Annotated in this window: 186 protein-coding genes, 2 tRNA genes and 2 pseudogenes (2 of these 190 cut by a window edge); 91 read left to right on the forward strand and 99 right to left on the reverse strand. The window is 54.7% G+C overall.

Features of this window, described 5'->3' with window-relative positions:
* Positions 1 to 974, forward strand: the 3' portion of a protein-coding gene (locus ACAW74_RS21030; protein ID WP_370700204.1) for a methylmalonyl-CoA mutase family protein. The gene continues 355 nt to the left of window position 1, outside the view; the window shows 974 of its 1,329 coding nt (coding positions 356–1,329); the start codon falls outside the window, past its left edge; it ends in the stop codon at positions 972 to 974.
* Positions 975 to 1,042: 68 nt separating this feature from the next.
* Here ACAW74_RS21030 and glmS read toward each other — a convergent pair whose 3' ends face one another.
* The 3 genes from glmS to ACAW74_RS21045 all read right to left on the reverse strand — a co-directional run bounded on the left by glmS (position 1,043) and on the right by ACAW74_RS21045 (position 5,326).
* Positions 1,043 to 2,881 carry a glutamine--fructose-6-phosphate transaminase (isomerizing) gene (glmS, locus tag ACAW74_RS21035; RefSeq protein WP_370700205.1) on the reverse strand — a complete coding sequence of 613 codons (1,839 nt, stop codon included), beginning with the start codon at positions 2,879 to 2,881 and terminating at the stop codon, positions 1,043 to 1,045.
* 194 nt (positions 2,882 to 3,075) lie between these two features.
* On the reverse strand, positions 3,076 to 4,494 hold the full coding sequence (locus ACAW74_RS21040; protein ID WP_370700392.1) for a DUF4270 family protein: 1,419 nt from the start codon (positions 4,492 to 4,494) through the stop codon (positions 3,076 to 3,078).
* 19 nt (positions 4,495 to 4,513) lie between these two features.
* The gene (locus ACAW74_RS21045) at positions 4,514 to 5,326 is read right to left on the reverse strand and encodes a glycogen/starch synthase (RefSeq protein WP_370700206.1); all 813 of its coding nucleotides are present in this window, start codon (positions 5,324 to 5,326) and stop codon (positions 4,514 to 4,516) included.
* 163 nt (positions 5,327 to 5,489) lie between these two features.
* Between ACAW74_RS21045 and panC the strand changes: the two genes are divergently transcribed.
* Positions 5,490 to 6,332 carry a pantoate--beta-alanine ligase gene (gene panC / locus ACAW74_RS21050; RefSeq protein WP_370700207.1) on the forward strand — a complete coding sequence of 281 codons (843 nt, stop codon included), beginning with the start codon at positions 5,490 to 5,492 and terminating at the stop codon, positions 6,330 to 6,332.
* 140 nt (positions 6,333 to 6,472) lie between these two features.
* On the opposite strand, the gene ACAW74_RS21055 is transcribed toward panC, so the two are convergent.
* The 4 genes from ACAW74_RS21055 to ACAW74_RS21070 form a co-directional block, all read right to left on the reverse strand.
* Positions 6,473 to 6,937, reverse strand: a complete 465-nt coding sequence (locus tag ACAW74_RS21055) for a nuclear transport factor 2 family protein (protein WP_370700208.1) — start codon at positions 6,935 to 6,937, stop codon at positions 6,473 to 6,475.
* Positions 6,938 to 7,055: 118 nt separating this feature from the next.
* Entirely contained in the window at positions 7,056 to 10,079 is a 3,024-nt protein-coding gene (locus ACAW74_RS21060; RefSeq protein WP_370700209.1) for a S9 family peptidase, read from the reverse strand.
* A 408-nt stretch (positions 10,080 to 10,487) separates the two neighbouring features.
* On the reverse strand, positions 10,488 to 11,609 hold the full coding sequence (locus ACAW74_RS21065) for a hypothetical protein (RefSeq protein ID WP_370700210.1): 1,122 nt from the start codon (positions 11,607 to 11,609) through the stop codon (positions 10,488 to 10,490).
* Between the two features lie 787 nt (positions 11,610 to 12,396).
* Entirely contained in the window at positions 12,397 to 13,077 is a 681-nt protein-coding gene (locus ACAW74_RS21070) for a hypothetical protein (protein ID WP_370700211.1), read from the reverse strand.
* Positions 13,078 to 13,299: 222 nt separating this feature from the next.
* Here ACAW74_RS21070 and ACAW74_RS21075 point away from each other — a divergent pair, with 222 nt between their 5' ends.
* Both ACAW74_RS21075 and ACAW74_RS21080 read left to right on the forward strand, forming a co-directional pair.
* Positions 13,300 to 14,301: an NAD-dependent epimerase/dehydratase family protein gene (locus ACAW74_RS21075; protein WP_370700212.1), complete on the forward strand. Its 1,002-nt coding sequence runs from the start codon at positions 13,300 to 13,302 to the stop codon at positions 14,299 to 14,301.
* Positions 14,302 to 14,594: 293 nt separating this feature from the next.
* Positions 14,595 to 16,502 carry an amidophosphoribosyltransferase gene (locus tag ACAW74_RS21080; RefSeq protein WP_370700213.1) on the forward strand — a complete coding sequence of 636 codons (1,908 nt, stop codon included), beginning with the start codon at positions 14,595 to 14,597 and terminating at the stop codon, positions 16,500 to 16,502.
* A gap of 100 nt (positions 16,503 to 16,602) precedes the next feature.
* On the opposite strand, the gene ACAW74_RS21085 is transcribed toward ACAW74_RS21080, so the two are convergent.
* Together ACAW74_RS21085 and ACAW74_RS21090 are read right to left on the reverse strand one after the other, a co-directional pair.
* A complete protein-coding gene (locus ACAW74_RS21085) occupies positions 16,603 to 18,624 on the reverse strand; it encodes a T9SS type A sorting domain-containing protein (RefSeq protein WP_370700214.1) in 2,022 nt (673 codons plus the stop codon).
* Positions 18,625 to 18,905: 281 nt separating this feature from the next.
* A complete protein-coding gene (locus tag ACAW74_RS21090) occupies positions 18,906 to 22,043 on the reverse strand; it encodes a carboxypeptidase-like regulatory domain-containing protein (RefSeq protein ID WP_370700215.1) in 3,138 nt (1,045 codons plus the stop codon).
* Between the two features lie 358 nt (positions 22,044 to 22,401).
* Between ACAW74_RS21090 and ACAW74_RS21095 the strand changes: the two genes are divergently transcribed.
* Complete coding sequence (locus tag ACAW74_RS21095; RefSeq protein WP_370700216.1) at positions 22,402 to 23,484, forward strand: mannose-1-phosphate guanylyltransferase; 1,083 nt, start codon at positions 22,402 to 22,404, stop codon at positions 23,482 to 23,484.
* A 916-nt stretch (positions 23,485 to 24,400) separates the two neighbouring features.
* On the opposite strand, the gene ACAW74_RS21100 is transcribed toward ACAW74_RS21095, so the two are convergent.
* Complete coding sequence (locus tag ACAW74_RS21100; protein WP_370700217.1) at positions 24,401 to 25,858, reverse strand: GAF domain-containing sensor histidine kinase; 1,458 nt, start codon at positions 25,856 to 25,858, stop codon at positions 24,401 to 24,403.
* 521 nt (positions 25,859 to 26,379) lie between these two features.
* Positions 26,380 to 27,105: a DUF937 domain-containing protein gene (locus ACAW74_RS21105; protein WP_370700218.1), complete on the reverse strand. Its 726-nt coding sequence runs from the start codon at positions 27,103 to 27,105 to the stop codon at positions 26,380 to 26,382.
* A gap of 442 nt (positions 27,106 to 27,547) precedes the next feature.
* On the opposite strand from ACAW74_RS21105, the gene ACAW74_RS21110 reads away from it, so the two are divergent.
* The 5 genes from ACAW74_RS21110 to ACAW74_RS21130 all read left to right on the forward strand — a co-directional run bounded on the left by ACAW74_RS21110 (position 27,548) and on the right by ACAW74_RS21130 (position 33,633).
* The gene (locus ACAW74_RS21110; RefSeq protein ID WP_370700219.1) at positions 27,548 to 28,114 is read left to right on the forward strand and encodes a nitrogen regulation protein NR(II); all 567 of its coding nucleotides are present in this window, start codon (positions 27,548 to 27,550) and stop codon (positions 28,112 to 28,114) included.
* A gap of 143 nt (positions 28,115 to 28,257) precedes the next feature.
* Positions 28,258 to 29,166: a sensor histidine kinase gene (locus ACAW74_RS21115; RefSeq protein ID WP_370700220.1), complete on the forward strand. Its 909-nt coding sequence runs from the start codon at positions 28,258 to 28,260 to the stop codon at positions 29,164 to 29,166.
* Positions 29,163 to 30,239 (forward strand): response regulator, encoded by a 1,077-nt coding sequence (locus ACAW74_RS21120; protein WP_370700221.1) that lies wholly within the window; start codon positions 29,163 to 29,165, stop codon positions 30,237 to 30,239. The genes ACAW74_RS21115 and ACAW74_RS21120 overlap by 4 nt, the downstream gene beginning before the upstream one ends.
* A 338-nt stretch (positions 30,240 to 30,577) precedes the next feature.
* Positions 30,578 to 33,076, forward strand: a complete 2,499-nt coding sequence (locus tag ACAW74_RS21125) for a hybrid sensor histidine kinase/response regulator (RefSeq protein ID WP_370700222.1) — start codon at positions 30,578 to 30,580, stop codon at positions 33,074 to 33,076.
* A 215-nt stretch (positions 33,077 to 33,291) separates the two neighbouring features.
* Complete coding sequence (locus tag ACAW74_RS21130; protein ID WP_370700223.1) at positions 33,292 to 33,633, forward strand: hypothetical protein; 342 nt, start codon at positions 33,292 to 33,294, stop codon at positions 33,631 to 33,633.
* Positions 33,634 to 33,798: 165 nt separating this feature from the next.
* On the opposite strand, the gene ACAW74_RS21135 is transcribed toward ACAW74_RS21130, so the two are convergent.
* The 4 genes from ACAW74_RS21135 to ACAW74_RS21150 form a co-directional block, all read right to left on the reverse strand.
* Positions 33,799 to 34,884 (reverse strand): sensor histidine kinase, encoded by a 1,086-nt coding sequence (locus tag ACAW74_RS21135; protein WP_370700224.1) that lies wholly within the window; start codon positions 34,882 to 34,884, stop codon positions 33,799 to 33,801.
* Between the two features lie 321 nt (positions 34,885 to 35,205).
* Positions 35,206 to 36,279: a DUF3592 domain-containing protein gene (locus tag ACAW74_RS21140; protein WP_370700225.1), complete on the reverse strand. Its 1,074-nt coding sequence runs from the start codon at positions 36,277 to 36,279 to the stop codon at positions 35,206 to 35,208.
* A gap of 704 nt (positions 36,280 to 36,983) precedes the next feature.
* A complete protein-coding gene (locus ACAW74_RS21145; protein ID WP_370700226.1) occupies positions 36,984 to 37,346 on the reverse strand; it encodes a hypothetical protein in 363 nt (120 codons plus the stop codon).
* Between the two features lie 20 nt (positions 37,347 to 37,366).
* On the reverse strand, positions 37,367 to 37,909 hold the full coding sequence (locus ACAW74_RS21150) for a DinB/UmuC family translesion DNA polymerase (RefSeq protein ID WP_370700393.1): 543 nt from the start codon (positions 37,907 to 37,909) through the stop codon (positions 37,367 to 37,369).
* 201 nt (positions 37,910 to 38,110) lie between these two features.
* On the opposite strand from ACAW74_RS21150, the gene ACAW74_RS21155 reads away from it, so the two are divergent.
* Together ACAW74_RS21155 and ACAW74_RS21160 are read left to right on the forward strand one after the other, a co-directional pair.
* On the forward strand, positions 38,111 to 39,964 hold the full coding sequence (locus ACAW74_RS21155) for a putative Ig domain-containing protein (protein ID WP_370700227.1): 1,854 nt from the start codon (positions 38,111 to 38,113) through the stop codon (positions 39,962 to 39,964).
* Between the two features lie 279 nt (positions 39,965 to 40,243).
* Positions 40,244 to 40,489, forward strand: a complete 246-nt coding sequence (locus ACAW74_RS21160; RefSeq protein WP_370700228.1) for a DNA/RNA non-specific endonuclease — start codon at positions 40,244 to 40,246, stop codon at positions 40,487 to 40,489.
* A gap of 120 nt (positions 40,490 to 40,609) precedes the next feature.
* Here the strand turns inward: ACAW74_RS21160 and msrA are convergent, their stop codons facing one another.
* A complete protein-coding gene (gene msrA, locus ACAW74_RS21165) occupies positions 40,610 to 41,179 on the reverse strand; it encodes a peptide-methionine (S)-S-oxide reductase MsrA (RefSeq protein WP_370700229.1) in 570 nt (189 codons plus the stop codon).
* Positions 41,180 to 41,438: 259 nt separating this feature from the next.
* Between msrA and ACAW74_RS21170 the strand changes: the two genes are divergently transcribed.
* A complete protein-coding gene (locus tag ACAW74_RS21170) occupies positions 41,439 to 42,317 on the forward strand; it encodes a PPK2 family polyphosphate kinase (protein ID WP_370700230.1) in 879 nt (292 codons plus the stop codon).
* Between the two features lie 37 nt (positions 42,318 to 42,354).
* Here ACAW74_RS21170 and ACAW74_RS21175 read toward each other — a convergent pair whose 3' ends face one another.
* The gene (locus tag ACAW74_RS21175; RefSeq protein ID WP_370700231.1) at positions 42,355 to 43,953 is read right to left on the reverse strand and encodes a D-arabinono-1,4-lactone oxidase; all 1,599 of its coding nucleotides are present in this window, start codon (positions 43,951 to 43,953) and stop codon (positions 42,355 to 42,357) included.
* A 365-nt stretch (positions 43,954 to 44,318) separates the two neighbouring features.
* Here ACAW74_RS21175 and ACAW74_RS21180 point away from each other — a divergent pair, with 365 nt between their 5' ends.
* Complete coding sequence (locus tag ACAW74_RS21180; protein ID WP_370700232.1) at positions 44,319 to 45,191, forward strand: PPK2 family polyphosphate kinase; 873 nt, start codon at positions 44,319 to 44,321, stop codon at positions 45,189 to 45,191.
* A gap of 17 nt (positions 45,192 to 45,208) precedes the next feature.
* On the opposite strand, the gene ACAW74_RS21185 is transcribed toward ACAW74_RS21180, so the two are convergent.
* Complete coding sequence (locus tag ACAW74_RS21185; RefSeq protein WP_370700233.1) at positions 45,209 to 46,105, reverse strand: TraB/GumN family protein; 897 nt, start codon at positions 46,103 to 46,105, stop codon at positions 45,209 to 45,211.
* Between the two features lie 171 nt (positions 46,106 to 46,276).
* Between ACAW74_RS21185 and ACAW74_RS21190 the strand changes: the two genes are divergently transcribed.
* The 5 genes from ACAW74_RS21190 (at position 46,277) to ACAW74_RS21210 (ending at position 53,879) form a co-directional block, all read left to right on the forward strand.
* Entirely contained in the window at positions 46,277 to 48,691 is a 2,415-nt protein-coding gene (locus ACAW74_RS21190; protein ID WP_370700234.1) for a TonB-dependent receptor, read from the forward strand.
* A 112-nt stretch (positions 48,692 to 48,803) separates the two neighbouring features.
* Positions 48,804 to 49,745 carry a DUF4249 domain-containing protein gene (locus ACAW74_RS21195; RefSeq protein WP_370700235.1) on the forward strand — a complete coding sequence of 314 codons (942 nt, stop codon included), beginning with the start codon at positions 48,804 to 48,806 and terminating at the stop codon, positions 49,743 to 49,745.
* 612 nt (positions 49,746 to 50,357) lie between these two features.
* Complete coding sequence (locus ACAW74_RS21200) at positions 50,358 to 52,742, forward strand: TonB-dependent receptor (protein WP_370700236.1); 2,385 nt, start codon at positions 50,358 to 50,360, stop codon at positions 52,740 to 52,742.
* Between the two features lie 99 nt (positions 52,743 to 52,841).
* The gene (ybeY, locus tag ACAW74_RS21205) at positions 52,842 to 53,264 is read left to right on the forward strand and encodes an rRNA maturation RNase YbeY (protein ID WP_370700237.1); all 423 of its coding nucleotides are present in this window, start codon (positions 52,842 to 52,844) and stop codon (positions 53,262 to 53,264) included.
* Between the two features lie 51 nt (positions 53,265 to 53,315).
* Positions 53,316 to 53,879, forward strand: a complete 564-nt coding sequence (locus tag ACAW74_RS21210; protein WP_370700238.1) for a Uma2 family endonuclease — start codon at positions 53,316 to 53,318, stop codon at positions 53,877 to 53,879.
* Positions 53,880 to 53,995: 116 nt separating this feature from the next.
* Here the strand turns inward: ACAW74_RS21210 and ACAW74_RS21215 are convergent, their stop codons facing one another.
* Positions 53,996 to 54,154 (reverse strand): hypothetical protein, encoded by a 159-nt coding sequence (locus tag ACAW74_RS21215; RefSeq protein ID WP_370700239.1) that lies wholly within the window; start codon positions 54,152 to 54,154, stop codon positions 53,996 to 53,998.
* A gap of 11 nt (positions 54,155 to 54,165) precedes the next feature.
* On the opposite strand from ACAW74_RS21215, the gene ACAW74_RS21220 reads away from it, so the two are divergent.
* Together ACAW74_RS21220 and ACAW74_RS21225 are read left to right on the forward strand one after the other, a co-directional pair.
* A complete protein-coding gene (locus ACAW74_RS21220) occupies positions 54,166 to 54,384 on the forward strand; it encodes a hypothetical protein (RefSeq protein WP_370700240.1) in 219 nt (72 codons plus the stop codon).
* Positions 54,384 to 54,776, forward strand: coding sequence for a type II toxin-antitoxin system VapC family toxin (locus ACAW74_RS21225; protein ID WP_370700241.1), 393 nt, complete (start codon positions 54,384 to 54,386; stop codon positions 54,774 to 54,776). The genes ACAW74_RS21220 and ACAW74_RS21225 overlap by 1 nt, the downstream gene beginning before the upstream one ends.
* A 20-nt stretch (positions 54,777 to 54,796) precedes the next feature.
* Here the strand turns inward: ACAW74_RS21225 and ACAW74_RS21230 are convergent, their stop codons facing one another.
* The gene (locus ACAW74_RS21230; RefSeq protein ID WP_370700242.1) at positions 54,797 to 57,097 is read right to left on the reverse strand and encodes an ATP-dependent helicase; all 2,301 of its coding nucleotides are present in this window, start codon (positions 57,095 to 57,097) and stop codon (positions 54,797 to 54,799) included.
* Between the two features lie 152 nt (positions 57,098 to 57,249).
* Positions 57,250 to 58,032, reverse strand: coding sequence for a hypothetical protein (locus ACAW74_RS21235; RefSeq protein ID WP_370700243.1), 783 nt, complete (start codon positions 58,030 to 58,032; stop codon positions 57,250 to 57,252).
* 203 nt (positions 58,033 to 58,235) lie between these two features.
* On the opposite strand from ACAW74_RS21235, the gene rfbF reads away from it, so the two are divergent.
* The 7 genes from rfbF (at position 58,236) to ACAW74_RS21270 (ending at position 65,469) form a co-directional block, all read left to right on the forward strand.
* Positions 58,236 to 59,012: a glucose-1-phosphate cytidylyltransferase gene (gene rfbF / locus ACAW74_RS21240; protein WP_370700244.1), complete on the forward strand. Its 777-nt coding sequence runs from the start codon at positions 58,236 to 58,238 to the stop codon at positions 59,010 to 59,012.
* A 104-nt stretch (positions 59,013 to 59,116) separates the two neighbouring features.
* Entirely contained in the window at positions 59,117 to 60,220 is a 1,104-nt protein-coding gene (gene rfbG / locus ACAW74_RS21245) for a CDP-glucose 4,6-dehydratase (RefSeq protein WP_370700245.1), read from the forward strand.
* A complete protein-coding gene (rfbC, locus tag ACAW74_RS21250; RefSeq protein ID WP_370700246.1) occupies positions 60,217 to 60,744 on the forward strand; it encodes a dTDP-4-dehydrorhamnose 3,5-epimerase in 528 nt (175 codons plus the stop codon). Before rfbG ends, rfbC begins: the two co-directional genes overlap by 4 nt.
* Before the next feature lie 91 nt (positions 60,745 to 60,835).
* Entirely contained in the window at positions 60,836 to 62,062 is a 1,227-nt protein-coding gene (locus tag ACAW74_RS21255; protein WP_370700247.1) for a methyltransferase domain-containing protein, read from the forward strand.
* An 87-nt stretch (positions 62,063 to 62,149) separates the two neighbouring features.
* A complete protein-coding gene (locus tag ACAW74_RS21260; RefSeq protein ID WP_370700248.1) occupies positions 62,150 to 63,010 on the forward strand; it encodes an NAD-dependent epimerase/dehydratase family protein in 861 nt (286 codons plus the stop codon).
* A 611-nt stretch (positions 63,011 to 63,621) separates the two neighbouring features.
* Entirely contained in the window at positions 63,622 to 64,719 is a 1,098-nt protein-coding gene (locus tag ACAW74_RS21265) for a hypothetical protein (protein ID WP_370700249.1), read from the forward strand.
* Between the two features lie 9 nt (positions 64,720 to 64,728).
* A complete protein-coding gene (locus ACAW74_RS21270; protein ID WP_370700250.1) occupies positions 64,729 to 65,469 on the forward strand; it encodes a cephalosporin hydroxylase family protein in 741 nt (246 codons plus the stop codon).
* 512 nt (positions 65,470 to 65,981) lie between these two features.
* Here the strand turns inward: ACAW74_RS21270 and ACAW74_RS21275 are convergent.
* Positions 65,982 to 67,121 carry a hypothetical protein gene (locus ACAW74_RS21275; protein ID WP_370700251.1) on the reverse strand — a complete coding sequence of 380 codons (1,140 nt, stop codon included), beginning with the start codon at positions 67,119 to 67,121 and terminating at the stop codon, positions 65,982 to 65,984.
* A gap of 67 nt (positions 67,122 to 67,188) precedes the next feature.
* On the opposite strand from ACAW74_RS21275, the gene ACAW74_RS21280 reads away from it, so the two are divergent.
* The gene (locus tag ACAW74_RS21280) at positions 67,189 to 68,214 is read left to right on the forward strand and encodes a glycosyltransferase family 2 protein (RefSeq protein WP_370700252.1); all 1,026 of its coding nucleotides are present in this window, start codon (positions 67,189 to 67,191) and stop codon (positions 68,212 to 68,214) included.
* A gap of 3 nt (positions 68,215 to 68,217) precedes the next feature.
* The gene (locus ACAW74_RS21285; protein ID WP_370700253.1) at positions 68,218 to 69,423 is read left to right on the forward strand and encodes a glycosyltransferase family 4 protein; all 1,206 of its coding nucleotides are present in this window, start codon (positions 68,218 to 68,220) and stop codon (positions 69,421 to 69,423) included.
* Positions 69,424 to 69,428: 5 nt separating this feature from the next.
* Here ACAW74_RS21285 and ACAW74_RS21290 read toward each other — a convergent pair whose 3' ends face one another.
* The 4 genes from ACAW74_RS21290 to ACAW74_RS21305 form a co-directional block, all read right to left on the reverse strand.
* The gene (locus ACAW74_RS21290) at positions 69,429 to 70,196 is read right to left on the reverse strand and encodes a glycosyltransferase family 2 protein (protein ID WP_370700254.1); all 768 of its coding nucleotides are present in this window, start codon (positions 70,194 to 70,196) and stop codon (positions 69,429 to 69,431) included.
* Entirely contained in the window at positions 70,197 to 70,604 is a 408-nt protein-coding gene (locus ACAW74_RS21295; protein ID WP_370700255.1) for a DUF2304 domain-containing protein, read from the reverse strand.
* 5 nt (positions 70,605 to 70,609) lie between these two features.
* Positions 70,610 to 71,326, reverse strand: coding sequence for a glycosyltransferase family 2 protein (locus ACAW74_RS21300; RefSeq protein ID WP_370700256.1), 717 nt, complete (start codon positions 71,324 to 71,326; stop codon positions 70,610 to 70,612).
* Positions 71,327 to 71,430: 104 nt separating this feature from the next.
* Positions 71,431 to 73,542 (reverse strand): DUF7657 domain-containing protein, encoded by a 2,112-nt coding sequence (locus ACAW74_RS21305; RefSeq protein ID WP_370700257.1) that lies wholly within the window; start codon positions 73,540 to 73,542, stop codon positions 71,431 to 71,433.
* Positions 73,543 to 73,601: 59 nt separating this feature from the next.
* On the opposite strand from ACAW74_RS21305, the gene ACAW74_RS21310 reads away from it, so the two are divergent.
* Positions 73,602 to 74,669, forward strand: coding sequence for a lysylphosphatidylglycerol synthase transmembrane domain-containing protein (locus ACAW74_RS21310; RefSeq protein ID WP_370700258.1), 1,068 nt, complete (start codon positions 73,602 to 73,604; stop codon positions 74,667 to 74,669).
* Positions 74,670 to 74,719: 50 nt separating this feature from the next.
* On the opposite strand, the gene upp is transcribed toward ACAW74_RS21310, so the two are convergent.
* The gene (gene upp, locus ACAW74_RS21315; protein ID WP_370700259.1) at positions 74,720 to 75,388 is read right to left on the reverse strand and encodes a uracil phosphoribosyltransferase; all 669 of its coding nucleotides are present in this window, start codon (positions 75,386 to 75,388) and stop codon (positions 74,720 to 74,722) included.
* A 196-nt stretch (positions 75,389 to 75,584) separates the two neighbouring features.
* Between upp and ACAW74_RS21320 the strand changes: the two genes are divergently transcribed.
* The gene (locus ACAW74_RS21320; RefSeq protein ID WP_370700260.1) at positions 75,585 to 77,360 is read left to right on the forward strand and encodes a hypothetical protein; all 1,776 of its coding nucleotides are present in this window, start codon (positions 75,585 to 75,587) and stop codon (positions 77,358 to 77,360) included.
* A 105-nt stretch (positions 77,361 to 77,465) separates the two neighbouring features.
* Entirely contained in the window at positions 77,466 to 78,044 is a 579-nt protein-coding gene (gene lpcA / locus ACAW74_RS21325) for a D-sedoheptulose 7-phosphate isomerase (RefSeq protein WP_370700261.1), read from the forward strand.
* Positions 78,045 to 78,165: 121 nt separating this feature from the next.
* On the opposite strand, the gene ACAW74_RS21330 is transcribed toward lpcA, so the two are convergent.
* The 5 genes from ACAW74_RS21330 to ACAW74_RS21350 all read right to left on the reverse strand — a co-directional run bounded on the left by ACAW74_RS21330 (position 78,166) and on the right by ACAW74_RS21350 (position 84,490).
* Positions 78,166 to 78,972 (reverse strand): hypothetical protein, encoded by an 807-nt coding sequence (locus tag ACAW74_RS21330; protein WP_370700262.1) that lies wholly within the window; start codon positions 78,970 to 78,972, stop codon positions 78,166 to 78,168.
* A gap of 149 nt (positions 78,973 to 79,121) precedes the next feature.
* Positions 79,122 to 79,574, reverse strand: coding sequence for an LIC_13387 family protein (locus ACAW74_RS21335; RefSeq protein WP_370700263.1), 453 nt, complete (start codon positions 79,572 to 79,574; stop codon positions 79,122 to 79,124).
* 121 nt (positions 79,575 to 79,695) lie between these two features.
* Positions 79,696 to 80,742 (reverse strand): phosphotransferase family protein, encoded by a 1,047-nt coding sequence (locus ACAW74_RS21340; protein WP_370700264.1) that lies wholly within the window; start codon positions 80,740 to 80,742, stop codon positions 79,696 to 79,698.
* 23 nt (positions 80,743 to 80,765) lie between these two features.
* Complete coding sequence (locus ACAW74_RS21345; protein ID WP_370700265.1) at positions 80,766 to 82,001, reverse strand: acyl-CoA dehydrogenase family protein; 1,236 nt, start codon at positions 81,999 to 82,001, stop codon at positions 80,766 to 80,768.
* An 80-nt stretch (positions 82,002 to 82,081) separates the two neighbouring features.
* Positions 82,082 to 84,490: an alpha-ketoacid dehydrogenase subunit alpha/beta gene (locus ACAW74_RS21350; protein WP_370700266.1), complete on the reverse strand. Its 2,409-nt coding sequence runs from the start codon at positions 84,488 to 84,490 to the stop codon at positions 82,082 to 82,084.
* A 303-nt stretch (positions 84,491 to 84,793) separates the two neighbouring features.
* On the opposite strand from ACAW74_RS21350, the gene ACAW74_RS21355 reads away from it, so the two are divergent.
* Both ACAW74_RS21355 and ACAW74_RS21360 read left to right on the forward strand, forming a co-directional pair.
* A complete protein-coding gene (locus ACAW74_RS21355) occupies positions 84,794 to 85,216 on the forward strand; it encodes a DUF1573 domain-containing protein (RefSeq protein WP_370700267.1) in 423 nt (140 codons plus the stop codon).
* Between the two features lie 348 nt (positions 85,217 to 85,564).
* The gene (locus tag ACAW74_RS21360; protein ID WP_370700268.1) at positions 85,565 to 86,470 is read left to right on the forward strand and encodes a prohibitin family protein; all 906 of its coding nucleotides are present in this window, start codon (positions 85,565 to 85,567) and stop codon (positions 86,468 to 86,470) included.
* A gap of 54 nt (positions 86,471 to 86,524) precedes the next feature.
* Here the strand turns inward: ACAW74_RS21360 and ACAW74_RS21365 are convergent, their stop codons facing one another.
* The 8 genes from ACAW74_RS21365 to ACAW74_RS21400 all read right to left on the reverse strand — a co-directional run bounded on the left by ACAW74_RS21365 (position 86,525) and on the right by ACAW74_RS21400 (position 94,507).
* Positions 86,525 to 86,854, reverse strand: coding sequence for a type II toxin-antitoxin system RelE/ParE family toxin (locus tag ACAW74_RS21365; protein ID WP_370700269.1), 330 nt, complete (start codon positions 86,852 to 86,854; stop codon positions 86,525 to 86,527).
* Positions 86,851 to 87,114 carry a hypothetical protein gene (locus tag ACAW74_RS21370; RefSeq protein WP_370700270.1) on the reverse strand — a complete coding sequence of 88 codons (264 nt, stop codon included), beginning with the start codon at positions 87,112 to 87,114 and terminating at the stop codon, positions 86,851 to 86,853. Before ACAW74_RS21370 ends, ACAW74_RS21365 begins: the two co-directional genes overlap by 4 nt.
* Before the next feature lie 71 nt (positions 87,115 to 87,185).
* Positions 87,186 to 88,259: a peptide chain release factor 1 gene (prfA, locus tag ACAW74_RS21375; RefSeq protein ID WP_370700271.1), complete on the reverse strand. Its 1,074-nt coding sequence runs from the start codon at positions 88,257 to 88,259 to the stop codon at positions 87,186 to 87,188.
* Positions 88,260 to 88,376: 117 nt separating this feature from the next.
* On the reverse strand, positions 88,377 to 92,177 hold the full coding sequence (locus tag ACAW74_RS21380; RefSeq protein WP_370700272.1) for a hydantoinase B/oxoprolinase family protein: 3,801 nt from the start codon (positions 92,175 to 92,177) through the stop codon (positions 88,377 to 88,379).
* Positions 92,178 to 92,225: 48 nt separating this feature from the next.
* Positions 92,226 to 92,402 carry a hypothetical protein gene (locus tag ACAW74_RS21385; RefSeq protein WP_370700394.1) on the reverse strand — a complete coding sequence of 59 codons (177 nt, stop codon included), beginning with the start codon at positions 92,400 to 92,402 and terminating at the stop codon, positions 92,226 to 92,228.
* Positions 92,336 to 92,557: a hypothetical protein gene (locus ACAW74_RS21390; protein ID WP_370700273.1), complete on the reverse strand. Its 222-nt coding sequence runs from the start codon at positions 92,555 to 92,557 to the stop codon at positions 92,336 to 92,338. The genes ACAW74_RS21385 and ACAW74_RS21390 overlap by 67 nt, the downstream gene beginning before the upstream one ends.
* Positions 92,554 to 92,772: a hypothetical protein gene (locus ACAW74_RS21395; protein WP_370700274.1), complete on the reverse strand. Its 219-nt coding sequence runs from the start codon at positions 92,770 to 92,772 to the stop codon at positions 92,554 to 92,556. The genes ACAW74_RS21390 and ACAW74_RS21395 overlap by 4 nt, the downstream gene beginning before the upstream one ends.
* Positions 92,773 to 92,842: 70 nt before the next feature.
* Positions 92,843 to 94,507 carry an OmpA family protein gene (locus ACAW74_RS21400; protein WP_370700275.1) on the reverse strand — a complete coding sequence of 555 codons (1,665 nt, stop codon included), beginning with the start codon at positions 94,505 to 94,507 and terminating at the stop codon, positions 92,843 to 92,845.
* A 160-nt stretch (positions 94,508 to 94,667) separates the two neighbouring features.
* Here ACAW74_RS21400 and ACAW74_RS21405 point away from each other — a divergent pair, with 160 nt between their 5' ends.
* The 5 genes from ACAW74_RS21405 to vapC all read left to right on the forward strand — a co-directional run bounded on the left by ACAW74_RS21405 (position 94,668) and on the right by vapC (position 97,927).
* Positions 94,668 to 96,035 carry a UDP-N-acetylmuramate--L-alanine ligase gene (locus tag ACAW74_RS21405; protein WP_370700276.1) on the forward strand — a complete coding sequence of 456 codons (1,368 nt, stop codon included), beginning with the start codon at positions 94,668 to 94,670 and terminating at the stop codon, positions 96,033 to 96,035.
* An 82-nt stretch (positions 96,036 to 96,117) separates the two neighbouring features.
* The gene (locus tag ACAW74_RS21410; protein ID WP_370700277.1) at positions 96,118 to 96,669 is read left to right on the forward strand and encodes an LOG family protein; all 552 of its coding nucleotides are present in this window, start codon (positions 96,118 to 96,120) and stop codon (positions 96,667 to 96,669) included.
* 105 nt (positions 96,670 to 96,774) lie between these two features.
* Positions 96,775 to 97,275, forward strand: coding sequence for an NUDIX domain-containing protein (locus ACAW74_RS21415; RefSeq protein ID WP_370700278.1), 501 nt, complete (start codon positions 96,775 to 96,777; stop codon positions 97,273 to 97,275).
* A gap of 56 nt (positions 97,276 to 97,331) precedes the next feature.
* The gene (locus ACAW74_RS21420; RefSeq protein WP_370700279.1) at positions 97,332 to 97,523 is read left to right on the forward strand and encodes a type II toxin-antitoxin system VapB family antitoxin; all 192 of its coding nucleotides are present in this window, start codon (positions 97,332 to 97,334) and stop codon (positions 97,521 to 97,523) included.
* Positions 97,523 to 97,927, forward strand: coding sequence for a type II toxin-antitoxin system VapC family toxin (vapC, locus tag ACAW74_RS21425; RefSeq protein ID WP_370700280.1), 405 nt, complete (start codon positions 97,523 to 97,525; stop codon positions 97,925 to 97,927). Before ACAW74_RS21420 ends, vapC begins: the two co-directional genes overlap by 1 nt.
* A 31-nt stretch (positions 97,928 to 97,958) precedes the next feature.
* On the opposite strand, the gene ACAW74_RS21430 is transcribed toward vapC, so the two are convergent.
* Positions 97,959 to 99,212 (reverse strand): DUF5690 family protein, encoded by a 1,254-nt coding sequence (locus ACAW74_RS21430; protein ID WP_370700281.1) that lies wholly within the window; start codon positions 99,210 to 99,212, stop codon positions 97,959 to 97,961.
* An 81-nt stretch (positions 99,213 to 99,293) separates the two neighbouring features.
* Here ACAW74_RS21430 and ACAW74_RS21435 point away from each other — a divergent pair, with 81 nt between their 5' ends.
* The 5 genes from ACAW74_RS21435 (at position 99,294) to ACAW74_RS21455 (ending at position 104,104) form a co-directional block, all read left to right on the forward strand.
* Complete coding sequence (locus tag ACAW74_RS21435) at positions 99,294 to 99,980, forward strand: NUDIX hydrolase (protein WP_370700282.1); 687 nt, start codon at positions 99,294 to 99,296, stop codon at positions 99,978 to 99,980.
* Between the two features lie 90 nt (positions 99,981 to 100,070).
* The gene (prs, locus tag ACAW74_RS21440; protein WP_370700283.1) at positions 100,071 to 100,922 is read left to right on the forward strand and encodes a ribose-phosphate diphosphokinase; all 852 of its coding nucleotides are present in this window, start codon (positions 100,071 to 100,073) and stop codon (positions 100,920 to 100,922) included.
* 11 nt (positions 100,923 to 100,933) lie between these two features.
* Positions 100,934 to 102,400 carry a nicotinate phosphoribosyltransferase gene (locus tag ACAW74_RS21445; RefSeq protein ID WP_370700284.1) on the forward strand — a complete coding sequence of 489 codons (1,467 nt, stop codon included), beginning with the start codon at positions 100,934 to 100,936 and terminating at the stop codon, positions 102,398 to 102,400.
* 6 nt (positions 102,401 to 102,406) lie between these two features.
* Positions 102,407 to 103,057, forward strand: coding sequence for a DUF4291 domain-containing protein (locus ACAW74_RS21450; protein ID WP_370700285.1), 651 nt, complete (start codon positions 102,407 to 102,409; stop codon positions 103,055 to 103,057).
* 51 nt (positions 103,058 to 103,108) lie between these two features.
* Positions 103,109 to 104,104 carry an ADP-ribosylglycohydrolase family protein gene (locus tag ACAW74_RS21455; RefSeq protein ID WP_370700286.1) on the forward strand — a complete coding sequence of 332 codons (996 nt, stop codon included), beginning with the start codon at positions 103,109 to 103,111 and terminating at the stop codon, positions 104,102 to 104,104.
* A 95-nt stretch (positions 104,105 to 104,199) separates the two neighbouring features.
* Here the strand turns inward: ACAW74_RS21455 and ACAW74_RS21460 are convergent, their stop codons facing one another.
* The 14 genes and pseudogenes from ACAW74_RS21460 to ACAW74_RS21525 form a co-directional block, all read right to left on the reverse strand.
* On the reverse strand, positions 104,200 to 104,745 hold the full coding sequence (locus ACAW74_RS21460; RefSeq protein ID WP_370700287.1) for an HD domain-containing protein: 546 nt from the start codon (positions 104,743 to 104,745) through the stop codon (positions 104,200 to 104,202).
* Positions 104,738 to 105,670 carry a metallophosphoesterase family protein gene (locus ACAW74_RS21465; protein ID WP_370700288.1) on the reverse strand — a complete coding sequence of 311 codons (933 nt, stop codon included), beginning with the start codon at positions 105,668 to 105,670 and terminating at the stop codon, positions 104,738 to 104,740. Before ACAW74_RS21465 ends, ACAW74_RS21460 begins: the two co-directional genes overlap by 8 nt.
* 37 nt (positions 105,671 to 105,707) lie before the next feature.
* Positions 105,708 to 106,790 (reverse strand): alkaline phosphatase family protein, encoded by a 1,083-nt coding sequence (locus ACAW74_RS21470; RefSeq protein ID WP_370700289.1) that lies wholly within the window; start codon positions 106,788 to 106,790, stop codon positions 105,708 to 105,710.
* A 68-nt stretch (positions 106,791 to 106,858) separates the two neighbouring features.
* Positions 106,859 to 108,430, reverse strand: a complete 1,572-nt coding sequence (locus ACAW74_RS21475) for a SusD/RagB family nutrient-binding outer membrane lipoprotein (protein WP_370700290.1) — start codon at positions 108,428 to 108,430, stop codon at positions 106,859 to 106,861.
* Positions 108,431 to 108,489: 59 nt separating this feature from the next.
* Entirely contained in the window at positions 108,490 to 111,825 is a 3,336-nt protein-coding gene (locus tag ACAW74_RS21480) for a SusC/RagA family TonB-linked outer membrane protein (protein WP_370700291.1), read from the reverse strand.
* Between the two features lie 127 nt (positions 111,826 to 111,952).
* Positions 111,953 to 113,095 (reverse strand): TIGR03364 family FAD-dependent oxidoreductase, encoded by a 1,143-nt coding sequence (locus tag ACAW74_RS21485; protein ID WP_370700292.1) that lies wholly within the window; start codon positions 113,093 to 113,095, stop codon positions 111,953 to 111,955.
* A gap of 142 nt (positions 113,096 to 113,237) precedes the next feature.
* Positions 113,238 to 113,957 (reverse strand): HAD family hydrolase, encoded by a 720-nt coding sequence (locus tag ACAW74_RS21490; RefSeq protein WP_370700293.1) that lies wholly within the window; start codon positions 113,955 to 113,957, stop codon positions 113,238 to 113,240.
* 166 nt (positions 113,958 to 114,123) lie between these two features.
* Entirely contained in the window at positions 114,124 to 115,614 is a 1,491-nt protein-coding gene (locus ACAW74_RS21495) for a c-type cytochrome domain-containing protein (RefSeq protein ID WP_370700294.1), read from the reverse strand.
* 1,264 nt (positions 115,615 to 116,878) lie between these two features.
* Complete coding sequence (locus ACAW74_RS21500) at positions 116,879 to 117,424, reverse strand: hypothetical protein (RefSeq protein ID WP_370700295.1); 546 nt, start codon at positions 117,422 to 117,424, stop codon at positions 116,879 to 116,881.
* Between the two features lie 382 nt (positions 117,425 to 117,806).
* A pseudogene (locus ACAW74_RS21505) lies at positions 117,807 to 118,064 on the reverse strand (6-bladed beta-propeller); the annotation flags it as partial.
* Positions 118,065 to 118,096: 32 nt separating this feature from the next.
* Entirely contained in the window at positions 118,097 to 118,261 is a 165-nt protein-coding gene (locus tag ACAW74_RS21510; protein WP_370700296.1) for a hypothetical protein, read from the reverse strand.
* A 9-nt stretch (positions 118,262 to 118,270) separates the two neighbouring features.
* Positions 118,271 to 118,710, reverse strand: a pseudogene (locus ACAW74_RS21515) (DUF6934 family protein).
* Positions 118,711 to 118,737: 27 nt separating this feature from the next.
* Entirely contained in the window at positions 118,738 to 119,790 is a 1,053-nt protein-coding gene (locus ACAW74_RS21520) for a twin-arginine translocation signal domain-containing protein (protein ID WP_370700297.1), read from the reverse strand.
* A gap of 228 nt (positions 119,791 to 120,018) precedes the next feature.
* Positions 120,019 to 121,608, reverse strand: a complete 1,590-nt coding sequence (locus tag ACAW74_RS21525; protein WP_370700298.1) for an N-acyl-D-amino-acid deacylase family protein — start codon at positions 121,606 to 121,608, stop codon at positions 120,019 to 120,021.
* 199 nt (positions 121,609 to 121,807) lie between these two features.
* Between ACAW74_RS21525 and ACAW74_RS21530 the strand changes: the two genes are divergently transcribed.
* Positions 121,808 to 123,586 (forward strand): ABC transporter ATP-binding protein, encoded by a 1,779-nt coding sequence (locus ACAW74_RS21530; RefSeq protein ID WP_370700299.1) that lies wholly within the window; start codon positions 121,808 to 121,810, stop codon positions 123,584 to 123,586.
* Here ACAW74_RS21530 and ACAW74_RS21535 read toward each other — a convergent pair.
* From ACAW74_RS21535 to ACAW74_RS21545, 3 genes are all read right to left on the reverse strand, one after another.
* On the reverse strand, positions 123,566 to 123,850 hold the full coding sequence (locus ACAW74_RS21535; RefSeq protein WP_370700300.1) for a hypothetical protein: 285 nt from the start codon (positions 123,848 to 123,850) through the stop codon (positions 123,566 to 123,568). The genes ACAW74_RS21530 and ACAW74_RS21535 overlap by 21 nt on opposite strands.
* A gap of 10 nt (positions 123,851 to 123,860) precedes the next feature.
* The gene (locus ACAW74_RS21540; RefSeq protein ID WP_370700301.1) at positions 123,861 to 125,372 is read right to left on the reverse strand and encodes a DUF1501 domain-containing protein; all 1,512 of its coding nucleotides are present in this window, start codon (positions 125,370 to 125,372) and stop codon (positions 123,861 to 123,863) included.
* A 217-nt stretch (positions 125,373 to 125,589) separates the two neighbouring features.
* The gene (locus ACAW74_RS21545) at positions 125,590 to 128,346 is read right to left on the reverse strand and encodes a DUF1553 domain-containing protein (RefSeq protein WP_370700302.1); all 2,757 of its coding nucleotides are present in this window, start codon (positions 128,344 to 128,346) and stop codon (positions 125,590 to 125,592) included.
* A 312-nt stretch (positions 128,347 to 128,658) separates the two neighbouring features.
* On the opposite strand from ACAW74_RS21545, the gene ACAW74_RS21550 reads away from it, so the two are divergent.
* Positions 128,659 to 130,290: a M28 family peptidase gene (locus ACAW74_RS21550; RefSeq protein WP_370700303.1), complete on the forward strand. Its 1,632-nt coding sequence runs from the start codon at positions 128,659 to 128,661 to the stop codon at positions 130,288 to 130,290.
* A gap of 76 nt (positions 130,291 to 130,366) precedes the next feature.
* Here ACAW74_RS21550 and fabD read toward each other — a convergent pair whose 3' ends face one another.
* The 4 genes from fabD to ACAW74_RS21570 all read right to left on the reverse strand — a co-directional run bounded on the left by fabD (position 130,367) and on the right by ACAW74_RS21570 (position 136,364).
* Entirely contained in the window at positions 130,367 to 131,254 is an 888-nt protein-coding gene (fabD, locus tag ACAW74_RS21555) for an ACP S-malonyltransferase (RefSeq protein WP_370700304.1), read from the reverse strand.
* A gap of 152 nt (positions 131,255 to 131,406) precedes the next feature.
* Positions 131,407 to 132,618, reverse strand: coding sequence for a phospho-N-acetylmuramoyl-pentapeptide-transferase (gene mraY / locus ACAW74_RS21560; protein ID WP_370700305.1), 1,212 nt, complete (start codon positions 132,616 to 132,618; stop codon positions 131,407 to 131,409).
* A gap of 108 nt (positions 132,619 to 132,726) precedes the next feature.
* Positions 132,727 to 134,208 (reverse strand): UDP-N-acetylmuramoyl-L-alanyl-D-glutamate--2,6-diaminopimelate ligase, encoded by a 1,482-nt coding sequence (locus ACAW74_RS21565; protein WP_370700306.1) that lies wholly within the window; start codon positions 134,206 to 134,208, stop codon positions 132,727 to 132,729.
* Positions 134,209 to 134,363: 155 nt separating this feature from the next.
* The gene (locus tag ACAW74_RS21570) at positions 134,364 to 136,364 is read right to left on the reverse strand and encodes a M13 family metallopeptidase (RefSeq protein WP_370700395.1); all 2,001 of its coding nucleotides are present in this window, start codon (positions 136,362 to 136,364) and stop codon (positions 134,364 to 134,366) included.
* A 243-nt stretch (positions 136,365 to 136,607) separates the two neighbouring features.
* Between ACAW74_RS21570 and ACAW74_RS21575 the strand changes: the two genes are divergently transcribed.
* Complete coding sequence (locus ACAW74_RS21575; RefSeq protein WP_370700307.1) at positions 136,608 to 137,120, forward strand: hypothetical protein; 513 nt, start codon at positions 136,608 to 136,610, stop codon at positions 137,118 to 137,120.
* A 70-nt stretch (positions 137,121 to 137,190) separates the two neighbouring features.
* Here ACAW74_RS21575 and lon read toward each other — a convergent pair whose 3' ends face one another.
* The 11 genes from lon to ACAW74_RS21630 all read right to left on the reverse strand — a co-directional run bounded on the left by lon (position 137,191) and on the right by ACAW74_RS21630 (position 149,595).
* Positions 137,191 to 139,677 carry an endopeptidase La gene (lon, locus tag ACAW74_RS21580; protein ID WP_370700308.1) on the reverse strand — a complete coding sequence of 829 codons (2,487 nt, stop codon included), beginning with the start codon at positions 139,675 to 139,677 and terminating at the stop codon, positions 137,191 to 137,193.
* Between the two features lie 172 nt (positions 139,678 to 139,849).
* A complete protein-coding gene (locus ACAW74_RS21585; protein WP_370700309.1) occupies positions 139,850 to 140,431 on the reverse strand; it encodes a DUF6702 family protein in 582 nt (193 codons plus the stop codon).
* A gap of 2 nt (positions 140,432 to 140,433) precedes the next feature.
* Positions 140,434 to 141,756, reverse strand: coding sequence for an RIP metalloprotease RseP (rseP, locus tag ACAW74_RS21590; protein ID WP_370700310.1), 1,323 nt, complete (start codon positions 141,754 to 141,756; stop codon positions 140,434 to 140,436).
* 75 nt (positions 141,757 to 141,831) lie between these two features.
* A complete protein-coding gene (locus ACAW74_RS21595; RefSeq protein ID WP_370700311.1) occupies positions 141,832 to 143,007 on the reverse strand; it encodes a 1-deoxy-D-xylulose-5-phosphate reductoisomerase in 1,176 nt (391 codons plus the stop codon).
* Positions 143,008 to 143,228: 221 nt separating this feature from the next.
* Positions 143,229 to 143,606, reverse strand: a complete 378-nt coding sequence (locus ACAW74_RS21600; RefSeq protein WP_370700312.1) for an HNH endonuclease family protein — start codon at positions 143,604 to 143,606, stop codon at positions 143,229 to 143,231.
* A complete protein-coding gene (locus tag ACAW74_RS21605; RefSeq protein ID WP_370700313.1) occupies positions 143,593 to 144,915 on the reverse strand; it encodes an AAA family ATPase in 1,323 nt (440 codons plus the stop codon). The genes ACAW74_RS21600 and ACAW74_RS21605 overlap by 14 nt, the downstream gene beginning before the upstream one ends.
* A 36-nt stretch (positions 144,916 to 144,951) precedes the next feature.
* Positions 144,952 to 145,311 (reverse strand): nucleotidyltransferase domain-containing protein, encoded by a 360-nt coding sequence (locus ACAW74_RS21610; RefSeq protein ID WP_370700314.1) that lies wholly within the window; start codon positions 145,309 to 145,311, stop codon positions 144,952 to 144,954.
* 45 nt (positions 145,312 to 145,356) lie between these two features.
* On the reverse strand, positions 145,357 to 147,489 hold the full coding sequence (locus ACAW74_RS21615; protein WP_370700315.1) for a PASTA domain-containing penicillin-binding protein: 2,133 nt from the start codon (positions 147,487 to 147,489) through the stop codon (positions 145,357 to 145,359).
* Between the two features lie 117 nt (positions 147,490 to 147,606).
* The gene (locus ACAW74_RS21620) at positions 147,607 to 147,996 is read right to left on the reverse strand and encodes an FtsL-like putative cell division protein (protein ID WP_370700316.1); all 390 of its coding nucleotides are present in this window, start codon (positions 147,994 to 147,996) and stop codon (positions 147,607 to 147,609) included.
* A gap of 100 nt (positions 147,997 to 148,096) precedes the next feature.
* Positions 148,097 to 149,011 carry a 16S rRNA (cytosine(1402)-N(4))-methyltransferase RsmH gene (gene rsmH / locus ACAW74_RS21625; RefSeq protein ID WP_370700317.1) on the reverse strand — a complete coding sequence of 305 codons (915 nt, stop codon included), beginning with the start codon at positions 149,009 to 149,011 and terminating at the stop codon, positions 148,097 to 148,099.
* Positions 149,012 to 149,079: 68 nt separating this feature from the next.
* On the reverse strand, positions 149,080 to 149,595 hold the full coding sequence (locus tag ACAW74_RS21630) for a hypothetical protein (protein ID WP_370700318.1): 516 nt from the start codon (positions 149,593 to 149,595) through the stop codon (positions 149,080 to 149,082).
* A 155-nt stretch (positions 149,596 to 149,750) separates the two neighbouring features.
* Here ACAW74_RS21630 and ACAW74_RS21635 point away from each other — a divergent pair, with 155 nt between their 5' ends.
* Positions 149,751 to 151,001, forward strand: a complete 1,251-nt coding sequence (locus ACAW74_RS21635) for a TlpA disulfide reductase family protein (protein ID WP_370700320.1) — start codon at positions 149,751 to 149,753, stop codon at positions 150,999 to 151,001.
* 133 nt (positions 151,002 to 151,134) lie between these two features.
* Here the strand turns inward: ACAW74_RS21635 and ACAW74_RS21640 are convergent, their stop codons facing one another.
* The gene (locus ACAW74_RS21640; protein ID WP_370700321.1) at positions 151,135 to 151,656 is read right to left on the reverse strand and encodes a D-glycero-alpha-D-manno-heptose-1,7-bisphosphate 7-phosphatase; all 522 of its coding nucleotides are present in this window, start codon (positions 151,654 to 151,656) and stop codon (positions 151,135 to 151,137) included.
* A gap of 168 nt (positions 151,657 to 151,824) precedes the next feature.
* On the opposite strand from ACAW74_RS21640, the gene ACAW74_RS21645 reads away from it, so the two are divergent.
* Both ACAW74_RS21645 and ACAW74_RS21650 read left to right on the forward strand, forming a co-directional pair.
* Positions 151,825 to 152,820 carry a formylglycine-generating enzyme family protein gene (locus ACAW74_RS21645; protein ID WP_370700322.1) on the forward strand — a complete coding sequence of 332 codons (996 nt, stop codon included), beginning with the start codon at positions 151,825 to 151,827 and terminating at the stop codon, positions 152,818 to 152,820.
* Positions 152,821 to 152,961: 141 nt separating this feature from the next.
* Positions 152,962 to 154,254 carry a glycosyltransferase family 87 protein gene (locus tag ACAW74_RS21650; RefSeq protein ID WP_370700323.1) on the forward strand — a complete coding sequence of 431 codons (1,293 nt, stop codon included), beginning with the start codon at positions 152,962 to 152,964 and terminating at the stop codon, positions 154,252 to 154,254.
* 89 nt (positions 154,255 to 154,343) lie between these two features.
* Here ACAW74_RS21650 and ACAW74_RS21655 read toward each other — a convergent pair whose 3' ends face one another.
* Positions 154,344 to 155,843: a GH3 auxin-responsive promoter family protein gene (locus ACAW74_RS21655; protein ID WP_370700324.1), complete on the reverse strand. Its 1,500-nt coding sequence runs from the start codon at positions 155,841 to 155,843 to the stop codon at positions 154,344 to 154,346.
* 326 nt (positions 155,844 to 156,169) lie between these two features.
* Here ACAW74_RS21655 and atpD point away from each other — a divergent pair, with 326 nt between their 5' ends.
* From atpD to ACAW74_RS21680, 5 genes are all read left to right on the forward strand, one after another.
* The gene (gene atpD, locus ACAW74_RS21660; protein WP_015334497.1) at positions 156,170 to 157,693 is read left to right on the forward strand and encodes a F0F1 ATP synthase subunit beta; all 1,524 of its coding nucleotides are present in this window, start codon (positions 156,170 to 156,172) and stop codon (positions 157,691 to 157,693) included.
* Between the two features lie 109 nt (positions 157,694 to 157,802).
* Positions 157,803 to 158,051 carry an ATP synthase F1 subunit epsilon gene (atpC, locus tag ACAW74_RS21665; protein ID WP_370700325.1) on the forward strand — a complete coding sequence of 83 codons (249 nt, stop codon included), beginning with the start codon at positions 157,803 to 157,805 and terminating at the stop codon, positions 158,049 to 158,051.
* A 201-nt stretch (positions 158,052 to 158,252) separates the two neighbouring features.
* Complete coding sequence (locus ACAW74_RS21670; RefSeq protein ID WP_370700326.1) at positions 158,253 to 159,332, forward strand: Kelch repeat-containing protein; 1,080 nt, start codon at positions 158,253 to 158,255, stop codon at positions 159,330 to 159,332.
* Between the two features lie 136 nt (positions 159,333 to 159,468).
* Entirely contained in the window at positions 159,469 to 160,065 is a 597-nt protein-coding gene (locus ACAW74_RS21675) for a YdeI/OmpD-associated family protein (protein ID WP_370700327.1), read from the forward strand.
* Between the two features lie 142 nt (positions 160,066 to 160,207).
* Positions 160,208 to 161,134 (forward strand): YihY/virulence factor BrkB family protein, encoded by a 927-nt coding sequence (locus tag ACAW74_RS21680; protein WP_370700328.1) that lies wholly within the window; start codon positions 160,208 to 160,210, stop codon positions 161,132 to 161,134.
* Positions 161,135 to 161,201: 67 nt separating this feature from the next.
* Here ACAW74_RS21680 and ACAW74_RS21685 read toward each other — a convergent pair whose 3' ends face one another.
* Entirely contained in the window at positions 161,202 to 161,966 is a 765-nt protein-coding gene (locus ACAW74_RS21685) for a hypothetical protein (protein ID WP_370700329.1), read from the reverse strand.
* Positions 161,967 to 162,056: 90 nt separating this feature from the next.
* Between ACAW74_RS21685 and prmA the strand changes: the two genes are divergently transcribed.
* The 15 genes from prmA (at position 162,057) to ACAW74_RS21760 (ending at position 179,468) form a co-directional block, all read left to right on the forward strand.
* A complete protein-coding gene (prmA, locus tag ACAW74_RS21690; RefSeq protein WP_370700330.1) occupies positions 162,057 to 162,920 on the forward strand; it encodes a 50S ribosomal protein L11 methyltransferase in 864 nt (287 codons plus the stop codon).
* Between the two features lie 11 nt (positions 162,921 to 162,931).
* A complete protein-coding gene (locus tag ACAW74_RS21695; RefSeq protein ID WP_370700331.1) occupies positions 162,932 to 163,963 on the forward strand; it encodes a PDDEXK nuclease domain-containing protein in 1,032 nt (343 codons plus the stop codon).
* Between the two features lie 169 nt (positions 163,964 to 164,132).
* A complete protein-coding gene (locus tag ACAW74_RS21700) occupies positions 164,133 to 169,325 on the forward strand; it encodes a hypothetical protein (protein WP_370700332.1) in 5,193 nt (1,730 codons plus the stop codon).
* A gap of 67 nt (positions 169,326 to 169,392) precedes the next feature.
* Positions 169,393 to 170,649 carry an N-acetylmuramoyl-L-alanine amidase family protein gene (locus ACAW74_RS21705; RefSeq protein ID WP_370700333.1) on the forward strand — a complete coding sequence of 419 codons (1,257 nt, stop codon included), beginning with the start codon at positions 169,393 to 169,395 and terminating at the stop codon, positions 170,647 to 170,649.
* Positions 170,650 to 170,782: 133 nt separating this feature from the next.
* The gene (gene tssD, locus ACAW74_RS21710) at positions 170,783 to 171,187 is read left to right on the forward strand and encodes a type VI secretion system tube protein TssD (RefSeq protein WP_370700334.1); all 405 of its coding nucleotides are present in this window, start codon (positions 170,783 to 170,785) and stop codon (positions 171,185 to 171,187) included.
* A 33-nt stretch (positions 171,188 to 171,220) separates the two neighbouring features.
* Positions 171,221 to 171,634: a type VI secretion system tube protein TssD gene (gene tssD / locus ACAW74_RS21715; protein ID WP_370700335.1), complete on the forward strand. Its 414-nt coding sequence runs from the start codon at positions 171,221 to 171,223 to the stop codon at positions 171,632 to 171,634.
* Positions 171,635 to 171,721: 87 nt separating this feature from the next.
* Entirely contained in the window at positions 171,722 to 173,194 is a 1,473-nt protein-coding gene (locus tag ACAW74_RS21720) for a polymorphic toxin type 15 domain-containing protein (protein ID WP_370700336.1), read from the forward strand.
* A gap of 5 nt (positions 173,195 to 173,199) precedes the next feature.
* The gene (locus tag ACAW74_RS21725; RefSeq protein WP_370700337.1) at positions 173,200 to 173,772 is read left to right on the forward strand and encodes a GAD-like domain-containing protein; all 573 of its coding nucleotides are present in this window, start codon (positions 173,200 to 173,202) and stop codon (positions 173,770 to 173,772) included.
* A 303-nt stretch (positions 173,773 to 174,075) separates the two neighbouring features.
* Positions 174,076 to 174,813 (forward strand): PoNe immunity protein domain-containing protein, encoded by a 738-nt coding sequence (locus tag ACAW74_RS21730; RefSeq protein ID WP_370700338.1) that lies wholly within the window; start codon positions 174,076 to 174,078, stop codon positions 174,811 to 174,813.
* A gap of 166 nt (positions 174,814 to 174,979) precedes the next feature.
* The gene (locus ACAW74_RS21735) at positions 174,980 to 175,384 is read left to right on the forward strand and encodes an Imm1 family immunity protein (RefSeq protein ID WP_370700339.1); all 405 of its coding nucleotides are present in this window, start codon (positions 174,980 to 174,982) and stop codon (positions 175,382 to 175,384) included.
* A gap of 183 nt (positions 175,385 to 175,567) precedes the next feature.
* The gene (locus ACAW74_RS21740) at positions 175,568 to 175,801 is read left to right on the forward strand and encodes a hypothetical protein (RefSeq protein ID WP_370700340.1); all 234 of its coding nucleotides are present in this window, start codon (positions 175,568 to 175,570) and stop codon (positions 175,799 to 175,801) included.
* Positions 175,802 to 175,856: 55 nt separating this feature from the next.
* The gene (locus tag ACAW74_RS21745; RefSeq protein WP_370700341.1) at positions 175,857 to 176,684 is read left to right on the forward strand and encodes an SGNH/GDSL hydrolase family protein; all 828 of its coding nucleotides are present in this window, start codon (positions 175,857 to 175,859) and stop codon (positions 176,682 to 176,684) included.
* 3 nt (positions 176,685 to 176,687) lie between these two features.
* Positions 176,688 to 177,188: a peptide deformylase gene (locus ACAW74_RS21750; protein ID WP_370700342.1), complete on the forward strand. Its 501-nt coding sequence runs from the start codon at positions 176,688 to 176,690 to the stop codon at positions 177,186 to 177,188.
* A gap of 233 nt (positions 177,189 to 177,421) precedes the next feature.
* Positions 177,422 to 178,669 (forward strand): efflux RND transporter periplasmic adaptor subunit, encoded by a 1,248-nt coding sequence (locus ACAW74_RS21755; protein WP_015334482.1) that lies wholly within the window; start codon positions 177,422 to 177,424, stop codon positions 178,667 to 178,669.
* A 121-nt stretch (positions 178,670 to 178,790) separates the two neighbouring features.
* Positions 178,791 to 179,468 carry an ABC transporter ATP-binding protein gene (locus tag ACAW74_RS21760; RefSeq protein WP_041258440.1) on the forward strand — a complete coding sequence of 226 codons (678 nt, stop codon included), beginning with the start codon at positions 178,791 to 178,793 and terminating at the stop codon, positions 179,466 to 179,468.
* A gap of 94 nt (positions 179,469 to 179,562) precedes the next feature.
* On the opposite strand, the gene ACAW74_RS21765 is transcribed toward ACAW74_RS21760, so the two are convergent.
* Positions 179,563 to 180,432: a Ppx/GppA phosphatase family protein gene (locus ACAW74_RS21765; protein WP_370700343.1), complete on the reverse strand. Its 870-nt coding sequence runs from the start codon at positions 180,430 to 180,432 to the stop codon at positions 179,563 to 179,565.
* A gap of 349 nt (positions 180,433 to 180,781) precedes the next feature.
* Here ACAW74_RS21765 and metH point away from each other — a divergent pair, with 349 nt between their 5' ends.
* Positions 180,782 to 184,507, forward strand: a complete 3,726-nt coding sequence (gene metH / locus ACAW74_RS21770; RefSeq protein ID WP_370700396.1) for a methionine synthase — start codon at positions 180,782 to 180,784, stop codon at positions 184,505 to 184,507.
* A 52-nt stretch (positions 184,508 to 184,559) separates the two neighbouring features.
* Here metH and ACAW74_RS21775 read toward each other — a convergent pair whose 3' ends face one another.
* From ACAW74_RS21775 to prmC, 3 genes are all read right to left on the reverse strand, one after another.
* Positions 184,560 to 185,168, reverse strand: a complete 609-nt coding sequence (locus ACAW74_RS21775; RefSeq protein WP_370700344.1) for a HupE/UreJ family protein — start codon at positions 185,166 to 185,168, stop codon at positions 184,560 to 184,562.
* A 3-nt stretch (positions 185,169 to 185,171) separates the two neighbouring features.
* Positions 185,172 to 186,128: an AAA family ATPase gene (locus ACAW74_RS21780; RefSeq protein ID WP_370700345.1), complete on the reverse strand. Its 957-nt coding sequence runs from the start codon at positions 186,126 to 186,128 to the stop codon at positions 185,172 to 185,174.
* Between the two features lie 75 nt (positions 186,129 to 186,203).
* Positions 186,204 to 187,061, reverse strand: coding sequence for a peptide chain release factor N(5)-glutamine methyltransferase (prmC, locus tag ACAW74_RS21785; protein ID WP_370700346.1), 858 nt, complete (start codon positions 187,059 to 187,061; stop codon positions 186,204 to 186,206).
* A gap of 109 nt (positions 187,062 to 187,170) precedes the next feature.
* Here prmC and ribD point away from each other — a divergent pair, with 109 nt between their 5' ends.
* Complete coding sequence (gene ribD / locus ACAW74_RS21790; RefSeq protein WP_370700348.1) at positions 187,171 to 188,217, forward strand: bifunctional diaminohydroxyphosphoribosylaminopyrimidine deaminase/5-amino-6-(5-phosphoribosylamino)uracil reductase RibD; 1,047 nt, start codon at positions 187,171 to 187,173, stop codon at positions 188,215 to 188,217.
* Here the strand turns inward: ribD and nagA are convergent.
* The 3 genes from nagA to ACAW74_RS21805 all read right to left on the reverse strand — a co-directional run bounded on the left by nagA (position 188,214) and on the right by ACAW74_RS21805 (position 190,577).
* Positions 188,214 to 189,401: an N-acetylglucosamine-6-phosphate deacetylase gene (gene nagA, locus ACAW74_RS21795; RefSeq protein ID WP_370700349.1), complete on the reverse strand. Its 1,188-nt coding sequence runs from the start codon at positions 189,399 to 189,401 to the stop codon at positions 188,214 to 188,216. The two genes, ribD and nagA, sit on opposite strands and share 4 nt — an antisense overlap.
* 80 nt (positions 189,402 to 189,481) lie before the next feature.
* Positions 189,482 to 189,763 (reverse strand): putative quinol monooxygenase, encoded by a 282-nt coding sequence (locus ACAW74_RS21800; protein WP_370700350.1) that lies wholly within the window; start codon positions 189,761 to 189,763, stop codon positions 189,482 to 189,484.
* A gap of 58 nt (positions 189,764 to 189,821) precedes the next feature.
* On the reverse strand, positions 189,822 to 190,577 hold the full coding sequence (locus ACAW74_RS21805) for a shikimate dehydrogenase family protein (protein ID WP_370700351.1): 756 nt from the start codon (positions 190,575 to 190,577) through the stop codon (positions 189,822 to 189,824).
* A 172-nt stretch (positions 190,578 to 190,749) separates the two neighbouring features.
* Between ACAW74_RS21805 and ACAW74_RS21810 the strand changes: the two genes are divergently transcribed.
* Entirely contained in the window at positions 190,750 to 191,286 is a 537-nt protein-coding gene (locus tag ACAW74_RS21810) for a 3'-5' exonuclease (RefSeq protein ID WP_370700352.1), read from the forward strand.
* A gap of 105 nt (positions 191,287 to 191,391) precedes the next feature.
* On the opposite strand, the gene ACAW74_RS21815 is transcribed toward ACAW74_RS21810, so the two are convergent.
* Positions 191,392 to 191,808 carry a DUF1761 domain-containing protein gene (locus ACAW74_RS21815; protein WP_370700353.1) on the reverse strand — a complete coding sequence of 139 codons (417 nt, stop codon included), beginning with the start codon at positions 191,806 to 191,808 and terminating at the stop codon, positions 191,392 to 191,394.
* A gap of 556 nt (positions 191,809 to 192,364) precedes the next feature.
* Here ACAW74_RS21815 and ACAW74_RS21820 point away from each other — a divergent pair.
* The 3 genes from ACAW74_RS21820 (at position 192,365) to ACAW74_RS21830 (ending at position 196,021) form a co-directional block, all read left to right on the forward strand.
* Positions 192,365 to 193,492 carry a Gfo/Idh/MocA family protein gene (locus ACAW74_RS21820; RefSeq protein WP_370700354.1) on the forward strand — a complete coding sequence of 376 codons (1,128 nt, stop codon included), beginning with the start codon at positions 192,365 to 192,367 and terminating at the stop codon, positions 193,490 to 193,492.
* On the forward strand, positions 193,489 to 194,007 hold the full coding sequence (locus tag ACAW74_RS21825) for a GreA/GreB family elongation factor (RefSeq protein ID WP_370700355.1): 519 nt from the start codon (positions 193,489 to 193,491) through the stop codon (positions 194,005 to 194,007). The genes ACAW74_RS21820 and ACAW74_RS21825 overlap by 4 nt, the downstream gene beginning before the upstream one ends.
* Before the next feature lie 67 nt (positions 194,008 to 194,074).
* Positions 194,075 to 196,021 carry a glucosamine-6-phosphate deaminase gene (locus tag ACAW74_RS21830; protein ID WP_370700356.1) on the forward strand — a complete coding sequence of 649 codons (1,947 nt, stop codon included), beginning with the start codon at positions 194,075 to 194,077 and terminating at the stop codon, positions 196,019 to 196,021.
* A gap of 251 nt (positions 196,022 to 196,272) precedes the next feature.
* Here the strand turns inward: ACAW74_RS21830 and infB are convergent, their stop codons facing one another.
* From infB to rimP, 3 genes are all read right to left on the reverse strand, one after another.
* Positions 196,273 to 199,545 carry a translation initiation factor IF-2 gene (infB, locus tag ACAW74_RS21835; RefSeq protein WP_370700357.1) on the reverse strand — a complete coding sequence of 1,091 codons (3,273 nt, stop codon included), beginning with the start codon at positions 199,543 to 199,545 and terminating at the stop codon, positions 196,273 to 196,275.
* Positions 199,546 to 199,730: 185 nt separating this feature from the next.
* Positions 199,731 to 200,978 (reverse strand): transcription termination factor NusA, encoded by a 1,248-nt coding sequence (gene nusA / locus ACAW74_RS21840; protein WP_015334463.1) that lies wholly within the window; start codon positions 200,976 to 200,978, stop codon positions 199,731 to 199,733.
* A gap of 108 nt (positions 200,979 to 201,086) precedes the next feature.
* Positions 201,087 to 201,587 (reverse strand): ribosome maturation factor RimP, encoded by a 501-nt coding sequence (gene rimP, locus ACAW74_RS21845; protein WP_370700358.1) that lies wholly within the window; start codon positions 201,585 to 201,587, stop codon positions 201,087 to 201,089.
* 244 nt (positions 201,588 to 201,831) lie between these two features.
* On the opposite strand from rimP, the gene ACAW74_RS21850 reads away from it, so the two are divergent.
* On the forward strand, positions 201,832 to 202,935 hold the full coding sequence (locus ACAW74_RS21850) for an endonuclease/exonuclease/phosphatase family protein (RefSeq protein ID WP_370700359.1): 1,104 nt from the start codon (positions 201,832 to 201,834) through the stop codon (positions 202,933 to 202,935).
* A 102-nt stretch (positions 202,936 to 203,037) separates the two neighbouring features.
* Here the strand turns inward: ACAW74_RS21850 and ACAW74_RS21855 are convergent, their stop codons facing one another.
* From ACAW74_RS21855 to ACAW74_RS21870, 4 genes are all read right to left on the reverse strand, one after another.
* Entirely contained in the window at positions 203,038 to 203,448 is a 411-nt protein-coding gene (locus tag ACAW74_RS21855; protein ID WP_370700360.1) for a molybdenum cofactor biosynthesis protein MoaE, read from the reverse strand.
* A 106-nt stretch (positions 203,449 to 203,554) separates the two neighbouring features.
* Positions 203,555 to 203,803, reverse strand: a complete 249-nt coding sequence (locus ACAW74_RS21860; protein ID WP_370700361.1) for a MoaD/ThiS family protein — start codon at positions 203,801 to 203,803, stop codon at positions 203,555 to 203,557.
* A 139-nt stretch (positions 203,804 to 203,942) separates the two neighbouring features.
* On the reverse strand, positions 203,943 to 204,224 hold the full coding sequence (locus ACAW74_RS21865; protein WP_370700362.1) for a hypothetical protein: 282 nt from the start codon (positions 204,222 to 204,224) through the stop codon (positions 203,943 to 203,945).
* Positions 204,225 to 204,338: 114 nt separating this feature from the next.
* Positions 204,339 to 206,921, reverse strand: coding sequence for a prolyl oligopeptidase family serine peptidase (locus ACAW74_RS21870; RefSeq protein ID WP_370700363.1), 2,583 nt, complete (start codon positions 206,919 to 206,921; stop codon positions 204,339 to 204,341).
* A gap of 116 nt (positions 206,922 to 207,037) precedes the next feature.
* On the opposite strand from ACAW74_RS21870, the gene ACAW74_RS21875 reads away from it, so the two are divergent.
* The 7 genes from ACAW74_RS21875 to ACAW74_RS21905 all read left to right on the forward strand — a co-directional run bounded on the left by ACAW74_RS21875 (position 207,038) and on the right by ACAW74_RS21905 (position 216,670).
* Positions 207,038 to 209,434 (forward strand): M1 family metallopeptidase, encoded by a 2,397-nt coding sequence (locus ACAW74_RS21875; protein WP_370700364.1) that lies wholly within the window; start codon positions 207,038 to 207,040, stop codon positions 209,432 to 209,434.
* A gap of 26 nt (positions 209,435 to 209,460) precedes the next feature.
* Positions 209,461 to 211,860, forward strand: a complete 2,400-nt coding sequence (locus tag ACAW74_RS21880) for a M1 family metallopeptidase (RefSeq protein ID WP_370700365.1) — start codon at positions 209,461 to 209,463, stop codon at positions 211,858 to 211,860.
* 296 nt (positions 211,861 to 212,156) lie between these two features.
* On the forward strand, positions 212,157 to 214,766 hold the full coding sequence (locus ACAW74_RS21885; protein ID WP_370700366.1) for a zinc-dependent metalloprotease: 2,610 nt from the start codon (positions 212,157 to 212,159) through the stop codon (positions 214,764 to 214,766).
* Between the two features lie 119 nt (positions 214,767 to 214,885).
* A tRNA-Pro gene (locus ACAW74_RS21890) sits at positions 214,886 to 214,959 on the forward strand.
* Between the two features lie 175 nt (positions 214,960 to 215,134).
* A complete protein-coding gene (locus tag ACAW74_RS21895; protein ID WP_370700367.1) occupies positions 215,135 to 215,710 on the forward strand; it encodes a Crp/Fnr family transcriptional regulator in 576 nt (191 codons plus the stop codon).
* Between the two features lie 64 nt (positions 215,711 to 215,774).
* On the forward strand, positions 215,775 to 216,194 hold the full coding sequence (locus ACAW74_RS21900) for a DUF4267 domain-containing protein (protein WP_370700368.1): 420 nt from the start codon (positions 215,775 to 215,777) through the stop codon (positions 216,192 to 216,194).
* Positions 216,194 to 216,670 carry a DUF2214 family protein gene (locus ACAW74_RS21905; RefSeq protein ID WP_370700369.1) on the forward strand — a complete coding sequence of 159 codons (477 nt, stop codon included), beginning with the start codon at positions 216,194 to 216,196 and terminating at the stop codon, positions 216,668 to 216,670. The genes ACAW74_RS21900 and ACAW74_RS21905 overlap by 1 nt, the downstream gene beginning before the upstream one ends.
* Before the next feature lie 119 nt (positions 216,671 to 216,789).
* Here the strand turns inward: ACAW74_RS21905 and ACAW74_RS21910 are convergent, their stop codons facing one another.
* From ACAW74_RS21910 to ACAW74_RS21935, 6 genes are all read right to left on the reverse strand, one after another.
* Entirely contained in the window at positions 216,790 to 217,725 is a 936-nt protein-coding gene (locus ACAW74_RS21910; protein ID WP_370700370.1) for a carbon-nitrogen hydrolase family protein, read from the reverse strand.
* Positions 217,726 to 218,163: 438 nt separating this feature from the next.
* Positions 218,164 to 218,243, reverse strand: a tRNA-Tyr gene (locus ACAW74_RS21915).
* A gap of 416 nt (positions 218,244 to 218,659) precedes the next feature.
* Complete coding sequence (locus tag ACAW74_RS21920; RefSeq protein WP_370700371.1) at positions 218,660 to 218,896, reverse strand: GlsB/YeaQ/YmgE family stress response membrane protein; 237 nt, start codon at positions 218,894 to 218,896, stop codon at positions 218,660 to 218,662.
* Positions 218,897 to 219,020: 124 nt separating this feature from the next.
* Entirely contained in the window at positions 219,021 to 220,811 is a 1,791-nt protein-coding gene (locus ACAW74_RS21925; RefSeq protein WP_370700372.1) for a cytochrome-c peroxidase, read from the reverse strand.
* Positions 220,812 to 220,891: 80 nt separating this feature from the next.
* Positions 220,892 to 222,373, reverse strand: a complete 1,482-nt coding sequence (locus tag ACAW74_RS21930) for an alkaline phosphatase PhoX (protein ID WP_370700373.1) — start codon at positions 222,371 to 222,373, stop codon at positions 220,892 to 220,894.
* Positions 222,374 to 222,532: 159 nt separating this feature from the next.
* Positions 222,533 to 223,144, reverse strand: a complete 612-nt coding sequence (locus ACAW74_RS21935; protein WP_370700374.1) for a fasciclin domain-containing protein — start codon at positions 223,142 to 223,144, stop codon at positions 222,533 to 222,535.
* A gap of 307 nt (positions 223,145 to 223,451) precedes the next feature.
* Here ACAW74_RS21935 and dprA point away from each other — a divergent pair, with 307 nt between their 5' ends.
* Entirely contained in the window at positions 223,452 to 224,543 is a 1,092-nt protein-coding gene (dprA, locus tag ACAW74_RS21940; RefSeq protein ID WP_370700375.1) for a DNA-processing protein DprA, read from the forward strand.
* A 123-nt stretch (positions 224,544 to 224,666) separates the two neighbouring features.
* On the opposite strand, the gene ACAW74_RS21945 is transcribed toward dprA, so the two are convergent.
* Positions 224,667 to 225,542 carry a transglutaminase-like domain-containing protein gene (locus ACAW74_RS21945; protein WP_015330116.1) on the reverse strand — a complete coding sequence of 292 codons (876 nt, stop codon included), beginning with the start codon at positions 225,540 to 225,542 and terminating at the stop codon, positions 224,667 to 224,669.
* 144 nt (positions 225,543 to 225,686) lie between these two features.
* Here ACAW74_RS21945 and galE point away from each other — a divergent pair, with 144 nt between their 5' ends.
* From galE to ACAW74_RS21970, 5 genes are all read left to right on the forward strand, one after another.
* Entirely contained in the window at positions 225,687 to 226,721 is a 1,035-nt protein-coding gene (gene galE, locus ACAW74_RS21950; protein ID WP_370700376.1) for a UDP-glucose 4-epimerase GalE, read from the forward strand.
* 95 nt (positions 226,722 to 226,816) lie between these two features.
* A complete protein-coding gene (gene rfbB / locus ACAW74_RS21955; protein ID WP_370700377.1) occupies positions 226,817 to 227,896 on the forward strand; it encodes a dTDP-glucose 4,6-dehydratase in 1,080 nt (359 codons plus the stop codon).
* A gap of 105 nt (positions 227,897 to 228,001) precedes the next feature.
* Complete coding sequence (rfbA, locus tag ACAW74_RS21960; protein ID WP_370700378.1) at positions 228,002 to 228,856, forward strand: glucose-1-phosphate thymidylyltransferase RfbA; 855 nt, start codon at positions 228,002 to 228,004, stop codon at positions 228,854 to 228,856.
* Between the two features lie 366 nt (positions 228,857 to 229,222).
* Complete coding sequence (locus ACAW74_RS21965; RefSeq protein WP_370700379.1) at positions 229,223 to 229,621, forward strand: hypothetical protein; 399 nt, start codon at positions 229,223 to 229,225, stop codon at positions 229,619 to 229,621.
* Positions 229,622 to 229,627: 6 nt separating this feature from the next.
* Positions 229,628 to 230,314, forward strand: a complete 687-nt coding sequence (locus tag ACAW74_RS21970) for a hypothetical protein (protein ID WP_370700380.1) — start codon at positions 229,628 to 229,630, stop codon at positions 230,312 to 230,314.
* A 54-nt stretch (positions 230,315 to 230,368) separates the two neighbouring features.
* On the opposite strand, the gene ACAW74_RS21975 is transcribed toward ACAW74_RS21970, so the two are convergent.
* Positions 230,369 to 230,686, reverse strand: partial view of a methionine synthase gene (locus ACAW74_RS21975; protein WP_370700381.1) — the 3' end only. It continues 720 nt past the right edge of the window; the window shows 318 of its 1,038 coding nt (coding positions 721–1,038); its start codon lies beyond the right edge, outside the window; the stop codon is at positions 230,369 to 230,371.

Raw genomic sequence — 230,686 nt, forward strand, 5'->3', positions numbered from 1 at the left:
ATACGCCGATTTGCTTTGCTGTATCGGGCGACGCGACCGTATTCATGACGGCGTTGCGAAACGTGGCGCCCTACCAACTGCGGGGCGGGCTTATCTGCCCTGCTGATCAATCCGTGGAGCAGGTAGCGAGCGTCTTGACGGCGGCTGAAGACTCGCCGCAATTTCGAGTTATCCACATAGATGGCATAGTTATCCACAATGCCGGTGCCACCGCTACGCAGGAACTGGCCTTTACATTGGCCCAACTCGCCGATGCCTTTGATCAACTCACCGAAGCCGGGTTTTCGCCTGAGCAGTTAGTTGCCAAAACGACTATTCGCCTGGCGGTAGGCACCAGCTATTTTCTGGAAATTGCCAAACTACGGGCGATGCGTGTGTTGCTCGCCCGATTTGGGGCGGGGCATGGGCTTGCGGCTACTCCATTTTTGGTCCATGCTGAAACATCGGCTTTCTATGAGGCAGCCGCTACACCTTACACCAACCTGCTTCGTAGCACCACAGAAGCGATGGCGGCGGTGATTGGTGGCTGCGATTGGCTCACGGTACGGCCCTACGATGCCGTGCTAGCCGAATCGGTGCCCGAATCAGTAGGTACGTTGTCGACCGGGTTCAGTCAGCGGATTGCCCGTAACGTATCGACGCTGCTGCTGGAAGAAAGTCAGCTGGGGCGTGTGGCCGATCCGTCGGCGGGTAGCTACTACGTCGAAACGCTGACGCACCAACTGGTCGAAACCGCCTGGGCGTTGTTTCTGGACGTGGAACAAAAAGGAGGGTACGCCAACGCGGCTGGGTACGTTCGGGAGGCGATTGATGCAGCCTATCAGGCAAAACAGGCGGCGGTGCAGCAGGGCCGTGTGCTGGTTGGCGTAACCAAATTCCGGCACGACGAAGGCGGTGTACCTACGCCTACCACGCCCACCGCTGCGCAAGCATCGGGTTTACCGGTGCGGCGTCTGGCCGAATCATTCGAATAAACAAAGCCGCCCGACCCGTCGGAAAACGACAGGGCCGGGCGGCTATTGATCCGTTGCTGAAAGCGGGTTTATTCCACCGTTACCGATTTGGCCAGGTTACGCGGCTGATCGACGTTTCGGCCGCGCATCACGGCGATGTCGTAGGCGAGCAGTTGGAGCGGCACCACGGATACCAATGGCATCAGGATCTCGTGTACTTTCGGAATCTCGATAGAGAAATCGACCATTGACGGCAGGTGGGTGTCGCCTTCCGTAACAACGGCGATCACACGGCCTTTGCGCGCCTTCACTTCCTGAATATTCGAGACTACTTTTTCGTATGAGCTATCCTGCGTGGCCGTTACCACCACTGGCATGTCTTCGTCGATGAGGGCGATAGGGCCGTGTTTCATCTCGGCGGCGGGGTAGCCCTCGGCGTGGATGTAGCTGATCTCTTTCAGCTTCAGTGCGCCTTCCAGTGCCACGGGGAAGTTGAGGCCCCGGCCTAGGTAGATGAAGTTACGGGCGTAGGTGAAAATGTAGGCAATCTCCTTGATCTTCTCGGCGCTTTCCAGCACGCGCTCTACCTTGGCCGGAATGGTTTCCAGCTCGGCCAGCAACTGCCGGAACAGCGTGTCGGAAATTGCGCCTTTCCGTTGGGCGGCGGCCAGCGCCATCAGCGTGAGTACCGTCACCTGGGCCGTAAAGGCTTTGGTGCTGGCTACGCCAATTTCGGGGCCGGCGTGGGTATAGGCGCCCGCGTGGGTAGCCCGCGCAATCGACGAGCCGACCACGTTACAGACGCCGAAGATGGTGGCGCCTTTTGATTTAGCCAGTTCGATAGCCGCCAGCGTATCGGCCGTTTCGCCCGATTGCGAGATGGCAATAACAATGTCGCCCTCCTTGATGATCGGGTTTCGGTAGCGGAATTCCGACGCATACTCAACTTCGACCGGGATGCGCGCCAGTTCTTCGAAAATGTACTCGGCGACCAGCCCGGCATGCCACGAGGTGCCGCAACCGACGATGATGATCCGCTTCGATTTAGCCAGCTTGTCCATGTAGTCGCGGAGGCCACCGAGTTGGAGCGTGCCTTCGTCGGCGTTGACGCGGCCGCGCATGGAATCGGCGATGGAGCGGGGTTGCTCAAAGATCTCCTTCAGCATAAAATGGTCAAAACCACCTTTTTCGATGGCCGCCAGTTCCATTTCTACCTTCTGAATGTAGGGCGTCGTTTTGGTATTGTCGAGCGTCACTATGCTCAGCTTACCGTCCTGCACGTTGGCTACCTCGTAGTCGTTGAGGTAGACCACGTCTTTGGTATACTCGATAATGGGTGATGCATCGGAGGCAAAGAAATACTCGCCATCGCCCACACCAATCACCAGCGGGCTGCCTTTGCGGGCGGCTACCAGTTGGGTCGGGTCTTCGGCATTCATCACCACGATAGCATAGGCGCCGGCCACTTCCTGCAACGCGGCCCGAACGGCTTCTTCGAGCGTGCCGCCTGCGTTTTCCCAGATGTCTTCGATAAACTGTCCCAGCACCTCGGTATCCGTCTGGCTGGCAAACGTATGTCCTTTCCGAAGCAGCGTTTCCTTGATGGTTGCGTAGTTCTCGATGATCCCGTTGTGGATGATCGCCAGTTTCTTGTGAAAGGAGTAGTGCGGGTGCGCGTTGACGTCGTTGGGTTCGCCGTGCGTAGCCCAGCGGGTATGCCCCATGCCGATGGTTGCGTGCAGGGTTTTATCGGCCAGTTCGTGTTCAAGCGCCGACACTTTGCCTTTTTTCTTGTACACTTTCAGCCCTTCGCCATTGAGCAGCGCCACACCGGCACTATCGTAGCCCCGGTATTCAAGTCGCTTTAAACCTTTGATCACGAGGGGGCATGCTTCCCGATGCCCTACATAAGCTACAATGCCGCACATAGGTATTCGTAATTAAGAATGAACTGTTAAGAAGGAGAGGTGGGTGAGGTACGTTCTTCTCCGAAAGGTAACAGAGAACGCCCAATTTTAGGCCTAAAGACAACTAAAAGGATGAACGGGGTACCCTTCAGGCTAATCGCTGCCGATTGGCGAAGCGATGCAGGCCTGAAAGGTACCCCGCAAACCGGAATCGGTTAGTTCGATTTCGTATAAAACAACACCAGTTTCACGCTGGCTTTGCCGTCAAGCACCATCCGCCAGACCCGATCGGTCAACACGGCCTGCGTCTGGTCGACCAGCGCGCCCGTGCTGCTATTCTGACCAAACAGCAGGCTGCTCGGTGTCAGAATCGCGAGGCTATTGTTGGGGCTAACCTTGCTTACGATCGATTGCAGGTAGCCCGCTACTTGGAACGTGTACGTGTTGGTTCGGGGCTCCAGAAACGCCAGTTGCGGATACACGTAGCTGTTCGGCGAGCGGCTGATTGGCCCACCCGGTGCCTGCAAGCCAGATACGGGGTCGATGCCCGGCGCCGACTGCACAGTAAACAAGCGCACAGCGCCGGTCGACAACTCCGAACGAATCAGCCGATTGTTACCGTCAACTTCAGCAAGCGCCAGGTAATTGGGCAATGATCGTTTCTTGTCTTCGGTGGGCTGCGGCGTAATAACCAGATCGGCCCGGTTGATGGCAATCCGCCCCGATTGAAGCAGCGCGTTCAGCGACGGAAACTGCAACTTGGTGGTGACGCCAGTGCCCGGCTGCACGTAGGTACGTCCCGTAACGGTGGTGGTCAGGCTCTGGCCGGGCCGCAAGGTAGAAAGGGGGGTACCTGCCCGGTTGGCTGTAATCTGGTTGAACCGTTTGCCCGAAAACGAAAAATACTGGGGGTTCCGGAACGCCGTTTTCTCGCCTTCTACGTGGTAGTAGAGTAGAATACCTGTACTTGATGGCGACAAGCCCAACACCGAAGCTGCGTTGGTACCGCCCAGCGAAAACTGGAAATCACGCGTGATCTGCTGCCGGAAGCCGTTGGGATCGACAAACGTACCCGTAGAGGTAAGCGTGCTGGCGCTGGAATTGGCTAGCGCCAATAGCTCCCGGCCAATGCTGTTGTCGATCGGAATAATCGTCGACGTATCGGTGCTTAGAGGGCGGGGCAGAATCGTGCGCCGGGCGATCACCTGACTGCCAACCGGTACAACCGAACTGATGTCGTAATTCTGCCGACGCAGGCTATCCGCCATGCGGGTTACCACAATCTCGTGGGCAACTGCTGTATCGCCGTACCAGGCTCTGCTCAGGTTGATAATTAGCCGCGTTGAGTCCAGAATGATCCGGCTGGCGGGCGTAGTATTCGTTGTCCCAGAGTCGGTTACGACGAAAGCAGACGTCTGCTGTAGGGCGGCGTAACTCCGGGCCTGCACCTGCCCATAAACGGGATCGGTGTAACGCCCAACTAGCAGTACGCTCTGGTCGTTGCTCCGCACCGAGTCGAGCTGAGCCGTCGTGCGGGTGATGGTGAGCGTATCGGTATAAAGAACGCCCACCTCATTGGTGGGCGCAAGGCCAATCTCCTTCGGTTCTTCGCAGGCAAGTACCGCCGCCAGCATGCTGGCCACAACGGCCAGCTTAGCTAACCAGTTGCGTGTAGATGTTGTAATAACGGTCGGTAACGTTGGTTTCCGCCTGGGCGAGGTCGAGTTTGTGTTCGGCAATTTCATTCAAAATGGCAGTCAGACTTTCGTTTTCAGTTTCGCCCGCGTCCACAACGGCGTCGGCGTAGGCGCAACCAATTTTAATGAACCCGGTGAAATCACCCGATTCGAGATGGCTGAGCATGGTGTTGTCAATGTCCATCATCTTGGCTTTTTCAACCAGATCGCTGGCATTAAAACGGTGCTCAAACGCGTTATTGTACACTGTGAAGACCGACTTCGTGTCTTTAAACATCGGGTCGTTCTTGTAAGTGGTTTTCAAGTACAACGGAATCAGTGAGGTCATCCAGTCATTGCAGTGCACAATATCCGGCGACCAGCCGAGTTTTTTCACAGTTTCGAGTACACCCTTGCAAAAGAAGATCGCCCGCTCGTCGTTGTCGTCGTAGAAACGGTCTTCTTTGTCGTGAAATACATACTTACGGTGGAAGTAATCTTCGTTGTCAATAAAATACACCTGTAACTTGGCCGTTGGAATCGACGCGACCTTGATGATCAGCGGCTTTTCCTCGTCGCCAACCGAAATGTTGATGCCCGACAGGCGGACAACTTCATGGAGTCGGTTTTTGCGTTCGTTGATCAGGCCGAAGCGGGGCACCAGTATCCGAATTTCCATGCCCCGTTCCTGCATGTCCTGCGGTAACTTGCGCACAAAATCGGCCACGTCGGTAGTCTTGAGGAAGGGAGTGATTTCGCTGGCAACGTACAAAATGCGAAGTTTGCTCATAGAGGCAAGAGAAGAATGGGTTGGACGAATTCACCTAAAAAACTTGCAAAATTAAGCAAAAAAATACCGCATTTCAATACATTTTGCCCTAAAAATTACAATTTCCCGCGGTGCGTTGTGTCTCCCAAAATAGCCCGTTTTTACGCGCCTTTTACCCGTTGTCATGCATACCTTCGATACCGTTTTTTCCCTCCGTCAATACCTCACTCAACAGCGCGCTGCGGGCCAGACCATCGGCTTCGTTCCGACTATGGGTGCGCTGCATCCGGGCCACCTGGCCCTGGTCGAACGCGCCCGTCAGGAGTGCGACCTCGTCGTTGTCAGCATCTTCGTCAACCCCACGCAGTTCAACAACCCCGAGGACCTGGCCAAATACCCCCGCACGCTAGAACAGGACTCGGCCCAGCTCGAAAGCGTTGGAACCGATGTGCTTTTTTCGCCGTCGGTAGCCGAGATGTACCCGCATCCCGCCACGCTTCGCCTCGACTTCGGCGACCTCGAAACCGTGATGGAAGGCGCCTCGCGGCCGGGTCATTTCAATGGCGTGGGGCTGGTTGTCAGTAAGTTATTTCACATGGTGCAGCCCGACCGGGCCTATTTCGGTCAGAAAGACCTTCAGCAGGTGGCCGTGATTCGGCGGCTGGTGCGTGACCTGAGTTTTCCGATTGAACTGATCCGCTGCGATACTGTCCGCGAAGCCGACGGGCTGGCCATGTCGTCGCGCAATGTGCGCCTCTCACCCGAGGAACGTACCCAGGCCCCGGCGCTGTTCGAAGCCCTGACGCTAGCCAAATCGAAGCTGCTGGCGGGCGAGACGCCTCAAGAAGCCAACGTCGTCGTGGCAACGTACCTGGCCGCCCGCCCCGCGTTCACGCTCGATTACATCGAAGTTGTCAACGCCGACACGCTCCAACCGGTAGAAGAGCTACAGGCCCCTGGCCAGACAGCCCTGTGCCTCGCCGCCCAGCTCGGCCCCGTGCGCCTCATCGACAACGTGGTGTTCTGATAGTCTGGATAGTCGTTTAGGAACGTAAGTCAATAGTCTGGACAGTCGTTTTCATGGTTGCTTCTGCGAAGCCACACGTTAAATGACTGTCCAGACTATTGACTTACGTTCCTAAACGACTATCCAGACTATATCTTTTCCTATTGGCATTCCCGACGGGTGTCGATGATGGCCTGAATTTTCCAGGCGCCGTTGAGCCGCACGAGGGTGAAGGCGTTGGCACCGCAATGGTGAAGCTTGCCTTTGTAAGTGAATTTGTACGGAATGAACGCCGTCGCCAAGTCCGTATCGATCAGAATCTGGTAGGGGTCGATGGCCTCGATTAGGTCGTTGGGTTTGGCCTTACCAATGGATTCGGCAAATCCGTCAATCGACTCCGTACGGACGCTCACGACGCCGTCTTTGTTGACCACCGACTGAAGGCTGGCATTGGGTGCAAACGTCCCTTTCACCTTCGCGGCATCGGCGTTTTTCATGCCCTCAAACAGGTCGTCGACCGTTTGCATAATCGCGGCTTCGTCGAGCGCCGAGGCCGACATCGTTTGCGAAAAAGCCGCCACAGGCAGGCAAAGCAGCGTAATCAGAAAAAGTTGTCTCGCTTTCATAGGCAAAAGGTAGGAAATAGTTTACAGTCCTCTGTCTTCAGTTTTCTGTTGGCTGCCGCCAGGCTACACTTGCGGCAGCCAACAGAAAACTGAAGACAGAGGACTGCGAACAGTAAACTCAATATTTCATTTCGCCCCGGTCTTTTTCGACGGCGCTGCGTCCTTCGGTCATCCAACTGGGCGCGGGGGCGTTCCTGAGGTAGTGGTCGAAGAACTGATACATCCGAATGCTGAGGTCTTTGGCGTTGTGCCGCTGGGTCAGGTTATGGTCTTCCCCGTTGTAGACCAGCATCCAGACGGGCTTCTGCAACCGGCGTAAGGCCGAGTACATTTCAATGCCCTGATACCACGGCACCGATCCGTCGGCGTCGTTGTGCATCATCAGTAGCGGTGTTTCAACCCGGTTGGCGTAGAACAGCGGCGAGTTTTCGAGGTAATTCATGGGTTTCTCCCACAGCGTACCCCCAATGCGACTTTGCGTTTTCTCGTACTGAAACTGCCGCACCAGGCCCGTTCCCCAGCGAATACCGCCATAGGCCGAGGTCATGTTGGCGACGGGCGCGCCCGCCATCGCCGCCCGGAACAGGTTGGTGCGGGTGATGATGTAGGCCGTCTGGTAACCACCCCAGCTCTGCCCCTGAATCCCCAGCCGGTCGCGGTCGATGTAGCCCCGGTTGAGCAGGCTCAGCACGCCCGGTACGATACAGTCGTAAGCGTTCTGGCCGGGGTTCCCCGTGGTGTACACGATGTCGGGCACGAAGACAACGTACCCGTTCGACACGCAGTAGGGAATGTTGATCGTGGAGCGGCTCGGTGTGGGCGCTTTATAGTCGGGCAGGGTTTCGGCGCTGCGTTCGTAGAAGTACGTCAGCATGGGGTACTTGGTGCCGGGCGGTCCGTCGTTACGGTCGAAGCCTTCCGGTTTGTAAAGTAGCCCTTCCAGCTGAACCCCGTTCGTCCCCGTCCACTTGACCAGCTCGACCGAGCCCCAGCGCAGGCTATCCTGCTGCGGGTTGATCTGCGTCAGTTGCTGCTGCGTGCTGAACGTCGTATCGGTCTGGAACAGGTTGTTGGGTTCGCGGAAATTGCCCCGGTGGTAGGTGATCGTCGAACCGTTTTTCGCTTTAGTTATGGCCGAATAACGGTGAGCGCTGTTGAGCAGGATTAGTAGCTCGCCGTTACCAGTGGCTGAAGCAGGAGTTAGTCGTTGACGTAAAATACCCGTATGCTTGTCGCCTTCCCAGAAGCCCGTCAGGTACAGGTCATCGGTGGGGTTGATGGCTCGCTCGTCGGTAGGGCCGTCGGTGCGTTCGAGCGCGATGCGGCGCAGCCGAACCTTGTTGGTACGCCCCCAACTGTTGGTCAGGTTGCGGGGTTTTTCGCGGCCGGTGGGGTCAATCTGCCAGAGGTCGTAGCGGTCATAGACCCACACATAACGGTCGTTGGTGGTCCAGCCCGCAGCACCGTAGCTGCCGGGTAGGCTGGGCGTGTCGTGCTCTTCGTCGAAAAACGCGGAGGGCAGGCCGCGCGTCAGGTCGATGCGTTTGCCGTCGGCTACCGACCATGCCCGCCAGAGCGTATCGCGTTCGTCGAACCAGTAGGCGTACTTGCCGCCCGGCGAGAGTTTGGCCTCCGACGTGATTAGGTCGTGGGCGATGCGGGTTTTCTGGCCTGTTTGGCTGTCGATGAGGTACAGATCGAGGTGGCCGGGGTCCCACGAGCTGCTCACCTGATACGGTACGTCGCTCACGCCTAGCCAATAACGTTGGTTGGTCTTGTAGTCGATGGCGACGGTGGGTACGTCGCGGCTGGCGAGGGAAACTACAGCGCCGGTCGTCAGGTCGCAGACGGTGGCGTAGCCGCGCTCTTTCTCGTCCTTCAGCCGTTTTTGCTGCATGGGTTGAATCCGGCTGTCGTTCCAGGTCCAGACGTCCACCTTCACCTTCTCGTCGTCGGGCGTCAGCGTGTCTTTTTTGATGCGGGGCGGTACGGGCGACGTCGCGAAGTATAGCCGCTGCCCATCATTGGCGAACCGGACGGGCGCGTATTCGTTGACCGACCAGCCTTTGGGCAGTGCGGCCGTGGTCGTATCGGCAACGATGGCCCCTGCCCCGCTTGTTGTCTGGAAGAAGGGCAGTTTAACCTGCGCCGACTTGGTCTTGCTGCCCTTTTTGGCTTGACCGACCACCGGTTTGTCGCTCAGGTTTTTGTAATAGAGCCGGAACACCTTCTGCTCGGCACCGGCGGAGTCGGCCGAAGCCATCCAGGCGAGTTGCTCGCCCGTTTTGTCGACGGCCAGCCCTTTGTACACCTTGTGCAGCCCCGACGTGTCGATGACGGCCAGTTGCCGCGTGTCGGTGCGGAAGGTGAAGACGCCCGGCAGCAGCACGTCGCCCCATTTCAGGCTGTCGATAATCGACTCGCGAGCAAATACCACCCGCTGCCCGTTGTCGGACATGACGACGCTCGACACGTACCTGACCCGCTGCTGCGTGCCGTCGGCCATGTTGAACAGCACCATATCGTCGGCCTTCGGTTTTTTCGGGCTTGCTTTTTTGGCCGTAGCCGTCGTCGAGGCCGGGCTAATCGTGACCGGGTTAGTGGTGTCTCTGGCGGCGGCTGTGGAGCGGGGAGCCGGGGCGTCGGGCTTACGCTCCTGTAACAGTGACACCCATGAGCCGCCGTCTTTCCCAAGCACATACGACTTCACGTTAGCAAACCGGGTAATTTTACCCGTCGCCAGCTCGATGACCGCGAGGGAATCTTTGGGCAGTTCGTCGGCTTTTTTCTTTTTGAGCTTGGCCTTACGCGTATCGGCCAGTGGTGTTTTGAGCTTGGCGACCAGAAACCGGCTGTCGGCCGAAAAGCGGGCATCGTAGCCACGCGCCAGCCGGTAGCGGGGCGCGGACGTACCTACGGCTGCGCCAATGGCCGACACAAGCAGTTGCCCATCGCCCTCCTGCGGATCGATCTGGTAAGCGAGCCATTGGCCGTTAGGCGCGTGTTTTTCGGAGCCGACATTCTGCCAGCGGTCATAGTCGGCGGCGTTGAGCGAGCGTTTTTGGGAAACCGGCACCGGTGACTGGGCAAGGGCCATAGCGGCCATCAGCCAGCCGCCCAGCAAAAGAAACAGGCGTTGCATGAAGAAACGAAGAGGTTGGTTGTATAACGTACCCAGCGAGGGAACGCCCCACAAGTTAACCCCAACAACGCCGTTTACAGCCTCTCAGGCCCTGTTTTTGTAAGTTCAGCTAGTGATATGGCAAACGCTGATTGCTTACAAGGAGGTAGGAAATCGAAGCAACGTACCTGAAGCCTGATAACAGGAAGAGTAGACACTAATTAAATAACAGGTGCATTAGAGTCACTAAGTTAAAGCGTTATGAGGCGTTTAATTTCACCCAACGCCCCTGAGTGTTGATGGATGATGATGCTACGTTACTGAACAAAAACCACTCCCAACCTTTACACACTCATTGGGTTGGGCTGCAAACCGTCCTGACCGGCGAGCGTCCTGTCGACCGAAAGTGTGACGGCGCGGAGCGGATCACTACTGCATTTTATCAATGTATTTTATTCTAAAACCTGGATAGCGCATATAAGTTACTACTCTATTACCTTCATAGTTCATCACTTGTATTGTAGTACTACTTGTTTGTTTTGCATACACGGCTATACGAACAAGTTTGGTTATATCCTTATATTCAAACCGATGAACTGTTCTATAGTCTAATTTATACTCACGTTTACCATTCACGGTCTTAAAAGGTATTTCTTTTATTACTAAATATCCGTCTGGGTTACTTTCATTATTCGAATCATCTAAAGCAAATATTAGTCTGAGGTCATTCTCTTCACCAATGACTTTGAAGAAATATAGTTGATCTGTTTTATCATCACTCCCTGAAAATTCGGGATAATAACCGTGTGTTCTACTTCTTGCGCCATCACCTTCAATTGAAAGGTTAACAAGATTAGTTCTACCTTTTAAGTTTCCGGTTTTGGGATTAAAAGTAATTGAAAAACTTTCCCATCCGCCTTGCTGAGGCTCTGTTATTTCATACGTAATGAACCGTGCTTTAAAAAATACGTTCGGGTTTACAATTTTAACTACTCTCTCAATACTATCCTTTCCGTTTATATTAACAGTTCTTATTTGCCCAACTATAGTCGATGCTATACCGTTAGGCATGTAGCTTTTTAAGCTATCAATAATTTGTGCTGGAGTAATTGCAAAATTCTTTGAAGTTCGTACTGTAATTTTTACTGTATCAGCAGTTATGCCATCGTATGCAAAAGAGCTTCCAGTTCTCAATTTTCCGTTTGTGAAATTTTCAGGAGATAGCGCTTTAATTTTTATTGTATTAATTTGAAAGTCTGATAAACGAAGTTTGGATTTAGTAAACGCTGGGAGTACAAAGTTTCTGAACTTTGTTGAATAATCTCGTTCAGAAGACGGACCATCTAATATCTCATAAGTAAATTGAGGCAGGCTTGACACTGGCATAGGTTGAATTATTCCATTTTTTATATCCAGACGTTGTATTGGCTTACCAAGGATACCTGATTGAGGGTTTGGTAAAATTTTGTAATCATCAACTTTTTGGGAAAATGATAGGAATGGAGAAAATGTGTTGAAAATCAACAACAGAAGGTGAACTGTTTTTGACATGGCAGTAAAAATTAGTAGTTAAGGATTTGTAGAGGTATGCTTAAAGTTAAATACGGTGTTGGCTTGGCATTTTTCTAAATGTGTTCAAAAAAATATCTTACAAACACGTTTGGTACATTGAGCTTGAAGCTTAGTAACGTAATCAATCCGCTTTGCCCAACCCGCCTTTCCGGGGCGGCCACTTTGTCGCACGCTACGTAGCAAACTCACATTTTGCCAACCTAACTGGGCGTCTCTCGTGTCAACCGAAGCCGACCAACGAGCCAAAGCTGCCCTAACCGGGGCGTTTACTATGTCGCAAGCCAGCCCCAACATGGTAACCCAAATCTGCCTAACGAGCCGGGCGGCTTGTCGCCCGAAAGCGGAAATTTGAAGCAATCTTTTGGACTGCACCCAACGACCATGAGTGTTGATGGTGGGCGAGTCTCTCGACTGTACACACGACCCTTCACCTTTACACACTCACTACGTTAGGCTACTCCATCACCTACGAAACGTGCTTCCTGTCGCCGGAAAGCTACCTCACGCACGCAAACGCTTTTCAAACCAGCGCGAAGCCCACAAATGCACAAAATCCACTTCTGGCAAGCCGCTCATTGGGGCGTTTGCTCTGTCGTAAGCAAACTACCTAACATACAAATCACTGACTATCAATAACATTGACTTGTCGACGGGAGCTGCCAAACGAGCTGAACCGCTTGCCTGTTGAAGCCGTACGGCTTGTCGCACAAACGATAGCAAACATTTAACCTATTCAGGTAACTTATCAATCTAAAATAGTTTGGTCTTAATGTTCTGTGATAAATCCTATAAATTCTTTACCTAATTGTGTCGTTCTTTCAGCTAAAGCCCCATCACCAGATATTATTGACTTTAATCCACTCGAATTGTGAAGTCCTGTATTATGCAAGTCATTCCAAATGAGGTCTACTAACTCATCTTGTCCTACTAACGACGGAAAAGCAGCCTTCAGAACACTAGACATGCTTCCTATCATTAAATTTGGTGGTGTTTGTCCATTTTTTTCAAACCAAGCCCTAGGATTATTAAAGAAAGTTAGAATAGTGAGATGCAAAACGGTAAACGTGTCAACAAAATTTAAAAATATTTGACTTTTAGTTTTGTCGGGTGTTTCATTGAGCGCAGTATTTATAACCGCATTTCTTAAAGCAAGTATTTTCTTCTGTTCGCTTGTCTTAATTGCAATAGTTGTCGCTTGAATTATTGTGTCTATAAATTTATCATTTTGAGACAAACTTGAAAAATCGATTTGGTTGTTTTGTTCCAAAAACTTTAATTTTTCAGCAACCTCATTCATCCACTCTTGGCGCCTTTTATCAAGCGGAGGGGTGACTACTAAGCCAAACACTTCTGTTGCAGCCGAGCCAAGAACTGGAATACAACCTAGTGCAGCTTTCACTACTGCATATGCAATATCTTCCTTTGAAGTTTTATTAATGTCAGTCATATTTTTTTGTTATTACACCCAACATATTAAAGGGTGTAAAGTTACTTAATGTTAAGTTGATGATTATCAGTGTCTTGATATTAAGCGTTGGGGTTGATTGCCATTCATTTACTGGCACGTATGCTAAGCTAATCTAATGAGTATGAATCCGACAGATTACAGCCCGTCAATTTATTAAGCGTAGGTAGTTGCTTTGCGTGTGGTTTGCGTCCTTTGTGGTCTATGCCAGCTACTATTCTGTTGACGGGCGCTAACGGCTTTCTAGGGAGCCATGTGGCGCGTAAATTATTGGCCCGTAATTACCACGTCCGGGCATTTGTGCGGCCCGGTAGCGATCGTAAGGCGCTCCTGAGTGGGGCCACTGCCCTACCCATCGAGTTTGTCGAGGGTAATATCCTGAACGCCGCCGATCTGCGTCGCGCTGCAAAAGGGTGCGCTGCCCTTATTCATGTGGCCGCGAATACGCAGGTCAATCCGGCCCGCGACGCTGACATCTGGGCGGTCAACAAAACCGGCACCGAAAACGTGATTGCTGCCGTGCGGGCCGAAAACCTGCGTCGGCTGGTCTACGTGGGTACGGCCAATGTCTTCGGCTTTGGTACGAAAGCGCAGCCCGGCACCGAGAAACTGCCCTACACAGGCGCGGTCTACGGTCTAGATTATATGGATAGCAAAGTGGCGGCCACGCAACTGGTGCGCGATGCCGCCCATACTCACGACGTACCGGCGTTGTCGGTGCATCCGTCGTTTATGCTGGGGCCGCTCGATGTCAAGCCCACGTCGGGGGCGATGCTGCTGGCAATTGCCAAACGGAACGTACCTGGCTATCCGGTGGGGGGCAAAAACTATGTCCACGTCCGCGATGTGGCGGTCGCTACCGTCAACGCGCTGACGATGGGCCGGATCGGGCAGTCGTACATCCTGGGGCACGAAAACCTGACGTACCGCGAGGCGTTTCAACTGATGGCTGAGGTCGCCGGGGTACGTCCGCCGCGGTTTGAATTGCCACCCAACGTTGCCCACTGGTATGGTCGGTTCTCCGACTGGAAAGCCCGGCTGACGGGCCGTCCCGGTCTGGTGAACGTACCCATGACGCTGATCGCCAACGACGGCCATTATTTTTCGTCGCAGAAAGCTATCGATGAGTTAAAGCTACCCCAAACGCCCATCCGGCAGGCGATCGAAGAAGCCTACGCCTGGTTTCGGGAAGCGGGGTATTTGTAAGGCTGTGTATTTGCTGGCGCGCGGCCCTGAGCCTGTCGGGGACGCCTAGTCGAAGGGCCATGCGCCAGCTTTTTGCCACCTACATATGCGTCAGCTATATACCGTAACGGTAGGCTTACGTTGGATTAAAGTAGGAGGGGGCGCTAGATGATTTCGTGCCCCGACTTGGAAACTCTGTACTTTTGTGTGTGCCTACACCGAACGTTTCCGAGGGGGCGCGGTGTTACCCCCATACAACGAACTAAGTCCAACTGCGCTGGTTCGCGCCGGTGCCAAACTAGGTCACGCTTCTCATGAGCGACGCTATTAAACACGAGTGCGGCATCGTGCTGCTGCGTCTTCGTAAACCGTATCAATACTACATCGATAAGTATGGTACGCCCCTTTACGCAGTCAACAAGCTGATGCTGTTGATGGAAAAACAGGTAAACCGGGGCCAGGATGGCGCTGGCGTTGCCAACATCAAACTCGACGTACCCCCCGGTCATCGCTACATCAGCCGTTACCGCTCCGTCGATCATCAGCCGGTGGCCGACGTCTTTGGCAAGATCAATAAGAAGTTTGCCAAGGCCCTCAAGAAAAACAAGGAGAACGCCCGCGATGCCAAGTGGCTCCAGGAAAACGTAGCCTTCACGGGCGAAGTCTGGATGGGTCACCTGCGCTACGGTACCCACGGGGCCAATGAAATCGAGAACTGCCACCCCATGCTGCGGCAAAGCAACTGGCGGAGCCGGAACCTCGTGATGGCGGGTAACTTCAACATGACCAACGTGGATCAGTTGTTCGACAAACTGGTTTCACTCGGTCAGCACCCGAAAGACTTCGTCGATACCGTAACGGTGATGGAGAAAATCGGGCACTTCCTCGACGAAGAAAATCAGCGCGTATTCGACCGGTTCAAAGGGATATACGAAAACCCCGATCTGTCAGATATTATCGAAGACAACATCGACATGCAGCGGGTACTGCACCGCTCGTGCCGCGATTTCGATGGCGGTTACGCGATGGTCGGCATGACGGGATACGGCGCGTCGTTTGTGGCCCGGGACCCCGCCGGTATTCGCCCCGCCTATTACTACGCTGACGATGAAGTGGTAGTGGTGGCTTCGGAGAAACCCGCCATCAAAACGGCCTTCAACGCCGACTACAGCCAGATTCAGGAAATCAAGCCGGGTCACGCGCTGATCGTCGACAAATACGGTGAGTACGACGAATACCAGTTCATCGAACCCATCGAAAAACGGTCTTGCAGCTTCGAGCGCATCTATTTCTCCCGCGCAACCGACCCCGATATTTATAACGAACGGAAAATGCTGGGCCGCCTGCTGGTGCCGCAGATTCTGGAAGAGGTGAATTACGATCTGGAGAACACTGTCTTCAGCTACATTCCCAACACGGCCGAGACCGCTTTCTTCGGCATGGTCGAAGGGTTGGAAGATTACCTCTTCAAGCAACGTAAGAAAGCCATTATGGAGGGCATTCTGTTTGAGAAAGACCTCGAACGGGTGCTGTCATTCCGGCCGCGTATTGAAAAGCTGGTCTCTAAAGACGTAAAGCTCCGCACGTTTATCACCGACGATACCCATCGCGACGAGATGGTAGCCAACGTCTACGATACGACCTACGAGGTAGTGCGAAAAGGTGTGGACACGCTGGTCGTGCTTGACGATTCGATTGTCCGTGGCACGACGCTGGAAAAGAGTATCCTGCGCATGCTGGACCGGCTGCAACCGAAGAAAATCGTGATTGTCTCGTCGGCTCCGCAGATTCGCTTCCCTGACTGCTACGGTATCGACATGTCGAAGGTGAAGGACTTCGTGGCGTTTCGGGCGGTGCTCCAACTGCTCAATGAACGCGGGCTGAACCACATCGTCGACGAAGTATACGGGCAGGCCGTTGCCGCCGTAGAAACGGGCAATGCGACCGCCGAAAACTACGTGAAGGCCCTGTTTGAGCCATTTACACACGATGAGATTTCGCGGAAAGTGGCCGATATCATCACGCCCCGCCGCAATGATCAGGTCGATCTGAAAGCTGAAGTGGCGGTGATTTACCAGACCGTCGAGAATTTGCACAAGGCTTGCCCCAATCACTCAGGCGACTGGTACTTCACGGGCAACTACCCCACGCCGGGCGGCAATAAAGTCGTCAACAAATCCTTCGTCAACTTCATGGAAGGCAAGGTGGTAAGAGCGTATTAAACAGCGTTCAAGGTACAAAGTCCAAGGTCCAACGTGGCTGTCGCGCTTTACTCATGCGACAGCCACGTTGGACCTTGGACTTTGTACCTTGAACTCCTTTTTACTTCACCATCACCTTATGTACCTGACGCGGTTGTCCGTCGGCTTGCAGGCTGAGCAGGTAAACGCCGGTGGTGAGGTCACGTACATTGAGTTCGGTTACTTCGCCGGTGCGGGCCTGTTGCCGAACCGTGCGGCCAGTCAAGTCGGTCAGCTCCAATTGGCCATTGGTGGCGATGGCGGCGGGCCATTGAACGAGCAGGCGGTCGGAAACGGGGTTCGGATAGACCGAGATCGTAGCCGTGGGTTCGTTGGCGAGCAACAGGAATTGCAGCGCCTCGGAAGCAAGCGACGGGCAGCCGCCAGCCGTTGCCACTACATAATAAGCACCCGGCTGCGTAGGCCGGAACCGCGCTCCGGTCGCACCCGAAACGGGTTGCTGACCGCTGGTGTACCATTGATAGGTCACGCCCGACGTACCTGTGGTCGACGCCAGCAACTCATCACCCACCTGTTGCACCATCGGAATGGCGGGGGCCTGCGCTACCGTGGCGGTGATAGTTGATCCCAGGTATTCCGGCACCGACGATACGGCCCGAAGCTGATACGACGTACCGGCAGCCACACTACCCGGCACGGGCACCGTCACGGCAAAATTCGTTACCGAGAACAGATTGCCCGATACGCCAATGGGTACGTTAGCCAACGTCTGTGGGTTCGCAAAACTGCCGCTCGCATCGGAAAGTTGCAGGGCGAGGGGCAGTTCAAAATAACCAGCGTAGTTACCCCGTAGCGTGGTTTGACCGTTGGCGCACAGCACCACCGATTGAGCCGTCGTCGGTTGCAGTTCGAACGGCTGGAAGTTGGTCAGGAAATAAGCCGGGCTGTCCGACGTACCCGTGGCCGACAACGACGTCAACGTACCGGTGGTGGTACCCAGCAGGAGCAGCGAGCCATTGTTCAGCCGGACTATGTCGATCAGGTGGTCATTGCCAGTGGGGGCGTTGAGGCGGGTTGTCCAGCGAAGATTACCCTCGGGCGAGTAGCCAGCCAGGCTGATGTAGTCGGCTTTGCTGTACGAGTTGGTTTCGGGCGTATAATCGCCTTCGTAACCGCCAAAGACCACAAAAGCGCCGCTGGGATCGACAACCAGGCCCGTTGCCATGGCCGAGTCGGGCCGAACGACGCCCGTTTTCAACCAGGTATTCTTGCCGCTGGCATCGTAGCGGAGCAGAGCTTGCCCCTGCTCAACGCGGAGCCCTTCGGCGCGGTCGGTGAGGGTGTAATTGGATAGTACCACCGTGTTGCCGCGACGGTCGATACTCAGATCAAGTGGGTTGGTGTCGAAGCGGCGATTGGGCACGGTGCCGAGGCTTTCGCCGATATACGCTGTCCAGTAGAGTGAATCGTCGGTTACTTTGGTAAGTACGCCCGAGCTGCTTTGCCGGGTACGTTCGGTGATGCTCAACAGGGCTTGCCCTTCTGAGTTGGTCACCATCGCCACGGCATCAGGAGCGGGTACCACCGGGCCGCCATATACGCGCGATCCCAGAAAACGCCCGTCCATATCGAACCGGCAGAGAAACGGGTTACCGCCATCAGCCCGGCGCCCAAACGCCAGAATGGCGCCACTAGCGTCGGTAGCCAGCGTAGTGGGCTGGTTCATCAGCCCGTCGGGCGTGATGATATACGTTGTCCAGCGCTGGGCGTGGTTGCTGTCGAGCGCCGCTATAAATGTGCTGGTTTCGTAGTCTTCGTTAAGCCTGTACGTGGAGTCGCTGATGGTAAACTGCCCGGTGAAGGGCCCTGCCATCACAAGCTGCCCCGTCGAGGTCGTCGTGATTCGCCGGATCGTTGGCCAGTCGGTGAAGGTTTGCTTCCATCGTTCGCGACCCTGCGCGTCGACCTGAAGGATGGTGTTGCCTTCCAGCAGTACGTAGGCGCCGCGCCCACCGTCGGTGGCAATGGCAATGGGTTGAGCAGGCAGCCGTGCTGTCCAGGCAAACTTCTGGGTGACCTGGGCCCAGCCTGCGCCTGGCAGGAGTGCACCAAGCAGCAGCAAAACGTAGATAGTTTTTTTCATAGGATAAAGACGTATGGTAATCAGGCTGCAAGCATAGAAAAACAAAAAGGACGCCAGTACGGATTTCCCTGTTTGGGGCGGAGATTAAAATTGCTTTGTACCTATCCTATGCAATCAGCAATCCGGCTCCACTTTGCATCCTCTCAGCTTTAGGACGCTGTCAAAAGCGGCGCGTCACGAGAAAATTGACTGATCATCAATGACTAAGGGCTGATTGATACGGTTACATAACCTTGCCGTTATGCGACCGTATCAATCAGCCCTTAGCCGACTACTAAATTTTATTGCATCAACTCGTCAAAAGTCACGCCAACATAATACATCGACCCGATGGCGGGGCTGCCATACGCCTGAATGTAAGGCGTTCCACCGATGTTGGTCGCTCCGATCTTCACCAGCGATTTCAGGCTGCTCACTTTGTAGCTAACCTGCGCATCGAGGTTGTTGACGGCCGGAACGATCGTATTGGAGAAGAAAGGGATACCTGTTTCCGATGGCTGCACAAAGCCCGCCTCCCAGATAAAAGCATCCTGGTGTTTGAAGGCGACGCTAAACCCAATCTTCGAGCTATTGCTGGCGCGTTTGGTGAAGCCCAGGTTCCAGCGGTATTCGGGTGTATTGAACTGCGCAAACTGCACTTCGTCGGATGGCGTGAAGTTGTTCAGCTTGTTGTTCGAGATGTTCCCGTTGATCGTATAACCCTGGCCGAGTGCGTAGTTCAGCCCCAATGCCCAGCCCGAGGCCGTGATGTCCTGGCTGCTATTGGCGGGTAGTGAATACACCTGTCGGGTATTGCCGCTAAATACCCCACTTTTTTCTTCCAGCAAACCGGGAGCGATTGACGCTTTAGGCTGCAATAGAATCGCATTGCCGATAAAATCGGTGTATACGCTATAGTAGTAATAGGCATCGACAAAGAGTTTCTTGCCAAATATACTCCGGTAGCCGATTTCGTAATTAGCCACGCGCTCCGGCTTGAAAGGCTTGCGCTGATAAGTCGTGAGCTTATTGTAATTGGCACCGACAGCTTGTGCCTGAATAAAAGCTGGGGCATTGGCAGTTACTTGCGCCGTTACATTCTGGCGAATCGTTGCCTGTACTGCCGATGATGACATCTGTGCAGTCACGCCTGCCTGAATAGCGGCGGCAGCTTGCGATTGTGGCAACTGACCAGCGGCCACAGCCGCGTTGACCTGCGCCGTTACGGCCGCCGTTACTTGAGTCTGAACTGCCGATATTACTTGTGGCTGAATAATACCTGCGAGCGCAGAGATCTGCTGCCCTTGAAAGTCTGGATTGTTAGCCGTCGCAGTAATGGCCGCTCCCACAGCCTGCACGTTGGTCAACGGATAGGAGTTGGCCAGATTGTAGCGGGTGTAAAATTCAGGCAGACCACCGATGAGGCGGGCATTGGGTACCAGCAGGTCGATGTATTGGTTCTGCGTGGTCGGGATGCGGAAGCCCGTTTGGTACGACAGCCGGACGTTGTGCTCACCGAACGTACCCACGGCTGATACCCGCGGCGTAAACTGACCATCGAAGTTCTGGTTTTTGTCGTAGCGGAGTGAGCCCGTCAGTTTCAGGTGGTTGCTGAACAGGTTTTTGCCCACCTGCGCAAACGCACCGTACTCGTTGATGCTGATGCGTCCGTTACGGTTCTCTACCTGATCGGCAAACAACGTACCTTCTGAGCCGAGGCTGTAATTGCGGTAGTTAGCTCCAAGCAGGATGTCGACAATCTTGATCTTGTCTTTCAGGTTGTAGACACCCTCGACATGATACAGATTCGATTTATCAAGGAAAGCGCCGCCACCCTGTGTAATGGGCCGGTTGCGGTACGTATCAAGCAGCGACTGATAGGCCGCCGTACCCGCCTGAGGACGTACCCCATTGTTGAAGCCACTGGCAAACGGGTTGTTGTCGGCAAAGGTGCGGGCTGTCACGAAAGCCTGTTCCTCAGACTGACCAGCGCCCCGAGCCTGCGCAAACGCCCCGGCAAATTCACCGAACCACTGCGTGCTGGGTTTGAGGCCCTCGTTCATGAACACGCTGGCCAGACCCGCCGTGTACGAATCGCCCGATCGTTCCTGGGTGGTGTAGGCGCGCAAGGTGTAGTTGCTGCCCCGCAGTTCCACCTTGGCCTGGCTGAGGCTAAAGCCGCGCAGTGAGTAACGCCCCGTGCCTGTATAGACCGTGGTTCCGTACCCGTAGTTAAACTGCCCTACCAGTTCGGCTTTTTCGGTGAGGCGGTAGTGCACGGCCCCGTTGAATTTGAAACTCTTGGTGTTGTAATCGACCATGTCGACTTCGCGGAAGCCCGTGCGGCTTACGCTCCGGTTTGGGAAAAGGGCCGCCGCCGAGGCAGGCAACCGACCCGCCGAAATCAGGCTATTGGCCACCGTGAGCAGGTTCGCCTGGGCTTCGTCGCCGTAGGTGTTAACGCCGTCGTAGTTAGGAGCCACCCCGAGCCCGCGAGCCGGATCGTTGATGCCGGTCTGAGCACCTGCTACGTTCAGGTTGCTGTAATTGGTCGCCTGCCAGTCGTCGGCTTTGATGTACGACAGATTGACCTTGAACGCCAGCTTGTTGTTAAACGCTTTGGCAAACCGGATAGACCCGTCGTAGAAAGGCGTATTGGCAGTGGAGCGGTTACTGGCGCTCATAACCCCGCCCCGCACGTTGGCGCTCAGCCCCTGATACAGAAACGGGCTTTTGCTGTTCATCAGTACCAGGCCGTTGATGGCGTTGGGACCGTAAAGGGCCGAGGCCGCGCCGGGCAGAATCTCGACGCTTTCAACGTCAAGCTCGGGCATCCCTACAATGTTGTCGATCGGGAAGTTCAGGCCGGGGGCCGAATTGTCCATCCCGTCGATCATCTGCACCGTACGTGGGTTACCGGTAGCCCCAAAGCCGCGCAGGTTGATCGATTTAAACAACAGCCCCTGGGCCGCCATATCGACACCTTTGTAGTTGGCCAAGCCATCATAGAAGCTGGCCGCGGGCGTTTCCCGAATGGCCCGAATGTCCATTTTTTCGACGGCTACCGGCGATTTAAGCACGGTTTCCTCCACGCGCGATGCCGCCACGACCACTTCCTGCCCGAGTAGTGGTTGCTCGTCCAGCTTTATGTCGAAGGTGGCGCTGGCGTTGTTTACGGCCAATTCCTGCCCTTTAAACCCAACCGATGTCACCAGCAACACAAACGGCGGCGGTGTGTTGGTTGTGAGCGAAAAATTACCCCGGCTGTCGGTGATTGTGCCCGATATGCGTCCTTTGATCGTCAGACTGACGCCGGGCAGCGGTTGGCCGTTGGCGTCGCTGACTCGCCCTGATAGTTTGGTTTGCGCCCAGCTAGTTGTGAACGTTAGCAACAGCAGCAGACCGATCAGATGGCCTTTTATAAGTAAGTGTCTCAGCATAGGATGTTTGTTGTAGTGAGTTAAACCTGATTAGATGGATAAACATACTGACAATATGCACTTTGTACAATTTAATATTGAAATATTTACGTGCTAAATTGCTCGTTTTATCTGTTAATGTATTGTTAATCAGTGATTTATTTATCGGTTACCTAAGTCAAATATTGGTAACAAGTCCTAAATAATGACGAAATAATAATATATACGCTCATTCAACAGTCTGTTTCTGAACTCACCAGCGGTTCATACGCTCGTAATTATCCACTGGCTACCCTAGGGCAATAGCCCTTTAGCTTACTTTTGTGGTATCAACTTTCTTGTCGGCAGTTAAGTAAGCGCGATAAGTCGACTTTTGCTCATGAATCACACGTATGTTATCATAATGGCAGGTGGCGTCGGAACTCGTTTCTGGCCATTCAGCCGCAGCACTTACCCCAAGCAGTTCCACGACGTACTCGGCACGGGCCGTACTCTGCTGCAACAAACTGCCGATCGGTTCGACGGGATTTGCCCACCCGAAAACATCTACATCGTCACCAGCGATAAATACAAGGATCTGTGCCAGGAACAGCTGCCGCAGTTGTCGGATGACCAGATCCTGTGCGAACCTGTCGCGCGTAACACGGCTCCCTGCATTGCCTACGCTTGCTATAAAATTGCCGAACGCGATCCACAGGCCAATATTGTGGTGGCACCCGCCGATCACATCATTCTGAAACAGGATGAATTTCAGCGCACGATCCGGACAGCCCTAGCTGCCACGAAGGATAACGATGTGCTGGTGACGCTCGGCATTCAACCCAGCCGCCCCGACACCGGCTATGGGTATATCCAGTATATAGCTGATTCGGCCGACGGGTCGGATACCGAGGTGAAAAAAGTGAAAACGTTCACCGAAAAGCCTCATCTCGAACTAGCCAAGCAGTTTGTTGAAAGCGGTGAATTTGTCTGGAACGCGGGCATCTTCGTCTGGAATGTGCAGAGCATCTGCAAAGCGTTCAACGAATACCTGCCCGAAGTCGCCGAGATTTTCACCGAAGGCAAACCGGTGTATTATACCGACAACGAACAGGCGTTTGTCGACAAGGCCTATTCACTCTGCAAAAGCATCTCTATCGATAATGGCGTGATGGAAAAAGCCGACAATGTCTATGTGGTCCTGAGTGACTTCGGCTGGTCGGATCTGGGTACGTGGAAGTCATTGTATGAAGTATCTGACAAGAGTGAAGAGTTGAACGTAATCGATGGGCATATCATGCTATACGATACGCGCAACTGCATCATCAAAACGCCGAAAGATCGCCTCGTAGTAGTCAATGGCCTCGACGGGTACATTGTGGCTGAATACGACAATGTGCTGATGATCTGCCGGAAAGAAGAAGAGCAGAAGGTGAAAGAATTCGTTGCCGATGCTAAAGAGCGTGGCGTCGAGTTCGTTTAACAGCCCGACGTATGATCAGGAGCGTGCCGGAATAGGAAATCAGCTTGACGAACTCGTCGCTGAATGGCCTGTTCCGGCACGCTTTATTCGTATCTGTTCCGTCGATAACGTACCTGACTGGGTACGTTCGTTACGCTAAGAGCCTGGGGGTGGCAGCCAATCGACCACTCAATCAATAAATTTCTCGATGTGCTTCTTGTCTTTGTTAACTAATAGTTCATATTTGTGATTATTATTATGAAGCATTTAGTAACAAAAAAGCTCCAGTTCATTACGACTGAAGCTTTTCGATTTACTTTATCCAACTAAAAAGAAACGATGGGTTGTTGCTACCAGCAGCAGCCCATCTTGTATTTTATAGAGAGAATTGCGGCTAGCAAATCCCTGACTATTCTGGTTGCTTATATTCGAAATAGCAGGGCTACAGCAAAAAATGCTATCCTTTTTATGGCCTAAGTGGCTGTGCGGCAAGACCCGCAGCATGCTATTGACGTAATATATTGACAATAATGTGTACTATTTGTCATGTCAACAAATTATATTGGTATTGTCATATAACTTCATTGTTTTGAAAGTATACATAAAGGTAAGCATTGGCCTGATCGTTGGTTTACTGCTGATGTGTGTGTAGTGGCTGTCATTGAGGTCAATACGTTGCCGGACCGGAATTGAAGAGAAGGCTTCAGTGCTACCACACCATGAACATAGACGGTCAACCCGTGCCGACGAATCTGGTACCTGTTCATGCTGGTTGGCCTGCTCCTTATCCGGAGCATATTGTATCATAGATCCGAAACAAACGCGAACGGCTGATTTACAGCCAGTATGCATCACTGATTTACTTGAACTATGGTCTATATACGTCAGTATTCGCGTACTGCTATTTAATCACTTCACTAACGCAGGTGGTTCATAATCAGGCTTCCACTAGATCGGGCAGGAAGAGCGAAAAAGTAGCCCCCTTGCCGGGCTCACTGATAGCCGTCAGGCAGCCGCTGTGATTGGTGGCGACACGCTCGCAAATGGCCAGACCAATGCCTGTGCCGGCAAACTTGTTTTTTGTGTGTAGCCGCTGAAAAACCTGAAAGACACGGTCGAGGTATTTGATGTCGAAACCGATTCCCTGATCACAAACATTGATCTGATAGAAACGCTCGGCATTGCCTGTTGGTCGAAATTGGGCAGGTAGTTCGGCTCTTGTCACGAGCGTGTGGTCGATCTGAATCTGCGGGGCCGTTTCGGCTGGCGTAAACTTGATTGCATTGGATAGCAGGTTCTGAAACAGTTGCGCCAGTTGGGTTTCATCGCCCAGTACTGTTGGCAAGGCAGCTACCGTAATGCGGGCATTCCGCTGATCGATCTGCCACGACAAGGTATCCAGCACGTTGCTGATAACCTTTTGGAGCGCAATCGGCTCGAGTGCCCGCTGACGGGTGGATAGGCGTGAAAAAGAGAGTAAGTCATTAATTAACACCGACATTCGGTCGGCTGCCGACGTCATCCGACGCAAATAGTCGGTGACCTGTTCATCAACTTGTGTGCTGAGGTGTTCCTGAAGCAATGCGCCAAACGACTGAATTTTGCGCAGGGGTTCCTGTAAGTCGTGGGAGGCCACGTAAGCAAACTGCTGAAGATTATCGTTCGACCGTTTTAGCTCCTGATTGGCCTGTTCCAGTTCCTGGGTACGTTGCTGTACCCGTTCATCCAACTCCTGGGCAAGCTGTCGATAATTGGTTTCACTCTGGATGAGATGCTGTTGTGTATCAGCCAGATAGACAATCGTTTTTTGCAATTCTACCTGATTCTCATTTAGCAACTGGTTCTGTTTGCGCAGGATGAAGAGGTTGACGACCTGTCTGGCCAGCACTTTGAGGGCCGACAATTGAGCCGAACTTAGTTGATTGGGTTTGCGGTCAACGACGCATAGCGAGCCAAGTGCATAGCCCCGGTCGTCGACCAATGGCACACCGGCATAGAAGATAACATTGGGGTCGTTGGTAACCAGTGGATTCTGGGCAAACCGTTCGTCCAAGCGTGAGTCGGGAACGACGAAGACATCCTGTGGGCTTTGGATCGTATGGTTACAAAAAGCGATGGCCCGTGGCGACTCTTGAAGGTCTAATCCATGTGCCGATTTGAACCACTGCCGCTGCTCATCAATCAGGCTGATCAGCGCAATGGGTGTCTGGCAGATATGGGAGGCTAGTTGGGTAAGCTCGTCATATTCCTTTTCGGGCAGCGTGTCGAGTATGTTATAGCTTTTGACCGCCTCAAGGCGATTGGCCTCATCGAGCAGATTGGGCATAGTGGTCACGTTAGCCGGCATGGATAAACTGGTTTGTACGGTGAGTGTGAACGTGTAGGTAAGCGTCACAGCAACTACGATCGTTTCAATAACGCTATAACTACCTGCAGGGTTATTTATAGTGTGATGAAACGCCGTATAAACAGAACTAGATACAATGAAAAATAGACGTATATCTGATTTTGTGGGTACGTTCGGGTTGAAGAATACGAATCACTAAAAAAGGAGACCCCCACTTCAGCACTGAAATGGGGGTCTCCTGATAAAACGATCGGGGTGTTATTGACTAGGCGGGCCCGTACGCTGGTCAAGTCCGCCAGTCGAGCCGAATAAGAAGGCTTTCATTGTCATTGAATAGGTCGGTGATCAACACCGTGATACACAAAGGTATCCTGGGCGGCAGTGCTATGATGGGTAACACAGGCGACAATGACAACCATCCTACGTTCCCTGTTGAGAATTAACCAGCCTAGATACCGTAAAGAGACACTCCACGTTGATCGGCAGCGTTTTGTGCGACCTGATCCGGCTATTTTTCGACAGTATGGCCCTCGCGTTCCGGCAGCGCCGAAACTGAAGGCCGAAGTACGTTAATTGGCCAGCCTCAGGTACGTTGGGGCGCTATGAGCGAGCCGGAGTTGGCTGCGGCTACAAATACGGACGAGCAGAAAGCACAGCAGCAGCAGCCCTGATCCAATCAACAGCCAGCGTGACCAGGGGAAACCCGTTACACGACGAGCATGACCAAGATCATGCTGGCTGGTTACCACCGGTCGGCCGGTGCCCACAAACCAGTTCAGCGTACACGCCAGCCCGGCTGGCACCGCTTCCTGGGCGGCAGTCTCGCGCGCAAGCAGAGTGGCCAATTGCTTTTCGGTCAGCTGGTGGTCGATGAGTTGTTGGTTGAGAAAGCGCATCAGCACCGACATGATCAGACCGGTGAGCACGCTAGCCGAATTGACACTGACACCACTATAGTGAGCCGTCGATTCGGCCAAACGATAGCCGCGCTCACCGTAGAGCCGCCTCAGCATCGTGTTGCCGGCCGCAGCCGCCTGCTGATGATAAGTGCCCGGTTGGACTAATTGGGTGAGGGTAGGGGCTTGACCAAAGGGCGTCGCAATCAGCACATGATGTAATTCGGCTACCCTGACGTCGTTTGATGCCCGGTTAAGCACGCCCATCGTCATAGCGGGTAATAGGCCGTCGACGGCTTTCTGCATAGCTGCTTCGGGTTCCAGTAAGGTACGCGCCAGCTCACGGCTAGCCGAATGCGTAAACACTACGTGTAAGTGGTCGAGTAAAGGAGTCGCCATGATCGTTTGTTCGAGTTGACAGCAGGCGGTAAAGCCATACGATTCAAAAGGAAGCAGCGTAATGACGAGTGGAGTTGGGTACGTAAAAGTAAACGCACCTCTAGGTGAGAACTATGATAGGGGTCACGTGAGCTTATGATGACTGGAAACCTCAGGGTTGACATGATCGACGCTACACATGGCGGCGGTCAGTTTTTTTAGAAGGTATAGAGCCGCACTGAGCGGCAACCGGCTAAAAAGGGGTATGGGCAGCTACAAAAAGGTAATAATCCGCGACTCCGCACACACAGCTAATTGAGCTGATAAGACTACGGACTACGAATGGGCTTGCCGATCTAGTTGGCCGATTTACTTTTTTTTTGATTAGTAGTGTTTGGTTTTTCTATTTGTTAAACAGTCTAATAAGGAGTCTGCTATTTATCTACGCCGAAATTATACCATTATGCCTTCCCCTTCCCCTCAACTGCCTAGCTATGCAACATCCGATTTATTCTCCCGCGAGTGGCTTACTAGTGAGCCTTTAAGACTTATTCTGAACGCCGCACCGGTGGGCGTCGTCCGGTTGCAAAGCAGGCGAAATCAGACCGGTGAGGTGGTTGATTTTACGTATGACCTGGTTAACCCGATTCTGGAGGCGCTGGCCAAGCAGGCGGAGAACGACATGCAAGATCAGTCGCTGATTGAATTAACGCCGGACGTGGTCAAAACGGGAATGCTGACTCGCTTAATTGACGTGGTCAATACTGGACTACCACGGCAGTGCGCGGAAGAGTACCGCTTGGATGGTATCGTCAGTCGGTTCAACCAGCTTTACGTGCGATCGGGCGACGGCGTGCTGATACTGGTGCAGGACGTTTCCTACCAACCCCTTGCTACAGGCGAGCAACAGCAACAAACGGCCTTTATGGCGGCTTTGGTGCAGGATGATTCAGCGGCAGACCTGCGGGCCATGCTGATCCAACTCATCAGCGGCCAAAAGGGGAAGTCGGATGCTTTCACGACGTTATAGGCGTCATAGGGCCACCTGACCGATGTCATTGGCCGTCAGCCCGGACCTGGTTATTTTTGATTAGATTAGCCATAGTGTCTCCTTCGGTTCAGACAGGACCGGTTTACCCATGCCGGCAGAGCCGACGTTTTCCAGCGATAGCCATGCGAGATGACACATTCGGCCAGTCCGACGATACAAATCAACCCGCCCAGTCGCTCACGCCACTGGCGCTGGCCAACGCGGAACTAAGCCAGCAATTGGCGGCCTGTCGTCAGCAACTCAATCAATTGGACACTACCCTGGCCGAGGCGCGGCAGGTGATTGCCGAACACAGCCGAGTAGAGGCAGAACGCACGAGATTGTTGAAGCAGGAACGGGAGCTGAATGAACTGAAATCGAGCTTTGTCACGCTGGCTTCTCACGAATTTCGCACCCCCATGATGACTATTTTGTCTTCAGCTTCATTGATTGGCCGCTACAATGGCGCGACCGATAGCGACAATCGGGAGCGGCACGTGCAACGTATAAAGTCGGCCGTGAGTAGCCTGACTAATATGCTAGATGTGTTTCTGTTTATGGGGCAGGTAGAACAAGGCATCATGAGCAGTCATTTACAGGCCATCGATGTAACGCAGTTCTGCGCAGCTGTTATCGCCGACGTGCAGGCCGTGGCTAAGCCGCAACAGCGTTTCTTGTACGAGCATCTGGATGGTCAGCCACATATAACAGGAGACAGCACGGTGCTTCGGCATATTCTCTATAATCTGCTGGCTAATGCCAGTAAGTACTCGGCCGAAGCTGCCGATATTCATTTGGACAGCGCCGTTGTGGATAAGGTGTTGATTCTAAGTGTAACAGATTGGGGTATTGGTATACCAGACGCGGACAAAGACAAGCTGTTTACTAATTTCTTCCGAGCCCGAAACGCCATTCACATTCCTGGTACGGGTTTAGGGCTCTACTTGGTCAAGCGCTACGTAGACCGGCTGGGCGGTACGGTAAGCTTTACCAGTACCTTAGACAAAGGGACTGTCTTTACGGTGCAATTACCCATCAAAGATCCGGTATGAAAACAATTCTGGTGATTGAAGATCAGGCTCAGGTACGAGAAAACATCACCGAGATGCTCGCGCTGGCCCGGTACGATGTGGTACAGGCCGTCGACGGAAAACGGGGTATCGAACTGGCCCGTTCGACCAAACCAGATCTGATCCTGTGCGACATCATGATGCCTGAACTGGATGGTTATGGGGTGTTGCACATCCTGCGCAAAGACCCGATCACGGCGAGTATCCCCATCATTTTTCTGACGGCTAAGGCGGAAACGACCGATTTTCGAACCGGCATGAACCTGGGCGCCGCCGACTACCTGACCAAACCCTTTGATGACATAACGCTACTGAATACTGTTGAACTGCGGCTTGATCAGGGAAGCTCTATTCGCCGACAGGCAAACAGCGACGGGCTGACGACTTTATTGAGTGCGGTCGAGGGGGCTAATACTGCTTATCCAATCGTTCATTTCCCGAAAAAGCAATTCCTATATGCAGAAGGCAATCAGCCCACTGCGCTCTATTACGTCCGCCGGGGGCAGTTCAAGCACTTCAAGACCGACGCGATGGGCAACCAACTGATTACCCGCCTGTCGGGAGCGGGCAATTTTGTGGGGTTGTCCATCGCCTTGCCGGGAATGCCTTTGGGCGAAACTGTTGAGGCACTCACCGATACTGAGGTGTGTGCCATTCCCAAAGCAGACTTTCTGGCGCTACTGACTAATGATACTGACGTGGCCGGCCACGTCATCCGCACGCTGTTGGCTGAGATAGCCGAATACAATGACCGTCTGCTCAAACTGGCGTACCAGTCGGTGCGGCAGCGCGTTGCGGAAGCGTTACTGCTGGTGTATCACAAATTTTACGCGCCCACCGCCCATGTATCCGGCGACAGAGCTACTAAACCGGCGGATCAGAAGGCCTCTCCACCAATGGCACTATCGCGGGAAAACTGGTCGAACCTAGTGGGGTCGTCTACCGAGACAATCATTCGGGTATTAAGCGATCTACGTACAGAAGGGCTAATCGAACTGACGGGCAGCCAGGTAACCATTCTTGACCTGGACCGGCTTGCCCGCATGAAACACTGACGGGCGGCAGAGTTTGAAATGACGACGATCAGTTCCTCACCTGACAGCTAGCGCGTCAGGAGAGAGGCGGATCATGGTTTGGGCCCCTGGACACAGGCTTCTTTGTACCTCTATGTATGGAGACCATCGATAAGTGGCGGAAGCGGCCCCGGGCATTCAACCTACAAAAAAATAGACTCCACACCTCGATGCTACCCCAGCTGATTACCAGCCAAGCTTTTCGAAACCTGGTCGCCGTGTTTCGGATTAGTCCGAATCAGGTAGTGTTTCAGCCCTGCTGTAAACACCCTTTCGTAGGGGATGTTTATAGGTAAATGCTTGCGGATCAACTATATATAATGACCAAAGCCTCCGACTCGTCTAACCCCAACTCGGGAACCGGTGACCCATCTGGTTCGGGGCAAAACCCATCAACAGCCCAAGACGTCCGGTTGGAAGCCAATGAGCTGTTACGACTCGCTGCCGAAGCCGCCAACGTCTACTGGTGGCAACTTGACCTGGCTACGACTATTACAACGTATTCGCCCAACACGGAACAAGTAGTGGGCAGACTGCCTGCCGAAACAGTCGAGGAAAACTTGCTACTGCTTCATGTCGAGGATCGCTCGCTGGCCGCCCAAGCCTTCAGCGAAGCGATGGAAAACGGCACCGACCGGTTTAGTTATCAGGTACGTTCCATCGCTATTCCCAATGAAATCCGCTGGTTGACCGTAACGGGGACGATTCTCCGGAATGAGCAGGGCCAACCCTACCGGATCATCGGCCTTACCCAGAACACTACTCCTACCGAAAAAGCCCAGCAAGCCCTGCAAGCGGAACAGGACCGACAAACTTTCCTACTTCAGCTTAGTGATACGCTGCACCCACTGGCCGACCCGCTAGCCATCCAGGCGGCGGCGACCCAGATGACGATGGCCCATCTAGCGGCTGACCGCTGTTATTACTGCGAAATAGAGGGGGATGTGGCCACCATCCGGTGCGATGCCTACCGGTCTGATCTGCACTCGATAGCGGCTACCTATTCCTTGAGCGATTCGCCCGTATTCAAAACCCTCTCCCAGGCGGGGTTCCCGTTGGTGGTGGCCGACGCCCATACCACCGAGCTGATGGATGAGCCGTTGCGGCAACTTAGCATCCAGTTGACTATCCTGGCCTTTATCAATGTGCCGGTGATCAAACAAGGGCAACTGGTGGGCAATTTCTGCATCACCCAATGTGCCCCCAGGGTGTGGACGGCCCCCGAGGTACGCCTGCTCCAGGAAGTGGCCCAGCGAACCTGGGCCGCCGTCGAACAGGGGCGGGCCGAAATGGCCCTGCGCGAGTCTGAAAAGTTGTTTCGACTGACCATTGAAGCCGCCCGGGTGGGTACGTGGGATTGGAACCTGGTTCCCAATGAGGTGGTGTGGAACGAAGAACACTTCCGGCTGTTTGGTATGCCTCCCCAGCCTAACCCCGTCAGTCCAAAGCTGTATTTCGATCACGTACATCCTTATGATCGGGATCGGGTCGGGAACCTATTGCAGGCGGCTATTGACAGCAAGGGGGTATTTGATACCGAATTTTGCGCCCTACTGGATGGTGGCGCTCAACGGTGGATGAGCGGCTATGGGCGTGTAACGGCCGAGGCCGACGGGCGGAGTACCCGCATTAGCGGGGTCATGTTTGATATAGAAGAACGCCGACGAGCTGAGGATGCACTTCGGGAGGCTAATCGGCGTAAAGATGAATTTCTGGCCCTGCTGGCGCACGAACTGCGCAACCCCATGGCCACGCTCAGCAACACCTTGCGTATGTTGGAACTGACAGGTGGCCAGCACCCGATTCATACCCTGTCCCGGTCCGTTCGGTTGATGCAACAGGAGGTGGCGCACCTGGTTCGGCTGGTTGATGATCTGCTGGACGTGAGCCGCATTAGCCAGGGTAAAATCGCCCTGGTTATGGAGCGGCTGGATTTGGTGAGCCTGCTTAGTGAGGTCATTGAAGCGACCGGGCCGCAGTTCACAGCCGTCGGCAAGATCCTAAGCGTAGCCCTGCCCGACGAACAGCCCAACGCGGTTAGCCTCTATGTATCTGGAGACAGTGCCCGGCTCCGGCAAGTGGTGAGCAATCTGTTACACAACGCCCTAAAATTCACGACCCAACAGGGCCACGTCTGGCTGAGTCTGGCGCAGCAGGGCGAGGAGGCTGTCCTGCGCGTGGGGGACAACGGGATTGGCATACCTCCCCATGAGCTGGTACGTATCTTCGAGATGTTTGCCCAGGTAGACACATCCCTGGGGCGCTCGCAGGGCGGATTGGGGCTGGGCCTAACGCTGGTGCATGAATTGGTAGGCCTGCACGGGGGGCGGGTCGAGGCGAGTAGTCTGGGTTTGGGTCAGGGCAGTGAATTTGTGGTGTACTTACCCCTCTTGCCTCAACCCAGGCCGGAGCTCGTGCCGGACAGTATGGCTGACTTGTCAAACTCAGTAGGGCATCGCCTGCTGATCATCGATGACAATGTGGAGGCGGGGGAGAGCCTGGCTATGCTGCTCGAAGTGATGGACTATACCGTTGCCACCGCCATTAGTGGGCAGCAGGGTATTCAGGTTGCCGAACAGTTTCGTCCGACCGTTATTCTGTGCGATATCAGCATGCCGGGGCTGGATGGCTACCAGACATGCCGCCTGATTCGGGCGGCACCCTGGGGGCAATCGATCGTGCTGATTGCGCTGACGGGCTACGGGCAGGAAGAAGATAAACGGCGAACGAAATCAGCGGGTTTCGACGCGCACCTGGTTAAGCCAATCGACATAACAGCACTGAGCCAATTGTTAGCTGAATTACCGCCACCGCGTTGAACACCGATGGTGCTTTCTAAACCCGTTTTTGACAAAAGCACAACCATCATACTGTGCAATGATGACCATCATAACCTATCGATAAAGTCTACATTACTTTTACTGGTAGCAGATAAGCTGACCGTGATGGATTACGGTTTGGCCTGGGTACTGCCCGCCTGCTGGCTCATGGGTTGAACGGACGATGGGCATGCCATTTTCGTAAACCTCACGCGATGCACTTAACTATAAAGCCCCAGGAAATTCCGTTCACCATTGGCGCTACGGTCTGGGTTAATCAGACCTGTGGGGGAACAAATGAATACCCTTATTTTCAAGCAACCATCGTGCAGATTATTCTCAACGGCAACCTGAACAACAGTATGGTACTTCGTCAGTCTGGCGATACGCACGAACTGCTGATCAGTGATGGTATCTACGACCTGAAACCGGTTGGCGCCTACAACCATCTGGGCCGACAGACGACAACGGTCGATTTTCTGATGCCACAAAAAAAACTATTCCAGACCGAACAGGAATTAATCACGTACAGACGTAGTGATTTGTCAATAGATTGAGCATCATCGTATTAGCAAAAGACATAGACTCCATTTAATTCACGTAGCGCCGAACTGGCTGGATGTAGCAGAATCAGCGACCGGCCCGGTACGCCGTTGACCAGTAAGTGCCTATAGTCGCCGGTCCAATCAGGTCGCTGGGCTAAGCGCAAATCTGGGTACGTGTCAGGGGTCCACAGTAATGCCTGAACTGAGCGAAACAGGAACCAGCGGGAGCCATAGTTGCTCGCTGGTTTCACTATACTTCCGGCGGGGTGGCGGCGCACCCAGTAGCCGATACCAGTTCACCACCTCGTCAAATCCTGCGCTCCGAATAGCTACCCGCAGCGGTCGCGGCTGGCGATTGTGATCAATCAGGAGTTGCTGGCCGGTGACCCACACCCGAATGTGTAGGGGTTTGGTAACCTGTACGATCTGGTGGTACAGAATATCGTCAAAAATAGCCCGTAGTGCCAATGGAGGTATGCCGTGATAGGCATCGCCCCCGGCTACATCGATCTGGATAATAAGCGCCTGTCGATAGCGGACCATCAGCAACTGGGCATAGGAACGGGCAAATTGAATTTCCTGATCCAACGGTACCCAGATCCGGGTGTGAGCTTGCAACATGTACCGATACACCTTCGCCATCTGGTCTACGAAGGCCTCTGCCTGCTGAGGCTCGCTGGCGATCAGCGAAGAGACAGAATTAAGGGAATTAAATAAAAAGTGCGGGTTGATCTGTCCCTTCAGTACGTCGAGTTGCTGCTGCATGACCAGTTGGCGCAATTGCTGCTCCTCGATCTGGTTTTCATGCCAGCGCTTATAGGTATCGCTCACAATGAGCACGTAACCCATCAGCAGTGCACTAACAGCCCCTACGCCAGCCAGATATAGCGCCACCCAGCCCGAAAAGGTGGTGCCTAGCAGAGGAATCCGGCTGCAGAGCCACACGGTACCCACCGACATAACGGCCGCCAGCAACGTACCCACGCCCAGCGCCGTCCGGTTACGCTGCTGTACCTGCTGTACATCAGAATAGTAGTTAATGATGCCTTTGACGATCACGGTCAGTAGAAGTAAATCCACCGCGTGAATACCCAGCATCGTCAACGTACCTACGATAAATACGTCCAGCTGGCTGAAATAGCGCTCACCCATCAACAGCCAGCCCGCTACCGGATAAACGACAGGCAACCACAGTAGATGATACCACGCTTCGGGACGGGTAAACAACGGGCGGGGCAGCTTGAAGGGGAGCAGGCAGGCCATGCAGGCAATCAGGTAGTGATTGTACCAATCGACAAAGATACCAGAGCAAGGTGGCTTACCCTATGCCCGTCCAGTATAGTCTGCTCAAGTTCAGCCATGAAGTGCGCAAAAGCGTGTGTGAATTGTAGCCATAAGTAAGGCAAGGCGATGATGGTTGCTTCCGACGAGGACCTGATGGCGGATAACGTGACGGTTCAGTCGATTTATGTACTGCCCCCAACGCTATAGCAGCCTACTGCTTTCACATGAGTGGCCAGTAAGGCCTTGTCGACATCTGACCCTGGCAGGGCTCGATCCAGCGTTTTACGGTTGCTCGGCGCGTTAGCGTTTAGACCTTGTCAGAAACCAGCTGTATAGTGGCACGGCCAGCAGCAGCAGCACGATCAGCAAACCGAATAACGGCCCACTCACCAAGACCCCGAGGGTGCGGGGCTTAGCATCGGCTGGGTTAGCCGGGTCATAGAGCACCGCCACCAGATCGCCTATCTGCGCTTGGGGGCTGGTATCATAGGCACCTATGCATTCGTACTCCTGATCCGCTACTTGATAACGAATCAGGGGGGCGGCTCCGGTTCCGTTTCCTGAGTGTACAAAGCTGATCACCTTCCCTTCGGTTCGTTGCCCACTGATCAATAAGTGGACAGACTGGCTTATCTGTCGGACAGAAAAGAATAGACCTGCGCCCACAACAAAGACAAACACAACCCACCAACCAGATGAATGGCGACCGACCTGGCTGGGTGATACCTGGCGTTGAGCAGCCTCAACGGTCAACTGGCCAGTAGCTACTTGATTGAGTACCTGTTGCATCAGTTGGACCGGCACTCTGGCAGGGCGGAGTCCTGTTTTTGCGGTAGACCACACCACGAACAAGCCGATAGCAGTCAGTAAGCCACCAACGCCACCGGCAATCAGGCCCAGCAGCCACTGTTCCATAAACGACTGAATCTGCCCAACCGCTGGCCGGGCCGGATCATACTGTACCGTCAGGATCTGTCCTACGGTGTAAGCCGCCGGGCTGGAAGCCAGTCCTTCGAGCTGGTAAGTCTTTCCGGCTACCTGGTAGCTGACGATGGGGGCATAGGTCGGGCGTTTATTTCGAATCGCGTGGCGGCTCAGGCTTACGACCCTGCCAGTGGCCTGCCGGGCGTGACTTGCAAAGGCCTGTTTCTCCAGGTAGGTAATGACTGCCAAACGCAGCAAAAACACGCCCACGCCCAGAAAGGCAATGCCCACCACGCCCCCAATAAGGCCCCGAAACAGACGAACTCCAACCTTGTCGGCTTCACGCAGAAGCTGTTCGGCCTGTTGGGGGCTGAGCGAAGTAGCCGCTACCCGTTGGAGCAGTTTCTGTATGTCTAAGCCATCAAGCGAATAGGTAGGTTGAGTGGTCATGGCTGAGGCGTTAAAAGCGGGTGTTCGCGGCTTCTAGTATCAAAACAGGCCGCCTCACCTTGCTAGCTGTCCGCTGACGGACGCTACGAGCGCCCAAAGCCAAGTTAGTACAGGTACGTGATAAGTTGCTTTCTTCAAGTCATTCCTGAAGTAAACTATGCGGCAAAAACGATGTCGGGCGTATCAGCGCCCAGACGCGGGTAAGCGTCGATGAGATCGGAAACAAAACCGCCCACGACCGATCACGAGCGGGCTGTCAAGCAGCATCAGAGTCTGAAGCCGCCGAATCAGTTGAAGCTGTAGCTGTCAGGACGCAAACGAACCTATAACAAGTACTTAAAGAACGTACGCTGTAAACGCAAAAAGCTCCTATTCAGAGCGAATAGGGGCTTTTCTTATATATCTGATACTTATTGTTTAATGAACCTCGGCCCGCAGTTTCTCTTTAAGAAATTTACAGATATGAATAATTGTCTGATTATTAATGGCTTGTGTATTTTCGTGATATGTGAGGTACAAATAAGGTACTAATAGTGAGAAATAGATATTAAGTGGTCTACTGCAGCATGGATCTATCTGATCAAATATTCAGCTCGGATCGTACCCCGCACTGGCCAGCCGTACCCGGTCGCGGACATGTCAGCTTGCCCATTTTAACTTTTTCAGTGAAAGCCTTCAAAGATGGAATGCAGAACAATCAACTTCTACATTAGCACAGTATGATCCATTCGATGAATGGGCTGATCATTATCTATTCTTACTTGCCCTAGCAGTTCATCGACGACTGCCCACGCATCGCTTAGCAGTTTTTCTGGAGTGATTCCGTTGATATCTCTGAGATAAGGTCGAACAAACAGTGATGGTGGAAGCTTTGGTACACGTTCAAGGTCTTGTTTAAATCGGATAATAAAGTGAACAAAAGCACAGTCCATTACAATCACAGTTCCTACTCCTGCGTTTTTAGGTTTGCCCTGGCCTCTGGTCGATGTGACAAAATACCCGCCTATTGGAATTTTATTATCATTGCAATAGTGTAATCGTTCGTATAGTTGATCAATAGCTCTCATCTTCTCAATTTCCTAATTCCTTATCCTGCCCGCAGGATGTCTTCCCATTGGGTCGTGTATCTCGGCGACATCCATTGCCGTTTGTGATGCCAGCTTGGATCATAGCCAGCCGAAGCCAAACGTATCCGATCACGGCCATGTCGGCAATTAAGTTTATCAACTGTTGCTGATAGTTCGATCATTCTTGCGTCAGGCCCTGCCCGAAACAGGTCGGCTTGCAGGTGATCGGCCGGCACAAGGCCCGTGAGCATCACACCCACTTTCTGGAACTCGTATCCGAATTTAAATGCCCGCTTGAGCGCCGCGACGGCGTAGTTGACCAGCTCAGGTGTGGCGTTGCTCGGGCGCGGCAGCTCGACCGACTGGCTACCATAGTACTGCTTGGCCAGTTCACCGGTGGGCGACCGCTTATGCCGGTTGGTGTGAATGAACACGGTCACCGACGAGGCGGCCGAACCCTGTTTCCTCAACTTCTCAGCCGCCCGGCCCAGATGCGTTACCAGTGCTTGGGTGATGGTGTCGAGATCATGCACACCCCGGCTGAAGCTAGGCGCCGTGCAGATGGCCGATCAGTTCACATTGTATACGACAATTGAGAAATTTACGATTGATGATGTCTCAAACTGGGATAACTACGTAGACATCCCCCTAAAAGCGTGCTAGTAAGAAGTAGTACCATATACTAAATAGTCTAGCTGTAAGTCAACTTTATACTTAACTAGTACAAACGTGAAATAACAAATTTATATATAATCATTTGCTATATGTGGAAGCTTTACTCTAACTCGTTGCTGCGGTACATGCTGCTCGGCGCTATTGGGCTGATCAGCACTGCCGGACGGGCTCAAACTACGTTTAGACTTAGTCAGCCTACTTATTTATGTCAGTCTGGCTTCATACGTATCAATACGGCTGGTGGTGACGGAACTACCCCCACTTTTTCGGCAACCGGGGTAGCTCTTGCCTCTCCAACAAGCTATACCGGACTTGTCGAAACAGCCTGGCGTACCGATCCATCGGTAGGTCCGGTCAGTTTACAGGCTATCCAAAGTGGTGTAGTGGCTACCTACTCTCTAGATGTGCCTTCCTATTGTTCAGCGAGCAATCGGTTTCTGTGGCCCATTCTAAAGGCTCCTCTTCCAGACCTTACATTAAGTCAGAATAGTGATAGCCCTTTACTTAACGTCGGTAGTTATTTTAAGTCCACTGGCAGCTACGATTACCGGGCCTTGTTTCGCTATGAAGCTTATGGGGTGCCGCCCGGAATGGTATTCAATAGCCGTAGCGGTACCCCTCCTGGCACGGTTGGTAGCGATACCGCCTTTGCTTTTATTAGCGGCAGGCCAACCACCCCTGGAACTTACCCAGTCGTGCTTATAGCTACAAACCAGGGGGCCTTTACCAGCGCCTACTCGATTGCCGATACCTTTAACATTACGGTGAAAGAAACCACGCTTAATTTGCCCCCGGTTGTGGTCGGCCGTGGCCTAACCTCACCTCAGTCAGCAACAGCAGGTCTTGTCTTCGAAACACAAACGGCCTACGCTTTCGCCGATCCAGAAGGGCAGGCGCTAACCTATTCCTCAAGTAGCTTACCTGCCGGATTGAGCATCAATCCAACTACGGGGCTGATCGTTGGTACGCCCGTCAACGAGGGTAGAGTTGGTGTGACCGTAGCGGCCACTGATGGAGCCGGTTCAACAGTATACAGCGGTTTTTTCCTAAACATACAGCTTAGTTCAGCAGTGAACGTTCCACCCCAAGTGGTAGGTCTCGGCCTGAACTCGCCTCTCTCGGCAACGGTAGGAGTTGCCTTTAGCACTTCGACAGCCTACGCCTTTTCCGATCCCGAGAAGTATCCTCTACGGTATTTGTCGAATAGTTTACCTGCCGGTTTACAACTTGACCTAAATACGGGCATTATATCAGGCACACCCGTTAATCCTGGAACTGTAGGGATTACGGTGGGCGCAGTGGATGACGCAGGGTCCATTGTTTACAGTGGCTTCTTATTAAGCATACAAACAAACCCGGCAGTTAATCTCCCACCCTTTGTATTGAGCAAAGGCTTGACCTCTCCCCTCTCGGCCACAGTGGGTGTATACTTTTCGGCTCCAACGGCCTACGCTTTCGCTGATCCGGAAGGACGAACTCTAACGTATTCGTCAAGTAGTTTGCCCGCTGGGTTGAGCATTCAACCTGGTAGTGGACTTATTTCCGGTATACCGATCAATCCCGGTACATCGGGGGTTACTGTGGCAGCAGTAGATGATGGAAATCAAGTTGTCTACAGTGGCTTCTTTTTAAACACGTCCCCCAACCCATCTGGCCGTATGGGCACCATGGCTAGTGAGGAAATACCAGCCACTCTCCAGGTAAAGGTGTTGGGTAATCCCGCGTTTACCAATCAGGTAGCACTCGAGATCCAGGGGGGGGCTGGTCAGCAGATAACTGTTCAAAGTTTTGATTCGCAAGGTCGCCCACTGGGAAGTGCCTTACTGAGGGGGACTGAACCAGTGGAACATACGGTCCTGACAATCGGCCAGACGACAGGTTTGTACCTCATCCAGGTGAGTATTCCCGGACAGCGGCAAGTAGTTAAGGTGTTGAAATTGTAAGTACTGCCCTAGGGTCTACTGAGCAAGCTCTTACAAAAGGAGATAGGCGCCATAAGGCTCTCCACCGGCGCTTATCTTTCTAACTGTATTAGCAAATCAGCAAAACTTCGTTTCAGTTAGTGTGACGTGGCAATGGATGCTGGCGCTTTTGGTGTCAGATCGGATTATCATAGCCCGTACTGGCTAGTCGTGCTCGGTGGCGGCAATTGAGTTTATCAACCGTAGCTGACAGTTGGGTTAATAGGGGGCTGGCCCCACCCGAAACAGACCGGCTTGCTGGTGATCAGCTGGCATTTATCGAAAGCCTGGAAAGGCTCAGCCTCGCGCTATTCAGGCAACTTCATTCCCGAGACGAACTTGCCCGCTGGCGCCTACCAGGTACGGCACGCGGATTATACCAACAGCGGTTTTGACCGTGGCCATATGTGCCCCAGCGATGACCGCGACTCTACAGCCGAGGAAAACCGGGTGACCTTTACGCTCTCCAACCTCGGTATAGAGACAATAGGTCACGAGGTACTATAAAGGTACAAACAGGATCCAAACCAACCAATAACAAACACATAAAGAACATTCGCGATAAACGCAAAAAAGCCCCTATTCAGAGCGAATAGGGGCTTTTCTTATATATCTGATACTTATTGTTTAATGAACCTCGGCCCGCAGTTTCTCCTTAAACACTTTCTTGAATTTATCGAGCTTGGGGGCAATCACAAAGGCACAGTAGCCCTGATTGGGGTTGTTGGCAAAATAGTTCTGGTGATAGGCCTCAGCCTCGTAGAAGGTAGTAGCGGGGCTTATTTCCGTCACGATTGGTTTGCCGTAAGCACCCGATTTGTCGAGCTCGGCTTTGGCTGTTTCGGCTAGTCGCTTTTGCTCGTCGTTATGGTAAAATACCACCGAACGGTATTGCGTGCCTACGTCGGCCCCCTGCCGGTTCAGGCTGGTTGGGTCGTGGCTGCGGAAAAACGCTTCGAGCAATTCGGCGTAGGTTACTTTGGTGGGGTCGTAGGTCACCTCCACGCATTCGGCATGGCCGGTTTCGCCGCTGCACACGTCTTTGTACGACGGGTTTTTAGTTTGACCACCTTCGTAGCCCGACACGGCCGATTTCACACCGTCGAGCGTTTCAAACATGGCTTCAGTACACCAGAAGCAACCAGTGCCAAACGTCGCTTTTTCGAGTGTTGCCGATGAAGCTGATTCAGAAGTCATTCGTTTTGATTTAGTTGATTGGAGTGCCGTTTGGGCTATGGCGCCTACACTTAGCCAGGTGGCCAGAAGCGTCATAACGAAACGGAAAGGGGCAGTTGTCATTTGCGATGAAAGCAAGTTAGTTGCCTGTTGAGTTAACATTCTCATCTACGCATTAGTTTGCCGATAGGATGGGAACGCCGACAAAACAGTGGCGCGCCATTCGATTCGTCGGCTTACTTTTACCCCAGTTATAGCCTTTTCACGCGGCCAGCCCTTTATGAGCAAGATTGACACCAGCCCCTTTCGGTTTGATGGTTCTGACAAGTTCTCAATCAAGAAAGCCAAGACCAAAGTAGACGATTATTACGCCGATGATGCTGATTACGAGGCGCAACTGAGTGCCAACGCGGCCGAGATCGATGCGTTACAAACGCGGATGTTTTCGGATAATCGCTACGGTGTGCTGGCCGTGTTTCAGGCGATGGATGCCGCCGGAAAAGACGGCACCATTCAGCATGTATTCAGAGGCACCAATCCGCTCGGGTTGCGGGTCTATTCCTTCAAACGCCCAACCGAGCAGGAACTCGATCACGACTGGCTCTGGCGCAGCTACCGCGAATTGCCTGAGCGAGGCATGATCGGGATTTTCAATCGGTCCTATTACGAAGAGGTGCTGGTGGTGAAAGTACATCCCGAGCTACTGACCCAGAGTCAGCGGGTGCCGGCCGAGTTTATCGATGATCTGGACAAGGTCTGGAAACACCGGTACGAAGCCATCGCCGATATGGAAAAACACCTGCACTGGAATGGCTTTCCGACCATTAAGTTTTTCCTGCACGTCTCCAAAAAGGAGCAGGCCGAACGACTACTGGCCCGGATTGAGGAACCCGACAAGAACTGGAAATTCGAAGAAGGAGACCTGCATGAACGTGAGTTCTGGGACGATTACCAGGATGCGTTCGAAAAAGCCATCAACAAGACGGCGACCGACCACGCACCCTGGTATGTGGTGCCTGCCGACGACAAAAAGAATATGCGCCTGATCGTTGGGCGTATCCTGATCGAGGAACTGAAGAAGCTGCCCCTTAAAGACATGAAGCCCGACCCGGAGCGGTTCGAGGCGCTGAAAAAACTGATTCCCAAGCTAAAGGAATAACGAAAAAGGGGCGCTACCGAGTAGCGCCCCTTTTTCGTTACAAGCCCAGTTGCTTCTGCCAGTAGGGCGTCACAAACAGATTGTGCGGATCCATTTGCTGGCGCAGGGCCATGAAGTCGTTCCAGCGGGGATACTGGCTGCGCAGGTACGTTATGCCCTGCGGACCGTTGGGATCGGGCAGGTATTTGCCCCAGTGTGGGCGGAAATAGAAACCGGCCGCTGGGAGGGCTTTCCAGAAGCGATCGTAGTAATCGACGGGGTTCTCTTCGTTTTTGGCAAACCAGAATACATCAACGCGGAACACGTCGGTGCCGTAGGCCGGGCTAAGCCAGAATTGGCTGGCCTTGGCGGCGTAGAGCTCCACCGAGAAGATACCCGCGTTTTCGGGGTCCTGGTAGAACTTCTTGAGAAACTGCATGACTGCTTCGGTCTGCTCGATCGGTATCCAGAGTTCGGTAAACCAGACCGGAAACAGGTCGTCGCTCATCTGATTGTCCATGGGCAGGCCATTCCACCAGATATCCTGAAACTGCTGATCTTCGCCCTGACTGACAAAAAACTTCAGAATGCGGAGGAGTAGACCATCCTGCATTTTCTCGAGTTCGCGGATCAGCTCCTCGCGGGTGGGGTTACCCTCGGGGAAGATGCGTTTGATGATCAGCTCGATGAAAAACGGCAGGCGATCGATGGTTTCGAAAAGCTTGCCAGCCAGCCACTCAATGACGTCTTGGAGCGTTTGCGAACCAAAAGGCTTGGGCACTTCCAGGTAGGGTTTCGGCACAAACGTCTGCCAGTCTTTGAAGGCATCGGCGCGGGCCGCCTGCCAGATCACCATCTCCTGTTCCGAGGCTTGCGGCCACCACATCAGGCGGGTGTAGTCGGTCTGGTTCAGAAACTGTTGGAGGCTGGGTGTATCGCTGCTTCCCGGCCCGAAAAGGTCGACCATTGGGCAGTTGCTTTGCGAGAACGTTTGCTCGCTGCCGACAATATTGAACGCCGGAATGCACTGGTAAGTGGCTTCAACCACAATACCCATCAGGCCCATGCTGGCAAATGCTGCTCCGAAGAACGCATCGTTGGGGTCGCTGTTGGCCGGGCGCTCAAAAACGCGTTCTTCCACGTCGGTTTCGCCATGATATACTACCCGCACACTGAGGAGGGCATCTTCAAAGGCAAACTTCGTGGAGCCACCCGACGAGCCCGTGGCCATGAACCCACCGATGGTCTGGTGGGTGATGCCGCCCAGATCTGGCAAGGCCCAGCCGGGGGGCTGGGTACGTCGGCCCTGCGCGTCGAGGGGGTCGAGTTGGTAACAGAGTGAGTTTTCGGTCGTGGAGATTTTGGTGGGATCAAACGGGTCGAGGCCAAGGTGACACCCCGCCTGTACCGTCACGATACCGGTGGTTTTGTCGAGCGAAACGGCGTTCAGATGTGACAGCATGATGTGCATCGTGCTGGTGGCCGTTTCGGTTTGGGGCGTTAGCGGGAAGGAGTGCCCCGAACCACGTACCGAAACCGACTGACCGGCCTGTTTGGCCTGCCGGAGCAACGCTTTGACATCGTCGATGGATTGGGGGAGGTAGAACGTGACGCCGTTTACAGGCAAGGTGGGTACGTTAACAGATACGGTTTCCATAAAGACAAAGAAGATAGTCACAGAACAGACCGGAATGTACCGCCATTTAGCCGACCGCTATTTTCAAATGAACAGATTGTTATTGATTGGTGGGTGTTTGTCGAACGATCATCCAATTGGATGTACAGAGCCAGTGCGGAAGGAGCGCGCTGGGTACGTTACTACATAGTGGCGAGCGGCGTCTTGCGGCGTACCCAGCGCGTTACCGCAATGCGATGCCGCTGATGTCAGGGGTATTTGGGTCAGGACCGGGACGCGTTTTCGGAACGTCAGCGCGATAACGGACTGAAAACGATACTCATAAACAAATCAGGGGGGGCACGGTTGAAGGAAGAGTAGGCTTGCTTGCCTTACCCACTTAACGCATGAAGAAAGTTAACATCGCCGCGTTCCGTTTCGATGGTACGAAGGCGTATTCGGCCAAATCGACGCCCACCCGTGTTGAGCCATTTTACACCGACGAAACCGACCGCGCTGCCCAACTCGATGCCCTGAGCGACCGCATGGATCAGGCTCAGAACCGGATGCACGCCCACGAGAAATACGGCGTGCTGGTGCTGTTTCAGGCCATGGATGCCGCCGGGAAAGACAGTAGCATTCGGCACGTATTCAAAGGCGTGAATCCGTCGCGGTTCCAGGTGGCTGCCTTCAAGAAACCCAGTAAGGAAGATATGGCCCACGATTACCTGTGGCGCTTCTGGAAAAAACTGCCCGAGCGGGGGCTTATCGGGATTTTCAACCGAACCTACTACGAAGAAGTGCTGGCCTTAAAGGTGCACCCCGACCGGCTGGAGGAAAGCAACGTACCCGACGAATTTCTACGCAGCCAGACCAAGCTCTGGCAACAGCGGTATGCCGATATGGCCAACATGGAAGCCTACCTGCACCGGAATGGCTTTCGGATTGTGAAGTTTTACCTGCACGTAGCCAAGGAAGAACAGGGGCAGCGGCTATTGGCCCGCCTCAATGACGACGAAAAACAGTGGAAGCTGAGCGACAGCGATCTGAAAGAACGTGAGTATTGGGACGACTACATGAAGGCCTACGAAGACGCGATCAATGCCACGGCCACGCCCGACTGCCCCTGGTACGTTATCCCCAGCGACGACCGCGACAATCAGCAACTCATCATCGCGTACATCATGGCGCAACTGTTGGAAAGCATCCCGGCCGATTTCCCCGAGCGTGATGATAAAGAAGCCAAGCGGCTGATCCGGAAGCTGAAAAGCCAGTCGTAACGTACCTGACCGATGGCTCAGCGATCTGTTTTGGCCAGCGCTACCTTGTTGGTGAGGGGCCGAACGCTATAACCCGCCTCGCGGAGCAGGTTGAGCAGGCCGTTGGGGCCGGGTAGGTGACCTGCTCCTACGGCGATAAATGTTGACTGGCCCGCCATGGCTTGCCGAAGCTGCCCCATCCAGCGCATATTGCGGTCGTCGATCAGCGCGTAGAGGTCGCTGCTGCTTTCGCTCTCGCGCTGAAACAGATTCCACATGCCGTCCAGATCGGCCTTCAGGTAAAGGTCGGTGAGGCTCGGGCCTTTGGGTTTTTCGTACGATTTACGCTTCACCAGCCGGACCAGTTGCTGCGCCTGTTGTTCGACGGGCTGGCGATCGTAGAGCAGTTTCAACTGGTCTTCAAGTGTTTCCAGACCCAGTAGCGGTTTCTGCCGTTGTTTGGCCTGATTCACAAAGTAGAGGTCAATAGGTTGCCCGGTAAACCGCGTGAGCGTGTCTGACTGCTTGCGGGCGTAGGCCACGCTAAGGGCCGTTGCGATGATGATGGGCTTGATCTGGTTATAGAACGACAGTTCCTGCCCCGTCATGGCGTTGAATTCGTCGGCGACCAGTTTGTAATCGCTGGCATTGATCAGGTGGATGAGGTTCTTGTCGGCCATGGTGCCGTACTGCGTCACCTTATTTACTTCCGTTGAGTCGAACACCATCTCAACCACCACGCCTTCGGCCCGCTTGAAATACGACCAGGTCAGCGTGTCACCCTGTAGATAGCTGTCGCGCAGGATGTGGTAGGTGCCAAACAGGTATGATGGTTTGGTCAGCCCATTACCTGTTACTTCCCACAACAACGATTGCCCGTGGGCGCCCGTTGCCAGCAGGCAGGTAAGCAATAAGACGAGACGAGACAGCTGCATAGCGTTGGATGGAGATTTCGGCCTCAATATAGACCGTTCATACCTGCCAAAACGGGTTTTACGCAATGTTAATAAACGGTCCCCACGCAGGTTAGGTAACTTTGTTGTCAGTTAACAAATAGTGTGCCTGCGCCGTTACCAATCTGATTCACCGGGACGTTCTTATACTTCATGAACCATTCAACTACGTTAGCCAAACTACCCCTGTTCTGCCTGCTCTGGTTTGTTTCGCTGAGCGCCTTTGCGCAGGAAAAACTCACCGTCAGTGGGTACGTTAAAGATGCCTCTGATGGCGAAGGCCTCATCGGGGTGTCGGTCTATAATAAAGAAACCGGCACCGGCGCCGTCACAAACAACTACGGGTTTTACTCGATTACGCTCCCCAAAGGAACCTATAATCTGGTGATTACCTACGTTGGTTACCAACGCCTTACCCGCACCGTTGACCTGACAACGCAGAATGTTCGACTAGACCTTGAATTAAAAGAGGAAGGTCGTGATTTGCAAGAACTGGTCGTGTCGACCCGCCGCGAAGACGATAACGTCACGAACATCGAGATGAGCGTGAATAAGGTCGATATCAAAACGATTCAGCGTATTCCGGCGCTGTTGGGCGAAGTCGACATTGTACGCAGCATTCAACTGCTGCCCGGCGTCTCGACGGTAGGCGAGGGGGCCACGGGCTTCAACGTGCGGGGCGGCAGCATCGATCAGAACCTGGTGCTGCTCGACGAAGCACCCGTTTATAATTCAAGCCATTTGTTTGGGTTCTTTTCGGTGTTCAACCCCGATGCCGTTAAAGACGTGAAGCTCGTAAAGGGCGGGATACCGTCCTTATACGGGGGGCGGGTGTCGTCGATTCTGGACGTGCGCCTGAAAGAAGGAAACGCCAAAAAACGCGAGATCAACGGGGGGATTGGACTCATATTCAGTCGGCTGGCTTATGAGCAACCGCTGTTTGGCGGGAAGGGATCGTTCATTATAGCGGGCCGGCGGTCATACGCCGATATTCTGGCGCAGCCGTTTCTGACAGGCGATCTGAAAGGCTCCCAATTTTATTTCTACGACCTGACGGCTAAAGCTAACCTGCGCATCAACGATAAAAATACGGTCTTTGCCTCGGGTTATTTCGGGCGCGACGTTTTTGGCGCTGACTTCGGCTTCAACTGGGGCAGTGCCACCGCCTCGATGCGCTGGAACCACGTTTTCAACGACAAACTGTTCCTGAATACCACCGCGTTCTACAGTAACTACGACTACTCACTCGATTCGGACCTGCGCCAGAAAGCCGAAAACCGAAACGATTACTTCCGCACCAACGCCAAGATTGTCAACTATAGCATTAAGCCTGATTTCACGCTGTTCTGGAACAAGAACACGGTAACGTTTGGCGGACAGGCGCTGCTTTACGATTTCCAGCCCGGGCTGGCTACGGCCGCGAGTGCCGGGGTGGTGCGGTCGTTTGGGCTGAAGAGCAAATACGCGCTGGAAAGTTCGCTCTACGTGGGGAACGAACAGCAGGTGTCGCCGCGGGTGCAACTTCAGTATGGGCTGCGCTATTCGTTTTACCAGTACCTGGGTCCCGGTGAGGCCTATACGTTTAGTGATTCGCCGCAGCCGGGCCGGGTACGTCGGCCCCTGCTGGAGACACGTACCTACGGCGCGGGCGAAACCATTCAGACCTACGGCAATCTGGAACCCCGCTTTGCGCTGAAATACGACCTCGCGCCCGGCAGTTCGGTAAAGCTGAGCTACAACCGGCTGGCGCAATATGTGCATCTGCTCTCGAACACGACGGCCTCGACGCCGCTGGATGTCTGGACGCCGTCGACCAACAACATTGCCCCGCAACTGGCAGATCAGGTGGCGGCAGGCTACTTCCGCAACTTTGGGGGTACGTCGGGCAACGACTTTGAGGCGTCGGCGGAAGTGTACTACAAATCGCTGCAAAACCAGATCGACTACATCGACCGGGCCAATCTGGTATTGAATCAGTACCTCGAAGGCGATGTGGTGGTGGGCAAAGGGCGGGCCTACGGGGCCGAGTTTTACCTGCGCAAGAACAAGGGCGTGATTAACGGCTGGCTGAGCTACACGCTGGCCAAAACCGAACGCCTCGTTACGGGAATCAACGAAAACCGGTGGTACCCGACCCGCTTCGACAAACGCCACACGCTCAACGCCGTGGTGCTGTATGACCCCGCCAAACGGGCTGATGGCTCCGTATCGCGCTGGAACTTCTCGGCCACCTTTGTGCTGGCAAGTGGCACGCCGGCTACTTTTTTTGGTAACCGATTCGACTTCCAGGATGTCGCCGCAGGGACCAATCCTGAAAACGTGCGCAACAACTACCGCATTCAGCCGTATCACCGGCTCGATCTGGCAGCGACGTTGCAGGGCCGTAAACGTCCTGGTAAGAAGAAGGAAGACAACTGGGTATTCTCGGTATATAACGTGTATGCCCGCAAGAACCCGTTCTCAGAATACTACCGGCCTAACCCCGACAACATTGCGCAGACACAGGCTATTCGCTACTCGGTGTTTGCTACCCTCATTCCGTCTGCGACCTACAACTTCAAATTCTGATTTTGCCGTTTCGTAGCCAGTGAAACATAGGGTTTCCTGTTCTACCAATAAAAATGCCACATGATTACGGCTGACGTAAAATGGTAAAAAAAAGTAAGAACAATCTGTTTTTATGACACTGATCACCACCAATAAAACGCTTTATTTTCTCCCGTTGCTGCTGGGTACGTTGTTCCTGACGGGTTGCGAAACCGTTATCGATACAAAAATCGACTCGGCACCGAGCCAACTAGCCGTCGACGCCTGGCTCACCGATCAGCCCGGCGAACAGAAGATTCGGCTCACACAAACCCGCAACTATTTCGATAACGGCCCGGCTACGCCCGTCACGAGCGCATCGGTACTGGTGGGCGAGGTGTCGGCGGCTGGCAACAGCATTGTGCGGCGCTTTGCGTTTACTGATCCCGACAATGATGGCACATACAGCTGGAAGCCCGCGAACAGCAGCGATACGGCCAAACTGGGCGTGATCGGGCGGACTTACGCGCTTAGCATCGCTTATGGTAGTGAATCGTATGTCGCCATCGCACAGATGCCACGCATTCCGTCCATCGACTCGCTGACGTTTTCGAAGCAAAAAATAAACCCTGTATCCAGCGAAACGGGCTACAGGGCTGAGTTTTACGCCACCGACATTGCCGGGGCGGCTGATTATTACTACATCCGGTACTACCGAAACGGGCAGCTTCAGAACCGGCCGCAGGACATCATTCTGGCCTACAACGGGGCGTTCAGGGGGAGCGCCGATACCGACGGCCTACAGTTTATCCGGCCTATTCGCCAATCGGCCAATCCGGAAAAGCTATACGCACTGAACGATTCGGTCCGAATCGAGATGCGGGCTATAACGTTGGAGGGCTATACGTTTTGGGAGTTGTTGAAAGCACAGTTGCAGAATGCGGGCCTGTTTGCGACGCCACCTGCCAACGTACCCAGCAATATTCGGAATGTGCGGACCAACGGGCCGGCTGCTGTCGGGTTCTTTCTGGTGTCGCCAGTCAGAACGCGGAGGGCAACGGTAACGAAAGAATTTTTACGCGGAGACGGGGCGTGACAGGCCGAACAAACGGCGCCCTAACACGTAAACGGCCATGCCGGCAATGAGGAACACACTGGCCGTAACCGTCAGAAACACACCAACAAAAGCCAGGCAAGTCAGGACAAAGAGTAATAGACTTTTCATGAATTTACGATTGTAGGGTCAAAAGTTGAATATCGGGTCTGCCGATTTTCGAGCAACTTTTGTACCAGAATGAATTGCTCAAGTACAATTCTTACTATAAAACGTTGAAAATATCTGTTTTCTTTTAGCCTATAGAGCTACAGTGTTAAAAATAATCGACGCTTGATCAAAAGGCTGGTATGCAGCTGATTCGCGCCTTATTGGCCAAGATGAAAGAGAGAACGGATGGGAAATAAACCCCCAATCAGGACTAGCGCCTTCCGTTTCTGGCCTTGGATGCCCTATCTTTGCGCTTGCTAATCTTAATAGGGGTGCCTTATAACAACGGGCTGAGATTATACCCATAGAACCTGTACACGGGTAATGCCGCAGCAGGGAATAGGCGCAGCGAACGGGTGTTCGGTGCGGCAATACAAGACAACCATACAAACCAAAACGGTAGGTAACAGCCCCTTTACCTGTTCGTTGCTTTCGCGCACTGCGATGAAAACAACAACCTATCGCCTGGCCTACAGCACATTGCTGTGGCTACTCACGCTGGCCGCCTGGGCGCAGCAATCAACTACGCTGTCGGGTCAGGTACGCGACGCTACCGGTGGCGTGCTGGTCGGCGCGGCCATTACACTCGGCGGCTCATTGAAAGGAACCACCACCGACGCTAACGGCAACTTTAGCCTGACCAATCTGCGGGCAGGTACGTATCAGCTCCGGGTTTCGCTGGTAGGCTATGAGCCTTCCGAGCAGGCCGTCAACGTACCTGGCGCGGCTCCGCTGACGATTTCGCTGCGGCAGAGCGAAACCGTGATGGATGAAGTAGTGGTGCTGGCAACCCGCGCCAACGAAAAAACGGCCGTGGCTTACACCGACGTGACGCGGCGCGAGCTAACCAAGCTCAATCTGGGACAGGATCTACCCCTGCTGCTCAACTTCACGCCGTCGGTGGTAACGACTTCCGACGCCGGGGCGGGTGTGGGCTACACGGGCATTCGCATCCGAGGCTCCGATGCCACGCGGGTTAACGTAACGCTTAACGGAATTCCTTACAACGACGCCGAATCGCAGGGGACGTTCTGGGTCAACATGCCTGACTTTTCGTCGTCGGTCAGTAGCGTGCAGATTCAGCGCGGCGTAGGTACATCGACCAACGGGGCCGGTGCTTTCGGGGCGAGCCTGAACGTGCAGACCAACGCGCTTCAGAAAGAGCCCTACGCCGAAGTGAACCTGTCGGGCGGCTCGTTCAACACGCGTCGGGCTACGGTTTCGGCCGGGTCGGGGCTATTGAGCAATCATTTTGTGGTGGATGCCCGCCTGTCGAAAATTGCGTCGGATGGCTACATCGACCGGGCGGCGTCGGACCTGAAATCGTTCTACCTGTCGGGTGGGTATTACGGGGCGAAAAGCTATGTGCGGCTCAATGTATTCTCTGGAATGGAAAAAACGTATCAGGCGTGGAATGGCGTGCCGGAAGCCTTGCTGGCGACGAATCGCACTTACAACAGCCTGACCTACGACAACGAAACCGACAACTACCAGCAGGATCAGTACCAGCTCATCACGTCGACCGAACTGAGTCGGCGGTGGCGGGCCAATATATCGGCGTTTTACACCAAAGGCCGTGGATATTATGAGCAATACCGCGAAAACAACCGATTGAGCGACTACGGCCTGCCCAACGTGGTTATTGGCGATTCGACCATCCGACGCACCGACCTGATCCGCCGCCGCTGGCTCGACAACGATTTCTACGGCACTGTTTTCTCGTTCGACTACACCGGCAGCGGGCGGCTAACCGCCAATATCGGTGGTGGCTGGAATCGCTATCAGGGCAACCACTACGGCGAAGTGATCTGGGCACGGTTTGCGTCAAACAGCAACATCCGGCAGCGCTATTACGACAACGACGCGACCAAAACCGACGCGACCATCTACGCCAAAGCCTATTACCAGTTTACGCCCAAACTGAATGCCTACGCGGATTTGCAGGTACGTACCGTCGATTACACGTTCTTGGGGTTCGACAATCAGCAGCGTAACGTCACGCAGCAGGCCGCGCTCACGTTTTTCAACCCCAAAGCGGGCCTGACTTACACGATAACCGATCAAATGACGGCCTATGCCTCGTTTGGCATGGGTAACAAAGAGCCAAACCGCGACGACTACACGCAGTCGACGCCGGGAAGCCGCCCGCTGGCCGAGACATTGTATGATTATGAAGCCGGGATAAAAATCCGCAGCGATCGCTACGTGCTGAATGTCAACGGCTATTTCATGGATTACCGCAACCAACTGGTGCTGAACGGGCAAATCAACGATGTGGGCGCTTATAACCGCATCAACGTACCCAGCAGCTACCGGGCGGGCATCGAACTCGACGGTACGGTGGTGCTGACCAAAGCCCTGCGCTGGAATGCCAACGCGACCATCAGCCAGAACAAGGTGCGTAACGCCACGCTCTACCTCGATAATTTTGATTCGGGCAATCAGGATCTTCAGCGCCTGGGCACCACCGACATTGCCTTCTCACCCAACGTGGTTGCGGGGTCGCAGTTGCTGTTGACGCCCGCCAAAGGGCTGGAAGTGGGACTATTGAGCAAATATGTCGGTCAGCAGTTTCTGGATAACACCAGCAGCGACGCCCGCAAACTGAATGCCTATTTTGTGAACGACCTTCGGCTGATCTACACCATCAAGCCCCGTTTCGTGCAGGAAATGGCGTTTACGGTGCTGCTCAATAACGCCTTCAACGAACTGTACGAATCAAACGGCTATACCTACGCCTACGTCAGTGAAGGCCGTGTTGCTTCCGACAACTACTACTTCCCCCAAGCCACCCGCAACGTGCTGATCGGCGTACGGGTGAAATTTTAGTTTGACGTTTGGAGTTTAAGGTTTGATGTTGCCGGTTAGATTGTTTGTTTATGACAGTGGGGCAACATCAAACTTTAAACTCCAAACGTCAAACTCACTTTGATTCGCTTTTTCACCGAAGATGTTGACTATAAGCTGCCGCAGAAGCTGGCGGTGAAACGCTGGCTGATGGCTCAAACCAAGGCAGAAGGTCACGAACTGGGCGACCTGAACTACATTTTTGCGTCGGACGAGTACGTGCTGCAAGTCAACCGCGACTATCTGCAACATGATTACTACACGGACATCATCACCTTCGACAACCGCGAATTTGCCGACGATCCCATCGAGGGTGATATCTACATCAGCGTCGACCGTGTGGCCGACAACGCTGCCCAACTGGGTACGTCGGCGGAAGGGGAAATGCGTCGTGTACTAGCTCACGGTCTGCTTCACCTCTGCGGCTACGGCGACAAAACCGACGAAGACGCCGCCACCATGCGCGCCAAGGAAGACGAGTGGCTGGGTACGTTCGGGGTGTAGGCGCTGTATAATTTTGTAAATTTGGTTAATTCACATAGCCAACGTATTCGTATGATTGTCACGACCGCCCACCCGGAATTGCCTGCTGACCTACAAACCGTCGATGCGTTTGAAGCTTGGCAGGAGCAGCATGTCCATGAAGGAAATTACGAATTTGTTCGGGGGCGGGTGATACCAAAACCCACCATGAAACAGGACGAATTTTACCTCGCTGATTTTTTGATCAGGCAGTTTGTCAAAACGCAGGCTTTCCAGCAGGGGGATGCTCTGTTACCTGAAGCAGATTCCTATATCGACGGGTTTCGCAAGCGCATTCCAGACTTAACCTACGTCACGGCTGCACAGAAACAGGCCATACGGCAGGGTGAACGCATCAATACACTGTTCGCCATCGAGATTCTGTCTGATTCTGAATCCTACGAAGACGTATTGGATAAACTCCAAGATTATTTCGATGGTGGTACACAACTGGTATGGTACATCATTCCGAAACGGCAGAAAATTTTCGCCTATACTTCTCCTGACGACTCCAAAGCATTTAAAGGACAAGCTATTATTTCAGCCGATCCCTTAGTACCCGGATTCCAGTTCGTGGTAGCGGAGTTGTTTGCATAAGGGACGCTAATAGGTTTAACAAACAGTGGCTGAGCACATTTAGGATTCTGCAGGGCCACTAAAACTGTAAAACCCAGGCGTATCCGTCTAAAACTTATAAAGTTGACGGTTTGCTATTAGACGATCCGCAGCTTGGCGAAACTGAGCAGGAGGGTCTTCTCACCGGCCACGTCGAACTGAATTACGACTTTGCGTTCGGTGCCGTTGACATCCAGCGATTTAACGATACCAGAGTCAAACTTGATGTATATTTGGTTATAGGACAAGTTAGTCACAGGAGAAAAATATGCTCACTACACTTTCGGGAACATACAGAGATGGGGCGATCATATTGAACGAGGCTCCGCAGATCGATCATGAAGTGCCGGTGTTGGTTACTTTCTTGCAGGAAACGACCCCTCTGCTTGCTGAGCAGAAAGGAATTCGTTTGGGAAGCTGGAAAGGAAAATACAGCCTTCCCGATGATTTCAATGATCCAATTGATGATTTAGCGGATTACATGTAATGGCTTGCCTGATAGATACACAGGTCCTTATCTGGTCGCTGGCAAGCCCCGACAAGCTATCAGATGCAGCTCTTCGCTTCCTACAAGCCGATACTGTATATGTTAGCGTGGTCTCTCTGTTTGAGATAGCTATCAAGCAGAAAATTGATAAGTTGCCTCACTTATCAGTTTCGATTCATGATATAGCTGAACGGATGCAGGAAGACGGGTTTACACTGCTGCCTCTCACCGCTAAGCATATTGACCGATACAATACCGTACCGTTACTGCCCCAGCACCGAGATCCATTTGACCGTGTCCTCATCGCCACCGCGCTTGCTGAGCAGTTACCGTTTGTCAGTGCTGATACGAACATCAAGCTCTACGCTGGATTGGTTGACGTTATCTGGTAACCGATTAAAGTCGACGTACCTCACACGATCCGCAGCTTGGCAAAGCTGAGCAGGAGGGTCTTTTCGCCGGCCACGTCGAACTGGATTACGGCTTTGCGTTCGGTACCGTTGACATCCAGCGATTTAACGGTGCCGAAACCAAATTTGGCGTGCTCGACCCGTTGCCCGGCTACTAACTCCGACGTGTTGCTAGGTGCAAAATCAGCCGAAGGCGTATGCGTGACGGTTGGCTGTGGTACCTGACGTTGTGCCGTTTTCTGCGCCAGCGTGCGCACGAAATTCATCGAACCGGCCGAGGGCATTTCGTCGCGGTTGCGGCTGGCGTAATTGTCGTCGCCGTTAAAGCGCGGTTTGGGCGGCGTTGGCGCTTTTGCCATGCTCAGGTACGTCTGGTCGACTTCCATCAGGAACCGGCTGGGTTCGCAGAGTTTCAGGCGGCCATAGTGGTAGCGCGATTCGGCAAAGGAGAACGTCAGTTTCTTTTCGGCGCGGGTAATGGCCACGTAAAACAGCCGCCGCTCTTCTTCCAGATCGGCGCGGCTTTCGAGCATCATCTGGCTCGGAAACAGGTCTTCCTCCAGTCCCACGATGTGCACGTTTTTGAACTCCAGCCCTTTGGCGGCGTGGATGGTCATCAGCGTCACCTTGTCGTTGTCGCCGTCGTCTTCTTTTTCGTCGGCAGTGGTCAGTAGCGACACCGTTTGCAGGAACGAGCTGAGGCTTTTATCCTCCGTTTCGGGATTGTCGACAAACTCCTTGATGGCGTTCAGCAATTCCTGTACGTTTTCGTAGCGGGCCAGCCCTTCCACGGTTTTGTCTTCGTACAGCTCTTTCAAAATGCCCGACGACTTCGCTACGTGGGCCGCAACCTCGTAAGCGTCTTTCTTGTCGAGCAGCAGGCCAAAACTTTTGATCAGTTCGGCAAAACCCTCGATCGCCATCATGGCTCGCCCGGCAACGTAGAGTGAAATGTTGCTGACGATCTCCCAGATGGGTACGTTCTTTTCGCTGGCGAGCACCGCAATCTTGGCCAGTGTGGTGTCGCCAATGCCGCGCTTGGGCAGGTTGATAATTCGCTTGAACGCCTCTTCGTCGGCCTGATTGACCGTGAACCGCAGGTAAGCGATCAGGTCCTTGATCTCCTTGCGCTGGTAGAAAGAGAGTCCCCCGATGATCCGGTACTTGATGCTCAGCTTGCGCAGGGCTTCCTCGAAGGCCCGTGACTGGGCGTTGGTTCGATACAGAATGGCAAAATCGTTGTTGCGCAGGCCCTGTTGCACCTTCGCCTCGAAAATGCCGTTGGCTACGAGCCGCCCCTCTTCATTGTCCGACGCGGCTTTGATAACCTCGATCAGCGGGCCGGTTTCGTTGTCGGTGAAGACGCGCTTTTCGAGCTGATTCCGGTTGCGGGCAATCACCGAATTAGCCGCCTGCACGATGGTGTTGGTGCTGCGGTAGTTCTGTTCCAGCTTAACGATCTTGACGGCGTCTTTGCCGTAATCCTTCTGGAAATTCAGGATGTTTTCGATGTTGGCGCCCCGAAACGCGTAGATACTCTGAGCATCGTCGCCTACCACGCAGATGTTCTGGTGCACCGCCGCCAGCTTACGCGTGATGAGATACTGCGACACGTTGGTATCCTGAAACTCATCGACCAACACGTGCTGAAACTTATGCTGATACTTATGTAGGATGTCGAGGTGGTCGCGGAACAGCACATTCGTGTTGAACAGCAGATCGTCGAAATCCATGGCGTTGGCCGCGAAGCACCGCCGGGCATATTCTTTATAAATCCGGCCCACCTCCGGCATCTTGGCCGACGAGTCGTCAGCCTGAATGATCGGGTTGAGCAAATACTCCTCCGCCCCGACCAGCCGGTTTTTTGCGCCCGAAATCCGGTTAAAAACGGCGTTGGCGCGGTACTGCTTGTCGTCGAGGCCCATCTCGCGGATAATGCTCCGCAGCAGCGACTTCGAATCGTCGGTATCGTAGATCGAGAAGTTGCTGGTATAGCCCAGCGCCTGGGCTTCGATGCGCAGAATCTTGGCAAACACCGAGTGGAACGTACCCATCCAGATGTTGCGGGCCTCGTTGCCGATCACCTTCTCAATGCGATGGCGCATCTCGCCGGCGGCCTTGTTGGTAAAGGTGAGCGCCAGAATTCGAAACGGGTCGATGCCCTTGTCGATAAGGTGCGCAATACGGTAGGTGAGGACGCGCGTTTTGCCCGAACCCGCCCCCGCGATAATCATTAGCGGCCCGTTGCCGTGGACCACCGCCTCGCGCTGCGGATCGTTCAAACCAGCTATATAATCGATCATTGTGTGCTAGCTATAGACATCAGACGCTGGACTTCGGATAATCGGCAAGCAACAGTCAATGCCCAGAATCCAACGTCCAGCGTCTTTGAAATAACACTCAAAAATACGAAATAATTGCCCGGGAAGGTGGCTGTTGAAATAGGGTAAGATGGTTAGTACGCCTCATACGTAAATTCTTCAAACGTCCCGTTATCGTACACAATCTTCGTGACTAACCCATCGCTGTTGTAGGTTAATTTGGCCCCTGTAGTGATATTATTCTGGTTGTACACCTTCACCCCTAGATCTGTAAAACGCTGACTGGGTGAGAAAGGGCTGACTGGTTCATTAGATGCATAGCTTGGATCTAAACCGAAATTGAGATTCAAACCGAATAAGCCTTTGTAAGGGTTTGGCTTGTCGTCATAGGTGTATTCTTTGTCCCCAACCTTAATGGCGTTACCACCACTGAACGTATAGGCTTGATCTAGCGAGTAATTTGTATATCTGGTAGTCAGCCTAGCAGGAGTGGAAGCACCGGTCGAGGTATAATCATACAAATACGTACTCGCGAGACTTGGCTGGGGGAGTGGATAAAATATCCGTACTGGAAGGTAATATCGTTCAACCTGAGAAAGTTGATTGTGCTGATTATAAATATAACCATTGGAAAAATTTCCATTTAAGCCCTGGTCTATGAAGTAAAGCTGTTTTACCCGATTCAGGCTATCATAGGAGACATCATATTGCACTGCACCCCTGTTAGGACCATAATTGTATCGCGTCAGGCGACCATTGCTATCGTACGTGAGGTAAAAAGTATCATAAGATCCGTTGTAGTTTACCGTCTTCAACCGATACCGCAGTGGTTGGGGCTCGCGGTGATCAGAGCAGGTAAACGCAACACAAAGGGGAAGGAGCAACAGGAGCCAGGCGCGGAGTGAGTAGGATTTCATAGACGTTTGATGATTTTGACCTTTTCATCGGCTGCGGCAAAAAAAGGTAAGTAGTCAGTTTGGTTACACCTTTCTGATGATAATCTATGTTTGATGGGTCATATTAACAGCTGGCATGAAAATTGGGATGGTGCTTTCTGACCTGCGCGAAGTTGCCTTAACTTGCCGGGCCTAACCCATCGCGTAGATAGCCACGCATATCCATGAAAGTTGTGATTCTGGCCGGCGGCCTCGGCACACGCCTGAGCGAAGAGACGGTCGTTAAGCCCAAACCGATGGTCGAGATCGGTGGGATGCCCATCCTGTGGCACATCATGAAGATTTACTCGGCCCACGGTTTCAACGAGTTTGTCGTTTGCCTCGGCTATAAGGGCTACATCATCAAGGAGTTTTTTGCCAACTACTTCCTCCATCAGTCCGATGTGACGATCGACCTGTCGACCAACCGGATCGATATCCACGACTCGCACGCCGAACCCTGGAAAGTGACGCTCGTCGATACAGGACTGAACAGCATGACGGGCGGTCGCCTGCGCCGGGTACGTCACCATATTGGCAATGAGTCGTTTATGATGACCTATGGCGATGGTGTGGGCGATGTCAATATCACGGAACTGGTTAGTTTTCATCAGCAACACGGCAAGAAATGCACGCTTACGGCGGTGCAGCCCTCGGCTCGTTTCGGGGCGCTCGACGTGCTGGATAGCAACGGGGTACGTTCCTTTCTGGAAAAACCTAAAGGCGACGGCGCCTGGATCAATGGCGGCTTTTTCGTTTGCGACCCATCCGTCATCGACCTCATCGACGGCGACGATACCACCTGGGAGCGTTACCCCATGGAGACACTCGCCGCGCAGGGTGAACTGATGGCCTTCCGCCACGACGGCTTCTGGAAACCCATGGACACCCTCCGCGATAAAACCGAACTCGAAACCGCCTGGTCTACCGGCCACGCCGACTGGAAGGTGTGGGAAAATTAGTGTAGCGTTTGGCGTCTACTGTTTGACGTTATTTAACTGATTAACGTACCTGCTGAGAGCGGAGCAACCTGAAACGTTAAACGCCAAACATCAAACCCCAAAAGATGTTCAACGACATTTATCGACATAAAACGGTTTTTCTGACGGGCCATACGGGCTTCAAAGGCTCTTGGCTGGCTTACTGGCTGCGTCAGTTGGGGGCCACGGTAGTCGGCTACTCGCTGCCCGCCCCGACTACGCCCAGCCATTACGCGCTGCTAGCCCTCGACGGGCCGAGTGGCATTTCGTCGGAAACGCTGGACGACATCAACAACGTACCCAGGCTGACGCAAGCCATGCAGGCGGCGAACCCCGATCTGGTTATCCACATGGCGGCGCAGGCGCTGGTGCGCGAATCGTACCAGACGCCGCTCGATACGCTCGAAACCAACGTACTCGGGACGGCGCGGGTGCTGGAAGCCGTGCGGCAAACGCCATCGGTGCGGGCCGTGCTGGTCGTGACGAGCGATAAATGCTACGAAAACCCCGAAGACGGGCAACCCCTGCGCGAAACCGACCCGATGGGGGGCTTCGATCCGTACAGCGTGTCGAAAGGGGCAGCAGAACTCATTACGGCCAGCTACCGGAACTCGTTTTTTAACCCGGCGCAGCACGGCCAAACGCATCAGGTACTGGTGGCGAGTGGCCGCGCCGGTAACGTGATCGGCGGCGGCGATTGGGCGGCAGACCGGCTGGTGCCTGATCTCATTCGTAGCGTGCAGAGCCACGTACCTGTACCCATCCGGAATCCGCTGGCGGTGCGTCCCTGGCAGCACGTGCTCGAGCCGCTGTCGGGCTACCTGCGGCTAAGTCAATACCTGCTGGAAGGCGACGTTACGGCGGCCGAAGGCTGGAATTTTGGACCCGATGCGGCCGACGTGTTGCCCGTTCGCGAAGTAGTACGGGAGGCCCGGTCGGTATGGCCGCTGATTCAGGTGCAGGAACAGCCCTCGCCTGAAAACCCGCACGAGGCGCATCTGTTGAGTCTCGATGCCACCAAAGCGCATCAGCGTCTGGACTGGCAACCGGTTTGGGACACGCCCACGGCCATCCGGCGCTCGGTGCTTTGGTACCGCGATCAATACGAAAAACGGGGCATCAACACCGCCGCCGATCTGACTGCCTACATCGACCGGGCGCGCGCAGCCAATCTCCCCTGGGCCTTATGACCTTTACCGAAACCCCCATCAACGGCGCGTTTGTGATTACGCCCACCCCGCGTGGCGATCACCGGGGCTGGTTTATGCGCACGTTTGATCGGGACGCGTTTCTGGAGCACGGCTTGTGTGCCGATTGGGTGCAGATGAACCAGTCGATGACGGCCAAACCGGGTAGCATCCGGGGCATGCACTACCAGTACGCCCCCGCTGCCGAAGTAAAGCTGGTGCGCTGCGTAGCCGGGCGCGTGTTCGACGTGCTGGTCGATCTGCGGCCCGAGTCGCCCACGCGCTGGCAGTGGTTTGGTACGGAATTATCGGCCCACAACCAGCAGATGCTCTATATACCCGAAGGCTGTGCGCACGGCTTTCAGACCCTCGAACCCAACTGCGAACTGGTGTACTGCCACAGCGCCGCCTACGCCCCCGACTACGAGGCCGGCGTCCGCTACAACGATCCGAAAATTAACATCAACTGGCCCCTACCCGTGACGGACATGTCCGAGCGGGATCTGGGCTTTATCAATGTACAATGAATAATGCACGATGTACAATGAGGTACCGATCAAGGGCCGATGACGCCACGTCATTATACATTGTACATCGTGCCTTGTACATTACATGCTTATGAATTGCCGATTCTGTCATACGCCGCTGAGCCACGTCTTTATCGACCTGTTCAACTCGCCAGCCTCCAACTCGTTTCTGACCGCCGGGCAGTTGAACGAACCCGAAACGTTTTATCCGTTGAAGGTTTTCACCTGCCCCACTTGTTTTCTGGTACAGGTCGATGAATACAAAAAATCGGACGCCATTTTCGATAGCGACTACGTCTATTTTTCGTCGTTCTCAACGAGTTGGCTGGCGCATTCGAAGCGTTACGTTGAGGCCATGACCGAGCGGTTTAGCCTGAATGCCGACTCGCAGGTAATCGAGGTGGCGTCGAATGATGGCTATCTGTTGCAGTATTTCGTCGAGAAAGGCATTCCGGTGCTGGGCATCGAACCGACCGCCAATACGGCCGCGGCGGCGATTCAACGGGGGGTGCCGTCGATCACACGTTTTTTTGGTACTGAGCTAGCCCGCGAGCTAGCCGAGCAACGTACCCGAGCCGACTTGCTGCTGGGTAACAACGTACTCGCTCACGTACCTGATATCGTCGATTTTGTGGCGGGCATGGCCATTGTGCTGAAGCCGACCGGCGTGATCACGATGGAGTTTCCACATCTCCTACAACTGGTCGAAAACAATCAGTTCGACACCATCTACCACGAGCATTTTTCGTACCTGTCGTTTACGACCGTTCGGCAGATCTTCGCGGCGCAGGGCCTGACGTTGTTCGACGTGGAAGAACTGCCCACGCACGGCGGCTCCCTGCGCATTTACGCCCGTCACGACGCCGACGAGACCAAACCGGTAGGGCCAAGTGTGGAAGCGATGTTGCAGAAAGAAGCCGACACTGGCCTGACCACGATGACCTATTACGAAGGCTTTCAGCAGCGAGCTTTGCAGGTCAAACTCGATCTACTCACGTTCCTGATCGAGCAAAAACGGGCGGGTAAACGCGTCGCAGCTTACGGTGCTGCCGCCAAAGGCAACACGCTGCTGAACTATTGCGGCGTCAAAAGCGACCTTATCGATTTTGTCGTGGATGCGAACCCCGCCAAGCAGGACAAATTTTTGCCGGCCAGCCACATCCCGGTAGTTGCCGAAGCGACGCTGAAAGAACGCCGCCCCGACTACGTGCTGATTCTACCCTGGAACCTGCGCGACGAAATCACGAAGCAACTCGCGTATATCCAGGAATGGGGCGGGCAGTTTGTTGTACCCATTCCGGAAGTAAAGGTGTTGTGAAAACGTTCACGGTCTTCTGTCCACTGTTGCGTCGCTAGGAAACAGAGGACAGAAGACCGTAAACAGAAACTGTAGACGCTCAGATTCATGCATTTTCTCGTAACGGGCGCATCGGGGTTTGTGGGGCAGCACGTGGTGCGGGCCTTGCTGGCGCGTGGGCATCGCGTAACGGTTTCGGTAACCACACCTGATCGCCTCGCGCAGTTCGAGTGGATAAATCAGGTAACGGTACTGCCGTACACGTTATCGGCGCAGGTAGACGAGCGTGACTTGTATACGTACTTCGGTCGGCCCGATGCTGTCGTGCATCTGGCCTGGCAAGGACTGCCCAACTACAAAGCGTCGTTTCATATCGACCAGAATCTGTTTCCGCAGTACCTGTTTCTGAAAAACCTGATCATGCACGGCCTGCGCGACCTGACCGTCACGGGTACCTGTTTTGAGTACGGCATGCAGAGCGGCGGCTTGTCGGAAGACGTACCTGCGCGACCCGGCAATGCGTATGCGCTGGCTAAAGATTCGCTGCGGACATTTCTGGGTACGTTGCAGACCGAACAGCCGTTCGTCTTGAAATGGGTGCGGCTCTTCTATATGTATGGGCCGGGGCAGAATCCCAATTCGATCCTGCCCCTGCTGGAGCGGGCCGTCGCGGCGGGCGATCCCGAATTTAGGATGTCGGGCGGCGAACAGTTACGCGATTACCTGCCTGTCGAGACGGTAGCCACGTACCTGAGCCAGATTGCCGAACAGACGGCGGTCGCGGGCATTATCAACTGCTGTAGTGGCCAACCCATATCGGTGCGCCGTTTGGTTGAGGAGCATCTACACCGACTGAACGCGCAGATCAATCTACAACTGGGTTATTACTCGTACCCCGACTATGAGCCGATGGCCTTCTGGGGCGACAACCGGAAATTGAAAACAATCCTGGCGGCTACAACCGATTAAGCATAGCGATATAATGGGTAACTGTGCGTAGTAAGGGCGTTGATTACGTAATTAGTATAGGATCAAACGATACATTTGTTTATAATTCAGTTAGTGGCTATCATCTTACCGTGACTATGCGTTTTCGTTTGTTGCTTCTATTACTGACGTCGCCTTTCGCCTTACTTGCCCAAAACAAGTACATCAAGATCGGGCCAGCGTCGGCCAAGCCGACTGATACTAATCAACTGCAAGGGATCAAGATAGGCAACGGTAGCTTGGCGGCGTCACGCCATAATCAGATCGATGGTCTTAATAGTGGCATATCCCTCACTACTGGCTCACACAACACATTTATTGGTCAGGAAGCTGGTAAAATGACCTCTTCTGGCTTTGAAAACCTATTTGTTGGGTTTCGGGCGGGAGCCGAAAACACAACTGGCTTTTACAACATATTCCTGGGATTGAATGCTGGATCGAGCAATACAGTAGGTGACCGGAACACTTTTTTGGGCCATCAGGCGGGTTTTGCCAATACTACGGGCGTCTGTAACGTGTTTGTTGGTGGTGGTGCCGGATTTGCCAATATGACTGGCCAAGAAAACTCTTTTATTGGTACCTGCTCAGGGCTTATGAATACAACGGGTTCTTGGAACTCATTTATCGGCCATGGATCTGGGCAAAAAAATACATCTGGTAATGCCAACACCTTTGTCGGTACGTATGCTGGTCTGAATAGCCAGCAAGGGTCGAGCAATTCGTTTGTGGGCTATAAGTCCGGTTATTATAACCAGTCAGGAAGTCAAAACGTCTTTGTCGGGCAGTCTGCTGGTTTTCAGAATTTCAGTGGGAATAAAAATGCCTTCTTAGGGCATCAGGCTGGCTACTCCAATTTTTCCAGTCAGTATGACACCTACGTAGGGTATCAGGCTGGCTTCAACGCCCGGGCCGATTCAAACACCCTGGTTGGCTTTCGGGCGGGCTTCGTATTGACCACCGGCACCAGTAACACCTATTTTGGCGCAGGTTCGGGCAAAAACAACGTGACGGGCAGCCGAAACACCTTTGTCGGCCGTGATGCCGGTCCCGACGAAGACACTGACGACAATGTGTATGTAGGCTACGCCACGGGCCAACACGACCGGGGCAGCCAGAACACCTTCCTAGGCACCGAAGCCGGGGTGTTGGCTCACACCCCCCAACCCCTGTATAATGCGACCGCCATTGGTGCTCACGCTCAGGTGGCCGTCAGCAATGCTGTGGTGCTGGGCAATCAGGCCAACGTAGGCATTGGTACCTCTGCACCCACCGCCCGGTTGCACATCAGTAGTGATCAGGCCGACGAATCGGGCTTACGGCTGGAAAAATTAACGGCCAGTAGCCCCTCCCGAACGACTACGGATCAATTTTTGACAGTGAACGAACGGGGCGAGGTGGTAAAGGCCCGCTACCGGGTCCAGATCAGTAAGGTGGCTGAGTGGAGTGATAAGGTGTTTGCCCCAACGTACCCACTCATGCCGCTGGAGGAAGTGGCTGCATTTGTGAAAGCTAAGCAGCATCTGCCCAACGTCCCCTCGGCCGAGCAGGTGGTAAAAGAGGGGGTGGATGCCGCCCAACTCAACGCCAAGCTACTGGAGAAGATTGAAGAACTGACGCTCTATCTTATCGACCAGAAAAACCAGATAAACCAACTAAAACAGGAAGTTGCCGATTTGAAATCGCGACGATAACGACACTGCATGACCCCGAACCTTGACCCAATTAACGAGTTTAAGCAGGAACGCGCTGAACGCATAGCCTCTTACGCCCAGCCTAGCGACCTTCGCGATGCGGCCGCGGCCTTCAACGTCGCCTCTAATCGCGACAAGTATTCCTATAATTTTTCGTGGATGGGGCGGCCTATCATTCAGTATCCGCAGGACATGATTGCCATGCAGGAACTGATCTGGACCATCAAACCCGATCTGATTATTGAAACGGGCATCGCGCACGGCGGATCGCTGATCTACTATGCGTCGCTGCTCGAACTGATTGGAAAGGGGGAGGTGCTGGGTATCGACATCGACATCCGGGAGCACAACCGGCGCGAAATCGAGGCGCACCCGATGTTCAAACGGATCGAGATGCTACAAGGCTCCGCGATCGACGAAGCACTGGTGGCCGAAGTAGCCCGCCGCGCAGAAGGTAAAGAGACCATCATGGTTTGCCTCGACTCGAATCACACACACGACCACGTGCTACGCGAACTGGAACTCTACGCGCCGTTTGTAACGGTTGGCTCGTATTGCGTAGTGTTCGATACCATCGTGGAAGACATGCCGCGTGGCGCGTATGACCGCCCCTGGGATGTGGGCAACAACCCGAAAACGGCCGTTTGGGAGTATCTCAAGGCAAATGATAACTTCGAAATCGATCACAGCATCGACAACAAGTTGCTGATTTCAGTGGCGCCGGAAGGATATTTAAAGCGAGTGAGGTGATTTTTTGTGAAGAATAGTGACTAATGGATATCTTTATACCAAGTATCACTACACAAATTCACTAAATCACATAAAATTGATGCGTCTCCTCGTCGTAGTTATGAGCTGCTGTCTAGTCTTTGGAATCAGCTGCAAACAGAAAGACCCACTATCGTACGCGCAAATACTCACGAGTAAAGTATGGCAGCTTGAGGAAATCAGGTACGTTCATTTGAACAGGAGTTATTACTACAAACGGGGTGGAACAGCAAATAATGTTAACTATGACGATGCAATAATCGAGTTCAAGACTGACGGGACAGGTTTTTCTCGCTGGCCGGGGAACTCGTATACATTGATATGGCAATTAGATGAAGCAAGCAAAAAAATTACTTACACTCTCTCTTCAGGTTTGACAGTCGTGTGGGATAATGTGACGTTTGAGGAATCACAGCTCACATACTCTGAACATTATACGTCGGATGGTGTAGTTTCGCTGGCGTATGGAGTGCGAAAGCCACAGCGCTAGTGGCTCAAGGTAAGGTGTAAACCTTAAGTTGGCTGGTCAAATTATAATGTAATCGGCCCCCTGATTCGTAAGAAACCTGCCTAGCGCGGGCGATGTACTGAGTAGGTAGAGTCACTGAATGCCGGATGAGCACGGCATCAAGGGTGGTTGGCGCATGACCGCATGACCACACTGCCGATGCTGTCCAACTGCCGTTTTGAATTGTGGCCTGCCGGGCCGACGATTCAATTCTATAATTCAGCACCACCGCTCTACCCAGTTCCTCAGTAGCGGCATCGTATTGATGATTGCCATTTTTGTCGACATAAGGTGTGAACGTTTCGCTTAACGTACCCGTAAGGCTCGGGTTGAGTAAGGTGTACTGACCATAGATACGACCAAAATAAGTGCTGTCTAAGTCTAAGGGTGTTCGGTTTTCAGGAACTGGATGACCAATGAAAGCCACATTGCCATTTGATGTAGTGGCTTCAATAAACCGCAACGTGCGCTTAGGTACGTTGCTAACCAAAGCACTTATGGCCATTCCACCACCTACGCATAGCGTAACCGTATCGCTATCCAGAGAAATTACATTGGAAAGTTCAGCAATCGTACTACCAGTTGCAGAAAACCTGAACGTAATAACAGGAGTAATGCGATAATTCAATACAGTCGGTTGGCCCAGGCATTCTATGGCGGAGTCGTATTGCCGGTTATTATTTAAATCAACATAAGGAGTCAGCGTCTCGCTCAGTGTTCCTGTCACGTTAGGATTAACCAGCGTATATGGACCGTACAGTTGATTAAAATAACTACTGGAAAGATCAAGGGTGTTGCGGGGGGTAAAAACGTGCCTCCCTTCGAAGATTACATTGCCGTTACTTTGAATATCTTCGATGAAACGTAAGTTTGTTGTACTTACATCACTTACTAGTTGACCAACGGCCATATAATTGCCTGCGTTAATAACGACCGTAGCCTCGTTCACCACTGCGGTATTAGACAAGACTACTTGTGTGATGCCTGTGACGGTGTACTTAAAAGAGGGCTTTTGGCAATTTGTTTGCGTTAGTTTTTTAGGGTTGTTTGCGGACTTTCCGCTGAGTGAATGAAACAGACCTGCTAGCAGAACGAGGACGAACCAACTTTTGAATGTAGTATTCATAGGGTAGCAAATGGCCTACAAGTATACATAAAAGACTATGTATCTCCCTTTAACTAATTGATAAAAATTGCGTACATCTCCTTTTGTAAGTATTGTTATTCCGCTTTATAACCAGCAACTGCGCTATGTTGAAGAGGCACTGCAAAGTGCTCTAGCGCAGAACTATACGTCGCTAGAGATTATTGTATCCGATAACCATTCTACCAATGAAGTACCGGATTGGTTACTCGCGCAGCACGACCCTCGCCTGCGGGTGGTTAGCCCGGAGCGGTTTCTACCGATGGTTGAGCATTTTCAGTTTGCCGCTGATCAGGCTTGCGGTGAATGGATCCTCTATCTGTGTTCGGATGATTACCTCTACCCCGATTGTGTAGAAACACTGGTTGCGCATTTGCCTGCTGATGACAGTGCCGTAGTTGCTTACGGCGAATTAGCCAGTGTTGATTTCCGTGACCTAAACCAGGTTAAGTTTTTTTATAATCGAAAATCTAGCGGGCTTCGGTCGGCGGCTGAGTCATTGAATGAACTTCTTCAGCAGCGTCCTTTTTTCGCTTGGATACCCGGTGGCATGATTCGTCAGGATGCTTACCTGCACTGTCGCGACGTGCTAAATGGCCATATCACATACGGCTTCGATGTAGCTATGCTGCTCAAGGCTCATGAACTCGGTCAGATCGCCTATGTGGACAAGCCCACTGGTAAATTTCGTATCTGGACAGCTAAAGATGGGAAATTGGGTGGGAATCGCTTGATCAAGAACATCATTGACGCGGGTCAGTGCATTCAACTGGTCGCCCAGTCGCCAGTTTTAGCAGGGTATATTGGTGCAGATGAAATTGCTGGCTGGCGCAGCTACCAAGCTCGTCGATGGGAGTTAGCTGCCTTAATTGACTATTTTACAGGTGGCTGCACAGCTAGCGAAGCTAAAGACGCGTTAGCCATCGTAGCTGCGCAGGTTGCGAGTCCATCCGCCTTCACCAGATTGGTTAGCTTTTTATTGAGTAAACCACAGACTGCCATCGTTAGACCGTTGCTAAACGGCTTGTATAGCCTTTACTTGCGTCTGCAAAAAGTGGTTAAGCGTCCTTTCTGATTCATGCCCAATTCACCCATCACCTTTCTGCATCCGCATTGTATGCTGGCTGGCGGGGCCACCACGGTCCTGCTGGAAGTCAGTAAGCGGCTGGTGCAGGCCGGTTGGCCGGTTTGTATAGTATCGGTGCAGTCAGACCCGACAATCACGGCCGAGGCTCGGGCGGAGGGGGTGCAGTTTGTCGATGTGGGCGGTCCACTATCGTCGTCGATCTGGTTTTGGGTACTTTACCCGCTCATGTATTGGCGCGTGCACCGGGCCGCCCGGCGTATCGGCTCGTCGGTGATTGTGTCGGAGCCGTTTCCGGCCAACTGGTGGGGCTGGTTTTACAAGATACTAACACCGTCGGTGCAGCTTGTGTACGTCTGCCATGAGCCAACGGCCTTCATTTTCGAACGCGCCTGGATTGAGTCGATCAAGCCCGATTACATGCGCTGGGGGCTGAAGCTGATGAACCCGCTATTTCGACAGATCGAGTTTGGCCTCATGCCCACGACCGATCGGGTAGTCGTGAACTCTCGCTATTCGCAACGCACGGTTGAGCAGACGTTTCCGCAACTCGATCGCGCCCGTATCCGGCTGGTGTATTGCGGCATCGACCACGACACGTTTTACCCGCGCCCCAACGTACCCCGCCAGCGCCAGATCGTGATGGTGTGTACGCTGAACAAGTTTAAACGGGTCGACCAGGTCGTGCGGGCGCTGGCGTTGCTTCGGCAACAACCCAGCTGCGGGGACGTAAGGCTCGTCATCAAAGGCAAGGGGGTCGAGAAAGAGGCGCTGTTACAACTTATTCAATCCCTGAAGCTAACCGACGCCGTTACGCTCATCGACGCGTTTTACACGACCGAGCAACTTGCGACGCTGTTGAGTAGCAGTCAGGTATTCGTGCACGCCGCGCACAATGAACCCTTCGGTCTATCGCCCATCGAAGCCATGGCCTGCGGCACGCCGGCGGTCGTTACGGGCACGGGCGGTACCGCCGAGACTGTGACCAACGAAGTATCAGGGCTTTACTACCAATATGATTCGGATAAGGCGTTGGCCCGGCAACTGACGCGGCTCTTCACGGATGAAGCGCTTTGGAAGCAGCTATCCGAAGGAGCTGTTCAGCACGCGGCTCAGTTCAATTGGTCACTTACGCACACCGTCTTTAGCGACGTGCTGGCCGAGGCTTCGATTCGTAAAAACCTTGATACGATTTCGTAGCAGGCCTATTTCAGGATTCGGTAAGCCGCAATAATAAGCTGATTGTGGATGTGGTGTAGGCTACGTACCAGCGATGAGTGTTTGTGGCGGCAAAGTGTATCGAAATCTTCGGCAAACTGGGCCTCAAACTGACTACCACCTTTCGAGGCTGAATGAATACGGAACGCCGAGAAAACCTGCCCGCTCACCACTGGAGGTAGCGCTTGCCCGAGCCGGAGCCACCAGTCATAATCCATTGTATAACGAAGGTCTTCGCGCAGAAAGCCTAGTTTCTCATGAGCGGTGCGCCGCCAGAACGTAGCCGGCTGGCAAATGGCATTGGTCATGCCCAGAAACGCCATTGGCGACAGCGATCGGAGCAGTCGTTTATACGTTTTTATCGGCCCCTGAATGGGTAGCCCGCTTTCGTTGATGATTAGGCAGTCGCCGGTGAGCCACAGTGCCGTCGGGTTATTGGCGAAGAACGTACCTACGGCCTGTAACGTACCTGGCAGGAAATAGTCATCGGAGTTGAGCCAGCAAACGACATCGCCCGTTGCCATACGCAGCCCTTTGTTGATGGCATCAGTCTGGCCGCGATCAGGTTCCGACAAAAAGGTAAGCCGATCGGTATACGGGGCCACCACAGCAGCGGTATGGTCTGTAGACGCGCCGTCGATGACAAGGTATTGTAGATTAGGATAGCCCTGCGACAGGACCGACTCGATGGTTTCCCGAATGAACGACGCCTGATTATAAGAAGGGGTAATGACCGTGATGCCGGGGAGTGCCACTTATGATGCTGTTTCTTCGACGGATTCCTTCTTAGCTGTCTTTGCTACAGCTTCAGCCTGTTGCTTTTCTAACTGCTGCTTTAAAAAAGCCATTTCCTGCGAAAGCGTTTTGATTTGGCTCTGCAATTTGGAGTTCACGACCGAAAGGTGAACCAGAAAGACGATGATCGCCAGGATACCAACCAGAAACAGCAGCGATGGCGGGTAATAGACGCCCAATAAACTCGCCAGAAAGTGCAGCCCTTTCCGCCAGATGGAGAAGAAGATGAGCACCGACGTGCAGAAGATCCAGATGATCGAATATTCTTCACGCAGCCGCCCCCGCACAATCAGCCGGAAAATCATGATCAGAAACACCATCGCACCGGCGATGCTGATCAGTTGTATGGGTATCGAAATGCCTTCCATAGTCGTTAGGTCCGTCGGCCGCTCAATCGAAGGTACACAAAGTAGATACCCAACGATACTTTGGCCATGTAATACACCGCCCTACCCGTGTTGATACTCGACACGCCGCCCTGCCGCTCCTGCATCACCACCGGCACTTCGAGCATGCGGAGGTTGTTCAGGCCAAACTGCACAATAGCCTCTGGCTCAGGGTACTCGTCGGGATAATACTCGTTGACGATAGCTAGTGTTTTCCGGTTGAACGCCCGAAACCCCGACGTACTATCGTGGATGACCTGCCCGATCAGCAATTGATTGAGCCACCGGAAATAGCGGATGCCCGCCCGCCGCGCCGCCGACGACCGGAAGCCCTCGTTGGTCAGAAAACGCGACCCGATGACCACATCGGCCTGATCGGTAAACAGGGGCGTCAGAATCTTGTGCAGTTCGTTGGCTGGGTGCTGACCGTCGCCATCCATCTGTACTGCCGCGTCGTAGCCGTTGCGCCAGGCGTAACGATAGCCCGCATGCATGGCCCCGCCGATGCCCAGATTGACGGGTAAATCGAGGTACAGGCAGCCCAACGTGCGGATGATGCTGATCGAATGGTCGGTCGAGCAATCGTTCACCACCAGCACGTCGGCGTCGAGGCCCTGTTCGGCAATCACCTGCTGAATGGTGCGCACCACGTCGGCAATCGCGGCCTGTTCGTTGTAGCAGGGTATAACAATGAGGGTGCGCATAGGGAGGTTAATCAATGAACGATGGATAATGTATAATGAGCTTGTGTCTCCGGGTACGTTGAGCCCGCAAGGCCATTGTCCATTGTGCATTATCCATCGTGCACTCAATCAATGCGTTCGTAGATGGTCATCGAACCAAGCTCGACGGCTTTCTTCATGCAACGTACCTCGTAGGGAATTTGCGGCGCATGGTCGTAGAGCATGTACTTGACGTTCAGTTTCTTGAATTTGGGCGAGCAGGGGTCTCCCGCTATTACGTACCCATCTTCGTATTGCTGCGCCAGAATCGTGGTGTCGCCCTGTTGCGGGTTTATATAGGTCTGGAACGTGACGTGCGCGTAGCGGTTATAGGCCGAGTCGCGCTTCATCGTCGGGTCGAGCACACTGAAAATCTGCTTCCGGTTCGGGATGTATTTTACGCCCGTAATCTGTTTCGCTCCCGTTGCCGTGACCATGTACGTAATGAACTGACTACCGTTGACTACCCAGCGGGCGTTGGGGTCGCGGTCGACGATGGCCTTCACGTTTTGGTAGACGATGTTTTCGGTCAGCGGCGTTAGCCCCTTCGACAGCGGGTTGGCCTTCAGGTTAGGCAGTAAAAACAGCACGATCCCCGCGCAGAACAACCCCACCCGGTAGCGGATGTTGATCGAGAAAAGCAGCAGGCCGTTCATCAGAATGAAAAACAGCACCGGTAGGAAAACCTGATTTGAGGTTAGCATGCCTTCCGAGTCGTCGATGTTGACCGAAGCGGTGTAAATGACGAATGCTACCACACTCAACGCGGCAATGGGCGTAAACCAGCCCGGTACGTTGGCTTTCAACTGGGCCAGATCAATGGTGCGCAGGTAGCCGAGGTACAAAAACAACAGCACGATACCGCCTACCCCCATCGGAATTTGTGCCCGCCGAGTGGGTACCATGCTCATCAGCGTGGCTTTGGCGATGGCTTCGGGATAACCCACTTCCATCCAGAGCCACATCAGCACCACAAAGGCCATCGCGCCCACCAGCATCCAGTCGATGCGGCGCGCAAAAGCAAACAGTGCAATGGCCAGCGGGATAATCACTGGAGCAAAGTTGAGGTAGTGCGAGAGTTCGCAGATGTTGAGCCAGCCTTTCGGAAACTTCTGATCCGACCAGAACCAGCTGTAGTATTCAGAATACCAGTTGGCAATAAAACCCGTACCGCCCGTTTCGCTCCGTTTGCCGGGATAGACTGTGCTCGTAACGGCCTTGATGGTTTCTTCAATATCGTTTTTGAACAGGTAAGCCACTACGCCCGCCAACGCCGCCGCTCCAAACAGACTGACCAGCTTCAGCGGCACGGCTTTGAGCGGGAAAATGGCCGCGCGCTCGTTGGCAACGTACCCAATCAGCAGGAAGATAAACAGGTAGGCCATCGGCACCTGATACGGCGGATAAAGGCCCGTTGCGTAAGAGGCTGCAATCCAGATCAGCGCAAATGCAATGGGAATAATGACGGTCGGCTTTCGACTGCGTAGCAGATAAACCGCCGCGACAAACGCCGCACCGCAATAGCCGATCATCGACGAGGGGATAAACGACCACCAGACTGTGCCTGATGAAAGAAATAACACAATAGTGCCCGTGAGCGAGAGCCAATACTGGTTTCTGGTGACCAGAAGGAAAAACAGAAACGTACCCAGCAGCAAAATCAGCGGACTGCTATTGTACATCCAGCTATAACCGCGCTCGACATCCAGGAACAGAAAGCCCCAGTGCCCAAACTTGAAGAGTGTAACGGGGTGCTTCACCGGCACGGTCATCAGCGGTGTTCTTAATCCACCAATGGCCTCGTTTTCGGTCTTAAAGCCGGTGTTGGCATTCGACAGAATCCAAGGCGCACCCACGGCGTAATCGTCCATGCGGATGCGTTTGGGCGTGCCCGCGACCAAACCACGCTTCACTGGACCACCATCGGGTAGGATCTCGTTCCAGGCTGAAAGTGATATATAATGCCACTTGAACAGAACAAACAGTATAAACAAACCAACAAAGACCCCCAGAGTGATCTTAACGCGCCGGTCGAACCGAATCAGACCATCGGGTGATGGCGGCGGTGTTGGGGTAGAAATGGGTGTTGAAGTTGGTGGGGTAACAACGGGCTGGGTGGGCGAAACCGTACTCACTGGCGCAGCCATCGGGCGGGGAGATGCAGTGGGTTGAACGGGCTTTTTGCCTTTCTTACTCATTCGTTGGGTCAAGTGGCGTTTAGGGCCTAATCAGACAAATTTACCAATTTTGCCGGTAGGTGAACAGTGACTTCGTTCACAAAGGCTGTGCCAAGTATGAGAAAATGAACAAAACGCTGAAACAAGTGCTGGCGGTGGCGCTGGCGATGGGCCTGTTGCTCTACGCTCTCCGGGGGATGCCGTTGGCTAGTCTGCTTGATCAGCTCCGGCAGGCGGCTCCAGCCTGGATTGCCCTCACTACGCTGACGATGGGCCTGCAAACGGTTTTGCGTGCCCTGCGCTGGCGGATGTTGCTGCAAGGGCTGGGCCATCGCCCCTCAACGGGCCGCGCCCTGTCGGCAATGTTGGCAGGAAGCGCGTCGGGGTTGGTGATTCCCGGCTCGGGCGAACTGCTGCGCTGTACGCTGCTGCAACGCTCCGACAACGTACCTATCACCGAAAGCGTGGGGTCGATCATCACCGAACGGCTGGTTGATCTGCTGGCTACGGCCGTTTTCCTGACGCTCACGCTGCTGCTCGAATCGGGCCGTTTGCTGACCTACGCCCGAACGTACCTAGAGCCACCCGCATGGGTATTGTCTCTGTCGGCCGGGCAGTGGATTGGCGGGGGCATTGCCGGGCTAATTATGCTGGCCGTAACGTACCTGGGGTTGCGCAACCTGCTTGACCGTGGACTGGGCGCACGTCTCAACAGCCGCCTGCGGCTACGCGAGCGATTCGAGGGGTTCCGGCGCGGGTTGCTGAGCATCCGGCGGGTGGGTAATCCGGTGCTGTACTGGGTCATCACCGGCACCATCCATGCGCTGTCGCTGGTGGTGCTGGCATCACTATTTATGGCTCTGCCCAGCACAGCTAAGCTACCCGCCTCGGCTTCGCTGACCACCTTTGCACTAACGTCGTTGGGGAGTCTCACCATTCCGACTCAGGCCAATATTGGGTCGTATCATTTCCTGGCGAGCCGGGGGCTGATGGCATATGGCGTGCCGCTGCTGACGGGTACTATCTGGGCCACGTTCTCGCACGCTGTTATCACGCTTGTCAACCTGCTGTTCAGCGCGCTGGGCTTTGTTGCAGCATTGCGTTTTCTGAAAAAGTCCACCGAGCCAACGCCTGCCGAACCAGCTTAGGCAGGTACGTGGTAGCTTCATGGAGGACGTACCTGACGAATCGCCAGCCATTAGATTTTACCGCCAAAGGCCAGATCGCCCGCATCGCCGAGGCCCGGCACGATGTAATAATGGGCGTTGAGGTGTGAGTCGATAGCACCCAGCCACAGATGGCACTGTGGCAACTGAGTCTGGACGTACCTGACGCCTTCCGGGCTGGCAATGGCGGCGGCAATGTGCGTTTGGGCAGGAATGCCGTAGCGCAGCAGCGAATGATAAACTTGCTCGAGCGACCGCCCCGTGGCCAGCATCGGGTCGATCAGGATGAGTGTGCGGCCGCTCAGGTCGGGGCTGCTGATGTATTCCATCACGATATCAAACTCGTTTTCGTCCAACTCATCGGCATCGGACTGGCGGCGGGCCGCTGTTCGGTAAGCACCGGCAAACGCATTGTCGGCCTGGTCGAAAACGTTCAGAAACCCCTGATGAAACGGCAGACCCGCCCGCATAATGGTCGCCAATACCGGTTGTTGCAACAACGTCTGCGACTCGGCCACGGCCAGCGGTGTTTGTACCGTACCGTTCTGGTACGACATCGTCCGGGAGATTTCGTAGGCCGTCAGTTCACCCAGCCGTTCGAGATTTCGGCGAAAGCGCGCCCGGTCGGCCTGAAGGTGCAGATCGCGGAGTTCAGCGATATATTGGTTGGCAATGGAAGCCTGCTGGGCAAAAACAAACATAAAGCAATGCGTTTTGGGTTTCAGGTCGTGCCGGTCGGCAAATCCGCAGGCTAATATGCAACGCAACGCTAAACGGTAGACCGAAAACTGCAAGGGGCTTTGCGTAATTTAGCCGTCTCATTGTCGGAATGCCGAGGAAATCGACTTATTTTGGCTAAAAGGGACATTGCCCCCACCGACTGTTGCCCATTACTGTATGCGCTATTTGCTAAGCCTGTTTTGTTTGCTGCCCCTTTCGCTGGTTTATGCGCAAAGCCCTTTAATTCCGCTCAATCAGGACTATTACCACCTCATCGATCGCTACGAAATCCGGTTGGGCCGCTGGGCCGATCAGCATCACAGTACCGTAAAACCCTACAACCGGCAGGCTGTGATGCAACTGGTCGATACGCTCGAAAACGATCCCGATCAGGAGATTAGTTTATCGCCCACCGACCGCTTTAACATCAATTACCTGCGCGATGATAGCTGGGAGTGGGCATCGCCGCAACCCGTAAAAGCGCAGTTTCCACGGGTAGCCGTCGCTTTTGGTCAATCGACCGACTCGTCGGCCACGCAGCCGGTAGTGCTCCGCTACGAAGAACCGGGCAACAGCGAACGGCCATTTCTGGGCTTCTTCTACCGCAAAAAAAGCGATTTCTATAGCGTCAAGAATAAAGAATACGACCTGCACATCAACCCGGTTGTCTACGTTGGCTACGGGCGTGATCAGGTCCTGACCGACCCGCTCTACACCAACACGCGCGGTATCGAGGTGCGGGGGAGTATCGGGGGAAAACTGGGTTTCTATTCTTACTTCGCCGACAATCAGGCGTATTATCCTAAATACGTGCAGGATTACGGCCAAAGTTACCGGCTTACGGCAGCGGGCGGCGGGTCGTCACCGGGGCAAGGCGTGGTGAAGCTGTTCAACAACAACGCCGCTGATTTCCTCGAAGCACGGGGGTACATTACCTTCAATACGCTGAAAATCATCAATATTCAGTTTGGCCACGACCGTAATTTCTTCGGAAATGGCATTCGGTCGCTGTTGCTGTCCGACAACGCGGCCCCCTACCTGTTCCTGAAACTGTCGACCCGGTTCGGAAAGCGGTTCCAATACACTAATCTGTTCAGCGAGCTACAGAACGGGCAGGTGACGTTGTCGGGTATCGAACTGTTGCCGCAAAAATTCACGACCATGCACCACCTGAGCGTCAACATCAGCCGCCGGGTAAATCTGGGTCTGTTTGAAGCAGAAATCTACAGCCGCGACCGATTCGACATCAACTACCTGAACCCGATCATTATGTATCGTTATGTGGAGGCCTCGCGCGGTAGTGCCGATAACGCTTTCGTTGGCCTCGATCTGAAGGTGAACGCGGCGCAGCACCTGCTCTTCTACAGCCAATTGATGCTCGACGAATTCCTGATCAAGGAAATCCGGGCGGCGCGCGGGTCTTGGACCAATAAGGTGGCGATACAGGCCGGCCTGAAGTATATCGACGTGCTGGGCGTTCCCAACCTCGATTTGCAGGGCGAATTCAACATGGCCCGGCCGTATACCTACGCGCACAAATCGGGACAAACCAACTACGCTCACTTCAATCAGCCGCTGGCTTCGCCGTTGGGGGCCAATTTCATGGAAGGTCTGGGTACGTTGCGCTACCAAAACAAACGGCTGTCGGTTAATGGTACGTTTTCGCTGATGATGTATGGCACCGACCCGCCGGGCCGCAACTACGGCGGCAACGTGCTGAAAGACTACGAAGAGCGTCTGCGCGATTACGACAACTTTATTGGCCAGGGCCGCAAAACCATCACCACTTACACCGATCTGCGGCTCACCTATATGCTGAAACACAACCTGTTTTTGGAGGGGCGTTACCTCAACCGTATGCAGGATAGCCAATACATCCCCGACACCTACAAGACGTCGATCGTTAACGTCGCCATCCGCTGGAACGCCCCGTATCGGAGTTGGGTTTTTTAGTCAATTGTTCAAGGTTCAATGCCCAACGTTCAAGGTCGCTACGCGTTTAGTGGATGCGTTAGCGAATATGAAACGTTGGACAATAGACATTGAACCTGTTTTTCCATGCACGACATCATACTGACTGAACTGACCGAGGCACGGTCGGTACTGGATACCTTTCTGGCCGATCAGGCCAATATCGATGCGATTGCCCAAGCGGCGCGACTGATGGCCGACGCCCTGCGCGATGGTCACAAGATTATTTCCTGCGGCAACGGCGGCTCCCATTGCGACGCCATGCATTTCGCCGAAGAACTGTCGGGCCGTTACCGGGGTGACCGTCGCTCACTGGCCGCCATCGCCGTGTCGGACCCCAGCCATATGTCGTGTGTGGGTAATGACTACGGCTATGAGTCTGTGTTTTCGCGGTTCGTGGAAGGTCTTGGGCAGCCCGGAGACGTACTGCTGGGCCTGAGTACGAGCGGTAACTCGGGCAACATCATCCGGGCGGTGGAAGCGGCCCGCGCCAAAGGGATGAAGGTGGTGCTCCTGACCGGCAAAGACGGCGGCAAACTCGCCGGGCAGGCCGACGCCGAAGTGCGGGTGGCTCATTTCGGCTTTGCCGACCGCATCCAGGAAGTCCACATCAAAGTGATTCACCTCTTCATCCTGCTGATCGAACAGCAGTTGGGCCTGGCGTAAGCTTTTTTGTCATCCTGACGATAGGAAGGATCTTGGATTGTCCTTGCTTGTGAGTTGGGATGCTTCAAGATCCCTCCTGTCGTCGGGATGACAAAAAGCCTAACCAACTGCAATTAAAACCTTACCGGGGCGTATTACTCAGATTGCCTGTAACCGGCGTGTAGGTCAGAAAGAACCCGTCGGCACGGTAATAAGGAAGGTTGCGCAGCATATTGCTGGTATACTGCTCGGTGCCCAGCAACTCCTGCCCGCCAGTGAGTTGTTTGAACGGCATCACCTGCACGCCCGACGCCCAAAATTGGCTGTCCAGCACAAATTCCTGCTTGAAATCCTTGTCGACGGCCAGCGTCAGGTAATTGCGGAACGCTAGTGGCGAATTCTGGGCATTGTATTCGTAGACCTGCACGTCGACGGGCTTGGTTTTGTATGGATTGGTCGATGCTACCTGTTGGGTTGAAGACTGCCCCGGCAACACCAGCGCCGGACCGGGAACGACGACAAATTGATCGCGCTCCAGCTTCGTACCCGGCGGGATATAATCGACGGCGTTTGTCTTGCGAATGGTGCCCCCGAGGTCGAAATAACTACGGTTCCAGTAGCGCGTATAGGCGAGGGAATTGCCCGTACCCGCCAGATTGACCTCGGCTTCGTCGCGCCAGTAATCCATTTTCTCCTTCCCAACAATAAACGCCGACCGCTTCCAGTCGATGTAGAGCGGCTTGTTGAGCTTATTCTCGATGGTGAAATGGATAGTGCCGCGTTCGCCGAAGAACTGGTAGCTCAGGCGAAGGGTGTCGTTGTCATATACGAACCCCTGCTTGGGCGAGGCGGTCAGGTTGTTGCTGCTGAGCGTAATCAGTTGCGATGTGCTTGGGGCACAGCCAGCCAGCAGCAGCACCGCCGCTGGTACAAGTAATACTGCTTTCATACATATTGAGCTATTTAGGTACGTTACTGTAAATCAAATACTCAATAGATATGCGTTGGTGTAAAAAGGTTTAAGAGAGAGTGTACTTTTAATTATAGCCAATGATATCTGCCCACGGTGTTCTAGTTACGATGTTAATGCATTACTATTTATCGGTTTATAAGGATCAGTATATAAGCGCTGGTGCAGCAAATCAGGGCTATAATCAAGCCGGCAAAGGGAACAATAAACCAGTAATTGGCTGCTAGCCAGACGTAGAAACAAATCGTGAGGAGCGTGAAGCCAACGATGAAATGATCTGCTTGCAAAAGGGCAAAATGCCGCAGGGCGAGATAGGCGTTCAGACCTCCTATGAATACCAGACCGCTGCTGTGACTCCCGTTAAAACCAATCCAGGCCTTCCATAGGGTTATTTTCTGGCTTAGTATGGGCGAAGACGCTTTCATGTCACTGATCAACTTCTCATTTGCCAGTGAAAAACTGGTGGTGAAGAACGTTAGATACAGATGAACGCTGCCAAGTAGAAGCAGGATAATAGATCCTGTAGCCCAAAGATATTTTGCGATCATCGCGCCTTTTTTGGCCGCAATATCCGTGTTCATAGGTGAGAACGTACGACCTTCCGGCTAATTCTTGAGAACAATTTTTCGGCAAGCACAAGCTGAGTTAGCGGGAATACTTTCGGTACGGCAATGCCAGTTGTTCAGTTGGCTTTAATGAGCCTTACAACGTACCTGTCTCCACGGCTTTTATTCCCACTGTTGATAACGCCTTTACGCCTGCCAATAAACCGGCAAAACGTTCGTCTTTGGTGAGGCCCTGCTTGTAGCGGGCGTAAATCTGCTGCATGACAACGGCGTTTTTAAACAGCCCGAAGACGTAGTAGTACAGGATGTTGCTGACGTCGCGGCCCGACCGGTCGGCGTAGCGATTGGCGATTGCCTGTCGGGTCAGGTTGCCGGGCAGCCACGTCAGGTTAAACGATTTGCGGAACGGGTCGTCGCCCGCTTCGGCCCAGTAGGAGAGGGACGTACCTACGTCCATGAGCGGGTCGCCCACGGTGCACATCTCCCAATCGAGCACGGCCCGGAGTTCGCTCAGGTCGTCGGATAGCACCACGTTGTCATACTTGAAATCGTTGTGGAGCAGCGTTACGTCCGGGTTTTGTGGGGGCATTTGCCCGGTCAGGTACGTTGCCAGCGTAGTCATGGCTGGAATGTCGTCGGTCTGGGCGGCGAGGTAGCGGTTGCGCCAGCCATCGACCTGCCGCTGCACGTACCCATCAGGCTTGCCCAGCTGAATGAGCGTCGGCTCGACGGGTAGGGCGTGCAGTTCAACGAGTGTATCGACCAACGCCTCCGACAGGTGCCGCATGGTCGTTTCGGACAGGCCCAGCTTTGGAGCGGAGCCCGCCCGCAGGATCACGCCCGGTACGCGCTCCATCACATAAAACGGACTGCCGATAACAGTTTCGTCGTCGCAATAGGCTACCGGTTGCGGAATCTTCAAATAGCCCGCTTCCCGCAGTAGCGATAGCACCCGAAACTCGCGGCCCATATCGTGCCCACCCCGGATAGCTTTGGCTCCCACGGGCGGGCGGCGCAGTACGTAGTCGGTGTCCCCAATCGTGAGCAGGTACGTCAGGTTGGAGTAACCGCCGGGAAACTGCGCGACTCGGGTGATTGGCCCTAGGCTCAGGTACGTTGCCAGGGCGGTTTCGTTCAGTTCTTCGCCCGCACGAACGGCGGCAGGTACGTCGGGTTGGAGCATTTGAACAAGTAGCTTGGCGTTGGTTACGAGCGTACGGCGTCGCTCACTTTTTTGCGGGTATCCAGGCCGTAGCCTTTCAAGATGCTGCGGGCCAAAGCGGTTTTGTGCACTTCATCGGCACCGTCGTAAATGCGGGCACCGCGTTCGTGGCGGTAATACCAACCCAGCAGTACATCGTCGGTAACGCCCAGCGCCCCGTGCACCTGAATCGCCCGGTCGACCACGCGCAGCATCATGTTGGCGACAAAGAATTTGATGGTCGAAATCTCGTTGCGGACGGCGGCGGCCCCCTGCTCGTCGATGTTGTGCGCCGTGCGGAGCACCATCAGCCGTGAGGCGTCGATCTCGGCCCGGCTTTCGGCGATGAAGCCTTGAATAAACTGCTTTTCGCCCAGCATCACTCCTGGTTCCACCTCGCGGGTAGCGGCGCGGCGGCACATCAGGTCGAAACAGCGTTCGGCAATGCCAATCCAGCGCATGCAGTGGTGAATGCGGCCCGGCCCCAGTCGTTCCTGCGCCAGCGTAAAGCCTAGTCCCTCGCCGCCAATCAGGTTGCTCAGCGGCACGCGGCAGTTGGTATAGCGCACTTCGGCATGGCTGCCCCAGTGGTCGGAGGGGTCGCCCATAATGCTGATGTTGCGCACCAGCTCAAACCCCGGCGTGTCGGTCGGGACCAGAATCATGCTGGCGCGTTTATGCGGGGCGGCATCGGGGTTGGTCACGGCCATTACCACGGCAAAAGCAGCGCCATCGGCCGACGACGTGAACCACTTATGCCCGTTGATGACCCATTCGTCGCCCTGTCGCTCGGCCAACGTACCCAGCTGCGTCGGGTTCGAACCGGCAAATTCAGGCTCTGTCATCGAAAAACACGAGCGGATATGGCCTTCTTTCAGCGGCTCCAAGTACGTTTGTTTGAGGTGTTCGGGGGCATACTTGTGCAGCAATTCCATGTTCCCGATGTCGGGTGCCTGGCAGTTGAACGTGTAATGCCCAAACGGACTGTAGGCCAGCACCTCGCTGATCTGCCCAAACTCACAGAGCGTCAGGCCGAGTCCGCCTTCGGCCACGCTGTGTTGCAGGCCCCACAGACCGGCTTTCTTCACCAGTTCCCGCTTTTCGTCGAGTAGCCGGGCCACCTTCGAGAAATTGCCCGTCAGGTGTTCCGTCGTTTCGAGCGGAATGATCTCGTTCTGAATGAACTCGCGGATACGCGGAATCAGCGCACGCGTATGGTCGGTGGCGAAGATGGGTTCCATAGGAGAAGAGAAGGATGAATGCATTCCTTATGCGGGCGGCTACGTGCCCCGGGGTTGAGCCGCCCGCTAAGGAAACACCATTAATACAACGCCGGAAACTGCGCTGGGTCGCTTTCGTGCATGATGGCGTATACGCTCTCAAAGACATCGTCGACGCTCGGCTTTGAGAAGTAGTCGCCGTCGGAGCCATAGGGCGGGCGGTGTGCCTTGGCCGACAGCGTGCGTGGGGGCGCGTCGAGGTAGCGGTAGCCGTTTTGCGCGTCGAGCGTTTGCTGGAGCATGTAGGCAGTGGCACCACCCGGAAAATCTTCGTCGGCAAACAGCACCCGGTTCGTCTTCTTCAGCGACTCCACAATCGTACCGGTCAGGTCGAAGGGCAGCAGCGTCTGCACGTCGATCACCTCGACAGCAATACCCATGTCGGCTAGTTGGTTGGCGGCGTCCAGCACGATCCGGCACATCGATCCGTAGGTGACCACCGTTACGTCGGTGCCTGCGCGCAGAATGTCGGGTTGGCCCAATGGGAGGCAGAACTCGGCAAGGTTGTCGGGCAGGCGTTCTTTGAGGCGGTAGCCGTTGAGGCATTCAACCAACAGGGCCGGGTCGTCGCTCTTGATGAGTGTATTGTAGAAACCGGCGGCCTGTACCATGTTGCGTGGCACTAACACATGGATACCCCGCAGGCTGCTCAGCATCGCGCCCATCGGTGAGCCGGAGTGCCAGATACCTTCGAGCCGGTGGCCGCGCGTGCGGATGATGACTGGCGCTTTCTGGCCGCCTTTAGTCCGGTAGAGCAGCGTCGCCAGATCGTCGGTGAGGGTGGCGAGGGCGTAGAAGATGTAATCGAAGTATTGAATCTCGACGATGGGCCGCAGGCCACGCATGGCCAGGCCGATGCCCTGCCCAATGATGGTGGTTTCGCGGATGCCCGTGTCGGTGATGCGCAGGTGACCATATTTCTCCTGCAAACCAGCAAAGCCCTGGTTTACGTCGCCGATATGCCCGACATCTTCGCCAATGGCAACGGCACGGGGTTCGCGGCTGAAGAGGCTGTCGAAGTACTTCTGCATTATCAGATACCCATCCAGAACGGGGCTATCGTCGGAGAATTGGGGCGCGATGGGACGTACCTGCAACGGCGATTCGTCAGATTCGCTGTACAGGTGCGAGCTGAACCGATCGTCGTTGATTGGTTTAGCCTTCTGCAACCAATTGACCAGCAATTGCTTGCCCTGCCCCTGGTCGGCGCGGAGCAGGTGAACGGCTTTCCGAATAGCGGCGAAGGCATCGCGGTAGAGCGGCGACGTATTTCGCTGTAATTCCTGCCGCAGTGCCATAAGGCCGGCGGCTTTGGGGTGATTGCGGGCGGCCTGTTGCAGTAGGTCGCAGGCCTGTTCCAGATCAGCTTTGATGGGTTCCTGAAACGATTTCCAGGCGGCGTTCCGGGCATCGCGGGCCACGGTCAGGGCTTCCTTCTCGATGGCCGTCAACTCCTCGTCGCTGGCGTAGCCGTTGGTCAGAATCCAGTTGCGGAACTGGGCATTGCAGTCGTGGGTACGTTCCCAGGCTAACCGCTCAGTAGATTTATAGCGTTCGTGCGAGCCCGACGACGAGTGTCCCTGTGGCTGCGTCAGCTCCTGCACATGTACCAGCACCGGTACATGTTCGTGGCGGCAAATGTGCGCGGCGCGTTCGTAGGTGTCGAGCAGAGCGACATAGTCCCAGCCTTTCACCGTGAAAATGGCGAATCCCTGGTCTTGCCCGTCGCGCTGGAAACCCGCCATCGCCTTGGAAATACTGCTTTTGGTGGTTTGCAACTCCACCGGAACCGATATGCCATAGCCATCGTCCCACACCGACATCAGCAGCGGCACCTGCAACACCCCGGCGGCGTTCATGCTTTCCCAGAACATACCCTGCGAGGTGGAAGCGTCGCCGATCGTCGCAAACGTAACCTCATTGCCCTGCCGCGAAAATTGCGTCAGACTGGCCAGATCAGGGTTTTCGCGGTACAGCTTCGAGGCATAGGCCAGCCCCACCGAGCGAGGAATCTGACCCGCTGTCGGTGCAATGTCGCAAACCGAATTATAGAAGTCGGTCTGGTTGCGCCAATGCCCCTGTTCGTCGAGCCAACGGGTAGCAAAGTGGCCGTTCATCGACCGCCCGGCCGTGTTGGGTTCATGCGCCAGATCGGTATGGGCGTAGAGCTGCGCGAAGAACTCAGTCCAGCGCAGTTCACCCAGTGCCGCCACAAATGTCTGATCGCGGTAATACCCCGAACGGAAATCGCCCCGTTGAAAAGCGCGGGCGGCAGCAATCTGGGCCACTTCTTTGCCATCGCCGAAGATGCCGAACTTGGCCCGGCCACCCATTACGTCTTTGCGCCCCAACAGGCTTACCTGTCGGCTTTCGCAGGCAAGCCGGTAATCGGCCAGAATAGCGTCGCGGGTTAGCGCGTCGGTAGAGCGAAGCGGTTCATTGGCTATCACAGTGAAGGCACGTAATTTGATGGTTATCAGATAAGATGATGAAGTGTGGTACTGGCTTACCTGAAAAAGCTGACGGCCAAATTAAACGTTTTGCCGTCAGTCGGCTCTAACCAGCAGCTAAGCCACCGATTCAGGTAGCCTGTAGTAAAAGTACGTTAAAGGAACAAAGGGATCAAAAAAACGATTTTTTGTCGTTCTTTGTTAAGAAGGCGACCACCGAACAGTCTTTGGCAAAGCGTTTGTGGTATCTTTGTTTTATCATCTGTTTTGATCTGACAACCAAACCAATTATTGAGTACGCAAATGAAAACCGCATTATCACTTTTCGTAGCTTTATTTGCCTTTGTCGGCGTTAGCTTTGCCCAAAATGCGAACATCGTATTCGCTAAGGAAACGCATGACTTTGGTAAAGTAGAGGTAGGTAAGCCCGTGACACACGTCTTCACGTTCAAGAATACGGGTACGGAGCCCCTGGTTGTTTTGGATGCCGTTGCTTCATGCGGCTGCACCAAGCCTACGTTCTCGAAAGATCCTGTTGCACCAGGTGCTTCAGGCCAGATTTCGGCTACGTTCAACGCTGCGGCTATCTCGCCGTTCAACAAAACGGTTACGGTAACGACCAACGCCAAAACCTCTACGGTGTATCTGACGTTGAAAGGTGAGGTTGTCTCGAAAGAAGCCGCCGACGCTGCTGCGCAAGCAAGCAAGAAGAAAGGAACGAAATAAGTCGTAAGTCATACGTTGCCGAGGCACCCGCTGTTGAGGCATTAATCACTTCCCGACTACAAACTCTTTTACTGAAGGGTTAATTGATCAAGTAGTGCAGGAAAAGCACCCGGTCGTATATCGGGTGCTTTTTTTGTGCCCTACTGGCTACGTCATCACGGCCCGCAACCGATGCCATAGGCGGGCGTCCACTCTTGTAAATCCATTACCGCCGGCAGCCGCGCAGGATACATTTACGCAGCAGTCGGACGGATAAACGTTGCCGTAAAACAGCTTGACTATAAGTTGCTTACGTCGAGAGATGAAACGACAGCCACCCACCTGCTGCTGATCAACTTATCCTAAACAATGTTCTTTGTTGTTCTTGGCATCCTGACACTCATCGTCGGCTTTGCCATCAATACGCCCGCGCTGGCGTTTGCTCGTTTTTCGCGCCCACTCAAAGTCGTGGGCGTCATTCTGGTGCTTCTTGGACTGCTTACGGCCAGCATTCGGCAGATCGACGCCGGGCAGGTTGGGGCGGTGTCGCTGTTTGGTAGCGTGTCGGATCGGGTGCTGCAGCCTGGCCTGAATCTGGTCAACCCGCTGGCGTCGGTGACGGAGTTCGACGTGAAAACGCAGAACTATACTATGTCGGCCGATTATGACGAAGGCGAGAAACACGGCGACGACGCCATTCGGGTGCTCACCGCCGATGGCCTCGAAGTGGTTGTCGACCTGACGGTGCTGTACCGCGTTGTTCCAACGGAAGCCCCACGCATTTTCCGCGAAATCGGTACCGATTACAATGATAAGATTGTTCGGCCTGTGACACGTACCCGGATACGCGACAACGCGGTGTATTACGATGCTGTTGCCTTGTACTCGACCCGCCGCGACGAGTTTCAGGGTCGTATTTATAAGACGATCGAATCGGATTTCAAGAAACGGGGGCTGATGCTGGAACAACTGCTGGTGCGGAAGATCAACCTGCCCAATTCGGTAAAACAGACGATCGAGTCGAAGATCAGCGCTGAGCAGGAAGCCCAGAAAATGCAGTTTGTGTTGCAGAAAGAACGGCAGGAAGCTGAGCGGAAACGCGTAGAAGCGCAGGGTATCGCCGATTATCAGAAAATTCTCTCGACAGGGCTGTCCGATAAGCAGTTGCAGTATGAAGCCATTAAAGCCCAGCGCGAGTTGGCTGCTTCACCCAATACTAAGATTGTCGTGATGGGCGGACGGGGCAACGCCCCCCTGCTCTTGAGCGATAAATAGGCCGCTGTTGAACGACTAAAGCCCGAACGATGCGCATCGTTCGGGCTTTAGTCATTAGGCCAAGTCGTTGGCGATCAGCAGCAACTCCAGTTCTTTATCGGAAATCGTGCTTTGCTCGGCTTTGTCGTAGATTGATAGCAACGTGACGGTCTCGGTCAGGGCAACAACGCAGGTGATGACGCGGGCGCCCCCTCGTTTGCCTTGCCCTTTGCTGCGGATGGCCAACCGAATCTTGTAACAGTTTCGCCCGATGGATGTCCCCTGCGTTGGGTTTTCGGCAAGGCTGTCAATCAGGTCTTTTATTTCTAACCCCAGCGATCGGTATTTACGGATCAGGCGTTTTGCTTCTTTCTCGAACTGCTGGGCGGTAACAACACGCATCATAGTAGATTATCCCGCTCTAATTCGGCTAGAAATTCCACAGCAGGCCGCGTTTTTAGCGTGCCTTTTTGGAGAGCGATGTAATCTTCTTTGAGTTGGTTGAGCAATTGGTCTTTGGTCGGCGGCGCATCGTCTTCGGACGGCACTGCTTGAATTAACGAAGCCAGCCGGTCACGCTCCGTCGCAGGAAACTGCTCCCGAATCAATTGGGCCAGCTGACTAAGACTAACTGTCGAGGCAGGTACGTGCAAGGTCGTTTCCATAAACGAACGATACTGATTTAGTGTAACCGGGTACGTGTTGATAAACAACTGTGTAGTGTCGGCTGTTCCCGTTACGCCCCCGCACCTTCTTTGAGGCGTTCGGCGTTTTCGGCGATGCGGAGCTGCTCAATAAAATCGCCGATGTCGCCATCCATCACGGCAGGCAGGTTGTATACCGTCATACCGATACGGTGGTCGGTTACGCGGCTTTGCGGGTAATTGTAAGTACGTATCTTGTCTGACCGGTCGCCGCTGCCCACCATCGTTTTGCGTTGCGAAGCAATGGCGTCGTTATGCTTTTGTAACTCGATTTCATAGAGCCGTGAGCGTAATACGGTCAGCGCCTTGTCGAAGTTCTTCAGCTGTGACCGTTCGTCCTGGCATTGTACCACAAGCCCCGTTGGGATGTGGGTTAGCCGTACGGCCGAGTAGGTGGTGTTTACCGACTGGCCACCCGCGCCCGACGAACAGAAGGTATCTTTCCGGATGTCGTTCATGTTCAGGTCCACGTCGACCTCCTCAGCTTCGGGCAATACGGCCACGCTGGCGGCCGAGGTGTGAATGCGTCCCTGCGTTTCGGTGGCGGGTACGCGCTGTACCCGGTGTACGCCCGACTCGAATTTCATCTTGCCGTAGACATCTTCGCCCTCCACTTCAGCTACAATCTCTTTGTAACCGCCCGATGAGCCTTCCGTAAAGTCGACGATCGACATCTTCCAGCCCATTTTGTCGCAGAAACGCTGGTACATACGGAAAATATCGCCCGCAAAAATGGCGGCTTCGTCGCCACCCGTACCCCCGCGCACCTCCAGAATGATGTTCCGGCTGTCGTTGGGGTCTTTCGGAATCAGCATCTCCTTCAGGTCGGCCTCCAGCTGATCGCGGCGGGGTTGCAGTTGTTCCAGCTCTTCTTTGGCGAGCTCGCGGAAATCCTCGTCTTTTTCGGTCGCGATCAGTTGGCGGGCGTTTTCGATTTCGGCCAGCACCTGCTGATACGACACGTACTGCTGCACGATCTTGTCGAGTTCCTTATATTCTTTGCTCAGCTTCATGAAGCGTTTGGGGTCTGAGACCACCTCGGGCTGCACAATCTGCTGCCCCACTTCGTCGAAGCGTTCGCGTATGGCTTCTAATTGCTCAATCATAAGGCAAATTTAGTTCAAAGTTTGATGCCCATTTAGTTCAAGGTCCAATGTCCAAGGTTCAAAGTTTACCTACGTACGTTAAGACGCATGAGCCCATTTTGGACATTGGATCTTGAACTAAACCCCAACGCCGCCGCCACCGGGCGTTTCGAGCCGAATACGCTCGCCGATAAGTAGGCGACGGGAGAACAGGCCGGGCAATGGGGTCTCGGTACCATCTGGCCCGATGAGCGTTTGCTGACCGGGTTGGCCGGGTTGCCCGCCGTCGAGGCCATAGGGCGCAACCGTGCGGTGCTGACTCACCAGCGTCACCTGCATGGGGGCCAGAAACTCGATCTCGCGCACTAGGCCATCGCCGCCGCGCCACCGCCCGGCCCCGCCCGAAGTGGGGCGCAGGCCAAACCGCCACAGACGTACCGGATACCGGCGTTCGAGGGTTTCAGGGTCGGTGAGCTTGGTGTTGGTCATGTGCTGATGCACACCCGACCGCCCCGCTTGCCCGTGTGTGGCTCCCGCGCCGCCGCCGATGGTTTCGTAATAGCCGAGCATGTCGTCGCCAAACAGAAAATTGTTCATCGTACCCTGACTGCACGCGGCCAACTGCAACGCCTTTAGCAACGTATCGACTAATCGCTGACTTACCTCCGTGTTGCCCCCCACCACTGCCGGGCATTGTGCTGGATCGTCGAGGAAAACCGGGTTTAGCAACGATGCGTCGGGCAGCACGAACCGGACGGGCAGCATCAGGCCTTCGTTGAGTGGAATATTGGTGGCGTCGACGTGCTGCCCCACCCATAGCCGCAGCACATAGAGCACCGCCGAATGCAGGATAGAGATATTGGCGTTGAGGTTGTTGGGATGCACATCGCCCGTACCCGTCAGGTCGATCATCAGCGTTGGGTCACCCGGGACGTCGGATTGCACCGACATACGTACCTGAATCGGGTGTCCGTCGTCGAGGGTTTCGGTGGCTTCGAACGTCTGGCCTTCATATTGTGCGAGCACCGCCCGGATGGCATCCGTTGCCGACTGCTGCAACCGACCCATGTACTGATGCACGGCATCGAGACCATAGGTCCAAACCAGCGCTTGCAGGGCCGTTTCGCCTGACCGGAGCGAGGCAATGGCCGCTTCCAGATCGGCGCGGTTTTCGGCCAGGGCGCGGGTTGGGTATGTTGCCTGCGCGAAGGTCGTTTCCAGCGCGCCTTCCCACCGGAAATTCCCCTGCCGGATGATGAACTGCGGGGCCAGCACAACGCCCTCTTCGACCAGCGAGGTAGCATCGGGCGGCATAGAGCCCGGCGTTTTACCGCCGATTTCGGCATGGTGCGCCCGGTTGATGACGTACCCAATGAGCCGTTGTTCGTCATCGTAAACGCCTTGCAGCAGCGTCACGTCGGGCAGGTGCGAGCCACCGTATTTCGGATGGTTGGTAATAGCTATGTCGCTGGGGCCGAGGGGCGTGCCGTCTTGCGCGAGTTTGCCGAGAACCAGCCGGGCGCAGATGCCGAGACTGCCCAAATGCACGGGAATGTGCGGTGCGTTGACCACCAGCCGCCCTTGGGCGTCGAGCAGTGCACAGGAGAAATCGAGCCGTTCTTTTACGTTGACCGAAAACGCCGTTCGCTGCAATTGAGCGCCCATTTCGTCCGCAATGGCCCGGAATCGCTGGGTAAACAGTTCCAGTTGAATGACCTCGCTCGATTGGTTATCAGCCCGTTTTAGTAACGTACCCGTCCACGCTGCGACGGCTGTTTTATCCGCCTGAATGGTGAGCGACCAGCCTTCATCGATAAAGGCCGACGACGTCGTGTTGAGTAGCAGTGCCGGGCCGCTGAAGGTATCGCCGGGTTGAAGTTGGGTCCAGTCGTAAGCAGGATGCTGATCAGTTTGAAAAGCTGGGTGCGCCGGACGTGGGGTTGGTAGCGTGGGCTTCATGTCGAGAGGTGGGGACAACGTACCCACTGTTACGCGGATGCTTTCCACTTCGACCGCCCGGTTTTCGGGAACGTACCCGTAGCGTTGCTGGTAAGCCTGCCGAAAGAGCGTCTCCAACGAGTCTATCTCAGTTGCTGAAAAAACAACCGGCACCGTCGCCTCCTGACCTTGTAGGCGCAGAAACGCAGTCTGAGCCAACGTACCTATGGCTCCTGCCTCTCCGATATCCTGGCGCAATTCGGCCGTGGCTCGCTTTGTCAGTTCGTCAAACCAGTTGGCTAGCTCATCCAGCACTGCCGTCAATGGGCGCAATATGGGTTGGCCCGCCCGGCGTTCGATCTGTGCCTGACCAATGCCATACGCGCTGAGCAGTCCTCCGTCGAATGGCAGAATAAGACGGTTCATATCTAGCAGGCGGGCCACGGCGCAACCATGCAGCCCGCCCGCTCCGCCAAATACCAGCAAGCTATACTGCGCCGGATCGAACCCCCGCGCCACCGAGATTTTGCGGATGGCACCGGCCATCGTTTCGTCGGCAATGCGGGCGAAGCCCTGTAATAAATCGAGTGCATCGGTAGGCTGCCCCGTTACCCGGCTCACCTGTTCAACCACCGCGTCGAGCGCGGCCTGTGCTTTGTCGATGAAGACCGGGATGCCAAACTGCTGGGGATGCAGCCTGCCCAGCAACAGGTTGACGTCGGTAATGGTGAGGTTGGGCAACGTACCTGATGGCGTAGCACCGTAACAGGCCGGGCCGGGATTGGCGCCCGCACTTTGCGGGCCAACGCGCAACTGCCCCGTCAGGGCGTCGAACCAGCAGATGGAGCCGCCCCCCGCCGCCACTGTTTCGATGGCCAGTGAGGGTAGTTGCAACTCAAACGGACCGATGGCGGTGGAAAAACGGTAGTCGGGCTGCCCGTCGACGATGCGGGCGACGTCGGTGCTGGTGCCGCCCATGTCGAGCGTTAGCAAGGCATCGGTTGGGGCTACCGCCGCTGCGCCGATGACGCCCCCCGCCGGACCACTCAGCAGGCTGTCTTTGGGCTGAAACAAATCGGCCCGGACCAACCCACCCGCGCTCGTCATAAGCCGGACCGGGTGCCCGCCCAATTGGGTTTGTACGTTGGTCAGGTACGTTCGCAAAACGGGCGTCAGGTAGGCATCGGCCACCGTTGTCTGTGTACGCGACACGTACCCCGGCGCGGTCGATACGGCAGTCGACCGCGTAACGATGGTGAAGCCGGCAGCAGTGAGCGCATCGGTGAGCTGCTCTTCGTGAATGGGATTCTGGTAGGCGTTCAGCAGCGACAGGGCTACGGCGTCGGGCCGAAGGTCGTGGAGTTGGGTAATCAGACTAGCGATTGCCTCGCTGGTCAGGGGTTGGATGATTGCCCCGTCAGCCGAGAGGCGTTCCGGCACCTCCAGTACGGAGTCATACAGCACGTCGGCGGGTGGAATGGCGAGCTGGAAGAGGTCGGGGCGTTGTTGAGTGCCAATGAGCAGCAGATCGCGGAAACCCTCCGTGACCAGCAATGCCACGCGGCCGCCTTTCCGTTCGAGCAGGGCGTTGGTGCCTTTGGTCGTCCCTAGCCGCATCTCCAGCGCCGGAAATGGCTGGTGCAGTGGTGTTTGGGTGAGTAGGCGCGCCGCTAGCACGGGCGCTTCTTCACCCGTGTATAACTCAATCGTGGCGTTGGCTGGGTACAGCCTGCCCCGCTGCGGCGGGGTTCCTTCGGCCAATTGCAAATGGCCCTCAGCGGATAACGATTGTATCCGGTACGTTTTGTCTGTCTCCACCAATCGGAGGGTGTAGCCATCGAAAATTGGGGCCAGAAGCCAGGGGGCCGTTACCCGCCCGTCGATAAGCTGCCCCCGCAGCCGACTACTGCTGAGTACCTTGGTTCGGTGTAAAGTGCCGGTGAGGTCGAGAGCGAGGCCGTCGGTGAAGGTGCCGCCCGTATCAATCCAGATTTGCCACATGGCTGCAAATATCCGACGGAAGTAGTCTGTCGCTTACACAGGCGCGGTTTAATCGGTCGGTAATTCGGCTAGTAACTCATCCAGCGTATTATCACTGATGTCGGCCTGCTCGGATTTATCGTAAATCGAGACGAGATACACCGTTTCGGCCACCACTTTCACGCAGGTGATAACCCTTGCGCCGCCCCGTTTGCCTTTGCCCTTCGAGCGAATCCCCAGCCTGATTTTATAAAAGCCGTCACGAAGCGGTGTACCTTGAAAAGGATCCTCTTCAAGATGTCAATTAGCCCGTTAATTTCTTCTTTGAGCGACTGATATTTCTTCTTTAATCGCTTAGCCTCGCGCTCAAAATGAGCAATCGTCTCGACCCGATAACTCATAAATCGTTCAGAAAGTCACGTGCTGGACGGCTCTTCAATTTACCCTGCTCAACCAGTCGTAATTCCTTAACACCCTGCCGGATATTAGCGATTACCTCTTCGTCTGTGTCTTCGTCAGGCTGCGTTTCCTGAATGGTCACAAAGGAGAAGTGCTTGAGCAGGTTTTTGATAAAGCGCACCTTCCGGTCTTCTACATCGATAATGAACGTTGCCATAGATTAAGGTTTCGTTTATAACAAAAAAAACGGGAATAGGGGTTCTGTCTGCGTTTCCAGTCAGGAGCACTTACTTTTTCAGAATCACAAATTCGACGCGGCGGTTTTGCTGGCGACCTTCGTCGGTATCGTTGGTGGCTACGGGCTTGCTTTCGCCGAAACCTTTGCTGGCGACGCGGTCGGGTTCGATGCCCTTGCCAATCAGGTATTCGCGTACGGCGTCGGCGCGGTCCTGCGAGAGTTTGTTGTTGACCTCGTTGGAGCCGGTGTTGTCGGTGTGGCCGTCTACCTCAATCACAAGCTTGGGTTTGTCGTTGAGCAATGCCACAATCCGGTCGAGTTCGGGCCCTGATTCGTCGCGCAGAATGGCTTTACCCGTATCGAAAAAGACGTTATTCAGCCGGACGACTTCTCCCTCCAGAATCGGCACCAGCTTCAGTTCCTTTCCTTTGATTTCGAGCATGGCCGTAGCCGGGCCGGTGGGTTTGTTTGTCAGGTCGATGCTTTCGCCCACGGCAATGTAATCAGGCGTGACGGCCCGCATGGTATACTTCTGGCCGTAGGGCAACACGATCTTGTACTGCCCCGTAACCGGGTCGGCGGTGGCGCGGCCGGCTTCGGCGCCGTCGGGTAGGGTACTGTAAATAATCTCGGCGGCAATGGGGCGGCCCGTTTTCTGGTCAACTACCACACCTGAAATCATTGCCACCGGGTCGGGGCGCGAGATGGGGTCTCCGTTCTTGTTTGGGTCGTTCTGGGCGAGTGTGGTGGAATCGGCTGCGCCCTTGGGCGGTGTGGGCTGTACCATGTTGATGCGAACGATGTCGCCGCCTTTGCCCTGAACGCCTTTGAACGTAGTCAGGAAGGCGTTGTCGCCGAGGGCCGAGATGGAGTAGTACGCATCATAGCCGTCGGTGTTCACGCCGGGGCCGAGGTTCTGCGGCTTTGACCAACGTTTCCAGGTTTTGTCGACGCGGCGGGTTACCCACACATCGTTGTCGCCCTGCCCACCGGGCCGGTTGGTCGAGAAATAGAGCGTCACGCCGTCGGGTGCCAGAAACGGCGTCGTTTCTGTAAAGTCGTCGGTATTTACGTCGGCACCGAGGTTCATGGGTTCGCTCCACGAGCCGTTCTTCTGCCGAAACGAGACATACAGATCGTCTTTCAGGCCGTTGCGTTTTTCACTGAACGACAGCAGCAGCGTTTTGCCGTCGACGGTCAGGTAGGCAAAATCGAACTGACCTTTGCTTAGCTTTTCATAGTTAGCGATGTTCAGTTTTTCGGGGACGCCCCAACCGCTTTGGGTACGTTTGCTGATCGAGAAACCGCGCGTTTCGTATTGCCCATTCACGTAGGCCCCGCGCAACAGCAGCGTATTGCCGTCGGGCGTGATACTGAACACCGCGTTGTGGTTGAACTGGTTCAGCGGTGAGCCCATCCGCCGGGCCGGACCCCACTGGTTGCTGGGTTGCCACTCCGAATACCAGATGTCGGAACTGCCGTTGTCTTTGTCGGCAAATTTGGTGTTGTTGGGATGGTCTTCGCGGGTGTAATACAGCGTTTTACCGTCGGGGCTGATGAGCGGATTGCCCTCGTTGTAGATCGAATTGACCTGCGGACCCAGGTTTTCGCCTTTATACGCCGAGGCGGGCGGGGTCGCCACCGGAGCCTGCGCCCGACCAACGTACCCAGTCAATACCAACAATCCAGCCGCCAGGCCGTTTCTCCAGTTCATAGTCAGTGGGGAACTCATTATCCGCTAAACGAAGATAGTCGCTACCTTCGTCTGGAAAAAAGTTTACAGTGTACAGTTTGCCGTTGCGTTGCCACCGGGCCATGCGCGTTGAAAGCGGACTAACTGAAAACTGTAAACGGTAACCTGTAAACTTTCCTTCATGCCGCAGGCATATCACTTTATTGCTATTGGAGGGTCGGCCATGCACAACTTGGCCATGGCGCTTCATCAGCAGGGGCACACCATCACCGGCTCCGACGACGAAATTTACGATCCCGCCCGCACCCGGCTGGCCCAACGGGGGCTGCTACCCGATCAGATGGGCTGGTTTCCCGATCGCCTGCACGCGGGACTCGACGGCGTCATTCTGGGTATGCACGCCCGCGCCGACAACCCCGAACTGGCCCGGGCGCAGGAGCTGGGGCTCCCTATTTTCTCGTATCCTGAATTCATCTACGCGCAGAGCCGCCAGAAACAGCGGGTCGTGATTGCCGGTAGCCACGGTAAAACCACCATCACGTCGATGATTCTGCACGTGTTGAAACACCACAACCGGCAGTTTGATTACCTGGTGGGCGCGCAGATCGACGGTTTCGAAACGATGGTGAAACTGACCGGCGACAGCGATGCCAGCGGGGCACCTGTGATCATCATTGAAGGCGATGAATATGCCTCGTCGCCCATCGACCGGCGGCCCAAGTTCCTGCACTACCAGCCGCACATGGCCCTCATCAGCGGCATCGCCTGGGATCACGTCAACATCTACCCGACCTACGACGAGTACGTCGATCAGTTTGAGTTGCTGGCTGATCAGATGCCCAAAGCCGGGGTACTTCTGTTCGACGAAACCGATAATCTGCTCGACGTGATCGGCGAGAAAGAACGTCCCGATGTGCAGAAAGTGCCCTACGATGCGCATCCGCACCTGATTCGGGACGGCCGAACGTACCTGACGACCACCGACGGGAAAGAAGTACCGTTGCAGGTGTTTGGTCTGCATAATATGAAGAACATCGCGGGAGCTATGGCCGTCTGCGATCGGCTGGGTGTATCCGACGAACAGTTCTACGAAGCGATCCAGACGTTTGCCGGGGCGGCTCGTCGGCTGGAAACGGTGGTGCAGACTGATACGCAGATCGTGTATCGCGACTTTGCGCATGCCCCTTCGAAAGTCGAAGCCACCACGGAAGCCGTGAAAGCACAATTTCCCGACAAACGCCTGCTCGCCTGTGTGGAATTGCACACGTTTAGCAGCCTCAATAAAGCGTTCTTGAGCCAGTATGAGCACACGCTCGACGCGGCCGACCTGGCGGCGGTGTACTACAATGCCCACACGCTGGCCATCAAACGGCTGGAGCCGATCTCGCCTGACGATATCCGGGCCGCCTTTAACAAACCCGATCTGGCTGTCTTCACGGAAACCGCTGACCTGACCAATTTTCTCCACCAAAACCAAACAAACGCCGACGTGTTTCTGATGATGAGTTCAGGTACGTTCGGCGGATTGGACTTAACAAAACTTGTTTGACGTTTGCGGTTTAAGGTTTGACGTTAGCTGTTGCATCGACCAACATCAAACCTTAAACCGCAAACGTCAAACGCTATTTTTTATGCAAAGCATTGTTGTGTATTGTGGCTCATCGCCGGGGGTGAAGCCGATTTATAAAGAAGTGGCCGTTGAACTGGGCCAGAAACTGGCGGCTCGCCGAATCCGCCTGATTTATGGCGGAGGTGGATTTGGTTTGATGGGCAACGTGGCCGATACGGTACTGCTGAATGGCGGTGAAGTGACGGGCGTTATCCCGAATTTTCTGGCTGAGCTGGAAGTCGCGCACAAAACGCTGACCGAAATTCACTTCGTGGAAACGATGCACGAGCGGAAGTACAAAATGGTGCATCTGGCCAAAGGCGTGATCGCGTTGCCGGGTGGTTACGGTACGTTCGACGAACTGTTCGAGATTCTGGCATGGCGTCAGCTCAAACTCTACGACGGCCCTATCGCCATCATCAATGTCGACGGCTATTACGACCTGATGTTGCAACAGCTCGACCGCTGCGTGGCCGACGGTTTCCTGAAACCCGAAAACCGCGCCCTGCTGCTCGTAACCAATACCGTAGACGAATGCTTGGCGGCCATCGAGAATTTTTGGGACGAACTGTAGAGACGCAATCCCTTGCGTCTCCTTTCGCGTCAGCCATGGGTTTTAGTAATGCACAACGAATTGCTGGCGCCTGATTAGACGCAAGGGATTGCGTCTCTACCTACCATGCCGAAACTCAACTTTTGCCCCGTTTGCGCGTCACCACTGGTCTTGCAGCCTGTGAGCGGGCGCGATCGACTGGCTTGTTCCAAACCCTGTGGGTACGTCTTCTACGACAATCCATTGCCCGTGGTGGGCGCCATTGTCGAGTATGATAACGACACGGTGGTACTCACCCAGAACGTTGGCTGGCCCGCCGACTGGTTCGGGCTGGTGACGGGCTTTCTGGAACGGGGCGAAGCGCCCGCCGACGCCATCCTGCGCGAGATTCAGGAAGAGATCGGGCTGACGCAGGTCGAGATCGTCGAATTTCTGGGCATCTACCCGTTTTTCCAGCGCAACGAGATCATTTTCACCTACCATGTGCGAGCCACCGGCGAGATTGTTATGGATGAAACGGAGCTTCAGGCCGTAAAAATCACACCCATCGCCGAGCTTCGCCCGTGGCCATTCGGTACCGGTCCCGCCGTGAAAGACTGGCTCGAGAAGCGTAAGAGCGGGGCGTAGGCCGGCTAGCTTATACACATGGATTGCTTTATTTTTGTGTATAAATCAGTTACGCTATGCGGACGAACATCGATCTAGACGACAAGCTTGTTAAGCAGGCGCTGTCATTAAGCAATGCCAAGACGAAGAAGGAGGTTGTGACGTTGGCGTTGAACAACCTCGTTAAAACGTTGCAACGTCAACAGCTCCTGGCCTTACGGGGGAAGGTACAGTGGGAGGGTGACCTTGACGCCATGCGGCAGTTGTGATGGAGCCAATCCTGGTCGATACTAGTGTCTGGATAGATTGGTTCAAGGGCGTAGGAACGCCCCAGACAAACCGAATCGCAACGTACCTGATGGCCGATTATCCTATCTGGATTGCCCCGGTTATCTTACAGGAAACGTTACAGGGTGTTCGCGAAGATGTTCAGTATGAACTTGTTCGAAGTAGCTTACTGGCTTTGGAACAGTTTCAGGCCGATCCGTTTGATATGGCCATTGCGGCGGCGACAACCTACCGCACGTTACGCAAACAAGGCATCACGATTCGTAAGGCAAACGACTGCCTGATCGCTCAGTACGCCCTGATGAGTGGGATGACGTTGTTGCACAACGATACGGACTTTGAGTTAATTGCCAGCAAAACAGCGTTGCGAGTCAGCCGTCTGTGATTGGTTTTTAGGGGTTCTGTTATACGTGTTTTCACAACATACCCACAACCTGCCTGGTGGCTGCCGTTTGGCGGTAGCGGGTTCGGAAATAAAGGAAAGACGCTAACACCAGCAGGCCATAGATAACAGCCAGGGTGTAAGCGCCGTAGACGAAAAACTGCCGGTAGCTGATTGTACCCTGTCCGAAGTTCTTATACAGTAGCACCCCAACGCTGCCCAGATAACCGTACCAGTCGGCGAGTGTGACCATAAACCCGACTGTTCCCACGTACCGGAACGCCGCCACCAGCCGCTCAAAATATAAGCCGTTGCAGGGGACGTAGGCCATATAGAGCCCCAGGCCCGTCAGCAGAAACCACGTACCTGCCGACAGGTTGCCCGCCGTGTAGGCCCAGGTGCTGAGGCCCACGGTGGCCCCACCCAGCAGCATGAGGCCATTGAGTAGCGCGAAAGCCCGGAAATTGTCCGTAACCCGCTGTAACAGCGCCATCACGATCAGGATACCTACCGCAATGAGCGTTTCGGTTTGGGCGAAGATGCCGGGATTCTGCACGCCCGCGTCTTTCATGATCTCCGGCCCGAAATTATCGCGGAAGTCGCGAAAGGCGGTAAGCAGCACGTAGCTGCCGATGAGCAGCGCCAGCCCCGGCCCAAACTCGCTAACAAACGATTGCCGTTCGAGCCGGTTCATGGGTTGGCGGGTGGTGCGCAGGGCGCGGTCTTCGTCGGTGGGTGGGGGGAGCCGCGTCAGGGCGTAAATCGACACCAGCATGGGGGCCACAAACAGCATCCCCGTCACGAAGGGAAGCCAGAACTCCGACACGCCCCAACTGGCTTTTATGGTCAGCGCTACCGTTTTGACGAAACCCGACGCGAAAATGAACGAGGCCGTCAGCCCCGCCACCATGGCGTCGGTTTGGCGGCGCCCTTCCAGAAAGCCCAGCATGATGCCGTAGACCATGCCGAGGGGCAGGCCGTTCAGAAACAGAAAGACGATGTTCCAGGGGGCGGGTACCAGCGCAAAGGCCAGAATCGCCGCCGCCCGCCGCCCCGGCGTCATCTCCGACACGATCTTGATGCCGATGCCTTTCGAGGCGGCGTAGCCCAGCACCTGCGCCGTCACGAGCCAGATTTTGTAATTGATGCCCGCGAAGGCCATGCCGTCGAACGTGACGGCGGTGATGCCTTTGCGGAAAGCGTACATACAGGCGTAGGTGCAGAACGCGGCCACCGCGCCAAAAGCAGTAAGGGCCGCCGAGTTCGACGCAAAAGCAGGCGATTTCATACGAGCAAGATAAAGAATGCCGCCCGCTTCTGTTTCTTTGTTACCATAACTTAACACGAGTGGGTGTGAGTTGACCTTTGTATGAACGTACCTGACGAGACGATCCGGCTGACGGTCGATGCGGTGGTGTTTGGCTACCGCGATGGGCAGTTGTTTGTGGCGCTCATCAACCGAAAATATCCGCCCTACGAAGACCAGTGGGCCTTACCCGGTGGCTTTGTGGCCCCGCACGAAACACTGGAAGAGGCCGTCCAGCGTGAACTGCGGGAAGAGACGGGCATCCAGACCCGCTTTCTGGAACAACTGTATACCTTCGGAGCCGTCGACCGTGACCCCCGGCAACGTGTTGTCAGCGTGGCCTACATGGGACTGGTGCGGCCCTCCGATTTTCAGATTCAGGCCAGCACCGATGCGCAGGATGTAGCCTGGTTTGCGTTGAACAACCTGCCTCCGCTGGCTTTCGACCATGCCGATATTCTCCGGCGCGCGCTTGATCGGCTGCGGGGAAAACTGACCTATGAGCCCATTGGCCTGAACCTGCTCGACGAAACGTTTCCGTTTGGCGACCTCGAACGGCTCTACGCGGCCATTCTGAACAAGCCTTTCGATCGGCGTAATTTTCGTAAGAAAGTACTCAGTTTCAATGTTTTGGTCGAGCAGCCGCAGAAAATTACCCCTGAAAAAGGCCGACCTGCCACCCACTACGCCTTCGACAAAGACCGCTACGAAACCCTACGCGCCGGTGGGTTTCTGTTCGATATAAAATGACCGTTGGCTCATTATGTGTAGAATTTACGCAAAATAAATTGGCGAAAAACGTGACGTACTTACATTTGCGTAGAATTTACGCAAAACGATATGCTGGCGTTACATCTTTCCCCGGGTTTTACGCCCACCGCTGCCAAACCGATTCCCTTTCAGACGTTTACCTTCAGCGGAGGCGAACTTCACATCAAGCTGGATCTGTCGGGCGTAGCGGCGCATGAGCCTGTACTCATCACGCAGCGGGCGCAGAACGCCGCCGATTTCATGCTGCTGCTATTGGCGACCGACGCGCTCCGGCGGGCGGGCTACGGGCGGCTTTCGTTGCTGTTGCCTTACTTCCCGGCCGCCCGGCAGGACCGGCTGATGGTGCCCGGCGAACCCCTGAGCGTGCGCCTGTATGCCGATCTCATCAACGCGCAGCACTACGAGCAGATCTACGTCTACGACCCGCATTCCGACGTGACACCCGCCTTGCTGAATGGGGTGCAGGTCATTACCAACCATGCGTTTATCGAACAGGTACTCACCCAGTTTGACCGCGAAACGGTCTGTCTGGTGGCACCCGACGCCGGTGCACTGAAGAAAATTCACAAGCTATCAACAGCCTTGGGTGGGGTGCCGGTGGTGGTCTGCGACAAGGAGCGCGACGTGAAGACGGGTGCCCTCACTGGCTTTCGCGTCTTTGCTGACAGCCTACAGGGGCGGCACTGCCTCATCGTCGACGACATCTGCGACGGCGGGGGTACGTTCGTGGGGCTGGCGGCTGAACTACGTACCCAGCAACCCGCCAGTGTGTCGTTGGCGGTATCGCACGGTATCTTCAGCCGGGGAATCGCCCCACTGACCAGCGTACTCGACCATATCTATACCACCACTAGTTTCTCGACGCTGCTCGCTGCCGATGGCCTGACGCAGATCGACTTAGCCACATTACTCACGTTATAACCGATACAACCATGACACTGAACCCGCTGACACTCATCGACTTTTACAAGGCCGATCACCGCCGCCAGTATCCTGAGGGTACTGAGTTGGTCTACAGTAACTTGACGCCCCGCAGCAGCCGGGTCGACGGCACCGACGAGGTTGTCTTTTTCGGGCTGCAATACTTTGTGCAGGAATACCTGATCCGGCAGTGGAATGAAGGCTTTTTTCAGCAACCCAAAGCGCAGGTGCTGGCCCGTTATCGGCGCCGGATGGACACCGCGCTGGGGCCGGGCGCGATCGACGTGGCCCACATTGGCGCGTTGCACGACCTGGGTTACCTACCGCTTGAGATCAAGGCCTTACCTGAAGGGACAGCGGTACCACTGAAAGTGCCGATGCTGACCATGCGGAATACCCACCCCGACTTTTTCTGGCTGACCAACTACCTCGAAACCCTCATTTCGTGTGTGCTCTGGAAACCCTGCACGTCGGCCACCACCGCCCGGACCTACCGGCGGGTGTTCGACCAATATGCTGACGAAACCGTGGGTAACCGCGACTTCGTCGGCTGGCAGGGGCACGACTTTTCGATGCGGGGCATGTCGGGCGTGGAAGATGCGGTGCTGAGTGGGGCCGGGCACCTGATGAGCTTCACCGGAACCGATTCGGTGCCCGCCATTGACTTTCTCGAAACCTATTACGGTGCCAATGGCGACACCGAACTAGTGGGTGGCTCCGTCCCGGCTACGGAACACTCAGTCATGTGTATGGGCCTGAAAGACAGTGAAATCGACACGTTTGAGCGTCTCATTACAACGGTTTACCCGGCGGGCGTGGTCTCGATTGTGTCGGATACCTGGGATTTCTGGCGCGTGGTGACGGAGTTTCTGCCCCAACTGAAAAACCAGATTCTGGCGCGGGACGGCAAGGTGGTGATTCGGCCCGATTCAGGTGATCCGGTGAAGATTATATGCGGCGATCCCGATGCCGAACCGGGTAGCCCGGCTTATAAGGGCGCCATCGAGTGCCTGTGGGAAACCTTCGGCGGTACCCGCACCGAGCGGGGTTATAAATTGCTCGACAGCCACATTGGCCTGATCTACGGCGACAGCATCACCACCGAGCGGCAGCTTCGCATTCTGGAGCAACTGAAACAGAAGGGCTTTGCCTCGTTCAACGTGGTGCTGGGCATTGGCTCGTACACTTACGAATACGTCACGCGCGATACGTTCGGGTTTGCCGTGAAAGCCACATATGGGGAAGTGAACGGCGAAGCCCGCGCCATTTTCAAAGACCCCAAAACCGACAGTGGTACCAAGCGATCGGCCCGCGGTCTGCTTCGGGTCGTAGAGGAAAACGGGCGGCTAGTGCTACACGACCAATGTACCTGGGATGAGGAAGCCACAGGCCTGCTCCAACCCGTCTTCCGCGACGGCCAACTGACACGTACCCAGACCCTGGCCGACATCCGGGCGCGGCTGGCGAATCAATTATGAGACAATATGCAATTACGCCTAATCCCCTACAGTCAATATGAACGCACGCTGCCACAGGAGGGATATCATATTCTAGGGCAGCTTCGCGGTGAGTCTATCGTTGTTTATCAGGCATTTAATGAGGCAATTGCTTGGTATGCCGTTCAGCATCAACGCTTCGGCGGGTCGACATACTCGTTTAACCGAATGTCGTGGATCAAGCCCAATTTTTTGTGGATGATGTATAGGGCCGGCTGGGCATCAAAAGCCAATCAGGAGCGTATTCTGGCTATTGAGATACCCCTGCATCACTTCATTTCTTTGTTGGAGCAGGCCGTCTATTCATCATATCAACCAGCGATATATACCACTGAAAGCGATTGGCAGGCCGCACTGGCGCTATCCGATGTACGGTTACAGTGGGATCCAGATCATGACCCCTTAGGCAACCGGCTACCGCGCCGGGCTATTCAGCTTGGTATAAGGGGCAATACGTTACGGGCATTTGCTAATGAGTGGATTCAGTCAATCGAAGACGTAACCGATTTCGTGAAAGAACAATCAGAGCGGGTAGCCGATCGTAATCTGGCTGATCTGATTGTTGTCGAGGAAACTCCTATTGTCATATCTGACCCACTCCTCAGCCGTAGGTTAAAGCTTGGTCAACAGTATCTATAAGAACACCTAGCTTATAAACCATAAACGATTGATTAATAGATTATTGGTTGAATGAACCAAGCCTACTACATACGAAAGCTAATGGACATAGATGCCCAAAAAATAACCGCTGCCCTGTTCGGACTGGCGGTCGGCGATGCCCTTGGTGTGCCCGTCGAGTTTCAGAGGCGGGCGGCGCTGGTAGCCGAGCCGGTGACAACCATGCAGGGCTATGGCACGCATAACCAGCCGCCGGGTACGTGGTCAGACGATAGCTCGCTCGTGTTTTGTCTGGCCGAAAGCCTTTGTCATGGCTATGACCTCGATGACTTGGCCCGGCGGTTTATCAACTGGAACGAACATGGCTACTGGACACCCCATGGCACCGTATTCGATATCGGCATTGCCACATCGAAAGCGTTGGGGCGGCTGGCGACCGGTATAAGCCCTACGCTGGCTGGAGGAAAACACGAAGACGACAATGGCAACGGGTCGCTGATGCGGATACTACCGTTGGTTTTTGTGCTTCAGCATTTACCGATTCGGGAGCGTTATGAGCGCGTAGCGGACGTTTCGAGCCTAACGCACGGGCATAGTCGGTCGATTCTTGCCTGCTTTCTGTACTGTGAATACGCGCTCGAACTGCTGCAAGGCACAGACAAACACGAGGCGCTACAAACGACCCGGCAACGCGTGCTTGACTTTGTTACTAACGTACCTGAATTGACCGAAAGCGAGCTGGCTCATTTTGGTCGCATACTGGGTCGCGCGGGTAGCAACGAAGGTCGGCGTCTGCCCGACTATGCCGAGGCAGACATCGCTTCGTCCGGGTACGTTATACACACGCTGGAAGCCAGCCTCTGGTGTTTTCTCACGACAGATTCTTATAGAGAAGCCGTGCTAAAAGCCGTCAATCTGGGCAGCGATACCGACACTACGGGCTGCGTGACGGGCGGGCTGGCGGGCCTGTACTACGGCATTACGCAAATCCCTACCGACTGGCTTAACGTACTAGCCCGCCGCGCCGACATTGAACAGCTGGCGCAGCGGCTGGGTACGTTGCTGTAGAAAGAGCGAACGTTTATGGCATCGTTACCCGGCTGGAGCCGGGCATTACGTAGCGCCCGGCTCCAGCCGGGTAACGATCAATTTGCTAATAAATCTTACCGCGCCGAACGTACCTGATCGGCAATGGCGAGGTAGTAGTCAGCGTCGGGCGTGGGGTGGTCGATCAGCTTGGCGCGTTCGTCCCATAACCGCAGTTGAATGATCGGCTTGAAATAGGGGTGCTGCTCAAACGCGGCGGCTTCGTCGGCGGTCATGGGGCCACCCTGAAAGAGCAGCGTTTGCTGGCTGGCTTCCGAGAGGCGCGCGCGGTAATCGGCGTTTTTAAAAACCAGATACCGCTTGGCATTGACATGGTGTTCAACCAGTTGCGCCACTTTCTCCGAAAAACCCTGCTGCCGTAGAAAATCGGCACCCAACCCTTCGTGATCTACGGTGCCATAGTCGTCCATGTAGGCCGTGCCGTCGGGAACGGGCAGCATATGGCCGATGTCGTGCAGCAAGGCCGCGGCGACAGTTTCGGCATCGGCACCGGCCTCTTCAGCGAGTTGGGCGCATTGCAGCGCGTGGGCCAGTTGTGTCACGGGTTCGCCATAATAAGCGGCGGCCCCATTTTGGGTGAACAGGTCGGCAATTTCATTCATAGGATACGTAGGTTCGGTTAAGGGTGCCGTCGGCATAGAGGTCGAATAGGGCGTAACCCGCTTTGGTCTGATGATAGGTATCCGACGCCCACCAGTTGCCGCATACCGACCCGTTGCAGAAATACTGCACGTTGTTGTAGGTGACGTGGTCGAGCAGGTGCATGTGGCCGCTCAGGCAGGCTTTTACGTTGGGGTGCCGGGCAAACAACTCGATCAGGTCGGTGGCGTCGGTGTGGTTCCAACTGCCGGGAATGAGCCAGTTGCCTTCTTTCACGTTCTGTTTATCGTAAAAAACCGTGGCCGATACAATCGGGATGTGCGACAGGATCAGGATGGGCGTTTTGGCGTCGGTCTTGGCCAGATCGGCTTTTAGCCAGTCGAGTTGCTCGGGGTCGAGGTGGGCCGTGTACCACTTGCCGTTGGCGTCGGGCTGCGTGCTGTCGAGGATAATAAAATGCCAGCCATTCTTCCCTGTTGCGGGCCAATCGAAGCTCCGGTAACGGCCGTTCAGCTGAAGCTGATCGGCGACCCATTTCTTGCCCCACATCGGGTCGGTTTTGGCCCCGGAAAAGCCCCAGACATCGTGGTTACCGATGCAGTACTGAATAGGCAGCGAATTGTCGGCTTTCATCACCTGCTGCCAGGCCGTCCATTGCGCCTGTACGCGGTCGCGGTCCTGACCCAGTGCATCCATGATCACGTCGCCGCCGTGGAGGAGCATACTGGGTTTGTCGGCCTGTTTCTGGATATGATGCAGGCAATTGCTCAGGCTCTGCATCGGTTTGCGTTCGGCCTGAATGTGGGTGTCGCCAAGGTAGGCAAACCGAAGCACCCGTGCCGCCCGTTGGGGTGCAGCCAGCGTGGGGTTGGTGACCGACAGCAGCGGCAACGCCCCGGCAGCTTTTAAAAGAGAACGGCGATTCATGGAAGATAACTCATGGTTTTGGCTGATTAAACGGCATCTACCGTTTTGCGCGGCCGGTAAGGTCAATCGCGGGACCAACGGGATGGTCGGCCGTAAAGGTCTGCCCCAGCAGTTGAGCCAGTGTAGCCGCGATCTGATTCTGAAAGAGAACGGGCCCGTTTTTCTGCTCACCCGACGTAGCGACGCCCGGCCCAAGCGCCCCCAGCCAGATCTGGTACGAGTCGGCGGTTTTGGTGCCGTGGTCTTTCCAGCGGGCTTTAGGCGTATGGCCCCGGCCGTGATCCGTAGTGATGAGCAACGCCGTTTTGCCCGCATACTGTGGGGTTTGCTGAAGAAACTGCCACAGATCGGCGAGGTAGCGGTCAATCGACTGTACCATCTGCAAGTGCTCGGGATACTGCCCGGCATGAGCCAGATCATCGGTTTCGTCGAACGATAAAAACAGCACGCGCGGCGCTTTTTGTTTCACATACTGGCGGGCCGCAAAATAGGTCAGCATATCGGCCCGGACGCCGTCGCCAAAGGGGCGGGGCAGCAGGCGGGTCATGTCGGTCAGCAGCGAATCGGTGGCGGTGGTGGGTTGGCTCGGTTCATTGGCCGAACTGGCGTAGATACCGCTCCGCTTTTCGTTGACGGCTACTTCGATGACATCCCACGACGAAAAAACGCCTACTTTCCCCGCAAAGGCAGGTTGCCGGTTCAGGAACTCCAGCACCGTCAGGTTGGGGTTGTCGATTTTGTCGTTCGACTTGATGCGATCGTCGGCATACCCGCTCAGGATTTCGTTGTAGCCGGGGTAACTGAACCAATGCGGATTCGACACGTTGACCCGGCTCCCCAACTGTCGGTTACCGTAGAGCTGCCCCTGCGTTCCGATGGTATTCCACAAGAAAGGCATCAGCCGCTGCCGCCGTTCGGTAGGCGTAGTGGCCCAGAATGCCTTACGGGCGGCCGAGGTATCGCGGCTGAACACCGGATCGAAAAGTAACGTCGAATCGGCCCCGTTGAACACCTCCTGCCAGCGAACGCCATCCAGCGTCACCAGCACGATGTTTTGAGCCGGTTGCGCCAGCACCGACGTACCCAGCAATAAGTTGACCCACAGAAAGAAAAAGCGCATTTGGTTTAATCGGTTAATGAGCAAACCTATAAGGTTTTGGAAACCTTATAGGTTTATGGACAAGCTTCTTATTTAAGTAGCCACATCAGGGCGTTAATATCGTCATTACCAGCATACTGACTAGTGATGGCGGCTTTGTAATTATCGGCGTTGTAGGCCGCCTCGGTAGTGGGATACTGCCACCGCTTCGGAATCCGCTGACTGTTGCCCGTACCCGGCCCTACCTCAAACGTGGGTACGCCCGTCCGGCGCTGATTGTACCAGGCCTCCATGCCCGACTGCTGGAACATGGCCAGATATTTCTGGGTCAGAATCTGTTTCAGTCCGTTGGCGTTGTTACCGGCATATTTCACCGCCGTCTGTGCGTAATAGGTGGCGTAGCTAACGGGCACCGAGTACGTATTGAAGACCTTATAGCCGCCATCGGCCGAGAAGAAGACGTCGTTGGCCCCGTCTTTCAGGCCGTAGAACGCCCACGACGTCTGGATGCCTTTCGTGTAGCTGTCTTCAGCCGATCCCGATGCCCAACCCCGGTTGATACCCTCCGCCACTGTGAAAAGTAGCTCAGGGTAGCCCAGCAGGATAAATGGCTCGGCAGTGTAGGTGCTGTAGTAGTGGCGCCGGTTCTGGAACGAATACTCGCCCTGATTGGCTTTCGACGACATGATAGCCAGGTCTTCGCCCGACGACGCCCCCACGAAGGCCGCGTAATCGGTGGGTTGCAGGCCTGACTTCAGCTTGGCGGCGGCGGGCTCGGCCACCACAAACGTACGCGGGTCTTTGAGGCTCGTCAACGTACCCAGGTACGTAGTCGTCATGTTTTCGCGCGTGGCATTCTGCCCGAAGTTGTCCGGGTTGCGGTTGTATTTGTTGAAGGTGCTGTTGTAGACGTATTGCAGGTTGTCGTCCATGCTGGTCATCAGCGGGAATTTGGTAGGGTTGGCCAGCACCTCGGCAAACCGGGTTTTCACGTTCAGGTCGGCGTCGGCTTCCTTGGCGCTCAGGCTCACCAGCACCCGCATCTTGAAGGTATTTACGGCTTTCTGCCACTTGGCCAGGCTGTTGTTGTAATAGATGTCGCCTTGCAGGTTGTTGTCCCCTTTGGCGATGAGCGCGGCCAGATCGCTGTTGGCCTCATCGAGCCATTTCAGCACCTGCACATACACCTCTTTCTGACTGTTGTATTTCGGCGTAAGGTTGGTCAGGCCCTGAAGGGCGTCGGTCAGGGGCAGGTCGCCGACGCGCTTGGTCATGTTCTCGAACAGCATGGCCCGGAACAGCTTGCCCAGCGCCGTGTAGGGGTTCTGGTCGGGCAGGCCCACGCGTTTGGCTTCTTCTTCCGTCTTCACCACGTTTTTCAGGGTTGTGAAGTACAGGGAAGTCTGCGTCCAGGTGTATTCGTTGGTGGCGTAGTAATTGTAATTGCTGGCGTAATACTGGTTGTAGCGCTGGTAGTCGCCCCAGGCGCCGCCGCCGTAGGTGCTGTTGTAAAGGTCGTTGAGCACGCCGCCCAGCACCAGCGAGGCGGGGGCAGTGGTGGCCCGGTTAGGATCTTTTTCCAGTTCGTTGAACGGCTGCTCACAGGCACTAACCGTGAGCATAAGGGTAGCAGCGAAAGCGAAAATTTGGATGAATTTCATGGCTATGACGAATGGGCGGGTTTGGGGTAGCGTTCGGCCGCCCCAAACCCGCCTGTGCTTTAGAATGTCAGATTCAGGTTGATGCCGTAGCGGCGCGTCGTGGGCGTTTGCAGGCTCGATACGCCACCCGTTACGAACTGATCGAGGTCGATGTCGGTCCGTTCGGCGAAGTAGAGCAGGTTGCGGCCCACTAGCGAGACCGTGGCCTGCCGGATACCCACCCGGCCCAGCAGCGATTGCGGCAGCGAGTAGCCGATAACCACCTCGCGCAGTTTGGCGTAGCTGCGGCTGATGAGGAACGCCTCGGTCTGCCCATACACCCGGGCCACATAGTCCTGGGCGAAGGTTTGGGTCGTGTTAGGCGTAAACTGAAGTTCGTTGTAGTTGGTGATGTTACCCAGCGCGTCATACTTGATGGCCGCCCCGTTGACGACCTGCACGCCTTCGCCCACATACGATTTGATGTTCTGCACGTCGTTGGCACGAGCTATTCCCAGCGCGCCTTCGACCGTCTCGATGTTGCGGCCACCCTGGAAGGTTTTCTGCTGTACGTAGTCGCCGATCACACCGCCCACGCGCCCGTCGAACTGGAAGCTGAAGCTCAGGTTCTTGTAGGCGAAGCGGTTATTGAGCCCCCACACAAATTTCGGATTGACGTAACCCAGCAACTGCGACACCGGATTGACGATGGGCCGCCCACCGGCATCATTGATGAGCTGACCATCGGCTGTGCGGATGAAGGCGCCCGAGTAAAAGGCATCGGTGCGGTCGCCCACGTTCAGGAACCGGTTGCTGCTGCTGCCTCCCACGAAATAGCTCGACTGCAAGGTGTTGATGCCCCCTTCGGGATACACTTCTTTCAGCCGTTCAACGTACCCAGACAGGTTCCCGACCACATCCCAGCTCAGCCCGCTGGGCAGGCGCAGGGCCTTGCCCGTTACCGACACTTCCCATCCTTTTTTCTGCGTACTGATCCCGTTGACGAGGCGGGCATTATAGCCCGTTACGCCCGAAATCGGGAGGCTGAAGATGCGCGGACCATCGTTGCTGATGTAATAGGCGGCATCCAGCGCAATGCGGTTGTTGAGGAAACGGGCATCCAGGCCAATTTCGGTTTGCGAGGTCGAGTTGGGCTTGATGTCGGGGTTATTCAGCGTGTTGGTGTAATAGGCCGCCGGTTTGTTATTGTACTGCAACGACGTGCTATACACGGCCGAGTTCTGGTACGTTGGGCCACCGTAGGCCGAGGCGTAGTCGTCGCCGTAACCCAGCGGGAACGACAAGCCCGGCGTGCTGCCGATGGTCGACTGGGTGAGGGCGTCTTTCACGTTGGCATACGACGCCCGCAGTTTCAGAAACGACACCACCGACGGCAGTTTTACGTAGTCAGACACCACTGTGCTCAACGCCACCGACGGGTAGAAGTAGGTGTTGTTGGCCTGCGGCAGGGTCGAGAGCTTATCCATCCGACCCGTTGTCGAGAGGGTGGCGTAGTCGCGGAACGACACGTCGGCCGAGTAGTAGGCCGAGTACACGCGCATATCGGCGGTGTAATTGCTGGCCAGTACGGGGTTCGACGAGTTGGCGAAGTTATACACGCCAGGTACGTTCAGGTAGTTGGTGCTGGCCCAGTCGGCGTTGTAGTTGAGCACCCGGATTTCGCCCCCCGCCAGCGCATTCAGGCTGATGGCCTTCGAGAGCGGTTTGTTGTATTGCAGCAGCACCTGGTTGATGTTGTCGAACAGGTTGCGGCGGTCTTCGCGGTAATCGCCCCGGGCCTCTTCGCGGCCATATACCGTCATCGAATAGGGGAATTTTTCGGTGCGGAGCAGGTTCCAGGTCGTCAGCTGCGTTTTGGCCGTCAGTTCAAGCCCATCGATTAGTTTGTAGCGCAGCGAGGTGTAGCCATACAGGTCGTTTTTGTAGTGACCGCGGAGCCAGTACTTGGCCATAAACCAGGGGTTGTTGTACCGCTGGTATTCGGCGTAGATCTGCTGCGTGCCTTCTTTGCCCGGCTGCCAGATCTGCTTCATGTCGTCGATGCTCCAGTCGGCACCGCCCCAGGCTACGATGTTGTAAATCATCGAGTTGGGACCATAGTTCACGTCGGGGAAGTTGGGGGTGTATTGGCGGTTGAAGTTCAGGTTCGACTCAAACCGCAGCTTCGGCGTGAAATTGTAGCCCGCCGACACGTTGAAGTTGGTGATATTCAGCTTCGTGTTGGGTACCAGACCGAGCTGGTAGTTCTGCGAAATCGAAAAGCGCAGGTCGTGTTTTTCGCCCGTCGACGAAATGGCGATGTTGTTGGTCGACAGAACCCCCGTTTGTAGAAAACGCGTGAGGTTGTCTTTGCCGCGGGCCACCCAGGGCGTGGGCTGGCGGTTGCTGGTGAACGAGTTACCGTTAGCAAATTTGGTAGTAAATGTCTGGCCAGGCACCACCGGGCTGTCGTACTGCGGAATCAGTTGCCCATCGAAGCGGGGCCCCCAGATGTCGTAGTCACCGTCGTTGAGCCCGTTGCCCTTTCCATCACCAAAGGCATACACGCCGTGATCGCCGGGGCCATACTGGTCCTGTACTTTGGGAATGGCAATAAAGCCGTTGTCGAGTTGCTGGCTCGTATTCACCTCCACCGAGAAGCCGCGCCGGTCTTTCGAGCCGCGTTTGGTCGTGATCAGGATGGCCCCGTTCTTCCCCCGAAATCCGTACAACGCCGAGGCCGATGCGCCTTTCAGCACGGTATAGGTTTCGATGTCGTCGTTGCTGATGTTCCAGGTATCCGAGTTGATTGGCACCCCGTCTACTACAAACAACACGTCGGTATTGCCGCGCAGGGCGATGGTGGGGCGGCGTAGCAGCTCGGCGCTGGCTCCGATGGTGAGGCCGGCCACTTTACCCACGAGGCTGTTGATGGGGTTGGGCTCGCGGGCTTTCACAAGTGTGGCCCCGTCGACCTGCTGAATGGCCACACCCGTCTGGCGCACGTCTTTCTTGATACCCAACGCGGTGATGACCACTTCCGACAGTTGCTGGTCGCCGGGCTGCATGGCCACGTCGATGCGCGACTGATTACCAACCGCCACTTCACGCGATGCAAACCCGATAAACGAGAACGTCAGCACGGCGCGACCGCTGGCCTGCGCGCTGGGTACGTTAATGGTATAGGTACCATCGGCCTGGCTGGTCGTGCCCACACCGGTGCCTTTCACCAGGATCGACACGCCCGGCAGCGGTGCCTGATCGTCAGCCGAAACGATGCGTCCCGTAATGGTTTGCGCCTGCCCGGAAAGACTCAGGAATAGGCCCGCTACCAGCGCGAGCATAAGCCGGGCCCACCGGTGGTCATAAACCGCTGTGGTAGCTCGGATAAAATACTGTAAAACATTGGCTTCCATACGTTTGCAGATTGAATTCCTTTTTGGTTCAACTGCAAAAGTAGGTTCGGCCTATTACGCCAATATTGACTGGCGGTCAAGCGTTTGTGAAGCAATCAGCTGGTTGGTTCACGGTACGTTAATATGCCTAAGTAAGCGGAAACAGCGTTCGAATGCTTTGCTCAGCGTAGCCTGCGCTGGAGGTCATACCCTTGCCGCCGATGCCCGTGATGAGTCGGATATGACCGTCGATATCGTATTCGAAAATTTCCCGATCAGTCTGGCTATAGAACCCGGCCCATGCCCGACGTACCTGAATCGGGAAACGAACAATCCGCTGCGCCTCGGCGAGCATAAGGTTGTTGATGTATTCGTGGGTGTCGAAGCCAAGCGTTTCAGCCTCGGTAGCCGGGGCGTATTCGTGCGAGTCGCCGAGGATAAACGAGCCGTCGAGCGCCTGTTTGAACAGGATATGAATACCCCACTTTTTCAATTCTTGCAAATATTCTGGCGTTTGCAGGCTCGCGTAGGAAGGGCACGCCTGGAAGGCTTCGTACCGGCGGATGGTCAGGCCCGTGAGAATATTTCCGACAAGCCCTGCATCGGCCATGGGCTGGGTTTGGAGCATCTGCAATTTGCTCACAATCAACTCCGCCTCGCTGAGAATCTCAGGATAGAGTAACCGCATCTCGTGACCGCTGCAAATGAGCACCCGCCCGGCCTCGAACCGCTCACGACTCGCTATGGTCACGACCGCCCCGCCATAATTTGACTGAACGTCGACAACCGCCTGACCGGTGCGGTAATCGACGCGGTACCGTTCGCGGCAATAGGCAATCAGACGGTGAATCATCTGGTCGGGCTCAACGCTCAACTCCTGCGCGAAGAAAAGCCCGCCCATCACATAATCGGGTTGCAGGGCCGGGTACTTAGCCAGGCACTGTGCCTTGGAGAGTAGTTCGCTTGGATAATCGAGGGCGCGGTAGTAGTCGTGCAACTCATTGGCCAACGCCCATTCGTCGGCATCGGAAGCGACGTAGACGGTGCCGTTGGTGCGCACGGTCAGGTCAGTTTGCGCCTGAAGTTCCTTATAGATATCGAGGCTGCGACGGCCATGGTCGAACCAACGACCCGCCAATCCCGACGGCACCACCTGCCCGAAATTCCGGACGGTAGCCCCCACGGGCCGCGCATCTTTTTCGAGCAATAACACGCGCAGCCCGGCTTTGGCGGCATGGTAGGCATGGAACGTACCCAGCGCACCCGCGCCGACGATAATGAGGTCGTACATAACAAGTGGGAGTAAAGGGTTTGCAGTCCTCTGTCTTCCGTTCACTGTCTTCTGTTGGCTGGCGCAAGCCTAATCCGGCGTCAGCCAACAGAAGACAGTGAACTGAAAACAGTGAACAGTAAACTGAAAACAGAGGACTGTGCTATAGTGCTTCGAGCACGGCAGGCAGTTCGGCGAGCGAAGCCAGCAACTGATCGTGCGGGTGGGGCTGTAGCTGATCAAGGCTATGCGTACCATTGACCACGCCCAAGTTGAGCCGGACACCCGCCGCCTGCCCCGACAGCAGATCCGACGGGGTATCGCCCACGTTCACTACGGCCTGCGGGTCGGTGACGCCCAGCAACTGCATGGCCCGCTCGATCAGCAGGGGGGCCGGGCGCCCTTCGGCTACCTCATCGCTGGCAATCGACGCCTGAATAAGGCTATCCGACGTACCTACGCGCTGCTCGTTGAGGCCATCGAGCCAGCCCAGCTTTTCCAGGATAATGTCGGTGACGGTGCGGTAGAAACCCGTGGTTAGGGCAATGGCAATGCCGCGTTTATGCAGGTAAGCAAACGTGTCGAGGCAGCCCTCGGTGGGCGTGGCGCCCTGGGTCTGGTAATGAGTTTCCAGAATATGCCGGAAGGCGGCGTATGACGTGTTGACATGCCGTTCCAGTTCGGGGTGCTGCTCGCCCAGTTGTTCGGCCCAAAGCATCTGAAACACCTGCCGTTTCCCCATGCCCTGCACGGCCAGAATCCGTTCGGGCGATACGGTCAGGGCTGTTTGGGCGGCGGCTTCGGTGAAGCAGCGTTCGACTTCGTGTTGGTCGGTCACAGTGGTACCGGCCATGTCGAAAACAACGAGTTGAATGGGAGGCATGAGTCGTCCGGGAAAAGTAGCGATGCAAAACAACACATTCCCGCCGCGCTTTCCAGCAAAAGCTGTATTAAGAAATTGTGCGGCTCAGCAGGCCCAGGCGCCGGATTCGGTTATCTACGTGTCAGGTACGTTCAAAAAACAACCGAAGCCAACGCTACGGCACTAGTTACTTGGCTGCTACCGTGTTCTCGCTCATGCCGCCGATGATCTCCACGTTGGGCAGTGCCTGTTTCAGTTTAGCAATGCCCGCCTCGGTGGTTTTGGTTTGCCAGACATACACCGTGCGGAGCGATTTCAGACCCACCAGACTCGCCAATCCCGCGTCGGTGATGCCCGTTCCGTAGAGGTTGAGGTACTCCAGGTACGTTAGGTTGCCCAGCTGACGCAGGCCAGCGTCGGTGATGGCGGTACGTTCCAGGTGCAGCTTTTGCAGGTTCTTCAACTTGCCGATGGTGGCCATCGTGGCGTCGGTGATCTGGGTGTCGCTTAGCTTCAGCCAAACCAGTTGATCGGTCAGTTTGGACAGCCCGGCCGCCTGCGCATCAGTCAAGGTCTTTACGTTGACGGCGCTGACTTCCAGTTGATTGTTTTCTTTAGAGAGCGGCATCACCAGCAGCCCTAATTTCTTCAGGGCGTTGACCGCGTTGGCATCGGCGGGAGCTACTTTCATTGTCAACACAGGTGATACCGGCTGAGGCGGTGCATCGGCGGCGCCTTTCGTGCCGGCAGCTACTGCCCCGCTGCCCGGTGTGGCACCCCCACCCAACGAAGCGAGGGCGGGCTTCACGGCGTCGGTGACGGTCACGTCGGCGACTTTTTTGTCAAACGACGCGCCCTGATCGATCCACCACGACAGCAGCGTCACCTGCTCGGGCGTGAGTTGGGGTTTGCCTTTAGGCGGCATGTGGTGTTCGTCGCTTTCGTCGAGCAGGCAGTATTTGACCATCCGGCTGTCGGCCCCCTTGCCCGCTACGAAAATGGGCCCTTCTTCGCCCCCTTTCTTCAGGAAATCGGGCGTGTCCATGCGCAGGTCGCCCTTGGCTTTTTCGGCGTTATGGCACTGTACGCAGCGGGTTTGCAGAATAGGGTTAACGATCTGCTCATAGACCAGCGCCTGATTGACGTCGGTGATGGGCTTGGCTTTGAACTCGGCTACGGCTCGTGGGGGAATTCCTGCCAGCGACCGGAGTGGCTCGGGTGTGTACTGCGTGAGGTAGTCGGAGCCGTGGGTAAGCGCCCCGCCATGATGCCCCGCCGACAGCAGCAACAGCACTGCCAGACCCAGCGCGGGCAGGTAGATCAGCTGACGCATGCGCAACCGCGATCCAATCCGCTCCGATTTGACCACCCACGCGACCCAGGCAAACAGCGCCATGCCGATGCCCTGCCACTTATGTTCGTCAAGCAGTTCTTCGTCGTAGCCACCACCCAGCGAGAGCAAATAGCCAAACAGGCAGGCCAATGTGGCGCTCATCGCCGACCAGAACAAAATCGTCGTGATGGTATGAGGGCTCACCGACCGCCCCCGAATAAGCCGATCCAGTTCCAGCACCGCCGCAATCAGCAGAAAACCGATGGGCAGGTGAACGATTAGCGGGTGAAAGCGCCCAAAAAACAACGCCCAGTCGGAAGGCTGAGCCTGAAGCAGTAACGTCATGTACAGGAACGGCTATGGGTGATCCTAGCCGTTGGTGAAAGTAGAATTCAACCCCATTCTAACCGCTATGTCAGTTTGGAGATCGGAGTTACCAACTAAGCACGGCTTTTAGTAACACCCGACACCCCTGAGGGCTGATGAGTGCATGGTCCCCCTTTGCAAGTGAAGCCAGATGGTTCTGACATTTTTACCCTCAGCCGGGTTGGGCACTCCAACATAGTGAGCTGCAAATGATTCCCGTCCCGCGTAACCGCCGCCTGCGGAGCGAACTATTGCATCAAAGACAATCGAAATTGTAAGCAAAAGCGTTCAAGGAGCCTTTTCCAAGCTCAGTATTCTCAGAGAGGGGAATGTTCTGCAATTGGTTTGACCGTCAATAACACCACCTCTAAGGGTTACGATTGTGCTGTCTGCTATTTTTTTCGTTTTTATCAACTGGATAAACGTTGAATCGCTACATATACTGGTGTAGTTAGGGGAATCAGTAAGGGGTAGTAAACCAATCCCATAAGATTCTTTCTGGGTGTTGGGGAAGCGAAGTATGCCTATACCCGTGAAGATGTAATTCGTCTGTATAGGTAAATCTTTACAATCACATGGAATCGCTACTACGGGTATTGTCTCTGCCTTCTTGCAGCGAAGACATAGCAAACAAAACAGTGCAACTACTATCCAGTTTTTCATAACTCTTCGAGAGATGCCCTCAACAATTTAAACGATAGCCAATCGGCGAGAGAGGTAAGGCAATGTTTCGTAACTCCGAATGGGATTGCCTTCAAGACTCTATTGAGGTAAAAGGGTTGGGAACTAGTAGATAAATCTACTGTAGCGAAAAACTGTTGCGGATTTCGTTCTGTCGCCAGAAGTTGGGCTTGTGGGCCCGAGATCAGAGCCCCCGCCGAGTACGTCATGTCGCCCGGAGTTAGGCGTGTCGGCGGGCGGTGGGAGCCACCGCATATACGGACCGTCGCCCGAACGCTGCCTTGCCAGCTAATTTATGGACTTACACCCCCGGGTGGCTGGGCTCCAGGCATAGGCGTGCCCACCCGCTTCCTATCAACCGACAATGACGCCCTGCAACGCTGCACGATGCGCCGACTTGACCCAACGCCAATAAGGGTTGATGGTCCACTAGTTGACTGAATACAAACTGCGTACTTACGACTTTACACCCTTGTTTGGTTAGGGCTATTCCGAGCGCTTAGAGGGTTCCCTGTCGAACGAGGTACACCCATGTAAAGCCGACCGACAGCGCACAAAATGCCTATTTCTTTGGTCGGTTATACCACTTGTAATCACTCCAACGCCTAAGAGTAGACCAGTCTGGTGAGTGAGACATTGGCTTGTCGTTGACGAATGGCTGCCCTCCTAAATTGACTAAGACTTTGAGTAGTGAATTAAAACCATAATAGGGACGACCAAGGCCAAAAAACTCAAATTCAAGTTTATTTTCGCCTAATTGGTGAAAATCAATTCGGTAAAAATTGGGTATGTTGAAGTGAATCTGCTTGACAAAATTGTGAGTGTCGAGTTTAGGTTGTAATTCTCTACGTCGGTCACTTGCTTCAGCATATTGGGATTTTTGAAGAAGTGGGTTCAATTCAGCATCCATTTCTATTTGAAAAGTTTTCACTAACGAATAATCGTTAGCTAGCTTTTCCACTACTTCATCGTAGGTCTGAAAAGTAGGCAGATTGATAGTCGCTTCTAATTCGAGAGGTAGTCCGGTTTGCTGAAGGAACTGCTTTCTAATGCTGGCAAAAGGTGGGATGCCTTCATCAAATTGAATTTGGTAAATGGTGTAAGCCATAACAGGTCTGTTAAGCCACAAGTTAAGCGTGTTGGTGGGGGGGGGACGTTCTGCCTTTGGTACACAAACGGTAGTAAAGTTGTGGTACACAAATTATCTACTTACTATCAACCTACTATACTATTACGAATACATTGCTGTTATTACACATGATGACCTGCCCCACCGGCAGAGGGGGTGTACCCAACTGCTTCCTGCCCCACCGGCAGCGCCACCTGCAACCCTAGGCTGTGTTATCCGACGCGCTTTCTGTTCCTCAATGTTGGCCTGTCGCCCGGCTCGTGGCCTACTGGTCTGCTTGGGCTCGCCCTAACAAGTTAATGTACGTCAGTTCGCTAAACCACAATGGCCTCACTACCAGCACATTCTGATTTATTTTGCCTTACACCCACTCCAATTTGATGGGGTAGGTTTTGCGGCTGGCCCATTGCGCGATATAGAGATTTTCGTCGGCGTCGACCATTACGTCGTGGGGGTGGAGGAAACTCAGGAAGGTGCGGTCTTTGCGCTGTTCCTGTAGCTGCCCGTTCAGGTATGTGGGGGCCGAACCGCCGGGCGTCGAGACCACCTTGTCGTTCTTGTCCAGAATCTGAACGTACCCAGAGTCGGGGTACGCATCGGAGGTGCTACGGAAAACGGCTTTCGCTGGTCAAATAAAACGGGATATAGCAACTATTTCTTACCTGTTTTTTTCGACGGTAGCTTAGCCGTTGTAAGCATTTGATTGGCTTTAGCCAGTTTCTCTGGAAACAGCACCTGATCGCGGTAGGGCTCCAGTGACCGGTCAATGGTCACGATGGGTGTAGCTTGCTGGTTCAACTCCTGAATCGTTTTCATAAGTCTCATTTACTTGCGTTGGGCAATAAAACCATCGTACTCTCTACCAACGATAAACGCTTCGAATTCCTCCCCAATCTGGCCATAAACGTCGAAGTCCGTGACGACTTCTTCGTAAAAACGTGTGATGCCCATACGGTACAGTCTAGTGCGAGTGGGTGTCTGCCGGTAGCGTACACAAAAGCATCAGGGTGTTGATCAAAAAAGGCATACAGAGCGGCTACAATCGTGGCCAGCACTTTATCAGTATCACCGTTGTTGGAGACGATCAAGTCATCGACTTCACCAGTCTGTGGGTTTTTGTCGCCGAAAGCGAGGTTATACAACCCTGCCCGATTGGTCGGTTGAAATTGAATCAACTTGTGAATGAGTCCTTTCGGCCCTTCGCTGACAAACTCGAACGTAGTATAGCTAGCTTCTGCTTTGAGTGGATACCTGGATAAATGCATGTCGATAAAGCGGGTCCTCTGCCAGCGCTACACCCGTTCTAACTTGATGGGGTAGGTTTTGCGGGAGGCCCACTGGGCGACGTAGAGGTTTTCGTCGGCGTCGACCATTACGTCGTGGGGGTGGAGGAAACTCAGGAAGGTGCGGTCTTTGCGCTGTTCCTGTAGCTGCCCGTTCAGGTATGTGGGGGCCGAACCGCCGGGCGTCGAGACCACCTTGTCGTTCTTGTCCAGAATCTGAACGTACCCAGAGTCGGGGTACGCATCGGACGTACTGCGGAAAACGGCGCCGTAGATGTGGTCGCCTTTGATGTTAGGGCGGCAGATGTACGAACCCGGCAACGCGATGGTGCTGATGTATTTGCCGTCGAGGGTGAAGCGTTTCAGGCAGTTATGGCGGCGGTCAGTGATGAGCAGCGTCGGGTTGGCCAAGTTACGCCGGTCGACCACAATGCCGTGACAGCAATCGAACTGCTCGTTGGCCGAACCGGGACCACCGAAATAGCGAATCAGCTTGCCGTTCTGGTCATACTGCATGATGTAGTTCGAGCCGTAGCCGTCGGCTACATAGATATCGCCGTTGGCCGGGTTGATGGCGGTTTCGGTCGGCTTGTACTTGGCGGGGTAGGCGTAGACACCCGTTTCGCGCGGATAATCGAGTACCATCAGTTCTTTGCCGTTCAGGTCGGTTTTTATCACCTGATGTCGGTCGGGGTCGCAGATGAGCAGGTATTGGTCGTTACCCTCGCCGCCGATGGTCAGGCCGTGGCCGCCGGGGTAATCGTGCCCCCACGAGCTGAGCAGCTTGCCCGATTTGTCGTAGATCAGGACGTTGTTTTTGGTCTCGTTGGTCAGCAGAAAAATGCGCCCTTTGGCATCCTGCACCATCTCGTGGCAATCGTTGACGGGGTTTTTGCCCGTATCGAGCACGCCCCAATTAGGCACGACCCGATACCGGTGCGACCCGTGGCCAATAACAACGGCCTCGTCGCGGTGGGTAGTGAACGCAGTGGCCGGAGCGGCAAGGGCGGCCGAAGCCAGCGCGGTTTGTTTAAGAAACGTACGGCGGGATTGACGAAACATAGTATAAGGAGTAGGACGTTGACTGTATCGAAAAAGACAAAATTGATTCGTTTTACCTGTGGGAGGTGTGCAGAACGATGAAGGATGAAGGATTCTATTTTGTCATCCCGACCGGGACGCGTAGTCGCCAGGAGGGATCTTAATGCATCCTGACTCTCAAGCAAGGAAACGTCAAGATCCCTCCTGGCGTCGGGATGACAAAAAACGGTTTACCAACCCTAGCATTCATCACTCACCGCTTTTCACGTACCCACTGCCCAACAGGATTTGGCCTGGGCGTTTGTAGGTGTGCTTGCCCGACTCGACAACCGGTGTGCCGTTGACCAGCACATAGCTGAACCCCTGCGAATAGGCATGAGGGGCGTCGTAGGTGGATGCGTCGGTGATGGTGTTTTCGTCGAAAATAACGATGTCGGCGGCGTACCCCGGTCGGAGCAGGCCCCGATCAGCGAAGCGGAACCGTTGCGCTGGGAGAGAAGTCATGCGCCGGATGGCTTCTTCGAGCGGGATGACTTTCTGCTCCCGAACGTACCTGGCCAAGACGCGGGCGTTGGTGCCGTAGGCGCGGGGGTGCGGCATGTTAGATCCAAACCGGGCCACGCCGGCATCCGACGCGATCATCGTGTTGCTGTACCGCATGATGGTCGCTACGTCGGCTTCCGACATGGTATGGTAGACCATCTGAATCCGCTTCATCTGCGCCTGTTCGAGCAGCGCCATCACCAGATCGGCTTCCGAAGCGGCATCGGTTTTCAGACCACGTACCTGCGCGATCTGGTGAATGCTTTTGCCGTTGTAAGTCGTATCGGCCTCGAAGCGCGATACCACGGCGTAGTCGTAGTTTTTGCGGTCGTTTTTCTTCAGCGACGCCACCATCTCATCACGGATTTTGTGGCGGGTAGGTACGTCGCGGAAGCGGGCCAATACCACCGAATCGCCATCAGCCAGCGCCCACGACGGCACGATACTCTGCAACGAGGTGCTCGACGCCGTGTACGGATACTGGTCGACCGTTACGTCGATGCCGTCTTGGTGGCGGGCGGTTTCCACCAGCGCCACGGTCTCGGTGCTTTGGCCCCACAGCGGTTTACTGGCTACTTTGAAATGCGAAATCTGCACCGGAATGCCTGCCTCGCGTCCGATCTGAATGGCTTCCCGGATGGCTGTCTGCACGTCTTGCCCTTCGTTGCGAATGTGTGACGCATACACGCCGCCATACTGCGCCGCCATCTTGGCGAGTCCCACAATTTCGGGCGTGCGGGCATACGTACCTGGCGTGTAGATGAGGCCCGTCGAAAGGCCAACGGCGCCGTCGCGCATGGCCTGTTGCACCAGTGTTTCCATCTCGGTTTGCTCGCGGGCTGTGGGTTCGCGGAAAGCCGCTTTCATCACCTTTAGCCGTACCGAATTGTGCCCTACCAACGACGCCAGATTGGGCGACATGCCGTTGATCCGCAGGGAGTCGAACATGGTGCGGAGATCGGTGCGCGAGCTGCCGCAGTTACCCGTGACGAGGGTTGTTACGCCGTCGTAGATGAAGTTTTCGGCACCGGGGCGCGTTTCCAGGTCGCCTTCCACGTGGGTATGCACGTCGATGAAGCCGGGGGCTACAATTTGCCGCTTCGCGTCGATGACCTGCCGACCGTCGGCTGACGGGATCGTCCCGATTTTGGCTACCCGCCCGTTTTGAATGGCCACGTCGCCATAAAACCACGGGTTGCCCGCCCCGTCGACTACGCGCCCGTTTTTGATGATCAGGTCGTAGGGTTGCGCCAGCGCTGCGCTGGAGAGTAGTAGGCAGAGGAAGAGGTATTTCATGAAAGAGAGGGGATGAATCCGTAAGATACAAACGGGTCAGCTTGCGAGCCATACCACTGGCATAATGGGGTGTTTCAGATCAAAAAATAGGTGAACGGGCCTTCGCCAGCTGGTCAAACCTTTGCGTAGGTGGGGCGTTTACTAACCGATATGGCTACCACACCGGTGGCTCCTGGCTACCTGACCGTTTGACTGCTCTGTGCACACCCTCTGGACGTACCTGAAACCGTATCGCTGGCGGGCCGCTGCCGCTCTGGCTCTGGCCGGGCTGGCGCAGATACTGGCCCTTATCGACCCCATTATTTTCGGTAAACTCATCGACGAATACGCCACCAATCCCGTCCGCAAAACGGATAGTGAGCAGTTGCATGGGGTGCTCACCCTGCTGGGGCTGGCTATTGGTGTAGCCCTACTGTCCAACGCTGCCAAAGCGGCTGGTGATTACGTGACCCGGTACGTGGTGCAGCGGTTCGGAACGGATCTGTTCAACGACGGCCTGAAACAGACCCTACGGCTCTCCTATGGGCAGGGCGGCGATCAAAGCAGCGGCGCGACTCTGTCGGTGCTGCAAAAGATTCGGACTGATACCGAGCGCTTTGTCAGCTCGTTTGTCAACGTGCTGTTTTCATCGGTGGTGGGCTTGGGGTTTCTGGTGTTCTACGCGCTGACCAAGCATTGGGCGCTGGTGCCTGTTTTCCTGATCGGCGGGGTGGTACTCGGCGGACTCACGGCCCGGCTGAGTGGGCAGATCAAGCTGACGCAGCGCACCATCAACCGCGAAACGGCCCGGCTGTCGGGCGTCATTACCGAATCGTTGCGGAACATCGAGCTGATCAAAAGTCTGGGGCTGACTTTTCCGGAAATCCGGCGGATGCAGCAGCAGACGAAGCAGATTTTTGAGTTGGACATGCATAAAATCCGCCGGGTACGTGTGCTCACGTTCTGGCAAAGCACCACGCTCAACCTGCTCAAACAGTCGATTTTGTTTACGCTGCTGTGGCTTATTTTTCGGCGGGTGCTGAGCCCCGGCGAGCTCATTTCAATGCAGTTTATTTCGGTGGCGATTTTCAACCCGTTGCAGGAGTTGGGCAACCTCATTCTGGCCTACCGCGAAGTGGAGGCGGGCGTGCAGAGCTTCGATGAATTGATGCAAAAACCCATCGAGCGCAATCCCGAGTCGCCGCAGGAGGTGGGCCCGATTGAGCGGCTCGAATTTGCCGATGTGGTCTTTCGTCATCCGGGCGCTACGCAGAATGCCATTGACGGGGTCTCGTTCGAGGCCAGGCTGGGCGATACCATCGCGTTTGTGGGTCCGTCCGGCTCGGGCAAATCGACGCTGGTTAAGTTGCTGGTGGGGTTGTACCGGCCCGTGGGTGGGCAGATTTATTACAACGACATTTCAACCAACGACCTGCGCTTCAACCCCATGCGCCGACAGCTTGGGTTCGTCACGCAGGAAACGCATCTGTTTGCGGGTAGCATCCGCGACAACTTACGGCTGGTGCGCCCCGACGCCACCGACGAGGAGATGATTGAGGCACTGCGGAAATCCGCGTCGATGAGCCTGCTGACAAGGTCTGGCGTTGGCCTCGACACGCCCATTGGCGAAGGCGGCATGAAGCTCTCGGGGGGTGAAAAGCAGCGGTTGTCCATCGCCCGCGCGCTGGTACGCCGTCCGCGCCTGCTGATTTTCGATGAAGCGACGTCGGCGCTGGATTCACTGACGGAAGAAGCCATTACCAACACGGTCCGCGCCGTATCGGCCGAGCAGGAGCAGATTACCATCCTGATCGCGCACCGCCTTTCGACCATCATGCACGCTACCACGATCTATGTGCTCGAAAAAGGCCGGATCGTCGAGACGGGTAGCCACGACGAGCTGGTTGAGGCAAAAGGGTTGTACTACGCCATGTGGCGGCAGCAAATCGGTGAACGGGTGGTATTGCCGGTTACGCCGTCAGTCGACACCGATGCTTGACGCGACGAAAGCTAACAGGAAAACCAGATAAGCCAAGGGTAGTAAGGTACTGATCAATATGCCAAGCTGGATGTTCTCCTCTTCAGAGGAGCGGCTAACGTACGTAATCAGGTTCCAGCAACCTACCGCAAACCCTGCCAGAACCAACAATGAAAACAGGATTAGAAACTGACCCGTCGACGAAGCCAGTACAGCGGTTAGAACCACTTCACCCGCCAACGCACCGATTGCAATCTGTACATGGTTTGCTTCTCCTTTATTCATGTTCATTTGGCTACGCCAACACACCCTTGACGACTTTGCCGGCTACGTCGGTGAGGCGGAAGGGGCGGCCCTGGAACTGGTAGGTCAGCTTGGTGTGGTCGAAGCCCATCAGGTGCAACATCGTGGCTTGTAGGTCGTGCACGTGTACTTTGTCTTTAACGGCGTAATAACCAATCGGGTCGGTTTCGCCATACGATAGGCCGGGTTTGGTGCCGCCTCCCGCCATGAAAACCGTGAACGCGTCGAGGTGATGGTCGCGGCCGTGAAAGCCCTGCACCTGTCCGTCGCGGTTTTCCTGCATGGGTGTCCGGCCAAATTCACCACCCCACACCACCAGCGTTTCGTCGAGCAGGCCGCGCTGTTTCAGGTCGTTGATGAGCGCTGCGACGCCCTGATCGGTCTGGCGGCATTTCTCCTGCAACCCAAAGTCGACCGAGCTGTCTTTGCTGGTGCCGTGCGTATCCCAACCCCAGTCGAACAGCTGCACGAAACGTACCCCGCGCTCAACCAGTCGGCGTGCCAGCAGGCAGTTACGCGCAAACGAGCCCACCTTCGGGTCGACACCGTAGGCGTTCAGAATATACTCGGGTTCACCGGCAATGTCCATGGCGTCGGGCACGGACGTCTGCATTTTGAACGCCATCTCATACTGTGAAATCCGGGTCAGAATCTCCGGGTCTTTGGCTTCCTGATAGGCCTGCTCGTTGATCTGGTTGATGGCTTCGATCGTTTGCTTGCGGACGTCGCGGGGCATACCGGCCGGGTCGCTCACGTACAGTACAGGGTCGCCATCGGTGCGACACTGCACGCCCTGATACACCGTGGGCAAAAAACCACTACCCCAGACCGATTTGCCCGCGTCGGGTTGTTTGCCACCCGATGCCAGCACCATGAACCCCGGCAGGTTGGCGTTTTCGGTCCCCAGTCCATACGTCACCCACGACCCGATGCTGGGCCGCCCCAACCGGGCCGAACCTGTGTGCATGAGCAACTGAGCCGGGGCGTGGTTGAACTGATCGGTGTGCATCGACTTGATGAATGTCAGCTCATCGGCAACGGTCTGCAAGTGCGGCATGTAGTCGCTGATCCACGCTCCCGACTGCCCATGCTGGCTGAACGAAGCCGTCGATGCCAGCATCTTAGGCACCCCCCGGATGAAGGCGAATTTCTTGCCGGTCAGCAGTTCCTGCGGGCAGTCTTTTCCGTTGTATTTGACCAGCTCGGGCTTATAATCAAACAGCTCCAGCTGGCTGGGCGACCCCGCCATGTGGATGTAAATAATCTGCTTGGCTTTTGGCGCAAACTGCGACAGGCGCGGGTCGGTTGGGCTGGCCATTGGGTCAAGGCCTGCTGCGGCCAGGCTGGCGGCGGCTTTGTCGGTACGGCCAAACAGGCTTTCGCACCCGCCAAACAACGTACCCAGCGCCATGGCCCCCAGCCCTGTTGAGCAGGTTTGCAGAAAATGTCGCCGCGTGTCGCGTTGCAGGATGGCCTGCTGAAGTTCATTGATAAGCTTGTCCATTGTTAACCCCACCCCCGGTCCCTCCCCTTAAAAAGGGGAGGGGGAAGGCGCGTTTGGTTGTTCCTTTTGACTAGTACTGGGTTAGGGCCTTTATCCGATTCCCTTCTCTTGAAAGATAAAAAGAATAAGGCCAGTTTTCTCAATGGTGGCCCTGCCGCTTACACTTTCCTTGTAAGCTTCCCCTCCCCTTAAACAAGGGGAGGGGCTGGGGGAGGGGTCATTCCTTCGTGATCACTTCATCCAGGTTCATCATGGCGTTGGCCGTAACGGTCAGGGCTGCCTGTTTGGGTGAGGCTGAGTCTACGGCCAGCAATTTATTCGCGTCGGTCGGGTGCTGCGCGTACCAGGCTTCGGTGTCGCGATAGAGCCGGGTCAGGACAGCCAGTTTTTTGGGCGCCAGATCGCGAAGCATGAGCCGGCGGAACCCGGCCTGTAGCTGCGCGTCGGGCGTGGTGCCGTGCTTCGTCATGTACTCGGCGAGGCGTTGGGCGGCTTCTACATAAACCGGGTCGTTGAGCGTCACGAGTGCCTGCAACGGCGTATTGGTGCGCAGGCGGCGAATCTGGCAAAACTCCCGACTCGGGCTATCGAACGTGATCATCGACGGGTAAGGCGCCGTGCGTTTCCAGTACGTATACAAGGCCCGGCGGTACTTATCGTCGCCCTGCGTCTGCACCCACGATTCTCCGTTGTAGGGCGATTGCCAGATGCCATCGGGTTGCGGCGGCATCACGCTGGGGCCATACATCTTCCGGCTCAGCAGGCCACTCACTGCCAGCGCCTGATCCCGGATTTGCTCGGCTGCCAGCCGAACGCGCGGGCCACGGGCATAATAGCGGTTGAACGGATCGATGGCCAACTGCTGCGGCGTAGCGCCGGAACGCTGGCGGTACGTGCTCGACAGCACCATGCGCTTTAGCAACTGTTTCATGCTCCAGTGGTCGTCTTCGATAAACGTCACGGCCAGCCAGTCGAGCAGTTCGCGGTGGGTGGGCTGGCTACCCTGCGTACCCATGTCTTCGACTGTTTCGACGATCCCCGCGCCAAAGAGTTGCTCCCAGAACCGATTGACCGCCACGCGAGCCGTAAGCGGGTGGTCGGGGCGGGTCATCCATTGGGCCAGGCCAAGTCGGTTACGCGGCAATGTCTGCTCATCGATGTCCATCGGCGGCAGGGCGTGGGGTACGTCGGGCTGAACGACTTTGCCGGGTGTCAGCCAGCTACCGCGCGTAAAGACGTGCGTCGTGCGGGCTAGATCGCCTTTGCCGTCGAGCATAATAGGCGTTTGCTCAGGGTTTTTGTTGAGAAGAGCCAGCATCATGGTTTCGGCCTGAGCGTCCATCGTCGGTTGAAACGACACCCATTTGATCATCGTCCACTCTTTTGGCTTGGTGGGGCTGTTCAGCGAGAGGTATAGGTGATGCTTGCCCGAAACCGGGGGCAGCGGTACTAGCTGGATGGAATCCGACCAGCTGCTGCCCGTTTTGGGCACCGGGGCCGTTGCCAGCACCCGCCCGATGGGACTATCGAGCCGAAACGTCAGTTGCGCATCGTCGGCGTTGGTACCCCAGGCAATGTACAGGCGGGGCAGGCCGGTGAGCGTGACGTTCGGAATCCGCGCCGAGCCCTGATGCTGCACGCCGAAATACTTAGCATCGAGCAGCGACGCATTGACGTATTGATCGAAGGCGTGCGAGTTGATTTTGGGCTCCATTGTCCGGGCCATCAAGCTAACCCGACGTACCTCGGCATCGGCCTTTTGAGGGTCACGGATGCTCCGTTTCAGGTACGTTGTCAGCTGGTTTAGCTGCACCGAATCGGCACCTTTGTAGAACCGGAGCGTCGGCGTTTCCGATGTGACATCCTCATCGCGGGCGTTGTTGAAAAACGCCATGTATTTGTAATATTCCTCGTGCAAAAAAGGGTCGTAGGGATGGCTGTGACACTGCACGCAGGCAAAAGTGGTGCCCTGAAATACATCCCATGTGGTGCTGACGCGGTCGAGCAGCGCGGCCACCCTGAACTCTTCGTCCTGCGTGCCGCCCTCGTCGTTGTTCATGGTGTTGCGGTGGAAACCCGTCGCAATCAACTGCTCATCGGTGGCACGGGGCAGCAGGTCGCCCGCCAGCTGCTCGGTCAGGAACTGGTCGTAGGGCTTATCGCTGTTGAAAGCCTTGATGAGGTAATCGCGGTAGCGCCAGATGGTGCGGCCGGGGTCGCGTTCGTAGCCTTTCGTGTCGGCATATCGCGCCAGATCCAACCACATACCGGCCCATTTTTCGCCAAAAGCAGGCGACGCCAGCAGCCGGTCGACAGCTTTTTCATAGGCCTCCGGCGATGCGTCGGCCATGAAGGTTTTTACCTCCGCATCGGTAGGGGGGAGGCCCGTCAGGTCGAGGCTCACGCGGCGGAGCAACGTGGCTTTGTCGGCCATTGGCGATACGCTTAGTCCTTTCTCGCGCAGCTTTTCCAGGACAAAATGATCGATCTCGTTGGTGGCCCAGTCGGTTTCCGGGTGCTGGCTCAATCCCAGTCGGCTCCAGACCGTGCCGATGCTGGGTACGTTGGGTTTGTCGGGCGTCTGGTAGGCCCAGTGGTCGCCCCACTCCGCCCCTTGGTCAACCCACTTTCGCAACAGGTCTATCTCTTCGGGTTTAAGCGGGGGCGCATCAAGTGGCATTCGTTCGTCGGGGTCGGTCAGGCTCAGGCGGCGGATCAGCTCACTACCATCGGCGTCGCCGGGAATGATGGCCGGATGCCCCGATTTGGCCGGGGCGAGCGCGTCTTCTTTGAATAACAACGAGAAATCGGAGGCTTTCTTGACGCCTCCGTGGCAGGCAATACAGTTCTTGTTCAGAATCGGCTTGATCTGCGTGTTGAAATCAACCGGTTCCGAAAAAAGGCCCAATACCGAGAACGACGACAGCGCAACAACGGCTATCCCGCCGCCGATGGCCAACCACTTTGCTTTCATGTGTTACCTACAAGTTGGCATAGCGCCTGCACGACTAAAAGCAGGCAAACGGGTTCTTATCGTTGAGTTTACGCATAAATTTCTTTATTTCTAACGAAATATTACTGCTATACAGTGAGTTAGTAGCTACGTTATTGATCCATTTGTCAATTAATTTTTCAGGCACTGAGGTTAAATCACGTCGGCAAAACATACCGGCTTATGCCGTCTAAACGTTTATTTTTGCAGTGTCTATTGCTGGTTTTATGGGCAACGAATACACCCTTTTTTGGGCGGCTTTGGCCATGAACCATTAACTATTTTCAACCGCTTATGCACATCCTTCGCGCCGGTCGGCTGACCGGCCTGTTCACCCTGACCGGTCACCTGCTGCTGGCTCAGGCTCCTGCTCCCGTTTCGTCGGCGGCAACTACCTATGGGCAAACTGTATCGGCCGCCGACCTCGAAAAACACCTCCGGATTCTGGCCGCCGACGACATGGAAGGCCGCGAAACCGGTACGCGTGGTCAGAAGAAGGCCGCCGCTTATATCGCCGGTCAGTTTGCTCAATTTGGCCTGAAACCGATCGTGAAGCAGGCCGATGGCTCAATGGGCTATCTGCAGCCGTTTACCCTGTACAAGAAGACGTGGGGCGACCTGGCCGTGAAAGCCGACGGCAAGTCGTTTACGTACCTGACCGATTTTCTGGTGAATGGGCTGTTTTCTGTGCCGACCGAAACCAACTACGAAACCGTTTTCGTGAACTACGGCATCGTCGATGATAAATTCAACGATTACGTAAACCTCGACGTGAAGGGTAAGGCCGTGGTCATGCTCGACGGTGAGCCCAAAAATGCCGATGGCGGTTCGGCTGTCAGCGGCGGTAAAGAGCCGTCGAAGTGGGGGAAACCCGACAGCTGGCGGGCCAAAGTAACGGCGGCTAAAGACAAAGGGGCCGCGCAGGTGTTTATCGTATCGATGGAAGATGCCGCCGGTTTTAAACGGCTGATGAGTGAACGGGCGGCCTTGCAACAACGGTTCAACCGGCTGGGTTTGAAACCCGGTGCCGAAAACACGGGCTCGGTGGGTACGTTTATCGTTTCGACCGATATGGGCGCGGCGCTGCTGGGCCAGAAACCCGATAAATTCCGCAAAGGGCTGGAGCAGATTACCCGGATGGGCACGAGCACGGTTGGCAAATTTGCCGGTAAGGCCAGCGTGAAAGCTGAGCGGAAAGACGAGAACGTGCAGACCGAAAACGTGATGGGCTACCTCGAAGGCACCGACAAGAAAGACGAAGTGCTGATCGTGTCGGGCCACTACGACCACATCGGTATTAGCCCCGATGGGCAGATCAACAACGGCGCCAACGACGACGGCTCAGGTACGGTGTCGGTGCTGGAACTGGCGCAGGCATTCAGCCAAGCGAAAGCTGAAGGCAAGGGCCCACGCCGGTCGATACTGTTCCTGACGGTGGTTGGTGAGGAAAAAGGCCTGTTGGGCTCTGAATACTATGCTGACTTCAGCCCGGTGCTGCCGCTGGAAAACACCGTTGCCGATCTTAACATCGACATGGTAGGCCGTGTAGATGACCTGCATAAAGACAAACAGCCCAACGACAATTACATCTACGTGATTGGCTCGGATAAGCTGTCGAGCGATCTGCATAAGATCAGCGAAGCCCAGAACGCCGAACACACGAAGATGGAGCTGGATTACAAGTACAACGATCCGCAGGACCCCGAGCGCATCTACTACCGCTCAGACCACTACAACTTCGCCAAGCACAAAATACCCATTATCTTCTATTTCAATGGGTTGCATGCCGACTACCACCGCCCCACCGACGATGTCGATAAGATTGACTTCCGACTGGCGGAGAAAACAGCCCGGCTCGTGTTTTACACGGCCTGGGAAATCGCTAACCGCGACGAACGGCTGAAAGTAGACAGTAACAAGCCGTAAAGGCAGTTCATATGGCTTACAAACAGAAAGGCCCTCTCATCATGAGAGGGCCTTTCTGTTTGTAGACGGACGGTAGTTAAACTACACCACCAACTTCGACGCTTGGAGCGATCTTTTTCACCAGCCCCTGCAAGACTTTGCCGGGACCACATTCGGTAAACGTTGTCGCGCCATCGGCCACCATGCGTTCCACCGACTGCGTCCAGCGGACGGGCGCGGTGAGTTGCGCAATCAGGTTCGCTTTGATCGTGGGTACGTCGGTCGATGGTTGAGCGTCGACGTTTTGGTAAATCGGGCAGCGCGGTGTCTGGAAGGTGGTGTTTTCAATCGCCTGTGCCAGATCGGCGCGGGCCGGCTCCATCAGCGGCGAGTGAAACGCGCCCCCTACCGGCAATGGCAAGGCCCGCTTGGCACCGGCTGCTTTCAGCCGCTCGCAGGCTACCCGAATGCCTTCGTTGCTGCCCGAAATCACGACCTGACCGGGGCAGTTGAAGTTGGCGGGCACCACAATTTCGCCCGTTTCGCCGTTAACCTCCTCGCAAATCTGCTCGATAACTGCGTCGGGTAGGCCTAGAATAGCGGCCATGGTCGAGGGGTTCAGTTCGCAGGCGCGCTGCATAGCGTCGGCGCGTTGGGCTACCAGCCGAAGGCCGTCTTCGAAAGAGAGCGCACCCGCCGCGACCAGTGCCGAGAATTCACCCAGCGAGTGCCCGGCCACCATGTCCGGGGCAAAGTCAGGCGTCGTGAGCGCCTGTGCTACCGAGTGCAGGAAGATCGCGGGTTGTGTTACATTGGTCTGTTTCAGTTCCTCATCGGTACCCGTGAACATGATGTTCGTGAGCGAGAAACCCAGAATTTCGTCGGCCTGATCCATCAGGGCTTTCGCCTGTTCCGACGATTGGTACAAAGCTTGGCCCATTCCCGTAAACTGAGAACCCTGACCCGGAAAAACGATTGCTTGCATGCTCGTTCAGTCTTGAAAGTCGCTCGAAAAGAAGTCCAACGTCTCGAAAGTCATGGTTTGGTGATCAGCCTGCTGGCAAACCGATCTAACAGCGAACGGTTTACCAGACGTTGGACTTCTTTTCGAACGACTTTCAAGACTACCCGAAGGGCTTAGCGCAGTTTAAGCGTGGCTAGCGTCATTACGGCCAGGATGATCCCCACAATCCAGAAGCGGGTGACGATCTTGGCTTCGTGGTAGCCGCGCTTTTGAAAATGGTGGTGCAGGGGCGACATCAGCAATAATCGTTTCCCTTCACCAAACTTTTTCTTGGTGTATTTGAAGTAACTAACCTGGAGCATGACCGATACCAGTTCGGCCAGAAAAATGCCGCACACGATCGGAATCAGCAGTTCCTTGCGCAGACTGAGCGAGATCACCGCGATAACCCCACCGAGCATCAGGCTACCCGTATCGCCCATAAAGACCTGCGCCGGGAATGAATTGTACCAGAGAAAACCCACGCAGGCCCCAATAAAGGCAGCACAGAAAATTACGATCTCGCCCGAATTAGGAATGTACATGATGTTCAGGTAGTCGGCGAACCGTGCGTTACCCGATAGGTAGGCAAGCACCGCTAGCGTCAGCGCAATGATCGTCGACGTACCGGCCGCCAGTCCGTCGATGCCGTCGGTGATGTTGGCCCCATTGGAAACCGCCGTGATAATGAAGATACAGGCGAGCGTGTAGATGATCCAGGTGTATTCGGGCGAGACCAGGCCGAACAGCAGCGAGCTGTAATCGAACTCGTTGTTTTTAACGAACGGAATGGTCGACACCGTCGAGTGAATGTCCTGATAACGCGTGAGTTGGCGCGTAATGGAACCCGCTACGGGGGCATCATACACCCGAATATTAACGTACTGATTGAACGAGAGTGTAAGGCCTACGATCAGGCCCAGACCCACTTGCCCAACCACTTTAAACTTGCCCTGTAACCCCTCTTTATTCTTTTTGAAAACCTTGATGTAATCGTCGAGGAAACCTATTAGCCCCGTCCAGACGGCCGACACCAGCAACAGAATGATGTATACGTTGGATAGCTTGGCGAAGAGCAGCACCGGAATCAGCAGCGACGACAGAATGATGAAGCCGCCCATTGTGGGTGTGCCGCGCTTCTGCATTTGCCCCTCCAGCCCCAGGTCGCGGATCGATTCCCCAATTTGCAGCGACCGCAGCTTGTCGATGATCCGCCGACCAAATACTGCCGCGATCAGCAGCGAGGTCACCACCGTGCCAAGCGCCCGAAACGAGATGTATTGAAAAACGCCCGCTCCGGGAAAATCAAAATTCCGGTCGAGATACTGAAAGAGGTAATAGAGCATTGGCTAATGAGTGAAATAGTGAATGAGTGGATGAGTGAATACCCGTTTACATACGCGACGTGTACAAGGTATTCGCTCAATCGCTCATTCACTCATTGAATGCCAAAGTTAGCGGATTTGATAGGCTTTACGTAGTTCCTGCCGGTCGTCGAAATCGTGTTTGACGCCCTGAATATCCTGATAGGTTTCATGGCCTTTGCCCGCCACCAGGATAATGTCGTGAGGGCGAGCCATCGCCACCGCCGCCTGAATCGCCGCGCGGCGGTCTTCGATCGTGCGCGTCTTCTTGTAATCGACCGCCGGGATGCCTGCCTGCATCTGTTCCAGAATGGCCATCGGGTCTTCAAAACGCGGGTTGTCGGAGGTCAGAATTACCCGATCGCTGAGTTTGCAGGCAATCTGCGCCATGATGGGCCGTTTGGCAGCATCGCGGTTTCCGCCGCAACCCACCACCGTGATGATCTGAGGTAACGTACCTGCGTCGTTGTCTTGCCGCAGATTTGCGATGGTCTCCAGCACGTTCTGCAAGGCATCGGGCGTGTGGGCGTAGTCGACAATCCCAACGATTTTGTCCGGTGAAATTACCTGCTCAAACCGGCCCGGCGGTGGCGACAGGCTCGACAACTCGGTCAGGATCGCCTCTTCATCTTCGCCCAGCAGCACCGCCGCGCCATACACCGCCAGCAGGTTGTAGGCGTTGAACCGACCAATGAGCTTGAACCACACCTGCCGTTCATCGACAAGCATTTCCATGCCAAACAGGCCGTCGGCTAGTACCTTGCCTTTGAACGTACCCAGCGACTGAAGCGAATAGCTTTCCTTGCGGGCCAGCGTGTTTTGCAGCATCACCGCGCCACGCTTATCATCGGCATTGGTTAGAGCAAAAGCCGAGCGCGGCAACTGATCGAAAAAGCCTTTTTTGGCTTTGATGTAGTTATCAAACGTGCCGTGGAAATCGAGGTGATCGTGGGTGATGTTGGTAAAAATGCCGCCCACAAAATGCAGCCCGGCAATACGTTCCTGCACCACCGCGTGGGAACTGACTTCCATGAATACGTGCGTGCAGCCATGCTTGATCATGCTCACCAGCAATTCGTTGGTCGTGATGGCGTCGGGCGTAGTGTGCGTAGCCGGAATCACGTCATCGTCGATCTGATTCTGTACCGTCGAGAGCAGGCCACAGCGGTAACCCAGCGCCCGAAACAGCCGGAACAGCAGGGTCGCGACTGAGGTTTTGCCATTAGTGCCCGTAACACCGACCAGCTTGATCTTCTTCGACGGATGCCCGTAGAAATTGGCCGCTACAAGCCCCATCGCCCGTGGCGCATGCTCGACCTGCACAAACGTGACTGACTCGGGCAACGCATCGGGCTGCTCAGCGGGCAACTCTTCGCACAGAATGGCAGTAGCCCCCAGTTCAATGGCTTTGGGAATAAAACTGTGGCCATCCGAGACCGTCCCCCGCACGGCAATGAACAAGCTCCCCGGCCTGACCCGTCGCGAATCCATCGTCAGGTGCGTTACCTCGACGCTCATGGGGCCAGCCGTAGCCAGCAGTGATACTTTATAGACTAAATCGGATAGTAGCATACCAATTCAACGGAAACAGGTCCGTTTTGTGGCTGCAAAAAAAAGCCAAACGTCCCGCTTTCGCTAATTGTCGGCATGGAATGAAGCAATGAAGGGGGCTGGGTACGTTGCATCGGCAACGTACCCAGCCCCCTTCGGGCAAGCCATAAGCGATATTACCAAACCCGAATCCGATCGTCGGGTTTTTTGTAAAGCTTATCGCCGGGTTTCACGTTAAACGCTGTGTACCAGGCATCGATGTTGCTCAACGGCCCATTGCACCGGTATTGGCCGGGCGAGTGCGGGTCGGTCAGGATCAACTGCGCCTGCTGTTCGGGCAGCACGTTGATGCGCCATACCTGTGCCCACGACAGGAAGAAACGCTGATCGGGCGTGAAGCCATCAATGGCGGTGTTGCCTTTGCCCTGAGCCGTTTTCTTGAAGGCGTCGTAGGCAATGGCCAGACCACCCAGATCGGCCAGGTTTTCGCCCAGCGTCAGTTTGCCATTCACGGCCAGCGTATCGAGCACTTTATAGCCGAAGAACTGGGCTTCGACCTTGCCCGCCCGCTCTTTGAACTTGCTGGCATCTTCGGCTGTCCACCAGTCGCGCAGGGTGCCGTCGGCATCATACTGCCGGCCCGAATCATCGAAACCATGCGTCATTTCGTGGCCAATCACCGCGCCGATACCCCCGTAGTTGACGGCATCGTCGGCGTTGGCGTCGAAGAACGGAAACTGAAGAATGGCCGCCGGAAACGCGATCTCGTTATTGACAGGGCTGTAGTAGGCGTTTACAGTCGGCGGCGTCATGCCCCACTCGGTACGGTCGACGGGTTTGCCCAACCGGTTGATCATGTAATTGTAGCTCCACTGACCAGCCGCTTCCACGTTGTCGAAGAAATCGGTACGCTTGATCACGACGCCGTCGTAGTTCTTCCATTTATCGGGGTAGCCGATTTTGCGCTTGAACGACACCAGCTTGTTGAGGGCTTTCTTCTTGGTATCGGCGCTCATCCATTCCAGCCCGTTGATATGCTCTTTAAACGAAGCTTCGAGGTTATCGACCAGCACCATCATCCGCTGCTTGGCTTCCGGTTTGAAGTACTGCTGCACATAAAGCTGACCCAGCAAGTCGCCCAGCGTGCCGTCGATGAGGCCGCTCATGCGCTGCCAGCGGGGTGTCTGCTCTTTCTGACCAGTCAGCACGCGGGTGAACGCGAAGTTCTGTTTCACGAACGGCGAACTCAGGTAGGGCGCTGCGCCTTTCAGCAGATTCCAGCGCATATAGGTTTTCAGATCGTTGATCGGCGTGGCCACCAGCAGACTATCCACCGTTTTGTAGAAACGCAGGTTCGCCACCAGCACGGTATCCTGCCCCTTCACGCCAAACCGGTTCATTTGGTCTACCCAGTTGATGTGGGGGGTGATTTTGTCAAAATCCTTAACCGTCAGCTTATTGTACGTCTTGTACGGGTCGCGCATCTCGACGCGGGCCATCTGTGCCTGGGCCAACGCTGTTTCGAGTTGGAGTACCTTGTCGGCATTCTGCGCGGGTTGCGCGTCGCCCACCAGCGTCAGCATTTTGGTGAGGTGATCGCGGTAGGCCTCGCGGATTTTAGTGCTGCGCGGATCGTTTTTCAGGTAATAGTCGCGGTCGGGGAGGGTCGTGCCGCCCTGACCGAATTGCGGCAGGTATTTATTAACGTTCTTCCGGTCCTGCCCTACAAAGAAACTGAACAGCATGCCGTTGCTCTGCTTCCGCTGGTAAGCCAGCTCGTTGAGCACATCGGTCATGTTCTTGAGTTTTTCGACCCGGGCAAAATCGGGTTTCAGCGGTTCCCAGCCCCGTTTTTCAATAGTGAGGCTGTCCATACCGCTGGCATAGAAATCACCCACCATTTGTTGTAACCGGCTTTTCTTGGGGTTTCGGGCCGCTTCCTCCAGTAGGCTACGCATGGCTTCGACGCTCTTCTCGCGCAGCTCGTTGAAGCTACCCCACGACGTTTTCGAGGCCGGAATCTTGTTGGTTTTTAACCAGGCCCCGTTAGCGTACTGGTAAAAATCATCGCCCGGCCGCACATTGGTGTCCATATTTTTCGGGTCGATGTACTTCCGTTCGTCGCGGGGCGCACCGGGCTTCTGAGGCGCGGGTTTGATCGGTGGCGACACGGCCATAGCCGGGCTGGTAGCCAGCGCTGTGGCGGCTAACCAGGCCATTGGCGCAAAAGATAGTTTATTCATGAAGCAGAATTGGGCAGTTTACGGCGCCGAACGCTGACGGCGCTATACAAAAATACAGAATCTACCTGTTAAGATGGCTGATTCCCGTGTTTTCGCGTGTGACAACTTTGTTGGCTACTGAGTATCTTTCCGACCTGTTTAGTCCACTAGCCAATTCCTTCCAACACCTTCCAGATCATGCGTATTGTCTGTCTTCTTCTCCTTCTTTTGGGTATAGGTACGTCGGGCGTGCAGGCCCAGGTTGTTTTTCCACAGAGCCACTTTGGCGTATGGCAGGGTACGCTCTACGCCAGCACGTCGGGGGCCAAACAGCCACAGAAAATTCCGATGAAACTGACCATCGATTCGCTGCCGGGCCGGCCCAATCGGTATGCGTTCTACATCAAATACGGCGATCAGCCCGCCCGCAACTACGAACTGGTTATTGTCGACCCGGTAAAGGGTATCTGCCAGATCGACGAGAAGGATGGCGTTGTGTTGTCGGCTACCCAGATGGGCAACCGGATTGTGTCGCAGTTTTCGGTAGGTGAGAGCCTGATTACGACCACCTATACGTTCAGCAGCCGGAAGGTCGAGTTTGATCTGGTGTTTACATCCACGCGTACTACCCGAACCGGTCCCGCCAACCAGCCGGTGTTGGTACACGCCGCCACCACCTACCAGCACGCCGACCTGAGCCGGGCCGAGTAGGTACGTTGCCTAATGCAAAATGCCCGATTCTTGGACAGGAATCGGGCATTTTGCATTAGGCAACGTACCGCTATGACTGACTCATCACCGGCTCCGGTTTTTCCTCGGGCAGGATAAATTTCAGCGGGCGGCTTACCTGATGAGGCAGCAGCGAAATCGCCAGCACCTGATCGACCGTATCGGCGTAGTGGAAAGTCAGGTCTTTCACGTAAGCCGGGTTGATTTCCTCAATGTCTTTGCGGTTTTTCGAGCAAAGAATAATTTCACGAACACCAGCCCGGTTGGCGGCCAGAATCTTCTCTTTGATTCCACCTACGGGCAGCACTTTGCCGCGCAGGGTTACCTCGCCGGTCATGGCGACAAAGGGACGTACCTTCCGTTGCGTGTAGATCGACGCCATCGACGTGACCATCGTGATCCCCGCCGAAGGGCCATCTTTCGGTACGGCACCCGCCGGTACGTGCACGTGCAGGTCGTAATTATTGAAAATACGGTAGTCGATGCCCAGATCGTCGGCGTGGGCTTTCAGGTACGACAGCGCCGTAATAGCCGATTCTTTCATCACGTCGCCGAGTTGCCCCGACAGTGTCAGGACGCCCTTACCCCGGCTGAGGCTACTCTCGATGAGCAGAATTTCGCCACCCACCTGGGTCCAGGCCAGACCCGTCACGATCCCGGCGATGTCGTCGTCGGAGTAAAGATCCTTGTCGAAAATCTCGGGGCCGAGCAACTTGGTTACGTCAGCGGGACGTACCTGATGTTGGTAAGGCTCTTCCAAAGCAATCGACTTGGCGATTTTCCGCACAAGTGAGCCAATTTTCTGTTCCAGACTCCGCACCCCCGACTCCCGCGTGTATCCTTCGATGATCCGCAACAGTGCCTTGTCATCGAATTGCAAGTCTTTGGTTTTCAGGCCGTGTTCGCGGCGTTGTTTCGGAATCAGGTACTTCTTGGCGATCTGCACTTTCTCCTCGACCGTGTAGCCTGTGATGTCGATAATCTCCATCCGGTCGCGCAGGGCGGGGTGGATGGTATCGAGCGAGTTGGCCGTGGCAATGAAGAGGCATTTTGATAGGTCGAACTCAACATCGAGGTAGTTGTCGACAAACGTCGAGTTTTGCTCGGGGTCCAGCACTTCCAATAACGCCGACGACGGGTCGCCCCGAAAATCGCTGCTGACCTTGTCGATCTCGTCCAGAATAAAGACCGGGTTCGAGGCACCACATTTACGGATGTTCTGAACAATCTTACCTGGCATCGCCCCAATGTAAGTTTTGCGATGACCCCGGATTTCGGCTTCATCGTGCACCCCACCCAGCGCCATACGCGAATATTTGCGGCCCAGCGCTTTGGCAACCGACCGGCCCAACGATGTTTTACCCACACCCGGAGGCCCATACAGGCACAGAATGGGGGCTTTCATATCGTTTTTCAGCTTCAGAACGGCCAGGTATTCGATGATCCGCTCTTTCACTTTTTCCAGCCCGAAGTGGTCGCCGTCGAGAATCTTCTGAGCGCGCTTCAGGTCGAAATTGTCTTTGGTGTATTCGCCCCAGGGCAGGTCGACCATCAGCTCGATGTAGTTCATCGTGACGGGATACTCGGGAGCCATTGGGTTGCTGCGTTGCAGCTTGCTAAGTTCTTTCTCGAAATGCTCGCGCACGGCCTGCGGCCATTTCTTCTGGTTGGCCCGCACCCGAATTTGCTCCAGCTCACGGTCGGGGTTGTCCATACCCAACTCGTCCTGCAACACTTTCATCTGCTGACGCAGGTAGTAGTCGCGCTGCTGCTGATCGAGGTCGAGGCTAGCTTTGCTCTGAATCTCGCGCTTTAGCTCCAGCAACTGTACTTCCTTAAGGTAATATTCAAGCAGCAACTGCGCCTGCTGTACACCTTCCAGTTTTTCCAGAAGCTGCTGCTTATCCGAAACTTCGGCGTTGATATTCGACGACAGGAAGTGCAGCAGGAAAATCGGGCTTTCGATGTTGTCGAGGGCAATGCGGGCTTCCTGCGGAATTTCCGGGTTGAGACGCAGAATCTTGTAAGCCGCCTCTTTCAGCGACTGCAACAGCGCTTTACCTTCTTTTTTATGGGCGCTCGGAAAGGAGTCTTCGATCTGACGAACCGTGGCCGTCAAGAACGGGTCTTCCTGTTCGATACGCTGAATTTCGAACCGTTTTTTACCCTGAATGATAATGGTAATGTTACCATCGGGCAGGGTTATCATCTTAATGATGTAGGCTACCGTGCCAATGCGGTACAGGTCGTCGGGGGTCGGTTCGTCTTTTTGCTGATTGTTCTGCGCTACTACTCCGATAATGCGGTTACCCTTGTAGGCTTTCTTCACCAGCCGGATCGATTTCTGCCGTCCAACCGTAACGGGCACTACTACACCGGGAAACAAAACCGTATTGCGAACGGGCAGAATAGGTAAATGTTCAGGCATTTCGTAATCCAGATCGTCGCCTTCAGGCGAACCGAGTGGAATCATTTCCAGACTGTCTAAATCTGTATCTGCCAAAAACAGACCTGAAGCCAAATCACTTGATAATATCATAATATATCCTGCCAAAAAGGCAGTGAAAAGTGCATGCAGTGGGTTTCTTTACGGTTGAGAAGTGTAAGACGTATATAGGACAAGCAACATGCCAGAACATAAGTTCATGGCCAATTCGGCTGGCTAGGCAGGCCGTAACAACGTAACATAGGGCTAGAGAGCCGCCTGATTGTCAAAGCGATACTGCCTGAACAGGCTGATTGTTTCGGAAGACAATCGTTTTCTTTTGCTGGCTACTTTGCAGGTTGACTAAATTGACTTGATCGTCGAACAAATCCATTAATAGCGTATGCTTTATGACTACGTTTTTTAACCCATCGGGTGATTGTCCCGGTATTTCAAAATAGATCCACTGGGCATCGCCTTCCGGCTCATACCCAATGTACGTTAAGACCTTAGGCTTTCGCTGCGTATCGGCAATAATAAACTGCTTACGAATGTACTTTTCAATTAAACGGTCGTGTTTCTGATCCTGTAAGTGAATCTTATTTCCGTTGTTTTCTTTCGTCAAAGCTGTTTCCAAATCGTCGGTAAAAACGCGGAAACTGACCTCAAACGCCTGATTTTTGGCGTCGTACTGAATCTGGGTCAGGCTCGTATGGAACGGGTGAGCAACAAAGGCCGATAACGAAACGAGCAGAAAAAGCACGGCGACTCCGCCAATGGCTTTAGCCGGCCATGCGCTATACCAAACGCCAGCAACTGACGCCAGCGAACGGGAAAAATTTCGCTTTTTCTGCTCGTTTCGGCTCACGTTTACTTCAAAAAGATGTCGATAAAGAAGGCGTAGGCCATCAGACCCAGTAGCAATACCATGCCCACGCGTTGCGCGCCCTCCACAAATTTGTCGGACGGCTTACGGCCCGAGATCATCTCGTACAGCAGGATGGTCGCGTGCCCACCGTCGAGCGCCGGGATGGGCAATGCGTTCATGAAGGCCAGTGCCATCGAGAGCAGGCCCGCCAGCGACCAGAAACGCGTCCAGTCCCAAACGCCACCAAACATCTTGGCGATACCCACGGGGCCGCTGATGGCTTTGGAAGCCGATACTTCGCCTTTGAAGATCTTGCCGAAGCCACGAATGTTGTCGTAGATCACGCCAAACGCCTGCTTGGTGCCTTTGTTGAAGGCTTCACCAAACGTATAGTCGACGTGGGTTTCTTTCAGCTCTGATTTCTGGAAGAAACCAATGGTACCCTCCGGCGAAACCATCGGCCGGATCGTCAGCGACTGGTTGCCTCGTTGAATCCCCAGCGTAATCACTTTGCCCTTATTGGCTCGGATGCCCTGTTGCACTTCATGGAAGAAGGCGGTAGGCTGGTCGTTGACGCTCGTGATGCGGTCACCAGCTTTCAGGCCAGCCTTATCGGCGGGGGAGCCGGGCTGCACTTCTGATACCGTGAACGGGAAAATAGGGGCGATGAACTGGCTGGCCGTTTCCTTGCTCGAAAAGCGCTCGGCCATGTTGTTTGGTACGTCGATGCGTATGCGTTCCAACGTACCTGAGGCGTTGGGGCGCTCGACGGTGTAGTAGCTGTTGTGGCCTAGCAACACGTCGGGGCTGGTTACTTCGGCGATATTGTCGAAGGGTTTGCCGTTGATCTCGACGATCCGGTCGCCGGTTTTCAGGCCAATTTGTTGTCCGTATTCGAGCGCTACAATGCCATACTTGGCGTCGCGGGTAGAGATGTAGGTGCTGCCAAGGCTGTAAATCAGCGCCACAAAAATGGCAATACCCGTAATGATGTTGACGATGATACCGCCCATCATCACCACAAGGCGCTGCCAGGCGGGTTTAGCCCGAAACTCGTAGGGCTTGGGTGGTTGATTCATCTGGGCGGTGTCGAGCGATTCGTCGATCATACCCGAGATTTTTACGAATCCACCGAGCGGAATAGCCCCGAGGCCATATTCCGTTTCGCCCCGCCGGAAGCTAAACACCTTGGGCGGAAACCCGATGAAATACTGTTCAACGCGCATCCCGAACAGACGAGCGGCCAATAAGTGGCCCAGTTCATGCAGGCCAACCAAAATTGAAAGGGCCAGCAACAGCTGACCAACCATAATTGCTATTTCCATGAAATCCGATTGACGGTTGACGTCTCGCGTTTGATGCGGCAAACTTGCCAGTTACCAGCTACCAAACGCTTTTTTTTAAACAAAACTCCCAAGCTTTTCGGTCGCCAGCCGGCGGGTTTCTTTGTCGGTGGCCACGTAGTCGTCGTAAGTGGGGTTAGCCACAAACGAGACCTGCTGCATCGCGGCCTCAATGACGTCGGAGATACCCAGAAAGCTAACCCGGTCGTGCAGGAAGGCATCGACGGCCACTTCGTTAGCGGCGTTGATGATGCAGGGCATGTTTCCACCCCGCTCCAGCGCATCGAACGCCAGTTGCAGGTTTCGGAACGTACCCAGGTCGGGTTGCTCGAAGGTTAGCGACGAATAATTGGCAAAGGTAAAACGCGGGAAGTCGGATTTTAGCCGATTGGGGTAACCAAGTGCAAATTGAATGGGCAGTTTCATGTCGGGCAGGCCCATCTGTGCCTTAAGACTGCCGTCTTCAAACTGTACCAGCGAGTGGATGATGCTCTGTGGATGCACCACCACCTCGATCTGATCGGGCCGCAGGTTGAACAGCCATTTGGCTTCGATTACCTCCAACCCCTTGTTCATCAGCGTGGCGGAATCGATGGTGATTTTAGCACCCATGCTCCAGTTGGGGTGTTTCAGCGCCTGCGCCTTCGTGACGGTTTCCAGGTACGTTCGGTCTTTGCCCCGGAACGGCCCACCCGACGCCGTCAGGATAATTTTCTCGATGGGATTGTGAAACTCGCCCACCAGACACTGAAATATAGCCGAATGCTCCGAATCGACGGGGTAGATGTTGACGCCACGTTGCGCCGCCAGCCGGGTGATGAGCTCGCCTGCTACCACCAGCGTCTCTTTGTTGGCCAGCGCGATGGGCTTACCAGCCTCGATGGCCTTGATCGTGGGTAGCAGCCCCGCATAGCCGACCATGGCCGTTAGCACTATATCGACGCTGTCCATCTGCACCACCGACGCGATGGAATTGAGGCCCGCGTAGACTTTAATATCCAGCGGGTCGAGGGCCGAAAAAACGGTATCGTAGCGGCTTTCGTCGCAGATCACGACCACATTGGGTTGCACCAGCCGGGCCTGTTCAATCAGGAGGTCGGCGTTATGGTTGGCCGTCAGCACTTCCACCGAAAACTGGTCGGGGTGCGCCTGCACGACCTCAATCGCCTGGGTGCCAATGGAGCCTGTCGAGCCCAGAATGGCCAGTCGGCGTTTAGGAGTTGGATTCGTCATTAACTAGTCGTCAGGTCAAAATTCACGCTGACATTAAACTCTTTTTCAATAGCACGAATGTAATAGACATTGCTTCTGTAGACTTCGGATGAAAGCAGCCAATCAATGAATTCTTGGTTAGATAAACCGGAATCCTTCATGCCTTGGCGCATACGAGCAATGTAATTAATTCGTTGTTTATCAAGCTCTTCATCGTCAAGTTTTAGATACGCACGTAGGTTTCAGGCTTCAATATCATTTTGATCCGATACAATATACCGACCGTCAAGATAGACGATACGCTGTTCGAAATCTTCGGACGTAGGAAGTAGAAGAGGCTGATGCCTTCTCCAACGAGCTACGCTGCCTTTCTCGTTGTTCCATTGCCCCTTAACCAAGAACCAATTCTGATAGCCATCCTGGTCGGTCGCTTTCAACGTAGGGTTGAAATGTTCGATTTCTGCTTTATCTGCGCGGCCAAGATATTCTTCGGTATATGCACAGATATTGTGCTGTTCCCGACGAAGTACTTCAGTAATTTTGGGTCTATGATTTTTATTAGTGTACGTCAACTGCTCGGTGATGATTGACGAATCGGGTTTCTTCTCAATTCGTCTCATTGAGCGCAGGGAAATTATAACGGTTGCCAAGTTCAGCTCGTTCGCCCAACAAATTCATTTTACGATCTATATCAGGTTCATTTTTTATGGCTGTCGCTAGATCAACATAGCGCTGATAGGCTTTAAGACCTGCATCCTGCATTAACGGACTCATACCGAAATCCTGCCGTAACACATCATTCGGATCATCGCCAATCGGGGCTACACCATTACGACATTGCACATTGCCATTTTCATCAAAATATAAAATAAAGCGCTCTTCGGGTTCAAACGAAGCAGCGATGATAGGTGAATGAGTGGCAAAAAAGAACTGCGAATCAGGAGCTAGCGATGTGTAGTATTTAATTAATTCGCGTTGAATATCGGGAAATAGAGAGCGTTCGGGTTCATCAATAATAATTACTGTGTTATGAGTGTTTATGGCAAAAAGAGGAATAGCAGTCGATAACAATTGGCGTGTCCCAGTACTCAAATATGAATTGTCTATTTTTACACCGCTTGTTGTTTTTAGGACTAGTGGAGCCTCGGAATCTTCTACGTCAATCTTTAAATGAAACTTGTCGAGTATACGATTGAGATATAAATCGGCTATTTCTTTTCTCGGATTAGGTGTTTTTGCTTTCCAAGAAGCTAAATCACTTAATAATTTATTTGCTGAAAAATTATTTGGATTGCTTATGATTTTTTTTGCAAATTCACGGCCTTTTTCGTCATAGGCGTATATGTCTTGTAAAAAATAATTCCAAATTGATGGTATGATTCCCTCTCCTAACTCGATGATTCTCTTTTGACTTAATGAATTTAATTGATTCTCTCTCTCATATCTGTCTTTGATAACTTGAGTGTTAGTTCGTATTAAATTATTCGATGCTTTTTCTGTATAATTGCCAAATAAAAACAAGTCCGCTTCTAAGGCTACAGAGTCTTTAATGAAAAGGCAAAGTTTGTCAATAGAATTGATAGCATCAATTATTTCTTCAAAAGAATAATTTCCATGTTTGTCAATAACTAAGCTACTAGTGCCATCAAATATAAATGGATTTTCTTTTATTAAACAAGATACGCGTATGTGATCTAGCAAATCATCCGTTGCATGGTGTAATATGTCGTCATGAGCTATTTCTTGCAAAGAACTAATGTACTTACTAATTATGTTTAGTAAAGTAGTTTTTCCTGTTCCACTTTGCCCTATAAAGCAAACCTTATCTAAGGGTTCACCTTCTCTTTTATGGCCAAACGGATATGTAAAATCAAACTTTATATATTCAAATTGACGATAGTTATTAATCTCAATCTCTGCAATTTTCATAAGAGAAAAATTAATATAATTTGTTGGTAATATTATTCACAGATCAATACCGTCTTTGTGTACGAACATGAGTAAGAAGGTTTCTGCCTTGGCAAATTGACTTGTCAATGATGGGACAAAAGAGACACGAATACGGTCTTGCTCAAAGTGCCGGTAAGCTAGTTGGAAGAGCCCTTCTTTCTTCAGGTCCAGTACCGATGTCCCGCTAACAACGGGCATAATGTCGAGATCAGAGTCCTCATGGAAATCACCCCGAGCGTACGAGCCAAACAGAATAATGCGCTTGAGTTGATCACCATAAAAGGCCGTCAACTCTTGCCGGATCGTAGCGAGCATGTCGCGAATGCGCTTCGGCAGGTGTCCCAACGGGTCCATAGCGGGTGATGACGTTTCCATAGACCAAAATTACGGCTTTATTGGCAAGATAGGTTGCGCTGGGCCTTACTGTAACGTCAGCACGATCTGTCGGTTGTTGGCGAGTGCGATACCCGGCTCAAGCGATTGTTCCTGTACCTTGCCCCGGCCCTGCACGGCTACACGTAGTCCCCGGTTCTCGAGCAGCGGGAGCGCGTCGCGTAGGGTCAGGCCGCGTACGTCGGGGATGCGGTCTTTCCGCGCCGGTACGCTCTGCCAGCTACCGCCTTCGCGCCGACGTACCCAGCCCTCAGCGGCGGGTTGGCTGTCAAGGTTCAGTTCGGTACTGATCGTGTGGAGATCTTCGGCATACCCGGCGTTGGCCAGTTGCGGACTGAACCGGGCGGGGCGTTCGGCGCGGCGTGAGCGCATAGGCGCGTGGATGTCGATGTCGTAGCTATAGATCCGATCGGCCACCTCTTTGAATACCGGCGCCGATACGCTACCCGCATAGAGCAGATTGACATTCTCGCCGTGCGGGTTATCCACCATCGTCAGGATCGTGTATTTGGGATGATCGGCGGGGAAATAGCCGATGAACGAGGTATAGTACCGCCCTTTCTGGTAGAGTCCATTGACGATCTTCTGCGCTGTACCGGTCTTGCCGGCGATTAGGTAATTGGGATTCCGGATGTTGCGGGCCGTGCCGTGGTCAACAACCCCCTCGAGCATTTTCTTCACCAGCCGGATTGTTTCTGGTTTGGCAATGGGTTCAGGCGCGACATAAGGCGCGGTTTCTTCAACGACTTCACCGGCCAGTTTTACCTGTTTCACCAGCATAGGACGTACCCAATGCCCGTCGTTGGCCACGGCGTTGTAGAACGTCAGCATTTGCAGGGGCGTCAGTTGCATCTCGTAGCCGTACGACATAAACGTGAGCGACGTTTTGCTCCAGCCTTTCATGTCGGGGTTGCGCATGACGGGGGGCGCCTCGCCGCGCATGTGAATGCCTGTGGGTTTATTGAGCCGGAACTGCCGGAGGTAGCGACAGTACAGGTCGGGGCGGCTGTAGAAGTAGCTCGCCATCATCATGTGGATGCCCACGTTCGACGATTTCTCGAATACCTGCTGAGCCGTAATGCTCCCCGACGCCCCCCCTTTCGAGTCGGCCACTTCGACACCGTGGTAGCGCACAGCCCGGTCGCCGGTATGAATCATCTTGCCGGGCCAGATGGCTTTTTCTTCCAGTAGGGCCATCATGGTGGCGAGCTTGAACGTACTGCCCGGATCGGTGCGCCCCGCCAGCGCGTGGTTGAAGTTTTCGACGTACCCACCGTTCTGCCGGGTGAGGTTGGCCAGCGCCCGAATTTCACCCGTCTGTACTTCCATCACGATGACGCTACCACGGTCGGCGTTGTAGCGATCCAGGGCTCCTTTCAGGGCGGTTTCGGCGATATCCTGGAAATTGACGTCGAGCGTGGTGTAGAGGTCAAGGCCGGGGTCGGGTTTCATATCAGGGCCATCATCGACGGGCTTTTTCACGCCGCCCGCCAGCACTTCCACCAGGCCAACGGCGTTTTTTCCCGCCAGCGCGGTTTGAAACGACGCTTCGAGGCCCATTTGCCCCTGCCCGTTTTTCGGATTCAGGTCGCCCACCGTTCGCAGGGCCATCTGCCCATAGGGATGGTAACGTTCGTAGTAAGGACGCAGCCCACCACCCCGCGCCGACAGCTTTTTGGTTTTGCGGAAGAACGGCCATTGTAGTAGTACCTGCCGCTCCTGAAAGGACACCCGCCGCCGGTTGAGCAGCAGGTATTTCCGGCCCGACTGCCGCGCCGCCCGCACCAGATTGGTGTATTCGCGCGCCGATTTATCCCGAAAAATGGCTGACATCACTAGTCCCAGCGAATCGACTTTGGCGTTGAAATAGTCTTCCTTGGCCACGCGTGGGTCGATGCCCACTTCATACGTTGGCAGCGAAGTCGCCAGCAGGCTACCGTCGCGGGCATAGATGTCGCCCCGTTTGGCGCGCAGGGTGTCTTGCCGAATCTGAAAACCTTCGATGCGTTTGCTCCACAGCTTGGCCTCGGTTTCGCCCTTTTTCTTGAACGTGGCGAAATACTGCATGTATACTAGTCGGCCCAGGATTGCCACGCCCAACAGCACCAGTGCAAAGAAGGCGTGCCGTGATCGGTTCAGGAATTCTTCTTTGATGTTCATGGGTGAAGAAGAGAATGGACAATGTATGATGTACAATGAACAATGAAGGTGCTACGAGTCAGTCCACTCTATTAGCAAACCCATTATTCATTGTACATCATACATTATCCATTTAAATTACTCATTCACAATTAATTTAATGGGTGGCGTTTGGCTGTCGATGAGGCTATCGGCGTAGACGCGTTTGCTGATTTCGGATTGCTTGCTGCTGCGGGCGAGGTCGGCTTCGAGCGTGGTGGCCTGCGCGCGTAGTTCGTCGACGTCGGTACGAGTGCGGTGGATGCGCCGCACCAGTCGTTCGGCGTTGTGGTTCAGGCCAATGTAGAGCATCAACAGCAACGTCACCCACAAAATGCGGTTGATGTTGCGGATGGGCCAGGCGTTATCGGAGCCAAAAAGCCGGTCGAAGCCAATCACCTCGTTGATCCACGCGGCAATGCGGTTGGGCTTCCGTTTGCGCCGCACCGGCTTCGGCGGCGGTTGGTGTTTAAAGGTGTTGAGGGCCATGGGGAGGAAGGGTTGTGTTTGATGGTTGGCGTTAAAGGTTTGACCTTACTGGGGCCTGCTTATTCACATACCAGCAGTGTCAACCCTTTAACGCCAACCATCAAACTCTTTTTTCGGCTATTCTCAGCTTGGCGCTGCGGGCGCGGGGGTTGCGGGCGATTTCGTCGGGCGTGGCCTCGATGGGCTTGCGCGTAACTCCGTGCAGTGGTTTAATCTCGTTGCCGTACAGGTCTTTCTCTACTTCGCCCGAGAATTTGCCTTTGTTGATGAAGTTCTTCACTAGCCGGTCTTCGAGCGAGTGGTAACTCATCACCACCAATCGGCCATCAGGCGCGAGCAGGTCGGGTACCTGTTCCAGAAACTCTTCCAGCACCTTCAGCTCATCGTTGACTTCGATGCGGAGCGCCTGGAACACCTGCGCGAAATACTTGTTCTCTTTGCCCCGTGGCGCACAGCGTTTGAGGGCGTCCTTAAGATCGTTGATCGTATTAAGCGGCTGATTAGCCCGAGCCGAGGCAATGGCGTTAGCGGCCGTGCGGGCGTTGGTCAGTTCGCCATACATCCCCAGAATCCGGTGTAATTCCGTCTCTGGGTACGTGTTCACCACCTGCCGGGCCGTGAGGTCGCCCTGTTGATTCATGCGCATGTCGAGGTCGGCCTCGAAACGGGTCGAGAAACCGCGTTCGGGCGTGTCGATCTGATGCGACGAGATACCCAGGTCGGCCAGGATGCCATCGACCTGCTTCACGCCATACAGGCGCAGATAGCGTTTGATGTTGCGGAAGTTGGCCGCAACGAACGTCAGGCGCGAGTCGTTGAGGGCGGCGGCATTAACGCGGGCGTCGGGATCCTGGTCGAAAGCAAGCAAGCGGGCACCGGGGCCGAGCCCGTCGAGAATAGCCCGGCTATGCCCGCCGCCACCAAACGTCACGTCGACGTAGATGCCGTTGGGTTTCAGCGCAAGGCCGTCTATACATTCAGCCAGCATCACGGGCTGGTGGTAATCAGTAGTCATTTGTGGGCTGGGCGGGCAACAAAAGCCCTACACAAACTTAACGAAACTGGCCGAATGGCGAACGGAAATTAGCGTGAGACAGGTGTCATTACCTCCGCGGCTCGTAGGCTGCCGGTGATGACTCCGTCCCGATGCAACTGCTTAACCGTTTCTCTAACGTTCGGCCAACTGCCCCCGGCTGTGAGGGCAATCGACTTCCAGAATGGCTTGTTCGTGGCTAGGTCGGTCATTTCAACCAGGAACTCGCTGTACCCAGTGGCATATTTGCCCGACCCCGACACAAAATCATTGTAAGGCTGGATAGTCAGCATAACCTGACTGTCACATTGCTTTATCTTTTCTCGAATCAACGAATCCGGATTACCGAACGCCAGTACGCTGGCTTCGATGGCGCAGACTTCGTACTCGATCGGGAAAGCGGTGAGGTATTCGAAAATGTAGTCGCGCTTTTGTAGCGGCACTTTCGAAACCACCAAAATCCGGCTGAATTCGGGCTGCGTACCGCGGTCTGTGTTGGTGTTGAATCGGGTGGTTGCACAACCTAAGCAGATGGTCAGCAGCAGTAAAGTAGTTATGGTTTTCATAAATGAGTCGTTAACAGTATGATTGGTGGCTAAAGACAGTTACAGGTGATCAGGGTTTAATCGGATTTCGCTCAAGTAGGTCAGGAACGAGCGAATGGCCTTTCTGCGTTGCTACCCTGAACCGCAAAACGGCCTTACGCCAACGCCATCGACGCATGATTTCCCGATTCAGCTACCTGTCGTTTCTTTTTCTAGTGCCTCTTTTGGTGAATTGCCAGTCGGCCCCAGCTCTGAAAACCGGCACCTGGCGCGCTACGCTGCAAACCAGCGGGGGTGATTTGCCTTTTGGTCTCGATATTCAACCTTCGGCGCAGGCCGGCCGGTATACCGTTTATGCCCTCAACGGCACCGAGCGGCTGGCTATGGACGAAGCCTATGTTCAGAACGATTCGCTTCACATTCCAATGTCGGTGTTTGAGTCGGAGCTGGTAGGTCGCGTGAACGGCGATCGGCTGACGGGCGTTTGGCGGAAACGGCGCACGGGTAACCAGTATCAGATCGTGCCGTTTGCGGCGCAGTTTGGACAAGCTTATCGGTTTGCCCCCCGCTCAGGTACGTCGACAGCGCGTACCGTGACGGGCAAATGGCAGACGCTCTTCCGGGGCACCGAGGGCGACACTACCGTCGCTGTGGGGGTATTTTCACAGCAAAATGCTGAGGTGTCAGGTACGTTCCTGACGCCCACGGGTGATTATCGCTATCTGGCTGGCAATGTGTTTGGCGACAGCCTGTTTCTATCCTGCTTCGATGGTACGCACGCGTTCCTATTCAAGGCGAAATTGATAAAACCCCAGGCCAGTGCTGAGCAAACCATGACGGGCGTGTTTCATTCGGGGCCAACGTACCGTGAAACCTGGACCGCTCGCCTTGACCCCAAAGCCGCCCTGCCCGACCCCGGCAAACTGACGTTTGTGAAACCCGGCCAGGCCTTTACGTTCACGTTTCCCGACGCGCAGGGCAAGATTATGTCGCTGAAAGACCCCCGGTTTGCTGGCAAGGTAACGGTGGTCCAGATCCTGGGTACGTGGTGCCCTAACTGCATGGACGAAACCCGATTTCTGGCGCCTTGGTACGCTAAAAACCGCAGCCGGAAAGTCGAGGTGGTTGGGCTGGCGTTTGAGAAAACGGCTAATCTGGCGGAGTCGGGCCCCAGGATTCAGCGGATGGTCGAGCGGTTTGGGGTAACGTACCCAGTGTTGCTGGCAGGCACCAACGATAAGGCCGAGGCCTCGAAAGCCCTACCTTCTCTGAACCGGGTAGTAGCGTTCCCGACGACTATTTTTCTGGATAAAAAAGGGCAGGTACGGCACATTCACACGGGCTTCTCGGGGCCCGGCACCGGTGCCTATTACGACGAATACGTAGCCGAGTTCAACCGGCTGATTGATAAGCTGGAGAAGGAATAGAGAATCCGTAATCCGTAGAGCCCGCAATCCCTTGCGGCTCATGAGCGTCAGCAATTATGCCAATAAACTGATGGGTCGCTTGTTGCTGACGCCAGTGAGCCGCAAAGGATTGCGCGGTCCGCCGCTGCGGGCTCTACAGTACATCACTGATCACACGCTTCGATGCATCGAGCAGGCTCTGGGCTTCCCAGTCGCCAACGGCGGGCTGGGTGGGCGTATGCCGTACATGGACGGTACGGACCCCAACGCGCTTACCGGCGTACATGTCGCGCGGGGCGTCGCCTATCATCCACGACTGGTTGACGTCGATGTTATACTTGGCAATCGCTTTTTCGAGCAGTAGTGAATCGGGCTTGCGGGTCAGCGAGCGCGTGTCGTAATCGGGATGGTGCGGGCTGTAATAGATATCGTCGATGAGGTGTCCGCATTGTTCCTGAAGGTAATTGTGGCAACGCATGACGTCATCGCGGGTGTAAAGACCCTTGGCGATTCCCGCCTGATTGGTAATCACAATGAGCAGATAGCCAGCTTCTTTCAGTTGCCGCAGCCCTTCGACCACGCCATCGGGTATAACAAAATCCTCGACCCGATATACATAGTCGGTGCGGTCTTCGTTAAGGACACCGTCTCGGTCAAGAAAAACACATTTTGCCATAGCCTTACTTGGTTGGATGTGAATGGACGCAATTTATGCAAATAATACAATTATTCTATTAATAAATTGTAATTAAATAAGCAAAATTAGCCTGGTGTCAGTTCGGTGAGGTAATTCAGCCAGTAACATGTCTTCCCTCAACGAATAGCATCCGTTAACCATTGCCGCATGAAACGCCTTGTCGCTTTCTTCTTTTATACACTAACCCTTCAGCAGGTAACCGCCCAGTCGTCAGATTTTGCGTCGTACACTCAAATCATCACGGGCAGCAATCAGACGTACCCAATGGTGGCCATCCCTGGAGGAACGTACCTGATGGGCAGTCCCGCCACCGAGAAAGGCCGGAAAGCCGATGAAGGACCGCAGCATAAAGTGACCATCGAGCCATTCTGGATGGGTAAATTCGAAGTGGTCTGGGACATCTACGACCTGTTCACCACCAAGAGCATCGAGAAAGCCATGGCTGCCCGCTACCCCGACGGCGCAGACCTGAGCAAAACCGATGCCACCACCCGCCCAAGCCCGTCGTACGTAGACATGTCGTTCGGAATGGGGCGGTCGGGCTATCCGGCTATTAACATGACGCACTATGCCGCCGTTAAGTTTTGCGCCTGGCTCTACGACAAAACGGGTATCTTCTATCGGTTGCCCACCGAAGCCGAGTGGGAATATGCCTGTCGGGCGGGCAGCACCACGCCTTACTCATTTGGGGCCGACATGAAGCTGTTGGGGCAATACGCTGTTTATAAAGGAAATAGTGAGGGGAGCTACAAAAAGATTGGTACTAAAAAGCCTAACAAATTCGGCCTGTACGATATGCACGGTAACGTGATGGAGTGGACGCAGGACGAATATGTAGCCGACTATTACGCCAAAGTGGCGAAAGGCACCGTCAGTGAGGCGTATGCGCCACGCACCAAACTGTATCCCAACAGTGTGCGCGGTGGCTCGTGGGACGACGATCCGGCCGTTTTGCGCTCGGCTGCCCGTACCCCCTCTGACCCGGCCTGGAAGGTAATCGACCCGCAAAGTCCTAAATCAGACTGGTGGATGACCTCGGCTTCGTTCTGCGGCTTCCGCATTGTACGACCACTCAAAACGCCATCTGTTGAGGAAATCAAAGCCTATTATGACATTAAGCCGATTAAAGATTACGGCTACTAAGGCCCTAAAATGAAGTCGTTTACTAATTTAGTCAACAATTTTTCTTAATTGTAACAAAATAAGGCAATATCAGGGACGTATCTTTCGTAGCGAAAAAGGATACTTATTACATCATTTTCTGCTACTTCTCAACGTTCTGGTATGGCTCGCTTTACGCGCACCTCTTCGGCAGAGGCTACTATATCCTTACGCCGTTCGCTGCCTTCTCCTCTTTTTCGATCTTTCTGGACGCATAAATGGACCTGGTCTACCCGGCTAACTGTTGGACTGATTGTCCTAGTTATTCTGGCGCTGGCTATCCGTGAAGCGCTCACCGAAACTACCCACGGCGATTTTTACATTTTCTGGTCAGCGGGGGTAAATTTCCGGCTAGGCAACGCGCTGTATAGCCGAATTGGCGGCGCTGAAGAATTTCTGTACCCGCCGTTTGCGCCCTTTGTGTTCCAATTGTTGTCCTGGCTACCGTTTCGGTGGGCGGTAGGCGTGTTTACGGTCTTCAACGGATTAGCTTGGATCAATATTCTGGGGCTGGTTTACAAGATACTGAAGCACTACTTCCCGGCAACGCCGCTCCGAGCCACCATGCTCTTCGCGGGGTTGGCTTCGTGGCGCTATTTTTACCATAACATTCTGTGGGTCAATATTAATGAACTGGTTTGTCTGCTTTGTCTGGGCGGCATTTTGCTGTATTTACGGCGGCACGAAAACTGGGCGCTGGCCTTATTAATGGCCGCTACCTGGCTAAAAGTGATGCCGGTACTACTGGTAGGCGTGCTCTTTTTTCGTCGTCCGCTGCCGGTGCTGGGTAAGGCGCTTCTGTTTAGCGCAGGCGTGGCGGCGGCCATTCTACTGGAACGGGGCTGGCAGCGAGGCGTAGGCGATTTTGTCGATTTCTGGCAGATTACGCTTAACCCATTTTTAGCCGGTAAAGTGTACGTCGACTGGATTAGCTTCAGCATTCCGTCGGCGCTGTTCAAGCTGCTTACTGCCCACGGCGATGTGGCGGGGGTACGTTACTACATCGCCGACTGGCCCGTGCCGCTGGTACGTCGGTTAAGCACAGCCGCTCAACTGCTGGTAGTGGGCATCACGTACTGGCAGGTCTGGCGCGACCGGCAAGCCGCCCAGCTTCGCCCCATTACCTGGGTGTTGGTGCTGTTAAGCATGATTCTAGTGGCCGGCGTGACCTGGGAAGGGCACCACGTTACGCTCGCGCTGACACTGGCTGTATTGTATGTACGGTTAGAGAAACTTGGCTGGCAACGTACCCAACGAGTCCTGGTCATTGGAGCGGGATTCGTTTCCCTGTTAATCTATGACCTGGTCGGTGCCCGGCTTTATAACTATTTACAGGGCTTCAGTCTTATCACCGTCATGGACCTCTTGCTCTTCGGCCTGGCTGTCCGGCTGGCTACCATCAGGCATCCAGCATAACTGCCCGGCAGTCGTTCTCAACTACCTCAATCGTGACGGTATCACCCTAAGAGATCGTGAGGGAACGCTCGTTAAGGTGCTGAACAGAATCAAAGCGTTGACATGCCTGACAGCCCATCTGCCAGTGTACGATCGTTGCTGAGGCGGGGGACTTTGTTCTGACCGCCCAGCTTGCCCTGGCTTTTCATAAACTGCTGGAAAGCGCCGCGCGGCAGCGGGGTCAGCACCAGCGGACGCAGAATAGCACCCGTCATGAGATCTTCGTAATAGACGTTTAACTCAGCCAGGCGCGTGTTCAGGTCTTGGGCGAAACGTACCTGATCGGCAGGAGGCTGGGCAAACTCGATCAGCCATTCGTGGTAGGGGAGGCCTTCGGTGGGTGATACCATCGGCGCAACCGTAAACTCGACTACTTCGGTACCGGGCTGCTGTTGCATGGCGTATTGCAGCGCCTTCTCGACCTCCTCGCCAATGACGTGTTCGCCAAAGGCTGAGATAAAATGCTTGATCCGCCCCGTCACGAGCAGGCGGTGCGGGTTGCGGCTCACAAACTTGACCGTATCACCTAGCGAGTACCCCCACAGGCCCGCGTTGTTGTTGATGATCACGGCGTAGTTTTTCCCCAGTTCAACCTCATCGACCGTCAGGCGGCGCGGATTTTCCGAGAAATACTCGTCGGCAGGGACAAATTCAAAGAAGATACCGCTGTCGGCCAGCAGGAGCAGCCCTTCGGCGTCCTGGGTGTCCTGGTAAGCAATAAAGCCCTCCGAGGCTGGGTACGTTTCGATGCTGTCGATGCGCTTGCCAATGCTCTCAAACAGGCGGGCGCGGTAGGGTTCGAAGTTGACGCCGCCATAAACGAACACCGAAAAGTCCGGGAAGACGTCTTTGATGGCCTTGCCCGTGCGCGCCTGAATCCGGTCGAAGTACATCTGCACCCAAGGGGGAATGCCCGAAATCAGCGACATTGGCTGATCGATGGTTTCGTCGATGATGCGGTCGAGCTTGGTTTCCCAGTCGTCGATGGTGTTGGTTTCGTAAGAAGGCAACTGATTCGAGCGCAGGTAGGCGGGAACGTGGTGGTTCACAATGCCCGACAGCCGACCGGTGTAAATACCCGCTTTCTGATCAAGCTCAGGACTGCCCGACAGGAAGATGAGTTTTTTGTCCAGAAACGCCGAATTGCCGGTCTCTTCGACATAGCATAGCAGCGCATCGCGGGCCGAGTTGATGTGGTTTGGCAGCGATTCCTGCGTGAGCGGAATGTATTTCGTCCCCGACGTAGTGCCCGATGTTTTGGCGAAATAGGCCGGTTTGCCCGGCCACAGAATGTCGGGTTGCCCTTCGGTAACGCGTTCGATATAGGGCTTCAGCAACTCATAATCCCGAATGGGCACCGCTTGCCGGAAATCGGCGGCGGTGCGGATGTCGGTGAAGTGGTGATCGCGGCCAAACTGGGTCGTGGCGGCGCGTTTGACCAGGTGCTGTAGCCAACGTTGCTGAGCCTCACCCGGTTGCTCACGCCACGCCTGTTGCCGCATACGTACCCAACGGGCCAGTGGTTTGCTGAAGACTGAACGAATTCCCATGCCGCAAAGGTAGCGGCTCAACCCCTTGCGTCTTTCCGGCATTGGTAACAAATCGTCTCAAACTACAACAACAGAGAGACGGTCAAGAGCAGAGCGTAGAGACACAGGGTTAGCGTATGGGCGACGCAACGGGGTACGTCTCTACGTTTTGTCCAAAAACGCTTTAATCCGGCTTAAGCGGCTGTTTGGCGTAAAAACCTTGCAGACAATTCGTTCGGCGGGACGAAGCGGCCAAAAAGGATTAAAAGCAAGTTGTGTTTTAGCCTGTTTATTCCTACTTTTGCGGCCTGATAGTATAGCTTCAATTTTAAGAACGTCATAAACAAATGATTACGGAAACGGCAGTCAATACGGGTAAGATTACGCAGGTGATCGGCCCGGTTGTGGACGTGAGTTTCGAGGCCGAAGGGTCTCGCATTCCGGCCATCCTCGATGCCCTGAAAGTAACCCGGCCCGATGGTCAGGTCGTTATTCTGGAGTGCCAGCAGCACCTGGGCGAAGATCGTGTGCGGGCCATCGCCATGGACTCGACCGAAGGGTTGCAGCGGGGTATGGAGGTGACTGACCTCGGCGGCCCCATCACCATGCCCATCGGTGACGCCATCAAAGGCCGTCTGTTCAACGTAGTAGGCGAAGCCATCGATGGTCTGGGCTCACTGCCCAACGAAAAGCGGTCGTCGATCCACCGGGCAGCTCCCCGTTTTGAAGATCTGGCTACCTCAACCGAAGTACTCTACACGGGTATCAAGGTAATCGACCTGCTGGCCCCTTACGTAAAAGGTGGTAAGATCGGTCTGTTTGGTGGTGCCGGTGTAGGCAAAACCGTATTGATTCAGGAACTCATCAACAACATCGCCAAGGCCTACGAAGGTCTGTCGGTGTTTGCCGGTGTGGGCGAACGGACCCGTGAAGGGAATGACCTCATGCGCGAGATGATCGAAGCTGGTATCATCAAATACGGCGACGCGTTCAAGCACAGCATGGAAGAAGGCGGCTGGGATCTGACCAAGGTTGACTACGATGAACTGAAAAAATCGCAGGCAACGTTCGTATTCGGTCAGATGAACGAACCGCCGGGAGCCCGTGCCCGCGTAGCCCTGTCGGGTCTGACGGTAGCCGAATACTTCCGCGATGGCGACGGTGAAGGTCAGGGTCGTGATATCCTGTTCTTTATCGACAACATTTTCCGCTTCACGCAGGCGGGTTCCGAAGTATCCGCGCTGCTCGGCCGGATGCCGTCGGCCGTAGGGTACCAACCCACGCTGGCCACCGAAATGGGTGCCATGCAGGAGCGGATCACCTCAACCAAGCGTGGTTCGATCACATCGGTACAGGCCGTATACGTACCTGCCGATGACTTGACTGACCCCGCCCCTGCCACCACGTTTGCTCACCTTGATGCCACCACGGTATTGAGCCGGAAAGTAGCCGAGTTGGGTATCTATCCCGCCGTTGACCCCCTCGACTCAACCTCACGGATTCTGAGCGCCGAGGTACTGGGCGACGCGCACTATGGTACCGCACAGCGGGTGAAAGAGATTCTGCAACGCTACAAAGAATTGCAGGATATCATCGCCATCCTGGGTCTGGAAGAATTGTCGGAAGATGATAAACTGGTTGTAAGCCGCGCCCGCCGGGTGCAGCGCTTCCTGTCACAGCCGTTCTTCGTGGCCGAGCAGTTTACCGGCCTGAAAGGGGTACTGGTGAGCATCGAAGATACCATCAAAGGCTTCAACGAAATCATCGACGGTAAATATGACCACCTGCCTGAAGCTGCGTTCAACCTGGTCGGCACCATCGAAGATGCTGTCGTGAAAGGTGAGCGCCTGATCAAAGAAGCAGGACAGTAGAACTGAATGAATAATGTACAATGAACAATGTATAATGGTTGTCGCTACTGAGTAGTGCGCCTATACGAGTGGTCATTGTACATTATTCATTGTACATTATTCATTAGCTATGCAACTCGATATCATAACGCCAGACCGGAAAGTGTTTTCGGGCGAAGCTACGTCGGTAACGTTTCCGGGTTCGGAAGGGCAATTTCAGGTACTAAACGGCCATGCTCCTCTGGTGAGCACGCTGGACCGTGGGCCGGTGACGATCGTTACGGCAAACGGACAGCAAACGCTCACGGTTGACGGTGGTGTGGTCGAAGTGCTTCGGAACCGCGTGCTGGTACTGGCAGAAGCCGTATTGGCGGCGTAATTCTTCTAAACCTATAAGGTTTGCCCAAAGGCAGTCTCTGGAAAGAGGCTGCCTTTTTGTTTTTCAGGTACGTTGTAATGAATCTGATAAGCCAACAAAACGCGGCGCAGCATCAATTACCTATTCGCATGTCAACGGATACATTGACCACTGTCGTCTGGCTTAGAGCTCGGCGATTAGGTCACCTAATTCATAAATCCGATGATTCGACTTTGCTCAACGCTGCTGCTTGCTTTTGCGCTTTTCTTAAGTGGTTGCGACCACATCCAGGCCCCGCCCATCGCGCCGGGAAACTGGCAAACCCTTCGTACATTCACGGAGACCCCTTTATTTTTGGTAACGGTGAATGGTCAGCTATTTGCTGGTCTGGCCAGTAGCGACCCCGCTGACGGAGGTGGTTTTAAACGGCTCGTGTCATTCGATCCCGTAACGGGTAGCCTCACGGAGAAGGCACCCTTCCCAGGCGTTGCGATCCGGAGCTTTTACTATTTCGTGTTGAACAACAAACTGTACGCAGGACTAGGTGTATCACCAGAAACAAACACCACCAATGCAACAATCGAGTTGTACAACCCGGATAGCTACGTCTATGATCCAACGGCGAATAGTTGGCAGCAAATTAGCCGGCCTCCCTTTGATACAGGTGTTGACCACCTTCCCCGTCTGGCGGGAGCAACCGCGTTTACGTATGGTAATAAAGGCGTTTTGCTCTACGGAACTTATCGGTATCAAAGCTTGAACTCCGCTACCATCCCACTGGATGGGGCTGCCTATACCGAGGCGGCGGGCTGGGCTACGAACACCACTACGCTGTACCCGACACCCGTATTTCCAGAGCCGAATAGCGGTCAGGCTCAGCTGTTTATTCGCAGCGTATACCGCCGGGGTGGATTCGGATTTGCGTTGAACGACCGGATTTATACGGGTGGGGGCGATTTGCCACCCTCCCTGACCCCCGTAGGGCTTCCTGCCAACACGTTTTCCCGAGTGATGTGGGGATTTACGGTTACGGAAAAGGCCAATGGCAGCGCGTTGAATCTGACGCTACAGGAAAAACTTGAGACCCCTTCGGATGACATCAACTTATCGCTTGCCTCGCAGGCATTAGTAGTGGCTAACAAAGCCTACATCATCGGAAACGGTGGCTCCCTGATTCGCTTCGTTCCTAATGAATTCACAAAGATTAGTAACGTACCCGAAGCCCTGCGATTCGGCACAGGCCTAAATGGCAAAGCCTATTTCTTGAGCCAGAATAAACTGTTGGTGTATCAGCCCGACTAAGTAGAAGGCCAGCATCTGGGCGCTGGCTAAATAAGGTTTGTCCACGCTAAACAAAAGGCAGTCCCTGTAAAGGGGTTGCCTTTTGTTTTTCAGGTACGTTGTTTGAAACTTGCTGAGGGAGTAAATCGAATCGCTTATGATCCATATTGATGGTGTTCCGATCGTCGAAATCAATGACCGTGCTCTATGGCGCGACTGGCTGATGGCCAACCACACAAGCTCGAAGGGCGTATGGCTGCTGACAAACAAAACGGCCACGGGAAAGCCCCGCCTTAGCTACGCCGAGGCTGTGGAAGAAGCCCTTTGTTTTGGCTGGATTGACAGCAAACCCAGCAAATACGACGCGGGGCGGTCGATGCTGTACTACTCACCCCGCAAGCCCAAAAGTAATTGGAGTGCGTTGAACAAGACGCGAGTCGCCCGCCTGCTCGACGAAGGCCTGATGACACCCGCCGGTCTGAAAATGATTGAACTGGCCCAGCGAACCGGTACGTGGGACGCGCTGAACCCCGTCGATGCACTGATTATTCCCGACGATCTTCAGACGGCGCTGGCCCAGCATCCGCCCGCCGACGTTCTTTTTGCCGCTTTTCCCAAATCGGTGAAGCAGGGTATTCTGCAATGGATCCTGAATGCCAAGCGACCCGAAACCCGCCAGAACCGAATCTTGGAAACGGCCACCTTGGCTGCGCAAAACAAGCGCGCCAACCAGTACCAGAAGAAACAAGGATAAGCTGATTCAGACCAGCAATGTTTTAAGACTTCTGTTAACAAACGACAGGTGACGGGGTTATGCCAAGACAGGCCGACTTGTTTAACGGCTACAGCATCGCTAATCAGGTACGTTGTCGCCAGCGGCAGAAACCGACCGTCAGTTGAAGCAATTCCATTCGTATCTGAGCCTTTTTCGGCAGGCGTTCAGCAACTTCAGCGCCAATGACCCGGTCCGGATGGCGGGCGCTACGGCGTTCTTCGCCTTTTTTGCACTGCCGTCCATTGTCGTGATTCTCAATAAGGTGCTGGGTACGTTCGTCAACACGCGGCACCATTCTATGAGCAGGCAGTTGTTTGGGCAGTTGGCCGAACTATTTGGCCCGCAAAGTGCCCGGCAGCTTCAGGACATCTCGCGCCACCTACAGGCTCGCCAAACGGACCGTATCGAATTGACGATCACCATCGTGGTGTTGTTGCTCAGCGCCACAACGCTGTTTGCTGTCGTAAAAAATTCGCTCAATCAACTCTGGAATGTAAAGGCTGTAGCGCGCCACTCGCTGCTCTATGGGTTGAAAGATCGACTGGTGGCGCTGTGCCTTATTCTGGCATCGGGCCTGCTTTTTCTGCTATCGGCCACGCTCGTGCAACATTTATCCCTGCCGATGTATGCCCCCACCACCGTCACCGAAACCTGGGAGTCGATCAGCGGCGTGCCTGGTTTTCTGCGGTTTGTGATCTCGTTCGTGGTGATGGCGGTCTGGTTTGCCATGTTGTTCACCGTCATCCCCGATGTGCGAGTGCCCGCTTCGGCGGTGCGGGTGGGAGCGGGCGTCACGAGTGCTCTTTTTTTGCTGGGCGAATGGACGTTGACCCGGCTGCTGACCTACAGCCAACTCCGCACGTTGCATGGCGGCGCAGGAGCCATCACGCTGGTGCTGCTGTTTGTCTTTTATTGCTCGCTGATCTTTTATTACGGCGCGGCCTTTACCCGGCAATACGCCAAATGGGCCCATGCCGACGTGACGCCCGGCTCCCATGCCGTAGGCTATACCATTACCGAAGTGGACGAAGAAAAAGGCGCTGTATAAACCGATTTGATCTAGCTTATCTAAACCTATAAGGTTTGGGCGACCTTATAGGTTTAGATAAGCTAGATCAATTGAGTGTCAGTAACAAACCCAGGCCCAGCTCGTGGCTGGCAGGGGTGAGACGCAGGGTAGATGCAGGTCGGGTATTGTAGCGATCGGCGGCGCGCCGAAACTGCACCGTCGCCCGATGGCCCAGCCAAATCGAGGCCAAGCCCAACATCACCCCGCTGCCTGCTACAGCCGCCCCGATGTGGGCGTTTCGGCGACCGGTGTTGTCCCGGCCGGGGTTGAACGGCGTGTTGTCGCGACCCATCGGACCTCGCCCATACCGATCTGACAGGGCTAACCCCGCCCCGACGCCAATTAGCGCCACGCCAGTGCCCGCCGTGATGGCCGACCAGGTACGTAGTGATCGTCCCCGGTCAAACGCAGCCAGGGCGTCGGGTTGAGTCTGAAAGGCCTGTTCGGCGCCGCGCATCGAGAGCCGTTGGCCGGTTCTATCCTCGAAATGCCGGTTAAACCACCGGCTGTTGTAGCGCAGTTGATCGAGACCCACGGCTGGTACGGCTCGCTCTGGATCTGCCGAACGAGTGGCCGACGAATTGCCAAACACATCTTTGGTGCCATTGGCGTATTTGATCAGAAAAATGTCGCGCAGCGGGGCCGTATAGAGGGGGCCGTCGGGGTTAGCGGCTTTGCGGTATTTCAACTCGGTCTGATTGACTTCCAGCACTTTCGCCGGTATCTCTTCGCCCGAACGGAGCAGGATCGTATCCTGAGCATAGGCGAATGTGGTAAACAGAAAGCCAACAAGAAGGGGTACGAGGCGCATAGTGATTCGCAGTTATCTAGTGAATGTATCTGCTGATACGCCACCCAGCTGGGGTTCGTTGCTTTCGGGGCGTCGGCGTACCTTTACCGTATGAATTACATTGAAGTACAACTGACGCTTTCGCCCGATTACGCCGACATTCTGACCGCCGAACTGGCCGAGCTGGGCTTTGAATCGTTTGTCGAAACCGACGAAGGCCTGAACGCCTATATCACCGAGGACGCGTTTTTGCCCGATGCCGTCGACGAACTGGTGTCACGCTACGCCAGCCAGACGCCGATCACGTACCTGACCCAGACGCTGGAAAAGAAAAACTGGAACGCCGAATGGGAACAGAACTACGAACCCATCGAGGTACGTACCGAGGCCGGTACGTCGGCGGGTCAATCAGTGCGGGTGCGGGCGTCGTTTCATGAACCCGATCCGTCGTTTACCTACGAGCTGCTCATCAACCCCAAAATGTCATTCGGGACGGGGCACCATGAGACCACGCACATGATGATGCAGCATCAGCTTGGCCTCGACCACGTGGGTACGTCGGTGCTCGACGTGGGCAGCGGTACAGGTATTCTGGCGATCCTGGCCATCAAGCTGGGGGCTACCGATGCACTGGCGTTCGACATTGAAGAATGGGCCGTTGAGAATGCGATTGAAAATGCCGCGTTGAATGGCTGCGCCGATCAGGTACGTGTGTTTCTGGGTACGATTGCCGGGGTTGATGCCAACGAACGATTCGAGATCATTCTGGCTAATATTAACCGGAATGTGCTGCTGGCCGAAATCCCAACATACGCAGCCCACCTGAAACCAACCGGCCATCTGATGGTGAGCGGTTTTTATGAATTCGACGCGCCCGATATCGTAGCGAAAGCCGCCGAAGCAGGCCTGATGGTGCAGACGCAGCTCACGCGGAATGGCTGGGCGTCGATCCTGTTTTCTGCTATAACTAACTAACCCTCAGAACGATGCTGGCCCAGCCGCCTGACCCTGACTATCAGCAGCTAGTAGCGCTAATCAACGAGACGCTTCAACACGGGCGGCAAAAGGCGCTGTCGGCGATACAAGCCACCCAACTCGTCAGTTATTGGCAAGTTGGTCGTCATATTGTCGAGTATGAACAGCAGGGTAATCGCCGGGCCGACTACGGCTCGCGTCTGCTCGATAGTCTGGCTAAAGACCTTGTTCAACAGCACGGTAAGAGTTTTAGTCGGTCTAATCTGATTTACATCCGAAAGCTGTATCTCACGTATCCAATTAGTGAGTCACTGACTCACCAGTTGACGTGGACCCATTATATCGAACTACTGAAAATAGAGGATGAGTTGGAACGCGGCTTTTACACCAGACAGGCCGAAGCCGAACGATGGAGCGTTCGTGAACTGAAACGCCAGCTGAGCGCTTCCCTATTTCAACGATTGGCCCTAAGCAAAGACAAGGAGGGCATACTGGCGTTGGCACGGCAGGGGCAAGTGATCGAAAAGCCAGATGATATTATTCGCGATCCTTACGTACTGGACTTTCTGAAGCTACCCGCCGATAGCCAGATTACAGAAACCAAACTTGAGCAACGCCTGATTGATAACCTGCAAACGTTCCTGTTGGAGCTTGGTAAAGGATTTGCCTTCGTTGGTCGTCAGTATCGCATTCCGATTGCTGGCCGAAACTACCACGTCGACCTTGTCTTTTACCATCGTATTCTCAAATGCTTTGTACTGATCGACCTCAAGCGGGGCGAAGTGGATCATCAGGATATCGGGCAGATGAATTTCTACCTGAATTATTTCAAGAAAGAAGAGAATATGCCCGACGACAACGATCCAATCGGTATTGTGCTGGGTTCGGCCCGCGACGAAGTCTTTGTTGAATACGCACTAAGTTCCATCCAAAATTCAATCTTTGTCAGCCGTTATCAACTGTATTTACCCAACAAAGACGAGTTGGAAAGTGAACTCAGACGAGTGCTGGAGCAGCCATCGGCAGATGGACCGCCGATATAAAGCAGGCTTGGTTAGATAGATGTAACGTGGGTGAAATAGCTGGGTATCGATCCTGTTTTGGCAGTCAATATAACGGGCATAAAAACGTTTAAAGTAGGTGGAACTGTGCACACTGGCACACTAGCCTCCCTGCGCTAGCCGTAGCGTTTTGCAACTATTGAGGATACTGATGAAAACTGTACTACATAGTCTATTCCTGCTCTGCCTTACCGCCGCTGTTGGTCTGGCGCAGGTAGCCAAGCTGTCTGATAAACCCGATCAGTTTTTGCCCGATCTGAAGGCGTTTATGGCCAAGGGCGGCCCGGAGGCCGTCAAAGCCACTGCCGATCTGGAGTCGATCTGGACCGATGGCATGCTGACGCCCGCGCAACGGGAGCGGCTGATGGTCCTGTGTCGGCAGCAGGTGCAGAAACGCTACCAGCCCACGGCACAATTCGTACCGTTGTTTGCGGCTATTTACCACATCATTTACACGGCCAAACCAGCCGTGAACCCGCCCGACATCGACAACCTGCTGACGGTGGCCGAAAAGCAGTTTGCCCAGAACGACCAGAAAGCCTACACGCGCACCGTCGAGGCCATGCGGGCGTTTCTGCAACGGCGTGAGCTCTACGCCGCCAAGTACAACAAGACGTTTTTGCTGGGTGGCACCTTCGAGTTCAGGTACGTTGAGCCGGGAACCACTACCGGGCAGGTTAGTTCCACGCAGGCAGCCGTCGACCTGAAAAACGAGGCCCAGTCTCGGTTTGATGGCTGGGACGCCCCCGTTGGCATTGATTCGACACAACCCAAACAGATTGGCGTGTTCTACAAGCCCATTCCACGCCGCCCCATCCCGACGGTAGTTGGGCCTGTCGTGATGGTATCCAACGCGCACCTGGCTATCGTGGCCAACGGCGATTCGGCGCTGGTCAACAGTACGAGCGGGTATTTTCTGCTCAAAGACGGCGTTTGGGTCGGCAAGGGCGGCACGTTTACCTGGGCGTTGCAGGGGAAAGAAGATCGCTTTGTCACGCTGAGCGACTACAGCATGGTAGCGATGAACCCGCGCCTCGTGGCCGACGACGTGACGCTGACCTACGAGAAAGGCAACAAACCCATTTTGGGCGCATTTGAGTACGTCAGTAAAAAGCGCTACACCAACCGGCCCGATGAGTATCCGCGCTTTGCTTCCTATCGAAACAACGAAGTCATTCCGAACCTCGGGGCGGGCATCAGCTACAAGGGCGGGCTGGCGCTGGCGGGGCTGCAATTGATTGGCGCCTCGGCCGATGGCCAACCGGCTGTGCTGACGATTCAGGATCAGAACAAAAAAACGGCGTTGCGGCTCGTCAGTCGCAAGTTTGAGTTCGTCGATTCGCTCATTACGGCCGCGGCCGTGCAGTTGACGGGCTACCTGTACGACACCGATTCGCTGACGCACCCGTCGGTTCAGTTCAAATTTGACAAGACGACCCGCACTGCCTGGTTCAACCGCGTCGACCGCACAGGCTATGGCCGCGTGCCGTTTGCCGACAGCTATCACAAGTTCTTTGTCGTGCCCGAAGTGGTGCGCTGGGAAGTGGCCAAGCAGAAGATCGAGTTTTACCAGATTGCCGCCAAGCGCGACGTACCGATGCGGATGGAATCGTTCGACTATTTCCAGCCGGAGCGTTATTCGGCCATCGCCGTCGACTACGGGTTTCACCCGATCCAGATTGTGGCTAACTACATCGCCAAAACGAAGCAGCAAACCTTCCTGGACGACGATCTGACCAATTCCGTACCCAACGTGAATGCTACTGCCCTGCGTGGCGCGCTCAACCGGATGGTGATGGAGGGCTACCTCGACCGCGACCCGCGCACAGGTACGTTGCGACTGAGCCGGAAAGGAGCGCTGTATTATTTCGCGTACAACGAAAAGTCGGACTATGACAACTTCGAAATCAAGTCGTATTTCAATACTAACGATTCGCTGAAAAACGCGACCATCAACCTCACCGACCCGAAACGGTACCTGGTGGTGCGAGGCGTCGATCGGTTCACGATCAGCGACTCGCTGAAGCTGTATGGCATGCCCGCCGACAAGACGCTGCGAATTGCCAAAGGCCGTTCGCTGGTGTTTACGGGTCAGATGAAGTCAGGCAACATGCGCTACAACGGCGTCGATCTGGCGTTCGACTACGACAAGTTTGGGCTAAACATGAACAAGATCAACTCGATCACGTTCACGCCGCAGAAACTGGCCGACCAAGGCCGCACCGACGAGATTGGCGGCGACATTAAGTACGACAAGCCCGGTTCGGTCTTCTTCGCTACGGCCGACAACAAATCGGGCCGGATGAAAGGCAAGAAAACCACGCAGCGGCTGGTGATGCCCGAGGGCATGACGGCCTATTTCGATCAGGAAGACCGGGGCGACCGCCGCTACGACCGAAAGGTGTATTTCAAGATTCCGGCCATCGACAACGACAGTGTGGGTAAGGGCGATATTTCGTTTGTAGGTACGTTCCATTCTGGCGGAATTATGCCGCCCTTCCAGGCCGAACTGAAAACCATGCCCGACCAGACGCTGGGCTTCGTGCATACGCCACCAGCGGGGGGCTATCCGGTCTACGGCTCCAAGTCGAACGTGAAGTTTGCGGGTGATCTTTCCATGAGCAAAAAGGGCTTACAGGCCGCCGGTACGTTGAATCACCTGGCGGCTTCGCTGACCACGAAAGAGTTGCTCTTCATGCCCGATTCAGTTATTGCCACGGGCGAGACAGGGCAGATTGTGGAATCACAGACGACCAAAGTAGCGGCGGCTCCGGCCAAGAAAGGGCAGCGCGTGGTGCGGCAACCGAGCGTGGCGCAGACCTATTACCCAAACGTAGCGCTCAACAATTTCTCGATGAAGTGGTGGCCGCAAGCCGACAGCATGGTGATTACGACCCAGAAAAACAGCTTTACGTTTTTCAACGCCACAACCAAACTGGAAGGGAGCCTGCTACTGCGGGCTAGTGGCTTGTTCGGTAATGGGATGTTGACCCGTACCGATTCGGAGGTGGAGTCGCAGAGTATCAAATTCAACCGAGACGGGTATTACGCCGACAACGCGAAGTTCCAGATCCTGTCGAACAGCGATGTCAAAGGCGTTGCCAACAAATCTGTGATGGTGGGTACGGCCATCGACGTTGATTTTGATCAGGTCAAAGGACTGGTTGATTTGGCCATTAGCCTCAACAACCGCAGCGTGGAAGATACCCTGCGGTCGAGTATGGAGTTCCCCTATGCGGCCTACAAAACCAACATCAACCGGGCGCAATGGAACATCAAGAACAAGACCATTGCCATGCGGGGTGACGTGAAAACGTCGACGTTCACGGCCACGGCTGAGGAGCAGGAAGGCCTGACGTTCAACGCCGGCTCGGCGCAGTACGACATCGATAAGATGATGCTGAATGTGGGTGGTGTGCCCTACGTGACGTCGGCCGACGCCCGTATTTACCCCGAAAAAGGGCAGGTGACGGTGCGGCGCAATGGGGAGATGCTGCCCTTCAAGAATGCCCGGCTGGAGATGGACACAACCACGCTCTTCCACCGGATGAGCAAGGCCAACATTCAGGTGGTGTCGCGGACGCGCTTTACGGGCGACGCCACATACCTGTTCGCGACCGCCAAAGGCGATACGGCGTCGATCAAGATGGGTAGTTTCGATTTGAAAGAAGCCGGGCCGCGTTCGGCTAAGCCGGAAGAGGGGGCTGTTGCCAAAGCGTCGAGTAAACCCGTTGCGGGCCGAAAAGGCAGACGCGGTGCCGATAAGCCCCTGACGACCTATTACACCGTGGCCAGTGCCGACATCGACGAAAACGACAAGCTGATGCTGGCGCCGAAAATGCAGTTCAAAGGAGCCGTGCTGGTAAAAGCGCCCGATAAAGATCTGGCGTTGGATGGCTTCATTAAACCGGCCCTCAAAAAACGCCCCGCGCTCATTAGTGGCTGGATTCCGTTCAAGGAAAAGGTGATCGAAACCATCGAAATTCCGGTCAACGACAAGCTGAAAAACGACGGCGATCAAGTGCTGGTGGCGGGCTTGCAGAGCCGCTATGGTAGCCCCGGTATCTACCCGACGTTTATGTCGCCCAAGGAAGATAACCGCGATGATGACATTTTCCGGGCGGAGGGCTACATGCGCTACGACGAAAAAGATAAGACGTTCCGCATTGGTACCAAGCTGGGTACTGAGGGCCTCGGCGACGATTTTGACAACACCTTTTTGTTCAACGACGAAAAGGGGATCATGACCTTCCGGGGGGCGATGAACCTGCTGGCCACCCGCCCCAACCAGTACCTGCTGGCGAGTGGTTCGGCCCGTGCCAACGTCGACAGCAGTACGTACCGGATCAACGCGCTGATGGCGCTGACATTTGCCATTCCCGAGCCGATCAATACGCTCATTGCCGGTAAGCTAGTTGAAGCCAACCTCGAAGAACGCAACGACACCCCCGCCGACGATGATCTGAACCGGATCTCCGACAAGATGCTCCCGCTGATTGGCAAGAAAGCCGTCGATGACTACCGCAACCGGGCGCAGAACCAGCACGTGGTGCTGTCGTCGGCCTCGCCCAAGCTGAACACCTCGCTCGTGCTGGCCGATGCGAACCTGCGCTGGTCGGAGTTGCACAATGCGTTCTACAGCGTGGGTAAACTGGGTGTGTCGAACATTCAGACGGCCGACATCAACGCGCAGATGGACGGCTACATCGAGATTCGGAAAGGAGGCAACGGCGATGAAATGAGCTTATACCTTGAATCGTCGCCCGACGTATGGGTGTTCTACGACTATCGCCCGGCGGGCGGTACGGGTGGACAACTGGCCATCGTGACGTCGGAGCAGGAAATCAACGACCGCATTACGGCGCTGCTTCGGAACAGTAAATCGACCAAAACCAGCCTCGCCATCGTGCCCGGCGATATGGAAGATAAGTCGGCCTTCGTAGAGCGGTACGAGATCCAGTACAAGGTGCGTAGCAAGCCCAAAACGGCGCCGAAACCGAAAGCCAAGCCCGCTGCCCCCACCGAGACGACCGTGGCTAAAGAAGCCGATGGCTTCGGTGGCGATACCGAAACGACGCCGACTCCGGCAGCGAAGCCTGCCAAAGGTAAAGCGGCTACAAAAACCGCAACTGCCAAAGCAGAACCGGCGGCTACCGACGAGGAGACGACAGACCCAACGGCTACGCCAACGGCTGAACCAGCTTCTAAAGCAAAAACCGCTACAAAAGGCAAGACGGCGGCCAAAATAGAAGCAGCTAAGGGCAAGCCGACGGTTGCTAAGAAAGAACCACCCAAGCCGAAGGAGGAGAAAAAAGATAAAGAAGACGAGAAGGAAGGCTTCTAAGATTGGGTAGCTTCACGCTTCAGAAAAGGGCGCAGGTAGTCGGTACGGCCATCTGCGCCCTTTATTTATGCGTCAACTCGTCATGCGTTTTCTGTTTATCTTCATTGGGCTGCTGGGTCAGGCTGCGTTTGCCCAGACTGTACCAGCCATTGTTGCGGACACCATCGTTCCTGCGCCCATGCTGGCCGATACGCTGCCTCGTTTTCCCCGGCTAGGCCGCACCACCTCTACCCTGACGAACCTCTATTACGGAACCGGTACCGACCGCCTGGGTGGTGCTAAACGCGAAACCTTAGATTCGGGTGTGGTACTGCGACTAACCGGGCAGCAAAACAACCTGTATCGGGTGCAACTGGCGCCGAACCAGACGGCCTATGTACCCACTGATCAGGTACGTATCGACTCCGCCTCGCTGGCCGCCCAGCCCACCTCGGCAACGTACCTGACAGGCAACTGGACGGTTTCGGGCGATTCGCTCTTTGATTACGTAGCCATCCGCCTGCCCGATCGACTGCCCTACCATACCCGGCAGGAAGTAGAGCCCAATCGTATTGTACTCGACCTGTTCGGGGCCGATGTCAATACCAATTGGATTACGCAGCTTCGGTCGGCGCAGGCCATCGAGCGCGTCTGGTTCGAGGCCGTGGGGGATGGGCACGTTCGGGTTTTCGTGGCGTTGAAATGCCCGAAGCGTGGGACGGTACATTGGGGTTATTCGGCCTTTTACCAGAAAAATACGCTGATGCTCCGGGTACGTCGTCCACCGTCGGGCCGATCGTTGCGGGGGCTGGTGATCGCCGTCGATGCCGGGCATGGTGGCAGTAATACCGGCGCAAAGGGTACCCAGTCGGGTCAGCTGGAAAAAGATCTCACCCTCGACGTAGCCCGGCGGTTGGCAACGTACCTGACGCGCGCCGGGGCGCAGGTGGTGCTGGTGCGGGATGCCGATACCAATCTGGTGCCGTCGGTACGTATCCGTGCCATGCGGAAGCAACTGCCGCATTTGCTTGTCAGTATTCACTTTAATTCGTCGGGGAATGCGGGCGTTCAGGGCGTAAGCACGTATTATAAACACCTGGGTTTTCGGCCCTGGAGTCAGCTGGTGCTCGACGAAATGCTGCGCCGGTTACCCGTCCGCGAATTCGGCAACGTGGGCCATTTCAACTTCTTTTTTAACAGCCCCACCGACTACCCTAACCTGTTGGTAGAGGGGCCATTTCTGAGTAACCGTACCGATGAAGCCCTGATTACCGACCCGGCCTTCCGACAAAAAATGGCTGAAGCGATCGGCAAAGGATTGCGTCGGGTGCGTCGGTTGAAATGAGGTGACCATTGCGCCGGTTACGAAAAAGACCGGCTCATTTTGCATCGGTAGATATATATCGTAAGCCGATAGCCGTTACTTTTAGTGTCGGTCGCGCCTGTACGCCAGGCCTTTCAACGCCGCTATCTGCTCCGTGTCATCCTTCAGCGCTTATCTCACTGTTGGTAGTTTTAAAACCTGGGTCAACTCGGTTATCCTGGACATGCATCAGGAAATCGACACCCTGGGTCGTCCGGCGTCGGCAACGTATGGCGGCAAGCTGACGATCTCGTTCAATACTACCGCCGATCCACTGGTTACCAACTGGATGTTTAACCCCGCCAAGCAGTGGAGCGGTACCATTACGTATGTCGATATGGTGGGCGTGACGCTGAAAACGGTGGCTTTCCAGAACGCGTTCTGTCTGGATATGCAGGAAGACTTCGACGGTACCAACAATTCTGCCGATATGGTGACGACCATCGTTATTTCGCCTGAAAAGCTCAGTATCGGTTCCATTAACCACGATAACCATTGGCCTCCCATCGAAGCCAATTGACGTTCATAACCTTCAGGCCAATCCCCTCCTTGTATGGCTGCTTCGTTTGAATCAACGTTTCATATACCGGGCATGGACCCGATGGTGCTGATGCATTGCCACTACCAGTTTAACCAGCCCGACGACGTGCGCGGTCGGCCCAATGCCGGAGTACGTAGCGGGCTAATCCGGGTGACGTTGTTGGGCACCGACAACGGTACGCTGGCCAGTTGGGGCGTCGATCCGCTGAAGGCATTGAGTGGTAAGATCGTTTTTAAGGACAGCGAAGGCGGTACGTTAAAGACACTTCAGTTTTACGATACCTATTGCGTCGAATACCGGGAGGTGTTTGTGTCGGGCAGCACCACGGCCGCCTACACTTTCGACCTCGGCCTGACAGCCCGGCGCATCAATCTCAATAATGCCGAACACGACAATATGTGGCTCGACTGGAAACCCGGTCAATAACCACTTAGCAAGCATTAGCAAATGCTTCGGTTAAGACCGTTTAGCAGGTAAACTAGTCAGTTTCGTTGTAGGTGAATCACTGGGCTTATGGAATATAAACTGATTCTGTCGGGACCAGTCAATAAACGGACCGTCGAAAACGCCGTTATCGATTGGGTACGCAAGCATCCGCAAGGGGTCATGGCGACGTCTGGTTCGCGTGGATTGACTTCGCAGAGTATGCCTGTGCCGCAAAATCGGCAGCAGCAGGCGCCTGCCCACAGCCCGGCTTTGGCTCCACAACGTACCCAAACCCGCGTTTACGGCCCTCCTGCACCGGCTGGGTTGGAACAGGCGCTGTCGTCCCACATACGGATGCGGCGTATCAGCGAAATGGGGAAGAGCCAGGTTCACACGTTCATCTACAACGAGCGCGAACTGCTGATTGTGCGGCAGGGCAATCTTCACCATCAGTGGGTGCAATTGAAGCACTCGTGGGAAACCACGCAGGGCCTACAGGCCGTGCAGGCGGTGCAGCCTAACCCGGCTAACCTCAGCGAATGGGACCGGCTTAAGTTAGCGATGGCCAGCGGAATCCGGCAACTACCGGGTCAGGTCGTCGAAACGGTGCAGAAGATCATCGACAGCCTGCTCACTTGGCAGGGTATGCTGCTGATCGTGGCCGTAACGGCCATCTTCGTGCTGGGTGGCGAAATCGCCTTGATTCTGATGGGGGCGGTGGCGGTTTATGACTTGCTGATGAATGTGCTGCCCTTGCTGGTGGAGTTCTACCACAAAGCGATTGCCGCTAAAGATCAAGCCGAAATTGACGCGGCGGGTAAGCTCTTCGCGCAGGCCATTCTGCGGGGCGGGCTGGACGTGATCGACATTCTGTTTGCGGGTGGGGCTGTCCGTCGGCTGACCGTGCTGGGTGGCGGGCGCATTACGGCCCGTGCCGTGTGGGTGTATCTGGAAGAGCGCATCGGTCTGTTAGTGGCTCGCTTGCAGAAGGGTGCCGGCAAGTTGCAGCGGATAATCCAGGAAGCGCAAGAAGCGGCTAGAAAGGGAAAGGCCCTTCCACTACGACGTCTCTCAAAGTATAGAACTCGTCCTCCCTTCGAACGAAACCCTAATCATCCGCAAGCTGAGTATGACCGGCAGATTCAGGCGCAGCAGGATGGGCTCAATGATATGACTGTTGAAGAATATTTAAACAACAGTGATCGTTATAAGGCGCAAGGAAGAGCGGGAGATAAAGCTCAAAGAGAGGCAAGAAGTGAGGCGGCTAGACAGAAATATGAAGAATTGAGGCGCCAGGGCAAGAGCCCGCAAGATGCAAAACAGGAATCAGAGGCATGGATGAGAACACAAGCTGCTTTACACAACCCAGACCAAATAGCCGGAGGAAATCCTGATCATATTGGTGGTATGGGAGATAGCAATGTTAATAGTTCAATCGGCAGCCAATGGAAAAATAAGAGAATTGCTGAGAACATGGACGCCCACATTCGTCAAGAAGCGACAAGGATGACGCCTGAACAACGCAGAACGACTAAACTGAATATCGATTTAGACCATTGAACAACATGTTTGAGAAATTTTTTGAAAAATACCCCCTTTACCATATTGTTAAGAAGCCGACTGAACAGCAAATTGATAGCTATAGAAACGTTCTTCCTAGCGCAATAATAACAATATGGCAGGAGTATGGATATGGAATATTCGCCGACGGTTATCTGCGATTTATTAATCCGGATGATTGGACGGAATTTGTAAAAAAATATATAGAAAATACTGGTTATGAGTACATTCCAATAGCTGTTTCAGCTTTTGGTGATCTTTTTGTTTGGAAAACAAAAAAGGAAGGGTTTCTGGAATTATATGATTTTCGTCATGGTGATTTTAAAACGGTAAGTACTTCGACTGGATTAGATATATTATTTGATATGGATTTTCTAGATGATTCGTTTATCTGGGATGAACTTAATGCATCAAATTATAAGTCGATAAAGGTAAAACTCGGTACGCCAAATTATGATCAATGCTATGGTTATGTACCTCTACTGGCTTTAGGCGGGCGAGAGTCAATAGAACACATTCAAATCGTTGATCTTAGAGTACATATGGAATTAATGGCTCAGGTAAGCGGTCCTTTATAGGTTGAACACAGTGGATTTGTAAAAGGCCTGACCTAAATTGACACAACATATATGAGTATACTGATTGAATTAATTAGTAATAAATCTAAACGTTTTGTAAGACTAGTCGAGGTATCTTGACTGCGGAAGCGTAGCTATTTTTGTTTTAGCTACTCTATTAACTGATGCAGAGGTAGAAACTTATATGGCTCAAGTTTAATGTTATATCGATTTGCTGATCGCCCAGATACAGTATTACCACGATAGGTATTTAGGATGTAGGGCTTGAATTCAGTGTCAACTACATCCATAAATTCAATAATAATGATTAAGCGAGAGCCATTAATGAGTGAGCAGTACTTCGTTCAACGTATAGATCAAATCAGCAGTTTTATTGAGCAGACAAAGCAAGATCTTAAGTTGCCTGAAGGTGAGGTTTATCTTGATGCTGTTTATCATGATTTGTACTTAGATAACTGCAAGCTATTGACAGCTCAATACTCAGCGGGTGTAGAAGTAAGTAAATTAACTGAGACGCTCTGCCAAGCTATTGAGGCTTTAGTTAATTACAAAGCTCATCCTGATGCAACTAACCTGTTTTTTATTGGTTCTGTTGACGAGTATATGAATGTATTGGCTATGCTGACTTGGGGCATTACATTGCCTATTGAGCAAAATCAGTTTGCCCAGTTGGTCCAATGTATTGACCAGGAAAACAAGCGTGATGCATTAATTGATATGCTTATTGCGCATCGTATTTCTGATAGAAAGATTAGCCAAGATATCTATCTGCCAAAACTATATACACCATTATATAAAGCAGCATTGAACAAGTCTGATAAGCAAATGGCCGACTTTTTAGCCCAATGGTATAGTGTGTGCGTCAAAAAGACGGCTAATTATGAAATTTACACATTACATGGTGGTGATGATAGTGGATTTAATGGTTATTGGGCATGGGAAGTTGCAGGTATGACATATGCATTAGGAATCGATGACTCTGTTTATCAGTCATTCCGTTACTACCCTACTGATCTAGTCAGGTTTGCTCGGCATCAATAGCTTGTCTATTAGATAACGGTGGCGGGTAGTGAGCGCATCACGGTTAGGGCTCTGTGATTATTAGCGGCTAAACTGGTGCAAATTTTGTGTGACTTTATCGCGAAAGAAAGCCCAAGGTTTATTTGTGACGCGTCATAAAATACTATCCATTAAAAAAACCGAACCAATGGAACTAGATTATGACGTCTGGTTAGCTAACCGCAACAATAGTGCAACTAAAGCCATTAGCCCAGCCGACGTAAATCTTGTTGTGGAGCGCCTGGCAGCCCTCAATCAGAAAGAATATACACAGCTTGTTTTGGGCGCTTCTGATGGGCATTTGCTAATAGGAGGAGGGCTTGGCGCTTACGTATGCACGTATACGCAAGGTGAGCAGGAAGCCTATTTTAATTTGATCAACCCACATGCTCCAACTGACGAAGAAGCTGAAGAGGTCACTGTTGTTACAGGTGGGCAGGCAGGTACGTTCCCTCCGGCGATTGTTGTTGACAGGTCCTTGGCCGAACAAGCGATTCGATACTTTATCCGTCACGAACAGATGGATCCTTCCCTTATATGGGAAGAAGATTAATCGTACAACCGTAATTTAAACGTGTATTCTTGGGTATCAAATCATTGATAATCAAACTAGATAATCGGCTGGCCAGAAAAGAATACGTGCCGGACGCCGAAACGGCGGTTATTGATAAGTCCCTATTGCTCCAATTGACCAACGGGGAAACGTTGACGTTTGTCGTCAAGGACGTGCAACTGAATGAACTGGAGTCGCTGGCGAATCTGCTTGACGTACCTATGTTTTGAGCGGATTGTGGCTGCCTCCGGTCTGAAGAAAAGCGCCTTATTAGGCTTGTACAAGAACGAAGATGGGCTTCGCACCAACTATGCGCTTGTCGCGTCAGGTACGTACCTGGTTATCGTGTCACTGGCTGAAATTCAACCGGCTCGCTATGCGCTGCAAATAGAAAGCGTCTGGCAGTTGGCTGGCTGATCAATGCAACCTCGAGTCTATAGCTGAGTCATAGCTTTGCTGTATATTGAGCGGCATGAAACCACTGCTCCTGCTGGTCGTTTTGACCGGGTTATTCAGCTCCTTCAGGCATAGAGAGATCGCCTGGGTAGCTATTGGCGACTCTATAACGTACCTGAACGACCACACCGATGAAACGCAGCACCGGATTACGAAAGGGTACATGACCCAGGTCGTGGAGAAGCTACCGCACATCAGGTACGTTAATCAGGGCCATAATGGCTGGACAGCGGGGCAGATCGCGCAGCAGATTGATAAGCTGGATATCGCAAAGGCCGACTTGTACACCGTTTTTCTGGGTACTAACGACTGGTGGGCGGGGCGGCCGCTGGGGCGGCTCAGCGACTATAAGGAGAATACGGGCAATGGTACCGTCTATGGCTCCTTCCGGCTGATTGTTGATAAACTGCATAGCCTGAACCCGGCGGCGCCAATCGTGCTGATTACGCCCATGCAGCGTGTCGATTTTGTGTATCTCTTTAATTACAAAAACAACGCCTACGGCTCCTACAAGCCCAATAAATCTGGACAAACGCTCGAAGCTTTCGCCAATGCCATTGACTCGATAGGCCACTATGCGCAACTGCCGGTCGTGGATTTGTACCACACCCGGCAACTGGCGATGGATAAACTGGTTCGGTTTAAGCGGGTGAAGAACCCATCGACGGGTCAATATACCAATTACCCTTACCCGACATTTGTCGACTTGCCTTTCGACCCGGCTGCAGACGAATACCCCTACCCGACGGAGTCGATTGCCATGACCTATGATGGCCTACACCCGTCGGACAAGGGCTATACGGTCATCAGTCGTCGGCTCATCAAGCTCTTTAAGCAGTACTGACGCATGAAAGGACTGGCTGATCTACTCCTGCTGGGCGACCCTCGCCTGTATGAGGTCTGCGAAGAGGTTCAGTTTGACGAACTGGCGCTGGTAGCCGGTTGGGTGGCCGACCTCCACAACGTGATGGAGGAAATCCGGACCAAGTACAAGTTCGGCCGGGCCATTGCCGCTCCGCAACTGGGCATCATGAAGCGGCTTATCTACATGAACGTGCTGCCACCCGCCGGGCGGGGGCCGGTGGTGTTTATCAACCCCGTACTGGACGACCTCAGCGACGAAACCTTTGACTTGTGGGACGACTGCATGAGCTTCCCGAATCTGCTGGTGCGGGTACGTCGGCACAAAGCGTTGACGATCCGCTACCTCGACGAGCAATGGCGCCCGCAACGCTGGCATCTGGAGGATGCTTTATCAGAACTGCTTCAACATGAGTATGATCACCTCGACGGCATTCTGTGCACCATGCGGGCTATCGACGACAAATCGTTCCGGTGGCGTCCGTAAGAAACGAAGCGAAAAAAGGCTGTCCACATCTGGACGAGAGTTTGTCCGAATGCGGACAGGATAGGGCGCAAAAAGGGCTAAAACCAGCTTAGAATCAGCGAGTATGCTACTTTGGCACGTAGATTGGCTAACTGTATCTGGCTGGCGTTATCGATGCGGCCGCGGCAAACCGAACCTGTAAGGCCAATGCCACTGATGACGCTTGTGAATGACCTAATTTGACTTGACTAAAAATGGATCGTGCCTTACCCAAACGCTTCTGGACCCAACAACGCATCGCGCTGTCTGCGGGCGGTATTCTGATCGTTGGTCTGATCGCCTACGTTACGTTGTTTGCCGACAAGCGTTCCAAACTGAATGTCGAACGCGACAAACTGACCGTTTCGCCCGTAACGATTGGCCCTTTTGAAGAATTTATTGCCGTAACGGGTGTGGTGCAGCCGTTGAAAACAATCCGGCTCGATGCCATCGAAGGTGGGTACGTTACCCAGAAACTCGTGGAAGGGGGTACGCAGGTTGAGAAAGGGCAAGTGCTGCTGAAGCTCGAAAACCAGGGTCTGAAACTGAGCTTCCTGCAATCGGAGACCGAAGCGAATCGGCTCGTCAACGACCTGCAAAATACCCGCCAACGGCTGCGGGTCGAACGGTTTGCGTTGCGCAAAAATCTGGCGGATCTGGATGCCCAACTTGATCAGGCAAAGGACACCTATGACCGGCAGGCCAAACTGTATAAAGACAAAGTGGTGTCGGAAGAAGATTACCTGAAAGCCAAGCGGGCCTACGAACGCCTGGCCAAGCAACGAGAAATCGAAGCCGAATCGCAGAAATACCAGGAGGATAACTCCAAACTGCAAATTCAGCAGCTGGAAGGGACCCTGGCACGTACCCAGCGCAACGTAGCACTCTGGCAGCAAACGCTTGAAAACCTGGTGGTTAAAGCGCCTGTATCAGGGCAGCTATCGAGTATCGATGTAGAGGTAGGTAGTAATATCAACCGGGGCCAGAACATCGGCCAGATCGATGACCTCAACGGCTTCAAGATGCGCGTGGGTGTTGATGAACACTATATCAGCCGGGTCTTTCCTGGGCTTACCGGGTCATTTGAGTTCAACGGGCAGGAGCACAGCATCCAGATTAGCCGGGTGTACCCTGAGGTACGGAATGGCCGCTTTGAAGTGGACATGACCTTTACAAAAGGCGCACCGCAGGGTATCAAACGCGGGCAGTCGTCGCCGATCCGGCTGGAGTTGGGTAAAGCCAGCAAAGCCACACTATTGCCGGTGGGCGGATTCTTCTCCGATACAGGTGGCAACTGGGTGTATGTGCTCGACAATTCGGGCAAGCGGGCCACCAAGCGAAACATCACGCTGGGCCGTAAAAACCCCGAGTTCTACGAAGTGCTCGAAGGTCTGCAACCCGGCGAGCAAGTGATTACCAGCAGCTACGAGAATTTTGGCGATAACGAAGTTTTGGAATTTTAAAAACAATAGACCGCAGACTAAAGGGATTCGTCAGATTAACGCAGCTTTCTCAACAGTTTGACTGTAAACTTCCGCGTAAATCCACCTGATCTGCGTCATACGCGTGCCAATCCTTAAAATCATGATCCAAACCATTAATCTACAGAAACTCTTCGCTACGGAAGAGGTAGAGACCACCGCCCTCAACGGCATCAATATGGACGTCCGGGATGGTGAGTTTGTTGCCATCATGGGGCCCTCCGGCTGTGGAAAATCCACGCTGCTCAACATCCTGGGTCTGCTCGACAATCCGTCGGATGGGCAGTACAACTTTTATGGTACGGAAGTATCGAGACTAAGCGAACGGCAGCGGGCCGAGTTGCGGAAAGGCAGCATTGGCTTTGTGTTTCAGAGCTTCAACCTGATCGACGAGCTGACCGTTTATGAGAACGTGGAATTGCCCCTACTGTATCTGAAGACGCCCGCCGACGAGCGGAAGGTGCGCGTTGAAGCAGCCCTAAACCGCATGAACATCATGCACCGGCGCAATCACTTCCCGCAGCAGCTATCGGGTGGTCAGCAGCAACGGACGGCTATTGCCCGGGCGGTCGTTGCCAAACCCAAGTTGATTCTGGCCGATGAACCGACGGGGAACCTCGATTCGAAAAACGGGGAAGAAGTGATGAAACTGCTGGGCGAACTCAACGACGAAGGCACCACCATCATTATGGTGACGCACTCGCCCTACGATGCGGGCTTCGCTCACCGCACCGTTAATCTCTTCGACGGTAAAGTCGTAACCGAGAACATTCGGGTGTGATGAATGAATAATGTACGATGTACAATGAATAATGGGCTGACGCGGTGGTATGCTTGCGCCAGCCCATTGTGCATCGTACATTATTCATTGTACATTACTTCAACTGTTCGTATACCAATTTCAGAATACCATCTTTCAGGCCCAGGTCGGGGACGGTGATTTCGGTGGCGCCCGCCCATTGCATGACCGAAATGTAGATTTCGGCGGCGGGTACAATCACGTCGGCCCGGTCGGCGTTGAGGCGTAGCTTATTAATCCGGTCTTCCAGACTGAACTCGGCGATGTAGTCGTGCATCCGGATAATTTCGGCCAGCGTCGTGGTGGTGTCGCTCGTTTTCGAAACGAGGTTGAACAACTTACTGATGTTGCCACCCGTGCCGACTGCCGTAACGGGCTTCGACCGATCGACGTTTTCGTTGATCCAGTCCTGCATCTTCTTCCAGGCGCTCTTCGTCTCTTTTCCCTCCAGCAGCCGCACCGAACCCAGCTTGAACGACCGCGACGTGATCTTTTGCCGGTTGCAGTACAAGTTCAGCTCTGTGCTACCCCCGCCTACATCGATGTGCAGCGTCTGCCGGTCATCGAGGGCCAACACCACCACGTTATTGATTAACTCGGCTTCGCGCTGCCCGTCAATCACCTGAATGGCAATGCCCGATCGGCTTTTGACCAGATCGACTACCTCCCGGCCGTTGGTGGCTTCACGCATGGCCGATGTAGCACAGGCCATATACGCCTCCACTTCGTGCAGTTCCATCAGCAGCTTATACGCTTGCATCAGCTTTACCGTGCGTTGTACGCTTTCGGTGGTAAGCCCACCATGCGTAAACACGTCGTGCCCCAGCCGTAACGGAAAGCGAACATACTCCACCTTCTTGAAGCTAACCACCCCATCGACGGTTAGTACAGTGGAAATCTGCATACGGGCGGCATTGGAACCGATGTCGATAGCGGCTAGTTTCATTGGATACAGGAATCGTTTGCGGGTCGCAAAACTAACGATTGGAACGCGGATGACGCAGCTTGAAAATGGATTTACCGTAGTAAGGGACCGCATCGATTCGTGAAAACACGCCCTTGGCTTGCACGGCAAAGCAGCCTTGTCGTCGCCGTCCCTCTAAAAATCTACGCAAATCCGTTACACCCGCGGCTTAGGCAAGTCTATTTGTCCGTGTTCCAGCCTAGTTTTACTAAATTTGTACTTTTCCGGGCTATTGGGTATTTCTCATTAGCTTTTTTCACGAAAAATTTGGCTCGATTTGCAACAGCTCACCGACCTCCTCCAGCAGCGCATCCTCATCCTCGATGGGGCAATGGGCACGATGATTCAACGGTATAACCTCAGCGAGGACGATTACCGTGGCGACCGTTTTCGTGACTTTCCGCACGACGTAAAGGGCAACAACGATCTGCTGTCGCTGACACGCCCCGACATTATCGCCGAAATCCACCGGCAATATTTCGAAGCGGGGTCCGATATCGTTGAAACCAACACGTTCAGCGGCACCAGCATCGCGATGGCCGACTACCATATGGAGGAGCTGGTCTATGAGCTGAATTACGAATCGGCCCGAATTGCGCGCGCCGTAGCTGATGAGTTCACGCAGGCCGACCCCACCAGACCCCGGTTTGTGGCCGGTGCTATGGGACCAACCAACCGCACCGCCAGCCTCTCGCCCGACGTCAACAACCCAGGCTACCGGGCCGTTACGTTCGATGAACTGGTCAATGCGTATTACGAACAGGTACGTGGTCTGGTCGACGGTGGCTCAGATATTCTGTTGGTCGAAACCATTTTTGATACCCTGAATGCCAAAGCGGCGTTGTTCGCTATCGACCGCTATTTCGCCGATCAGGGTAAACCTTCGTTGCCCATCATGGTGTCGGGTACCATCACCGACGCGTCGGGACGTACCTTATCGGGGCAAACGACTGAAGCATTCCTATATTCGGTATCGCACCTGCCTTTGCTGAGTGTAGGGCTGAACTGCGCGCTGGGTGCCGAGCTGCTGCGCCCCTACGTGCAGACGCTGGCTAATGAGTCGCCGTTCTACACGTCGGCTTATCCCAACGCGGGCCTGCCCAACGAAATGGGTGAATACGACCAATCGCCCGACGAAATGGCGGCACAGATTGAAAGCTTCGCCAAAGACGGGTTCGTAAACATTGTGGGCGGCTGTTGCGGCTCGACGCCCGACCACATCCGGGCCATTGCCGGGGCGATGGCGAAGTACCAGCCCCGCCCCAAACCCGCGCCCGAACCCTATCAGAAACTGAGCGGCCTGGAGCCGCTGAAGATTACGGAGCAAACCAACTTCGTCAACGTAGGGGAACGTACTAATGTAACCGGCTCTAAAGCCTTTGCCCGGCTCATTAAGGCAGGCGACTACGAAGCCGCACTGACCGTAGCCCGGCAGCAGGTCGAAAACGGGGCGCAGGTGATTGACGTGAACATGGACGAAGGCATGCTCGACTCGGCTGAGGTCATGACAACGTACCTGAACCTGATTGCCGCCGAACCCGATATTGCCCGTGTTCCCGTGATGATCGACTCCTCGAAATGGGAGGTGATTGAAGCCGGCCTGAAGTGTGTGCAGGGCAAGGCTATTGTCAATTCGATTTCGCTGAAAGAAGGCGAGCAGGCCTTCATCGAACGCGCCCAACTGGTGAAACGCTATGGCGCGGCGGTGGTCGTGATGGCGTTCGATGAAGACGGGCAGGCCGATTCGTATGAACGCCGCATTCAGATCTGCGAACGCGCGTACCGTATTCTGGTCGATCAGGTTCATTTTGCTCCGCAGGACATCATCTTTGACCCGAACATCCTGACGGTCGCAACGGGCATTGAAGAACACAACAACTACGCTGTTGACTTTATCAACGCCACGCGCTGGATCAAGGAAAACCTGCCGCTGGCGAAGGTGAGCGGTGGCGTGTCAAATATTTCGTTCTCGTTCCGCGGGAATGACCCCGTCCGCGAGGCTATGCACTCGGCGTTCCTGTACCACGCCATCCGGGCCGGTATGGACATGGGTATTGTGAACGCGGGTCAATTGGCCATTTACGACGATATCCCGAAGGAGTTGCTCGAACGCGTAGAAGACGTGCTGTTGAACCGGCGCGACGATGCCACCGAACGGCTGGTCACCTTTGCCGATACCGTGAAAGCCAAAGGCAAAGAAGTGGTGGTCGATGAAGCCTGGCGGAGCAATACCGTTGCCGAACGCCTCAAATATGCGCTCATCAAAGGCATTACCGACTTTATCGACGAAGACGTAGAAGAAGCCCGCCTACAGGCCGAGCGCCCGCTGCACGTGATCGAAGGCCCGCTCATGGACGGCATGAACGTAGTAGGTGACCTCTTTGGCGAAGGCAAGATGTTTTTGCCACAGGTGGTGAAATCGGCACGGGTGATGAAGAAAGCCGTCGCCCACCTGACGCCTTACATCGAAGCTGAAAAGCAGGTTGGCGATGCCGCCGGCGCCGGTAAAATTCTGCTGGCTACGGTAAAAGGCGACGTGCACGACATCGGGAAGAACATCGTGGGCGTGGTGCTGGGTTGTAACAACTACGAGATCATCGACTTGGGCGTGATGGTGCCTACCCAGAAGATTCTGGACGCCGCCCGCGAACATAACGTCGACATCATCGGCCTGAGCGGGCTGATTACCCCCTCGCTCGACGAGATGGTGGGTGTTGCTAAGGAGATGGAGCGGCAAGGTTTCACCATTCCGCTGCTAATTGGCGGGGCTACTACCTCGCGCATTCATACCGCCGTGAAAATCGACCCGCACTACTCGGGACCGGTGATTCACGTGCTGGATGCCAGCCGGAGCGTACCTGTAGCGGGCCGTTTGGTGAGCGACGAGCGCACTACCCGCGACCAGATTTTCAACGAGATTAAAGCTGAGTACGCTAAGCTCCGTGATGAACACGCCCGTAGGCAGAAAGAAAAGAACCTGCTGACGATTGAGAAAGCACGCCAAAATCGTGTCCAGATCGATTGGTCTGCTTTCTCTGCTACCAAACCAACGTACCTGGGCAATCGCTACTTCGACGATTATCCGCTCGATGAGATTGCGCGCTACATCGACTGGACACCGTTTTTCCAGACGTGGCAGCTACACGGCAAGTATCCGGCCATCTTTGATGACGCTACTGTGGGCGGTGAGGCCCGTAAGTTGTACGACGACGCCAATGCGCTGTTGCAGGATATCATCCGCAACAAGTCGCTGAAAGCGAAGGCTGTCGTTGGATTTTATCCTGCTAACGCCACCGACGATGATGTGTTAATTCATGATTTTGGGGAGGTCACGCGGGAGATTCCCTGCGAACGGCATGGCTCGCACCGGCACGTTGAATACAAGATTAGTCAGGCAGCGGCATCACAGGCGGCAGTAACGCCCGCGGGCGAGTTAGTATACGATACTAAAACGGTGCTGCACTTCCTGCGTCAGCAAAACCAGAAAGCGGCCGGTTTGCCCAACCTGTGCCTCGCCGACTACGTGGCGCCGCTGGATAGCGGTCGTGAAGATTACATCGGCGCATTTGCCGTAACGGCGGGTATTGGCATCGAAGCGCTACTGGAACAGTTTGAGCGCGAGCACGACGATTACAACAGCATCATGGTGAAAGCGCTGGCCGACCGCCTCGCCGAAGCCTTCGCTGAACTGATGCATGAACGTACCCGGAAGGAATTCTGGCCCTACGCCGCCGACGAACGGCTGACTAATGAAGAGCTCATCCGCGAGAAGTATCAGGGCGTCCGGCCCGCGCCGGGTTACCCCGCCTGCCCCGACCATACCGAGAAAGCTACGTTATTTGATCTGCTCGACGCCGGTCGCGCCGATATTGTGCTAACGGAAAGCTTTGCCATGTACCCGGCTTCGTCGGTGAGTGGTTTTTACTTCAGCCACCCCGAATCGAAGTATTTTGCCGTTGGTAAGCTCAACAAAGATCAGGTGATCGACTACGCGCACCGCAAAGACATGACCCTCGACGAAGCCGAACGCTGGCTTGCCCCGGTGCTGGCGTATTAGCGGTATGGTATTAAACCTATAAGGTTTTAAAAACCTTATAGGTTTACAAAAATCACGACCCCGCAATTAACGAGTTATTGATAATCAGGGAGATGGCCATGCCGGCGACGATTCCTGAGATGATCAATACCCAGTCGCGGCGGTGGCCCCGGAAGGCGTTCAGGATAAAGTGCGACAGGCCCAACACCAGCGATACGATCAGGAGTTGACCCAGTTCAAGGCCGAGATTGAACGCCAGCAGTGGCGTAACGATGTCGGCCTCCCGACCGAGCAGGCTGCGGAGGTAGCTGGAAAAACCCAGGCCGTGAATCAGGCCGAACGCCAGCGCGAGACTGTAGCGCCCCCATTTCCGCGACTTGATCCGCGTGCTGAACGGACTCGTGCGTTCCTGATAGAAAAAGTTGACGACAGCTGTAATCAGAATCGTGATCGGAATTAACAGTTCGATCACGTCGGAGCGGAACGAGAGCAGGCGCAGGGTGGCCAGCGCCAGCGTAATCGAGTGCCCGATCGTGAACGCCGTGACCAGGATCAGGACCTGCCGCCATTGCGAGAGGGTATAGATCGCACAGAGCGCGATGATAAAGAGAATATGGTCGTAACCACCCGGGTCGGTGATGTGATCGAACCCGAGGCCGAGGTAAATCCAAAAGTCGTTCATACGTTAGCCGATGGCCACTTTGCGCAGAATAGAGTCGATCACCTGAAGCGATGTGATGCCGTCTGCTTCGGCTTCATAATTGAGCAAAACCCGGTGGTTAAACACATCGGGGCACACTTCTTTAATATCTTCTGGCAACACGTAATCGCGTTGATCGAAGTAAGCAAGAGCTTTGGCGGCCAGATTCAGGTGAATGCTTGCGCGTGGCGACACGCCGTACTGGATGTAGCGAGACTCGTCGCGGAGGCCGTAGTCGAGCGGGCGGCGCGTGGCAAAAACCAGTTCGATAATGTACTTTTCGAGCGACTCGGAGATGTTTACCGCGTTGATTTCGTCGCGAATGTTGGCAATATCGGTGCGGTCAAGCAGCGACTGTACTTCGTAGTCGAAATTTAGGTTCGACATCCGTCGCATCACTAGCAACTCTTCTTCCTTGTTGAGGTAATCGACAAACACCTTCATCATAAACCGGTCGACCTGCGCCTCCGGCAGTGGGTACGTACCTTCCTGCTCAACGGGGTTTTGCGTGGCCAGAACCAGAAAAGGACGGTCAAGAATAAACGTCTCTTCACCAATCGTGACCTGTTTCTCCTGCATCGCTTCCAGCAGCGCTGACTGCACCTTCGCGGGCGACCGGTTGATTTCGTCGGCCAGAATCAGGTTGGCGAAAACGGGCCCTTGTTTCACCTCGAAATCCGACGTGCGCTGATTAAAGATCATCGTCCCGATCAGGTCGGCGGGCAACAGGTCAGGTGTAAACTGAATACGCTGAAAATCAAGCTGCAATACCTTTGCCAGTGTGTTGATAGTGAGTGATTTAGCTAGACCGGGCACCCCTTCGAGCAGAATATGGCCACCCGTGAACAGCCCCACGAGCAGTCGGTTCAGCAGGCGTTCCTGCCCAACCACAACCTTGCCGATTTCGGCCAGCACCTGCCGGATTTGTGAATGATAGGTCATAGAGGGAGTTCAACGTTCAATGTCCAAGGTTCAACGCTGCTAGTTAACATTGAACCTTGGACATTGAACGTTGAACTAATTTTTAGTCGCTCTGACGCTGCGATCTTTACCGTGAATGTCTTTGAAAATCTGCACGTTCTGGAAACCGCGTTCGTCGAAAACCGCCTTGGTGGCTTCACCGAATCGCTCGTTGATTTCTACGTAACAGACGCCCGCTTCCGACAGGTTGTGCGCTGCAAAATCGGCAACGGCCTTATAAAAAATCAGCGGATCGGCGTCATCGACAAACAGGGCTACGTCGGGTTCATAGTTCAGTACATTCTTGTCCATCTGGGCGGCTTCCGAGCGGGTCACGTACGGCGGGTTGCTCACCACACAGTCGAACGTACCTACCTGCTGTTGGGCTACGGCCAGAATATCCTGCTTCTGAAACGTTACCTCGGCGTTGAGCTTGTCGGCGTTGCGTTGGGCCATCGCCAGCGCCACTTCCGACACGTCGTAGGCCGTTACGTCGGACTGGGGCAGGAACCGGGCAAGCGTTACGGCCAGGCAGCCACTACCCGTGCCGATGTCGATAACGCGCACGGGCCGCTCGGTCTGATCGGCAAAATCGTGCATAATCAGCCGAACGAGGTCTTCTGTTTCGGGGCGGGGAATCAGCACGTCGGGCGACACTTCGAATTCCAGTCCGCAAAAAATGGTCGTACCAATCACGTGCTGAATCGGTTCCTGCCGGTTAAGCCGTTCGATGATGCGGAACCAGTCGGGTTCGGTACGGTTGGCGGGCAAGGGTTTATCAGCCAGTACGTCGGCTTTTCTGAGACCGAAGTAGTGGTCGAGTAGCATAAAGGCCATCTCGCGCGCTTCTTCAGGCGGATAGGCCGTGATGTTACGGCTGAGTTGTTGATAAAGGGGACGCGTGGTAAGAGCCATTCGGTGAAGTACAGACGCTATGCTGAGTTCGACAAAAATAGGGAAGTTTACCGCCTGCTAAACCTATAAGGTTTTAGAAACCTTATAGGTTTGACCATACATAACTGTTATGTCCAATTCGCTTATCATGCGCCGGGCCCTCGATCTGGCTACGTTGGGCCGGGGCCACGTTAGCCCCAACCCGATGGTTGGCTGCGTTATCGTTCACGATTTGGGAGAAGACGCTACGGGGCGGGTGTTGGGCGAAGGCTGGCATCAACAATATGGCGGCCCACATGCCGAAGTCAACGCCGTGCGGGCGGTGCTGCCCGCCGACGAAGCGCTGCTGCCCCAATCGACGGCCTACGTCACGCTCGAACCCTGTTCGCACTGGGGAAAAACGCCCCCTTGCGCCGATTTGCTCATCCAAAAGAAAGTAGGTCGGGTCGTATGCTGCAATGACGATCCCAATCCACTGGTAGCGGGCAAAGGCTTCCAGAAACTGCGCGACGCTGGCATTGAGGTCATCACGGGGCTGTTGGCTGAGGAAGGTCGCCTGTTGAATGCCCGCTTTTTTACGGCTATCGAGCAGCAGCGGCCGTATATCATCCTGAAATGGGCCGAAACTGCCGACGGCTTCATGGGTGGTCCCGGGGCCACGCCCGTTCCCATCAGTGGCCCGCTGGCCGGGCGGCTGGTGCACCGCTGGCGAAGCGAAGAAGATGCCATTCTGGTTGGGACCACCACCGCCCGCCACGACAATCCCCGCCTTAACACGCGGTTATGGCCGGGTCGGTCGCCGGTTCGGGTGGTACTGGATCGCGCCTTGGCGTTGCCTACTACGCTCAATCTGTTCGACGGAACCCAACCGACGGTGGTCTATCATCGGTCGGGGCTGGACGTACCTGTGGCTTCAGAAAACCTGAGCTACGCTGCCGCCGACTCACTGCCTGCACTGCTCGCCGATCTGCACGAACGCCGTATCCAGTCGGTATTGGTCGAGGGGGGGGCGCAGGTGCTGGGTACGTTCCTGGAGGCGGGGCTGTGGGACGAGATTCGGCAATTTCGAAGCGCACAGACGCTGGGTCAGGGTGTTGCCGCCCCAACCGCACAAGGTACGTTGGTAAACCGTGACCGGGTTGGGGCGGATGAACTGTGGACGTGGCGGCGTGACTAAGCCAATGCTTCCCCGTCGATCCAGACGCCTTTAACCGTCAACGAGCGGTCGAGATGAACGAGGTTGGCAACGTACCCAGCCTTGATGTGCCCGATCTGGTCGTCGAGACCAATCAGGCGGGCGGGCGTGGTTGATGCCATGCGTAACACATCCGTCAGGGGAAGATCAACGGTGTCAACGGCATACCGCACGCAATCGGCGAGGGTGATGGCCGTGCCGCCCAACTTGCCTTCATTGTTGACATACCGACCGTGCAGGGGTTCGTCGGGCGTACCGCTGCCGGGTTCATAGCTGACAATGAAATCGCCCAGCGCGAAAGTTGGGCGCGGCGGGTTGGCAAACAGGGCATCGCAGATCATAAACAGCCGGTCGGGGCCGAGCAGGCGGTGTGCCATCCGGATGGCCGCCGGCGCGCAATGATAGCCGTCGGCAATGATACTACAGGCTACCGTGGGGTGGTCGAAGATAGCGCCTACACTCCCTGGTTCGCGGCTTTCAAAACCCCGCATGGCATTGTAGAGGTGCGTGGCCAGCGTGAATACGGGCGAGGCCCCCGCGCCATTGAACGCATCGGTCGCCTGCTGATAGGTGGCGTTGCTGTGCCCCAGCGACAGCAGTGTGTTGGGGTGCTTCAATTGACCCAGTAGAGCAAGTTGCTCGTCGGAGAGAATCTCAGGCGCGGCGGTCAGAATGCGGATCACGTCGGCATTCGTGCTGAACAGCGCTTCCAGTTCGCCCTCGGCTGGGGTACGTACCAGCGCGGCACGATGCGCCCCGCGTTTGACCGGGTTGAAATAAGGCCCTTCCAGGTGAATGCCAGGTACGTTGAGCGGCATGGCATCCCGCACCGTCGCGATAGCCGCCATCGCCTGTTGCATCTGCGCCAGTGTATCGGAGTGCATCGTGGGCAGCAACGTGGTGGTGCCGTTGCGGGCATGGCTGTCAAAAATCTGCCGGATGGCCTCAGGCGTGGGCGTTTCGTTCAGGAACGCTTCTGAGCCGCCGTATAATTGCAGATCGATGAAGCCCGGCACCAGGTAATCGCCGTTCATGTCGATTACTTGCTCGGTGGTGGCGCCGAGCAGATCGGTACCAATGGCGTTGATCTGACCGTTTTCGATCAGCACATCGTAGCCCGACAGCAGTTGGTCGCCGGTAAAAACGGTCGCGTTTTGGAAAAGCATAACGAGTAATACCGAAACTCCCGATTCGGTTGGGCTGAGAAATCGTTGGTTACCTTATTGAAGCGGACACTTCTACAGGACTACTGCTCTACCTTCGTCAAGGTTACGTCATCGAGCAACGCACCGGCTTTTTGCTGAAACGCAGCCATGTGCGGCATTTGGTTGTGGGCGTCGAGCCCCGCCTGATCGGGCCAGCGTTCGTGCATGATAAAGCGGTCAGGTGATTCGGTGCTTTCGTAGAGTTCGTATAGCAGACAGGCGGGTTCGGTCCGGACGGCTTCGACCAGTTCGAGCAGAGCGAGTTTCAGATCGGGGCCGCAGCCGGGTTTGGCCGTAATGTTGGCAATGAGCAGGAGAGACATAGTTAATGGCTATTGAATGAGAAAAAAGACCCGAAATGAGCCGTTGTGGCGTGTTTGACTAGCGGTCGTTCCAGATCGCCCACGATTTTTCGGCCTGCAAAACGAGCATCTGGTAGCCGTTGAGCCCGGTAGCTCCCTGCGCCCGGCCGCGCCGCAAAAATTCGGTTTCGGCGGGGTTATAAACCAGATCGTACAGGAAATGCTGCGGCGTCAACTGGTCGTAAGGCAGATCGGGCGCATCGGTTACGTTGGGGTACGTACCTACGGGCGAACAATTGACAATCAGTTGGTAATCAGCTAGTAAGCCAGGTACGTCGGCGTAGCGCAGGCCATCGGCATCGGGCGTGCGCGATACCATTTTGTGCGCAATACCCATGTCTGTAAGCGCCGCCACCACGGCCTTCGACGCCCCGCCCGTACCCAGAATGAGCGCTTTCAACCCCTGCCCCAGGCCCTCGGCCCCGTGCCTGTCCTGCCACGCTTCTTCCAGCGAAAGCCGAAAGCCATAATAGTCTGAGTTGAAGCCGGTTCGGCTGCCATCTGCTTCCAAACGAATTACATTGACGGCGCCGACTTTCTGCGCCGACGCGTCGAGCCGGTCGAGGTAGGGCAGCACATTGGTTTTGTGCGGAATCGTGACGTTCAGCCCACGCAGGCCGGGTGTTTGAAGCAGATCGGGCAAGGCCGCAATATCGGGCAGGTCAAACAGATCGTAGCGGGCGTCGGTGATGCCCTCGCGGGCAAATTTCTGGGTGAAATAGTTCTGGGAAAACGAGTGGGTCAGTGGGTGGCCGATGAGTCCGTAGCGCGTCATAACAGCAAAAGTAGTGGCCCGCCGTTCATCTTTGTGTCTGGAATTGTTCGTTTCGTTGTCGCGTTCTAATTTTAGGCTATCGACCAGTCGCTTATCCACTTAAGGGAATGTCAATTGCCGCGCCAGATGCGTGGGCCGTTGGTGTGGCTCTTAGCATCCTTTTTCGCACTGCGTGTATTGTATCGTTGACGTTGAGACCACTGGAGGCGTAAAAGGCCCCACTCGCCTTACTGAAATTGCCCTGATCCGCCACGACGGTAACCAGATCGTCGACGAGTTTCAGACGCTGCTTAATCCGGGCCATCCCATTCCGCCGTTTATCAGTCAGCTCACGCGCATCACCGACGCGATGGTGGCCGAGGCCCCCACGTTCGATCAGGTGGCCGATCGTGTACACGAGATCACCGACGAGGCCATTTTCGTGGCCCACAACGTGCAGTTCGATTTTGGCTTTCTGCAGAAAGAGATGAGTTGGCTCGACCGCGAATTTCTGCGGCGTACACTCTGTACCGTTCGGTTGAGCCGTAAAATCATTCCCGGCCTGCCTTCCTACAGCCTCGGCAAGCTGTGCCGGTCGCTCGATATCCCGGTGTCGGCCCGGCATCGCGCCTACGGCGATGCCGCCGCTACGGTAAAGCTATTCGAACTGCTGCTTCAGCACGATCACCGGGGCCATATCCCCCGCCCAAAGTCATCGCTGGTTTACTAACGGTTGCATAGCTCATATAGCTACGCAATTGGCAAAAAAGCCACTAACGTACCTGTGCTACTTGTACAGGTACGTTAGTGGCTTTTTTGCTCACAACCGATTCTCCTAGCGCATGGCGAATAAAATCAGGCTGACCAGTAACATACCAACGAAGTGGTAGCTGCCCGTAATCAGCCCGTATAAAAACGGCCGGGGTATATTCGGATTGATGGCGATGTTGACCGTATTGGTAACCAGGTAGCCAATGCCAACTACCGCCGCAAAAAGTGTGGCTGCACCATACGAAGTCACGTTCAGCGTGTATAGCAACACGGCACTCGTTATGGTGATGATCAGCGAACAGACCGCTGGCCCGACAATGTAGAGCGGGTTGTCGCTCTGCGGCTCGTCGGCGCTTCTGCCCAGGGCAATTCGGTACGGTTTGGGGAAAAGAAACAAGTACCAGAAAGCACCTAATCCGAAATAAAGAATAAACGCGATAAGAACACTTAGCCAGTTGATGGCGGGCAGTACAGTAAGCATGCTGAGCGGGAAATTGAAGAGTGAATCAGTCGTTGTCACTTGACCGTACAAAGGTCTGCGCAACCACTGACAGCCTTATGTCAGCAGCGTTCCAGGCTGTGAAAAGACGTACCTGACTCGGCCACTCAGGCAAATAGAGTACTGACACGCTCTCCTCGCCGAACGGCCTGTTTCTGCTCCGCCGTCAGGTACGTTATGTCAGGAATCCGTTTTCGCATTGTATAAACAAGCGGATGAGAAGGCTGTTGATAAACACTTCGTCCTGCTCTATAGCGGGTTCGGGAATAACGCGCCCCCGCATAAACTCGTAGCTTCCTTCTCTAACGAACAGACGTTGCCAGGCTTCAAACTCATCAACAGTTTGTAGCGATTGGGGTAAGTCGAGATTGTTCGGTGGGCTGAGCAGCGGCGACCATACGCTGCGACGTCGTGCTACCGACGATTGAGCTGGTTGTTATCAGGCCGCTTCTTGTTGCTATAACATTAACGTACCTACGGAAGTTGGAAGAGTATACATTGGTTGCCGAAAGCAGCCGATCAAACCGAATACAACGTTATGGAACAGAAGGAATTGGGCATTGGGGTGATTGGAATGGGCGGCTTTGGGCTCTACGCTGTTCAACAGTTTTTACAATATCCCAACACGCGCCTTGTGGCTATTGCCGGCTCGAAACGCGAAGAAGCCATCCGCACCGCACAACGATTCGGGGCCGACCAACTCGGTAGCCTTGAGGAACTGGTTGCCCACCCCGACGTCGACATTGTCTACATTGCGACGCCTCCCTTTCTGCACTATGAGCAGGCCATGCTGGCACTCGAAGCCGGTAAGCACGTCATCTGCGAAAAGCCGCTGGCGATGAACCCCGAACAGGGCCGGGAAATGCTGGCTAAAGCCGCCGAAAAAGGGCTGCTGATGGTGACCAACCTCATGCAGCGTTACAACCCGCTCTTTGCCCGCATTAAACACTTAATTGATAAGCAGTTGCTGGGCGATTTCCTGCACGGCTACTTCGAAAATTATGCCGGCGACGAAGGCCTGAGCCCCGAGCACTGGTTCTGGGATCGTAGTAAATCGGGTGGTATTTTCATCGAGCACGGCGTCCACTTCTTCGATCTGTTTGCGGGTTGGCTGGGTAAAGGTGAGGTCGTCGCGGCGCAAACCACACAACGCCCAAACAGCGCAGACATCATCGATCAGGTACAGGCCACGGTTCGGTATGGCGATGCCGGCAACTACCAGTTCGTGAATTTCTACCACGGCTTCACCCAGACCGGACGGATGGACCGGCAGGAAATGCGGCTGGTGTTTGAGCGCGGCGACATCACACTCTATGAGTGGGTACCCACGCGGATGGAGCTCCGGTGTGTGGCCGACGAAACCACGACCCGCGAACTAATGCTGCTCTTTCCCGGTGCACAGCTCGACGTTACGGCCAACATCGATCCGTCGAAACCCATTGGCGGGCGCCACAAAACCTTCCACGCCTACCAGCAGATCGAACTCAAATTCGGCTTTGAGGTCGAAAAACAGCATCGCTACAGCGAACTGCTCCGGCTGATGTTCCGCGATCAGGCGTCGGCACTTAAACAGCCCGATGTACACCGGATTATTTCGGAAGAAAATGGCCTTACCAGCCTGGAAACGGCTTGGGCTGCCGATCAGCTAGCCAAAGCACAGCCATGAGTCGCGCGTTTCTCAAAAACGAAACGGCCGACGACCCCGTCGTGATTCCGGCTCGTGCGCCGCTGCCGCCCAACACGCCCAATTACGTTACGCCCCGTGGCCTGAACCTGCTGCGCGCCGAGCTGACTGAGCTGGAAGCCGAGCACGCGCGCATTCAGGCCACGGGCGCGGCAGATGATCCTGACCGCACCCGGCAACTTGCCGAACTGAACGGCCGAGTTGGGGCGCTCAACAGCCGTATTGCCAGCGCCCGGTTAGTGGAGCCTCAGCAGCAACCTACTGACGAAGTGCGTTTTGGAGCGACAGTGACCCTGCGGGCGACCGGCCAACCCGACTGGCAACTGACCATTGTCGGTGTCGATGAAGCCAACGCCAGTCAGCGGCGCATTGCGTTTACGGCTCCTGTGGCTCGGTTAATGCAGGGTAAACGCTTAGGAGAAACCGTAACGTTGCGGACACCCGCCGGGGAACGTACCTGGCAGATTGCCGCCATCAATTACGAATCAGATTCCTGAGGGAGGGGTCCTGCGGATCGCGGGGAACTGTTTACCTTTGCGGCTCCAATCAACCGCTGGTTAACGTATGATTGCCGAACCAACTCTTCCTGATGCCGCCTTTAGTGGTCCGCTTCAGTCAGCCATTACCTACGAGAAAATCCCCACCCACATCTACGCGGATGCCAAAGCCGCCTCACGCGCTGTTGCCCACGAAATCGCCGATCTGATTCGGTTGCGGCAACAGGAAGGCCTGCCCTGCATCCTGGGTCTGGCAACCGGATCGTCGCCCAAGACGGTCTATGCCGAACTGATTCGGATGCATCGCGAAGAAGGGCTGAGTTTCCGCAACGTGGTATCGTTCAACCTCGACGAATACTACCCGATGGAGCCCGACTCGTTGCAGAGTTACTGGCGGTTCATGCGCGAACAGCTGTTCGACCACGTCGACATTCCCGAAGGCAATTACAACGTACCTGACGGCACCATTCGCCCCGAAAAAGTAGCCGAATTTGCGCAGCAGTATGATCGGCAGATTGCCGAAGCGGGCGGACTCGATTTTCAACTCCTGGGTATTGGTGGGAATGGCCACATCGGCTTCAACGAGCCGGGTTCACTCATCAACAGCCATACGCGGCTGATGATGCTCGACCACTCGACGCGGGCAGCGGCAGCGGTCGATTTCGGGGGGCTTCCCCGTACGCCGCGGAAAGCTATCACCATGGGCGTAGCCAGCATTCTGGCGGCCAAGCGAGTGGTGTTGCTGGCCTGGGGCGAGCGCAAAGCGCCGGTGATTCGTGGCGCGGTGGAAGGCACTGTTACGGAAACAAACCCAGCGTCGTACTTACAAACGCATCCGAATGCCTTGTTTGTGATCGATGAAGCGGCCGCTTCGGAACTGACCCGGATGAAAACGCCGTGGCTGGTCGACTCGGTAACCTGGGATAACGCGATGAAGAAGAAAGCGGTCACGTACCTGTCGCTGACTCTTCAAAAGCCCATTCTGAAACTCACCGACCGCGACTACAACGACAATGGTGTCTCGGACCTGCTGGCTCAGTACGGGCAGGCCTACGACATCAACATCGACGTCTTCAACCAATTGCAGCACACCATTACGGGCTGGCCCGGCGGTAAACCCAACGCCGACGATACCAACCGCCCCGAACGGGCACTGCCGGCTCAGAAACGCTGCCTTATCTTCAGCCCCCACCCCGACGACGACATCATTTCGATGGGCGGTACGTTCCAGCGGCTCGTCGATCAGGGGCACGAGGTACACGTGGGTTACCAGACCTCAGGCAACATCGCTGTAGCCGACGACGAGGCCCTGCGCTTCGCCGATTATGTTGTCGATTTCAACACCCGCTTTGGGATTAAGAGCCCCGAAGCCACGCGCATTTTCCAGGACGCGGCCGCCTTCCTGCGCGCCAAAAAGGATTCTGAAATGGACACCGCCGAGGTGCGCCACGTGAAGGGCCTGATCCGCATGGGCGAAGCCAAATCGACCTGCCGGTTTGTGGGTGTTCCGGTCGAAAACGCGCACTTCATGAACCTGCCGTTCTACGAAACAGGTAAGGTGGAGAAGAAGCCGCTGGGTGAAGACGATATCCGCATCACGATGGAACTGATCGAGACCATCAAGCCGCATCAGATTTACGCTGCCGGTGATCTCGCCGATCCGCACGGGACGCACAAGGTCTGTCTGGACGCCATTCTCGAAGCCGTGAAGCGCCTGAAGCACAAAAATTTCATGAAGGACTGCTGGGTGTGGCTGTACCGGGGTGCCTGGGCCGAGTGGGATATCCACGAGATCGAAATGGCCGTACCGATGTCGCCCGATCAGGTGATGAAAAAGCGGTTAGGTATCTTCAAACACCAGTCGCAAAAAGACGGCGTAGTGTATCAGGGCACCGACTCGCGGGAGTTCTGGCAGCGGGCCGAAGAGCGCAACCGCGCCACCGCCGAACTCTACAACCGCCTCGGCCTGGCCGAATATGAAGCCATGGAAGCCTTCGTCCGCTGGAAGGGATAGACGGATTTGTTTAACGATCAAAAAAGGGCTGACGCGTCTATCGCGTCAGCCCTTTTTGTCTTAACCTGTATGTCTTAGCGAACGGAAGATGACCCGTGACGCCCGGCTCCAGCCGGGTCGTAGCAGTGAACAGACACCATTTCAACAACGACCCATAGTCGACCCGGCTGGAGCCGGGCGCAACTGTACAAAAGCAAAAAGCGGTGCCGGTCGAAACCAGCACCGCTTTTTTATGACAACGTACCTGACGACTAAGCCAGCGTCCGTTTAACTTCTTTGATTTCGAAGCCTTCGATGGTATCGCCCATTTCGATGTCGTTGAAGTTTTTGATGCTCAGACCGCACTCATAACCCGTACGAACCTCGGCCACATCGTCTTTGAACCGTTTCAGTGCGCTGATTTCCCCCGTGTGGATCACGATGAAGTCGCGAATGACCCGAATCTTGCTGTTCCGTTTGATGGTACCATCCGTAACGTAACAACCGGCCACTGTACCGATTTTGCTGATCTTGAACACCTCGCGTACTTCGATGTTACCCGTGATGACCTCTTCCTGCGTCGGTGCCAACAGGCCTTCCATCGCGTCTTTGATCTCATTGATTGCATCGTAGATAATCGAGTACAGGCGAATCTCAATCTGCTCCTGTTCAGCCAGACGGCGAGCATTCGACGAAGGACGTACCTGGAAGCCAACGATGATGGCATCCGCCGTTGAGGCCAGCAGCACGTCGGATTCTGAAATCTGACCTACCGCTTTGTGGATGATGTTCACCTGTACTTCACCCGTCGAGAGCTGTAGCAGCGAATCGGAGAGGGCTTCTACTGAACCGTCGAAGTCACCTTTCACAATCACATTCAGCTCTTTGAACGAGCCGATTGCCTTCCGGCGACCGATCTCTTCAAGCGTGATGTGCTTGCGGGTACGGAGGGTCTGCTCGCGCAGAAGTTGCTCCCGTTTGTTGGCGATTTCACGGGCCTCGCGGTCCGTTTCCATCACGTTGAACTTGTCACCCGCCTGCGGTGCACCCGGCAGACCCAGGATCAACACCGGCTGACTTGGCCCAGCTTCTTTGATACGTTCGCCACGGTCGTTCGTCATGGCGCGGATACGGCCATAGTGAGCGCCCACGAGCATGATGTCGCCCTGACGGAGCGTACCGTTCTGTACCAGTACGGTGGTAACGTACCCACGACCCTTGTCGAGTGTGGCTTCGATAACCGTACCCGTGGCGCGGCGGTCCGGGTTGGCTTTCAGTTCAAGTACTTCAGCCTCGAGTAGTACTTTGTCGAGTAGTTCATCGATACCCATACCGGATTTCGACGAAATTTCCTGCGACTGGTATTTACCACCCCATTCTTCAACGAGCAGGTTCATCTGAGCCAGTTCGTTCCGAATTTTCTCGGCATCGGCTCCCGGCTTATCCACTTTTGAGAAAGCGAATACGATGGGTACACCGGCTACCTGTGCGTGGTTGATGGCCTCGCGCGTTTGGGGCATGATGCTGTCGTCGGCGGCGATCACGATGATAACCACGTCGGTTACTTTCGCACCCCGGGCCCGCATAGCCGTAAAGGCTTCGTGACCAGGCGTATCGAGGAAGGTAACCATGCGGCCGTCAGCCGTTTTCACGCTGTAGGCACCAATGTGCTGCGTGATACCACCGGCTTCACCTGCCGCTACCTTCGTCCGACGGATGTAGTCAAGCAACGACGTTTTACCGTGGTCGACGTGACCCATGATCGTGACGATCGGAGCGCGCAGTTCAAGATCTTCTTCAGCATCCGGCGCTTCTTCCAGACCCGATTCGACTTCTTCTTCGGCCGATACGAACTGCACGTCATAACCGAACTCATCCGTGATAAACGTAATGGCTTCAGCATCGAGGCGCTGATTGATCGAGACGAACATACCGGCACTCAAACAAACCGAAATCACTTCGTTGATCGATACGTCCATCAACGACGCCAGGTCGTTGGCCGATACGTATTCGGTCACTTTCAGTGTTTTGGCTTCGAGCTCTTCCTGTTCGTTCAACAGGCGGCGATCCTCTTCGCGCTGATTCCGACGGTCACGGCGGCGTTCGGCACCCCGGTTGGTACGTGTGTTACCACCGGCAATCCGTTGGTTGGTGGCCCGGATGTTGGCCGAAACCTCCTGTTTCGATGGTGTTTCGCGGCGGTCGCGATCACCGGGACCCCGACGATCGTTTTTGCTGCCGGGACGTGGTCCATTCGATGACCGGTTCTGGTTGGTACCACCACCTTGTCCCTGACCCTGCGGCCGGTTTTGATTCGTACCACCTCCCTGACCCTGCGGCCGGTTCGGATTGGTACCACCACCCTGTCCCTGACCTTGCGGCCGGTTCTGATTGGTACGGTCGCCCCCCTGACTCTGGTTGCGATCGCCTCCCTGGTTGGGACCACCCTGACGTTCGCCCTGCGGACGGTCGCTACGCTGACCACCTCCCTGACGATCGCCTTGCGGCTGCCCAGTGCCCTGGCCTTGTCCCGGTTGACCCGGACGGCGGTCGTTGGCATTGGGAATTCGCTTGCGTTTCTTTTTATCACGACCTGCCGCACCACCACCTTGCGGGCGGTTGAACTGGGTCAGGTCGATGGTTCCTTTTACAGTAAGCCCTTTCAACTGCACACTACCTTCAGCCCGGATGGTCTCAACAGGTGCAGGAGGCGCGTCGGCCGGAGCCGGGGCTGGCGTTTCAGCCGGCTTAGCTGCTGGTGTTTCGGCTACGGGCTTCGTTACCGCCGGAGCTGGTGCTTCGGCTGGCTTCTGAGCGGCTGGCGGTGGCGTCGTGGCTACAGGAGCCGGAGCGGGCTTGACCACCTCCTCGGCTTTGGGCGTAACGGGCGCTACCGGTGCTGCTTTCTGCTCAACAGGTTGCGGCTTGGCGGCTACTACCGGCGCTGGCGTAGGCTTGGGAGCCTCAACCGGCTGGCTGGGAACTTCCGGCTTCGCCTGCACGGGCGGTGGCGTGGGCTTCGGCTGCTGCGGAGCGGCCGGTTGAGCCACTGGCTGGGCCGGTGCTGGTTGCTGCGGTTTGGCAGGCTGCGCTGGTGCAGCCGCTGGTTTGGGATTCAGGTCAATTTTCCCCAGCACTTTCAGGCCTGGCAGACCCGACGCTGGCGCCGCCTCACGCTCAACAGGCGCGGTGCTTTGCGGGCGGGGTGCTTCGGTAGGCCGGTTGCTGGCCGGTGCTTGTCCGGCGGGCGCACCTGTCACAGGGCGGCCCTGATCGTCGCGTGAATAACGCGGCAAGTAGTCGTCATCCCGACGAGTCGGCGCTTCTGTAGGAGCCGTAGCCTCAGCGGGCTTACGGGCACCATTCAGGAGCTCGTTCGATTTAAATTCTCTCGCCAACACCTCCAACTGTTCTGTGTTGATTTTGGTGTTGGGATTCACTTCCACCTTAAACCCTTTGGCAGAAAGCGTACTCGCAACAGAGGAAAGCCCTTTGTTGAGAATTTTTGCCACTTGGCTTAGGCGCATTGACTTATCTTCTGCCATACGTTCGGTTTAGACCCGACAAAATTAGTGGTTGTTTATACAGTGATAACAACGATTAACGGATTATAAATCCCAAGGGCAGTTTATGAGTCTTGAGTTTATGGGTTTTCAGAGGCTGCGCCTGAGTACGTATACGCTGGTGAGCCACCTGGAAACGGATAAACTGATGAACTAATAAACTAGCATTATTCAAATTCCTGACGCAGAATGTTCAGGATTTCCTCGATGGTATCTTCTTCGAGGTCGGTGCGGCGGGCGAGTTCTTCGCGGCTCAGAGCCAGTACGCTCTTAGCCGTGTCGAGACCTACGCGGCGGAATTCATCAACAATCCATTCGTCGATCTCGTCTTTAAACTCCATCAGGTCAACGTCTTCGTCGTCTTCCTGACCGTCCGTTTCGCGGTACACATCCAGTTCCAGATTCACTAACCGGCCAGCGAGCTTAATGTTCTGACCACCCTTTCCGATGGCCAACGACACCTGATCGGGCTTGAGGAACACGGCTACGCGTCCCGCCTCCCGGTCGATGTTCATGGAGCTCACTTTGGCTGGGCTTAGGGCCCGGCTGATGAGTAGTTCGAGGTTTTCGGTGTAGTTGATTACATCGATGTTCTCATTGCCAAGCTCGCGCACAATCGAGTGGATACGCACGCCTTTCATGCCTACGCAGGCCCCAACCGGGTCGATACGCTCGTCGTACGATTCGACGGCCACTTTGGCCCGCTCGCCCGGTTCACGCACGATCTTGCGGATCGAGATCACGCCGTCGTAGATTTCAGGAATTTCTCCTTCGAAGAGGCGCTCGAGGAACACGGGCGACGTACGCGACAGCACAATTTTCGGGGTGCCGTTGTTCATGTCGACCCGGTGAATGACAGCCTTCACGGCCTCACCCTTACGGTACCGGTCTTTCGGAATCTGCTCGCCACGGGGCAGACTCAGTTCGTTGTTTTCTCCGTCTACCAGAATAATTTCGCCGCCTTTGAGGAATTGGTATACTTCGGCCGAAATCAGGTCGCCAACCTGGTCTTTGTATTTCTGGTACAGCAGTTCTTTTTCTAAATCTTTAACACGCTGAATGAGCGTTTGCCGTGCCGTTTGCACAACCCGACGCCCAAAATCTTCTAGTTTGACCTCCTCGGCCACTTGCTCGCCCACCTCGAAGTCGTCCTGAATCTTACGCGCTTCCGAGAGGGGAATTTTGTCATAATCCCAGATATCCTCCGAATTGTCGTCCACGATTTCGCGCGTCCGCCACATTTCCAGATCACCGCTTTCGGCGTTGATGATCACGTCGAAGTTGGCATCGGTTTCAAATTTTTTGCGAATCATGGTGCGGAAGACTTCTTCCAGAATCGCAATCATGGTGGGCCGGTCGATGTTCTTCGATCGGGCAAAGTCGGCAAAGGATTCAATTAACTGTCCGCTGTTCATGGGAAAAGCAGTTTTCAGTTTTTAGTTTCCTGTGTCCAGTTGGCTGGCGCAGCCTTGTTACTTGTGCACCAAGTAGCTGGAAACTCCAAACTAAAAACGTCCAAACTTTTATTTAAACGTTATTTCAACAGTCGCCTTCCGGATTGTGTCGAAAGCCAGGGTTTGGGGGCCTTCGGGGGGCAGTTCGGTGAGCGTTTTGCGTTTTGTTTTACTGATCTTGGCGGGTGGCACGTCGAGCACAATACCCGACTCATCGACCGACGCCAACGTACCCACAAGCGTTTGCCCGCCTGTGGTTTCGACTTTTAGCGTCCGGCCCACGTTTTTGGTGAACTGCCGGGGTTGCGAAAGCGGGAAACCTACGCCGGGCGACGATACCTCGAGGTTAAACGGGGCATCGCCGAAGAAATTTAACTCATCCATCTGGTTGCCCAGTTGCCGACCGATGCGCGCGCACTCATCAATGGTAATGCCCTCATCGGAGTCGAGCAACACGGTTACCTTGAGCGTTCCTCCCTGCCGACCAGCCACTTGACTATCAACAATATAATACTCGCCTCCGTTGAGGTGGGGCTCGAGTAACTGGCTGATGCGCTCCTGGTCATTCATGAAAGGCTACCAAAGAAAAAAGGGAGCCGAACTCCCTTTGCTTGATCCGTGTCGATGTCGCTAAGTGCCGCAAATATAAGGAGTTATTTGCCGAGAAGCAAGCGTAGCGGCGCGTAGGTTACTGTGTGGCCAGGCAAGCCAACGACGACAGGCACTCCCAAATGGGCTAGGGAACGGCTTGGCGGTATCCTTCGCCCTTTGGCTAACGCGGCGTACTTTTGCGCGACAATCAAGCACGTAATTCATGGCACTGGGGAACCGGATCAGTCTCTTTTTGGCATTTGTTGCCCGGTCAGTGCTTTGGTCGGTACACATAGGGCTGTTTTTCTACACGCTGTTTGTTTACTACCTGCTGGGGTCGCTGCTTTCCGAGCACTGGTTTGCCAGTATGCTGATGATCACGCTGCCCGTAGCCTGGCTCGGGTTGGCGTTGCTGGCACTCATCTGGCTGTTTTTCCGTCCTTGGCGGGCATTGCTTTCGTTGGCGGCTTTTCTGATTGGCTACTGGCTGTGGCCACGGACGCTAAGCCTCGATTCGGCCAATGCCAACCCCAACAACCGGCCAACGTTGACGTTGCTCAGCTATAACGTGTCGGCCTTTGCAACCGACGAGTTCTATGAGTTTAAACAGGAGTCGAAGAAGAGTCAGCAGCTTGTCGACTGGGTGGTAAAACATCCGGCACCGGTCAAGTGCTTTCAGGAGTTTTATACGGGTAGTCTTTCGCCCACCTACGAGGTGCGGCAGCGCCTCGAGCAGGCGGGTTATCGCTACCGGGCGTTTCTGCAACCGATCAACGATGGGTACGTAGGAGTAACGACGTTTTCGAAATACCCGATCATTGGGCAGGGCCGACGGGCGTTTGGGTCGTTTAACGGCATGGTCTGGGCCGATATTAAGCTAGGGGCCGATACCGTCCGGATCATCAACGTACACATGCAGTCGATGGGTATTCGGGTACGTCGGGTGTTCGAGAATGAAGAAATCGACGCCATGAAATCGGAGACTCGCACCGTGTTAGGGGCCCTCAAAGCGGGTTTTGTGGCGCGTCGGCACGAAGTCCGGCTGATTGAGCAGTGCGTGCAGAGCAGTCCATATCCGGTGATCGTGACGGGTGACTTCAACGATACGCCCTATAGCATTATCTATGAGCGGTTGCGCCATCGTTTGCATAACGCGTTTGAAGATGGCGGCTCGGGATTCGGCTTCACGCTCAACCGGGCCCCGCGCTTTATCCGGATCGACAATCAGTTCTACGACCCGAAGTTATACCTGCTTCGATTCGACACCCACCGCGATATTCCCTATTCCGACCACTACCCGATCGAAGGGGAGTATGCGCTGCCGTAGAGGGTTTGGAGTTAATGGTTTTGAGTTAAGAACGCTTTATCGCGGACCTTGGGTACGTTGCCCGGATAACGGTAAACTCGAAACTACAAACCCTAAACGGATTCATGGCGTTGCGTTGACCCACACTTCGCCGTCGGTGAAGCGCTCTTTTTTCCAGATCGGCACCGTTTGTTTGATGGTATCGATGATGTAGCGCGTGGCCTCGAAAGCCGCATCGCGGTGAGGGGTTGCTACCCCAATCAGCACCGCCATTTCGCCGATGCGCAACACGCCGGTACGGTGAATAACCACGTACCTGAGCACGTTCCAGCGACGGCAGGCCTCATCAGCAATTTTTTGCATCTCGCGAATGGCCATTGGTCCGTAGGCTTCGTAATCGAGCTGCTGTACGTCGCGCTGCTGGGTATTGTTACGTACCACGCCAAAGAAGAAATCAATGGCCCCGGCTTCGTCGGTTTGCAGGTAGTGATACGCCGAACTGAAGTCGATAGGGTCGGCAGTTAGGGCTATCATAGAAAGAGGTTTCAGGTTCCGGTCTCAATGTTTCGGCAGTCCGCTATGGCTACTGAATGCAGTAGCGTAACTAAAAACGGAAAAGCCGGAAACGCCAAAACTACACTTATCCGCCACTGACGGGCGGGATGAGCGCTACTTCATCGGAAGGGGTCAACACCGTGTCGGGGTCGGCATATTCGCTGTTGACCGCCACCAGTATTGACTTCACATTGGCCAACGCCGGGTATTGCTCGTTGAGGCGCGTCATCAGATCAGCAACCCGGGCGCCTTCGGTAAGGGGAACGGCCACTGTCGACTGCCCGACCAGATCGCGGGTGATGCCAAACAGCAGGACGGTAAGCGGTTGAGTCATATCGGCAAAATAAGTACGAAAGGGCTTTCACGCCAATCTGCACGCATAGGTACGTTGCAGAGTGAGTGGCCTGTCGCTGCGTAACGATAAAAGCCGCCATGCGGGTTCGCATGGCGGCTTTAGAATCTGAGGAACCAGCCTACTTGCTGCTCTCCAGCTTACGCTCGGTCTTTTTCATCGTGCGCTTAGTTTTGTTAAGCGCCTTATTGGTAGCCCGTTTTGTCTTCTGAGACGCTTCGTTCGCTTCTTCTTTCACGTCCGCTTTTGCTTCGCGGGTTTCACGGTCGATTTTATCGCCAGCGGCATTCATGGTCCGTTTTGCCTGACGGCCGGTTGCTTTGGCGTTTTCTTTTACGTCTTGGGCCTGCGCCATCGTCAGGGTAGTGGCCAGTACGGCCAGCAGCATGAGGGTCTTTTTCATTGCGTAGTCTAGTTGGCGGGTTTTAGTGGGGCCAACTAGTGAAAAAACGCAACCCATTGGCCAGTGTTACGAAATCCGAGTTAGGAAGCGGTTAAACTGTGTCAGCGGGCACATTCATAATCGCTCGTCGAACAGCTTCAGGATGCGCTTGTACTCGTCCATCCAACTGGTTGGTTCCACAAAACCATGATCTTCGACGGGGTAAGCTGCCAATTCCCAGTTTTCTTTCTTTAGCTCAATCAGGCGCTGTGCCAGCCGGACGGCATCCTGAAAATGCACGTTCACGTCGACCATACCGTGGCAGATGAGCAGGTGACCTTTCAGGCCGGCGGCATGGTAAATGGGCGACGACCGGCGGTAGGCGAGCGTATCGGCATAAGGCTCGTTCAGGATATTGCTGGTATAGCCGTGGTTATAAGCGGCCCAGTCGGTAACGGGGCGCAGCGCGGCACCGGCCTTGAACACGTCAGGCGTAGTAAACATGGCCATCAGCGTGATAAAGCCACCGTACGACCCGCCGTAGATACCGATTCGTTTGGGGTCGACGCCGTGGTTTTTGACGAGCCAGGCCGCTGCATCGACGTGGTCGGTAAGATCTTTCCCGCCCATAAACCGGTAGATACCCGTACGCCAGTCTCGTCCGTACCCGGCCGATGCCCGGTAGTCGATGTCGAGCACGGTGTAGCCTTTGTCGACCAGCAGATTATGGAACATGTATTCGCGGAAGTACTGGCTCCACCATTTGTGCGCATTCTGGAGGTAACCCGCTCCGTGCACAAACACAACGGCCTTGCCCGTGGCTTTAACGGCCGCGTTGGCGGCTGGCTGGTACAGGCGGGCATAAATGGGTTGTCCGTCGCGCGCCGGAATCGTCACCATGGCCGGTTCACGCCAGGGATAGGCCTGGAAGCGTTCGGTGGTCGAGCGTGTCAGTTGTATGGCCGGTCCGGCAAAGGCGGTGGGTTCGGTGCCTTTCTTCTTCGTACCGTCCAGTAAATAAAGCTCCCAGGGCTTATTGGAGGCCGAATACCGGATGGCCATACGCGACTCATCGGGCGAGAGGGTGACGTCGTTGGCACCGGTCATGGTGGTGAGCTGGGTACGTTGCGGCATACCGTCGCGGCCCATCGTAACGGCCATGCGATACAGGTGCTGCTCACCCGGATGGCGTTCGTTGGTGGTCAGGTAGAAGAAGCGCTTGTCGGCCGATAGCACTACCTGCTGCACTTCAAAACGGCCTTTGGTGAGCTGGGTTTTCTGACCCGTCAGCACGTTTTGCGTGTACAAATGCGAGTAGCCATCGGCTTCCGACTGGTAATAAATCGTCTGGGCGTCGAGCCAGCCCAACGTACCTGGCGAGAACGCACCGCCGATGCCGGGGCCACCCACCCAGGCTTCGTCGCGCTGCCGATCGAGAAGCTTCATCGTTGTTGGGCTTTCGGTATCGACAAGCATCAGCCAGCGGTCTTTATTGTCAAGAGCGCGGACCGACACGACGCCGTAGCGGGCAGTTGCCCCCTCGGCCCACACAGGCATGCTGACGTATACGGGTCGGTTCGCGGCCTTGGCCGTCGTGGCTCCTTTGCGGGTAGTCGTGGTGTCTTTCGCCGTTTTTTCGCTGGCCGCGACCGTGCTGCGCCCTGCCGACGTAGCCGAGCCGCTTGTGACAGCAGCAGGCATCAGATAATCGGGTTTGTCGGTAATGCCGGGGAGGCTGGCGAGGCTGATGGTCAGGGCGGTATCGCGCCGAACGTCATACACCATGAACTCGACCGCCGCCAAGGGCGCGCCTACTTTAGTGCGGGCGGGAAGGTCTTCCGTGAAGCCCGATTCGGTGATGAAGTTGGGCACGATGGTCGATTTGCTGCTCGCCGACCGCATCAGGTTGTAGGTAACCAACCGGCCATCGGGGCTGAGGCTGGCATTCATAACGGTGCGGCCATCGGTGCCAATCGTTTTGGGGCGGTGGGGCTGTTCGGCTTTGGTCGTGCGTTCGGTTTCGTCGCGTTTGGCTTTCCGTAACCGAAGCACGTCGAACAAGGCCAGCTGATCTTTCTTCAGCCACGACTCCTGGTCGGTTGGCTTGGCGTCTGGCTTTTTGGCGGCAGGATCAAAATTGGTTAGTTGCTCAACGAAGCCCGTGGTCAGGTCGAGGCGGTACAGGTTCTGGGACCGGGTAAAAATAACCGCCTTTTCGTCGCCGGAAAATACTGGGTTCGATTCTCGCTCTACAGTGCTGGTGAGCATACGTACCTGCGCGCCCAATGGGCCTGTCTGGCGGTTGAGCAAAAAGATGTCGCCGTACTTTTCATAAAGCCGAAGGGTACGGGCGCGGTTGTAGATCGGTTTGTCGTCGGCCGAGGGCAACAGGCGACGTTCGGCTATCGACACTTTGACGGGGGCCGGTAGGGAGGCGTTTCGGGCAGTGCCCGCTCCCGGGTCGGGCAGCGTAATCTTGTACAGCGAGTCGCCCAGCGCTTTGTCGGCCGATCGGGCATCGTGCCAGGTAAAATAAATCGTGCGCGAGTCGTCAGACCAGAACACCCCCGAGGGCGACGTACCTACCCACTGCCTGGGGTCCTGCATAATCGTCTCGATGCTCAAGGCTGACGTTGCGGTAGGTGTAGGCGGGGTGGGTTGCGCCAGCATGGGCAATGCACAAGCGCACCAGCTTAGTAAGATGAAGAGGTGTTTCATGCTGCAAAATAGGGCAGTATTTCGTCATCACGACATTCTGTAAATACGGTCATTGACGGTATTTACAGGCAGTTTCTGTACTTTTAAGCCGATATTCCATTAACAAACATCTTCTTATGCGTCATACTATTGGGTCGATGCTGACCGTAGCCGCTGTGCTATGGTTGGGCGATCGGGCCATTGCTCAAACAGCCCCGTCGACGACCAAGGCTAACACGAAGTTCGAGCAGCTTGGGCCGATGCTGCCCACGCCCAACACCTTCCGCACGGCGGCGGGGGCACCGGGTAAAGATTACTTCCAGAACCGGGCCGATTACGACATCAAAGTCACCCTCGACGATACGCAGCAAAAGCTTACAGGGACCGAAACCATCACGTATCGTAACAACTCGACCGATGCGCTAACGTACCTGTGGCTGCAACTCGATCAGAACACCTTCCGTCCAGAAGCTACCAGTCGCACGGCGCAGACCAACAGCATCAATAGTGACCGGGGCGCTTCGTTTGCGCAGTTGAACGCCCTGAGCGGGAAGAATGCCAAGGCATACGGTGACAACATCACGCGAGTAACCGATGCTGCCGGGAAAGCGCTGAAATACACCATCAACGAAACGATGATGCGGATCGACCTGCCCACGCCGCTCAAAGCGGGGGCCTCGTATTCGTTTGTCATCGACTGGAACTTCAACATTGTGGATGCACGCGCTACGGGCGCTCGGTCGGGCTACGAATACTTTTCGCAGGATGGTAACTACATCTACGAAATGGCCCAGTGGTTCCCCCGGCTGTGCGCCTACAGCGATGTGACGGGCTGGCAGAACAAGCAGTTTCTGGGGCAGGGTGAGTTCACGCTCATCTTTGGCAACTACAGAGTGGCCATCACCGCCCCCAACGACCACGTCGTCGGGGCAACGGGCGAACTGCAAAACCCTAACCAGGTGCTGACGGCTACGCAGCTCAAGCGCTGGAATGAAGCCAAAGGCAAAGGCGACAAGCCCGGCGAAAACCCCGTGTCGATTGTGACGCAGGAGGAAGCTACCGCTGCCGAGAAGGGGAAGCCGACAGGGACTAAAACCTGGGTGTACAAAGCCGATAACGTGCGGGACTTTGCCTTCGCCAGCAGCCGTAAGTTCATCTGGGACGCCCTGCAACCGAACATCGAAGGCAAGCGCGTATGGGCGATGTCGCTCTATCCGAAAGAAGCTAATCCGTTGTGGGGGCAGTATTCGACCCGTCTGATTGCGCATACGCTCCGGTCGTATTCACGTCGTACCATTGGGTATCCGTACCCCGTGGCCTACTCGGTACACGGCCCCGTGGGCGGTATGGAGTACCCCATGATGAGTTTCAACGGCGCCCGCCCCGAAGCCGACGGCACGTATTCGGTGGGCACCAAGAACTTCCTTATCTCGGTGGTCATTCACGAAGTGGGGCATAACTTCTTCCCCATGATTGTTAACTCCGACGAGCGGCAATGGTCGTGGATGGACGAAGGTCTGAACAGCTTCCTCGAAGGCCTTGCCTGCCTGGAGTGGGATCCCAATTTCCCGGCGCATGGTATCGATCCGCAATACATCGTCGACTACATGAAACTCGACTCGACGCAGCAGGTGCCCGTTATGAGCAGCTCAGACAATATTCCGCGCAATACGTTTGGCCCCAACGCCTACACCAAACCGGCGACGGCGCTCAACATCCTGCGCGAAACGGTGATGGGCCGCGAGCTGTTCGACTACGCCTTCAAAGAGTACGCCCGCCGCTGGGCCTTCAAATCGCCCGAGCCCGCCGACTTCTTCCGCACCCTGGAAGACGCCTCAGGCGTGGACCTCGACTGGTTCTGGAAAGGCTGGTTCTTCACGGTACAACCCGTCGACCAAACGTTAGTAAATGTTGATTGGTACCAGCCCAGCAGCCAGAACCCCGAGGTGGTGAAAGCCGAAGCCCGCGCCGAGGCTCAGCGCCGCCAGAACACCATCAGCAAACAACGCGATGCCCTCAAGAAAGACGAGAGCGTGGTGGCCCAGGACTCCACCATGCGCGACTTCTACAACAGCTACGACCAGTACGCTGTCACCGACTCCGACCGCAAGCGCTACCAGGACTACCTGGCCACGCTGACGGCTGAGGAGCGCTCGGTGCTGGAAGGCAAGCAGAACTTCTACACGCTGTCGCTGAAGAACAAGGGGGGCATCCCCATGCCGGTGATCATTCGGATGGAGTTTGAGGACGGCACCGACTCGGTGGCTCGTTTTCCGGCTGAGATCTGGCGCTTCAACGATGTGTCGATCCGCAAGGTGATTGCCACCAACAAGAAGGTGCGGCAGTGGACGCTGGACCCCTACCAGGAGATCGCCGACATCAACACGGAAGACAATTCGTTCCCGGCCGTAGCGTCGAAGCCCACGCGTTTCCAGCTCTTCAAGCAGCAACAGCGGCCGGCTGCGGGCAACCCCATGCAACAGCAACGCCCGGCTGCGCGCCCGCCCGCGCAACAGGGTAGTGGTCGAAACTAGTCTAGTACCTACTTAGTCAATAAACCATGAGAAAAACACTAATAATGGCGAGCCTGGCCCTGGGGTCAGTTGCCGCACTGGCACAGGCGCCTACCGCCCCGACCCAGAACGCCAATAATAAGTTTGAGCAGCTTGGGCCGATGCTGCCCACGCCCAACACCTTCCGCACGGCGGCGGGGGCACCGGGTAAAGATTACTTCCAGAACCGGGCCGACTACGACATCAAGGTCACGCTCAACGACGCTGAGCAGAAGATCATAGGGACTGAAACCGTCACCTATCACAATAACTCGACCGACGAACTGCGCTACATTTGGCTGCAACTCGACCAGAACCTGTTTGCCAAAGGGTCAACGGGCAGCATCACCCGCACGGGGGGCGTCAACGAGAGTGGTATGAGCTTCGCCCAGTTGCAGAACCTGACGTCGGTGCGTGAGCGCAGCCAACAGCAGGCCAGCGACAAGTATGGCTACAAGATCACGCGCGTTACCGACGGGAAAAGCAATCAGCCGTTGAAATACACCATCAACGAAACGATGATGCGGATCGACCTGCCTGCGCCGCTGAAGCCAGGTACGTCCTATTCGTTCAACGTCGACTGGAACTACTTCGTAACCGAATACTACGGCCGTAGTGGGTACGAGAAGTTCAAGGATGGTAACAGCAATTACTTCATCGCCCACTGGTTCCCGCGTCTGTGTGCGTACAACGACGTAAACGGCTGGCAGAACAAGCAGTTTCTGGGACAGGGCGAGTTTACGCTCATCTTCGGTAATTACAAAGTCGCCATCACGGTACCGAACGACCACGTCGTGGGCTCGACGGGTGAATGCCTCAACTACAAGCAAGTGCTGAGCGCTACGCAACAGAAGCGCATGGCGCAGGCTGCCAGTAGCAAAACGCCGGTGGTGATCGTGACGCAGGCCGAAGCTGAGGCCGCTGAGAAAGCCCAGCCTACCGATGTGAAAGCCACCAAGACGTGGGTGTACAAAGCCGACAACGTGCGGGATTTTGCCTTTGCCAGCAGCCGCAAGTTTATCTGGGATGCCATGCAAACCGACGTGTATGGCGACGGGAAGAAAATCTGGAGCATGTCGTTCTATTCGAAAGAAGGTAATCCGCTCTGGGGGCAGTACTCGACCCGCGTAGTTGAGCACACGTTGAAGTCGTATGGCAACCGCACCATTAAATACCCGTATCCGGTGGCGATTTCATGCCACGCGACGGCTGGCGGCGGCATGGAATACCCCATGATCTCGTTCAACGGTGGTCGCCCCGAAGCCGACGGTACGTATTCGGAGGGTGTGAAAGCCGGCATGATCGGTGTGATCATTCACGAAGTTGGCCACAACTTCTTCCCCATGATCGTCAACTCCGACGAGCGCCAGTGGACCTGGATGGATGAAGGCCTGAACACCTTCTGCCAGTACCTTGCCGAGAAAGAGTGGGACTACAACTTTCCCAGCCGCCGCGGCGAACCGCAATTTATTGTCGACTACATGAAGTCGGACAAAGCGGTGCTCAGCCCGATCATGACCTCGTCTGACAACGTCATCAACCTCGGTGCCAACGCCTATGCCAAACCGGCTACGGCGCTCAACATCCTGCGCGAGACGGTGATGGGCCGCGAGCTGTTCGACTACGCCTTCAAAGAGTACGCCCGCCGCTGGGCCTTCAAATCGCCCGAACCCGCCGACTTCTTCCGCACCCTGGAAGACGCCTCAGGCGTGGACCTCGACTGGTTCTGGAAAGGTTGGTTCTACGGCGTAGAGCCCGTCGATCAGGATCTGGTCGAAGTAGATTGGTATCAGCCCAGCAGCCAAAACCCCGAGGTGGTGAAAGCCGAAGCCCGCGCCGAGGCTCAGCGCCGCCAGAACACCATCAGCAAACAACGCGATGCCCTCAAGAAAGACGAGAGCGTGGTGGCCCAGGACTCCACCATGCGCGACTTCTACAACAGCTACGACCAGTACGCTGTCACCGACTCCGACCGCAAGCGCTACCAGGACTACCTGGCCACGCTGACGGCTGAGGAGCGCTCGGTGCTGGAAGGCAAGCAGAACTTCTACACGCTGTCGCTGAAGAACAAGGGGGGCATCCCCATGCCGGTGATCATTCGGATGGAGTTTGAGGACGGCACCGACTCGGTGGCTCGTTTTCCGGCTGAGATCTGGCGCTTCAACGATGTGTCGATCCGCAAGGTGATCGCCACCAACAAGAAGGTGCGGCAGTGGACGCTGGACCCCTACCAGGAGATCGCCGACATCGATGCGGAGAATAACTCGTTTCCGCGCACGTCGAAGCCCACCCGTTTCCAGTTGTTCAAGCAGCAACAGGGCCGGTTTGGTCCGCAGGGGCAGAACCCCATGCAGCAACAGCGCCAAACTACTCGTCCGCCTGCACAGCAGGGTAGTGGGCGAAACTAGCCACGCGCTAAACCGCCTATAAACCTGGGTTCAACGCCCCCGCAGCGATCTGATGCGGGGGCGTTGTTGTTTTACAACGTACCTGATCGTAAGCTGGTTGGACTAGGTACGTTGTCAGGTACGTTATGCTAGAGTTTTACCTAAGCTACCTGACTGTCAATGGTGAATTAAGGCCCAAAAACCGCTTAAAACAGGGATATTTAGACCGGAAAAGCGGGTTTATCGATTGCCGTTTGTAGTTTAGTCTGTTTCGCTATAACGGCGCCAACCCCAAACATCAAAGACAAACGTACTTAATGCATTCTCTACCCCGCAATGCGGTTCGCAATGCGCTTGGCAGCCTTTTGCTACTAGGCCTTGCCGTACCTGTGCTGGCACAACGGCCCAGCGCGCCCACCTCTTCATCAACGGCTTCGGCCACGGCTACGCCCGCGTCGAGCACCGCTTCGCCTAACGCTGCCGGCCCGCCCCGGACACCCATCAAACCGTACCGGGAAGTAATTACGAAAGCGGCCAAAACGAGCCGCGGCCTGTTTACGGCCCACCAGATCGACGATAAATACTACCTCGAAATCGCCGATTCGCTCCTGGGCCGTGAGTTCATGGCCATCACCCGGATTGCTAAAGCCCCCACCGGCGCAGGCTATGGCGGCGAACTGGCCAACCGGCAGGTACTTCGCTGGGAGCGTGGCCCCGACCGTCGCCTGCTGTTGCGGGTGGTGAGCTACATCAACGTCGGCACGGCTGGTGGCGATACGCTGCCCATTTCGCAGGCTGTTCGTAACTCCAACGTCGAGCCGATTGCGTCCGCCTTCGACATCCGGGCAATCCGCAAAGATTCGTCGTCGGTGATCGAGGTGACCGATTTCTTCCGAAACGATAATCAGGTGGTATCGCTGACGCCCGCGACCAAGTTCCGTTATCGGATCACCGCCGCCGCCACCGACCGCTCGTTTATCCAGACGATCCGCTCATTTCCGATCAATACCGAGGTACGTGTCACTCGCACGTTCACGGTAAACACCGCCCCAACGCCGCCGTCACCGACGCCCTCGCCGCTGCCTACGGTCAGCCTGCCGGGTGGAAGCGATGCCGGAGCCGTTACAATGGAGGTGAACGTGTCGATGATTCTGCTGCCGAAAAACCCCATGCGTAAACGCCTGTTCGACTCGCGCGTTGGCTTCTTTGCGTCGAACTACACCGTTTACGACGATAATTCGCAGCGAACCGAAGACGAGACCTTTGCGGTACGTTGGCGGCTCGAAGCCAAGTCGGACGCCGACGCCGAGCGGCAGAAGCGCGGCGAGCTGATCGAGCCCAAGAAACCCATCGTGTATTACATCGATCCGGCGACGCCCTACAAGTGGCGGTCATTCCTGAAAGCAGGTGTGGCCGACTGGCAGAAAGCTTTTGAGAAAGCGGGCTGGAAAAACGCGATCATGGCCAAAGACTGGGATCTGCGCGACACGACGATGAGCCTCGAAGACGCCCGGTATTCGGTCATTCGCTATTTCGCGTCAGACATTGAGAATGCATATGGTCCGAACGTACACGACCCGCGCTCGGGAGAGATTATCGAGAGCCACATTGGCTGGTACCACAACGTGATGAACCTGTTGCGGAAGTGGTACGTAGTGCAGGGTGCCGCCGTGGATGCTCGTGCGCGCAAACCCAAGTTCGACGATGAACTGATGGGTCAACTGGTTCGGTTTGTATCGAGCCACGAAGTTGGTCACACGCTGGGTCTGCGCCATAACTTTGGCTCAAGCCACGCTACGCCAGTCGAGAAACTGCGCGACAAAGCCTTTATCGCTCAGAACGGCCACACGGCGTCGATTATGGACTACGCCCGATTTAACTACGTAGCCCAGCCCGAAGACGGCATTACTGATCTGTTTCCGCGCATCGGCACCTACGACATCTGGGCCGTTGAATGGGGTTACAAGCCGGTTTACGACACCAAGGATGCCACGGCCGACAAGCTGGTGCTGAATAAGATGGTGCAGAGCCACGCCAATGACCCGCGCTACTGGTTTGGCACCGAGATTAACCCGATGGACCCGCGCTCACAAAGCGAAGACCTTGGTGATAACGCCATGAAAGCGAGCGAATACGGCATCAAAAACCTGAAGCGTATCCTGCCTAACCTAACCGAATGGACCCGCGAAGAGGCCGAAGATTACGATAAACTGCGCGAGATGTACGGCGAAATCGTTGGCCAGTTCCGGCGGTACATGGGCCACGTAACGAAGTATGTGGGTGGGATTTACGAAACACCACGTACCTACGATCAGGCAGGTATCGTTTACGAGCCGACGCCGCGCGTGCTTCAGAAAGAGGCCATGACATTCCTGAACACGCAGTTGTTCCAGACACCGACCTGGCTGCTCGACGCCAAGATTATGCCGCTGGTACGCGCCGATCAGGGTGTCGATTATGTACGGACGTTGCAGGAAACAACGCTGAACAGCCTCATGGATGTGGGTCGGCTGTCGCGCCTGATTGAAACCGGCTCAGGCAGTTTTGGCAAAGGTGGTTACACGCTGATCGAGTTTATGACCGATTTGCAAAACGGCATCTACAGCGAATTGGGAACCGGCAAGGCCATCGACATTTACCGTCGTAACCTGCAAAAAGCGTACGCCGAGAAGCTGATTGCTGTGCTGAATACACCCGCGTCAACGGGCGCTGGCGCTGCTCCGTTCAGTGGAGCAGGTTTCCGCTTTAATCCAGGCCCGGTTACCGACATCCGCAAGTCGGATATCATGTCGGTTGTTCGGGGGCAACTGGTGGCGCTACAACGTAGTATTGCCGGGTCGCTCCCCCGCCAAACCGACGCCATGAGCCGTTACCACCTGGCCGACGTGCAGGCGCGCATCCAGCAGGCGCTCGATCCGAAGAAGTAAGTTTTAATGTACAATGCATGATGTACGATGCACAATGGCAGCCTGATCAAGATTTTTGTGCCTAAGCTGCCATTGTGCATTGTACATCATGCATTGTACATTATATTTGCAGTCCCAAACGGGATGTAGCGCAGTCCGGTAGCGTGCTTGCATGGGGTGCAAGAGGTCGTGGGTTCGAATCCCGCCTTCCCGACAAAAGCCAGTCAGCAATGACTGGCTTTTTTGTTTTAGGACGGTGGCGTGTCCCGCCAGTCGAAAAAAAGCCACTTACGATTCAACGTAAGTGGCTTTTTTCTTATCAGGTACAGCGTTGAGTACAACAGTTATATACCTGATTTAGCGAATGGATACTATGTTTATTTTTGAGGATGGAGCTTCTTCTCAGAATCATTCAGCAGTATATCCCCCTTTCCGCTCAGGACGTGGCCATCATTGCTACGTTGTTTCGCCAACTGAAACTCAAAAAAGGCGAGCATTTGCTGCAGGCTGGCCAGGTCTGCAACAACATATATTTTATTGAAAAGGGCCTGGTCCGCTATTATGCCAGTACCGACGGGGAGGAAAAAACAAGCTACTTCAATAATGAGGGTGAGTTTGTCTGCGATTATGCCAGCTTTCTGCCCCAGCAGCCATCCCGGACTAACATTCAGGCGCTGGAAGCTGCTACGGTGTATGCCATTAGCCACGCCAATATGGACCTGTTTTACGCACAAGTTCAACATGGGGAACGCTTTGGGCGGTTAGCCATTGGCGAGGTTTATGTGACGGCCATTCATCAGATTAACTCGCTCTATACTGACCCGCCCGAACTGCGCTACCAAACCTTCTTCGATACGTTTCCCGATTTAGCGCAGCGTATTCCGCAATATTACATCGCCTCTTACATTGGCATTAAGCCTCAATCCCTAAGCCGTATTCGAAAAAGAATGGCTCAAAAGCATTAATTAACCTGGGTGAATGACTGCCTGTTTTTTCAGGGTGAGCTTTGTTGTCTCAAACAATCACTATATGAAAACAGCAGCAGAAATGGCCCCATGGGGCTGGCAGTCGGTATCCTATTGGATGACTCTGTTCATCGCGCTGGGGATTCTGGTCCTCGGCATCCGGTTCATGGTGGCCCCTCAGGTCAGTGTGGAAAATTTCGGGCTTCAGCCGTCAAGCGGCTCCGATATTACCCTGGGGCGGTTAAAGGGAATCCGCGATATTTTCTCGGGAATAGCCCTGTTTGCCTTATTGCTAGGCCGAATGAAGAAAGCGACCGCTTATGTGTTTACGGCGGCTATCATCATCCCGTTCACTGACTGTCTACTGGTCTACGGACATAATGGGCTGGACCTGCCACGCTTGTTGGTGCATGGCTTCACGGCTGTTTACATGGCCCTAACCAGTTTTTTATTATTCAACGAGGATAAAAAGAAGACTGCCTGATGGATCCGTTCACCCTACGCCAATTGTTGCTGGTTATACACCTTTCGGGGCTTGCCCTCATGGCCGGAACCACGGTAACCGAGTTAGTGGTCTTTCGCACGTTTACAAGCCTATTGAAGACGAAGGGAAAAGCCTCAGTTGTTCTTTTAAACCTTATGTCGGGTCTTGGCATGGTCTTGCTGGCGGGTGGTGTCTTGTTGGCCTTTTCCGGGGTCGGCCTCACACTGATAAGCAGGGGCGTTTTTTTGCACCAGCTCTGGCTTCAGGTAAAACTAGGGCTAATCCTGCTGCTCCCGCTGAATGGCCTTCTGGTGGGCAGTCCGCAATTGAAACAGTTAAGCAATAACCTGGCTGCGGAAAGCACTACTCTGCCTTTACAGCTCAACCCCGCCGTCACAAAACTGACTCGGTTTCACTGGGTTCAAACGTTGCTGTTCTTAGCTATCATCATCCTGGCCGTGTTTAAATTTAGTTAGTCGGCGGCAACCAAACGACCGCGTAACCAAACGGAACAGCACAACCCAGAATCTGTCTGCTGATCGGCACTAGACAGTGTAGAAACCAGCCCTGTATCTCGTGGGGTCACCCGATTGCGTTAAGGCTGTTCAGGTACGTTGATCATGTCGGGTTGGCCAATGACCGAGAGTTGGAAGACATCGTTGCGGGCGTAATGCCCCACGCAGTCGAAATCCAGCTTGCTTTTAACGAGTTCGGTAAAGTCCAGTTCGGCAGTCAGCAGTCCTTCCTGATCCCAGAGCGGGCCGGCCAATACCTCGCCCATCGGCGAAATAATCACGCTGCCGCCCCGGCTCATGATCTCGGGTTCATCGCGGATAGCCTCCTGATAACGGTCGGGATAATCGGCTTTGGTCACGAACTGATTGCTCGATAGCACGAAACAGCGACCTTCCAGGGCAATATGTTGCATAGTCGCCTGCCAGCTTGGGCGGGCGTCGGCGGTAGGGGCCAGATAAATCTCTACGCCTTTCTGATAGAGAGCCGTTCGGGCAAGGGGCATGTAGTTTTCCCAGCAAATAAGCCCGCCAATCTTGCCCAATTCGGTCTGGAAGCTAACCAGCGAACGGCCATCGCTTTCGCCCCAGATGTACCGTTCGAGGCCCGTCGGCTTCAGTTTCCGGTGTTTACCCAGCAACCGGCCATCTTTCCCAAAATACAACAGGCTGCAATGCAGCGAACCGCCCACGGGCTCGCGCTCGGTAACGCCCAGGGCAACCAGCATACCTGATTGCCGCACGGCCTCACTGATGCGCCTGATCTCGGGCGAATCAACCTCGACGCTGTTCGCCCAAAAGTCTAGCCACATAGTGCGGCCCTCGTCCGAACGCCGACCGACGACAGCATCGAAGCGTAACCCTCTTGGGTAGCAGGGCAGAAACGTTTCGGGAAACAACAGCAACTGGCAGCCCGCTGCCGCTCCTTTTTCCAGCCAGGCTAACACCACCTCGACACTCCTTTCCAGATCAAACAAGACGGGTGTCGCCTGAACTACCCCTACCTTCACACGCTTCATGGTATGCTTCCTTTGTCAATTCCGGAAGTAACACGCTTTCGCGCAGATCGAAAAATTGATTTTGCCGCTTACGTAGACTGAGGCCTTTTAAAACCCTGCTGATACATCGCGTGCACCAGGCGTCAGCAGGGCTTCATGAGATGGCAGGCGCGGAATCGAACCGCGATGACCAGATCCAAATTCTGGTATAATAACCGTTATATGACCCGCCACTATTTTTAATAGAAATAGCGTTAAAAAGTAAATTACGAATTATGTTTTTTAAAAAGGTGCTTGAAAAAATTAGACAAAGTGCTACCAACATGCCAATTGCCAGTACTGGCTTAAGGTAGTTTTATTTAGTAAAGAGAACGTTTGCCTATATACTCATTTTATGAGTGATTTATAGTGAAAATTAGGGTTGTTACTGGTCAGAAGCTGGTGAACTATACGAAACAGTCGGGGCAGCAAGACTCGAACTTGCGAAGCCGAAGCGCCGGATTTACAGTCCGGTGTAATTGCCGCTATACGATACCCCGTTGGTTGGAAATGAATTGCTTAAACGAAAAAATCCCCTGCCAGTTGATGCCGACAGGGGATTTTGGTATGACTCTGGTTCAGTGTAGTCAATACAAGCTTTCCCGCTGCCTGTGGCAGTGTTGATAATAGCTTTGATATTGATTGCGCGTGAACATGATTGTGCGTTTGTTGTGACAAAGGTGCGAAGAAAAAGAGTTAGTTGTCAAATTATTTCGAATTATTTTTTTTAGCACGACTAATTAATTCAATGGAATTATTTGTAACGGTTGAAAAAGCCAAGCCCTTAATTGGCGTGCCTCGGTTTTATAAACAGATTTTTACGGCTTCAGAATAAAACAAAAGAAACGTACCTGCGCATCAACCCGGTTGAAAGTCGATGCGCAGGTACGTTCCAAGAGTCAGTAACAGCTAGTGGTTAAAATAACCTGCCGATGAAGATGAGGATGACCGCTCCTATAAAAGCAATCAGCAGATTCATGACGAGACCATCGTTGTCGGGGTCATTGCCAAGGCGTTTCGCAACAAACCCGCCTACAAAGCCACCAACAATGCCCAGAATGATGTTGACCAGTGCCGAGTTATGGCTGCCCATGAAGCGGCTAGCCAGATAACCGGCTATACCACCGATGATAATCGAATACAAAAAGCCCATGAGAATAGGAGTGTTAAGTGATGCCGATATGGCTGGGTACTACTACTTATGGCTAACTAACCAAGTGGTATTTGGTTTGAAGGAATCTCGTTAAAAGTAGTCGAATGTAGGGAGGGGTGTAGGCTTATAACGCCTTCAAAAACGACACCAATGCTTTTTTTTCGGCTGCCGTCAAATCCAGTTTGTTGGCGGATAGGGTCTGATTGGGCAGCGAAAAGCCCAACCCTACGCCGCCGCCTTTATCGTAAAAATCAACTACTTCGTCGAGGGTCCGGTACACGCCGTTGTGCATGTAGGGGGCCGTTTGGGCGATATGGCGGAGGGTTGGCGTTTTAAAGGCGTATTGCAATGGATCGAGTTTGGTGTGCACGTACCGGCCGGCATCGGTGTCGAGCTGCCGGTTGTCGGCGCGGGCCGGAACGCCAATAACCTCCGACTCGATCGTTGTAAACTCGGGCGGCACTGTACCGTTGAAGAGCGGCATGAAATGGCAGGTGCCGCACTGCGCTTTACCCATAAAGATGTTGAACCCCCGCACTTCGTCGGCGTTAAGGGCCGCCGTTTGCCCACGCATGTACCGATCAAACCGGCTGTTGAGCGACACCAGTGACCGTTCGTAGCTGGCCAGCGCATTCTGAATCTGGTCGGCGCTAATTGGGCGCTGATCAGCCGGGAACGCTTTTTTGAACGCCGCCATGTACGCTGGGCTGACGCGAAGCCGCCGAGCCGCTTCATCGAGCGACCCCGCCATTTCGGCCCGATTATGCACCACATCGAACGCCTGACTTTCGAGCGTGTTGGTGCGCAGGTCATAGAAATAACCCGCCTGCAAGGCCGCGTTGAGCAACGTGGGCGTGTTACGCAGCGGCGTGTCGACGATGCCAATCGGAAACGCCCGTGTCAGGCCATCCGTAAAGGCCCGCTCGGGCTGATGGCAGGTGGCGCAGGAGCGTTGCCCATTGCCCGAGAGAATAGGATCACTGAAGAGCCGCCGACCCAGTGCGGCGCGGGCCGGTGTGGGGCGTTGGTCGGCTGTGGGGGCGTAGAAGGCCGCGTTGAAGGCATTGGGCGCAAACAACGTCGGGGCGGCGGCATTCAGCGGGCGTTGGTCTGTCAGTGGTGCAATGCCCAACGAGCGTTGGTAGTCGAGCAGGCCGGCTGAGATAGAGTTCAGGTACGTTCGCAGGAACGTTGCCCGGTCAAACTGGTTAAAATCGGGTTGGCGCTGGCAAAAAGCGATAGCCCCATCGAGGCGGCGATTAAGCTGCCGGTAGGCGTCGTTGTTGCGCTTGTACAGCGACAGCAAGCGCTGAATGGATCGAAGGGTTTCGGCCGCTTCGGGAATGGCCGAGCGGCAGGCGGGTGTATCGAACCCACTGATGCCCATCGCGGCGAGCCGGAACGTACCCAGCCGCATCAGGTCGAACAGGTGGTTGTCGGTGAGGGCGGTGGCGTACCAGAGATAACGGGCGGAGTTGAGTTCGCGGCGAAATTTGGCCACTTCGCGAAGCAACTCGGCCCGGTTTGTCGTATCGAAGGCCGGATAGAGCATCGTTTCGATCACCTGCAAACCACCGGGCTCAAAGGTCTTGTGTTCCTCTACTTCGATTTCGGGCAGGGGCGGGCCGTTGAGCTGCCGGTTGGTGTGGGGCATGTAATAGGCCGTAACCGGTTCGATCCGCTTATAACGGAGCCGAAACGTCTGGAAAGCCGCCTGCAGGGCATCAGTCGACTGGGTACGTTGCGCAAGGGGCGAAAAGGTCGAATCGACAAAAGTTTGCAGCGCTTCCAGCTGCGCCACTACCTGCGCTTTTGCCCGTTGGGTTGTCTGTTCCTGCGCCGACCGGGCCTCGATAAAGCCAAACAGCACAACGAACAGCGCTGCCATGCCAAAGAAGGGAAGAAGGAGCTTCATGCTTGCTAAAGATACTATATAAAATGGGCTGGCGAAGCCTGTGAAGCCCGCCAGCCCATGGTGACCGTAATCGATAAGGGTTATTTCTGAACGCCCCGGATCAGCACAACCTGACCACCTTCGGTAAACGAGCCGTTTGCGGCCGTTATGCTGGCCGCTTTCGAGCCGGCGCTACCGTCGGCGTTGTTGTACTTCATGTCGCGCCAGGTGTGTGGGTGCAGGTTCACGATAAACGAGTTCGGCACGCCAATGATGTCCGATACATCGTACATGGCGCCATACTCCCAGGAACTGAGCAGCGACGAAGCGGCTGAGTTGTACTTGGCGTTGAAGGTAGCGTCGTCGCGGCGGTGATTCATTTCCAGCATCGGTTTCAACTGACCGGTCGCCAGCGAATACTGCCAGATGCGCCCATCGTGTTTGTTATTGATGTAAAACGAGTCGCCGTCTTCCTGAATATAAACGTAGTCTTTCGTCGCGCAGAGGTTATCCGGGTTCACGATGTTGTTGCCGGGGTCAACGCCGCCATCGGCGATGATCGACAGCTTGCCTTTGAGCGGATCAGCGGCGTCCATTTGCAGACGATACACCCGACCCCACATAGTTTTGCCCGCAATGGGCGTCAGCCGGTCGCCCTGGGCTTGGCCCGTGGCCGTGAAAAACACATCGCGGCCCTGCCCGTCTTTGCGGTAATCGATGTCTTCGACGCGGGCAAACTGGATAGCCTTCTTCTCGACGGACTGGGCGGCAATCTGCGCGCCCGTCTGCGTTTTGGCATCGGTTACCTCCACAAACTCTACGTCGTAGGGTTGTCCCTGCACCATGCTGGTTTCGACCGCGTCCTGGTTGGTACGGCGCAGGAAATAGAGTTTGCCGTTTTGCAGGTCACCTACCGTATTCGACACGTAGGCCAACAACTGCCCGTCGCCGTTATCTTCGCCCAGGATGACCACGGTTTTACCGGGATAAGCTGTTTTGGGCAGCGGTACGGCATTTTCCATGCTGGCTTTACCGAGAGCGGGTAGCACGCGGTCTTTGTTCTTCTTGTCGGCCGTGCCCAATGGGTTAATGGCGTGCACCATCGATTCGGCCCCGCTTTCGCCCGCCGTCAGAAACAATGGCCCGAAACCGTGTTCGGCTGGAGTAACCATCGATGCCGAACAGAGCCGCCATGTACCGCCCTCGTAATCAACGATATATTCGCCTTTGACAGGCTTGAATGTTTTGTCGAGATAGACCCGCGACACCGACTGCATGTACTCGTGGTTGTTGATCAGCACGTAGCCATCACTGTTGGGATCTTTCAGCAAACCAGCTCCGTCGGGTTGGCCGCCAAAGACAAAATCGGGCGATTGCGCGAGCTTGTCGTCACTGCTGATAAGCGTGGTAATCTGAAGGTTATCGAATCCCGACAGCGCCTTTACCAACGCCGGGTTGACCGACTGGTTGGTGAGGCTGATGTTGCTATTGACCGCTTCGGTAGTAGGACCTTCGGTTTGATGACAACCAGCGGCCGATAACGCGGCGGCGGCTACCAGCATCTGTAAAGCAGTTAATTTCATAAAGGGAAGTGTTGGGTGTTACACAAAACTTCCGCAAAAGAAGAAACCAGCTATTACCTGACGGTTACGTGCCTGTTATGGCTTCGTAAAATCAGTCAATAGCTGGTTAATGAGAATTTAATGTTGGTGAGCTGAATGATCGGCTACCAAGGTTGCTGCTTAGTTGGCAGGCATCAGCACTGTGTCAATGGCGTGAACCGTGCCGTTGGTGGCCTGAATATCGGCGGTTGTTACCATGGCAGAACCACCGCTACCGTCGGTCAGCATAACCGAGCTGCCTTGCTTCCGCACCGTCAGGGTGCCGCCCGCTACCGTCTTGATTTTCTGACCGTCTTTGAGGTCGCTTGCCATCACGTTGCCCGACACCACGTGGTAAGCCAGCAAGCGTTGCAATTTGGCTTTGTTAGCGGGTTGGGTCAGGCTTTGCAGAACGCCAGCCGGTAGTTTGGCAAAAGCGGCATTAGACGGGGCAAAAACCGTGTAAGGTCCCGGCTCTTTCGCATTCTGGTCGAGGCCAGACGCTTGCAGAGCGGTTTGCAGGGTTGAAAAATCAGCAGCCGACGCCAGACTACCCGCTAGATCGGTACCTAATGCTTTAGAACTCATCCCGGATGAAGACGGCATATTGACCGACTCTGACATGGGTGTGCTGGGTACGCTACCCGTCGACGAAGGTCGTTGGGGCATCGTGTTTGTCGTCTGCGCATAGGTGGCCGTGCCAACTAGTGTCGCGATGGCCAAAAGGGCCACATGCTTCAATTGCTTTTTCATGAGAAGGTTACTCTTTTTTGTCTAGTAAGATTGTCTACTATGGATAAACAGCTTGTAGCCAGTAATGTTTACGAATAAGTGAGAATAGAAAACACCCGTCATGACCTTGTCTGACGAATTGGCTAGTAAGCCAAAAAACGGAAGTGGTTGCGTTGGTAAGTCGACCAGATTTTTGGTATGATTGCGTCTACCGTAACGCCGCCGCTCACTGGCGGCTACTGCTCTTCTCACCGTGCCTGCTACCGAATCATCTCAAGCGTCTCTTTATCAAATTGCGTTATCGCTGGTGCCCGGCGTCGGTGGCGTCATGATTCGCCAGCTGATCAGCTATTGTGGTTCAGCCGAGGCTGTTTTTTCAACACCGCCCGCTAGGCTGCTCAAAATTCCGGGAGTCGGTGAGGTAACGGTGCGCGCTATCCGGCAGGCAGCGGGCATGCCATTGCTGGGTACGTCTGGTTCAGGTACGTTGGCCGATGCGGAAAAAGCCCTGACCCGGCTTCAGAAGCTCGGGGCTCGCGCGCTGTTTTATACCGACGCCGATTACCCCAGCCGGCTCAAAACCTTATACGATGCGCCCGCCTTGCTGTTTCGTCTGGGCAAGGCCGATCTGAATGCGCCGCGCACCATTGGTCTGGTCGGCACCCGGCAGGCAACCGACTATGGCCGTCGTATCACGGAAGAACTGGTGCAGGCGATGCAGCCGTATGGGGTAACGATTATCAGCGGGCTGGCCTACGGCATTGACATTGCGGCCCATCGGGCTAGTCTGGCGGCGGGATTGCCCACGGTGGGCGTTATGGCCAGTGGGCTGGATGTCATTTACCCGGCCGTGCACAGCCGTACGGCGCAGGAGATGCAACAACAGGGTGGTTTACTGACCGAACACCTGCCGGGTACCAAACCTGATCCGCGCTTTTTCCCGGCTCGAAATCGCATCATTGCGGGGCTGAGCGATGCGGTGGTCGTGGTAGAGGCGGCCGCCAAAGGGGGGGCACTCATTACGGCCGAATATGCCAATAATTATAACCGGGAGGTGTTTGCGGTGCCGGGGCAGGTATCGCAGGCTTTTTCGGCGGGCTGCAACAAACTGATTCGCGAAAACAAGGCGCAGATTTACACCAGCCCCCACGATCTGATCGAAGCCCTGAACTGGGATCAGGACCCTGCTGCACAAGCGGTGGGGAAATCCGCTGCCTCCACGCCCTTGCCGCTCGATTTCACGGCGCAGGAAAGTCAGCTCGTTGCTTTACTGCGTCAGAAACCCGGCCTGCACATCGATGAACTAAGCTGGCAATCGCAGATTCCGATGGGTGCTCTGGCTTCGTTGCTGCTCAGTCTGGAATTCCGTGGGTACGTTCGGAGCCTGCCCGGCAAGCGCTACGAAGTTGTGTACGTGTGAAAAGGCGGGGCTGGCAGGGTACTTCGTGCAGGGAGTGGCTTCGCCGCAGGGATGGTACAGACGAGAGAGCGACTTCCATGAGCGCAGCTCCCACCATCCATGCCATCCACGCGGCGCAGCCCGCTATCGCTGCGTAAAGTCAGACAGCGGCAGCGAATCGGCAGGGTCGGTGAGGGCTTCCAGCATCCGCTCAACTTCCTGGGTACGTACCTTATCGCCGTTCCGATCGAACGAGAGCATCAGGTTACGGAGCATCCGCCGGATGATGTCGATGTTGGTGCAGGGCTGATAGAAAATCGGGGCGGGTTTCAGGTTCAGCTGCGCGATGTAGTGGTCGATGTCTTTGGTCGAGAAGATCAGGCCCCGGTTGAACACGTTGATGTAAAACTGCACGCCATTGGGCGCTTTGTAGGTCAGCACAAACAGGTTGGGCAGATTGACGCCGTAGATGGGCAGTCCTAGTTTCTGCGCTACCATCATATAGATCAGGCAGAGCGAAATGGTGTTGCCCCGGCGGGTTTCCAGCACCTGATTGATCATCGAGTTGGCGGGCGAATGGAAGTTTTTGGTGTTGGGGGCAAACTTCATTTCGTTATAAAAAACGCCGTTCATTCCCTTCACCTGATCGGCAGGGTGTACGTCGGTGCGCACCTTCAGCCAGGCATCATAATAAAGTTGTTCCAGGTCCTGCCGGAGCTTGTCGAGCGAGAGGTCTGGGTATTGGTAAGTGGCAATAATCCACAGGCCTTCGAGCAGGTCCATACCGCCGCCGTCTTTCCAGCCCACAAGCCGGTCGAGCACCGTGGTGTATTGTAAATCATGGATTAACTCTTCGATCCGTTTCTGCAAATGGGGGTTAAAGCTGCCTTCCCATTCCGATTCCAGAAAGGGAATAACGGCTGAGCCAATTTGCCGGATGCGCCCTTCTACGTGCTCAATCACTTCGGTATCGTCATCATCGAGCAGCGAGATCAGGGCCTTGATTTCATTGTCGTTCATAGTCGTTGCGTATGGGCCACCTTATCGGTAGGCGTGCCTCAGCGTAAATAAGATTTGTCCAATTCGCGGGCTTATGGTTAGCTTTGCCCGGTTTTTTGGCGGGGTACTCTCTGCAAGTAACAACAGAAAATTACAAAAAACGATTTGGAACTCAGCGCAGCAACACCCCAAAAAATAGTGGTTACCGGCGGGGCCGGTTTTATTGGCTCACATACGGTTGTCGCTTTGATCGAAGCCGGTTTTGAGCCGGTCATTGTCGACGATTATTCCAATTCGGAACCTCGTGTACTCGACGGGTTGAAAACGATCCTTGGCCGGGATGTAACCTCATTTACGATCGATTGCAACGACCGTGCCGCCATGGCTGAGGTATTCGCTAGCGGGCCCATTGCCGGGGTTATCCACTTTGCGGCGTTCAAAGCCGTTGGTGAGTCGGTTGAACAACCCATTAAATATTACCGGAACAACCTCGATTCGCTGCTGCTGCTGCTCGAGCTGATGCCGCAGTTTGGGGTGAAGAACCTGGTTTTCTCGTCGTCGTGCACGGTATACGGCCAACCCGAGAAGCTGCCCGTTACGGAAAGCACGCCTCGCCTGCCGGCCCAATCACCCTATGGTAACACCAAAGCCATCGGGGAAGACATCATTCGCGATGCTATCCGGGCCAACTTGCCCGTGCGAGCAATCTCATTGCGGTATTTCAACCCGATCGGCGCGCACCCGTCGGCGCTGATCGGCGAATTGCCGCGCGGTGTGCCGGCCAACCTCGTACCTTATCTGCTACAGGTAGCCGCGGGTAAGCGCGCGAGCCTGACCGTACACGGCAACGATTACAACACGCCCGACGGCACGGCTATTCGTGATTATATCCACGTGATGGATCTGGCCGAAGCGCACGTGAGTGCCCTACAGGTACTGGCCGCCGCCGATACTGATTCGTTTTACGATGTTTATAACATTGGTACGGGTCGGGGCGCTTCTGTGCTGGAGCTTATCAATACGTTCAAGGACGTAACCGGTATCGATTTGACCTACACACTGGGTCCACGTCGTCCCGGTGATGTTGAACAAATTTATGCCGACGTAACAAAGTCGGCACAAGGCTTGCACTTCCAAACCAAACGCTCACTTGCCGATGCCCTGGCCGATGCCTGGCGCTGGCAGCAAAAAATTAGTTGATGAGTTTGTCGTCTAATGTTTGACGTTGGCTGGCCAGCAACGCCTGCGGGTCAGCCCACATCAAACCTTAAACGCCAGACGTCAAACTTGCTCTTATGAAAACGATAGTCATTACCGGCGGGGCCGGATTTATTGGGTCGCACGTGGTGCGGCTATTCGTTACCAAATACCCCGAATACCGCATTGTTAACCTCGATGCGCTGACCTACGCGGGTAACCTCGCCAACCTGCGCGACATCGAAAACGCCCCCAACTATACGTTTGTGCGCGGCGACATTACCGACGCGTCGTTTCTGGAGGGAATGTTCACTGAATTACAACCCGAGGGTGTAATTCACCTCGCGGCCGAGTCGCACGTCGATCGCTCAATCACCGATCCGATGTCGTTCGTGATGACCAACGTGGTGGGTACCGTAAACCTGCTCAACGCCGCTAAAAACTGCTGGAAAGCGTCGGAGTCGGCCGGGGGCGCGCCCGCCTTTGAGGGGAAGCGCTTCTACCATGTCTCGACCGACGAAGTGTATGGTTCGCTGCATAACCCCGACGAGTTTTTCCTCGAAACCACGCCCTACGACCCCCAATCGCCCTACTCGGCGTCGAAAGCGGCGTCGGACCATTTTGTTCGGGCTTACGGAAACACGTACAAAATGCCCGTAGTGCTTAGCAACTGCTCGAACAACTACGGCCCGAATCACTTCCCCGAAAAGCTGATTCCGCTGATGATTCATAACATTCAGCAGAACAAGCCGCTGCCCGTGTATGGCAAAGGCGAGAACGTGCGCGACTGGCTCTTCGTGGTCGATCACGCCCGCGCTATCGATACCATCTACCATACAGGTACGTTGGGCGAGACCTACAACATCGGCGGTTTCAACGAGTGGAAGAACATCGATCTGGTTAATCTGCTGTGCGGCATCATGGACCGTAAGCTGGGTCGCGAGGCAGGTACGTCGGCGAAACTGATCACCTACGTAACCGACCGCGCCGGGCATGATCTGCGCTACGCCATCGACGCCAGCAAGATCATGAACGAACTGGGCTGGAAGCCCTCGCTTCAGTTTGAAGAAGGTCTCGAAAAAACCGTCGACTGGTTCCTGGCCAATCAGGACTGGCTCGACAACGTTACGTCGGGCGCTTATCAGGGTTATTACAAAGACATGTACGCAAACAGATAATTGTGAATGAGTGAATGAGCGAATGAGTGAATAGGCCCTGCTCAGGTACATTAGCTGGCGCGTCTATTCACTCATTCGCTCATTCACTCATTCGCTCATTGAGCAATGAAAGGAATCATCCTCGCGGGGGGCTCAGGCACCCGGCTCCACCCACTCACACTGGCCGTTTCGAAACAGTTAATGCCCATCTACGACAAGCCGATGATTTATTATCCGCTGTCGATTCTGATGCTGGCGGGCATTAAAGACATTCTGATCATCTCGACCCCGCACGATCTGCCGCACTTCGAGAAATTGCTCGGCGATGGCTCGCGCATTGGGTGTTCGTTCAGCTACGCCGTGCAGCCAAGCCCCGACGGGCTGGCGCAGGCCTTTATCATCGGTGCCGATTTCATTGGCGATGATAAGGTCGCACTGGTGTTGGGCGATAACATCTTCTACGGATCGGGTCTGTCGAAACTGCTGCAAGCCAACAACGACCCCGATGGTGGCGTGGTGTATGCCTATCAGGTACATGACCCTGAGCGGTACGGTGTGGTTGAATTCGATGAGGCCTTCAACGTACTGTCGATCGAAGAGAAGCCGGAGCAGCCCAAGTCGAACTACGCGGTGCCGGGCCTTTATTTCTACGACAATGATGTGGTTGAGATTGCCCGCAACATCAAACCGTCGCCGCGCGGTGAGTTGGAAATCACCGACATCAACCGGGTGTATCTGGAACGCGGCAAACTGAAAGTAGGGGTGCTTGACCGGGGTACCGCCTGGCTCGATACAGGTACGTTCATGTCGCTGATGCAGGCCGGGCAGTTTGTGCAGGTCATCGAAGAGCGGCAGGGCCTGAAAATCGGCTGTATCGAAGAGATCGCCTACCGGATGAAATTTATCAGTAAAGAACAGCTAGTCGAGATTGCTAAGCCGTTGGTTAAGAGCGGATATGGCCAATATTTATTATCTATCTAGGGAGATAGTCTTCCGAATGGGCATAAAAAAAGCCGGGGCAGAGCTCCGGCTTTTTTTTACCTAACCTATGAGATGAGAAAACTTATACAATTGGAAAGTGTCGCTGGTATGGATGCGGTCGGAAAGAAAACTGCCGCTTGATATGTACAAAGGTAGATGGATCGGCTGCGGCTCGTAAGCGCATTATTACCCTTTTTTTTGCATTAGTAAACAACAGGCAGAAACCCGTATTCGAATGCGTAGTTCTACGTAACCGGCTGGTTCATTCGCAATAAAACTGCCGCTAACTCAATCCAAAATCGGGACGTGTGGATAGCTGAAAGCGTTTTGGTAGCTTGCCTATGGAATCTTAAACCAATCAACTCAATGCCCAAGCGTGATAAATTTCATGGCGATGTCGGTCAGTTTCTGACTGGCAAAGACGCTATAGAGCGTACTATCCGTTACAAAAAGCACAAAGAGCAGGATCAGAATTGTGCCCCCGATACTTACACACGCGGGGAGTTTTTCGGCATTAATCGGATCAATAGCCTGCTGGGCCGGAAAGACTGCGTGGGTATCCGGATCTACTACGGTAAGCGCTACGAGGATAAAGACGAGAACCCCGTCGATGAAGGTAAAGGCGAATTGAAATCGCGTCTCGTTATTGTTGGCGTACGCGCTGATGGTACAGATATTTTCGATGACAAAACCGGCCTGAAAGGCGATGGCGATGGCGACGCCCTAGGCGACGGCCACACCTGTCCGCGGCACTGCGCCCCATAGTTGAACATGCTAGACCGGTTATTAAGCCAAATCGACAAATACCCTTTTGACTTTATAAGCCATTTTTTTCTACTCCTGCCTGTATTATTCTGTGTAATCAGGCGGGAGTTTTTAGATAAAATATTGCTTTGTGTCGGCCTTTATTTTTTTATCCGATTTTTAGAAGAAAGCGTTCTGCTGTATTATGTACTACACAAAAAAAGTACAATTAGCCTGCAAAAAGGATTGTTGGCGATAGATACACTTATCGTTGCCGAACTATTCTATCTGGCCCTAAAGCAGCGTTATGTGGCTCGACAGGTAGGTATATCGTTAGCCTTAATTACTGTCTTTATTACTATTATCACGTATATATATAGTCAGTATAGTTTTATAAATGCATCGCTCTTTCGGGCGCTTATCATCTTTTTTGCTATTGCTTATTTCAATAAGATACTGGCTGAAAACCGCGTCCTACGGATCGTTAATCATGCTATGTTTTGGGTAAGCGCCGGCTTCCTGATCTACGGTATGGGTACGTTCATGACGTCGCTATTTACTGATTACCTCCTCGACCCAACAATTACGTCTGATCAGACATTTGATTTATTCTGGAATATGAGTCAGTTTCTAAGCGTTATTCAGTGCGTACTGGTGTCTATTGGTCTGTGGGTCAGTAAGTTTGACCGTGAAAACTACATACAGCCAATCTGAGGCAATAGCAGGTACGTTTCATAAATCAATAGCCAACGTACCTGCTATTGTAGCCTATACTAGCCCTAATTCTTGTCGGACCAATTTCGCTCCTGCCACCATATTAGTGAGTTTCTGTTTGGTGGCCCAGCGGGCGGTTTGGCTCATGCCACAATCAGGAGCGATGGCGAGTTTTTCGGCAGGTACGTAGGGCAGGCATTTATGAATACGCTCAGCGACGTCCTGCGGGGTCTCGATGTAATAACTTTTTACGTCGATAACACCCACGGCCACATCGAATTTTTCGGCAAATCGCGTCAACAAATTGACTTCTGAAAAATTCAGAATTGTCATTTCTGAATGCAGTTCATCGACGGTCATATCCAGGAAATC

It is taken from the genome of Fibrella musci (genome assembly GCF_041321105.1).
Lineage (GTDB): Bacteria > Bacteroidota > Bacteroidia > Cytophagales > Spirosomataceae > Fibrella > Fibrella musci.

Excerpts from the sequence above, each read along its gene's own strand:
- ACAW74_RS21270 (WP_370700250.1), top strand. The coding sequence starts at position 64,729 with ATGACCCCGAACCTTGACCCAATTAACGAGTTTAAGCAGGAACGCGCT.
- ACAW74_RS21640 (WP_370700321.1), bottom strand. The coding sequence starts at position 151,656 with ATGGCAAAATGTGTTTTTCTTGACCGAGACGGTGTCCTTAACGAAGAC.
- ACAW74_RS21645 (WP_370700322.1), top strand. The coding sequence starts at position 151,825 with ATGAAACGCCTTGTCGCTTTCTTCTTTTATACACTAACCCTTCAGCAG.
- ACAW74_RS21045 (WP_370700206.1), bottom strand. The coding sequence starts at position 5,326 with ATGAGCAAACTTCGCATTTTGTACGTTGCCAGCGAAATCACTCCCTTC.
- ACAW74_RS21755 (WP_015334482.1), top strand. The coding sequence starts at position 177,422 with ATGGATCGTGCCTTACCCAAACGCTTCTGGACCCAACAACGCATCGCG.
- ACAW74_RS21345 (WP_370700265.1), bottom strand. The coding sequence starts at position 82,001 with ATGGAACCCATCTTCGCCACCGACCATACGCGTGCGCTGATTCCGCGT.
- ACAW74_RS21305 (WP_370700257.1), bottom strand. The coding sequence starts at position 73,542 with ATGAGTAAGAAAGGCAAAAAGCCCGTTCAACCCACTGCATCTCCCCGC.
- ACAW74_RS21075 (WP_370700212.1), top strand. The coding sequence starts at position 13,300 with ATGCCAGCTACTATTCTGTTGACGGGCGCTAACGGCTTTCTAGGGAGC.
- ACAW74_RS21550 (WP_370700303.1), top strand. The coding sequence starts at position 128,659 with ATGCACATCCTTCGCGCCGGTCGGCTGACCGGCCTGTTCACCCTGACC.
- ACAW74_RS21195 (WP_370700235.1), top strand. The coding sequence starts at position 48,804 with ATGACACTGATCACCACCAATAAAACGCTTTATTTTCTCCCGTTGCTG.
- lpcA (WP_370700261.1), top strand. The coding sequence starts at position 77,466 with ATGCACGACATCATACTGACTGAACTGACCGAGGCACGGTCGGTACTG.
- ACAW74_RS21595 (WP_370700311.1), bottom strand. The coding sequence starts at position 143,007 with ATGACGAATCCAACTCCTAAACGCCGACTGGCCATTCTGGGCTCGACA.
- ACAW74_RS21510 (WP_370700296.1), bottom strand. The coding sequence starts at position 118,261 with ATGAAAACGATTCAGGAGTTGAACCAGCAAGCTACACCCATCGTGACC.
- ACAW74_RS21475 (WP_370700290.1), bottom strand. The coding sequence starts at position 108,430 with ATGAAATTCATCCAAATTTTCGCTTTCGCTGCTACCCTTATGCTCACG.
- ACAW74_RS21805 (WP_370700351.1), bottom strand. The coding sequence starts at position 190,577 with ATGACGCGCTACGGACTCATCGGCCACCCACTGACCCACTCGTTTTCC.
- ACAW74_RS21295 (WP_370700255.1), bottom strand. The coding sequence starts at position 70,604 with ATGGAAGGCATTTCGATACCCATACAACTGATCAGCATCGCCGGTGCG.
- ACAW74_RS21490 (WP_370700293.1), bottom strand. The coding sequence starts at position 113,957 with ATGCCTCCCATTCAACTCGTTGTTTTCGACATGGCCGGTACCACTGTG.
- ACAW74_RS21930 (WP_370700373.1), bottom strand. The coding sequence starts at position 222,373 with ATGAAATTAACTGCTTTACAGATGCTGGTAGCCGCCGCCGCGTTATCG.
- ACAW74_RS21525 (WP_370700298.1), bottom strand. The coding sequence starts at position 121,608 with ATGAAATACCTCTTCCTCTGCCTACTACTCTCCAGCGCAGCGCTGGCG.
- ACAW74_RS21830 (WP_370700356.1), top strand. The coding sequence starts at position 194,075 with ATGATTGCCGAACCAACTCTTCCTGATGCCGCCTTTAGTGGTCCGCTT.
- ACAW74_RS21120 (WP_370700221.1), top strand. The coding sequence starts at position 29,163 with ATGAAAACAATTCTGGTGATTGAAGATCAGGCTCAGGTACGAGAAAAC.
- ACAW74_RS21735 (WP_370700339.1), top strand. The coding sequence starts at position 174,980 with ATGGAACTAGATTATGACGTCTGGTTAGCTAACCGCAACAATAGTGCA.
- prmA (WP_370700330.1), top strand. The coding sequence starts at position 162,057 with ATGAATTACATTGAAGTACAACTGACGCTTTCGCCCGATTACGCCGAC.
- ACAW74_RS21855 (WP_370700360.1), bottom strand. The coding sequence starts at position 203,448 with ATGATAGCCCTAACTGCCGACCCTATCGACTTCAGTTCGGCGTATCAC.
- lon (WP_370700308.1), bottom strand. The coding sequence starts at position 139,677 with ATGATATTATCAAGTGATTTGGCTTCAGGTCTGTTTTTGGCAGATACA.
- ACAW74_RS21460 (WP_370700287.1), bottom strand. The coding sequence starts at position 104,745 with ATGAATGAAATTGCCGACCTGTTCACCCAAAATGGGGCCGCCGCTTAT.
- ACAW74_RS21920 (WP_370700371.1), bottom strand. The coding sequence starts at position 218,896 with ATGGGCTTTTTGTATTCGATTATCATCGGTGGTATAGCCGGTTATCTG.
- ACAW74_RS21155 (WP_370700227.1), top strand. The coding sequence starts at position 38,111 with ATGTGGAAGCTTTACTCTAACTCGTTGCTGCGGTACATGCTGCTCGGC.
- ACAW74_RS21230 (WP_370700242.1), bottom strand. The coding sequence starts at position 57,097 with ATGATCGATTATATAGCTGGTTTGAACGATCCGCAGCGCGAGGCGGTG.
- ACAW74_RS21405 (WP_370700276.1), top strand. The coding sequence starts at position 94,668 with ATGCCGCAGGCATATCACTTTATTGCTATTGGAGGGTCGGCCATGCAC.
- ACAW74_RS21225 (WP_370700241.1), top strand. The coding sequence starts at position 54,384 with ATGGCTTGCCTGATAGATACACAGGTCCTTATCTGGTCGCTGGCAAGC.
- ACAW74_RS21415 (WP_370700278.1), top strand. The coding sequence starts at position 96,775 with ATGCCGAAACTCAACTTTTGCCCCGTTTGCGCGTCACCACTGGTCTTG.
- ACAW74_RS21605 (WP_370700313.1), bottom strand. The coding sequence starts at position 144,915 with ATGAAAATTGCAGAGATTGAGATTAATAACTATCGTCAATTTGAATAT.
- ACAW74_RS21500 (WP_370700295.1), bottom strand. The coding sequence starts at position 117,424 with ATGGCTTACACCATTTACCAAATTCAATTTGATGAAGGCATCCCACCT.
- ACAW74_RS21040 (WP_370700392.1), bottom strand. The coding sequence starts at position 4,494 with ATGCTGGCGGCGGTACTTGCCTGCGAAGAACCGAAGGAGATTGGCCTT.
- ACAW74_RS21905 (WP_370700369.1), top strand. The coding sequence starts at position 216,194 with ATGGATCCGTTCACCCTACGCCAATTGTTGCTGGTTATACACCTTTCG.
- tssD (WP_370700335.1), top strand. The coding sequence starts at position 171,221 with ATGGCTGCTTCGTTTGAATCAACGTTTCATATACCGGGCATGGACCCG.
- ACAW74_RS21145 (WP_370700226.1), bottom strand. The coding sequence starts at position 37,346 with ATGAGAGCTATTGATCAACTATACGAACGATTACACTATTGCAATGAT.
- ACAW74_RS21260 (WP_370700248.1), top strand. The coding sequence starts at position 62,150 with ATGCATTTTCTCGTAACGGGCGCATCGGGGTTTGTGGGGCAGCACGTG.
- atpD (WP_015334497.1), top strand. The coding sequence starts at position 156,170 with ATGATTACGGAAACGGCAGTCAATACGGGTAAGATTACGCAGGTGATC.
- rimP (WP_370700358.1), bottom strand. The coding sequence starts at position 201,587 with ATGAATGACCAGGAGCGCATCAGCCAGTTACTCGAGCCCCACCTCAAC.
- ACAW74_RS21140 (WP_370700225.1), bottom strand. The coding sequence starts at position 36,279 with ATGACCACTCAACCTACCTATTCGCTTGATGGCTTAGACATACAGAAA.
- ACAW74_RS21390 (WP_370700273.1), bottom strand. The coding sequence starts at position 92,557 with ATGAGTTATCGGGTCGAGACGATTGCTCATTTTGAGCGCGAGGCTAAG.
- rfbC (WP_370700246.1), top strand. The coding sequence starts at position 60,217 with ATGACCTTTACCGAAACCCCCATCAACGGCGCGTTTGTGATTACGCCC.
- ACAW74_RS21190 (WP_370700234.1), top strand. The coding sequence starts at position 46,277 with ATGAACCATTCAACTACGTTAGCCAAACTACCCCTGTTCTGCCTGCTC.
- ACAW74_RS21370 (WP_370700270.1), bottom strand. The coding sequence starts at position 87,114 with ATGGAAACGACCTTGCACGTACCTGCCTCGACAGTTAGTCTTAGTCAG.
- ACAW74_RS21055 (WP_370700208.1), bottom strand. The coding sequence starts at position 6,937 with ATGAAAGCGAGACAACTTTTTCTGATTACGCTGCTTTGCCTGCCTGTG.
- ACAW74_RS21420 (WP_370700279.1), top strand. The coding sequence starts at position 97,332 with ATGCGGACGAACATCGATCTAGACGACAAGCTTGTTAAGCAGGCGCTG.
- ACAW74_RS21700 (WP_370700332.1), top strand. The coding sequence starts at position 164,133 with ATGAAAACTGTACTACATAGTCTATTCCTGCTCTGCCTTACCGCCGCT.
- ribD (WP_370700348.1), top strand. The coding sequence starts at position 187,171 with ATGTCCAATTCGCTTATCATGCGCCGGGCCCTCGATCTGGCTACGTTG.
- ACAW74_RS21275 (WP_370700251.1), bottom strand. The coding sequence starts at position 67,121 with ATGAATACTACATTCAAAAGTTGGTTCGTCCTCGTTCTGCTAGCAGGT.
- ACAW74_RS21650 (WP_370700323.1), top strand. The coding sequence starts at position 152,962 with ATGGCTCGCTTTACGCGCACCTCTTCGGCAGAGGCTACTATATCCTTA.
- prs (WP_370700283.1), top strand. The coding sequence starts at position 100,071 with ATGCTGGCGTTACATCTTTCCCCGGGTTTTACGCCCACCGCTGCCAAA.
- ACAW74_RS21945 (WP_015330116.1), bottom strand. The coding sequence starts at position 225,542 with ATGAACGACAATGAAATCAAGGCCCTGATCTCGCTGCTCGATGATGAC.
- dprA (WP_370700375.1), top strand. The coding sequence starts at position 223,452 with ATGATTCGCCAGCTGATCAGCTATTGTGGTTCAGCCGAGGCTGTTTTT.
- rfbG (WP_370700245.1), top strand. The coding sequence starts at position 59,117 with ATGTTCAACGACATTTATCGACATAAAACGGTTTTTCTGACGGGCCAT.
- prfA (WP_370700271.1), bottom strand. The coding sequence starts at position 88,259 with ATGATTGAGCAATTAGAAGCCATACGCGAACGCTTCGACGAAGTGGGG.
- ACAW74_RS21825 (WP_370700355.1), top strand. The coding sequence starts at position 193,489 with ATGAGTCGCGCGTTTCTCAAAAACGAAACGGCCGACGACCCCGTCGTG.
- prmC (WP_370700346.1), bottom strand. The coding sequence starts at position 187,061 with ATGGCTCTTACCACGCGTCCCCTTTATCAACAACTCAGCCGTAACATC.
- msrA (WP_370700229.1), bottom strand. The coding sequence starts at position 41,179 with ATGACTTCTGAATCAGCTTCATCGGCAACACTCGAAAAAGCGACGTTT.
- ACAW74_RS21360 (WP_370700268.1), top strand. The coding sequence starts at position 85,565 with ATGTTCTTTGTTGTTCTTGGCATCCTGACACTCATCGTCGGCTTTGCC.
- ACAW74_RS21520 (WP_370700297.1), bottom strand. The coding sequence starts at position 119,790 with ATGTTTCGTCAATCCCGCCGTACGTTTCTTAAACAAACCGCGCTGGCT.
- ACAW74_RS21495 (WP_370700294.1), bottom strand. The coding sequence starts at position 115,614 with ATGACGTTACTGCTTCAGGCTCAGCCTTCCGACTGGGCGTTGTTTTTT.
- ACAW74_RS21775 (WP_370700344.1), bottom strand. The coding sequence starts at position 185,168 with ATGAACGACTTTTGGATTTACCTCGGCCTCGGGTTCGATCACATCACC.
- ACAW74_RS21655 (WP_370700324.1), bottom strand. The coding sequence starts at position 155,843 with ATGGGAATTCGTTCAGTCTTCAGCAAACCACTGGCCCGTTGGGTACGT.
- ACAW74_RS21110 (WP_370700219.1), top strand. The coding sequence starts at position 27,548 with ATGCCTTCCCCTTCCCCTCAACTGCCTAGCTATGCAACATCCGATTTA.
- ACAW74_RS21115 (WP_370700220.1), top strand. The coding sequence starts at position 28,258 with ATGCGAGATGACACATTCGGCCAGTCCGACGATACAAATCAACCCGCC.
- ACAW74_RS21815 (WP_370700353.1), bottom strand. The coding sequence starts at position 191,808 with ATGCTTACTGTACTGCCCGCCATCAACTGGCTAAGTGTTCTTATCGCG.
- ACAW74_RS21540 (WP_370700301.1), bottom strand. The coding sequence starts at position 125,372 with ATGGACAAGCTTATCAATGAACTTCAGCAGGCCATCCTGCAACGCGAC.
- ACAW74_RS21895 (WP_370700367.1), top strand. The coding sequence starts at position 215,135 with ATGGAGCTTCTTCTCAGAATCATTCAGCAGTATATCCCCCTTTCCGCT.
- rsmH (WP_370700317.1), bottom strand. The coding sequence starts at position 149,011 with ATGACTACTGATTACCACCAGCCCGTGATGCTGGCTGAATGTATAGAC.
- ACAW74_RS21070 (WP_370700211.1), bottom strand. The coding sequence starts at position 13,077 with ATGACTGACATTAATAAAACTTCAAAGGAAGATATTGCATATGCAGTA.
- ACAW74_RS21745 (WP_370700341.1), top strand. The coding sequence starts at position 175,857 with ATGAAACCACTGCTCCTGCTGGTCGTTTTGACCGGGTTATTCAGCTCC.
- ACAW74_RS21760 (WP_041258440.1), top strand. The coding sequence starts at position 178,791 with ATGATCCAAACCATTAATCTACAGAAACTCTTCGCTACGGAAGAGGTA.
- ACAW74_RS21870 (WP_370700363.1), bottom strand. The coding sequence starts at position 206,921 with ATGAAACACCTCTTCATCTTACTAAGCTGGTGCGCTTGTGCATTGCCC.
- ACAW74_RS21255 (WP_370700247.1), top strand. The coding sequence starts at position 60,836 with ATGAATTGCCGATTCTGTCATACGCCGCTGAGCCACGTCTTTATCGAC.
- ACAW74_RS21900 (WP_370700368.1), top strand. The coding sequence starts at position 215,775 with ATGAAAACAGCAGCAGAAATGGCCCCATGGGGCTGGCAGTCGGTATCC.
- ACAW74_RS21925 (WP_370700372.1), bottom strand. The coding sequence starts at position 220,811 with ATGAAGCTCCTTCTTCCCTTCTTTGGCATGGCAGCGCTGTTCGTTGTG.
- ACAW74_RS21685 (WP_370700329.1), bottom strand. The coding sequence starts at position 161,966 with ATGCGCCTCGTACCCCTTCTTGTTGGCTTTCTGTTTACCACATTCGCC.
- ACAW74_RS21705 (WP_370700333.1), top strand. The coding sequence starts at position 169,393 with ATGCGTCAACTCGTCATGCGTTTTCTGTTTATCTTCATTGGGCTGCTG.
- ACAW74_RS21470 (WP_370700289.1), bottom strand. The coding sequence starts at position 106,790 with ATGCGCTTTTTCTTTCTGTGGGTCAACTTATTGCTGGGTACGTCGGTG.
- ACAW74_RS21125 (WP_370700222.1), top strand. The coding sequence starts at position 30,578 with ATGACCAAAGCCTCCGACTCGTCTAACCCCAACTCGGGAACCGGTGAC.
- upp (WP_370700259.1), bottom strand. The coding sequence starts at position 75,388 with ATGTTTGTTTTTGCCCAGCAGGCTTCCATTGCCAACCAATATATCGCT.
- ACAW74_RS21335 (WP_370700263.1), bottom strand. The coding sequence starts at position 79,574 with ATGAACACGGATATTGCGGCCAAAAAAGGCGCGATGATCGCAAAATAT.
- rfbA (WP_370700378.1), top strand. The coding sequence starts at position 228,002 with ATGAAAGGAATCATCCTCGCGGGGGGCTCAGGCACCCGGCTCCACCCA.
- ACAW74_RS21545 (WP_370700302.1), bottom strand. The coding sequence starts at position 128,346 with ATGAAAGCAAAGTGGTTGGCCATCGGCGGCGGGATAGCCGTTGTTGCG.
- ACAW74_RS21620 (WP_370700316.1), bottom strand. The coding sequence starts at position 147,996 with ATGGCCCTCAACACCTTTAAACACCAACCGCCGCCGAAGCCGGTGCGG.
- ACAW74_RS21410 (WP_370700277.1), top strand. The coding sequence starts at position 96,118 with ATGCAAAGCATTGTTGTGTATTGTGGCTCATCGCCGGGGGTGAAGCCG.
- ACAW74_RS21435 (WP_370700282.1), top strand. The coding sequence starts at position 99,294 with ATGAACGTACCTGACGAGACGATCCGGCTGACGGTCGATGCGGTGGTG.
- ACAW74_RS21285 (WP_370700253.1), top strand. The coding sequence starts at position 68,218 with ATGCCCAATTCACCCATCACCTTTCTGCATCCGCATTGTATGCTGGCT.
- ACAW74_RS21740 (WP_370700340.1), top strand. The coding sequence starts at position 175,568 with ATGAACTGGAGTCGCTGGCGAATCTGCTTGACGTACCTATGTTTTGAG.
- ACAW74_RS21570 (WP_370700395.1), bottom strand. The coding sequence starts at position 136,364 with ATGGCCGTGTCGCCACCGATCAAACCCGCGCCTCAGAAGCCCGGTGCG.
- ACAW74_RS21750 (WP_370700342.1), top strand. The coding sequence starts at position 176,688 with ATGAAAGGACTGGCTGATCTACTCCTGCTGGGCGACCCTCGCCTGTAT.
- ACAW74_RS21185 (WP_370700233.1), bottom strand. The coding sequence starts at position 46,105 with ATGCAGCTGTCTCGTCTCGTCTTATTGCTTACCTGCCTGCTGGCAACG.
- ACAW74_RS21935 (WP_370700374.1), bottom strand. The coding sequence starts at position 223,144 with ATGAAAAAGCAATTGAAGCATGTGGCCCTTTTGGCCATCGCGACACTA.
- panC (WP_370700207.1), top strand. The coding sequence starts at position 5,490 with ATGCATACCTTCGATACCGTTTTTTCCCTCCGTCAATACCTCACTCAA.
- ACAW74_RS21330 (WP_370700262.1), bottom strand. The coding sequence starts at position 78,972 with ATGAAAGCAGTATTACTTGTACCAGCGGCGGTGCTGCTGCTGGCTGGC.
- ACAW74_RS21210 (WP_370700238.1), top strand. The coding sequence starts at position 53,316 with ATGATTGTCACGACCGCCCACCCGGAATTGCCTGCTGACCTACAAACC.
- ACAW74_RS21105 (WP_370700218.1), bottom strand. The coding sequence starts at position 27,105 with ATGGCGACTCCTTTACTCGACCACTTACACGTAGTGTTTACGCATTCG.
- ACAW74_RS21200 (WP_370700236.1), top strand. The coding sequence starts at position 50,358 with ATGAAAACAACAACCTATCGCCTGGCCTACAGCACATTGCTGTGGCTA.
- ACAW74_RS21220 (WP_370700240.1), top strand. The coding sequence starts at position 54,166 with ATGCTCACTACACTTTCGGGAACATACAGAGATGGGGCGATCATATTG.
- ACAW74_RS21885 (WP_370700366.1), top strand. The coding sequence starts at position 212,157 with ATGCATTCTCTACCCCGCAATGCGGTTCGCAATGCGCTTGGCAGCCTT.
- ACAW74_RS21130 (WP_370700223.1), top strand. The coding sequence starts at position 33,292 with ATGCACTTAACTATAAAGCCCCAGGAAATTCCGTTCACCATTGGCGCT.
- ACAW74_RS21860 (WP_370700361.1), bottom strand. The coding sequence starts at position 203,803 with ATGACTCAACCGCTTACCGTCCTGCTGTTTGGCATCACCCGCGATCTG.
- ACAW74_RS21480 (WP_370700291.1), bottom strand. The coding sequence starts at position 111,825 with ATGGAAGCCAATGTTTTACAGTATTTTATCCGAGCTACCACAGCGGTT.
- ACAW74_RS21575 (WP_370700307.1), top strand. The coding sequence starts at position 136,608 with ATGCGTATTGTCTGTCTTCTTCTCCTTCTTTTGGGTATAGGTACGTCG.
- rfbF (WP_370700244.1), top strand. The coding sequence starts at position 58,236 with ATGAAAGTTGTGATTCTGGCCGGCGGCCTCGGCACACGCCTGAGCGAA.
- ACAW74_RS21565 (WP_370700306.1), bottom strand. The coding sequence starts at position 134,208 with ATGCTACTATCCGATTTAGTCTATAAAGTATCACTGCTGGCTACGGCT.
- ACAW74_RS21095 (WP_370700216.1), top strand. The coding sequence starts at position 22,402 with ATGAATCACACGTATGTTATCATAATGGCAGGTGGCGTCGGAACTCGT.
- ACAW74_RS21180 (WP_370700232.1), top strand. The coding sequence starts at position 44,319 with ATGAAGAAAGTTAACATCGCCGCGTTCCGTTTCGATGGTACGAAGGCG.
- ACAW74_RS21675 (WP_370700327.1), top strand. The coding sequence starts at position 159,469 with ATGATCCATATTGATGGTGTTCCGATCGTCGAAATCAATGACCGTGCT.
- ACAW74_RS21060 (WP_370700209.1), bottom strand. The coding sequence starts at position 10,079 with ATGCAACGCCTGTTTCTTTTGCTGGGCGGCTGGCTGATGGCCGCTATG.
- ACAW74_RS21265 (WP_370700249.1), top strand. The coding sequence starts at position 63,622 with ATGAATACAACGGGTTCTTGGAACTCATTTATCGGCCATGGATCTGGG.
- nusA (WP_015334463.1), bottom strand. The coding sequence starts at position 200,978 with ATGAACAGCGGACAGTTAATTGAATCCTTTGCCGACTTTGCCCGATCG.
- ACAW74_RS21765 (WP_370700343.1), bottom strand. The coding sequence starts at position 180,432 with ATGAAACTAGCCGCTATCGACATCGGTTCCAATGCCGCCCGTATGCAG.
- ACAW74_RS21170 (WP_370700230.1), top strand. The coding sequence starts at position 41,439 with ATGAGCAAGATTGACACCAGCCCCTTTCGGTTTGATGGTTCTGACAAG.
- ACAW74_RS21730 (WP_370700338.1), top strand. The coding sequence starts at position 174,076 with ATGATTAAGCGAGAGCCATTAATGAGTGAGCAGTACTTCGTTCAACGT.
- ACAW74_RS21970 (WP_370700380.1), top strand. The coding sequence starts at position 229,628 with ATGCTAGACCGGTTATTAAGCCAAATCGACAAATACCCTTTTGACTTT.
- vapC (WP_370700280.1), top strand. The coding sequence starts at position 97,523 with ATGGAGCCAATCCTGGTCGATACTAGTGTCTGGATAGATTGGTTCAAG.
- ACAW74_RS21485 (WP_370700292.1), bottom strand. The coding sequence starts at position 113,095 with ATGTACGACCTCATTATCGTCGGCGCGGGTGCGCTGGGTACGTTCCAT.
- ACAW74_RS21365 (WP_370700269.1), bottom strand. The coding sequence starts at position 86,854 with ATGATGCGTGTTGTTACCGCCCAGCAGTTCGAGAAAGAAGCAAAACGC.
- ACAW74_RS21340 (WP_370700264.1), bottom strand. The coding sequence starts at position 80,742 with ATGCTCCAACCCGACGTACCTGCCGCCGTTCGTGCGGGCGAAGAACTG.
- atpC (WP_370700325.1), top strand. The coding sequence starts at position 157,803 with ATGCAACTCGATATCATAACGCCAGACCGGAAAGTGTTTTCGGGCGAA.
- ACAW74_RS21880 (WP_370700365.1), top strand. The coding sequence starts at position 209,461 with ATGAGAAAAACACTAATAATGGCGAGCCTGGCCCTGGGGTCAGTTGCC.
- ACAW74_RS21085 (WP_370700214.1), bottom strand. The coding sequence starts at position 18,624 with ATGAAAAAAACTATCTACGTTTTGCTGCTGCTTGGTGCACTCCTGCCA.
- ACAW74_RS21865 (WP_370700362.1), bottom strand. The coding sequence starts at position 204,224 with ATGAAAAAGACCCTCATGCTGCTGGCCGTACTGGCCACTACCCTGACG.
- ACAW74_RS21450 (WP_370700285.1), top strand. The coding sequence starts at position 102,407 with ATGCAATTACGCCTAATCCCCTACAGTCAATATGAACGCACGCTGCCA.
- ACAW74_RS21135 (WP_370700224.1), bottom strand. The coding sequence starts at position 34,884 with ATGGCCTGCCTGCTCCCCTTCAAGCTGCCCCGCCCGTTGTTTACCCGT.
- ACAW74_RS21355 (WP_370700267.1), top strand. The coding sequence starts at position 84,794 with ATGAAAACCGCATTATCACTTTTCGTAGCTTTATTTGCCTTTGTCGGC.
- ACAW74_RS21965 (WP_370700379.1), top strand. The coding sequence starts at position 229,223 with ATGCCCAAGCGTGATAAATTTCATGGCGATGTCGGTCAGTTTCTGACT.
- ACAW74_RS21395 (WP_370700274.1), bottom strand. The coding sequence starts at position 92,772 with ATGGCAACGTTCATTATCGATGTAGAAGACCGGAAGGTGCGCTTTATC.
- ACAW74_RS21465 (WP_370700288.1), bottom strand. The coding sequence starts at position 105,670 with ATGAATCGCCGTTCTCTTTTAAAAGCTGCCGGGGCGTTGCCGCTGCTG.
- ACAW74_RS21780 (WP_370700345.1), bottom strand. The coding sequence starts at position 186,128 with ATGACCTATCATTCACAAATCCGGCAGGTGCTGGCCGAAATCGGCAAG.
- ACAW74_RS21430 (WP_370700281.1), bottom strand. The coding sequence starts at position 99,212 with ATGAAATCGCCTGCTTTTGCGTCGAACTCGGCGGCCCTTACTGCTTTT.
- ACAW74_RS21235 (WP_370700243.1), bottom strand. The coding sequence starts at position 58,032 with ATGAAATCCTACTCACTCCGCGCCTGGCTCCTGTTGCTCCTTCCCCTT.
- rseP (WP_370700310.1), bottom strand. The coding sequence starts at position 141,756 with ATGGAAATAGCAATTATGGTTGGTCAGCTGTTGCTGGCCCTTTCAATT.
- ACAW74_RS21670 (WP_370700326.1), top strand. The coding sequence starts at position 158,253 with ATGATTCGACTTTGCTCAACGCTGCTGCTTGCTTTTGCGCTTTTCTTA.
- ACAW74_RS21600 (WP_370700312.1), bottom strand. The coding sequence starts at position 143,606 with ATGAGACGAATTGAGAAGAAACCCGATTCGTCAATCATCACCGAGCAG.
- ACAW74_RS21725 (WP_370700337.1), top strand. The coding sequence starts at position 173,200 with ATGTTTGAGAAATTTTTTGAAAAATACCCCCTTTACCATATTGTTAAG.
- ACAW74_RS21535 (WP_370700300.1), bottom strand. The coding sequence starts at position 123,850 with ATGAATAAAGGAGAAGCAAACCATGTACAGATTGCAATCGGTGCGTTG.
- glmS (WP_370700205.1), bottom strand. The coding sequence starts at position 2,881 with ATGTGCGGCATTGTAGCTTATGTAGGGCATCGGGAAGCATGCCCCCTC.
- infB (WP_370700357.1), bottom strand. The coding sequence starts at position 199,545 with ATGGCAGAAGATAAGTCAATGCGCCTAAGCCAAGTGGCAAAAATTCTC.
- mraY (WP_370700305.1), bottom strand. The coding sequence starts at position 132,618 with ATGCTCTATTACCTCTTTCAGTATCTCGACCGGAATTTTGATTTTCCC.
- ACAW74_RS21630 (WP_370700318.1), bottom strand. The coding sequence starts at position 149,595 with ATGAAAACCATAACTACTTTACTGCTGCTGACCATCTGCTTAGGTTGT.
- fabD (WP_370700304.1), bottom strand. The coding sequence starts at position 131,254 with ATGCAAGCAATCGTTTTTCCGGGTCAGGGTTCTCAGTTTACGGGAATG.
- ACAW74_RS21090 (WP_370700215.1), bottom strand. The coding sequence starts at position 22,043 with ATGCTGAGACACTTACTTATAAAAGGCCATCTGATCGGTCTGCTGCTG.
- ACAW74_RS21380 (WP_370700272.1), bottom strand. The coding sequence starts at position 92,177 with ATGTGGCAAATCTGGATTGATACGGGCGGCACCTTCACCGACGGCCTC.
- ACAW74_RS21720 (WP_370700336.1), top strand. The coding sequence starts at position 171,722 with ATGGAATATAAACTGATTCTGTCGGGACCAGTCAATAAACGGACCGTC.
- ACAW74_RS21455 (WP_370700286.1), top strand. The coding sequence starts at position 103,109 with ATGAACCAAGCCTACTACATACGAAAGCTAATGGACATAGATGCCCAA.
- ACAW74_RS21300 (WP_370700256.1), bottom strand. The coding sequence starts at position 71,326 with ATGCGCACCCTCATTGTTATACCCTGCTACAACGAACAGGCCGCGATT.
- ACAW74_RS21320 (WP_370700260.1), top strand. The coding sequence starts at position 75,585 with ATGCGCTATTTGCTAAGCCTGTTTTGTTTGCTGCCCCTTTCGCTGGTT.
- ACAW74_RS21695 (WP_370700331.1), top strand. The coding sequence starts at position 162,932 with ATGCTGGCCCAGCCGCCTGACCCTGACTATCAGCAGCTAGTAGCGCTA.
- ACAW74_RS21065 (WP_370700210.1), bottom strand. The coding sequence starts at position 11,609 with ATGTCAAAAACAGTTCACCTTCTGTTGTTGATTTTCAACACATTTTCT.
- rfbB (WP_370700377.1), top strand. The coding sequence starts at position 226,817 with ATGAAAACGATAGTCATTACCGGCGGGGCCGGATTTATTGGGTCGCAC.
- ACAW74_RS21850 (WP_370700359.1), top strand. The coding sequence starts at position 201,832 with ATGGCACTGGGGAACCGGATCAGTCTCTTTTTGGCATTTGTTGCCCGG.
- ACAW74_RS21445 (WP_370700284.1), top strand. The coding sequence starts at position 100,934 with ATGACACTGAACCCGCTGACACTCATCGACTTTTACAAGGCCGATCAC.
- ACAW74_RS21615 (WP_370700315.1), bottom strand. The coding sequence starts at position 147,489 with ATGAACATCAAAGAAGAATTCCTGAACCGATCACGGCACGCCTTCTTT.
- ACAW74_RS21800 (WP_370700350.1), bottom strand. The coding sequence starts at position 189,763 with ATGTCTCTCCTGCTCATTGCCAACATTACGGCCAAACCCGGCTGCGGC.
- ACAW74_RS21635 (WP_370700320.1), top strand. The coding sequence starts at position 149,751 with ATGATTTCCCGATTCAGCTACCTGTCGTTTCTTTTTCTAGTGCCTCTT.
- ACAW74_RS21175 (WP_370700231.1), bottom strand. The coding sequence starts at position 43,953 with ATGGAAACCGTATCTGTTAACGTACCCACCTTGCCTGTAAACGGCGTC.
- ACAW74_RS21875 (WP_370700364.1), top strand. The coding sequence starts at position 207,038 with ATGCGTCATACTATTGGGTCGATGCTGACCGTAGCCGCTGTGCTATGG.
- ACAW74_RS21820 (WP_370700354.1), top strand. The coding sequence starts at position 192,365 with ATGGAACAGAAGGAATTGGGCATTGGGGTGATTGGAATGGGCGGCTTT.
- ACAW74_RS21610 (WP_370700314.1), bottom strand. The coding sequence starts at position 145,311 with ATGGAAACGTCATCACCCGCTATGGACCCGTTGGGACACCTGCCGAAG.
- ACAW74_RS21400 (WP_370700275.1), bottom strand. The coding sequence starts at position 94,507 with ATGAACTGGAGAAACGGCCTGGCGGCTGGATTGTTGGTATTGACTGGG.
- ACAW74_RS21080 (WP_370700213.1), top strand. The coding sequence starts at position 14,595 with ATGAGCGACGCTATTAAACACGAGTGCGGCATCGTGCTGCTGCGTCTT.
- metH (WP_370700396.1), top strand. The coding sequence starts at position 180,782 with ATGGGCACGATGATTCAACGGTATAACCTCAGCGAGGACGATTACCGT.
- nagA (WP_370700349.1), bottom strand. The coding sequence starts at position 189,401 with ATGCTTTTCCAAAACGCGACCGTTTTTACCGGCGACCAACTGCTGTCG.
- ACAW74_RS21910 (WP_370700370.1), bottom strand. The coding sequence starts at position 217,725 with ATGAAGCGTGTGAAGGTAGGGGTAGTTCAGGCGACACCCGTCTTGTTT.